Origin of the sequence: Paraburkholderia sp. RCC_158 (assembly GCF_041355255.1) — a bacterium.
In the GTDB taxonomy this organism is placed as follows: Bacteria; Pseudomonadota; Gammaproteobacteria; order Burkholderiales; family Burkholderiaceae; genus Paraburkholderia; species Paraburkholderia graminis.
The window spans coordinates 255717-486402 of the sequence record NZ_JBFUPM010000002.1; the positions used below are offsets into that span (position 1 = coordinate 255717).

A 230686-nucleotide genomic window follows, 5' to 3' on the forward strand; every position below is an offset into this window, starting at 1 on the left:
GGCGCGTCATCGCGACATGATGGCGCAACTGCGCGAGAACAATGTCTCGGTGTGGCGCGACAACTTCATGCGCGATTTGCAGAGCGCCAATGGTGCAGCACGCACCGCAAGCGCACGGCCGCGCGCCCGAGTGGGGAAAAAAACCGCGCGCGAGATTGTGGCGAGCTAGCGGCGGGGCGCGACGCGCAGCACTCGCAATGACGATGCGGTAGCGAGCTCGTAAAGCCCGGCCCACAAAGCAGAAAAGCCGCTTTTTAGCGGCTTTTCCGTTGGTGAGCGACTGCGCGCAATGCGATGTGGCGCAATGCGGCGCGCGCCTCAGATCACATGCTGTTCATCGACCTTCTTGCCGCCCACATGCAGCGTCGTGCCTTTGCCGTATTGCTTCGAAAGCAGATCGCGATAGAGGCCGGGGCGCTGGCGCAGCTCTTCGGGACTGCCGTCGTCGATGACCTTGCCCGCGCTCATCACGATGATGCGGTCGAAGTTATGCAGCGTCGACAGGCGGTGCGCGATCGCGATCACCGTGCGGCCGACCATCAGCCGGTCGAGCGCCTTCTGGATCGCTTCTTCCGATGCGCTGTCCAGCGCCGAGGTGGCTTCGTCGAGCAGCAGGATCGGCGCGTTCTTCAGGATCGCGCGTGCGATCGCGATGCGCTGACGCTGTCCGCCGGACAGCTTCACGCCGCGGTCGCCGACGATCGTGTCGAACCCTTCCGGCATCGCCTCGATGAAGTCAGTGCAGCGCGCCTCGCGCGCCGCCGCCAGCACTTCGTCGCGGCTCGCTTCGGGGCGGCCATACGCAATGTTCTCGTACACAGTGCGATGGAACAGCGAAATATCCTGCGGCACGAGCGCGATGGTGTGGCGCAGGCTGTCCTGCGTGATCGTGGCGATGTCCTGCCCGTCGATCTTGATCGCGCCGCCTTGCGTCTCGTAGAAACGCTGGAGCAGGGCGAGCACCGTCGATTTGCCCGCGCCCGACTTGCCGATCAGCCCGACGCGCTGACCCGGTTCGATATGCAGATCGAAATGATCGAGGATCGGCCGGCGGCGCGGATACGCGAACGTCACGCTTTCGAAGTCGACGCGCCCGCCTTGCGGCACGAGTTCGGTGGCGCCGTCGCGATCGGGCATGCCGTGCGGCTCGAGCAGCGTGCGCACGGCTTCGGCGAGTCGCGCGACGTGCTGCGTGACGTCCACCAGTGCGACCGCGAGATCGCGCGTGCCGTGCAGAATCGTGAACCCGAGCGAGCTGACGAGCACGATGTCGCCCGAAGTCGCCTTGCCTTGGTCCCACAGCAACAGCGCCCAGCCGAGCAGACCCGCCGACAGCAGCGCGGTGATCACCGCGTGCAGCAGGCGCAGCTTCTCGAGGTACAGCAGGCTCTGCTGACGCGCGTCCATCTCGGCCTTGACCGTCGCGCCGAAACGCTGCTGCTCGCGAAACGTCATGCCGAACGCACGAACGAGGCCCATGTTGCTGATGACGTCGACGAGCTCGCCGTCCACCGAGGCCGCTCTGGTCGCGAAATGGTGATGGCGCACCGAGCCGCGGCCGGCGAGCTTGTACAGCACCACCGACAGGATCGCCGAGCACAGCATCAGGCCGCCCGCCATCAGCGGGTTGACCGCGATGATCATGAAGATCGCGCCGAGCACGGCGATGCACGGCGGCAGAACGTTCCACGCCGTGGTGTTTTCGGCCGTGTAGACGGCGTTCGAGGTCGCGGTGATCCGGCTTGCCAGCATGCCGGGCTGCTTCTCGGCGTAGTAGGTCGGCGAATGTCCGCTCAGATACTGGAAGAGGTCGCGCCGCAAGTCGCCGGTCACGGCGACGAACGTATGCGCCGCGACCCAGCCGCCGACCCGCCACAGCAGGTTATCCGCCGCGATCAGTCCGACGAGGATCGCGAACGCACCCCACAGCGGCCCGGGATGATGCCGGCCGGTGCCGAGCACGTCGATAAGATGTTTGATCGCGTACTGCGAAGCGAGCGCACAGCCCACGGCCGCTACCACGCTGCACAGCACGATCGTATGAGCGAGCGGATGGCGGCGGATAAAACGGAAAAGGAACGCAAGCGGCCTGTGCGCATAGCTCGCGAGCTTTGCGTTTTCGGCGTTGCGCTGGGCGATGGTCAAATGTTCCAATTGATCGAGAGGTCGGTGTGGTTCGGAGGTGTGCATGCAAGCCATGGGCCACGCGAAAAAGCATCGCGGCGAAGCCAATGCTTCGCATTGTAAACATGCAAAGACGATTGCGCCCTGTGTATCCGGGCTTTTGGCGCGATTGATGTCGCGATGGACGTCCGCGATCTACCTCTTGCTCGACTGACTGCGGCGGCAGTGGTTCACGCGGATCGCGGAATATTTCGGGATATAATTACAAATTGCATTCAGCCCGGCGCTGAATTCTCTTCAATGGGTGCCGGTACGCTTGTGCAAGAACTTACAAAGCACGACCGTCGAGCCGGGGCAAGCATGCACGACGGCACAGCAGCAAGCCAGTCGTTACTGTAGAACTGCCTTGCAAAACAAGGGTTTGCAAAGTGTATCCCTGCTGTAACAAAGTAAAGTCTTTGAAATGTTGTGGTGCAGCGAGAATCCCGGCATCGATAATGCATGCGCTGTAGGCCCTGCCGAAATTTCTGACAGTTTGTCAACGTCGGGCACGTCTGTGCGTTTACCGCACAGGCATGGACGGCGACCGTCGTCCGGGCTATTTAAACTGAAGCGATCCTTCGCAGGCTATCTCGAGAGAATAGGCCCGCGCCGGCGTGTCCGGCCCGACTGCCCTGGCGAGCAAGCGAGTCGCTTTTACCAAACGCAGTACTTTTGCCGGTTTTTTACGAGGAGTTCTTCATATGCGAATCGCTCAAATCGCTCCGTTGCACGAGGCGGTTCCTCCCAAGCTGTACGGTGGTACGGAACGTGTGGTGTCTTATCTGACCGAAGCGCTGGTCGAGCAGGGCCACGACGTCACGCTCTTTGCGAGCGGCGATTCGCAAACCTCGGCAAAGCTCGAAGCGTTCTGGCCGCAAGCACTGCGCCTCGACCCGACCATCCGCGACGTGATGGCGCCGCACATGCTGCTGCTCGAAGAAGTACGCCGCCGCGCGGAAGAATTCGATGTGCTGCATTTCCACATCGACTACTACCCGTTCTCGCTGTTCGCGCGCCAGCCGGTGCCGTTCGTGACCACGCTGCACGGCCGTCTCGATCTGCCGGAACTTCAGCCGATCTTCAACACGTTCAATGACGTGCCGGTCGTCTCGATCTCGGACAACCAGCGCATTCCGCTGCCGCAGGCAAACTGGCTGCAAACCGTCTATCACGGTCTGCCGGAAAACGTGCTCACGCCGATCAAGAACGTCGAGCCCGGCTACCTCGCATTCCTCGGCCGCGTTTCGCCGGAGAAGGGTCTCGACCGTGCGATCCGCATCGCCGGCCAGGCGGGCATGAAGCTCAAGGTCGCGGCCAAGATCGACAAGGCCGATCGTGCCTATTACGAAGAAGTGATCAAGCCGCTGATGGCGCTCCCGCACGTCGAATACATCGGCGAAATCGGCGAAGCCGAAAAGCGTGAGTTCCTCGGCAACGCGCATGCACTGGTGTTCCCGATCGACTGGCCGGAGCCCTTCGGTCTCGTGATGATCGAAGCAATGGCTTGCGGTACGCCGGTGATCGCGTTTAACCGCGGTTCGGTGCCGGAAGTGATCGACAACGGCGTGTCGGGCTTCGTGGTCGAAGACGAAATCAGCGCGGTCGCGGCGGTCAAGCGTCTGCACACGCTGTCGCGCGAAACGGTGCGCAAGTCGTTCGAAGCGCGTTTCTCGTCGAAGGTGATGGCGCAGAACTACGTCGCGACGTACGAAGAACTGCTGCGTCGCAAGCACCGCACGGTGCTGCGCGAAGTCAACGCAAACTAAAACGCTAGACCGGAAGCTGCCGGTCGAAGCAAACCGGTTCGGCGGATCAAGCGTGTTACAGCGCTTCGCCGGCCACCCGCAACGCCCCGCGTGCCACGCGCTCGCGGGGCGTTGTTGCATGCGCGCCGCGTTTTTTCGCGTTTCGCGATGCAAAGCGGGTGTTTCGCGACCGCCGCAGCAGCCGCCTTTCGTAATATCCCTATAATGGCCGTGCCGCAAATTTGGCTGCGGCGCCGCCGACGACAGGAGGATGCCTTGGCGAGAACGAAAGAGACGCGAGCGAATGCCGCGCCCGGCGCCGGAACGATTTTCGCGCTGCGCGCCATCGGTCTCGTGCTTCTCGCCCGCTGGCTGTTTTCCATGTCGGCGATGGATCTGACGACGTCGCTATCGGCGATGGCGTCCTCGCCGTGGGCGTGCGTCAACCTCGTCTTCCTGTTCCTGCTGATCTTCTTGCCGGGCGCGCGCGCCGTGGCCGAGCGTCCGTTCCATCCGCTGCCGCAATGGCTGCGGCAAGCGCTGCGTCTCTTTGCGTTCCTCGGGTTTCTGTTTGCGGTCTGGGTAGTCAGCGCGTTTGCGATGAGCGCCGGCTGGCGCCGCGCCGCGCAAACCGTGGCCGCGACCAACGGCTGGCTGCTGGTCGCACCGGCGCTCTACGCGGCGGTTCTGTGGATCTGCCGGCCGCGGCCGCTCTGGCGCACCAACATCGCCGCGCGACGCTTTGCGATCGGACGCTATGCGGTGTCTCTTGACCCGCTGACACGCACGGTGAGCGTATGGGCCGAGCGTCGCAAGGTGGGGCAGTACGACGCGCGCGAGCTCTCGGTGCGCTGGGCCGACGGTGCGGGCACGCGGTCTGCGGCGCCGCCCACGCCGGTGATCGCGCTGCATGCCGCAGGCGATGCGGTGACGCAGTCTGCGCCGCGCGCGAGCGGCGCGCCGTCGCTTGCGCGGGCCGCGTTTGGCCGTCGTCCGAAAATCGAATTGCTGTGGGATTCGCCTGCGGCCGCGGGTCACAACCGGCAGACCGTGTTTCGCGCCGCGTTGACGACCGAAGGCGATCGCGTCGCGGCACGCGCGCTCGACAGCACGTTGCGGCAAGTCTGAATGTAAAGCGCGCTGTGTGCCGTCGCTCACATGCCATGACGGACGAGCGCGTTGTAAAGTAAGCCGTGGTCGATAATGAAACCAGGACGCCGCCCGCGCTTGACGGCGGGCGAGCGATAACAACGATGTGCCGTGTCGTTAGCAGGAGTCGCTATGCTGGTTCGCTGGTTACTTGCCGCTCTTCATCTGCTTGCTTATGGCTTCGCGCTTGCGTCGATCCTGCGGCGCACGTGGTCGCTGCGCCGCGCGGCGGTGCCGGCCGCGCTGCGCTCCGTGTTCCGGGCCGACACGCGGTGGGGCCTGTCCGCGCTGGTGCTGATCGTGACGGGGCTGATGCGCGTTTTCGGTTCTTATGAGAAGGGCGCCGACTACTATCTCCACGAGCCGCTCTTTCACCTCAAGATGACGCTGCTCGTCATCATCATCCTGCTTGAAGTTCCGTCGATGCTCGCCTTGATGCGCTGGCGCGCGTCGATACGAAAGGGCGAGGCGCCGGACCTGCACAACGCACGCCGCTACGCACACCTGAGCGTGATTCAGACGGTCTTGCTCGTGCTGATGGTGTTCGCCGCGACCGGCATGGCGCGCGGCATCGGCTTGCCTGCGGGCGTGGTGTAAGCCGGCGGCGCGTCAACGGAATAGGCCTTGAATAAAGGCATTTCCGTGTGACGCGCGTCATCGTCGGCGTTCTTACTTGCCGACCAGCAGGCTCGAATCGTCAGTCGTCGAACTGCGCATGCGCGCCGTTTCCTGGCGGACGGGGACGGGCGGTTCGCTCAAGCCCTTGATCAACTCCAGCGCCTGCCGCTCGAAGAGCCGCCGGTACAGGCCGTTCTCGAGACCGATCAGCGTTTCGTGGCTGCCTTCTTCGATCACCTTGCCCTTGTCGAGCACGAGCAACCGGTCGAGTGCGCGCACGGTCGACAGGCGGTGCGCGACCACGAGCGTCGTGCGGCCGAGCATCAGCCGCTCCATCGCCTGCTGGATCAGCACTTCGCTTTCGCTGTCGAGGCTCGATGTCGCTTCGTCGAGAATCAGAATGCGGGCGTCGGCGAGAAACGCGCGCGCGATTGCCACACGCTGACGCTCGCCGCCCGACAGCTTGATGCCGCGCTCCCCGACCAGCGTGTCATAACCGCCGGGCAACGCGCTGATGAAGTCGTGCGCGTTCGCAAGCCGCGCGGCTCGCTCGATGTCGGCGCGGCTCGCGTCCGGACGCGCATAGGCGATGTTCTCCGCGAGCGAGCGATGAAACAGCACCGGCTCCTGCTGCACGATCGCAATCTGGCTGCGCAACGACGCCTGCCTGACCTGCGCGATGTCCTGACCGTCGATCGTGATGCGGCCTTCCGAAACGTCGTAAAGGCGCTGGATCAGCTTGATAAAGGTCGTCTTGCCCGAGCCCGAATGGCCGACAAGCCCGACGCGTTCTCCGGGCGCAATGCGCACGGAGAAGTCGCGGTACAGCGGCGTGGCGTTCGCCCCATAGTGGAAGGTGACGTGCTCGAAGCGGATCTCGCCTTTGCCGATCGCGATCGGACCGGCGCCCGGCCGATCTTCGATACCGAGCGGCTGGCGCTCCAGCGACACGAGTTCTTCCATGTCGTTGACGGAGCGCTGCAAGTTGCGGATGTGCATGCCGACGTCGCGCAAATAGCCTTGCAGCATGAAGAACATCGTCAGCGCGAACGTGATGTCGCCGACGCTCGCCTCGCCGCGCAGCCACAGCACCAGCGCGGCGCCGAGGATAGCCGTCTGGATCGCCACCAGCATCGCGCCCTGCACGCCGCCGTTGATCGTGCCGCGGATCCACGTGCGCCGCGTGCGCTCGCGCCATTTGCCGATCACGCGCGCAAGCAGTACTTCCTCGCGCTCTTCCGCGCCGAAGGCCTTGACCACGCCGTTGCAACTCACCGCGTCCGCGAGCGCGCCGCCCATGCGCGTGTCCCACGCATTCGCGAGGCGCGCGGCGGGCGCGACATAGCCGAGCGACAGCGCGACCGTTACCGTGATGTAGATCAGCGAGCCGATGCCGACCACCGCGCCCATCATCGGCCAGCGCCAGCCGAGCAGCAGCGTCGCGCCCACCAGCATGATCAGCGACGGAAACAGCGCGATCAGCAACGTGTCGTTCAGCAGGTCGAGCGCCCACATGCCGCGCGTGATTTTGCGCACGGTGGAGCCCGCGAAGCTGTTCGCATGCCAGTCGGTCGAAAACCGCTGCACGCGATGAAACGCGTTGGCGGCGATCTCGCTCATCATCTTCAGCGTCAGCTTGATGATGTTGAAGTACATGCCTTGCCGCAGCAAGGTCGCGCCGAGGCCGAGCGCGCCGAGCACGCAAAACGCCGTGACCGCCGCGTGCCAGGCGCTGCCGCGCGCGGCCGGGCCCGACGCGATGGCGTCGACGAGGTGGCCGGCGAACATCGGCGTCAGCACGTCCGCCACCGCTGAGAGCATGACGAGCGCCGCAATGACGACGATGCGCCACGGCTGTTTCGCCCAGTGAATGAAGGTGAAGCCGAGGACATCCTTAAAGGCTTGTCCGCGAAAGTCGAGTTTTTTTCCGGTCATTTTTCGACAACCCCGGCGCGCATGGCGCAACGGGGTTCCAGTCAAAAGCAGGATGAAGAGATAGTCGAAGCACGCGGTTAAACCGCAATGAAGCTGCGGCAATGAAACTGCGGGCAATAAGCCTGCGGAGCGAGCGGTGGACTATCTGGAATTGCGCGGCGCGCCTGCTTCGGCGGCACCGCGGATGGCGACAGGTCAGTGACCCGTCAGCGGCGACTCAGGAAACAACTGAGAGGCAAACGCGAGCGCCGCGGGACCATGTCAGGGACGGCCATATGCACTGCAAACATGTGACGCCTCCCTGTGGTCAATGAGGTGGAGAAAGTAGACGGGGCGAATGCCCGAACACCGACTATATCAGCGCTGTTTTGCCGTCGCAATCGACGAGGTTTCGGTGTTGACGGCACGGCCGATTACGGAGCCGCAAAACCGGATGCCAATACAACCACAAGACAGCGCGCCAAAACGGAAAAGGGCTCACGCATTTCTACGTGAGCCCTTTGTCTTCGGTGATCGACGCACCAAGAATCTGGTGGGTAGTACTGGGATCGAACCAGTGACCCCTGCCGTGTGAAGGCAGTGCTCTACCGCTGAGCTAACCACCCGAAGAGATCGAAATTATGTCAGGGATTTTTGGCTTCGTCCAGCACTTTTTAAGCGGCTTGCTCATCGGACACGGCCGACACGGCCGCAGGTTCGAGACGCCATACGCTCGTGCCTTTGATCGCCTTGTCGAGGCCGTCGAGGACTTCCTGATGCGCGGCGAGCTCGTCGTCGCTGGCCGCGATCACCACGAGATCCAGCGATTCGATCGCCACGCGCGGCGCATGCGCTTCGCCGCCGGCGTGCGATTCGCCGAGCATGTCGATGACGAGGCTTTCCTGGCCGCGCGTCATCGCAAGATAAACCTCGGCGAGCAGTTCCGAGTCGAGCAGCGCGCCGTGCAGCGTGCGGTGCGCGTTACTGATGCCGAAGCGATCGCAGAGCGCGTCCAGTGAATTGCGCTTACCGGGGAACATCTGCTTGGCGCGCGCGAGCGTGTCGATGATCTCGCCGCAATACGTGCTCACGGGCGGCAGGCCGAGCAACGCGAATTCCGCATCGAGAAAGCCGATGTCGAACGGCGCGTTGTGAATGATCAGGTCCGCGCCTTGGATAAAGTCGCGAATCTGGTCGGCGATGTCGGCGAACTTCGGCTTGTCGCTGAGGAATTCGGTGGTCAGGCCGTGGACCGCCAACGCGCCGGGATCGCTGTCGCGTTCAGGATTGATATAGAAGTGCAGGTTGTTGCCGGTGAGCCGCCGGTTCACCAGTTCGACGCAGCCCAGCTCGAGGATGCGGTCGCCGGTGCGGGCGTTCAGGCCCGTCGTTTCGGTATCGAGGATCAGTTGACGCATATCGGTTTTAGCTTTGCCTCAGAAGTTGCAGCCGCAAACAAGCAGCAAAAGAACGCACTGGCCGGCGGCTTGGCGTCATAGTTCCGCGAGCGACGCGACGCCGCGGTTGGCGAGCTGATCGGCGCGCTCGTTCTCCGGGTGGCCGTTATGGCCGCGCACCCAGCGCCATTCGATTTCGTGCTGCGCGACGAGCGCGTCGAGCCGCTTCCACAAATCCGCGTTCTTGACCGGCTGCTTCGCTGCCGTGACCCAGCCTTTCTTTTTCCAGCCGTGAATCCACTCGCTGATGCCTTTCTGCACGTACTGCGAATCGGTGTGCACGACGGCCTTGCATGGACGCTTGAGCGCTTCGAGCGCGGAAATCACGCCCATCAGTTCCATGCGGTTGTTGGTCGTATTCGCTTCGCCGCCAAACAGCTCTTTTTCCTGATCGCCGAAGCGCAAAAGCGCGCCCCAGCCGCCGGGGCCGGGGTTGCCCTTGCAGGCGCCGTCCGTATAAATGTCGATGATATTCGCTGTCATTGAGTGTGGTTGCGTGTATTCGGTGTGGCGGCGGGCGCGAGGCCCGCGGCGAGGACGGGTTTTTTCACTTTCAGCGGTCCGACGAGACGCATGCCGCGCACGCGCTTGATCGCCTTGATCATGTAGGTCGCGCCGAAAATCGGCCACCAGCGGTCGCCGGCGGCTTCCATGAAGCCGTAGCGGGAGAGCCACTGGTCGCTGTCGAGCGGCGGACGATAGCAGCCGAAGCGCCCGCGTTCAAGGTCGAAACCAAGCAGCTTGATCCAGTCCTTAAGACGCGTGAAGGCGATCAGATCGACGGCGGCGGGCACGAACGGCCGGCCGGTCATCTTGCCGACCGATTGCCGCGCGCCCCAGAGCGACAACGAGTTGAAGCCGAGAATGATCAGTTGGCCTTCCGGCATCAGCACGCGTTCGGCTTCGCGCAGCAGGCGGTGCGGGTCGCTCGTAAATTCGAGCGTGTGCGGCATCACGATCAGGTCGACGCTCTGCGCCTCGAACGGCAGATCGAGCAGATCGCACCAGACGGCACTGCGCCCCGTTGGCGAAGGCAGCGGCGCAAACGCGCCGCGCGCCGGGCCGTGCGTCGCCCCGTGCGTCGGGTTGCCCGCTCCGTTGCCGGCGTGCGCGTCCGCGCGCGGAAAGCTGTAGGGCGCGCTCGCGCCGCTGGCGGCATCCAGCACCAGTCCGCGGCAAGGCATGCGATTTTCGCGCAAGGCGTCGAGCTGCGGCAGGCCGAGTTGCAGCGCGTGGTAGCCGAACACGTCCGACACCACACGGTCGAGCTGGGTCTGTTCCCACTCGAGCACGTAGCGGCCAGGCGGCGAATCCGTCCAGGCGGGCCAGTCTATAATCGCTCGGTCAGTCATATCAAAGAATGCGTCGCCTATGAATGCGCTCGAGTACGTACCGGTCCCGGCGTTTGAAGACAATTACATCTGGGTCGTTTCCGACGGACACCACGCGGTAGTCGTCGATCCGGGCGAGGCCGCCCCGGTTCGCGCCTATCTGGCCAAACGCGGGTGGCGGCTGAGCGCTATTTTACTCACGCACCATCATCAAGACCACGTCGGCGGGGTGGCCGATCTGCTGAATGGCCAGGACGTTCCCGTGTACGGGCCCGCCGGTGAAGCGATCGAGCGTGTCACGCAGCGTCTTAAAAATGGCGATCGGGTGACGATTGCCGCGCCTGCGCTCGAACTGAGCGTGCTGGACGTGCCAGGTCATACGAGCGGCCACATCGCCTATTTTCAGGCGGCAGATCCCGGCGGCACGCCTCACGTGTTTTGCGGCGATACGCTGTTCGCTTGCGGATGCGGCCGGCTGTTCGAAGGCACGCCGCAGCAGATGCTGGCGTCGCTCGACTCGCTCGCCGCGTTGCCCGGCGAAACGCAAGTGCACTGCGCGCACGAATATACGCTCTCCAACATCCGCTTCGCGCTCGCCTGCGAGCCGGGCAACGCCGACTTGCAAGCGTGGCGCGACCAGGCGGCCGACTTGCGAGCCCGCAATCTGCCGACGCTGCCCACCACGATCGCCCACGAACGCGCGGTGAATCCTTTCCTGCGGGCCGGCAATCCCGCCGTCCAGGCAGCCCTGCAAGAGCAGTTGCACGAGAAAGTATCGGACCGGCTGGCAGCGTTCACGCTGATGCGCGAATGGAAGAACCGCTTCCGGTGACCGGGTCGGCCCTGGGGTCTTCCTCAAGCGAAGAATCGGAAGAATTCGCCAAGCCTTAGATTTGCTTGATTTTTTCGTCAATTTCCAATTGACGTAGACGTTAGGGTTTCGTACTATCGGCTGCAAATTCCAGCCCTTGTGGAAGCCGAGACGTTCATGCGATTTATCTTTAGTGCGTTGCTGGTCCTGACGCTCGCCGCCTGCGCGAGCCAGGGACCAACGACGGTCAGCCCCACCACCGCAACAAATCCCGCCAGTCAGCAAGCCGTAGCAGACGCACTTCGCAAGACAGCCACCGCCAAGGAAACCATCAACGTCGACAAAGGCTCCGTCACGCAGTTGACGAGCGCGGACGCCGACTTGTGGGGCCGTATTCGCCGTGGTTTCCAGATGCCCGACCTGCAGACCGACCTGGTCGACATGCAGGTCAACTGGTATGCGCAGCGTCCCGATTACGTGCAGCGCATGACCGAGCGCTCGCAGAAGTACCTGTACCACATCGTCGAGGAACTCGAGGCGCGCCATATGCCGACCGAGCTCGCGCTGCTGCCGTTCATCGAATCGGCGTACAGCCCGCAGGCGTTGTCGGTGGCGAAGGCGGCCGGCATGTGGCAGTTCATGCCGGGCACCGGCCGCACCTACAACCTCAAGCAGAACATGTGGCAGGACGAGCGCCGCGACGTGCTGGCTTCGACCAGCGCCGCGCTCGACTATCTGTCGCGTCTGCATGACATGTTCGGCGACTGGCAGCTTGCGCTCGCCGCGTACAACTGGGGCGAGGGTAACGTGCAGCGCGCCATTGCGCGTAACGAAGCGGCGGGCTTGCCGACAGACTATCTAAGCCTGCGCATGCCCAACGAAACGCGCAACTATGTACCGAAGCTGCAGGCCGTCAAGAACATCGTGATGAACCCGCAGATGTACGGGCTCGCGCTGCCGTCCATTCCGAATCACCCGTATTTCGTGACCGTCACCACGTCGCACGATATCGACGTGGACATGGCCGCCAAGCTCGCCAATCTGCCGCTCGACGAATTCCGCTCGCTGAACCCGTCGTTCAGGAAGCCGGTCATTCTCGGCGCGACGCAGCCGCAAATCCTGCTGCCGTTCGACAATGCGAGCGCGTTCGAGCGCAATCTGAAAACGTATTCGGGTTCGCTGTCGTCGTGGACCACGTACACGGTCACCGAGCGTTCGGCGCCCGCGGCGATTGCGCAAAAAATCGGTGTCGACGCCGACACGCTGATGGAAGTGAACAAGATTCCTGTCGGCATGCGTCTTAAGCCGGGCTCCACGATTGTCGTGCCGCGCGGTTCGGACGACGACGAGGACATCAGCGCGGACGTAGCGGAAAGCGCCGTGCTCGCGATGGAGCCGGACGTCCCCGACACGCGCAAGATGCTGATCCGCGTGCGCCGCAATCAGTCGATGGCGGCTATCGCGCTGCGCTACGGCGTGTCCGTCGGCCAGTTGAAGGCGTGGAACCGGACGCATCGCGACAGCGTCTCACGCGGCCAGGTCGTCGTGCTGCACGTGCCGGTCGGCCGGGCGGTCCCGAGCGAACCGGGGCCGGAGCGCATCGCGACGGATGTCGAAGGTGGCGGCGTCCAGAAGATCGGCACGCGCGTCGGCGGCTCGAAGCGCGAAGCGCGCAGCGAGAGGACGAAAGGGCGCGGACATTCGGCGGCGGTGGTGAAGGTGTCCGAGCCGGTGGCGAAGGGCGGCAAGTCGAAAGCGTCCGCGGCGCCTGCCGGCAAGGTGACGAAGGTATCGGCTTCCACTTCCAGCAAGAGCAGCAAGAGCACGAAGAAGAGCAACTGATGCAGATTAATGCTGGTTGATGCGCCGATCGGGCTTCCGATCGACGCAGAGCCTGCCGCGCTCCGACATGAAATGAGTTTTCGACGCCGTCGCCCTGTGGTGACGGCGTTTTTCATTGTGCGCCGTCCGGCAACTGGTGCTTGCCTACCGGCCGGGGCGTGCCGCTGCCGTCGGGCGCCAGGCACGACGATGCGCGAATCTTTCCTCCGCGATTTCGATCCCGCCGCCGGGCGTCTTGACGCTATCCCGAAACGGCCGCCGCGCATAAGCCCGGCAACCGCGCGAGCCGCTCGCAGCAAGGCTTTGACCCGCCGGGCGAGCACCGCCACGCCCCCGCCCAGCCATCTCGGATTTGGAGAGAACGGCGGTTTCCGGCTATAATTCCAAGGTTTGAGCTTATCAACCCGCACCCTAGCGCCTACCTCTCCCATACCGTTCATCCGCCGCGCGCCACAGGCGTAGCAAGAAGGGCACGCACCTCGCCGATCCGTCCACACAATGGACCCATCGTGCGCCCCTTGCGACGTCAACGGCAGTACGCGAGCGAGTCTGCGCGCGCATCCCGTGATGCTGTTCGCTGCGGCTCGCAAACCGGATAGGCAGGTCGGCAACAGGGTGTTCCCCCAAGGAGTCTCCCGTGTTGCCGTCATTTTCTCCCGCTCTGCTCGCGCTCGCCGACGGCACGGTCTTTCGTGGTTATTCGATCGGCGCCCCTGGGCATACCATCGGCGAAGTCGTGTTCAACACGGCTATCACCGGCTATCAGGAAATCCTGACTGACCCGAGCTACGCGCGCCAGATCGTCACCCTCACGTATCCGCACATCGGCAATGTCGGCGTCAACGCCGAAGACGTCGAAGCGACGAAAGTCCATGCCGCCGGGCTGATCATTCGCGATCTGCCGGTCCTCGCGTCGAACTTCCGCATGGAGCGCACGCTCAGCCAGTATCTGCAGGACGAAGGCGTGGTCGCCATCGCCGGCCTCGACACCCGCAAGCTGACCCGCGTTCTGCGCGACAAGGGCGCGCAGAACGGCGCGATTCTCGCCGGTTCGGACGACGAAGCAAAGGCTATCGAACTCGCGCGCTCGTTCCCGGGCCTCTCGGGCATGGACCTCGCGAAGGTCGTGTCGACGAAGGAAACCTACGAGTGGACGCAAACCGAATGGCGTCTCGGCAGCGCCTACGGCAAGCAGAACGCGCCGAAGTACCGCGTCGTCGCGTTCGATTACGGCGTCAAGTACAACATCCTTCGCATGCTGGCGGAGCGCGGTTGCCACGTCACCGTGCTGCCGGCGCAAGCTACCGCGGCTGATGCGCTCGCGCTCAATCCGGACGGCATCTTCCTGTCGAACGGCCCCGGCGACCCGGAGCCGTGCGACTACGCGATCAAGGCAACCAAAGAGCTGATCGAGCGCGGCATTCCGACCTTCGGCATCTGCCTCGGCCATCAGATCATGGGCCTCGCGCTCGGCGCGAAAACCGTGAAGATGAAGACCGGTCACCACGGCGCGAATCATCCGGTGAAAGACCTGGAAGACGGCCGCGTGGTCATCACGTCGCAGAACCACGGTTTTGCTGTCGATGCGAACACGCTGCCCGCCAACGCCCGCGTCACGCATGTGTCGCTCTTCGACGGCACGCTGCAAGGCTTCGCGCTCTCCGACAAGCCGGCTTTCTGCTTCCAGGGTCACCCGGAAGCATCGCCGGGTCCGCACGACATCGCGTATCTGTTCGACCGCTTTACCGGATTGATGGACGCGAAGAAGGCCGGCAAGACCGCGGCGGCGTAAGAACGCACGCCGCGGCAAGCCCGGCGGCAAGCCCGGAATCAGGCAGCCAGAAGCAAAGCGCGCGCAACGCCCACGCGGCGCGCGCCGACGGAAAGAATTCAGGAATACATTAGCGAGAGCGTTATGCCCAAGCGGACAGACATCAAGAGCATTCTCATTATCGGCGCGGGTCCGATCATCATCGGCCAGGCGTGCGAGTTCGATTACTCGGGCGCGCAGGCATGCAAGGCGCTGCGTGAGGAAGGCTACAAGGTCATCCTCGTCAACAGCAATCCGGCGACGATCATGACCGACCCGAACACGGCCGACGTGACCTACATCGAGCCGATTACGTGGGAAGTGGTTGAGCGCATCATCGCGAAGGAGCGCCCGGACGCAATCTTGCCGACCATGGGCGGCCAGACCGCGCTGAACTGCGCGCTCGATCTCCACGCGCATGGCGTGCTCACGAAGTACAACGTCGAGCTGATCGGCGCGTCGCCGGAAGCCATCGACAAGGCGGAAGACCGCCAGAAATTCAAAGACGCGATGACGAAGATCGGCCTCGGTTCGGCCAAGTCGGGCACCGCGCATTCGATGGAAGAAGCGCTGTCGGTGCAAGCGGACATCGCGGCACAAACCGGCAGCGGCGGCTATCCGGTCGTGATCCGCCCGTCGTTCACGCTCGGCGGCTCGGGCGGCGGCATCGCGTACAACCGCGAAGAATTCGAAGAGATCTGCAAGCGCGGCCTCGATCTGTCGCCCACGCGCGAGCTGCTGATCGAAGAATCGCTGCTCGGCTGGAAAGAGTACGAGATGGAAGTGGTCCGCGACAAGAAGGACAACTGCATCATCGTCTGCTCGATCGAAAATCTGGACCCGATGGGCATCCACACCGGCGACTCGATCACCGTCGCGCCGGCGCAAACGCTCACCGACAAGGAATATCAGGTGCTGCGTAACGCGTCGCTCGCGGTGCTGCGCGAGATCGGCGTGGACACGGGCGGCTCGAACGTGCAGTTCTCGATCAATCCGAAAGACGGCCGGATGATCGTGATCGAAATGAACCCGCGCGTGTCGCGTTCGTCGGCATTGGCATCGAAGGCCACCGGCTTCCCGATCGCCAAGGTCGCGGCCAAGCTGGCAGTCGGCTACACGCTCGACGAGCTCAAGAACGAAATCACCGGCGGCCAGACGCCGGCTTCGTTCGAACCGACTATCGACTACGTCGTCACCAAGATTCCGCGCTTTGCGTTCGAGAAATTCCGCGAAGCCGATTCGCGCCTGACCACGCAGATGAAGTCGGTCGGCGAAGTCATGGCGATTGGCCGCACCTTCCAGGAGTCGTTCCAGAAGGCGCTGCGCGGTCTCGAAGTCGGCGTCGACGGTCTGGACGAAAAGACCACGAACCGCGACGAGATCATCCGCGAAATCGGCGAAGCCGGCCCGGACCGTATCTGGTACGTGGGCGACGCGTTCCGTATCGGCATGACGGCGCATGAAATTTTCGAAGAGACGTCTATCGACCCGTGGTTCCTCGCGCAGATCGAACAGGTCGTGCTGAAGGAAAAGGCGCTGGCCGGCCGCACGCTCGCGAGCCTTTCGAAGGAAGAGCTCAAGTATCTGAAGCAGAGCGGCTTCTCCGACCGGCGTCTCGCGAAGCTCGTCGGCGCGAAGCCCGCTGAAGTGCGCGCGCGCCGCATCGAGTTGAATGTGCGTCCGGTGTACAAGCGCGTCGACACGTGCGCGGCGGAGTTCGCGACGAAAACCGCGTACATGTACTCGACCTACGAGGAAGAGTGCGAAGCGAACCCGACGAACAACAAGAAGATCATGGTGCTGGGCGGCGGCCCGAACCGGATCGGCCAGGGCATCGAGTTCGACTACTGCTGCGTGCACGCCGCGCTCGCCATGCGCGAAGACGGCTACGAAACGATCATGGTCAACTGCAACCCTGAAACCGTTTCGACCGACTACGACACGTCCGATCGTCTGTACTTCGAATCGCTCACGCTCGAAGACGTGCTCGAAATCGTCGACAAGGAAAAGCCGGTCGGCGTGATCGTGCAATACGGCGGCCAGACGCCGCTGAAGCTCGCGCTCGACCTTGAAGCGAACGGAGTGCCGATCATCGGCACGTCGCCGGACATGATCGACGCCGCCGAAGACCGCGAGCGTTTCCAGAAGCTGCTGCAAGACCTCGGCCTGCGTCAGCCGCCGAATCGCACCGCGCGCGCCGAAGACGAAGCGCTGAAGCTCGCCGACGAAATCGGCTATCCGCTCGTCGTGCGTCCGTCGTACGTGCTGGGCGGCCGCGCGATGGAAATCGTCCACGAGCCGCGCGACCTCGAGCGCTACATGCGCGAGGCCGTGAAGGTATCGAACGATTCGCCGGTGCTGCTCGACCGCTTCCTGAACGACGCGATCGAATGCGACGTGGACTGCATTTCGGACGGCGAGGCGGTGTTCATCGGCGGCGTGATGGAGCACATCGAACAGGCGGGCGTGCACTCCGGCGACTCGGCTTGCTCGCTGCCGCCGTACTCGCTGTTGAAGGAAACCGTGGCTGAGCTCAAGCGCCAGACCGGCGCGATGGCGAAGGCGCTGAACGTGATCGGTCTGATGAACGTGCAGTTCGCGATTCAGCAAGTGCCGCAGGCGGACGGCTCGAAAGAAGACGTCATCTACGTGCTGGAAGTGAACCCGCGCGCCTCGCGCACGGTGCCGTACGTGTCGAAGGCGACCAGCCTGCCGCTCGCCAAGATCGCGGCGCGCGCAATGGTCGGCCAGAAGCTCGCGCAGCAAGGCGTGACGAAGGAAATCGAGCCGCCGTACTTCAGCGTGAAGGAAGCGGTGTTCCCGTTCGTCAAGTTCCCGGCAGTCGATCCGGTGCTCGGACCCGAAATGCGTTCGACCGGCGAAGTGATGGGCGTGGGCCGCACGTTCGGCGAAGCGCTCTTCAAGTCGCAGCTCGCGGCGGGCTCGCGTCTGCCGGAGTCGGGCACGGTGCTGCTGACGGTGATGGACGCCGACAAGCCGAAGGCCGTCGAAGTCGCGCGCATGCTGCACGAACTCGGTTATCCGATCGTCGCCACCAAGGGTACGGCAGCCGCGATCGAAGCGGCCGGCGTGCCGGTGAAGGTCGTCAACAAGGTGAAGGACGGCCGTCCGCACATCGTCGACATGATCAAGAACGGCGAGATCGCGCTGGTTTTCACGACCGTCGACGAAACGCGCGCGGCGATTGCCGATTCGCGTTCGATCCGCATGAGCGCGCAGGCCAACAAGGTCACGTACTACACGACGATGTCGGGCGCGCGCGCGGCGGTCGAAGGCTTGCGCTACCTGAAGGACCTGGAAGTCTATGATTTACAAGGTTTGCACGCTCGCCTAAACTAAGGCTTCGAATACCTGTCCAGGATGTAAGTGCCGCGGTTAAGCGGCGTTTCGCAGGTGCTGTGGTCCGGGTTTTCCTCCGGCCGCCGGCTCCCGCGAAATGCACTTAACCGCGGTGATTTTTTTTACGGCCGTTTTTTGTTCCAAAGCGCTCCCATCTGCCGCTTTAGCGCCAGATCCCAAAAAGGGCCGGGAGGGTTTGGAGCGGCCCGGCGTTTTTTCGAGAGTTGTTTATGAGCACTATTCCATTGACCAAGCGCGGCGCAGACATGCTGCGCGACGAATTGCAGCGGCTGAAATCGGTCGAGCGCCCCGCCGTGATCAACTCGATCGCGGAAGCGCGCGCGCAGGGCGATCTGTCCGAAAACGCGGAATACGATGCCGCAAAAGAGAAGCAGGGCTTTATCGAAGGCCGCATCGCCGAAATCGAATCGAAGCTGGCGGGCGCGCAGGTGATCGACCCGTCGCAGGTTGAGGCGGACGGCCGCGTGGTGTTCGGCGCGACCGTCGAACTGGAAGACCTGGACTCGGGCGCATCGGTCAAATATCAGATCGTCGGCGACGACGAAGCGGACATCGACCATGGCCTCATCTCCATCAGTTCCCCGATTGCGCGCGCGCTGATCGGCAAGTCCGAAGGCGATGTCGCGTCCGTGCAGGCGCCAGGCGGCGTGCGCGAGTACGAAATCATCGCGGTCAGCTACGTTTGAAGGCGACTCCGGTGTCACTGATGCCGCATCGAATCTTTCGTCTGCTGACGGTCGTGTGGGTCGGCAGTCTGCTCACTATCGGCTATGCAGTCGCGCCGGTGCTGTTCACGTCGCTCGACCGGTCGACGGCGGGCGCGGTGGCGGCGCAACTGTTTCGCATCGAAGGTGTGCTTGGCGCGGTCTGCGGCATTTTGCTGCTCGGTCTCGCCAACGTGGTGATCCGGCGCGGCGGCAACGCATACCGGCGCTTGCGCTGGCTGGTGGCCGGCATGCTGGTCTGTGTGCTGGTCGGTTATTTTGCGTTGCAGCCCTTCATGAACGCGATGCGCGTGGCCGCGCTGGAAGCCGGCACGGACATCGCGCATTCCGCCTATGCGGCGCGCTTCGGCATGCTGCACGGCGTCTCGAGCGTGTTCTACCTGATCGAAAGCCTGCTGGGCATTGTGCTCGTGTGGAAATTGCCCGTGGGCACGGGAGCCGGCGCCGCGCAGCAGGGCGCTCGCGACGATGTGTCCGGAAAAGTGGCGGGCTAGGGAATGCTGGCGGTTGCGGCAGGCGCCGCACGCAACGCAGGCAAGGTGCAGCTCGCGCCGCACCGTTAATCCGCCTGCTTGTTTCAATCGATTATTTCGACTGATGCGCGCGCTTCGCGCTGGTTTGCCGCTTCTTCGCGCGCTTGATGTTGCCGCCTTGCGTGACGCGCTCGTTGCCGCGCACCAGCACGGCTTTCGCCTTCGGCTTGCGCATGGGCACTTCGCTCGGCTTCACGACCTTGACGACGCGCGGCGCACGGCCCTTGCCGGGGTTGGCTTCGACAGCGGCTTCGCGGGCGCTCGGCAGTGCGCCGCGTTTGCCTTTTACTGCGGGTTGCGCGGCGGCTTCGGGCTTCCAGATGACCAGCAGCTTGCCGATATGCTGGATCGGCGCGGCGTTCAGCTTGTCGCAGATCTGTTCGTAGATCGCGATGCGCTCTTCGCGTTCGTCGCCGAACACGCGGATCTTGATCAGCTGATGAGCGGCGAGGTGAACCTTGATCTCGGCGAGCACGGCGTCGGTCAAACCTTCGGCGCCGACGAGCACGACCGGTTTGAGCGCATGTGCCTGGGAGCGCAACTCGGCGCGTTGGTCGGAAGAGACTTTGAGGGCGGGCATGTGAAGTGGGAGACTCGACTAAAATGGCGGCACCTGCGCTCCCCAGTCCGTCTTTCGGCGAATTGGAGCGGAACACGATTGGGACACTGCGGCAGGCGGCGCGTCAGGACAACAGAATCGCGGATAACTGCCAGTTTTCTGGCGGGAGCCGCGCGAATTAACCGCGTATTATCCGCTAAAGCGTGACATGACGCAGCAAGAGTTCAACGTTTAATGGCAAAAAACAAGTTTAATACGGCGTGGCTGCACGACCACATCAATGATCCCTACGTGAAAATGGCGCAGCGGGAAGGCTATCGCGCCCGCGCCGCCTACAAGCTGAAGGAAATCGATGAGCAGGACAAGCTGATCCGGCCGGGGCAGGTCATCGTCGATCTCGGCTCGACGCCGGGCAGCTGGAGCCAGTACGCGCGCAACAAGCTGGCAAAGGGGTCGCAGCGCGACGCGGAGCGTCAGGGCGGGATCGACGGCACGATCATCGCGCTCGACCTTCTGCCGATGGAACCCGTCGCCGACGTCCACTTCATTCAGGGCGACTTCCGCGAGGAAGCCGTGCTCGGCCAACTGGAAGAATTAGTCGGAGAGCGGCAAGTCGATCTTGTAATTTCGGATATGGCGCCCAACCTGTCGGGAGTGGCATTGGCGGATGCGGCGCGAATCGAGCATTTGTGCGATCTCGCGCTGGAATTTTCGCAAAATCACCTGAAACCGGATGGTGCCCTTTTAGTCAAATGCTTTCACGGCAGCGGTTACAGCCAGATTGTCGAAAAGTTCAAGCGCCAGTTCAAGGTGGTGGCTGCCCGCAAGCCCAAGGCTTCGCGGGACAAGTCGTCGGAAACGTTTATTTTGGGTAAGCATCTGAAAAGGCCCGCGTAGGGCGCCGCGTAGTCCCCGCCATGCTATTTCTGTGGTAGCGAAACCTTATGGCAGGGGTCTGCGGACTGGATTAGAATGCTTTCGTGGTGCCGCAAGGCAAATGTAGGCGCCCGTCTAAGTGAAGGAGTGGTGCTTTGAACAACAATATGTTTTCGAAGGCAGCAGTGTGGCTGGTTATCGCACTGGTGCTATTTACGGTGTTCAAGCAGTTCGACAAGCCCCGTGTCCAGGAAGGCGTTTCCTATTCGCAGTTCATGGACGACGCGAAGAACGGCAAAGTCAAGAACGTCATTGTCCAGGGGCGGAACCTCACGGTCACTCCAGCAGACGGCCAGAAGTACCAGATCGTCTCGCCGGGCGACATCTGGATGGTCGGCGATCTGATGAAGTACGGCGTTCAGGTAAGCGGCAAGGCTGACGACGAACCCAATGCGCTGGTTTCCGCGCTGTATTACCTCGGGCCGACGATCCTCATTATCGGTTTCTGGTTCTACATGATGCGACAGATGCAGGGAGGCGGGAAAGGCGGCGCCTTCTCGTTCGGCAAGTCGCGCGCGCGTCTGATCGACGAAAACAACAACGCAATCAATTTCACCGACGTCGCCGGTTGCGACGAAGCGAAGGAAGAAGTCTCCGAACTGGTCGATTTCCTGCGCGACCCGCAGAAGTTTCAGAAGCTCGGTGGCCGTATTCCGCGTGGCGTGCTGCTCGTCGGCCCACCGGGAACGGGTAAGACGCTGCTTGCTCGCGCCATCGCGGGCGAAGCGAAAGTGCCGTTCTTCAGCATCTCGGGTTCGGACTTCGTCGAAATGTTCGTCGGCGTCGGCGCGGCTCGTGTGCGCGACATGTTTGAGCAGGCGAAGAAGCACGCACCGTGCATCGTGTTCATCGACGAAATCGACGCGGTCGGCCGTCATCGCGGCGCCGGCATGGGCGGCGGTAACGACGAGCGCGAGCAGACGCTGAATCAGATGCTCGTCGAAATGGACGGCTTCGAGGCGAACTCCGGCGTCATCGTGATCGCCGCAACGAACCGTTCGGACGTGCTCGACAAGGCGCTGCTGCGTCCGGGCCGTTTCGACCGCCAGGTGTACGTCGGTCTGCCGGATATTCGCGGCCGCGAACACATCATGAAGGTTCACCTGCGCAAGGTGCCGATTTCGAACGACGTCGACGCAGCGGTCATCGCGCGCGGCACGCCGGGCTTTTCGGGCGCCGATCTGGCGAACCTCGTGAACGAAGCGGCATTGTTCGCGGCACGCCGCGGCAAGCGCATCGTCGAAATGACGGATTTCGAAGACGCGAAGGACAAGATCTTCATGGGTCCGGAGCGCAAGTCGGCCGTAATCCGCGAAGAGTCGAAGCGCGCTACGGCGTATCACGAGTCGGGCCACGCAGTCATCGCGAAGCTGCTGCCGAAGGCCGATCCGGTGCACAAGGTCACGATCATTCCGCGTGGCCGCGCATTGGGCGTCACGTGGCAGTTGCCGGAGCACGACAACGAAACGTACTCGAAAGACTATCTGCTTGACCGTCTTGCGATTCTGTTCGGCGGCCGCGTTGCGGAAGAGTTGTTCCTGAACCTGATCAGCACGGGCGCGTCGGACGACTTCAACAAGGCCACGCAAACCGCGCGCGCCATGGTCGCTCGCTTCGGCATGACCGACGCGTTGGGACCGATGGTCTACGTGGACGACGAAAACGATGCCACGCCGTTCGGTCGCGGCTTCACGCGCACCATTTCGGAAGCCACGCAGCAGAAGGTCGACGCGGAAATTCGCCGCGTGCTGGACGAGCAGTACAACCTCGCGAAGCGCCTGCTGGACGAAAACCGCGACAAGGTCGAGGCAATGACCGCCGCGCTGATGGAGTGGGAAACGATCGACGCCGATCAGATCAACGACATCATGGCAGGACGTCCGCCGCGCTCGCCGAAGAGCTCGCCGCCGTCGGCAAGCGACGCGTCGTCGGGCGGCAGCCCCGGTACAGAAGTCAAGCCGGGTAGCGCGACCGCGCCGGCCTGATCGGCTGGCAGTAGAAAGTGCGGGCCGGTGTGTTTCACACCGGCCCGTTTTGCATTTATCCGCCTATTCGACTTCACGCTACGTGTCTACCGCCGCTTTCTCTCCTTCCACCATCCCCGAGCCGTTGCAGTGCGGGCGGTTCAAGCTGAGCTTCGAACGCCCGTTGGTCATGGGCATCCTGAACGTCACGCCCGATTCTTTCTCCGACGGCGGCCAGTACGCGATGCGCGCCGATGCGTTGCGCCAGGCGGAGCGCATGATGCTCGAAGGCGCGGACATCATCGACATTGGCGGCGAATCGACGCGCCCCGGCGCGCCGCCCGTGCCGCTCGACGAAGAACTCGAGCGCGTGATCCCGCTTATCGAGCAACTGCGTGGCGCCAACGTGCCGCTCTCGGTCGACACCTACAAGCCCGAAGTGATGCGGCATGCACTGAGCGCGGGCGCCGATCTGATCAACGACATCTGGGGCTTTCGCATGCCCAGTGCCGTGGATGCGGTGCGCGACAGCGACTGCGGCCTGTGCGTGATGCACATGCTGGGCGAGCCGCAGACCATGCAGCTCGGCGAGCCGGCTTACGGCGATGTCGTCGGCGAGGTCAGGCAGTTCCTCGAGGAACGCGTGGCGGTGCTTATGCAGGCGGGCATCGCGCGTGGCCGGATCAGCGTGGACCCCGGCTTTGGTTTCGGCAAGGCCGTGGTCGAGCACAATTACGCGCTGCTCGCGCGGCTCGCGGACACCGCGCCGCGGGCAGAGCCGCCGTATCCGATCCTCGCGGGCATGTCGCGCAAATCGATGATCGGCGCCGTCACGGGTCGCGCGGCGCCGGAGCGCGTCGCGGGCAGCATCGCCGCCGCGGTGTTGGCAGCGGAACGCGGCGCGGCAATCCTGCGCGTGCACGACGTCGCGCAAACAGTAGACGCATTGAAAGTCTGGGCAGCTCTGCGCGACGCGGCGAATGGCGCCGGCCCGCGCGGATGAGCCCAAAGCAAGGAGGAATATAAAAGATGGCACGTCGTTATTTCGGCACGGACGGTATTCGGGGCAAGGTCGGCGAAGGGCCTATTACGCCGGAATTTGTATTGCGGCTCGGCTATGCAGCGGGCAAGGTGCTCGTCGGCGCGGACCGCTGGGCGCGCACGGGCACGCGGCCCACGGTGCTGATCGGTAAGGACACGCGCGTGTCGGGCTACATGCTCGAGGCCGCGCTCGAGGCGGGTTTCTCGGCGGCGGGCGTCGATGTGATGCTGGCGGGCCCGATGCCGACGCCGGGCATCGCCTATCTGACGCGCGCGCTGCGGCTCGCGGCCGGCGTCGTGATCAGCGCGTCGCACAATCCGTATTACGACAACGGCATCAAGTTCTTTTCCGCCGACGGCAACAAGCTGCCGGACGACGTCGAATCGCAGATCGAAGAGCACCTCGAGTTGCCGCTCGCCTGCGCGGCGTCGGAACAGCTCGGCAAGGCGCGGCGTCTCGACGACGCAGCGGGCCGCTACATCGAGTTCTGCAAGAGCACGTTTCCGGCCGCGTTCGATCTGCGCGGGCTGAAGCTGGTGGTCGATTGCGCGCACGGCGCCGCGTATGACGTCGCGCCGCACGTGTTCCACGAGCTGGGCGCCGAGGTCATTCCAATCGGCGTCGCGCCGAACGGCTTCAATATCAACGACGGCGTCGGCGCGACCGCGCCCGATGCGCTGGTGCGCGCGGTGCGGGCGAATCACGCGGACCTCGGCATCGCGCTCGACGGCGACGCCGACCGTCTGCAGGTCGTCGACGCGGCAGGACGCCTCTACAACGGCGACGAACTGCTGTACGTGCTGGTGAAGGACCGCATCGCGACCGACGGCAAGGTGGAAGGCGCGGTCGGAACCTTGATGACCAATATGGCCGTCGAGGTCGCGTTGCAGGCGGCGGGCGTCAAGTTCGTGCGCGCGGCGGTCGGCGACCGCTACGTGCTCGAGCAGTTGCGCGAACACGGCTGGCAGCTCGGCGCGGAGGGGTCCGGCCACATTCTGTCGCTCGACCGCCATTCGACGGGCGACGGCATCGTCTCCGCGCTTCTCGTGCTTGCCGCAATGAAGCGCAGCGACAGCACGCTCGCCGAACTGCTCGACGGCGTCACGCTGTTCCCGCAGAAGCTGATCAATGTGCGCATGAAGCCGGACGCCGACTGGAAGGGCAGCGACGCTATCCGGCGCGCGATTGCGAGCGCGGAAGACGCGCTCAATGGCCGCGGGCGCGTGCTGATTCGCGCGTCGGGCACGGAGCCGGTGCTGCGCGTGATGGTCGAGGCGGAACACGTCGACGATGCGCTGCGGCACGCGGAAGCAATCGCGGCCGCGGTGAAGCAGGCGACGGCGTAAGCGGTCACTCACCTGCGAGCGTGGCGGCTGTGTGTCGCCCTGCTTGTCTGTAGGACCGTGGGCGTTTTCCGCCGCAGTTGCCTGACGGAACGCGCCCGCCAAACCGCATATCTGCCCTGGCTTAGGCGCGTCTGCGGATCTTTCTACTCATTCGCGGTCGCCGCGCTCGGCCGGCACGCGTGCATTCGCCCACTGGCGTACCCGGAAGCCCGCAGCCGCCACACCCGCCTCTTTGCCCCGGCGCAAGAGCGCCTTCCAGCCGGACCGTCCCGTCCTGGTCGCATCCGCAAACGTTCGCGCCCCATTTTTTTCGCCTAATCTCTACAAGGCACGGCCAAACCGCCACCAAGCCACCGATCTACCCGCGCAAACGCCTTTCACATTAGTAACCCCACTGTCACACGCGTTTCACGGTTAGTCACGTTACTGTCACAAAGAGACCCTAAGCTTCGCGGTGTTCAGTTATCCGCTCACACCGCTCACACCTTGGAGGTTTCGATGAAATTGATGCAAACCGTGTTCGCTGGCGTCGCTGGCGCGTTCTTCGCGATGGCCGCAAACGCAGCAGACATCACCGGCGCGGGCAGCACCTTCGCAGCACCGATCTACACGAAGTGGGCCGACGCCTATCAGAAGTCCGGCGGCGGCAAGGTTAACTACCAGGGCATCGGCTCGTCGGGCGGCGTGAAGCAGATCATCGCCAAGACGGTCGATTTCGCCGGTTCCGACGCTCCGCTGAAGGACGACGAACTCGCGAAAGACGGCCTGTTCCAGTTCCCGACGGTGGTGGGCGGCGTGGTGCCGGTCGTCAACGTGCCGGGCGTGAAGCCGGCTGAACTGGTGCTGTCGGGCGAAGTGCTGGGCGACATCTATCTGGGCAAGATCAAGAAGTGGAACGATCCGGCGATCGTTGCACTGAACCCGAAGGTCAAGCTGCCCGACACCGACATCGCCGTGGTGCGCCGCGCCGACGGTTCGGGCACGAGCTTCATCTGGACGAACTACCTGTCGAAGGTCAACACGGAATGGAAGTCGAAGGTCGGTGAAGGTTCGACGGTCAACTGGCCGACCGGCACGGGCGGCAAGGGCAACGACGGCGTCGCGGCTTTCGTGCAACGCCTGCCGGGCGCAATCGGTTACGTCGAATGGGCGTACGCGAAGCAGAACCACATGACCTACGTCGCGCTGAAGAATTCGACGGGCACGGTGGTCGAGCCGAAGACGGACACGTTCAAGGCAGCGGCAGCGGGCGCGGACTGGTCGAAGTCGTTCTACCAGATCCTCACGAACGAGCCGGGCAAGAACGCATGGCCGATCGTCGGCGCAACCTTCGTGCTGTTGCACACGACGCAGGAAAAGGCGCCGCAAGGCAGCGAAACGCTGAAGTTCTTCGACTGGGCGTTCAAGAACGGCACGCAGGCCGCGAACGATCTGGACTACATCTCGCTGCCGGAATCGGTCGTGTCGGAAATCAAGACGCAGTGGAAGTCGAAGGTGAAGGACGCTTCGGGCAAGCCGATCGCCGAGTAAGCACCGCCCCCGCAGTAATGGGCAACCGCTTCACGTAACACATTGGCCGTCCTCGCGTGAGGACGGCCAATGGCATTGACCGGCGCCGCTTTCATCGGCCGAACCTGGCGGGCGCCAGCGTCATCAGTGCATGTACGCACCACCTGCATCATCCGCCGCGCGACATACGTCGCATGGCAACTGGAAAAGGTCCATCAGGCTCTTATGTCTGACATCCAATTAGCGTCAGGCGCACCGGGAGCGACGCCGCCAGGCAGCGCCTCGCAGCAGAAAGCGCCTAGCCGCGCCGGCGACGTGATCTTCGGCGGCCTTGCGCGCCTTGCCGCCATCGTTACGCTGTTGCTGCTCGGCGGCATCATTGTGTCGCTCGTCGTCGCCTCCATGCCGTCGATCAGGCAGTTCGGCCTCAGCTTCCTGTGGAACGCCGAATGGGATCCGCCCAGCAAGCAGTTCGGCGCGCTGGTGCCGATCTACGGCACGATCGCCACGTCGATCATTGCACTCATCATCGCGGTGCCTGTGAGCTTCGGCATCGCGCTCTTTCTGACCGAACTCTCGCCCGCGTGGCTGCGCCGGCCGCTCGGCATCGCGATCGAACTGCTGGCCGCGATTCCGTCGATCGTCTACGGCATGTGGGGTCTGCTCGTGTTCGCACCGATCTTCGCGACGTGGTTCGAGAAGCCGCTCGGCGCGGTGCTCGGCGGCATTCCGGTGATCGGCGCGCTGTTCCAGGGCGCGCCCATCGGCATCGGCATTCTGTGCGCCGGCGTGATCCTCGCGATCATGATTATTCCGTACATCGCCTCGGTGATGCGCGACGTCTTCGAAGTCACGCCCGTGCTGCTGAAGGAATCGGCGTACGGCATCGGCTGCACGACGTGGGAAGTGATGTGGAAGATCGTGCTGCCCTTCACGAAGAGCGGTGTGATCGGCGGCGTGATGCTCGGCCTCGGCCGCGCGCTCGGCGAAACGATGGCCGTGACCTTCGTGATCGGCAATACGAATCTGCTCGACAACGTGTCGCTCTTTTCGCCGGGCAACAGCATTACGTCGGCGCTCGCCAATGAATTCGCCGAAGCCGATCCGGGCCTGCATACGTCGGCGCTGATGGAACTCGGCCTCATCCTCTTTGTGATTACCTTTATCGTGCTGGCGATTTCCAAGGTCATGCTGCTGCGTCTCGAGAAAGGGGAGGGCGCGAAATGAGCCGGACCACCTTGAACATGCCGGGTTCGAACGACGCGGCCGCGCTCGAAAAAATGCGCGTGCGTCTGCAAGGACGCCGCCGCCTGCAAAACGCGATCGCGTTGACGCTGTCGCTCGCGGCAATGGCCTTCGGTCTGCTGTGGCTGGTCTGGATTCTGTACACGACGCTGCGCCTCGGCATCGGCGGCTTGTCGGTCGAACTGTTCACGCAGTCTACGCCGCCGCCGAATACCGATGGCGGCGGTCTCGCCAACGCGATCGTCGGCAGCTTGATGCTGGTTGTGCTCGCAACGTTCGTCGGCACGCCGATCGGCATTCTCGCCGGCGTCTATCTTGCGGAATATGGGCAGAAGGGCTGGCTCGCGAGCGTCACGCGCTTCATCAACGACATTCTGTTGTCGGCGCCGTCGATCGTCGTCGGTCTCTTCGTCTATGCGCTCGTCGTGGCGAAGATGGGCCACTTCAGCGGCTGGGCCGGCGTGTTCGCGCTCGCGCTGCTGCAGATTCCGATCGTGATCCGCACCACCGAAAACATGCTGAAACTCGTGCCGAACGCATTGCGTGAAGCGGCGTTCGCACTCGGCACGCCGAAGTGGAAGATGGTGCTGTCGATCACGCTGAAGGCGTCGATTGCGGGCATCGTCACCGGCGTGCTGCTCGCTGTTGCACGCATTGCAGGCGAAACCGCGCCGCTGCTTTTCACCGCGTTGTCGAACCAGTTTTTCTCGGCGGATATGAGCCAGCCGGTGGCCAATCTGCCGGTCACGATCTACAAGTTTGCGATGAGCCCGTTCGCGCAATGGCAATCGCTCGCGTGGGCCGGCGTCTTCCTGATCACGCTCGCGGTGCTGGGACTGAACATCCTCGCGCGCACGATCTTTTCGAACAAGTAAGGGCGGAGTGTAATCCGATGAACATGGCAGAAACTCAACTCAATCCGATCTCGCGTCCCACTGCGCCCGCCGGTTTCGATCCTGCAGAAAGCGGCCAGGAGCCGTCGCCGTCGCGTCCGAAGATCGAGGTCAACGACCTGAACTTCTTCTACGGCAAGTATCACGCGCTGAAGAACATCAATCTGCAGATTCCCGAAGGCAAGGTGACCGCGTTCATCGGTCCGTCGGGCTGCGGAAAGTCGACGCTGCTGCGCACGTTCAACAAGATGTACGCGCTGTATCCCGAGCAACGCGCCGAAGGCGAGATCCTGATGGACGGCGAAAACCTGCTGACGTCCAAGCGCGATATTTCGCTGCTGCGCGCGCGCATCGGCATGGTGTTCCAGAAGCCGACGCCGTTCCCGATGTCGATCTACGACAACATCGCGTTCGGCGTGAAGATGTTCGAATCGCTGCCGCGCTCCGAGATGGACGACCGCGTCGAATGGGCGCTCACGAAGGCCGCGCTCTGGAACGAAGTGAAGGACAAGCTCGGCCAGAGCGGCTACGGTTTGTCGGGCGGCCAGCAGCAGCGTTTGTGCATCGCGCGCGGCATTGCGATCCGTCCTGAAGTGCTGCTGCTCGACGAGCCTTGCTCGGCGCTGGACCCGATTTCGACGGGCCGTATCGAAGAACTGATCGCCGAATTGAAGAGCGATTACACGGTCGTGATCGTCACGCACAACATGCAACAGGCGGCCCGCTGTTCGGACTACACTGCCTATATGTACCTGGGCGAACTGATCGAATTCGGCGACACCGAAAAGATCTTCATCAAGCCGGTCCGTAAAGAAACGGAAGACTACATTACAGGCCGCTTCGGCTAATTCGCCGGGCAAAACAACGGAGTACGACATGTCCGATAAACATTTGTCCAGCCAGTTCGACGCCGACCTGAACCTGGTTTCCTCGAAGGTGCTCGAAATGGGCGGCCTCGTCGAATCGCAGATCGTCAACGCGATGCAGGCGCTCAACGAATTCGACCTCGACATCGCCGAGCAGGTGATCGCCGCCGAAGAGCGCCTGAACAAGATGGAAGTGGAAATCGACGAGGAATGCAGCAACATCATCGCGCGCCGTCAGCCGGCCGCGCGTGACTTGCGTCTGTTGATCGCGATCTCGAAGACCATCACGAACCTCGAGCGCGCCGGCGACGAAGCAGAGAAAATCGCCAAGCGCACCAAGCGTCTGATGGAAGACGGCGCGTCGCGCACCATCAATATCGCCGAGATCAAATTGTCGGGCGAAATGGCGGTGTCGATTCTGCGCCGCGCGCTCGACGCGTTCGCGCGTCTCGACACGGTGGCCGCCGCGCAAATCGTGCGCGACGATAAAGCGATCGACGAAGAATTCCGCGCGTTCGTGCGCAAGCTGATTTCGTACATGACCGAAGATCCGCGTTCCATTTCGGTGGGCCTCGATTTTCTGTTCATTGCGAAGGCGATCGAACGGATCGGCGACCACGCGAAGAACATCGCCGAATTTATTATTTACATCGTGAAGGGCACGGACGTGCGGCACAAGTCGCGCGACGCGCTCGAACGCGAAGCGCTCAGTTAATCCAGAGATAAGGACCAGAGGTGCCGATGCCCAGCAGCATTCTCGTCATTGAAGATGAGCCCGCCATTTCCGAATTGATTTCGGTGAATCTTCAACACGCCGGACACTGCCCGATTCGCGCGTACAACGCGGAACAGGCGCAGAACCTGATCAGCGATGTACTGCCCGACCTCGTGCTGCTCGACTGGATGCTGCCCGGCAAGTCGGGCATTGCGTTCGCGCGCGACCTGCGCAACAACGAACGCACGAAGCACATTCCGATCATCATGCTGACCGCGCGCGGCGACGAGCAGGACAAGGTGCTCGGCCTCGAAATCGGCGCGGACGACTACGTCACCAAACCGTTTTCGCCGAAGGAACTGATGGCGCGCATCAAGGCGGTGCTGCGCCGCCGCGCGCCGCAATTGACCGAAGACGTGGTCGCGATCAACGGATTGAAGCTCGATCCGGCAACGCATCGCGTGGCCGCGCATGCCGAAGGCAGCGAGATCAAGCTCGATCTCGGTCCGACCGAATTCCGTCTGCTGCACTTTTTCATGACGCACCCGGAGCGCGTGCACAGCCGCACGCAACTGCTCGATCAGGTGTGGGGCGATCACGTGTTCGTCGAAGAGCGTACCGTCGACGTGCATATCAAGCGTCTGCGCGCGGCGCTCAAGCCGGCAGGTTGCGATGCTATGATCGAGACGGTCCGCGGCAGCGGCTACCGCCTGGCCAAGAGCGCCTGATCTCAGCTTGATCCTGCGCGATCTCTTGCAGCGGCGGCGCGCACGCCGTTTTCTTCGATCGTTTTAGACCATGAACATCATCTGGGCGCGCTCCGTCGTTTCGATCGTGCTGCTCGCCATCCTGTGCGTGGTGGTCGGCGCATTAGTGAACGTGAAGGCGGCATTGATCCTTGCGGTCGTCATGCTGCTTTTGCAGAGCCTCTTCGGCACTTTCCATAAAGAGCGTTTGTGGCGTTTGCTCGACGCGCCGGTGTACGGCGAAGTGCCGAGCGCCCCCGGCATCTGGGGCGAAATCTACTACCGTTTGCATAAGCTCGCGAAGCGCTGGCATGCGCAGGTGCGCCAGGTCGAGCAGCAGCATTCGCGCTTCATTCAGGCTATTCAGGCGTCGCCGAACGGCGTCGCGATGCTCGACGATCACGATCAGATCGAGTGGTGCAATGCCATTTCCGAAGAACATTTCGGGCTCGACGCGAAGCGCGATTTGCGTCAGCACATCACGCATCTAGTGCGTCAGCCGGACTTCGTGCGCTATCTGAATTCGCATCAGTACGAGCAGATGCTGATCATGCGCGGCATGGGCGAGAAGCGGCAGAACGTGCTGTCCGTGCAGGTGTTTCCTTATGGCGAGAATCGCAAGCTGGTGCTGTCGCAAGACATCACCGAGCTCGAGCGCACCGACGCGATGCGCCGCGATTTCGTCGCCAACGTATCGCATGAACTGAAGACGCCGCTTACGGTTCTGTCGGGCTTTCTCGAAACGATGCGCGAGCTGCCGTTAAGCGAAGCGGAACGCGCGCGTTATCTGGAACTGATGGAGCAGCAGGCGTCGCGCATGCGCCATATCGTGAACGATCTGCTCGTGCTCGCCAAACTCGAGGGCGACAACAAGCCGCCGAGCGATCAGATGATCGACATGCGCGCGGTGTTGCGGCATCTGCGCGACGACGCTGAAAGCCTGTCGAGCGACCACCACATCATCACATTCGAAGCGGACGAAGGGCTGACCGTGACGGGCGTCGAAACCGAACTTTTGAGCGCGTTCGGCAATCTCGTGACCAATGCGATTCGCTATACGCCCGACGGCGGCGCGATCAGGGTGAGCTGGCAGACGCAAGGCGGCGCCGCAGTGTTCTCGGTGACCGATAGCGGCCTCGGCATTCCGGCCGCGGACATTCCGCGGCTCACGGAGCGCTTTTATCGCGTGGATCGCAGCCGCTCGCGCGACACCGGCGGCACGGGCCTCGGACTCGCGATCGTCAAGCATGTGCTGCAACGGCACGACGCGCAGCTCGACGTGAAAAGCGAGGAAGGGCGGGGCAGTACGTTTAGCGTGAAGTTTCCGTTGTATCGCACGACGCGCCGGCAACCGGCACATGCATGACAGCGCCTCTGTCAAAGACAAAGCCCGCTAAGGAAGCCCGCTAACCAAGCGGGCTTTTTTTATGCATCAGCGCACCCGCATGTGGCGGGTGCCAACACTCACGAGCAGAACTTCGCCAGCAGACTCATCTGCGCGTTGCGCGACGACTTGCCGGGCCGCCGCCGACGATAATGCCCGTCGCTTTGCATGAGCCACGCCGACTGATTGTCGCCGAGAAACGCCGACAGCCCCTCGGCGATCACGCGCCGCTTCAGCCGCCGGTTATTGACCGGGAACGAGACTTCGACGCGGCGGAAGAAGTTGCGATCCATCCAGTCCGCACTCGACAGATACACCTGCTCGCGGCCGTCGTCGTAGAAATAATAGATGCGATGATGTTCGAGAAAGCGCCCGACAATCGAGCGCACCGTGATGTTTTCCGACAAACCCGGCACGCCTGGCTGCAACGAGCATACGCCGCGCACGATCAGATCGATCTTCACGCCCGCCTGCGACGCTTCGTACAACTCCGCGATCACCGTGGGTTCGAGCAACGCGTTCATCTTCGCGACGATGCGCGCCTTCTTGCCCGCACGCGCATGCTCGGCTTCGGCACGAATCGCCTCGACGAGTTTCGGATGCAGCGTGAACGGCGATTGCCATAACTCGTGCAGCTTAAGTTCGCCGCCAATGCCGGTCAGTTGCTGGAATACATGATGCACGTCCTCGCAGATCTTCTGGTCCGCGGTCATCAGGCCGAAGTCGGTATAAAGACGCGCGGTGCGCGGATGATAATTGCCGGTGCCGAGATGCACGTAACGCTTGAGCGTCGTCTTGCCGCCCACCGTCGCGCGCCGCACGATCAGCATCATCTTCGCGTGGCACTTGTGGCCGACCACGCCGTACACCACGTGCGCGCCGACCGCTTCGAGTTGCGAAGCCCAGTTGATATTCGTTTCTTCGTCGAAGCGCGCAAGCAGTTCGACCACGACCGTCACTTCCTTGCCGTTGCGCGCGGCTTGCATGAGCGCGTCCATCAGCGGCGAATCGGTGCCCGTGCGGTAGATGGTCTGCTTGATCGCGACCACGTTCGGATCTTTAGCCGCCTGCAACAGCAACTCGAGCACCGGCTGAAAACTCTCATACGGATGATGCAGCAGCACGTCGCCCTGGTCGATCACGTCGAACATGCTCGCGGCATTCGCGATATGCGCGGGAATAGCCGGAATGTGCGGCACGAACTTGAGGTCCGGCCGATCGACCATCTCCGGCAACTGCATCAAACGCACGAGATTAACCGGACCGTCCGCGTAATAACAGTCCTTGTTCGAGAGGCTGCTTTCGTCGAGCAGACGCCGCACGACATGCGCTGGCGTTTCCGCCGATACTTCGAGCCGCACCGCATTGCCCAGATGCCGCGCGGGCAACTCGCCCTGCAGCGCGACACGCAGATTGGTGATTTCGTCTTCATCGACGAAGAGTTCGCTATTGCGCGTGATGCGAAACTGATTGCAGCTACGCACGACGAGATTCGGAAACAGCTCGCCGACAAAGCGTTGCAGCAGCGAGCTCAGCAGAACGAAACCATGCGGATAGCCCGACAGTTCCTGCGGCATGCGCACGAGCCGCGGCAACGCGCGCGGCGCCTGCACGATGCCCATCATCGCCTGACGGCCGAAGGCGTCCTTGCCTTCCAGTTCAACGACGAAGTTCAGGCTCTTGTTGAGCACGCGCGGAAACGGATGCGCCGGATCGAGACCGATGGGCGTGAGCACCGGCAGCAGTTCGTCGAAGAAATAATTGCGCGCCCATTCGGTCTGCGCCTCGTTCCATGCTTCGGTGCCGTGAAAATAGATGCCTTCCGCTTCGAGCGCGGTAAGCACTGTGTCGTGCAACATCGTGTACTGCCGATGCACGAGCTTTTGCGCACGCTCGACCACAAGGTCGTACACATGCTGCAGCGACATGCCGTCCGGCGACAGCGCGCCGGGGTTGTCGCGCATCTGCTCCTGCAGTCCGGCCATGCGGACTTCGAAGAATTCGTCGAGATTGCTACTGGTGATGCAGATGAAACGCAGGCGTTCGAGCAAAGGAACGGCGGGGTCGGCAGCTTGCGCCAACACACGCTCGTTGAAACCCAGAATGCCCAGCTCGCGATTCAATAAGGGGTAGCGGATGGACATCGGCAGCGAGAATGGAATTTCGGGTATAGGGGCGGAAAGACGCTCGGAAATTCTCACAATATGATGACATTGTTATGACATTCTCAATGTTATAAATTCTACGCTGTCTTCCTCGCGTGTCGTCAAGCTGACGCAGTGAGTATGGGACCATGGGGCAACCCCATTTTCGCGAGGTGGACATCGTGAGCTCCGGTACGCTTAGAATGGCGTCTTTGAACAGCGCGGCCGGTCGCAAGGCGCCCGGAGTCTCGGGCGGAGGTTCCGCCTTGCTCACATCCACCGCTGCCGCGCTCGCGCGCATGGAGTCCGCATACCCGATGGTCAATACCCCACAACTCCTTGCCGCCGTCGATCTCGGTTCGAATAGCTTCCGGCTGATCGTCGGCCGCGTCGAGGAAACCGACGCCGGCAGCCAGATCTATCAGGTCGATGCGTTGCGCGAGCCGGTGCGGCTCGCCGCCGGATTGTCGCGCGACAAAATGCTCGACCGCGCGTCGCAGGTGCGCGGCTGGGACGCGCTCAAGCGCTTCGGCGAGCGGCTGCGCGACTTTCATCCCGATCACGTGCGCGCCGTCGCAACCAACACGCTGCGCATCGCGAAGAATGCCGGCGAATTCCTCGGCGAGGCGCAAGCGGCGCTCGGCTTCCCGATCGAAGTGATCGCGGGCCGCGAGGAAGCGCGGCTGATTTACGCCGGCGCTGCGCACTCGGTGCCGGCGAGTGCGGGCAAGCGGCTCGTGGTGGATATCGGCGGCGGGTCGACGGAGTTCATCATCGGTTCGCATTACACGCCGATCAAGATGGAGAGCCTGTATATCGGCTGCGTGAGCCATAGCCGCACGTTTTTCCCGGCAGGCAACGTCGACGAATACACGATGCGTCAGGCCGAACTCGCCGCGGGCCGGGAAATCCAGATCATTTCGTCCGAATACAAGAAGACCGGTTGGGAGCAGGCCATTGGTTCGTCGGGCACCGCGCGCGCGCTCGCCGAACTGGTCGAGGCAAACGGCTTCAACGATGCAGGTGTCACGCACGGCATTTCGCGCGGCGGCCTCGAGCGTCTGAAGCGCGCGCTGATCAAGGCGGAGAACGTCAACCGGCTGAAGCTCGTCGCGCTGAAGGGCGACCGCATTCCGGTGCTGGCCGGCGGTCTGTCGATCATGATCGCGGTGTTCGACGAACTGGGCGTCGATTACGTCGATACGACGGACGGCGCATTGCGTCTGGGCGTGCTCTACGACCTGCTCGGCCGTTCGCAGCACGAAGACATGCGCACGGTCACCGTGGAAGGCTTCATGCGCCGCTATGGCGTGGATCGCGCGCAGGCGGGGCGCATCGGCGAGCTTGCCGTGCGCTTCTACGATCAGTTCGACGAACCGGACGAAGAACGTCGCGTCGAGAATCGCATGTTCCTCGGCTGGGCGGCGGCGCTGCATGAGATCGGCTTGTCGATCTCGCACAGCGCGTATCACAAGCATTCGGCGTACATCGCGAGCAACGCGGACATGCCCGGCTTTTCGCGCACCGACCAGGCGCGGCTCGCGGCGCTCGTACTCGGTCACGCGGGCAAGCTCGGCAAGCTGTCGCAAACGCGCGAGGTCGAGTGGCCGCTGCTGTTCTGCTTGCGGCTCGCGGCGCTGTTGTGCCGACGGCGCGCGGATGTGGGTCTGCCTGGCATCTCGGTCGCGCAGGCTAACGGCGGTTATGAAGTGCGTTTACCGAATGAGTGGGTCGCTAATAATCCGTTGACCGACTACAGCCTGATCCAGGAAGCCGCGGAGTGGGAAAAGGTTGGGATTCCGTATCGAGTGGTTTATACGGACGAGTGACGCGTCCGTTCTTAGTTTGCCAGTCTTTGGCAAAGCAGCGAGCAGACGAAGAAAAGCCCGGTTTTTACCGGGCTTTTCTGTTCATGCGGAGGTTGTGCGCTCAGCGCGGCATTGCATCGCCGAGGAAGTGCCGCGCGTAACGCGCATTGATGTCGGACAGACGGAACAGCGTCAGGAAATCGGCCGTGTTGAAGTCGGGGTCCCATGCCGGCGCACCGCAAATTTTCGCGCCGAGACGCAGATAGCCTTTGACGAGCGGCGGCGGCGCGACGTTTGCGCCGGTTTGCAGTTCGTCGACGGGCAACGGCGTGTGGGGAAACGCGCGATATTCGGGCGCGGTCAGCGCGCTGTCGCGCAGCGAGCAATACAGGTTCGCTGCGTAATGGCCGCCGTCGACCATCGCGACGCTCGCGCAGCCGAGCATCGTCTCGTAGCCGTTGTGCTGCATGTAAGCCGCGAGGCCCGCCCACAGCGACATGATCACCGAGCCGCTGCGATAGTCGGGATGCACGCACGAGCGGCCTACTTCGACCATCTTCGCGCGCAGGTGCGTGAGACGCGAGACGTCGAACTCGCTTTCCGCGTACAGACGTCCGATGCGCGCCGCCTGGTGCGGCGGCAATGCGCGATACGTGCCGACCACCTTCAGCGTGTCGAGATCGCGCACCAGCAGGTGATCGCAGTACGGATCGAACGAATCCACGTCGAGACCGGCGGGACCGGAAAGGCGTGCGCCCATTTCATCGGCGAACACACGGTAACGCAGACGCTGCGCCTCGCGGAGTTCTTCGTCGGTACGAGCCCACGTGACTCGCAGCCGATGCTGCGCGGTGACCGTCTCTTCAGCGCGGGGCAGGCGGCGGGACTCGAAGATCGAAGCGAGGGGCAGGGTAGGCGTCGGCAGTTCTCGCATTGGGCGTCCTGGTCGAAAAAAGGATGAGTCTTTTTTCGCCAATGTAGTAACGCGTGGTGACGCTCGCATGGCAAAGCTGTGACGATTGGATGACTGCCTGTAAGGGGCAGTGGAGGAATCGTGCGGGGAGGCGGTTTGTGAGGCGCTCCTTGAGGCGCATGCGCGCTTGTTTTATGTGCTGCGGTGCTGCCGCTGCGGTCTTTGCGGTTTGCGGTTTGCGGCCGCGGTTTGCGCGCGGCCTGTGAACTGGTTCAGACCAGCTCGGGCGTGATGGCCGCATGCAGCACAGCTTGGTCGTCGCCGTGGCGCTCGCGGCTCGCGATCCACCATAGGCCGGCTTTCTTGATTGGCCAGCTTGCGTCGCTGCTCGCGAGCAGTCTCGCGGCGACGTGGCCGAGCGTCGGCTGATGACCGACGATCACCACCGTTTCGGCGATGCCTTTCGGCCAGCCGGCGGCGGTCAGCACATCGAGCGCACTGGCATTCGGCGCGAGTTCGCGCACGACGCGGTACTGGTCGCTCAGCGTCTCCGCGGTCTGGATGGTGCGCACGGCGGGGCTCGCGAGGATCACGGCGTCGTCGGGCAGGCGCGTGCGCAGCCACTTCGCGACGTTTTGCGCCTGCTTGCGGCCACGCGTGGTCAGCGCGCGGGCGAGATCCGTGGAGGCGTAGTCTTCGGCTTCGGCGTGACGCCAGAGAATCAGATTCATGCGGGCTCCTTTTCTCGAGTCTGAGTGCGGCGAGGGGCGCGGAGGGGCGGGTTTGGCGGTGTGCTCTGTCCGTGTCCACTGTCGCATGCGGGTGCGGCGGGTTGCAAGGCGGGTGAGGCGGCTTGCCTTGTCACCTCGTCTCGTCTCGTTGCTCGCGTCGAGCGTTCGAATGTCTTACTAGCAGATCGCGGTCCTGAATGCCGCCGGCGGCGGACGCCCAAAAGCAAAAACCCGCGAAGCCGAAGGCTACGCGGGTTCTGTGATGCGCTTAATGCTTGATGCCAATTTCGTGGTCGGAGCGAAAGGATTCGAACCTTCGACCCTCTGATCCCAAATCAGATGCGCTACCAGGCTGCGCTACGCTCCGACGAATCCGAGATTCTACGTGGCTTTAGGTGCCAGAGTCAATCGCGAATTGCGTCGGAGCAAAGTTAGCCGCGTCATATGCGCCCGAGCACCAGCAACACGATGACGATGATCAGCACGACGCCGAGCACGCCGGTCGGGCGGTAGCCCCAACCGCTGCTATACGGCCAGGTCGGCAGCGCACCGATCAGCAGCAGGATAAGCACGATGAGCAGGATGGTTCCGATCGTCATTTGAGTTCTCCCTCTCGGCCCGAAAGGGTGCTGGGCCGCAGTCTGGTTGATCCGGCGCACATTGCTTGTCGCGACAGGCGACGCGCAACGCACGCGCTCCTTGCAGCTTGCGAATCAGCAACGCGCGTGCCCAGGGAGTTGTCGAGGAGGGGGCGAGGGCGGGGCGAGGGGCGACGGTAGAGCGACGAGCAAGAGCGCCGCTTGGCGCACGGCCACGCGGACGAGATCACTCGACGATCAGCAGCGGATCAGGCGCCAGCTCCAGCGAACGCCTTCAAGGAACAAAATCACGCGAACAAAACGACACCGTCCCGCGAGCGCGGGCTCATCTGCAAACGACCGGCGCCAGCCGCGGTTTCAATGCCGGCGACGCATCCAATGCGGCATATGCGGATGCTGATGACTTATCCAGTGATGCAGCATGCCTTCGCCATGTTCGCGTCGATAGGTTCTCGATTCGAAGATGGATAGTGCCAGCAGCACCGCGAGGCCTACTCCGAGTCCGACCAGACCGGCGATCGATTCAGCGTCCATGGCAGTCTCCTTTCACGTTCGGCTGTGATTTTATAGTAGGTCAAGCATCGCGAAATGGCAGAGCCGGCTGCGCGCGCGGCGTCATGGAATGCGCGTTGCGGGTAGACTTCCGCGCTCCCGTCGTGCACACCTTTTCGTTAGAGAGATTAGCGTCTATGTTCCGCGTTTCGATGATTGCATTGCTGCTCGCCGCCGGTGTCGCCGGCTGTGCGGATGGACCGTCCGCCCATCACGCTGGCCCGCCGCAGGACCCCGCCGATTATCACGGCGTGCCCACCGATACCCACCCGCCCGCGATGGTGCCCGCGCCCGTCGCGCGCTGAGCCTGAGTTGAGTGTTCGTTAAGTTTGCGTCTGCGATAAAGCGAAGCGTCGATGCGGGCACACCGGCGCTTCTGACCCACGCACACTGTTTGCGCGGAATGCGAGGGCTGCAGGCATTCTAGAGCCGCGCCCTCGCGGGATATGTGTGCGCTTGTTTCAAGGCGTAACGCGGAAGGCGGCGAAGCGAGGGCCGGCCAATGGGGAGGCAATGGCGAGACAACAACGAGACAACAACGAGGCAACAACGAGGCAACAACGAGGCAACGACGAGGCAACGACGAGGCAACGACGAGCAGGGGCGAGGCAACCACGAGGCAACAACGAGGCAACGACGAGGCAACCGCGAAGCAACCGCGGCGCGGAGCGTATCCGCATTTTCGTGGGCGAGGCAACGACGAAGCAACGGCGGAGCAACGAGGAAGCAACGTAACCCCGCTACAGCTCGCATTAGCACGACACGCCCCCGAGGAACGACCAGCGCTTCCAAACTCAACCGCGGGCGACGGCGGGACGCAACGCCACATCGCCAGAGAAAACGCCCCTACACCCCCGCGCCCCCGACCCCACGCACCAGCCCCGGCAAATACCGCCCGAGCGTCACACCGCGCGCCGCCATGAAGACGAGCATCGCGGCCCACAGTCCGTGGTTGCCGTACAGCGCGAGCAGCGGCCACGACGCGCCGACGAAAACCGCGAACGACACGATCATCGACGTCATCAGTTCGCGCGTCCGCGTCGCGCCGATAAACACGCCGTCGAGCACATAACCCGCCACCGACACCACCGGCGAAAGCGCCGCCCACGGCAGATACAGCTCGGCCGTGGCGCGCACGCTGGCCTGATCGGTGAGACCTTCGACGATCCACGAACCCGTGCCCGCATACACCAGCGCGAAGCCGCACGCGCCGAGCGCCGACCACAGCGCCGTCACCTTGACCGCCTGCACGAACGCATGCCGGTCGCGCGCGCCGATCGCCGCACCGACGAGCGCCTCGGCCGCGTGCGCGAAACCATCGAGCGCATAAGCCATGAAGGTCTGAAAATTCAGCAGCAGCGCATTCGCGGCGAGCGTCGCGTCGCCTTGCCGCGCGCCGAGATGCGCAAACCATCCGAACGACAGCAGCAAACACAGCGTGCGCACGAAGATGTCGCGATTGAGCACGACGAGCCGCCGCAGAGCCGCGGCGTCGAAGAGCGCTTGGCGGTTCAGCGCAGGCAGACCGCGCGGCCTGCCGTGCCACAGCAGCGCCGCGCCGAGCACGAAGCCGAGCGCGTCCGCGGTGGCGGTGGCCGCGCCGATTCCGGCGACGCCCCAATCGAACGCATGCACGTACACGAAGACGGCGACAATGTTCACACCGTTGATGAACACCTGCGACAGCAACGCGAGCCGCACGCGCTGGGTCCCGAGCAGCCAGCCGAGCACCACGTAGTTGCCGAGCGCGAGCGGCGCCGCCCAGATGCGCGCATGGCAGTAAAGCCGCGCGTTGCGCTGCACGGCCTCGCTGCCGCCGATGGCGCGCAGCGCGTAATCGATGAGCGGCGCTTGCAGCGCGAGCACCGCTGCGCCGATCACGGCGGCGAGCAACAGCGCGCGCACCACGTTATCGCGCAGCCCGGCATCGTCGCGGGCGCCGTGCGACTGCGCGACGAGGCCCGTCGTGCCCATGCGCAGAAAGCCGAAACCCCAGAACACGAAGTTGAAAAAGAGCCCGCCGAGCGCGACGCCGCCCAGATACGACGCGCCGTCCAGGTGTCCGGCGACGGCGGTATCGACGGCGCCGAGAATCGGCTGCGTCAGATTCGCGAGGACGATCGGAAACGCAAGCGCAAGCACGCGGCGGTGCCAGCGCACCGGCGAGGCGGACGCGGGCGCGGGCACCGGCTGCGCGGCTTCGCTCAATGGCGTTCCTGCACGCACACCCACGGCGACACGACCACGGCCCACAGGTCAGGATCGCGCGCGGCGAAGTCGGCGGCGGTTTCCGCTTGCACACGCTCGACCAGTCCGGACGACAGCCATTGCGTGACCTGCGTGGTGTCGTCGCTGGCGATGGCTTCGGCCACGCTCACCAGATCGAGGTCGCTCGCGACGCGCAGCAGCATGCCGCGCGCAAAAAAGCGTTCCAGCTCCGGCCAGCCGATTTTCGCGGTTTCGGCGAGCAGTTTGGTGTACAGAGGGCTGTGGGTCGCGTCGTTGGAAGTCATCGTAAGCGGGGTTCTGGCGGGGGTCGATACTATAAACCATCGGCGCGGGCAGCCTGCGCGGCGCGCAGCGTTCCGCGGCGCCGGGCCGTTGGGCAGTGATTCGATTCTGAACCTTCATGTCGCGCGGTTCAACGGCGTGAGCGGCTCATAAAAACCATTGCCGCGCGAACGGATTATGACTTTCGGCCGACTTGTGCAGCGACGTTCAAACGATTAACATCTGATTATTAATTATGAGCAGACGATTTTAATCATGCGGTTCTGTCTGTCTATTTAAAATTGGGACATTTCGCCAATTGCGAACTTCTGTGGAGGATATTCGGTCGGCACAGGCGCGGTCAATCACGCTAGTTAATAGAAATGGTGCGGTGGCGCACTAAGCGCTTTTCGCGGCACTGCCCGATGAGATCACGTCCGGCGTGTCCGCTCACGATCGCTGTAAAACTTTCCTCAGCCCAATACGCGCGGCCCGGCACGAGCATTGCTCCATGCGGGTCTCGGGCGCATTAGGCAAATTAGCTTATGAATTAAAGAGCCCGTTGATCAACAGATAAGAGCCCCGTGCACGGCTTTTATTCACCGAGTTTTGCGTTCACATAATGCGGAATCCGTGCGTCGCATCACACTGTTCGGATAATTAATATATTGCGCTTGTAAAAGCCGGTTGTTAAATTTCGTTCTGGCGCATGGTGAACCGGTCCTTTGCCGATATGCGCCGAACCCCCGTTAGCCCGGCCTCGCGCCGGGCTTTTTTTTGCCTGCTTTTTAACCGCGGTCACCGCGACGACATACCTCGCGCGGATCATTAAACTTACCTTTCCTTTCGTCGATTATGAACGGGGTAATCATTTTCGTCGCGCTGTGGCCGATTGCATTCGCGGCTTTGCTGGCCTTCGCTGCACGCATCGAACCGCGTTCAGGGCGCTGGCTGCGCCGTCGGCTGGATTCACCGCAATCGGGCGGCGCGGCCAGCGCGGCTTATTGCTTGCAGCGGACGACCATCGACCGGTTTTTCACGTTCGCGCCGAAAATGCCGCCCACGGTGCCGCCCGAGGTGGCGCCGTTATCCACATCTTTCGAGACGACGTCGTAGCCGTAATTGCCGCAGACTTCGCCCGCGCGTTTATAGCATTCGGCCCAGCTCGTGCTCGCGTCGCTGCCGCTGCAGTTGATCGCGAACCCGGTGTCGCCGCTCGGCAAGTAGGTCATGGTGGTGGTCGTGGAACAGCCGGCCAGGCTGCCCAGTGTCAGCACGCCGACACCGATCGCCGCGGCCGTCGCCACGGACGCCAATGCGCTCTTCATTACGGATTTCCTTACAGATGACGTGGCAGACGTGACGGGTGGCCACGTCTGCCGGATTGAGCGTTTATAGCACGCAGGGTTCCCCGCGCGACCGACGCCGCGGCGCGCCTAGCGCGGCGGCAGCGCGCGCGACGGGTCGATCGAGCGGCCCTGATAACGCAGCTCGAAATGCAGCATCACGCGGTTGGTATCGGTGTCGCCGATCTCCGCGATCTTCTGACCTTGCGCGACCGTTTCGCCTTCCTTCACGAGCAGCGCGCGATTGTGCGCGTAGGCGGTCAGATACTCGGCGTTGTGCTTGAGAATCAGCAGATTGCCGTAGCCGCGCAGTCCGTTGCCGGCATAGACGACGGTGCCGGCCGCCGCCGCGACGACGGGTGTGCCCGCCGGCGCGGCAATGTCGATGCCCTTCGAACTCGAGCCGTCGAAGCCGCGAATGACGCTGCCGCTCGTCGGCCAGATGAGCGAAATCGACGACGCCGGCGCGGACGACGGCGCATTGTCGCCCGGCGCGGGACGCGGCGCGGCGGACGCACTCGCGCTGCCACTACCGTTGCTGCGCACGGCGCCGCTCGTCGAAGCCACACCGTTGGGCGGCTCGACGCGCAGCACTTGTCCGACTTCGATGCTGTCGGGATTCGTCAGGTTGTTCCAGCGCGTGATGCTTTGCACCGATTGCCGGTGACTGCGCGCGATCTTCGACAGCGTGTCGCCCCGTTCGACGCGATAAAAACCCGGACCCACCGGCGCCGACCCGCACGCGGCGATGAGCGCCACCAACGACACGCACGCGAGTCGTTTGATCATTCTTGTTGTTTCAGGCATTGGACCTCGCAAAGCGCTGCCGCGCGCCGATCCCGATCACGCGGCAGGTGGATACAAAGCGTCCGATTCTAACGGTTTTGCGTTGCAGCATCGGAAAAGCGGCCAGGAAGGATGACGTCGCCCACTTTCTAACGACGCATGCTTCGCCCCGCTCAGGCCACAAACTCCGCCGCGCTCAGCCCAATTTGCCTACATGGATGCGCAAAGCAGCCGCCTCGGTTTTGCCCGGCTCGAGCCAGCGCAGCCCCATGCCGTTGTGAATCGCATCGGGCAAGCCGAGCCACGGTTCGACGCAATAGAAGTCCGACTCCGGCGCTTCCGTCCAGGTCGTCACCGCATACCAGGGCACGGAGTTCGGTCGTTGTAGATCGATCGTGATGACGCGGCCGAGGCCCGGCGCGATCAGCCGCACCGGTTGCTTCGGCTCGCCGGTCAGGCAATGGAAGCGGTCGTGAATGCGCGCTTCGTCGAGCGTGTAGCGCGCTTCGCCCGGCTCGGCGGCGCTGATCGAACCGTCGGCCTGCTGGAAACGCCGCTCGGTGGGCGGCAATTCCAGCGACGTCTCGCCGCGCTGCGTGTGCGGCAGCGTGAAGTAAAAGTGATGGCCGGCGTAGTAGGGCAACGGGGCATCGCCGGTATTGGTGGTGGTGAGCGTGACGTCGAGCGTTTCCGCGTCGATCAGCGTGTACGCGGCTTCGAAGCGAAAGCCAAACGGATAGCCGCCGCGCGTCGCCTCGCTATCGGTCAGCACGAGGCGCAGGCCGGCGCCGTGCACGTCGGCGTGGGCGTCGAACGGCAGGTCGCGCGCGAAGCCGTGCATGGGCAGCTCGCGCACCGTGCCCTGCGCATCGCGCCAATAACCGATCTTGCCGTCCACGCGATGGCGTCCGAGAAACGGAAACAGCAGCGGATTACCGCCGCGGATGCGCGCCGGCTGGCTCCAGTCGGCGTGGTCCGGCCAATGAATCACCTCCTCGCCGTCGATGAGCCAGGAAAGCAGACGGCCGCCGGCTTGCGGCGCAAAACGGAGCACGGAGGCGTCCTGGGCGATTTCGAGAATGTCCTGCTGCGGAGAAAGAGGCATGGTCGATGGCGTGATCAGTAAGTGTTGAGCCGGCGCAAGCCCCGCCGGCCGAGACGACGATTTTGCTCTGCTTTGGCCTACGGGGAAACCCTTCTCGGGAAATTGCGAGTGTCGCGAGTTGGCGGTTGTTGCCGATAATCCGTCTCACTGCCCGGTGACTTCTACCGCCGGGCGAGATCGCTCAGGAGGCGTCATGGATCTCGCAATGGCAATGGGTGTCGCGCTCTTCGGCATGTTCACCGCAAGTACCGTCTACTTCTTCTACAAGCTCGAGCGCTGATCCGGGCGTCCGCTCGCTGCGCGACGCGCGGCTTGCGATCCGTAAGCTTCGCGCGCTTCCAGGCGCGCTGATCGCACGTCTCGCCGTCAGACGATTGAAAGGGCTGCTGCTGGTCGGCGGCCCTTTTCGTTTTCGTTTCGCTGACAACTGTATCGAGTTGTGACGCAGCGCGTCAAAATTTCCCCGAATGTGGCCGAGGCGCTTGGCGCTGACTTGCCACCCAGGCATAATCGGTGCGCTTTTTGACGCGCCGGCTGATTCATTGTGCGGCGCGCTGTCCCCGACATCTTCCTTACAAGGACTGCCGCGTGAATCTGTCGTTTCTGATCTTCCTGAGCGTGCTGCAAGGCGTGACCGAACTCTTCCCCGTGAGCAGTCTCGGGCATACGCTGCTCATTCCCGCATTGTTCGGCATGCATATCGATAAGCACGCGCCGCAGTTGCTGCCGTTTCTCGTCGCGCTGCATCTGGGCACGGCGTTCGCGCTGCTGTGGTATTTCCGCGAGCGCTGGTGCGCGCTGGTGCGCGGCTTCTTCGCGTCATTCGGCGGACGCCGCAACGACGACGCGCACATGATGTGGGCGCTGATCATCGGCACGATTCCGGCGGGACTCGTCGGCCTGCTGCTGGAAAAGCGGCTCGAGCGCATCTTTCACGATCTGCGCATTGTCGCGATCGCGCTGATCGTGAACGGCGTGCTGTTGTGGGTGGGCGACCGCCTGCAGCGCTCGCGCGCGCATCAGGCGCCGGAAAAGATGACCTTCCGCCAGGCGTTTTTCGTCGGCCTCGCGCAGGTCGGCGCGCTGATTCCGGGCTTCTCGCGCAGCGGTCTCACGATGATCGCCGGCAACGCGGCGGGCCTCACCGCCGAGAAGGCCGCGGAGTTCTCGTTCCTGCTCGGCACGCCGATCATTTTCGCGGCCGGGCTGCTCGAACTGCCGAAGCTCTTCCATGCGCCGGGCCAGCTTGCGGACGCACTGCTCGGCGGCGTGCTGACCGCTATCGCCGCGTATCTGAGCGTGCGTTTCCTGATGCGCTATTTCGAAGGCCGCGGACGCCTTGCTTCCTTCGGCGTGTACTGCGTGATCGCGGGCATCGTGTTCCTCGGCTGGTTCGCATTGCATCCGCAGCCGGTCTGATAATGTTAAGGATGCCCGCCGCGTTCTGGCGGGCGCGGGGCGATCGGTTATAATCCGGGCCCAGTCGTGTGCGGCGGTAGCTCAATTGGATAGAGCACAGGTCTTCTAAACCTGAGGTTGTGAGTTCGATCCTCGCCCGCCGCGCCATCGTCTGCATGAAGAATCCCATCTACCGACTATCCGGCGATGGGATTTTTTTTCGCCCGCGTTTTCGTCAACCCCTGCGCCAATAAAAAAGGGCAGCCGAAGCTGCCCGTCGAAAGCCGCACCGCGCAGGCCGGCTGTTGCTTACCGTTGTGGCTCGCTATCGCGTGTTCCGCACGTTTCGCGCGTTCACTTTCACTGCCTGATGTTCAGCGCGGCGGTCAGGTCGCCCATCGGCTTGCCGCCGTTGGCGACGAGCGCGGCGTCGCGGGCCGCGATGCCCGGCAGCGTCGGCAGCGAGAAGCGATGCGTGATGAAGCGCAGGATCGACGTCGTGTCGTATTGCGTGTGATCGACGAAACCCTTCTTCGCGAACGGCGAGATGATGAGCGCCGGAATACGCGTGCCCGGACCCCAGCGGTCGGCCTTCGGCGGCGCGACGTGATCCCAGAAGCCGCCGTTTTCGTCGTAAGTCACGACCACCAGCATGTTGTTCCACTGCGGGCTCTTTTGCAGATGCGAGATGACATCGGCGATATGCTGGTCGCCCGACGCGACGTCGGTGTAGCCAGGGTGCTCGTTCAGGTTGCCCTGCGGCTTGTAGAACGTGACTTGCGGCAGCGTGCCGCTGTCGATCGCCTTGATGAACTCCGAGCCGCCGAGGCCGCCGTCGAGCAGATGCTGCGCGCGGTTCGCGCTGCCCGGCGCGAGGTCGGCGAAGTAGTTGAACGGCTGATGATGCGGCTGGAAGTTCGGCGCCGTCAGATTCGCGCCGTAAATCACATTCGACGTACCGTTCTGCGCCGCCGACAACGCCGCGCCCCACGCGCCGCCGTACCACGCCCACGACACCTTCGCGTTGTTCAGCAGATCGCCGATGTGCTGCTGCGTCTGCGCCGGCAACGTCGTGGCCGCGCCTGGGTCGGCGAGATTCGCGTCGCCGCCCGAGGCCGCCTTGTTGCCGCTCGGCTGATACGGCGGCTGCATCGTGTTGATCGCGAAGAAGTCGGGCGTGAGGTTGCCCGACAGCACGAACTTCGGCGGGCCGTTGAGCGCCGAAGCCGGCGAGTTCGACGCGAGCTTGAGCGTCACGCCGTCGCTTTCGACTGCCGAAATCGAGCTGGCCGCCGGGCTCTTGTCCGCGTTCGGATAGACCGGCGTGCACGCGCACACGAGCCACTGGTGATTCAGGAACGAGCCGCCGAATGCGCCCATGAAGAAGTTGTCGGCCAGCGTGTATTGCTGGGCGATTTTCCACAGCGGCAGCTTGTCGGCGTCGAGCGTGTAGTGGCCCATCACCAGGCCGCCCGAATCGGCCCATGCGGCGAACTTGTCGTTCTTGCCGCCGTCAATCTGCATCTGGTTTTCATAGAAGCGGTGGTACAGATCGCGCGTCGTCTTCGTGATCGGCGTGTTGAAGCCGTTGGGGTCGTCGATGGCGAACGGGCTGTTCGGCAAGTTCGCGGTCATCGCTTGCGTGACGACCGGCGTCACGCCCGTTTGCGTGAGACCGTTCCAGACTTGCGGCAGCGACGCGAGTGTCGAGCCGTCGCGGTCCAACTGCTTCGCAGCGGTCGCGCTGACGTTCTGCAAACCGTTCGCGCCCGGGAAGTTGCCATACAGATTGTCGAAGCTGCGGTTTTCCGCGTAAATCACCACGACCGTTTTGATCGAAGCGATGTCGGGTTGCGTGACCTCGTTGCCGCCGCACGCATACAGGCTTAACGCTGCGGCGATCGCCAACGGCGTCGCGCAGATCAGTTTCTTGTTCATTTATCTGGATTCTCTCTCTCGCGTTGGGGACGGGCCTCGGGCATTCCTTAATCCGATGACCGTGCGCAAAAGTGTGGCAATGCAATTTGACAGAAAGATGTATTCATTACGGATCGCTTTGAATCGGCGATGGCCGTCGGCTGGATGTCATTTCGACGACATACAGATGAAATACGCTCGCGGACTTCGATAGCGCACATTCACATCATTCATATGCGGCTCGGTTTGTCGGGGATCAGGAAGACGGTAGGGCGCGTGACGGCGCGGCGCGGCGTGCAAGCGGATGCCGATGCGGTCCACGCTGTGCGCACGGTGGCGGTTGCTCGCGGGCTCGGGTTTCGATTGGCGTCCACGATTGCATTGGCAGCCGTGGTGGTAAGCGCGGGGCTTGCAGGGTGCGATTCGGGCGCGAACGCGCAGTCGGGTTCGGCGTCGGCGTCGGCCGCCGCCTCCGCTGCGCAGCCGATGAAAGTGGCCGCTCATGAAGCCGCGCCGGCCGGCGGCCAAACGCGCGCGCAAGTCTACGAATCGGTGCGCAAGATGAGCGCGCTTGGCAAGCAACTGTTCTTCGATCCGTCGCTATCGGGCTCGGGCAAGCTCGCGTGCGCGTCGTGCCACAGTCCCGACCACGCGTTCTCGCCTGCCAACGCGCTGTCCGTGCAACTGGGCGGCAGCGACATGCATCGCGTCGGCATGCGCGCGGCGCCGACGCTCAAGTACCTGCAATCGGTGCCCGCGTTCGCCGAGCACTATCACGAGTCCGACGACGAAGGCGACGAAAGCGTCGACGCAGGCCCGACCGGCGGCCTGACGTGGGACGGCCGCGTGGATCGCGGCGGCGACCAGGCGCGCATTCCGCTGTTGTCGTCGTTTGAAATGGGCAGTTCGCCGGCGAAAGTCACCGCGGCGGTCAAGGCCGCGCCGTACGCCGGCGATTTCCGCGACGCGTTCGGCAAAGACGTTTTGGATAACGACGACGCGACCTTCAAGGCGGTGCTGCAAGCGCTCGAGACCTTCGAGCAGACGCCCGAGCTGTTCTATCCGTACAGCAGCAAGTACGACGCCTATCTGGCGGGCAAGGCTCAGCTCACGCCAGCCGAACTGCACGGCCTGCAACTTTTCAACGACGAGAAGAAGGGCAACTGCGCGAGCTGCCACATCAGTCAGCGCACGATGGACGGCGCACCGCCGCAGTTCAGCGACTTCGGCCTGATCGCGATCGGCGTGCCGCGCAATCGCGCGCTGCCGGTGAATCGCGATTCGCGCTTTTACGATCTCGGCGCGTGCGGCCCGGAGCGTACCGATCTGAAGGGACGCTCGGAGTTCTGCGGCATCTTCCGCACGCCGACGTTGCGCAACGTCGCGTTGAAAAAGAGCTTCTTTCACAACGGCATCTATCACTCGCTCGAAGAAGTACTGCACTTCTATGCCGAGCGCGACACGAACCCGGAGAAGTTTTATCCGGTTGTCAAAGGCAAGGTTCAGAAGTTCGACGATTTGCCGCGGCGCTATTGGGCGAATCTGAACACTGAGCCGCCGTTCGATCGGAAGCCGGGCGACAAACCCGCGCTCGACGACGCGGAAATCAAGGACGTGGTGGCGTTTCTGAATACGCTCACCGATGGGTATAAAGCGGGGAATTAAAGCGACGGGGCTTGCGGGATGGAAGTGCTACTTGCGTGCGAGCGCGTGGCCCGCTTGAATCGATTGGCGCCAGCAGCGCGCCGGTTTAGACGCGTGCGTCAGCGAGCATCAAGTAGCAGGCCGACAGCAGCATCGCAAAAGAGACGAGCAGACACGCGATGCCGGCGCGCGTCACGAAGTTGGGCCAGCGCGGCCGGCGAAGTCCGTCGATGCGGACGATAGGGCGCGCGAGACCGGGATCGCGGCGAATCGCGACGGGCACGAGCGCAAGGCAAAGCAGCGCGAGTGAGACAGCGGAGGTTTCGAGGGCAACGGAGAGTTCCATGATGGGGCGTTTGAAGTCGTTCAGCGTGAAGACGCAATACGGCCAATCATAGGAATGCGGGTTACGCGGGGATATGGGAGCTATCCTAAAAATGCCGACCTTTGCGTGCTTGCGGCCAACTGTCGCTGCGGACGGGCTCATTGCGGCCTATGAGGCGACGCGACGCCAGGCTGTTGGAAACGGACATGCTATGCTTTTGGGGTCCAGATCAAGAGCCGCATAAGCTTCACAAGCCGTACAAGCTGCGCTCATGACCGCCCGAAACGTTTCCGAGGAGAACCCTTCATGTCGATGCGAACCCGTGCTTTCCGTCAACTGACCGCCGCCGGTCTGCTGCTTGGCGCGGCGATCGGCGCCCAGGCAGCGAATCTGGGCTTCCTGAACGATACGCCGATCAGCTACATGAAGCAGCGCGACGTCGACTCAGTGAGGCAGGCCGTCTTTACCACGCTCGATCAAAAGCAGGACGGTGAAACCACCACCTGGGTCAACGAAGGCACGCGCAACAGCGTGAAGATCGATGCGACCATTCAGGTCGTGAAGACGTCCAAGGAAGGCGCGCGCACCTGTCGCGACCTCGGCATCGTTCTGAACGCGAAGGGGCAGTCGATGAACCTGCACCCGCAATTCTGCAAACAGGGCAGCGGCACCTGGCAATTGCAGAAAAAGCATTGAGCATGCAGGCAGTGCTGATCGACCACACGCGCGGGCAAGCCGCAAGCCGGGCGCGGCGCGCGCGGCGATGAGTCCGCGGGTCGTCTCGTGCGGCATCGTCCTGCTCGATCCCGAAGGGCGCGTGCTGCTCGCGCACGCCACCGAAACATCGCACTGGGACATTCCCAAAGGTCACGGCGAGGAAGGCGAGGCGCCGCACATCACCGCGCTGCGTGAGATGGTCGAGGAGACGGGGATCGCGATCGAGCCCGAGCGTCTGAAAGACCTGGGCCTTTTTGTGTATCGCCGCGACAAGGATCTGCATCTGTTTGCGGCGCGCGCGACCGCAGACGAACTCGATCTGAGTTCATGCACCTGCACGTCGCTGTTTCCGCGCCGCTCGGACGGCACGCTGATTCCGGAGATGGACGCGTATCGCTGGACCGCACCCGACGAAGTGGACAAGTACGCGAGCCGCAGCCTCGCGCGGCTCTTTCACACAACGCTTTCGCTGACGGAGTTGCATCGGTCGCTGTAGCGGCGAGCGCCGACAGATGCAAAAACAAAAGGCGTGCATCGGATGAATCCAATGCACGCCTTGATCGACCACCAGATGCGCGACTAGCGCGCTCTCAGGCCATAACACCTCAGGCCGGCTTGCCCCAACTATCGCGCAAGCTCACGATCCGGTTGAACACCGGCTTGCCCGGTTTCGAATCGACGCGGTCCGCGACGAAGTAGCCGTGCCGCTCGAACTGATAGCGCTGTTCCGGCAACGTGCCGTGCGCGCCCGGCTCGAGATAAGCGTTGACCACGCGCTTCGAATCCGGGTTCAGCGCTTCGAGGAAGTCGCGGCCGCCGGCGTCCGGTTGCGGCTCCTTGAACAGACGGTCGTAGATGCGCACTTCGGCCGGGCACGCGGCTGCCGCGCTGACCCAGTGAATGTTGCCCTTGACCTTGTAGTTGTTCGCGCCTTCGGTGCCCGACTTGCTGTCCGGGAAGTAATTGCAATGCACCGCGACGATGTTGCCGTTCTCGTCCTTCTCCGCGCTCGTGCACTCGATCACATAACCGTAGCGCAGACGCACCTTGTTGCCGGGGAACAGGCGGAAATAGCCCTTCGGCGGCGTCTCGGTGAAGTCGTCGCGCTCGATCCACAGCTCACGCGAAATCGGAAACTCGCGCACGCCTTGTTCCGGATGATGCGGATGCACCGGCGCGCTGCAGGGCTCGGTGAGGCCAACCGGGAAGTTGTCGATGATCAGCTTCAGCGGGTCGAGCACCGCGGCGATGCGCGGCGCTTTCTCGTCGAGATCGTCGCGCAGCGCGCCTTCGAACACGCTCATGTCGATCCACGAATCGACCTTCGTCACGCCGATGCGCTCGCAGAACAACTGGATCGACTCCGGCGTAAAGCCGCGCCGGCGCACGCCGACGATGGTCGGCAAGCGCGGGTCGTCCCAACCGTCGACGTGGCCTTCGTTCACGAGTTGCAGCAGCTTGCGCTTGCTGGTGATCGCGTACGTGAGGTTCAGTCGCGAGAATTCGATTTGCTGCGGCAGCGGACGCGTGAAAATGCCGGCATCGGCGAGTTCGTTCAGAATCCAGTCGTACAACGGACGATGGTCTTCGAATTCGAGCGTGCACAGCGAATGCGTGATGTTTTCGAGCGCGTCCGAGATGCAGTGCGTGTAGTCGTACATCGGGTACACGCACCACGTATCGCCGGTGCGGTAATGATGCGCGAAGCGAATGCGGTACAGCACCGGGTCGCGCATGTTGAAGTTCGGCGACGACATGTCGATCTTCGCGCGCAGCACGTGCTCGCCTTCCTTGAACTCGCCCGCCTTCATGCGGCGGAACAGGTCGAGGTTCTCTTCCACCGAACGCTCGCGGAACGGCGACGGCGTGCCGACTTCGGTGGCCGAGCCGCGGTTCGCGCGCATTTCTTCCGCCGACTGGCTGTCCACATACGCCTTGCCGCGCTGGATCAGCAGCTCGGCGAATTCGTACAGCTTGTCGTAGTAGTCGCTCGCGTAGTACAGGTGTTCCTTGCCGTCTTTCTGCCACTCGAAGCCGAGCCAGCGCACGGCGTCGATGATCGACTCGACGTATTCGACGCTTTCCTTTTCCGGATTGGTGTCGTCAAAGCGCAGATGGCACACGCCGCCATAGCTGCGCGCGACGCCGAAGTTCAGGCAGATGCTCTTCGCGTGACCAATGTGCAGATAGCCGTTCGGCTCGGGCGGAAAGCGCGTTTCGACGCGCTGGCTCCACTTGCCGGTGCGGTTGTCGTCGTCAATGATGTTGCGGATGAAATTGGATGCCGCTGGCGCGTCGTTGCGTTCGGTATTCATGCGAGATGGTGAAAGTCTGTCGGGGGCGCGCGGTGCGCTCACTTATCCGACAATTCTACCTGACGAGGCTCGATGCGGCAGGCGAGTGCGGGCCGTGGCCGACGTTTGAGCGCGGTTCGTGTGCGGTTGTGGGGATTCTAGGGCGCGCGGGAAAGCGCTGAGGCCGGCGGGAATGCTGCGCTTTTTTGTTTTTTGCGCAGGTCTCGCGGGCGGGTGCGCGGCCGTCGGCTCGCTGACACGGGGCCGATCGTGCGAGGTGCTGTGGCCGCTGGGCTCGCGGACCCGCGGCTTGACGGCTTGACGGCCGTACGGCCTCGGGGTCTTACGGCTTCGCGGCCTCGCGGCCTCGCGGCCTCGCGGCTTTACGGCCTCACGGCTTCGCGGCTTCGCGGCCTCGCGGCTTCGCGGCTTCGCGGCCTTACGGCCTCACGGCTTCGCGGCCTTACGGCCTCACGGCGCATGTGCCCCTCGCTCGCCGCCGCGCGCGCGAACCGCGCCGGCTATCGCCGGCTTGCACCGGCCGTTGCTGTTCGTGCAACATGGCGCCCTCAGTTCGTCCTCAATGCCGGAGTTTCTCGGATGCCAATGCCGACGCACGGCGCGCCTCGCGTGCCTTTCACCTTTTTCTGGCGGCGGGCCGCGGCCGCGGCGCTATTCGCCGCGCTCACCACGCTCACCGCCGGCGTACTCGCGCCCGCTCCGGCGCTCGCAAAAACGCCACCGCCCAAAGCCGTCTTCGATGCATCCGCCGTTGCGACGCCGGACCGCTTCAGCGCCGACGCCGCGCAGCAGATCTTCGCCGCGGGCGGCAACGCGGTCGATGCCGCGGTAGCCATCGCCTTCACGCTGGCCGTCACGCGCCCCGACGCGGGCAATCTCGGCGGCGGCGGGTTTATGACGCTCTTCGTCGACGGCAAGCCGTATTTCCTCGATTACCGCGAGCGCGCGCCGCAACAGGCGACCCGCGACATGTATCTCGACGACAAGGGAAACGTGGTGCCGGGCATGAGCGCCGTCGGTCATCGCGCGGTCGCGGTGCCGGGCACAGTCGACGGCACGTGGCAGGCGCAGCAGCGTTTCGGCAAGCTCAAGTGGAAGCAGGTGCTCGCGCCCGCAATCCGTTATGCCACCGACGGCTTTCAGGTCGACCCGTGGCTTCAGCAGCGGCGCGACGCCACGGCGAAAAATTTTGCCGGCAAGACCAATTTCGACGCCTACTTCTCGAGTCTGAAGGCCGGCGCCACGTATCGACAGCCCGAACTCGCGCAAACGCTCGCGCGCATTGCGAGCGACGGCGGCCGCGAGTTCTACGAAGGGCGCACCGCCGATCTGCTCGCGCAGCAGATGTACGGCCACGGCCTCGTCACCCGCGCCGATCTGCTTCAATACAAGGCCGTCTGGCGCCAGCCGCTCGCCGCGAACTGGAACGGCTATCAGGTGCTCACCGCGCCGCCGCCGGGTTCGGGCGGCGTCGGATTGATACAGATGCTCAAGATGAAGGCCAATCTGAAGCAGGCTTTCGACGGCCTCGAATTGAATTCCGCGCCGTACATTCATCTGATCGCGCAGATCGAGGACCGCGTGTTCGCCGACCGGCAGCAATACCTGGGCGACCCCGACTCGTACAAACTGCCGGTCGACAAGCTGCTCGACGACGCCTACCTCGCCCAACGCGCCGACGAAGTCAAAGCCGACGAGGTGCCGGGCGCGACGCCCGTCAAGCCGGGCCTTGGCGAAGCGCCGCCGGAAAAGGCGCAGACGACGCACTTTTCGGTCGTCGACAAATGGGGCAACGCGGTGTCGAACACGACGACGCTCGACGGCGAATTCGGCTCCGGCGTGGTGGTCGACGGCGCGGGCTTCCTGTTGAACGACGCGATGGACGACTTCGTGACGAAGCCCGGCACGGCGGGCCAGTCCGGCGCCGAACTCAACACGATATCGCCGGGCCGCCGCCCGCTTTCGTCGATGACACCGACCATCGTCCTCAAGGACAACAAAGTGTCGCTCGTGATCGGCACGCCTGGCGGCTCGCGCATTCCGACCTCGATTTTTCAGGTGATGACCGATCTGTACGACTTCAACATGACGCCCGCCGACGCGCTCGCGGCGATGCGCTTTCATCACCAGTTGCTGCCGCAAAAGACGATCTACTTCGAGCCCTACCGGCCGATTACCGGCGAACTGGCCGAGCAGTTGCAAGCGATGGGCTACGCGCTCGAAGCACAATCGTTCAACGGCGACGTGCAGATGATCCGCATCGACGGCACCATGCCCGAGCCCGCCGCCGATCCGCGCGGTATAGGAGTGGGGCGCGTGATACGTTAAATGCCACGGTAAGCGCGACGTTAAGCGCGACGTTAAGCGCGCTCGGCCGCATTCACGATTGCATCGCCAAAAACAACACGACGGGGAACACCATGAACGCACGAAAACTCAACGCACTCATCCTGCCCGGCTACCAGAACTCCGGTGCCGGGCATTGGCAGACTCGCTGGGAGGCGCTCGATCCGGCATTCACTCGCGTGCAGATGCCTGACTGGGATCATCCCGTGCGCGACGCGTGGTGCCGCGCGCTCGACGCCGCGGTCGCAGCCGTGCCAGCCGCCGACGCGCCGATCGTCTTCGCGGCCCACAGCCTTGGCTGCCTGACAGTCGCGTTCTGGGCGTCGCAGTACGCGAGCGCCGCGCAGCTTGCCAAGGTCGCCGGCGCGCTGCTGGTCGCCGTGCCCGATCCCGCCGAAGCGCAATTTCCGCAGGACGCCGTCGGCTTTGCGCCGGTACCGCTCGAGCGCCTGCCGTTCGCGAGCATCGTCGTCGCGAGCACGGACGACCCGTACGGCGGCGTGCCGTTCTCGCAAGCCTGCGCGAAAGCGTGGGGCAGCCGCTGGATCGACATCGGCCCGCGCGGGCACATCAATGCCGACAGCGGACTCGGTGACTGGCAGGACGCGCGCGACTGGTTGGCGTCGCTCGGCAAGTGAGCATGAAGGCGCATGGCCGCCATAAGCGTGAACGCGAGGCAGCCGCGCTAGATGCGTCGTGACATTGGTCCGCGCGGCTCTCCGTAGCACGCGCGCCGAACCGTCGACACGATGCTCGCCGCAATCGCGACTACATCGCTCTATCGCGCCCGCCCGTCGACGGCATGCTTCAAATCACCGCCTGGCTCCGCAACGCCGCGATCCGCGCATCGTCGTAACCGAGCACCTCGCGCAGCACGCTCTCCGTGTGTTCGCCGAGCGTCGGCGGGTGAGTGAGCGCCTGCGGCGGCGTGCCCGTCATATTGATCGGATTGCGCACCAGCTTGACGGTGCCGCCCGACGGATGCGGCAAGTCGACCTGCATGCCGCGCGCCACCACCTGCTCGTTCTCGAACACTTCGGCGAGATCGTTGATCGGACCGCACGGCACGCCCGCGGCCTCCAGCGCCGCGATCCAGTGTTGCTTGCCCTGCAGGCGGACCATCTCCGCGAGGATCGGCACGAGCACGTCGCGGTTGCGCACGCGCGCGGGGTTGGTCGCGAAACGCTCGTCATCGGCAAGATCGGGACGCCGGCCCACTTCGACGAACTTGCGGAACTGCCCGTCGTTGCCCACCGCGACGATGATCCAGCCATCGCTCGTCTGGAAGGTCTGGTACGGCACGATGTTCGGATGCGCATTGCCCCAGCGCACCGGCGGCTGACCGCTCGCGAGGTAGTTCGAATTCATGTTGGCGAGCATCGCGACCTGAACGTCGAGCAACGCCATGTCGATATATTGGCCTTCGCCCGTGCGGTCGCGGTGTGTCAGCGCGGTGAGCACCGCGATGGTCGAATACATGCCGGTCATCAGGTCGGCAATCGCCACGCCCGCCTTTTGCGGGCCGCCGCCTGGCTGACCGTCGCGCTCGCCGGTAATGCTCATGAATCCGCCGATGCCTTGCACGATGAAGTCGTAGCCCGCGCGCTGCGCATACGGTCCAGTTTGCCCGAAACCCGTCACCGAACAGTAGATGAGATCGGGCTTCACTTCTTTTAGCGACGCGTAATCGAGGCCGTATTTCTTCAACTGCCCGACCTTGTAGTTCTCGAGCACCACGTCGCTTTGCGCGGCCAGCTCGCGAATGATCCGCTGGCCTTCGGGCGATGCGATGTCGACGGTCACCGAGCGCTTGTTGCGGTTCGCCGCGAGGTAGTACGCGGCCTCGTGCGTGTCCGCGCCGTCGGGCGTCTTCAGGTACGGCGGCCCCCAGTGGCGCGTGTCGTCGCCCACGTCCGGCCGTTCTATCTTGATCACGTCGGCGCCGAAATCGGCAAGCGTCTGCGCGCACCAGGGACCGGCGAGCACGCGGGTGAGATCCAGCACGCGGATATGACTGAGAGCGCCCATGTTTGTCGATGTCTCCAATCCAGGTGGGCGGCGCGCGAGGCACCGCGGATGTGGGCAATCTTAAGCGATTGACGCGGGCCGGCGCAGTCGGCCGAACGTCATAAGACGCATGAGACGCATCAGACGCATGCCGATGTCTCACACTGCCCGGTCAAACCTGGCCGAATGGCTAACGGGCCCGCGGCGCTGCCGCGCAAGGGCGCCGATCCCGTATAATCAGTCGTTTAAGAAACAAACAGTTGGCGCATCTCACGATGCCGCCGGTAGAAGTCTGGAATAGTCAGGACCGTCCCCCGCACGCCATGAAAGCCGCCGAAATCCGCGAGAAATTCCTCAAGTTCTTCGAATCGAAGGGCCATACGATCGTTCGCTCGTCGAGCCTTGTGCCCGGCAACGACCCGACACTGCTCTTCACCAATTCGGGAATGGTGCAGTTCAAAGATGTGTTCCTCGGCGCGGAATCGCGTCCGTATTCGCGCGCCACGACCGCGCAGCGCAGCGTGCGCGCAGGCGGCAAGCACAACGACCTCGAAAACGTCGGCTACACCGCGCGTCACCACACGTTCTTCGAAATGCTGGGCAATTTCTCGTTCGGCGACTACTTCAAGCGCGACGCAATCCACTATGCGTGGGAGTTGCTGACGGGCGTCTACCAGTTGCCCAAAGACAAGCTGTGGGTCACCGTCTATCACGAAGACGACGAAGCGCACGACATCTGGGCGAAAGAAGTGGGCGTGCCGGTCGAGCGCATCATCCGTATCGGGGACAACAAGGGCGCACGTTACGCGTCGGACAATTTCTGGCAAATGGCCGACACCGGCCCGTGCGGTCCGTGCTCGGAAATTTTCTACGACCACGGCCCGGACGTGTGGGGCGGCCCGCCGGGATCGCCGGACGAAGACGGCGACCGCTACATCGAGATCTGGAATCTCGTGTTCATGCAGTTCAACCGTGACGCGCAAGGCAACATGACGCCGCTGCCCAAGCAGTGCGTCGACACCGGCATGGGCCTCGAGCGGATTGCCGCTGTCTTGCAGCACGTCCACAGCAATTACGAAATCGACCTGTTCCAGGCGCTTATCAAGGCTGCGGCACGCGAAACCGGCGTGAGCGATCTGACGAATAACTCGCTGAAGGTGATCGCCGATCACATCCGCGCATGCTCGTTCCTGATCGTCGACGGCGTGATTCCCGGCAACGAAGGCCGCGGCTACGTGCTGCGCCGTATCGTGCGCCGCGCGATCCGTCACGGCTACAAGCTCGGCAAGAAGGGTTCGTTCTTTCATCGCATGGTGGCCGACCTCGTCGCGCAAATGGGCGGCGCTTACCCCGAACTGAAGGACGCGGAACAACGCGTGACCGACGTGCTGCGTCAGGAAGAAGAGCGCTTCTTCGAGACCATCGAGCATGGCATGTCGATCCTCGACAACGCGCTCGCCGAGCTGGACAAGAAGGGCGGCAAGACGCTCGACGGCGAACTGGCGTTCAAGCTGCACGACACGTACGGCTTCCCGCTCGACCTCACGGCCGACGTGTGCCGCGAGCGCGAAGTGACGGTGGACGAAGCAGCGTTCGACGAAGCCATGGCGCGTCAGCGCGAACAGGCGCGCGCGGCCGGCAAGTTCAAGATGGCGCAGGGCCTCGAATACTCGGGCGCGAAGACCACGTTCCACGGCTACGAAGAAATCGTTTTCGACGACGCGAAGGTCGTGGCGCTGTATGTGGACGGCGCGTCGGTGCAGCAAGTCACGCACGGCCAGCAGGCCGTCGTCGTGCTCGACCATACGCCGTTCTACGCGGAATCGGGCGGCCAGGTCGGCGACCAGGGCTTGCTCGCCAACGCAAGCGTGCGCTTCGCCGTCGCGGACACGTTGAAGGTCCAGGCCGACGTGGTCGGTCATCACGGCACGCTCGAACAGGGCACGCTGAAGGTCGGCGACGTGGTGAAGGCCGAGATCGACGCAGTGCGCCGCGCGCGCACGGCTCGCAATCACTCGGCCACGCACCTGATGCACAAGGCGCTGCGCGAAGTGCTCGGTTCGCACGTGCAGCAGAAGGGCTCGCTCGTCGATCCGGACAAGACGCGCTTCGACTTCGCGCACAACGCGCCCATGACGGACGAACAGATCCGCCGCGTCGAGCAAATCGTCAACGCCGAGGTGCTGGCGAACGCGCCGGGCATCGTGCGCGTCATGCCGTTCGACGAAGCGGTGAAGGGCGGCGCGATGGCGCTGTTCGGCGAAAAATACGGCGACGAAGTGCGCGTGCTCGATCTCGGCTTCTCGCGCGAATTGTGCGGCGGCACGCACGTGCATCGCACGGGCGACATCGGTCTTTTCAAGATCGTGATGGAAGGCGGTGTGGCCGCGGGTATTCGTCGCGTGGAAGCGATTACCGGCGATAACGCCGTGCGCTTCGTGCAGGACCTCGACGCGCGCATCAACGCCGCGGCTGCGGTGCTGAAGGCGCAGCCGTCCGATCTGACGCAACGCATCACGCAGGTGCAGGACCAGGTGAAGCAGCTCGAGAAAGAACTGAGCGCGCTGAAGTCGAAGATGGCGTCGAGCCAGGGCGACGAACTGGCGGGTCAGGCAATCGAAGTCGCCGGCGTGCAGGTTCTCGCGGCAACGCTGGAAGGCGCGGACGTGAAGACGCTGCGCGAAACGGTGGACAAGCTCAAGGACAAGCTGAAGAGCGCGGCGATCGTGCTGGCTTCCGTCGAAGGCGGCAAGGTCAGTCTGATTGCCGGCGTGACGGCGGACGCGAGCAAGAAGGTCAAGGCCGGTGAACTGGTCAATTTTGTCGCGCAGCAGGTTGGCGGCAAGGGTGGCGGCCGGCCGGATATGGCTCAGGCCGGTGGCACTGAGCCGGCCAATCTGCCGGCAGCGCTGGCTGGCGTGAAGGGCTGGGTCGAAGCGCAGCTTTGATTCTGATTCGCTGGTGAGCTGCGGTTGGCTGTTTTAAGGCCGGCTGTAGAGTTCAGGAAGAGGGCCACGTAGCGCACCGGATTGTCGGCGTGGTGCGTGGCCCGATTTTTTTGCACGAGCGGCTTTGCGCAAGCGGTTGCTTGCCGGTTCGGAGCCGGTTGTGAACGCCTCACTTCGGCGTGAACCGCAATCGCTCACTGAAACAGCCGCAAACCACGCAGCGCTTCCTTCGGCGCAAAATCACGCGACGTCCGCGCCCACGTCAGCCTGAACGCGTGCATGCGCTTCGGCATCGCCAGCCACATCCGCCACATCAACGCGCCCGGCTTCCCCCAAACCCCGCACATTCTCCTGCCCCAACAGCGTCTGCTTCAACGCATTGAGCGCCGACGAAAAATGTCCGCGTCGCCAGACGAGCAGCGTTTCGATCGCGCCGATGTCCGGCAAGTCATGCACGGCGATATTGCTCGCGTCGGCGGCCAAGCCGAGCACCGACCGCGGCGCCACTGCAACGCCCGCGCCCGCCGCGACGCAAGCCACGATCGCGTGATACGAGCCGAGTTCCAGCACGCGCGCCGGCCTCACGCCGTGCTCCAGATACCAATTCTCGATGTAGGTCCGATACGCGCAGCCGCGCTCGAATGCAACCAGTGTCGACAGCGCGATGTCGCGCACTTCGCGGATCGGCCGATGCCCGCGCGGCGTCAGCATCACGAGTTCCTCCTTGAACACCGGCACCGTCTCGAATACATCGCCGAGGACCGCCGGGTCGAACGGCGTAGCCACCAGAGCGGCGTCGACGTCGAATTCGCGCACGCGCTCGATCAGCTTGCCGGTCGTGCCCGTCTCCAGTTCGAGCGCGACATCCGGCCATTGCTGGTGATACTGCGCGAGCAGGCCCGGAAGACGTGTGGCCGCGACGCTCTCCATCGTGCCCAGACGCAGGCGTCCGCGGGGACGGTCGGCGCGCACGGCATGGCGCGCTTCGTCGGCGAGAGCGAGCAGGCGTTCGGCGTAGGGCAGCAGCGTTTCACCGGCGGGCGTCAGCACAAGACGCCGCCCGTCGCGGATAAAGAGTTCCGCGCCGAGTTGCTCTTCGAGCTGCTTGATGCGTGTGGTGACGTTCGATTGCACGCGGTTGAGCTTCGCGGCGGCGCGCGTCACGCCGTTCTCGCGTACGACGGCCCGAAAAATCGTCAAGGCGGCCAGGTCCACGATTCTCTCCTAGCGATGGATGGTATCCAAATTATTCATTTTTCATGATTGGATCGTCAAGCTAATATGAGACTACCGGTGCGACTCACCGGGCCCGCGATCCCGACGCGGTTTCCACCGCTCCCTCGCCTTTCGAATGGCCGCCCATGAACGATCTCGCTTCCGACGCCCACCGCCTTCCCACCGAATCTCACGCGGCCCGGCGTGCGGCGCTTGCGTGCATGGTGACGCTCGCCGTCGCGCTCGGCGTCGGGCGGTTCGCCTTCACGCCGCTTTTGCCGCTGATGCTGCACGGCGGCGCGTTCGGTCAGCCGCCAATCGACATCGAGCACGGCGGCTGGCTCGCGTCGTTCAACTACGCGGGCTACTTTGTCGGCGCGCTCACGTGCGCGGCGTTGCGCGTGGAACCTGCACGGGTGGTGCGCGCGGGGCTCGCACTGACCGTGCTGTTGACGCTCGCGATGGGCGTCACGAGCCAGTTCTGGGTGTGGGCGGTGGTGCGCTTCGTCGCGGGCGCGGTCAGCGCGTGGACTTTCGTTTTCGCGTCGCAGTGGGGCTTGCGGCGGCTCGCCGAGCTCCGTCAACCTGCGTGGAGCGGCGTGATTTATACGGGGCCGGGCGTCGGCATCGTCGGAACGGGGCTGCTGGTGAGCGCGGCGGGCGGTTATGGCGCGACGGCGGGCTGGATCGGCTTCGGCCTGATTTCGGCGGTGCTGGCGGCAGCGGTGTGGCCGGCGTTCGGCAATGCGGCCGCGTCTGATCGTAAGGCGGCAGGGCGCGCGTCGGCGTCGTCTGCGACAGAACGGAGAGCCGACGGACCGGCCGCCGCGACGTCGGACGAAACCGGCGCAAGCCGCGCGGGCGCCACCACAACGCGACATGCAGCCATCAACAGCGGGCCGGCCACGCATCGTGCGGACGCCTTCTGGCTGGTCGTCCTGTACGGCGTGCCGGGCTTCGGCTACATCATCACCGCGACGTTCCTGCCGGTCATCGCGCGCCACGCGTTGCCCGGCTCGCCGTGGCCGGACCTGTTCTGGCCGATGTTCGGCGCGGCGCTGATGGTCGGCGCATTGCTGGCGGCGCGCCTGCCGTTGCATCTGGATAACCGCGTGCTGCTGGCGGGCAGCTACGTGCTGCAAGCCGCGGGTATCGCGCTTGGGATCGTCTGGCCGACGGCGGGCGGTTTCTCGCTCGGCAGCATTTTGATCGGCGTGCCGTTCACCGCGATCACCCTGTTCGCGATGCGCGAGGCGCGGCGTCTGCGCGGCGACGATGCAGCCGGCCTGATGGGCTACGCGACGGCCGCTTATGGCCTCGGACAGATCGTCGGCCCGCTGGTCGCCGCGCCGATCGCCGCGCACACCGGCTCGTTTTCGCTCGCGTTGTGGCTCGCGGCCGGCGCGTTGCTGGTGGGCGCGGCGGGCCTTGTCGTCGTCGCGCGGATGCCGCGTGGGCGAGGGCGGATGCCGGACTGCGGCTGCGGTTGAGCGCGCGCGGCCACGGCGGCGATGCGGCCAGGAAGAAGGCGGAACCGTCCGTCTGCAGGCTTTTGCTGCTGCGGGTCGGACTTGGCGCCTATGTCGGCTACGGTTGATGAACAAAAAGGAGCGACACGCCAACCGCCAACTGCTATCGGCCAAGCCCTACGGCAAGGAGCCTTAGCGCTGTGCGCCCAGTCGCTCCGCCTCAGCCTCGACGCGACTTCAGCGAAGCAAAGCGATACAACAAACGGCCGCCGGGCGCACTAAAATGAGCGCTTTCCGTCATCCCCGCGCGCCTGTCGCCGGCCGCGCCGCCCAGCATGCAACATTTCGCGTCCGACAACTACGCCGGCATCTGCCCCGAGGCGCTCGACGCGCTGATCGCCGCCAACAACAGCGGCCACGAACCGGCCTACGGCGACGACTCCTGGACCAGCCAGGTCTGCGACCGTCTGCGTGACCTGTTTCAGACCGACTGCGAGGTGTTCTTCGTGTTCAACGGCACGGCGGCCAACTCGCTCGCGCTGGCGTCGCTGTGCCAGTCGTACCACTCGGTGATCTGCCATGAACTCGCGCACATCGAAACCGACGAGTGCGGCGGCCCCGAATTCTTCTCCGGCGGCTCGAAGCTGCTGACGGCGCCGGGCGTTGGCGGCAAGCTCACGCCGGACGCCATCGAGGCCGTGGTCACGCGCCGCGCCGACATCCATTATCCGAAGCCCAAGGTCGTCACGCTGACGCAGTCGACGGAAGTCGGCACCGTGTACAGCGTCGACGAAGTGCGCGCGATCGCGGAGGTCGCGAGGCGGCATCGTCTGAAAGTGCATATGGACGGCGCGCGCTTTGCAAATGCGGTTGCTGCGCTGAACGTGCATCCTTCGGAGATTACGTGGCGCGCGGGCGTCGACGTGCTGTGTTTCGGCGGCACCAAGAACGGCTTGCCGGTGGGCGAGGCGGTGGTGTTCTTCGACAGAACGCTCGCCGACGACTTCGCTTACCGCCTGAAGCAGGCCGGCCAGCTTGCGTCGAAGATGCGCTTCATTTCCGCACCTTGGCTCGGTCTGCTCGATAACGACGTGTGGCTGCGCAACGCGCGTCATGCGAACGCGATGGCCGAGCTGCTGCAAACGCGCTTGCAGGACATTCCCGGCGTGAGCATCATGTTTCCGCGCGAGTCGAACGCGGTGTTCGCGCAGTTGCCCGCACGAGCCGCGAAGGCCATGCGCGAGCGCGGCTGGAAGTTCTACGAGTTCATCGGCGCGGGCGGCTGCCGGCTGATGTGCGCATGGGACACGCAGCCGGAAACGGTCGAGCGCTTCGTAGCCGAAGTGCGCGAGCTATGCGCGGCGTAAGATGGCGTGCGTCGCGCAAGGCGCGGAGGGCGCTGGAGGTGGGCGAAGTGGGCGCGGCGGCGAGCGACGCAGGCCATGCAAGCCACGCGAGCGATGCAAGGTGCGCGAGCGATGCAAGGTGCGCAAGCGATGCAAGGTGCGCAAGCGATGCAAGGTGCGCAAGCGATGCAAGGTGCGCGAGCGATGCAAGCCATGCAGGCCACTCACGCGCGGCAGGCCGCACAAGCTACGCACACCACGCACGCAAACCCTCGGGCCATGCTGCCTCAACCCATGAAAGCGACGAGCCGCGCAACACACAATGCCACACGATCTGCGCTGCGCCAAGCCGGCCTCGCCAGTCCGCAGAGCCCGTGAACCGGCGAGGCCCGCACAATAGCGACCGAGGCCCACGCAGCCCAACGCACGAAACGCACCACATGCACCCACCGCCGACCGCGACGAACCCCACAAAAAACCACTCACCATGACCGACTACCGATTCTGCCCGCGCTGCGCGACGCCTCTGATCGAGCGGGCCGACGCCGAGCATGAAGGCGGGCGCATCCGCCAGACCTGTCCCGACGAGCAATGCGGCTACGTCCACTGGAACAATCCGCTGCCGGTGGTCGCCGCGATCGTCGAATACGAAGGCAAGATTCTGCTCGCGCGCAACGCCGCGTGGGCCGAGGGCGTGTTCGCGCTGATCACCGGCTTCCTCGAAAACGGCGAGACGCCGGAGGAGGGCATTGCGCGCGAGGTGTGGGAGGAGACGTCGTTGCGCGCGGAGTCGGTTGAACTGATCGGCGTGTATGAATTCATCCGCAAGAACGAACTGATCATCGCGTATCACGTGAAGGCGCATGGCACCATTTCGCTGTCGCCCGAACTGCTCGAATACCGGCTCGTGGAACCGGCGAATCTGCGTCCCTGGCGCGCGGGCACCGGTCAGGCGCTCGGCGAATGGATGCGGCGGCGCGGTCTGCCATTTGAATTCGTCGACAAGCCGGGACAGTAAGTGCGCGCGCCGAGTTCGACGGGTTCGCCGCAAGCAGGTCTCGCAGCAGCGTCGACGAACGGCACTACGGCACTACGGCACCAATGGCACCAATGGCACCACGACAACGACTCTCCGCGATGCACCGATAAACAAAAGCGCCCCACAGCCACCTTCGTTCGAACCAACGCCCATGTCCACGACCGCATCCAAACCCCAACCCACCGCACGAAGCGCCTATCCGCATTTCCTCACCATCACCACGCGCTGGATGGACAACGACGTCTACGGTCACGTGAACAACGTCGTCTACTACAGCTACTTCGATACGGTGGTGAACGAGTATCTGATCCGCGCGGGCGTGCTCGACTTCGAGCGCGGCGCGACCATCGGACTCGTGGTCGAAACGCATTGCAATTACTTCGCGCCGCTGGTGTTTCCGGAGCGCGTCGACGCAGGCTTGCGGGTGACGCGGCTCGGTGCGTCGAGCGTGCGCTATGAAGTCGGACTCTTTCGCGAAGGCAGCGACGAAGCCGCCGCCCAAGGCCACTTCGTGCATGTGTACGTGGATCGCGTGACGCGCCGTCCGGTGAATCTGCCCGACGCACTGCGCGCGGCGCTCGAGCCGATCGGCGTTGCCATCGGCACCGCGGACTAGGCGTGCAGTCGTTCGTCATCAATCTGCTGAACGGAATCAGCTTCGGCCTGCTGCTCTTCATGCTGTCGGCGGGCTTGACGCTGATCTTCAGCATGCTCGGCGTGCTCAACTTCGCGCACGCGAGCTTCTACATGCTGGGCGCTTACGTCGGCTATTCGGTGGCGGCGCGCTTCGGTTTCTGGGCCGCGCTCGTGATCGCGCCGCTCGTCGTCGGGCTGATCGGCGCGGCGCTCGAGCGCTGGCTGTTGCGTCGCGTGCGAAGTCACGGACATCTCGCCGAGTTGCTGCTGACCTTCGGCGCGGCCTACGTGCTCGGCGAACTCGTCAAGCTCGGCTGGGGCTTGAGCCCGCTCGGCGCGAGCGTGCCGGCTGTACTCGACGGTCCGCTTTTCACGCTTTACGGCGCGACGTTTGCGCGTTATCGCGCGTTCATGATGGCGCTCTCGCTCGTCATGCTGGCGGCGCTGTACGCGGTGCTACGTGTGTCGAAGGCGGGGCTCGTGGTGCGCGCCGCGCTCACGCACGCGAGCGCCGTCGAAGCGCTCGGCCACAACGTGCCGCGCGTCTTTACCGGCGTGTTCGCGGCGGGCACGGCGTTGGCCGCGCTGGCCGGCGTGATCGGCGCGCCGCTTTCCGTCATCGAACCGTCGATGGCCGAATCGCTCGGCTCGATCGTGTTCGTCGTCGTGGTGATCGGCGGGCTCGGGTCGCTCGGCGGTGCGCTCGCGGCGTCGCTGCTGATCGGCTGCATCCAGACGCTCGCGGTCGCGAGCGACATTTCGCTCGGCGACGTGCTTGCCGTTTTCGACGCCTCGCTGCCGCGCGAATGGGACGCGCTGACGCTCGCGCAGCTTGCGCCGCTGATCCCGTATCTGCTGCTCGTCGCGATGCTGGCGTTGCGCCCGCGCGGACTCTTCGGACGGCGCGACGATCATGCGTAAGCTCTCCAGGTCAGCAACTGCAATCGCCTCGACGATAACGCCCGCCGAGCCCGATGCCCCGCATCAACGCGCGTTATGGCGCAGTCTATTACCGTGGCTCGCACTAATCCTGCTGCTTCTTGTGCCGCCGCTGTTGTCGCCGCAAAGCTGGCTGCTCGCCTATCTCGCGCAGACCGCGACGATGATCGTCTTCGCGCTTTCCTACAATCTGCTGCTCGGCGAAACGGGATTGCTGTCGTTCGGACACGCAGCGTATTCCGGCCTAGGCGCACTGATCGCCGCGCATCTGTTCAATCGCGCCGGCGTGCCGCTCGTGCTGCTCCCGCTGATCGGCGGGGCAGGGGCCGCGGTATGCGGCGCGCTGCTTGGCTTCATCTCGACGCGGCGTGCCGGCACCGCATTCGCGATGATCACGCTCGGCATTGGCGAACTGGTGGCGGCGGCCGCGTGGACCTTGCCCGACTGGTTCGGCGGCGAGGCGGGCGTCGCAATCGATCGCGCGAGCGGTCCGCCGCTCGGCGCCTTCACATTCGGCCCGGCTCGCGAGGCGTATGCGCTGATCGCGCTGTGGTGCCTGCTCGCGAGCGCGGCGATGTTCGCGCTGTCGCGCACGCCGTTCATGCGGCTTGCCAACGCGGTACGCGACAACCCGGCGCGGGCCGCGGCCATCGGCTGCTATCCGCGACGGATTCGCCACGGCGTCGTCGTGATCTCGGCGTTCTTTGCGGGCGTCGCGGGCACGCTGGCGCTCATCAATGTCGAGCTGGTGTCGACGGAAAGCGTCGGCATGGTGCGCTCGGGCTCGGTGCTGATTGCAACGGTGATCGGCGGCGCGGGCGTCTTTTTCGGGCCGGTCGTGGGCGCGGTCGTGCTGACGTTTTTCAGCGTGGCGGTGGCGAGTGTCACGCGGGCCTGGCTCTTTTATCTGGGGCTGTTCTTCATCGTGATCGTGGTCGCTGCACCGGATGGGATCGCCGGCTTCGCGCAGCGGCACCTGGCGCGGCTAACGCGCTTGGGCTGGCGCTCGTGCCGGGCCGCGTGCCTGGTCGCCTACTTGGCAGGCGCAGCGGCGATCCTGCTATGGAGCGCCGCCATCGTGCTCGCGGTGCAGTGGGCCTACGCGGCGCAATTCGGCGCGGACGAAGGCGCCGCGTTACGCATCGGCACAGCGTCTTCGCTGATCGCGTTTGGCGTGTCGTCACCCTGGCGGCTCGTCGTAGCAATTGTTGCGTTGGCAGCGTGCGGAACGCTGGCGGCGCTCGCCGCGAGCCGCGCGCAAACCCGCCTCGCCGCGCATGCCCGCGCGCTGCACAACGCCGGAGACACACGATGATCCCGGCACTCGCGCTCTACGGCGTCACAAAACGCTTCGGCTCCACGCAGATTCTGCGCGGCGTGAATCTCGCGATCGAACCGGGCGAACGTCACGCGTTGATCGGCCCAAATGGCGCGGGCAAGTCCACGCTCTTCAATCTGATTGCCGGTGGCGCGCGTCCCAACGCGGGACGCATCGACCTGTTCGGCGCGGAGATCACGCGGCTCGCGCCGGCGGCGATCGCGCGGCGCGGACTCGCGCGCAGTTTTCAGAGTACGAGCGTGTTCGCGCGCCTGAGCGTATTCGACAACCTCCGTTGCGCCGCGCTGCTCGCCGAGCGCGACCGCTTGCGCTGGTGGCAGCGTTTCGCGGGTTCATCCACGGTCGATGCGCGCGCCTCGCAGGTGCTGCACGCGGTCGGCCTCGGCGCACGCGCGCATGTGCAGGCCGCGACGCTCAGTTATGCCGAGCAGCGCGCGCTCGATCTCGGCATTGCGCTCGCGGGCGGCGCGCATACCTTGCTGCTCGACGAGCCGACGGCCGGCATGAATCGCGCGGAGGCGGCGCGCGCGATCGAACTGATTCGCGAGACCACCGCGGGCCGCACGCTGCTGATGGTCGAGCACGACATGGACGCGGTGTTCGCCATCGCCGATCGCATTTCAGTGCTTGTACAAGGGCGCATTATCGCGACCGGCACGCCCGCGGCGATTCGCGCGGATGCCGCGGTGCGCGCCGCGTATCTCGGCGAAGGTTTCGACGCATGACGCCCTTGCTCGACATTCGCGGACTCAACGCATGGTACGGTCCGAGCCAGGCATTGCATGGCGTGAACCTGCGGATCGGTGCGGGCGAAGTGCTCGCGCTCGTCGGCCGCAACGGCTCGGGACGCTCGACGCTCGCGCGGGCGCTCATGGGCCTCGTGCAGTGCGACGGCGAATTGCGCTTTAGAGACCGCTCGCTTGCCGGGCTGCGTACGTTTGAAATCGCGCGGCTCGGCATCGGCTATGTGCCGGAGCATCGCGACGTGTTTCCGACGTTGAGCGTCGGCGAAAATCTCGAACTGGGGGTTGGGCCGGGCAATAGTGGAAATATTGAACGCAATCGCGGACGCGCGCCGCGCTTTACCATCGACGATGCGTATGCGCTTTTCCCCGTTTTGCGCGAGCGCAGGCGCACGCGTGCGGGCGCGCTGTCGGGCGGCGAGCAGCAGATGCTGACGCTCGCGCGTGCGCTGCTCGGCGATCCCGATCTGCTCATAATCGACGAACCCGGCGAGGGTCTTGCGAGCCTCGTCATGCAGCAGGTCGCGCAATGTCTGCGCGTGCTGCGCGAGCGCGGCATGGCGATGCTGCTGATCGAACAGAGGCTCGTGATCGCGCGGGACATTGCGAGCCGCGTCGCGGTGATGGGTCACGGCGAAATCGTGTTCGATGGCGAACTCGATGCTTTCGTGCAGCGCACCGACGTGATGCGCGAGTGGCTCGGTGTCGGTTGAAAGGCGCGCCGTGCCGCGTTGAAAAAAACCGCGGTGCGATTAGCGTTTGAATTTGCATCGTCGATAGTCCGCTCAGGTCCGGCGCGCAAGGCATTTCGCTGACCGATCGCGGCGATTCAAACGCTTGATCGTTTGGTGAGCGTCCTCCAGAAATCTTGTCGGCAGCGCGCGGACAAATAAAGACAATTATTGAAGACCGCGCGGCGTCGGCGCGCGCAATTTGCGCGTCGAAATGCGTCGAGATGCGTCGCGGCTTCAGGAGGAGACATCATGAAAAACATACGCACGGCCCGCGAGCATGGATGGCGCGCGCCGCTTGTCGCAAGTTTCGCGCTGCTCGCCGCGGCGCTTTCCATGTCCGCGTGCGCCGACGCGAATTCGACAACCGCAAACACTGCGCCTTCCGCGGACATGCAAAACGCAAGCGCAAGCCCAACCGCAAGCCCAACCGCAAGCGCAACCGCAAGCGCAACCGCAACCGCAACCGCAACCGCAACCGCAACCGCAACCGCAACCGCAACCGCAAGCGCGCCGCACGCGCAGCCCGCTTCATCCCCACGTCCCGCGATCGAAGCCGCCAAGGCCCGACAACTCGCGTTAGAGCAAAGCATCGCGGCGCGCGTGCCCACGGCGAGCGGCATGAGCATCAAGCGCAGCCGCGCGCTCACGCTGCGCGACTCGGGCATCGACGGCTCGCTGATGTTCGCGCGCGATGTCGACTTTCGCGTGACCGGCGACATCGGCTTCATGATTCACGACATGGCGGCGACGCTCGTGCCGACGCACGCGGGCGAGCCCATCGTTTTCGACGATCCGACGAGCGTGACGATCGACGTTCATCGCGGCGAAGTCACGCTCGACAGCGCAAAGCTCACGGCGATCTTCGACCGTTATCTGTTCCAGTACCAAGGCTCGCCGCTGCGCAATATGCGCGTGGTGCCGCAAGACGGCGGCAGCTTGCGCATAACCGGCGAGATGCATCGCGATACGTGGGTGCCGATCGTGCTGTCCGGATCGCTTGCGATGCGCGGCGCGGACGAACTCGTGTTCCATGCCGATCACGTCGAAGTCGCGGGCGTGGCCGCCGACCGGTTGATGCAGGCCGCGCACGTGAAGATGGCCGATCTGCTGAAAGTCGATACGCCGATTGCGCGGCTCGACGGCGACGACGTCGTGATGCAGGTCGCAAAGCTCACGCCGCCGCCCGCGCTGCGCATGCGCATCACGCGCATCGACACGAGCGCGGCGGGCGTGCGCTTCACGCTGGACGACGGCACGCTGCCCAACATCGACTGGCCCGCGAACATGCCCGCGCGCGGCATGCTGGTGCAAGGCGGCGACGTGAAGTTCATGCGCTCGATGCCGATGAATATCGACATGGCGCTGACGCCCATCGATAGAAGCGCGCCGTTCTTGCTCGATCTGTACCACTATCGCGAGCAGATGGCCGCCGGCTATTTCACTTTCGGCGAAGCCGGCGCGCTCGACGTGCATCTGCCTTCATACGCGACGCTCGCGAGCGCGGCAAAAGAGCCGCCGCTGCGGATCGGCATCGGCATCGGCAGCGCGAGTGCGCGCTTTAACGACAGCCTGATTCGCGCGCAGCAGGCGTCGCTGGCGCAGGCGCGGCTCGTGTGGCAACGTGCGCCGCAGAGTGTGCAACACGCGTCGGCCGCGCATGCGATGCCTGTCAGTCTGCGTACGGGGTTGTCTCGCGGCAGCCAGGACGCTGCAACGCTCACACCCAACGACGAACGTCGTTCGACAGGTCCCACCCCGCTGATCCACGTCGAAAACGTCGACTTCTACGTGGCCGGGCGCATCGGCTTTCACGTGCGTTCGCTCGACGCGCAGATGGTCCCGAAGACGCCTGGCCAACCGGTCGATCTCGACAATCCGGACCAGTACGACATACGCATCATCGGCGGCGAAGTAGTCGAACCCTGGCCGGCGATGGCCGCGCTCTTCAACGATTATCTGCTCGATTACGAGCCGCGCTCGCTTAACGACCTGCAACTGAAACCGGTCGACGGCAAGCTGCAAGTCACGGGCGGCATCAAGTTGTGGAATCACTTTCCGGGCGTATGGCTGCCGACGACGATGAGCGGCACAATCGTCGCGCGAGACGAGCGGCATCTCGTGTACGAGCCGGCGTCGGTGAAGGTGCTTGGCGTGCCGCAGGCGGGACTGCTGCGCGCGCTCGACATTCCGCTTGCGTCGTTGACGCCGTTCACGCGCAAGGGCGTCGCGCTCGAAGGCAACCAGCTCGTGTTCGATCAGTACACCGTGTTTCCACCGCCGGTCTTGCAAGGGCGTCTTGCAAGCGCCACGGTCACGGACGAGGGCCTCGTGCTGAAGTTCAAGCGCGAAGCCGGCATTGCTGTCGCGCGGCCGCCCGCCAACGCTACGAAGAGCTACGTATGGATCGAATCGGGCGACGTGAAGATGTTCAACTCGCTCGTCACGAACGCGCGAACTTTCATCAGCGACAGCTCGAACCCCGGCGTGATGAAGTTCGATTTATACGGCTATCGCAGGGACGTTTCGAAGGGCACGGTAAAAATGAGCACGGACGGCGCGCTCGGCGTGGATCTCGCCGCGCGAGGCAAATAAGAGCGCGCCTGCCTCGCGAAACTTGCCGCACGACTCAATCTTCCTTGTTGACGATCCACTCGTGCGCCGGGTCGTTACGGAAATGCCACGTGCGCTGCGCGCCCGCCATCACGTTCAGATAGTACGAGTCGTAGCCATACGGCACGACGACCGGATGATAGCCGCGCGGCACCATCACGACGTCGTGATTCTCGACCGCCATCGATTCGTCGATGTCGCGCATATCGGTGTACACGCGCTGAAACGCAAAACCCTGCGGCGGATTCAGCCGATGGTAGTACGTCTCCTCGAGCGAACTTTCGTGCGGCACGTTGTCGGTGTCGTGCTTGTGCGGCGGATAGCTCGACGCGTGGCCGCCCGGCGTTCTCACCTCGACCACCAGCAGCGACTCGGCGGGTTCGGTCTGCGGAAGAATATCGCAGACGTAACGCGTATTCAGGCTTTTGCCGCGCGTGGAGCGTTTCATCGAAGACGGCTCGATCAGGCGCGCGGGCAACTCGCCTTTTGCAGGCGCGCTCGCCACGCCGATCTCCGCATCGCGGCATGCACGCACCGCGGCGCGCACGCCTGGCGGCAAATACACCGCATAGGGCGCGGCATCTTCGAACACGCTGTCGCGCGAACCGAGCGAACTCCACTTCGCGTGCTGCGTTTCGATGTCGACCGCGCCCGTGAGCACGACGATGCACACTTCGCGCGACGGCTCGAACACATGCACGACTTCACTCGTGCCGAGACGATAAGCGGCGAAGCCGACATAGCGCCAGCACGCCGACTGAGGTGTCACTCGCGCGATTGTCTGGCCTTCGCGCTCGGCCTTCACTAACAGACTCATGCTGCCTCCTGCGTGTCGAGCGGCGCATCGACCAATGCACGCAATGTATTGAAGCCTTTTTGCGCGTACTCGAACGACGGCGCGACGACCGGGTCCTGTTCTGCTTCGACCACCAGCCAGCCGCAATAGCCGTGCCGCTTCAGACGCGCGATGATCGATGGAAAGTCGACGGCGCCGTCGCCGGGCACCGTGAACGCGCCTGCGATCACCGCATCGAGAAAACTCCAGTTGCGATTGCGCGCGAGCTTCATGACGGCGGGGCGCACATCCTTGCAGTGCACATGGCAAACGCGGCCGATGTGCTTGTCGAGCACGGCGAGCGGATCGCCGCCTGCAAACGTGATGTGTCCCGCGTCGAACAGCAGGCCGACTGCGTCGCTCGTGCGCGACATCAACTGGTCGACGTCGGCGGGCGTTTCGACGTACGCGCCCATGTGATGATGGTAAGCAAGCCGCACGCCGCGGCTTAGCGTATAGCGTGCGAATTCATCGACGCGCGCGGCATATGCGGCCCATTGCGCGTCGCCGAAAAAACGCGGCCTCTGATACAGCGGCTTCGGCGCGCCCTGAATCGAATCGGCCACTTCGCCATACACCATGACGGTCGCGCCGTTTTGCGCAAGCAGGTCGAGATGCGGGCCGACCGCCGCGATTTCCTCTTCGACGCTGCCGCGCGCGAGACGCCCCGAATACCATCCCGACACGAGCGCGAGATCGTATTGCGCGAGCAGCGTCTTCAATGCCTGCGGTTCGCGCGGAAATTTGTTGCCGAGTTCGAAGCCCTGATAGCCGATCTGCCGGCCTTCGGTCAGCGCGACCTCGAGCGGCGTTTCGCCGCCGAGCGAGGGCAGGTCGTCGTTCATCCACGACAATGGGTTGATGCCGATGCGTACGTTGAAAGCTGTCATGCGAGCGATCCTCGGTCGTTGACGTCGTTATCATTTTCGCTGCTGTGCTCTGCAACGCCGGATGGTTTTCCGCGTGCCGCAATCTGCGCGTCGTAGTTCGCTCGCGCATCGCGCACGCTTGCCCTCGACGATACTTCGGGCACCGCGACTTCCCACCACCAGCCGCCGTCGGTCGTCGTGCGAGCCGGGTCGGTGTCGATGCTAATGACGTATGTGCGATCCGCGGCGCGCGCACGTTGCAGCGCGGCTTCGAGTTCCGCGACGTTCGCCGCATGCTCGGCATGCGCGCCGAGCGCACGCGCATGCGCGGCGAAGTCGATGCGCGGCGCGCCAAGCGGCCCTTGCTTGCAATCGTCGAGCAGGTTGTTGAACGGCGCACCGCCGCATGCCTGCTGCAGTCGATTGATGCAGCCGTAGCCGCGATTGTCGAGCACCACGACAATCAGCTTCGCGCCGAGCATCACGGAAGTCGCGATCTCGCTGTTCATCATCAGATAGCTGCCGTCGCCGACCATCACGATCACTTCGCGCTCGGGACGCGCGAGCTTCGCACCGAGCCCGCCGGCGATCTCATAGCCCATGCACGAGTAGCCGTATTCGACGTGATACGCGCCCGGCGTTGCCGCGCGCCACAGCTTGTGCAATTCGGCGGGCAAGGTGCCCGCCGCGCATACGACGATGTCGTTGGCCGGCGAGTTCGCGCTCGAACGCTGCACGGCGCCGATCACATCGCCCTCGTAAGGCAGCACGGCGTCGCGCTGCGGCGCGTGCGTGAGCGTATGTACGGTGTCGCGCCAGCTTGCCGCGAGCTGCTGCGCGCGAGCGGTCCACGCGCGGTCCGCATGCCAGTCTTGCAGGCGTGAGCCAGGCCCATCGAGCGCATCGAGCGCCTCGAGTGCGAGTCGCACGTCCGCTTCGACCACTTGCGCGCGATGCTTGAGGCCGTCGAATGCATTCGCATTGATGCCGATCACGTCCGCCTGCGTGAAGAGCGTGTTCGAGCCGGTCGTGAAATCCTGCAAACGCGTGCCGAGCGCGAGCACACAGTCGGCGTCGCGCGCGAGTGCGTTAGCGGCGGGCGAGCCGGTGACGCCGAGCGCGCCAACGTTCAATGGATCGTCGCATGCGAGCGAACCCTTGCCCGCCTGCGTCTCCGCGACCGGAATGCCGTGCGCGGCGGCGAAGCGTTGCAGCGCGTCAGTCGCGTGGCCGTACAGCACGCCGCCGCCCGCGACGATCAGCGGCCTCTGCGCGCGCCGCAAGCGCTCGATTGCCCGCTCGATTTCATCGACGCGCGGCGCCGGCGCATAAAACGTCACGACGCGCGGCGCGAAGAAATCGGCGGGGAAGTCCCACGCCTGCGCCTGAACATCTTGCGGCAACGCGAGCGTGACGGGCCCGCAAGACGCGGCGTCGGTCAGCACGCGCAGCGCGCGCGGCAACGCGCTCAACAGTTGCGCGGGATGCACGATGCGATCGAAGTAACGCGACACGGGTTTGAACGCATCGTTGGCGGACACGCCGCCGTCGTGAAAGTCTTCGACCTGCTGCAAAACCGGGTCCGGCGCGCGCGACACGAAAATGTCGCCCGGCAACAGCAGCACCGGCAAACGGTTCACATGCGCGAGCGCCGCGGCAGTGAGCAGATTCGTCGCTCCCGGTCCGATCGAAGTCGTGACCGCCATCATGCGGCGGCGGAAATGCGCCTTCGCGTACGCAATCGCGCTATGCGCCATCGCCTGTTCGTTATGCGCGCGCAGCGTGGGCAATTCGTCGCGATGCTGATACAACGCCTCGCCCATGCCCGCGACGTTGCCGTGACCGAAGATCGCGAACACGCCGCCAAAGAGCGGCTCGGTGCCGAGACCGTCTTCGGTCGCGACGCGTTGCGCGGCGAGATAACGCACGAGCGCTTGCGCGGTGGTCAGGCGAATCGTGCCTTCCCGCACCGCGCCGCCCACGGATGCCGCGTGGCCGTGCTCATGTTCCTGCTCGCGTTTGTGATCCATCATGCGCTGATTCATGCGGCCTGCTCCTGATGAACATGCGTCTTCGCGTCGGGTTCGCCGGCCACGGAATCACGCGCCGCGCGCCACGATGCGATCAGCGTTTCGAAGATGCGGCGCACGCGCGCGATCAGTTCGTCGTCGCCGATTTCACCGGCAAGCCACGCATGGCTCGGCTCGTGAAAGATCGTGCGGCCCACCGTGAAGCCGCGGCACGTCGACGAGCGCGCCGCCGCGCGAAAGCCATCGTTTAACTGCTCGACACCCGCCGACAAACCGAGCAGCACGACGCCGCGGCAATACGGATCGCGCTCGGCGATCAACGCGTCGACGTTGCGCCACTGCGCGGCGTCCATCGGTTCGAGCTTCCACCACTCGGGATAGATGCCGATGTTGTAAAGCCGCTTTAACGCGCGGTACACCACGTTCGGTCCTTGCGGCAAGTTCGGGTGCTTCGGCGGAATCACTTCGAGCAGCAACTCGTGGCCGCTTGCCTGCGTTGCATCGTAGAGCGCGCGCAATTGCGCTTCCTGTTCGAGACGCTGTTCGATCGGCTCGTCGGGATGGAATTGCACGAGGCACTTCGCGACGTGCTCTTGCGGCCACGTGACGAGCGTCGTGCCCACGGAGCGTCCATGATCGAAGACGAGCGGCACCGAGCCCGGCAACTCGACGGGGCGGCCGATCCACCAGCCGCGGCCGGTCGCCGCATTCAGCGCATCCTGACCATAACGATCGTCGATCAGCACGCCGATGCGGCCTTGCAAACCCAACGCGCTTTCGGTCTGCGAGACCGCCTCGACGAACAGGCCCTTGAGCCTCGCGATACGCGCGTCGCTCGCGCCGGTCTGCTGCGCGAGTTCGAAGAACTGGTTGCGGTGATCGAATGCAAAGCCGAGTACTTCGTTCCATTGCTTGCGCGCGGGCGTCACGCGATGCAGGCGCGCGAGCGTCGCGTCACGGTCGGGGCGGCGCATGCGCTCGGGGTCGGCTTTCGCCTCGCGCAGGAAGTAGTCGAGTTCGGCGGGCGTCGGCATGGCCGGCGCGCACGCGTGGCGCGAGACCACCAGGGCGCCGCTCGCGTTCGCGGCGCGCGCGCATGCTTCGAGCGGTTGATCGCGCAACCATCCTGAGAGAAAGCCGGAGGCGAACGCGTCGCCCGCGCCGAGCACGTTCAGCACTTCGACTTCCACGCCGCCGTGAACCGGTACGTCGTCGAGCGAGGCGGGCACTTTGCCGTCGATAATCTGGCAGCCCAGCGGCCCGCGCTTGAGCACGAGCGTGGCGGGCGTGACCGCGCGCACCATCGCGAGTGCGTCGACGAGTTCGCTCTTGCCGCCTGCGATGCGAAACTCTTCTTCGGTGCCGATCACGAGATCGAACAACGGCAGAATGCGCTGCAAATGCGCGGTGACGCCTTCGCTCGCGACAAAGCGCGTTTCGCCGTCCGCCTTGCCCGTGAGACCCCACAGCACCGGACGATAGTCGATGTCGAGCACGGTGCGCACCTGGTTGCGCCGCGCGTAGTCAAGCGCGCGGCGGCTCGTGCGGTTCACCTGCTCGGTGGAAAAGTGCGTGCCGGTAATCAGCAGCGCTTTCGACGACGCGATAAACGCTTCATCGAAATCCGCTTCGTCAACGGCCATGTCCGCGCAATTCTCGCGATAGAAAATCAGCGGGAACGTATCGCGGTCTTTCAGGCCGAGCAGCACGAGCGCGGTCAGGCGTTCCTGATCGACGCGCACGTGGCTGACGTCGCAGCCTTCCTTCGTCAACGTCTCGGTGAGAAAGCGGCCCATGTGATCGTTGCCGACGCGCGCCAGCATCGCCGCGGCAAGTCCGAGCCGCGCGCAGCCGAACGCAATGTTCGCCGACGATCCGCCGAGATACTTCGCGAAGCTCGACACGTCCTCGAGGCGCGCGCCGACCTGCTGCGCGTAGAGATCGACGGCGAGGCGGCCAAGGCACACGATGTCGCGGCTGCGCTCCGGCGCGAAGCGGCTGCCGGCGTTCGCGCCGGACATGCCCGCGGTTTCGCCCGAGGTCTGTGCCGGTGTGCCGCCGAATGTACTGGAATGAGCCATGAATGTCCCTGAATGACGGAGCGCGGCAAGCGGTTTCATCGCTGCGCCTGCCGCGCGAATGAATCAGATCGTTGCGCCTTCGAGTTCGCCGATCATCTTCTGCATCTCGGCGCCGCCCGCCATCATGTCGAGCACTTCGTCCTTGCTGATGGTTTCCTTCGTGAAGGTGCCGAGCGATTTGCCGCGATTGAGCAGCGTGAACGAGTCGCCGATCGGATACGCGTGATGCACGTTGTGCGTGATGAAGATCACCGAGATGCCTTTCGCGCGCGCCTTGTGAATCAGCTTCAGCACGTTGAAGCTCTGCTTCACGCCGAGCGCGGCGGTGGGCTCGTCGAGAATCAGCACGCGTGCGCCGAAGTGAATCGCGCGCGCAATCGCCAGACACTGTTTCTCGCCGCCCGACATCGTGCCGATCGGCTGATGCGGATCGCGCACGTTGATGCCCATTTCCGCGAGCTTGTCGCGTGCGGTGGTGGCGCTGGTTTCGAGGTCCATCACGTTCAGGAAGCCGAACAGTTTCTTTTGCGGCTCGCGTCCCATGAAAAAATTGCGCGCAACGGAAAGCAGCGGTACGAGCGCGAGATCCTGATAGACGGTGGCGATGCCCAGATCGAGCGCGTCTTTCGGCGACTCGAACAAAACCGGCTTGCCGTCGACCAGATACTGGCCCGATGACGGCTGATGCACGCCGGCCAGCGTCTTGATGAGCGTGGACTTGCCCGCGCCGTTGTCGCCGAGCAGGCAGTGCACTTCGCCGCGCTTCAGGCGCAAGGTCACGCCGCTTAGCGCGATCACCTTGCCGAAGTACTTGTTGACGTTTTCGAGCGCGAGGATCACGTCGTCTTGCTGCGCGGCGGCGGTTGCCACCGGCGCTTCGTGGGTCACAGGGTTCGTATCCGACATGTTCGTCTCCTCGTTACGATTGCGACACGCGACGGCGCACGTAGTGGTTGAACAGCACCGCGATCAGCAGCATCACGCCGAGAAACACGCGGAACCAGTCGGAACTCACGTTCGTATAGGTGATGCCGATCTGCACGACGCCGAAGATCAACGCGCCGAAGCAGGCGCCGACCACGGACCCATAGCCGCCCGTCAGCAAGGTTCCGCCGATCACCGCCGCGATGATCGCTTCGAATTCCTTCTGCAAGCCGCGATCCGCCGCAGCCGAGCCGATGTCGCACACTTGCAATACCGCGAACAGGCACGAGCAGAACGCGGTCAGCACGAACAGCAGAATTTTCACGCGGCGCACCGGAATGCCCACGTTCTTGGCTGCGTTCGCATCGCCGCCGACTGCGAGAATCCAGTTGCCGGCGCGCGTCTTTGCCAGAACGAATGCGCAGATTGCGGCGAGGCCGAACCACCACAGAATCACCTTCGGAATGCCAGGCACCAGCGCATGACCGTTATCGAGCAGCGTGCCGATGCCGTGGTGCGCGAGCATCGTGAAGAGGCCATTGAGCGCGACGCCGTGAAAGAGCGTGTTGGCGAGCCAGTCCTGCTGCGCGAGATCGCCGACGCCCGAGACGATGGTGCGGTCGGCGAACATGATCGATAGCGCGAGCGTGAGGCCGCGCAGAATGAACAGGAAGGCCAGCGTGACGATGAACGACGGCAGCCGCGTGCGCATCACGAGATAGCCGTTGAGCGCGCCGAGCAGCATCGAGCCGGCGAATGCAAAGAGGATCGAGAGCGAAATCGGCCAGTGAAAGTACACGCTCGGAATCGCGACCATCATGCCGGCGAAGCCGATCATCGAGCCGATCGAGAGGTCGAACTCGCCCGCGATCATCAAGAGACATGCGCCGACCGCGAGGATGCCGAGATACGCGGACACCTGCGACCAGTTCATCACGCCGTCGAGATTGAACATGCCGGAGCCGCCGGCCGTCAGCGCGAAAACGAGAAACACGAGTACCGCGCCGGAAATCGCGGCAAATTCAGGGCGGTTCAGCAGATGACCGAACCACGATTCCTTGCGCACGCGCTCGTCGCGTCCGTCGCGCGCTTCGGCGTCCGGGCGCGGCGCGGCGTTATGCGAAGCGGCGCTGTTTGGATCGACGTGCGGTGGGAAGTGTTTGCCGGCTACACCCATGATGTCTCCTTGGAGCCGGCTGTGCGTTAGGGCAGGCGGGAATGCGTTGCGAGAACGACAGCCGGTGAAATGCGCGCTGGCGGCGAGGCTGCCGGGCGGGAGCGATGCCCGCCGCGCGCGTGACTAGCTAGAAGAAAGAATCAGCGATACTGCCCTGCGTACTTGATGACCTTGTCGAGGTTTTCCTTCGTGATGAAGCCCGGGCCCGAACGAATGTTCTTCGGTCCATACGACGGCGCGAGACCGTACGTCGCGAGCCGCGCCTTGAACTTCGGATTCGCTTCGAGAATCTGGCGGATTTTCGCGGGGTCGGTGGTGTGCTCTTTCTTCACGATGGCGAGCACGGCGACCGGAATATAGCCCTGCAAATACGGCTGCTGATCGATCGCGAACTGGATCGTGCCGTTCTGGATGGCCTTCGCGATGTCGTCGGAGAAGTCGAACGTGCAGAAATAGATCTTGCCGTTCAGGCCCATTTGCTGGACCGCTTTCAGCGTGGCCGACGCGGGCGTCGGTCCGAGCGTGAGAATCGCGCCGGTGTTCGGATGGTTGCGCAAATAGGCGCTGACCTTCGACTGGATCTCGGTCGGGTCCTGGCCGGAATCGATGGTGGACGATTTATAGTCGACGCCGATCGCATCCGCGAAACCACGGCAACGGTCGAACGAAACGGTGTTGGTCGCGAGGTGATTCACGCACACGAACGACTTCACGCCGGCCGCTTTCGCCTTCTCGCCCGCCGCCTTGCCGGCGACGTATTCGGGCTGGCCGACGTGCATGATCGCGCCCAGTTGCGCGCTCTGTTCCTCGGTGCCGGAATTGATCGTGACGAGCGGAATCTTCTTCGCGGTCACCTTGCTGATGGAGCTCTTGAGCACATCGTAATCGGCGATGGTGACGATCACGCCGTCGTAGTTGCGCGCGGCGGCCTGCTCGACGAGGCGCGCCATATCGGCGATGTCGCCGTTCGGCGGATTGCGATAGTCGGTCTCGACGTTGAAGTCCTCGTCGGCCTGCTTGATCGCGTTCTTGATCGTGTTCCACCAGGAATCGGAGTCCGGCGCGTGGCTGATCAGCACGAAATGAGCGTCAGCCGCGCGGGCGGCCGAAGCCGCGCCGAATCCCGTCGCCAACGTCAATGCCGTCACCAGAATCCTGAGCGTAGCCTTGCCCTTGCAAAGTCTCATGTCTCCACCTTTCTCGGTCTGTCGTTATTGAGGGAGCGACGCAACTGCGCCGAAGCGCCATCGCTCACGACCAAGATTAGGTCATCTTCGAGGGTGGTGCAACAGAAATTTCATCGTGAATAAAAATGGAAAATACGTTCCATTTATGCGATGCGCTGCCTATAATCGGCAACGTCAAACACGTCGTGCGGCGCGCGTCGAAAGCGTCTGCCGCACTGCGACAAAGCACCGAAGAGAGACTCATGGCGGAAGAGAGCACCGAGGAATTGCCGAGCGTCGAAGAATTGATGCAGCGCATCGCGGAAAACTACGAAGCGTTGCCGCGTCAGTTGAAGAACGTCGCGACGTATATCGAGCAGCATCGTTCGAGCGTGATGGTCGATCGCACGAGTGATATTGCCGCAAGCTGCGGCGTGCATCCGTCGGCCGTGGTGCGTTTTGCGCAGCGCTTCGGCTTCTCCGGCTTCTCCGATTTGCAGGCGGTGTTTCGCCAGGCGTACACAGGGCAGGGCGCGTCGTCGCCGAGTTATCAGCAGCGCATTCGCAAGCTGATCGACGACAAGCCTGGCGCGCTGTCGGGCGGCGCGGTGGCGCGCGAATTCATCGCGGCGTCGCGCGGCGGCCTGGAAGAACTCGAAGCGGGGCTCGACGACAAGCAGTTCGACGCCGCCGTGAAAATGCTGCAGCAGGCGGACAACATCTATGTGATCGGCGTGCGGCGCTCGTTTCCGGTCGCGAGCTACATCGTCTATGCGTTGCAGCACACGCCCAAGCGCGTGCATCTGGTGTCCGGTTTCGGCGGCATGTATCGCGAGCAGATTCGCAGCGTGAAGAAGGGCGACGTGGTGATCGCGATCAGCTTCGCGCCGTATGCGAAGGAAACGCAGTATTGCCTGCGCGTCGCGCATCATCATCAGGCGAAGACGCTGGTTATTACGGATAGCCAACTATCTCCGCTCGCCCGTTACGCGAGCACTCAACTGTATGTGAAAGAGGGCAGCGCGTTTGCGTTCCGCTCGCTGACCAGCACGATCTGCCTGTGCCAGGCGCTTTTCATCGCGCTCGCGTACAAGCTCGAACTGAACGTGGAAGAATCCAAAGACACTGGAGGATACGATGACTGACGCAGCACAACCGATCGACGTCGCGGTGTTCGGCGCGGGGCGCATCGGCAAGATTCACGCGGCCAATCTCGCGCGGCAGCCTGGCGTGAGGCTCAAGTATGTGGTCGATGTGAATCGCGAAGCGGCCGCGGCGCTCGCTGCCGCGCATGGCGCGCAAGTGGCGGACATCGACGGCGCGATGGGCGACGCTTCGGTCGGCGCCACGGTGATCTGTTCGAGCACCGACACGCACGCCGATCTCATCATGAAGTCGGCCGCGCAGAAAAAGCACGTGTTCTGCGAGAAGCCCGTCGACCTCACGCTCGAACGCGCACGGGCCTGCGCGGACGCGGTCGAACGCGCGGGCGTGGTCTGCATGATCGGCTTTCAGCGCCGCTTCGACCCGACGTTTTCCGCGCTGAAGGCGCGTCTCGACGCGGGCGAAATCGGCACGCCGGAAATGCTCATTGTGACGAGCCGCGATCCGGGGCCGCCGCCGGTCGAATACATCCGGCATTCGGGCGGCATCTTCAAGGACATGCTGATTCACGACTTCGATATCTTCCGCTGGATTCTGGATGACGAAGCCGACACGCTGCATGCGACCGGCAGTTGCCTCACCGATCCGGCGATTGCAAACGCGGGCGACATCGACTCGACGGCGGTGACGATCCGCACGAAGCGCGGCCGTCTGTGCCAGATCAACACCGCGCGCCGCGCCGCCTATGGTTACGACCAGCGCTTCGAAGTGCTCGGCAGCGGCGGCATGCTGCAAGCGGGCAATGTGCGGCCCACTGAAGTCACCGCTTATTCGAAGACCGAAGTATCGAGCGACGTGCCGGAGGCGTTTTTTCTCGAACGTTATCGCGCGGCGTACGCGCTGGAAATCGCGCATTTCTTCGAAGCCGTGACGCAAGGCAAGCCGGTGCGCACGACCGTCGCCGACGGCGTGAAGGCGCTCGAACTCGCCGAGGCCGCAACGCTTTCGTGGCGCGAAGGCCATGCGGTCAAACTCGGCGAGGCCGCGCGATGAATGCCGCGGCAGCGCATGACAAGCGCGTTCGTCTGGGCGTGGTCGGCCTTGGTCGGCTCGGCAAACGGCATGCGGAGAATCTCGCGTATCGCGTGCCGGGCGCGGAACTGGTCGCCGCTTGCAGTCCGCTGGAAGAGGAGCGGGCATGGGCGCGCGGGGCGTTGCCGTCGCCGCGTCTCTACGACGATTACGCGAAGCTGCTCGACGATAGCGAAGTGGATGCCGTGTGGCTCGTCACGCCGTCGTCGTTGCACGCGCAACAAATCATCGACGCATTGCGCGCGGGCAAGCACGTGTTCTGCGAGAAGCCGTTGTCGCTCGATCTCACCGAATGCGAGCGCGTGCTGGCCGAGGCCGCGCGCTTTCCGCATCTTCGGGCGACGATCGGCTTCATGCGGCGCTTCGATCCGAGCTACAAGGATGCATTCGACAAGATCGCGGCGGGCGCGATAGGCCGGCCGTTTCTGGTGCGCTCGCAGACCACGGACACGAACGATACCGACGGTTTTTTCGTGCGCTTTGCGGCGACCTCGGGCGGCATCTTTCTCGACTGCACGGTGCACGATATCGACGTCGCGCGCTGGCTGCTCGGCAAGCCGCGCGCGACACGCGTGTTCGCGGCGGGCGCGGTCGCGTTACATGAAGGCCTGCGCGAATTCGGCGACGTCGACAACGGCGTCGCGATCTGCGAATTCGAGGGCGGCAAGCTCGCGATGTTCTACGCGTCGCGCACCCAGGCGCACGGCAACGACACGCATAGCGAAGTGATCGGCACGGCCGGCGCGCTCGCGGTCGGACGCAATCCGCGCGCGAATCGCGTGGAGATTTATGACGCGAGCGGGATTCGCAACGAGTGCACGCCGAGCTTCTTCGACCGTTTCGAAGACGCGTTTTTGCACGAGGCGCGCGCGTTTGTCGCGGCGGTGCAGGGCGGGGCGGGCTCGGATGCGCAAGCGGGTGCAACGCTTGCCGACGCGCTCGAGGCGACGCGCATCGGCAATGCGTTGCGGCAGTCGCTGCAGAGTGGGCAGGCGGTGACGCTTTAGCGCCGGGATCGCGGCGGCGGCACTCTCAACGCCGCCACCGGCAGCGCGGCGCAGGCTGCGGTAGAATTTGACCCTCTGTCTGGCGTCGCACAACGGCGTCTCGTCCCGAAGGTCATCGTCGATGCAAATTCAGATTCACAAGGAAGTCGATGCGCGCGGGCTGATGTGCCCGCTGCCCATCCTGCGCGCCAAAAAGGCGCTCGCCGATATGGAAAGCGGCCAGATTCTCAAGGTGCTCGCCACCGACCCCGGTTCGCAGCGCGATTTCGCCGCGTTCGCGAAGCAGACCGGCAATGAGATCGTCGAGAGTTCGTCGCACGACAAGGTTTTCACGTTTCTGATGAAGCGCCGCTGACGCAGGCGCTGAAACACGTTCGCTCAAACGCGTCCGCTGAAAACGCGCGCTGCAAACAAAAGGCGCTGTGCCCGCCAAAGCGGGGCACAGCGCCTTTTTCATTCGCGCGAAAGAATCAGCCTTCGAGCACCGGCGAACGCGTCCGCAGATATTCTTCGAAATCCGCGGCCACTTCCGGATGGCGCAGCGCGAATTCCACCGTCGCCTTCAGATAGCCGAGCTTGCTGCCGCAGTCGAAACGCGTGCCGTGATACTTGTACGCGAGCACCTGTTCGTCGGCGAGCAGCGATTGAATCGCGTCCGTCAACTGCAGTTCGCCGCCGGCACCGGGCTTGATCGAGCGGATGTGGTCGAAAATGCGCGGCTTCAGCACGTAACGGCCGACAACGCCGAGATTGGACGGCGCGACGTTCGGCTCCGGCTTCTCGACGATGCCCGACATCTTGATGATCGAGTCTTCCCATTCCTTGCCGTCGACGATGCCGTACGACTTGGTTTCCTGCGCCGGGATCTCTTCGACGCCGATCACCGAGCTGTGATAGTGGTCGAACACCTCGATCATCTGCGTCATGACGGGCGGCGTACCGTACAGCAGGTCGTCCGCGAGAATCACGGCGAACGGGTTGTCGCCCACCAGCTTCTCGGCGCACAGCACCGCGTGGCCGAGGCCGAGCGCTTCCGGCTGACGCACGTAGAAACAGTCGACGTGGCTCGGCTTGATGCTGCGCACGAGTTCGAGCAGCTTGTCCTTGCCGCGCGCCTCGAGCTCCGCTTCGATTTCGTACGACTTATCGAAGTGATCTTCGATCGCACGCTTGCTGCGGCCCGTGACGAAGATCATCTCCGTGATGCCGGCCGCCATGGCTTCTTCCACCGCGTACTGGATGAGCGGCTTGTCGACGATAGGCAGCATTTCCTTCGGGCTTGCCTTCGTGGCAGGGAGGAACCGGGTGCCAAGACCTGCTACCGGAAATACCGCCTTTGTAACTTTTAGCATGTGATTTACCCTGAGTCCTCTGGTTTAATCATTCCGTGCCCGCCGCGCGGGGCGGGCGTGGAGCGCCGATCAGGCCGGCAAGCGCGCGAGCTGCGCTTTCAACTTGCCGACAGTCGCTTCGAATTCCGCCAGCCTTTTCTGCTCCTGCTCGACGACTGCGGGCGGCGCCTTGGCGACAAAACTTTCGTTCTGCAGTTTGGCATTGCACTTGACGATTTCCGTGCTCAACCGCGCAATCTCTTTCGACAGGCGCTCGCGCTCGACGGCCACATCGATCTCGACCTTCAGCACGAGCTTGTCACTTCCTACGATAGCAATTGGCGCGCCATCTGCCTGCGCGTCGAGCGTTGCTTCGTCGGCGATGATCTGCACTTCGGAAAGACGGGCCAATGCCTGGGCGTACGGAGCGAAACTGCGCAGACGCTCCGCGTTGCCGGTGACGAGCAACGGCACCTTCACCGCCGGCGACAGATTCATTTCGCCGCGCAGATTCCGGCACGCATCGATCATTGCCTTCAGGTCGGCGGCCCATTGCTCCGCTTCTTCGTCGATCTTCGACATCTCGGCAACGGGATACGGCTGCACCATGACGGACGCTTCGCCCTCGGCCTTGTCCGCGGGATAACGCCCGGCCAACGGCGCAACTTTTTGCCACAACGCCTCGGTGATGAACGGAATCACCGGATGCGCGAGGCGCAACACCGTCTCGAGCACGCGCAGCAGGGTGCGCCGCGTCGCGCGCTGCTGGTTCGGCTGACCCGTCTGGATCTGCACCTTCGCGAGTTCGAGATACCAATCACAGTATTCGTCCCATACGAACTTGTATAGGGCGTTGGCCACATTGTCGAAGCGATAGTCGGCAAAACCCTTGGCGACTTCCGCTTCCACGCGCTGCAAGAGCGACACGATCCAGCGATCCGCCGACGAAAAATGCAGATGCCCGTCCGGCCCGCATTCGCCGCATTGCGCCGGCTTGCCGAAGCCGCAGTCGTGGCCTTCGCAGTTCATCAGCACGAAGCGGGTGGCGTTCCACAGCTTGTTGCAGAAGTTGCGGTAGCCTTCGCAGCGCGCGAGGTCGAAGTTGACGTTGCGCCCGAGCGTGGCCATCGACGCCATCGTGAAACGCAGCGCGTCGGTGCCGAACGCGGGAATGCCGTCGGGAAATTCCTTGCGGGTTTTCTTTTCGATCGACGCCGCCTGCTTCGGATTCATCAGGCCGGTGGTGCGCTTCGCGACGAGCGCATCGAGCCCGATGCCGTCGACGATATCGATCGGATCGAGCGTATTGCCCTTGCTCTTCGACATTTTCTGGCCTTCGGCGTCGCGCACGAGGCCGTGCACGTAGACCGTGTCGAACGGCACCTTGCCCGTGAAGTGCGTGGTCATCATGACCATGCGCGCGACCCAGAAGAAGATGATGTCGAAGCCCGTGACAAGCACCGACGACGGCAGGAAGTGCTTCAGTTCCTGCGTCTCGTTCGGCCAACCGAGCGACGAAAACGGCACGAGCGCAGACGAAAACCATGTATCCAGCACGTCTTCGTCGCGCTTGAGCGGGCCGGTATAGGCAGCTTCGGCTGCTTTTTCGCGCGCGCCTTCTTCGGTCTTCGCGACGAAGATTTCGCCGTTTTCGCCGTACCACGCCGGAATCTGATGACCCCACCAGAGCTGGCGCGAGATGCACCAGTCCTGGATGTTTTCGAGCCACTGGTAGTACGTGGAGGTCCAGTTTTCCGGCACGAATTTGATCTGGCCGTTGCGCACCACGTCGAGCGCGGTTTCGGCGATCGACTTGCCCGGATTGAATGTGCCCTCGGGCGCCGGCTTGCTCATCGCGACGAACCACTGGTCGGTCAACATCGGCTCGATCACGACGCCGGTGCGGTCGCCGCGCGGTACCATCAGCTTGTGCGGCTTGACGGATTCGAGCGCGCCGAGCGCTTCGAGGTCGGCGACGACCTGCTTGCGCGCGTCGAACCGGTCGAGGCCGCGGTATTTTTCCGGCGCGTTCTCGTTGATCTTCGCGTCGAGCGTGAGAATTTCGATTTGCGGCAGCTTGTGGCGCAGGCCGACCTGGTAGTCGTTGAAGTCATGCGCGGGCGTGACCTTCACGACGCCCGTGCCGAATTCCCGGTCGACGTAGTCGTCGGCGATGATCGGCACTTCGCGGTTGGACAGCGGCAGCGTGACGGTCTTGCCGATCAGGTGCGCGTAGCGCTCGTCTTCCGGATGAACCATCACGGCGGTATCGCCGAGCATGGTTTCGGGACGCGTGGTGGCAACCGTGAGATGACCCGAGCCGCCCGTCAGCGGATACTGGATGTGCCACAGGTGGCCGTTTTCTTCCTCGCTGACCACTTCGAGATCGGACACGGCCGTGAGCAGCACCGGGTCCCAGTTCACCAGCCGCTTGCCGCGATAGATGAGCCCCTGTTCATAGAGGCGCACGAACACATCGCGCACGGCGGTCGACATTTTGTCGTCCATCGTGAAGTATTCGCGCGACCAGTCGATCGACGCGCCGAGACGCCGCACCTGGTTCGTGATGGTGGAGCCGGATTCCTGCTTCCATTCCCACACGCGTTCGACGAATTTCTCGCGGCCCAGATCGTGGCGCGACACGCCTTTCGCGTCCAGTTGCCGTTCGACGACGATTTGCGTGGCGATGCCCGCGTGGTCCGTGCCCGGCACCCACAGCGTGTTTTCGCCGAGCATGCGGTGATAGCGGGCGAGGCCGTCCATGATGGTCTGATTGAACGCGTGGCCCATGTGCAGGGTGCCCGTGACGTTCGGCGGCGGCAACTGGATCGAGAAGTCTTTCCGGTTGCCGTCGAAAGCGGGCGCGGCGTACGCGCGCTTTTCCCATTCGGGGCCCCAGTGGGCTTCGACGGTGTGCGGCTCGAAGCTCTTGGCCAGGGTGGAGGAGGTATCGCTCGGGGTGTCGCTCATGTGTCGATCGGCTGATGAATGCGGGGAATGTTCGATTATAAGCGGCGCAGCAGGCGCGGGCCTGGTTTTGGGGTTGGGTCGGTCGGCTTGCGTTGGCCCGCTTCGGATCTCGCCAGCCCGCGCCCGTCATAAGACAGCGCTCCGCCCGCGCCGCTCATGGTGAACCCGCGTTGTCCACGCGGCGGCGCGTACTTTATGCTTCATTCACGCGCTTGCCGCCGCCGCTATCCGCTGCTACCCGCTGCCGTGCGCCGCGGCGCGCCCGCGTCTTTAGGTTTTTTCACCGCACCCGAAGGATCGCCGCCGATGACCCGCTACCGCGACTTCCACCGCCGTTCGATCAACAATCCCGAGGCATTCTGGCGCGACGAGGCGCGGCGCATCCATTGGGAAACGCCGTTCGATACCGTGCTGGACCGCTCGAACCCGCCGTTTGCGCGCTGGTTTGTCGGCGGACGCACGAACCTGTGCCATAACGCGGTGGACCGGCATCTGGTGGAGCGCGCGCAGCAAAACGCGCTCGTGTATGTGTCGACGGAAACGGGTATCGAGCGCCGTTATACGTATGCCGAGCTGTACGCGGAAATCAACCGCATGGCCGCGGTCATGCGCTCGCTCGGCGTGAAGCGCGGCGACGTGGTGCTGCTCTATCTGCCGATGATCCCCGAGGCGCTGTTCGCGATGCTCGCCTGCGCGCGGCTCGGCGCGATTCACTCGGTCGTGTTCGGCGGCTTCGCGGCGCCGAATCTGGCCGCGCGCATCGACGACGCAAAGCCGGTGCTGATTGTGACCGCCGACGCCGGCGCGCGCGGCGGCAGGGTGATCGACTACACGCCGCTCGTCGACGAGGCGCTCGCCCGGGCGAGCCACAAGACGCCGCGCGTGCTGCTGATCGACCGGCAACTCGCGCCGGAGCGCCTGAACGCGAATTATCTGGTCGACTACGAACCGCTGCGTGAAAAGTTCTTCGACGCGCACGTGCCCTGCGAATGGCTCGAATCGAACGAGCCGTCTTATGTGCTCTACACGTCGGGCACGACCGGCAAGCCGAAGGGCGTGCAGCGCGACGTGGGCGGCTATGCGGTGGCGCTGGCGGCGTCGATGGAACACATCTTCGAAGGCAAGGCCGGCGACACGATGTTCACCGCGTCGGACGTCGGCTGGGTGGTGGGCCACAGCTATATCGTCTACGCGCCGTTGCTCGCGGGACTGACCACGGTGATGTACGAAGGCACGCCGATTCGCCCGGACGGCGGCATCTGGTGGCGCCTCGTCGAGCAGCACAAGATCAACCTCATGTTCACCGCGCCGACCGCGCTGCGCGTGCTGAAGAAGCAGGACCCGGCGCTGCTGAAACAGGCCGATCTGTCGAGCCTGCGCACGCTGTTTCTGGCCGGCGAGCCGCTCGACGAACCGACCGCCTCGTGGATCGCGGGCGCGCTCGGCAAGCCGGTCATCGACAACTATTGGCAAACCGAAACCGGCTGGCCGATGCTCGCGATTCCGCGCGGCGTCGAGGCGCTGCCGACCAAGCTCGGCTCACCGGGCGTGCCGTCGGCCGGCTTCAGTCTGACCTTGCGCAACGAACTGACGGGCGAACCGTGTCCGCCCGGCGAGAAAGGCGTGTTGACGCTCGACTATCCGCTGCCGCCGGGCTGCATGTCGACCGTATGGGGCGACGACAAGCGCTTTGTCAGCACGTACTGGTCGAGCGTGCCGAACCAGCAGGTGTATTCGACCTTCGACTGGGGCATTCAGGACGAAGACGGCTACGTGACGATTCTCGGCCGCACGGACGATGTGATCAACGTCGCGGGCCACCGGCTCGGTACGCGCGAAATCGAGGAAGCGCTGTCGAGCCATGCGGCCGTCGCGGAAGTCGCCGTGGTCGGCGTGACGGACGCCGTGAAGGGGCAGGCGGCGATGGCCTTCGTGGTGTTGCGCGACGCGCAGGCTTACGCCGACGCGGGCACGCGCACGAAGCTGGAAGCCGAACTGACGACGACGGTGGACCGGCAGCTCGGCGCGATCGCAAGGCCGTCGCGTGTGGTGATCGTGTCGATGCTGCCCAAGACGCGCTCGGGCAAGCTGCTGCGCCGGGCCATCGCGGCGCTCGCGGAGGGACGTGAGCCGGGCGAGCTGCCGACCATCGAAGATCCGGCGGCGTTGCAGCAGGTGCGTGAGGGGTTGAAAGGGTAGGTGGTTTTCGCCGAGCGGGTGGGGTTGCCGACTCAGCGCTCGCCGCGCGCCTTCAGAAAGCGCGTCAGGATCGCATTCGAATACGTGCCGGCGATCTCCGTGAGAAACGAGACGAACGATGCCGGCGCGTGGTCGTCGGCGGTATCGGAGATGGTCCGCACGACCGCGCACGGCACGCCGTACTCGTGACAGACCTGCGCGATCGCCGCGCCTTCCATCTCGACGGCGAGCGCGTCAGGCAACGCGTCGCGCAGCGCGCGCACGCCCGCCGCGCTGGCGACGAACTGATCGCCGCTGATAATCAGCCCTCGATGCACGCGCGCCTCGCGCGTGCCGAAACGCGCGGCCGACGCCGCGCCTTCGTCCGCAATGAAACGCTCACAGGCTTGCGCGAGTTGCGCGGCGAGCGCCGCGTCCGCTGCGAAACGCGACATGCCGAGGAGCGGCACCTCGAAGCGCGGAAAGAGCGGCGACGCATCGAGATCGTGCTGCAACAGCGCATTCGCCACGACGATGTCGCCGACTCGCACCTGTTCGCCGACACCGCCCGCGACGCCGGTGAAGACGACGGCCTCGACATCGAATGCATGAATCAGCGTGCTGACCGTGGCCGCCGCCGCGACTTTGCCGACGCGCGCCAACGTCACGACGCACAGCACGCCGTGGACGGTGCCGACGTGATAATCGCGCCGGCCGTGGATCACGGTACGCACGCCGGATTCCGCGCGCATCCCCTCGATCAGGTCGCCGAGTTCCTGCGGCAAGGCCGCGAGCACGCCGAGCGGGCGTTGCGTAACGTGCGTAACCTGTGCATTAGCTGCTTGCGGATCGTCCAGCGGATCGTCCAGCGGACCGCCAGCCTGCGCCGTGCGCTCGCCGCCGTCGACGCCGCTCACTCAACCGCCTGCAATTTGGCAACCGTCAGCGCCAGCCATTTCTCGCCGTGGCGCTTGAACTTGACCTGCGCCTTCGCGTCGGTGCCGCCGCCTTCGAGCGCGGTGATCGTGCCTTCGCCGAACTTCGTGTGGAACACCTGCTGGCCGACGCGAAAACCGGCTTCCGCCGCGCGCTGTTCATTGGCGAAAGCGGGCAAGGGCGCTGCCGCCGTCGATGCGCCGCCGCCATAGCCCTGCTGACGGTCGGGCCGCGCGAACCAGTCGCGCCCATAGCCCGCGTTGTCGGAGCGGCCGCCCCAGCGCGCGCCCGCCTCGACCTTCGGCGTGAGCCACTTGAGCGTTTCCTGCGGCAGTTCGTCGAAGAAACGCGAGCGGATGTTGTAGCGCGTCTGGCCGTGCAGCATCCGGCTTTGCGCGAATGACAGATACAGGCGCTCTTTCGCGCGCGTGATCGCGACGTACATCAGGCGGCGCTCTTCTTCGAGACCGTCCGACTCCATCGCGCTGTTCTCATGCGGGAACAGCCCCTCTTCGAGGCCCGTGATGAACACGGCGGTAAATTCCAGACCCTTCGCCGCGTGCACTGTCATTAGTTGCACGGCTTCCTGGCCGGCCTGCGCCTGGTTGTCGCCGGCTTCGAGCGACGCATGCGACAGAAAGCCCGCGAGCGGCGTCATCGTGTCCGGATTCTGCGCGGGGTCGGCAATGCCGGGCGCGTCGAGCACGACGACGTTGGGGTCGTCGGTGGCGACGGCCAGTTCCGGCGCGGCCGTCGCGCCTGGGCGCAGCGGAATGGAGCGCGCCGGCGTGTTCATGCCGTAGCCCTCTTCGCTGACGAACGCCGCGGCGGCGTTCACGAGTTCCTGCAAGTTTTCCAGCCGGTCCTGGCCTTCGCGCTCGTTCTGATAAAAGTCGGCGAGGCCGCTTGCGCGCACCACGTATTCGACGGTGTCCGGCAAGCTCATCTGCTGCGTTTCCGCGCGCATCTTGCCGATCAGGTTCGCGAACGCCGCGAGGCTCGAGCCCGCCTTGCCGGCGACATACGGAATCGCCGCGGCCATCGAGCAGTTGTAGAGCCGCGCCGCGTCCGCGAGTTGTTCGATCGAGCGCGCGCCGATGCCGCGCGTCGGGAAATTGACGACGCGCGCGAACGCGGTGTCGTCGTTCGGATTGTCGATCAGGCGCAGATAGGCGAGCGCGTGCTTCACTTCCTGGCGCTCGAAAAAGCGCAAACCGCCATACACGCGATACGCGATGCCCGCATTCACCAGCGTGTGCTCGATCGTGCGCGACTGCGCGTTGCTGCGATAAAGCACCGCGACTTCGCTGCGCGACGTGCCCGTGTTGATGAGCGCCTTGATTTCCTCGACGATCCAGCCGGCTTCCTGAGTATCCGTCGCGGCCTCGTAGACGCGCACCGGCTCGCCGTGACCGGCGTCGGTGCGCAGATTCTTGCCGAGGCGCCGCGAATTATTCGCGATCAACTGGTTGGCCGCGTCGAGAATATGGCCGTGCGAGCGGTAATTCTGTTCGAGCTTGATCAGATGCCGGACGTTGAACTCGTGTTCGAAGTCGCGCATGTTGCCGACGTTCGCGCCGCGGAAAGCGTAGATCGACTGGTCGTCGTCGCCGACCGCGAAAATCGAATTCGTCTGGCCCGCGAGCAGCTTCAGCCACGCGTATTGCAGCTTGTTGGTGTCCTGAAACTCGTCGACGAGAATGTGTCTGAAGCGCGCCTGATAGTGCGCGCGCAGCGGCGCGTTGTGCGCCAGCAGTTCGTAGCAGCGCAGCAGCAGCTCCGGAAAATCGACGACGCCTTCGCGCTGGCACTGCTGGTCGTAGGCTTCGTAGAGCTCGACGAATTTGCGGTTGAAGTTGTCGGTGGCGTCGACGTCTTTCGGGCGCAGCCCTTGTTCCTTCGCGTTGTTGATGAAGTACTGGAGGTTCTTCGCCGGGTACTTTTCATCGTCGATGTTGAGGCCCTTCATCAGGCGCTTGATCGCGGACAGTTGGTCCGCGGTATCGAGAATCTGGAACGTGGCGGGCAGCGCGGCGTCGCGATGATGCGCGCGCAGCATGCGGTTGCACAGGCCGTGGAAGGTGCCGATCCACATGCCGCGCGTGTCGATGGGTAACAGCGCCGACAGACGCGACATCATTTCGCGCGCGGCCTTGTTCGTGAACGTCACCGCGAGGATGGTGGCCGGCGACGCGAGGCCGTGCTGGATGAGCCACGCAATGCGCGTGATGAGCACGCGCGTTTTGCCGCTGCCTGCGCCGGCGAGAATCAGCGCGGGCTCGTTCGGAAGCGTGACGGCGGCGTGTTGTTCGGGGTTGAGATTGGCTAGCAGATCGGGCATTTTTTCGGAGGGACGGCGGGGTGTTCGTCATTATATGCCCCGACGCTCGCTTGCTTTTTTTGCCTCGTGAGCAGGGTTTGGCGTGTGGGGTTTTACGTTGCCGGAGCCGACGCGCGGCCAGCATGCTTCCCGGCCGACAACAGGCAGGCGCCTCATCCGGCCCGCCGCGGCAAAAAAGAAAAGGCGCCGCAGCGCCTTTTCGTCACAAGTTCGACCGCAAGCCCTCACGCCTTCGCGCGCTTGCCTTCCACATCCGGCAGGAACACCGTCAGCACGCCGAGCAACGGCAGGAACGAGCAGACTTTGTACACATACGTGATGCTCGTCGCGTCGGCGAGTTCGCCGAGTACCGCGGCGCCGATGCCGCCGAGGCCAAACGCGAAGCCGAAGAAGAGGCCCGCCACCATGCCCACCTTGCCCGGAATCAGTTCCTGCGCATAGACGAGGATCGCCGAGAACGCCGAGGCCAGCACCACGCCGATGATCACCGTCAGCACGCCGGTCCAGAACAGGTTCGCATACGGCAGCAGCAGCGTGAACGGCGCGACGCCGAGAATCGACACCCAGATCACATATTTGCGGCCGATCCTGTCGCCGATCGGACCGCCGATCACGGTCCCCGCGGCCACGGCCGCGAGGAACACGAACAGATGAATCTGCGCGGCCTGCACCGGCAGATGGAACCGGTCGATCAGATAGAACGTGAAATAGCTGTTGATGCTCGCGAGGTAGAAGTACTTCGAGAACACCAGCAGGATCAGCACGCTCATCGCGAACATGACCTGGTTGCGCGAGAGTGTCGCGTGAGCGGTCTGGCTGCGCGCCTTTTTCACCGACGGATGCTGCTTGTACCAGCGGCCTATCTGCGTCAGCACGACGATTGCGACGAGCGCCGCCACCGAAAACCACGCGATGCTGCGCTGTCCATGCGGAATCACGATCAGCGCGGCCAGCAGCGGCCCGAGCGACGATCCCGCGTTGCCGCCCACCTGGAACAGCGACTGCGCGAGCCCGTGACGGCCGCCCGAGGCCATCCGCGCGACCCGCGACGATTCCGGATGAAACACCGACGACCCGCAGCCGACCAGCGCCGCGGCCACCAGCAGCACGCCGAAACTCGTCGCCATCGACATCAGCAGCAAGCCGGCGAGCGTGAAACCCATGCCGACCGGCAGCGAGTACGGCTTCGGATGTTTGTCCGTATAGATGCCGACGAGCGGCTGAAGCAGCGACGCGGTGATCTGATAAGTCAGCGTGATCAGGCCGATCTGTCCGAACGACAGCGAGAAGTTGTCCTTCAGCATCGGGTAGATGGCGAGGATCAACGACTGGATCATGTCGTTCAGCAGATGCGAGAAGCTGATCGCGCCGAGCACGGAATAGACCGTGCGCTGAACCTTGGCGGCCGGCTGCGCGGCTGAAGATGCGGCAGCCGACGCGGCTGAGGCTGAGGCATTGGCGGCGCTGCCGGTTTGGGCTGACGCGCCGGCAAGTGCGCGTTTATCGAGGCTGGTTTCCATACGCTTCAAAGAAAGGGAAAGGAAGGGGCAATCCGGCTGGCGGCGCGTCGCGATTCCTGGTCTGCGTCGTTGCGGCATAACGACGCGAACTCGCGCGTGTCCAACTATTTGTCGCAGTTTAATGTGGCTCGACCGAAATGTAAGGACAAGTTTTGTCGCGAATCGGACACGGTCATGCGGGCCTCGCGCATCGCTGTAAATCAGAACGGGCGGATTTTTGGCCATGTATAAAACTGGCGCGGCGCGCGCCCACGAAGCGGCGCGTCGAGGACCGGGCGAATCACGGTCGGCATCGGGCAAACCGCGCTAAAGATCGCGGCCGCCGATGCCGTAGACCCGGAGAGAGAAAAAGCAATGCCGGAACAGACCTTTGCGGCAGGTTTAAACGTGGGGACGGGGAATATGAAAGCAGGTTCAGCAGTGTCAGCAGTTCCGCTGGGCAGCCGGAAGAGCGCGGGGTTCGTTCCGGACACGGAGGCGGCCGGCCGGTCGCCGTCGCGGGGAAAGGGTGGCGGGTCGCGAGTCGTGCGGCTCAAGGGGCTGTCGGTCAAGGCCATGTTGCGCGCCGCGTTCGCGGTGCTGCTGGTCGGCACGCTGGCAATCGGCGTGTTTTCCCTCACGCAGATCAGCCGCCTGAACGCGTCCGCGCAATCCATCTACGACCAGGGCCACGTCGCGAGCCGCGCCGCCGAGGAAGCGCGCGGCCATATGCTGCGTGCAAGCCGCGCGCAAAAAATGCTGCTGACGGCGACCACCGCGAAAGAGCGCGACGAACTGGGCGCCGACATCGACAAGGGCCTGAACGGCCTCGCCGCCGAACTCGCCACGCTGCAGCAGTACGTCGACAAATCCGACGCGCAGGCCGTCGAGCATCAGAAGAAATTCGCCGCCGGCGTCGCGACGTGGAGCGCGCATTTGCGTGACTTCGTGACGCTCGTGAAAGCGCAGCCGCTCGACCTTTCGCAGATGAACTGGCAGGTCGGCACGCAGGACGTGTCGCTGCTTGTCGAAACCGGCAAGCTCGAAAAACTCGTCGATCAACTCGTGGCGGAACGCGGCACGGCCGCGAAGGCGACCATCGACGCGTCCGGCTTCATTTATCACTCGTCGTTCGTGATGCTCGCGGTGATGACGGTCGGGCTGATCGTGCTCGCCGCGTTCGTCAGCGAGTGGGTGGTGCGCCGCCTCGCGCGCCAGTTGGGCGGCGAACCGGCCTACGCGAAAGAGATCGCGAGCCGGATCGCGGCGGGCGATCTGTCGAACCAGATCAAGCTTGGACGTAAGGACAAGTCGAGCGTGCTGTACGCGCTCTCCGACATGCAAAGCGGCCTCGCGACCACGGTATCGGACATTGCGTCGAGCGCGGACGCGATTGCGACCGCCTCGGGCGAAATTTCGATGGGCAATCTCGATCTGTCGCAACGCACCGAGCAGCAGGCGATGGCGCTCGAGCGCACGGCGAGCAGCATGGAGCAGTTGACGTCGACGGTTCGCCAGAACGCCGACAACGCGAAGCAGGCGAGCACGCTCGCCAACAACGCGTCGGAGATCGCGGAGAAGGGCGGCGAAGTGGTGAGCCGCGTCGTCGCGACGATGAACGAGATCAACGACAGTGCGCGCAGCATCGGCGACATCATCGGCGTGATCGAGGGCATCGCGTTTCAGACCAATATTCTCGCGCTGAACGCGGCCGTCGAGGCGGCGCGCGCGGGCGAGGAAGGGCGCGGCTTTTCGGTGGTCGCCGCCGAGGTGCGCAACCTCGCGCAGCGCAGCGCCGCCGCCGCGAAGGAGATCAAGGGCTTGATCAGCACGTCGGTCGAGCGGGTCAGCAACGGCTCGACGCTCGCGCAGGACGCCGGCCAGACGATGGACGAAGTGGTCAAGGCGGTGAAGCGCGTCACCGACATCATGGGCGAGATCTCGGCGGCTTCGTCGGAGCAGAGCGCCGGCATCGAGGAAATCAACCTCGCCGTCGCGCAAATGGATTCGGGCACGCAGCAGAACGCGGCGCTGGTCGAGCAGGCGACCGCGGCGGCCCGCTCGCTCGACGATCAGGCGCACGGCCTCAAGCAGATGGTCGGCAAGTTCCGCTTGTAGAGCTTGTATAGCTTGCAGAGCTTGTAGCCGCGCCGCTCAGCTCTGCTTGACGACCACCGTGCAGGTAATGCCCGCTGCCAGCACGACACCGTCGGGCACCGAGTCGATCTTCACGCGCACCGGCACGCGCTGCGCGAGCCGCACCCAGTTGAAGGTCGGGTTGACGTCGGCGAGCAGTTCGCGGCTTTGCGGATTGTCGCGGTCGTAGATGCCGCGCGAGATGCTTTCGACGTGGCCTTGCAGCGTGCCGCCGCTCATCAGCCGCACTTCGGCCTTGTCGCCGATATGCAGGTGCGGCAGCTTGGTTTCCTCGAAGTAGCCATAGACCCAGAATGAGTGGCTGTCGACGATCGCGAGCTTCGCCGCGCCGGCCGTCGCGTAATCGCCGCGAAACACGTTCAGGTTCGTCACGTAGCCGTCGACGGGCGACACGACGCGCGTGCGGGCGAGATTGAGCTTCGCGGCGTCGAGCGCGGCGAGCGCCTGCTGATAGGCGGCCTCGGCGGCCGATGCCGTATGCGCCGCATTTTCCTGGCTCTCCTTCGACACCACGAGCGAATCCATATCCGCGCGACGCCGCGCGTCGTCGCGCTTCATCTGCAATTCGGCCTTGCGCGCGGCCACCGCCGCCTGCGCCTGCTCGACGGCGATCTCGTAGTGCGACGGGTCGATCTGCATCAGCAAATCGCCTTTCCTCACCAGTTGATTGTCCTTGACCGGCAACTCGACGACGGCGCCCGACACGTCCGGCGCGACATTGACGATCTCGGCGCGCACGCGTCCGTCGCGCGTCCACGGTTCGTCCATGTAATGAACCCACAGCACGCGCCCCAGCAGGATCGCGACGATAAAAACAATGGCTGTCGCGACGAAGCCAACAAGATTTCGGATGGTCATGTTTCGACTCGGATCAACGATAAACGGCAAGGCCGAGCACGCCGCATACGCAGACGAGCAGGCTGGCCCGGAACAGGGACGGATGCCACACCACGCGATAAACGCCCGTATAGGCGATCACGCGATCCAGCACCCAGGTAATCGCCGCGCCCGCGACGAACAGCAGCACGATCGTGGGCACGTAGGCGTCGAAAACGGCAATGTCACGCGGCATGTGAGGCTCCTTTGGGTGCGTCGGCCGGTGCGTCGGCTCGCGCGCCCGTCCACGGTTCGAGCGGCGACTGCGGATCGAGCAGCGCGGTACGAATGAAATGCAACTGGCTCAGAATGCGTTGCAGCCGATGGCGCTCGTCGCGCGGCGGGGCGAACGCCAACGCCGTAAGTAACGCCTGCATGGCCTCAATGGCTTCGCTGGTCGCTTTAAGCGCGCGTTCGAAGCGATCGCTGCGCGGCCGTTCGAAGAGGGCGGTCAGCGCGTCGCACATCGCGCGCAGTGCAATGCGCCACGGCGTCGTTTTCGCGTAGCGCGGGTCGGCCGGCAGCGCGGCCACTTCGCGGCGCAGATCGATCACCGCATTGCCGATTTCGAGCACCGAAAACAGCCAGCGCAACGTGTCGCGCCGCGCCGCCGGATCGTTCTGCGCGAGCGCGTTGATCTGGAACATCAGGTCGCGCGCGCCGCTCTCGAAGTGCGAGCGCACGCGGCTCGGATGCGCGCGGCTCGCGAGCACGACCTGGCGGCGCAGATCGGCGAGCAGCCGGTTGCGCAGCCACGGCGTGGACGGCGGCAGCAACACGGCGAACGCCACCGACGACACCAGCATCGACAGCACGAGCGCCATCGCGTCGTTGATAAAGCTGGTCGGGTCGTAATGCATCACGTTGTCCGGGCCGGCGAGAAAGCAGAAGAAGATGCAGTAGCCGACGCCGTAGCCGGCGAGCGCGGGCCGCGTCGTCATGAATACGCCGAGCAGCAGGAACGGCGCGAGCGCGGCGCACAGCAGCGGGAAGCCGTCGATGCGCGGAAACACGCCGTACACCGCGAGCATGCCCATCACCGAGGCCGCGAGCGTCCCGCCGGCCATCTGGAACACGGTGCGTTTCGGGTCCGGCGACGACGACGCCAGCGCGCACACGGCCGCCGCGTTGAGCGTGAGCGTCGAGCCGCTCGGCCATGCGGTGGCGATCCAGAAGGCGCCGAGCGCCATCATCACGAGCGCCGCGCGCAGGCCGGCGACGCCCGCCGCGATTGCGTTCGTCTTTGGCTCGTAGCGCTCGACCCAGCGCTCGCGCGCGTGGGTGTCGACGGCCAGCGACGCGTACGTGGCCGCGTACGCATGCAGGTCGTCGATGAAGCGGTACAGCAGTTCGGCGCCCGTGTCGAAGTCGAGCAGCGGCGCGTCGGGATGCGTTTCGAGCGCGGCGCGCGTCGCGCGCACGCGGCGCGGCAACTCGGCCTTGTACGCTTCGAGTTGCGCGGCGGCGGCGGCGCTTCGCACCGGCTCGCCGGACTTCGCGAGCAAGGGCGCGATCTCCTTGAAGTACGGCTCCAGCGCGTCGATGGCGATCACGGCGCCATGCGTGCCGGCGTTGCGCAGCCGGTTCATCAACTGATGCAGCGCGTGAAAGCGCGTCGACGCGGTCATGAACTCGCTGTTCAGGCGCGCGAGACGGCCGGCGCGCATCCGCGAATCCGGGCCTTCGAACACGGCGACGCTGCGCGCCGCCTCGAAGCCGACGATGTCCGCGACGAAGCGCGCATTGGTCGCCTCGATCTGCGCGCGGTCGATGCGCCCGGCCAGCGACGCCGACACATAGTCGACGAACGAGGAGAACCGCGCCCGCACCGCGCCGCGCATCTGCAAGCCGGCGAATTGCGGGAACACGAGGCCGCTGACCGCGCCCGCGCAGACGATGCCGAGCACGACTTCCGCGACGCGCGTGAGCGCGGCGAGAAACGCGCCGTCCGGATGCTGCGAGGCGGGGATGCCGATCAGCGCGGCGGTGTAGCCCGCGAGCACGAATCCGTACGACCGGAAATTGCGATTGCGCGCGGCGCCGGCGGTGCAGATGCCGACCCAGATCGCCGTCGTCGCGATAAAGAGCTCCGGCTGCTGTGCGAAAAGTCCGATCAGCGCGAGCATCACGACGAGGCCGACGAGCGTGCCGCAAATCCGGTAGAAGCTCTTCGCGAACACCATGCCGCTCTGCGGCTGCATCACGATGAAGACGGTGGTCATCGCGGTGCGCGGCTGCGGCAGGTCGAGCTTCATCGCGATGCCGAGCGCGAGGAAGCACGCGGCCAGCGCCTTGAAGAGATAGATCCACGTGAGGCCGTCGGTGCGCGCCCAGTCGGCGGCGGCGCGCGACCAGGCGGCGAGTGACGGGGGGCGCGAAGCGGAAGCAGGGGAGGCTGACATGGCGGGCTTCCTTAGTCGGCTGCGGCGTGGGGCGCGGGGCTTGTTGCTGGGCGCGGTGCGGGGCCTGCCGCCTCGGGCGCAGCGGTTCCGTTCGAGGCGGCAGCGGAATTGCTGACACTGCCCTCGGCGCCGCCCTTGCCCTTGCCATGCCCCGGCAGCGTTTCGTTCGCCGCCGGCCCGTTCGCCGGCTCGTCGAGGCCGCCGCCCAGCGCGGTAACCAGCGACGCATGCGCGCCAAGCCGCTCCGCGTGGACTTTTGCGACGCCTTCCTGCGCGCGCAGCAACTGGTTTTGCGCCGTCAGCACGTTCAGATAGTCGGTGAGACCGCGCCGATAACCTTCGCGCGCCAGTTCGTAGTTCTTGCGCGCGGCGGCCACCGAGCGCTCGGCGTCCTGCGCCTGCGTCGTCAGCGAGCGGATGCGGATCACCTGATCGGAGACGTCTTTGAGCGCGCCGACGATCGACTGGTTGTAGTTCTCCACCGCCTCGTCGTAACCGGCGGAAGCCGCGCCCAGTTCCGAGCGCAGCCGGCCGCCGTCGAAGATCGGCAGCGACAGCGCCGGACCGGCGCTCCAGCTATGCGACGGATTCTTCAGGAACTGGAAGAGCGGCCCCATCGCCGCATAGCCGCCGATCGACGCGAGCAGATCGATGTCCGGATAAAACCCGGCCTTCGCGACGTCGATGCCGCGCGCCTGCGCCGCCACCGTCCAGCGCGCAGCGACGATGTCCGGCCGATGGCCGATCAGCTCAGCAGGCAGCGCGCTCGGCAAGCCCGCGGGCGCGGCGAGCGAGAGCTTCGGCCGCTGGATCGAGTCGCCCGCGCCGGGGCCTTTGCCCGCGAGCGCCGCCAGTTGATTGCGGCCGAGCGCGATCCTTTCCTCGAGCGCATCGATTTGCCGCTCGTATTCCGGCAGCGGCGTTTGCGCCTGGCTCGCTTCGAGCTGCGTGCCGATGCCGCCCTTCAGACGCCGGTTCGCCAGGTCGGCGATTTGCTGCTGTTGCTGCAAGGTGGCGCGGGCGATGTCGAGCAGCGCGTAGTCGAGCGACATGCCGATGTACGTGCGCACCACGTTGGCTTCCAGTTCGAGCTGGGCGGCGCGGGCATCGGCGGCGCGCGCGTGCGCCGCGTCGAGGGCGCGCTCGGCGGCGTTGCGGTCCTTGCCCCACAGATCGAGGTGATAGGAGAGCGCGAGCGTGCCGGTGTTGTTCCACGATTGCTCGCCGGCGAGCGGACCCGGACCGTAGTACAGGTTGTCGGCCCACTTCTGGCGCTTGATCGACAGGTCGCCGTTCACCTGGGGAGCCAGCGCCGAACGGGCGACGCCCGCCATCGACATGGCTTCGCGCACGCGCGCCTGCGCCGCGGCGAGGCTCGGATTGTTCGCCTGGGCGGCCTCGACCCACGCGTCCAGTTGCGGATCGCCATAGAGGCGCCACCAGTCGGCGGCGGGCCACTGGGCGTCGGCGTCGGCCGCGCGGATCGCATTGCCCGCGTCGAGCGAGGCCGGGTCGGTACGGCTCGCCTGCGGGGCGATGCCTCCGGTACTTGCACAGCCGGCAATTGTTAATAGGATCGTAAGAGCCGCGGCTGCGGCGATCCTCGTGGCGACCGGAGACTGCACGATTTCCTCCAGAAATGACTATAGAAGCTACCGCGCAATTATATTTTTCGATCGATTGGGGAATAACCGGTAAAGATGCAAGGGATTTTTACGGGAATCGTGATAATCGCCTTTGCATTGCGTGTAACAATCGACGGGTTGGCTTGGATGCTGGATAAGGATCAGGTATGGATACGCTTCAAAACATGCGCGTATTTGTCCGCGTCGTCGAGGCGGGCAGTTTCACGGGTGCCGCGCAGCACCTTAATACGACGACCGCGTACGCGTCGCGCGCGGTCTCCGATCTGGAAGCGCATCTGCGCACGCGCCTGTTGAACCGCACCACGCGCCGCATCGCGCTCACCGAGGCGGGCGAGCGCTATTTGCAGCGCTGCGAGCAGATCCTCGCGTATGTCGATCAGGCGGAAGCCGAGGCGAGCGACGCGCACGCGCGTCCGTCCGGCAAACTGAAGGTTCACGCGATGACGAGCTTCGGCCAGCACTACGTCGTGCCGGCGGTGGGCCGCTATCAGCAACGTTACCCCGAAGTGCATGTCGAGCTCACGCTCGCGCAGCGCATGCCCGATCTGCTCGACGAAGGTTTCGACGTGTCGCTGACGCTCGCCACGGGTCTGCCGGATTCGGGACTGGTGTCGCAGCGGCTGGGCAGCGCGTTCAGCATCGTGTGCGCGTCGCCGGCTTATCTGGAGAAACACGGCGTTCCGCAAACGCCGTCCGATCTCGCGAGCCACGCCTGCCTGCAAATGGTCACGCCGGTGTTTCCGCCCGACAAATGGACCTTCGACGGCCCCAACGGCGAGGAAACCATCGCGCTCGGGCCGGCCACGTTTCAGGTGAACGTCGCGGAGGCGATGGCCGTCGCGGTGACGAGCGGCATGGGCATCGGCCTGATTCCGATTTACTCGGCGATCAGCGGCTTGCGCAAAGGCGACCTGGTGCGACTCCTGCCCGACTACACCTCACAGGAGATGAACCTGTACGCGTTGTATCCGTCGCGCCAGTATCTGGACGCGAAGATCCGCACGTGGATCGAGCATCTGCGCGACGAGCTTCCGGCGACGCTCGCAGTCGACGAAGCCGAGCTGCGGCAGTTCGCGCGGACCTGAGCCGGCGAGCGGTTTCGGCTCGTCCGGTTGGGTGACGGGCGCTTGAATCGGCGCGCTGTTACATCGGCGCCGCGCCGCAACATTTCCTTACTTCCGCGCGCGAATCGATTTGCTACCGTGTGGTTAATGCGCGGCGCGTCAAACCGGCGCGTTGTTTTCGCCGCCACGTTCGGCAATCGCAATCACCGAAGGACGAGGATTTCATGGATACGCATCTGATGTTCGGCGTGGCCGTCATGTTTGGACTGATCGGCATTGCCGCATCTCGCGACCTGCTGCGCCGCCTGCGTCAGCAGCAGCCGCAACTTGCGCCGATCAGGATCGAGCGTCCCGAAGCCGGCAAGCAGCGGAGCGGGCGGTAGCCGTTTGGGCTTGCGGCGGGGCGCGTCTGCGGTTTGAGGCCGCAGCGCCGCCGCGCTAGATCTCGACGACCTTATCCCACGCGAACTGCGGATTTTCCCACTGCCTGCTGCGCCGCTCGAAATAGCCCCGCGGATTGCACACCACGCGCGTGCCGTTCACCGTGTAGTCGAACGACGTATGCGTGTGCCCATGAATCCATAGCGTGACGGGTGCCCGCACGAGCTCCGGCAAATGGTTGACGAAGCCCGCGGACACGCGGTCTTCCGCGTAACGCTCCGCGAGACTCAAACGATGCGGCGCGTGATGCGTGACCACGACCGTCTGCCCGGCAAACGGTTTCGCCAGTTCGTTCTCGAGCCAGGCGCGCGCCTTGCGATGCAGCGCGAGCGCGTCGCCGGGCGTGAAGTCGCGCGCGTCGTCCTCGGCGCGGTTTTCCAGCCCGTGCGGCCAGTTGATCTGAATCGGCCCGCGAAAGTCGAGCATCGCGCGCCGCGACGCCTCCATCGATTCTTCCAGCGCCGCGCTGTCCGCGCCGAACAGCGCAAAATCCGTCCATAACGTCGTGCCGAGCACGCGCCAGCGTCCCTGCGGATCGACGAGTGCGGCGTTGTTCAGTACGTACACCTTGTCGACCTGCGCGGCCGCGTCGTACAACGCGGTTTCTAGCGCGCCGAACTCGCCGTCGTAGTACTCATGATTGCCCGGCACGTAGATCACCGGCGTCGCGCCGTCGAAGGTCTGCGCGGCCCAGCGCGGGCCCGCCGCGTGATTGTGAATGTCCCCGGCCAGCACGATCAGATCCGCTTCTGCGTGCGGAATCAGTTCAGGCTCGTCGTTCTCGAGATGCAGATCGGACAGCACGCGAATTTTCACGAAGAAGGCTCCTGCGAGTGGCTGGGTTGCATCCGGTTTCAACCGGTTGCTTCACGCTTTTAGCGTAGCACTTTGCCTGGGTTCATCAGGTTCAGCGGATCGAGCGCGCGCTTCACCGCACGCATCATCTGGACCTCGACGTCCTGCTTGTAGTGCATCGCTTCATCAATTTTCAACTGCCCGAGCCCATGTTCGGCGCTGATGCTGCCGCGATGCCGATGCACGCTGTCGTACACGATACCGTTGATCGGGCTCTGGAATTGCGCGAGGAACGCCTTCGCGTCGACACCCTCCGGCGCCTGCACGTTGTAATGCAGATTGCCGTCGCCGAGATGGCCGAACGTCACCATGCGCGCGCCGGGCGCGGCCTGCGCGATCGCGGCGTCGGTTTCCTCGATGAAATGGCCGATGCGCGAGATCGGCACCGCAATGTCGTGCTTGATGTTCAGACCTTCCTCGGCCTGCGCGAGCGGAATATGTTCGCGCAGGTTCCAGAACGCGCGCGATTGCGCAAGGCTTTCCGCGACCACCGCGTCCTGCACCACGCCGTCTTCGAGCGCCGTTTCCATCAGACGCTCGAAGAGTGCGCGCGCGTGCTCCTCGCTTTCGCTGTCGGACAATTCGAGCAGCACGATTTGCGCGTGCGGTTCGGCAAACGGATAGCGCATCTGCTCGAAGTGCCGGCCGACTAGCCGCAGGCAAAAGTCCGACATCAGTTCGAAGCCCGTGAGCAACGGCCCGGCGATGCGTTGCGCGAGCGACAGGAAGTCGAGCGCCGCATGCGGCGACGCGAGCGCGGCGAGCGCCGTGACCCGCGCGGCCGGCTGCGGATGCAGCTTCAGCACGGCCGCGGTGATGATGCCGAGCGTGCCTTCCGCGCCGATGAACAGATCGCGCAGATCGTAGCCGGTGTTGTCCTTGCGCAGCCCGCGCAGACCGTCCCACAGTTCGCCTTGCGGCGTGACGACTTCGAGGCCGAGACAGAGTTCGCGCGTGTTGCCGTAGCGCAGAACGCCGGTGCCGCCCGCGTTGGTCGCGAGATTGCCGCCGATCGTGCAACTGCCTTCGGCGGCAAGACTCAGCGGGAACAGACGGCCGGCTTCGTCGGCGCGTTTTTGCACTTCGGCGAGAATCACGCCGGCTTCGACGGTCATGGTGTTGTTGTGCGGATCGATGTCGCGCACGCGGTTCAAGCGCCGCAAGCTGACGACCGCCTGCGCGCCGCTCGCATCGGGCGTGGCGCCGCCTGCAAGACCGGTGTTGCCGCCTTGCGGCACGAGCGGGACGCCATGTTCGACGGCGAGCTTCACGAGCGCCGCGACTTCGGCGGGCGTCGCCGGGGACAGCACCGCGCAGGCCGCGCCGGTGTAGCGGCGGCGCCAGTCGGTGAGGTAGGGCGCGGTGTCGTGCGCGTCGGTCAGCACATGGGCGGCGCCGATGGCGTCGCGGCAGGCAGTGAGGAAAGCGGATTGGGTCATGTTGGTTGGGTGCGGGATTGGGCGGCGGATGCTGATGCGCAAGTCGGGCGTATTACGTTCAGACGTCCGCGTTTTCCGGATGTTCGCGGGGCGGCTTCGCGGCGCAGTTCGATACGTTTTCCGCTGCCGTTTTTTCCGCGTCTCGTTCGGCCTCTCGTGCCGCCTCTTTCGCCGCCGTTTTTGCCGCGCGTTTGAACGGCGCGACATACGCGAGCGTACAGACGAAAAAGAGCACGCTAAGCATCGCTTCCAGCCAACCGAAGCCCGCGCTCAAGCCACGCTCGCTCCAGCCGCGCACGACGCCCTCGGTAAAGTAAAGCAGGATCAGCATCGACGCCCATTGCATCGTATAGAGACGCCGCCGCCACACGCCCGGCAGCGCGAGCAGCAGAGGCACGGCCTTCAGTACGAGCGCCGAGCCGCCCGGGCGCAGCGGCGCGAGCCACGCTTCCCAGGCAATCGACAACGCGATCAGCGTGACGAGCGAAGCCGTCGCGCCGAGCGCGGCGTGCAGGTTTGGCGACGGCGGCAGCGTGCGATTCACGGTCTTTCGCTCATGGATGCCGCCGTGCGCGCGACACGTGCGCCGAGCGCGACGGCCAGCGTTTTCTCGTCGGCGGAAATGCCTTGTGCGGCGCTGCCCGCGCGCGCGAAATGCGACGCGCCGTAGGGCGTGCCGCCGCTTTGCGTTGTGCTCAATGCGCTCTCCGTGTACGGGATGCCGACGATCAGCATGCCGTGATGGAGCAGCGGCAGCATCATGGACAACAGCGTGGACTCCTGGCCGCCGTGCAGACTGCCGGTGGACGTGAACACGCAGGCCGGCTTGCCCGACAGCGCGCCCGACAGCCACTGCGGCGTGGTGCCGTCGAGAAAGTACTTCAGCGATGCGGCCATGTTGCCGAAACGCGTGGGCGAGCCGAGCGCGAGACCGGCGCATTCCTCGAGGTCGCGCAGTTCGGCGTACGGCGGTCCTTCGGCGGGAATGTCGGGCTGCGTCGCCTCGCAGACGGTGGAAACCGCCGGCACGGTGCGCACGCGCGCCTGCATGCCGGGGACGCTGTCGACGCCGTGCGCGATCGCCAGCGCAAGCTCGCGCGTGGCGCCGTGACGGCTGTAATAGAGCACGAGAATGTCTTTCATAAGCCTCATCAGTGAACGGGTATTATAGGGCTTGGGTCCGCTCTAGAGGCCGTTCCCAGCCATTCATAGCCATTCGGCCAGGGCTCGCGTAAGGTGCGTCGAGGGTGCGCTCAGAATGCTTTAAGAGTGCTTTGAGAGTTCGCTGAAGATTCGGCCGGGCGGTCCTGAAACACAGTCAGACAAAGCAAGGAGGCAGGTTTGTTGTCCAGGGTGCGTTTCGACCTCGATACGCTCAAGCGGCTCGCGCAGTTCGCCGCGAAGCGCAGCAGCGAAGACCGCATTGCGCAGGTGGCCGGCAGCCTCACGTTCACCACGATGCTCGCGCTGGTGCCGCTCGCCACCGTCGCGTTCGCGCTCTTCACGGCGTTTCCGCTGTTCAGTTCGTTCCAGGAGTCGCTGCAGTTTTTCCTCGCCGACCACCTGATGCCCGCGCAACTGAACAGCCAGATCTTCAAGTATCTGAATCAGTTCGCGTCGAAGGCGAAGGGCTTGACGACCATCGGCATGGTGCTGCTGTTTCTCACGGGCGTCATGACCATGATGACGATCGAATCCGCGTTCAACGTAATCTGGCGCGTGCGCAAGGCGCGGCCTATCGCGCAGCGCATCCTCGTGTACTGGGCGATCATCACGCTGGGTCCGATTCTGATCGGCGTGAGCCTCTCGATCTCGTCGTATCTGTTCACGCAGTCCATGACGTTCAGCGCGGCCCAGCGCATGACGCCGGTGATCGAATTCGCGCTCGCGGGCGCCGCGTTGCCGCTGACGGCGCTCGCCTTCACGATTCTCTATGTCTATCTGCCGAACTGCCGTGTGGAGTGGCGCGATGCGGTGATCGGCGGCGTCACGGCGGCTATTGCGTTCGAACTCGCCAAGCGCGGCTTCGGCTATTACGTGCGCCGCATGCCGACCTATACCGCGGTGTACGGCGCGTTCTCGGCGGTGCCGCTGTTTCTGCTGTGGATGTACCTCTGCTGGTTCATCACGCTGGCGGGCGCGATGATCGCGTCCGCGTTGCCGGCCATCCGCATCGGCCAGTTTCATCGACCGACTTTCGAGGGCAGCAATCTGTTCGATGCGCTGGAATTGCTCGCGCGGCTTTGCGAAGCGCGCGACGCCGGCAAGCGCGGCTACACGGTGACAGAGCTTTCGCGGATGCTTCGCCGCGATATGGACACGACGGTCAATCTGCTGCAAAAGCTCGAACAGATCGAATGGATCGCGCAGTTGCAGGAAGACGCGTCGCGCCCTCACTTTCTGCTGCTGGCGAACCCGGCGCAGATCACGGTGCAGCAGCTATACGACCTGTTCGTCATGGATCGCGCTGAGCTGGAGTATCAGCTTCAGCTCGCGTCGACTCGTGTGGACGGCGCCACGCTGCTCGCGGCGCTCGAGAACGACAAACTGCGGGTGACGCTCGCGACGCTGCTCGCCGTGCGTGCCGCGGCGCGCGCGGCGGCCGCGGAAGAGAACGAGCGCGGCACGTCGTCGATGCCGCATCAGGCGGCCTAGCGCTCAGAATGCAGCGAGGCGGCGGTTCCAGCGCCGCGCGCCCGCTCGCTCGCGCTACAACGAAATCTTGCCGACGCAGATGTCCTTGAACATCACCCAGTCGCCCATCAGGCTGTAGAGCGGATGGCGAAACGTTGCGGGCCGGTTCTTCTCGAAGAAAAAATGGCCGACCCAGGCAAAGCCGTATCCGCAGACGACGGCCGCGGGCAGCCACAGCCAGTCGCCGGTGGCGAGCGCCATCGCGAGGCAGCCGATCACGCCGAGCGAGCCCACGAAATGCAGCCGCCGCGAGACCAGGTTGCGATGCTCGCTCAGGTAGTACGGGTAAAACTCCGCGAAGTTCGCGAAGTGATCGGTATGCGCGGTATGAGCCATAACGGCCTCCGGATTGCTACGCGTTGCGAATCATCGCCTGTTGTTGCGAACTGCGTTTTCGCGGCGCCCCGACGGCGCGCGAAATGACAGGCTCGATTCATTGTCCGGCTATCGCGTGCCTGGCGCAACCTGGCCATTCGGACGATGGCGAAGGCGCTTCGGCGCGGTTATCGTGGGTGCGTGAACTGGCTGGCGAGCGGGCTGAGGAGCGGACCGACAAGCGAACCAACGACCAACTCGCGACGAAGCGCAGCAGCCCCGCGTTAATCCGCCGCGTGAACCGGTCTCGAAGCAAAACTGAACAGCGCGTCGAGCGTGGCGTCGGGCTGTTCCGTCATCAGCGCGTGCCCGGCTTCTAACGTGACGGTGTCAACGGGCGCGCCTGCCTGCGCGAGCGCATCGGCGAGCGCCTTGGCGGCGCGCGGCGGCGTCATCGCATCACGCCGGCCCACCACTAGGCGCGTCGCGCAGCGAACCTGCGCGGCACGCGCAAGGCCGTCCGCGTAGCTATTGCAGGCGGTGAAGTCGGTGTGAAAGAGATGCGTCTCGCCTTTTGCCGAAACGCGCTCCATCAGCCGCTGGTTCATACCGTGCAGCCAGAAGCCAGGACCGGGGCAGGACGGTTTGGCCGCGAGCGTCGAGTGCGACCATTCGTTGACCATGCCGATTGCGTCCGGCTCTCGATGTAGGGCGGCTTCGAGCAAGGTATCGGAGACCGCCATCGGCAACGCGGTGGCGAGGAGCGCGAGATGCGTGGTTCGCTGCGGGTAGCGGCCGGCGAAGTCGAGCGCGATCAGCGACCCCATGCTATGGCCGGCGACGAATGCGCGCGCGACACCTGCGGCGTCGAGCAACGCGGCGAGCCAGTCGGCCAGCGCGCCGATGGTGTGCAACGCGGGGCCGGCGCTGCGGCAGTGTCCGGGGAGATCGACGGCCAGCACGCTAAAGCCGTGGTGCGCGAAATAGCGCGTTTGCAGCGCCCACACGCTATGGTCGTGCTCGGCACCGTGGATGAAAACGGCAGTCGGCAGACTCCGGTCGAACGGTTTGCCGCCGGTGTAGGCATAGGCGGCCTTGCCTTGAACGGTCAGGATCATGGCGACTCCGGGCGCGGTTGCGAAGCGGTGTTGCCGTCTGTCTTCGGCGCGCCGTCCTGCGCCGGCTTCTGTGTCGGCTTCTGCGTCGATTTTTGCGCGGCTTTCAGGCCGCGCTTCAGATCGTCGATGAGGTCATCCGGGTCTTCGAGACCAATGGAGAGCCGGATCGTGCCTTCCGCGATGCCGGCCGCGGCGAGCGCGGCCGCGTCCATCCGGAAGTGCGTGGTGGAAGCAGGGTGAATCACCAGCGAGCGCGCGTCGCCGACGTTCGCGAGATGCGAGAACAGCGACAGCGCTTCGATGAAACGGCGGCCGGCCTCGCGGTCGCCTCGCAGATTGAAGCTGAACACGGCGCCCGCGCCGCGTGGCAGCAGGCGTTGCGCGAGCGCGTAATCGGCATGCGTCGGCAGTTCGGGATAGGCAACGGCTTCGACCGCCGCATGGCCGGCGAGGAACTCGACCACGCGGCGCGTGTTGGCGACATGCCGTTCCATCCGCAGAGGCAGGGTCTCGATGCCTTGCAGAAGCTGCCAGGCGGCTTGTGGATGCAGGCATGCGCCGAAGTCGCGCAAGCCCTCGCGGCGAGCGCGCAGCAGGAATGGCGCAACCGTGCTTTCCTCGCTGAACACCATGCCGTGGAAGCCGTCGTAGGGTTCGGTGAATTCGGGAAAGAGCCCGGAGGCGTCGAAGTCGAACGTGCCGCCGTCCACCAGCACGCCGCCAATGGTCGTGCCGTGGCCGCCCAGGAACTTGGTCGCCGAGTGATAGACGAAGTCCGCGCCGTGCTCGAACGGTTTCAGCAGATACGGCGTGGTGAACGTGGAATCGACGAGAAGCGGCACGCGATGCTCGTGGGCGATTTGCGCGACGGTGGCGATGTCGAGCACGTCGAGGCCAGGATTGCCGAGCGTCTCGCCGAACAGCAGGCGCGTGTTCGGGCGCAGCGCCGCGCGCCATCCGTCGATGTCGCCGGGTTTGACGAACGTCGTTTCAATGCCGAAGCGGCGCAACGTGTAGTGCAGCAGATTATGCGAGCCGCCGTACAGCGCGCTCGAAGCGACGATGTGCGAGCCCGCGCCCATCAGCGTGACGATCGCGAGGTGCAAGGCGGCCTGGCCGCTCGCCGTGCCGATCGCGCCCGCGCCGTTTTCGAGCGCCGCGACGCGCTCCTCGAATACGGCCACGGTCGGATTCGAGATGCGCGAGTAGACATGGCCGGCGCGCTCCATGTTGAAGAGCGCGGCGGCGTGGTCCGCATCGCGAAACGAGAACGAAGTGGTCTGATAGATCGGCGTGGCGCGCGCGCCGGTGGTGGGGTCGGGCGCGGCGCCGGCGTGCAGCGCAAGCGTGTCGAAACGGTTGGCGGACATGCTGGTCGGCGAGGCCACGGGCGGTCTCGCGAAAGGTCAAGGTGGCGGCCATCGTATCACCGGCGCAGGCTGCTTCAAGCGCGGTTTTCCCGATGCGCGAGTGTGTGCGTGCAGCCTTTGCCTGGCGGCGGAAGGCCGCCCCGCCTTGGTGGGGGCCGCTTTCCTTTTATGGGCCTTTCCGATAGGATCGAAAGTCATTGATGCATTACCATGCCTAGCGGGTATTTCGGGAGACAGATCATGCGAGTCAGCGACATTCTTAAAGTCAAAGGCAACACCCTTTTCACGGTCACGCCGGATGCCACGCTGCACGACGCAGTCAACACCATGGCCGAACACGACATCGGTTCGCTCGTCGTCATGGAGTACGGCGACCTGGTCGGCATGCTGACATTCCGCGAGATTATTCTGACGCTCAAGGAGAACGGCGGAAGCGTGGGCACGTCGACCATTCGTAAGGTTATGGACGATCATCCGCTTACCTGCACGCCCGAAACCGACGTCAACGAAGTGCGCCGCATGATGCTCGAGCATCACGTGCGTTATCTGCCGGTTATGGAAAGCCGCACGCTGATGGGTGTCATTTCGTTCTACGACGTCGCGAAGGCGGTGGTCGAAGAGCAGGGCTTCGAAAACCGCATGCTCAAGGCGTATATCCGCGACTGGCCGGAAGAGCAGGGGCAGCAGCCGGCGCGTTAAGGCGGCAGGACCCAATATTGAATGAAGGCGTGCGCGAGAGCGCGCGCCTTTTTTGTGCGCGCCGCGCTCGCTCGTTACGCGCGTTGAAGGTGCTTTGCAGACGCGCACTCCAGACGCGCATTTCCCCATCCGTTCGTCAAACTCCATGAGTCAGAGCCCCACGCCTCCTACGCCGCCAACGCGCACGCTACCCGCCGCCGGGCGCGCCGCGCGCCGGCATGGCGGCCATGAATCGCAGTTCAAGCTGCTGGGTGAGCGCCGTTTCGCGCCGTTTTTCTGGACGCAGTTCCTCGGCGCGATGAACGACAACGTCTTCAAGATCGGGTTCACGTCGCTCGTCACGTTTCAGGCGGCGCGCTTTTCGGGCGTCGATCCGAAAACCGCGGCGTTTCTGATCTCGGCCATCTTCATCCTGCCTTTCGTGCTGCTGTCGGCCACGTCCGGGCAGATTGCCGACAAGTACGACAAGGCGCTGCTCACACGCTTCGTCAAGACCTTCGAGATCGCCGTCATGCTGATCGGCGGCGCGGGTTTCCTGCTGCATAGCGCGCCGCTGCTGTATTTCTGCACGTTTTTGATGGGCGTGCATTCGACCGTGTTCGGGCCCGTCAAGTATTCGTACCTGCCGCAACATCTGTCGAGCCACGAGCTTGTCGGCGGCAACGGGATGGTCGAAATGGGCACCTTCGTCGCGATTCTCGTCGGCACGATCGTCGGCGGCGCGAGTGCGGGTTTCGTCGAACATGGCGCGCTGCTGCTGGCCTGCGCGTGCGTCGCGATTGCACTGGCGGGACGCGTGGTGTCGAGCTTCGTTCCGGTGACGGCAGCGCCGCAGCCGGATCTGCGCATCAACTGGAATCCGGTCAGCGAGACCTGGCGCAACCTGAAGCTCGCGCGCGAAAACCGCACGGTGTTCCTGAGTCTGCTCGGCATATCGTGGCTGTGGTTCGTGGGCGCGACGTTTCTGTCGTCGTTTTTCAGCTTTGCGAAAGACGTGTTGTCCGCCAATCCGGACGTCGTGACGGTGCTGCTCGGCACGTTCTCGATCGGCATCGGCCTCGGCTCGCTGATGTGCGAAAAGCTCTCGAAGCGGCGCATCGAGATCGGCCTCGTGCCGCTCGGTTCGATCGGCATGAGCGTGTTCGCCATCGATCTTTTTTTCGCCAGCCACGCGTTGCCGCCCGTCGGACACCTGTTGAGCGTGGCCGAGTTTCTCGGGCGCGCCGCGCATTGGCGCGTGCTCGCCGATCTGTTCCTGCTCGCGATGTTCGGCGGCTTCTACAGCGTGCCGCTCTATGCGCTGATCCAGAGCCGCAGCCAGCCGAGCCACCGGGCGCGCATCATCGCGGCGAACAATATTCTGAATTCGCTGTTCATGATCGTCTCCGCGCTGATGGCGGTCGGCCTGACGGCGGCGGGCTTCAGCATTCCGGCAATTTTCCTCGTGACGGCGCTGCTCAATATCGTGGTGGCGACTTACATCTATTCGCTCGTGCCCGAGTTTCTGCTGCGCTTCATCGCCTGGCTGCTGGTGCACACGTTTTACCGGATTCGCCTCGTGCACGCCGAGCGGATTCCGGACGAAGGCGCGGCCGTGCTCGTCTGCAATCACGTCAGTTTCGTCGACGCGGTCGTGATCATGGCCGAGAGTCCGCGACCGATCCGCTTCGTGATGGATCATCACATTTTCAGGACGCCGTTCGCCGGCTGGGTGTTTCGTCACGCGAAGGCGATTCCGATCGCACCCGCGCACGAGGACGCGCAGTTGCTGACGCGCGCCTACGAGCGCTGCGCCGAGGCGCTTGCCGAGGGCGAACTGGTGTGCATCTTCCCCGAGGGCAAGCTCACTCGCACGGGCGAGATGAATCCGTTCCGTCATGGCGTGACCGAGATCATCCGGCGCACGCCCGCGCCTGTGATTCCGATGGCGCTGCGCGGGCTGTGGGGCAGCGTGTTTTCGCGCGCCAACGACGCGCGCTGGCCGCGGCCGGTGCAAAAGGGCGTGATGAGCCGGCTGACGCTCGCGGTCGGCGAGCCGATCGAGCCGGCGCTTGCCACGCCGGAACTGCTGCAGAAAACCGTCACGGAACTGCGCGGCGCGCGCAAATAGGCCGGCTTGTCCGGAAGTCATAAGCCGGCGCCGCGGGCGGCCTCGTGCCCCAAGGGGCTGGCATAATAGCGTCTTCCCCGCATCCTTTGGACGACGCTCATGTCCGGCAACACCCTCGGTACGCTTTTCACTGTCACGACCTTCGGCGAATCGCACGGGCCGGCCATCGGCTGCGTGATCGACGGTTGCCCGCCGGGCATGGCGCTCGACGAAGCCGACATCCAGCTCGAACTCGACCGCCGCAAGCCCGGCACGTCGCGGCACGTCACGCAGCGTCAGGAAGAAGACAAGGTCGAGATTCTGTCGGGCGTGTTCGAGGGCAAAACCACCGGCGCGCCGATCGCGCTGCTGATTCGCAATACCGACCAGCGCAGCAAGGACTACGGCAATATCGCGGACACCTTCCGTCCGGGTCACGCCGACTACACCTACTGGCAGAAGTACGGCATTCGCGACTATCGCGGCGGCGGCCGTTCGTCGGCGCGGCTGACGGCGCCAACCGTCGCGGCGGGCGCGGTGGCGAAGAAGTGGCTGCGCGAGAAATTCGGTACTGAAATTCGAGGCTATATGGCGGCGCTCGGCGAAATCGACGTGCCGTTCGTCGACTGGGCGCAGGTGCGCGAGAACCCGTTCTTCGTGCCCAACGCGGACATCGTGCCGCAGCTCGAAGCGTATATGGACGCGCTGCGCAAGGACGGCGACTCGATCGGCGCGCGTATCAACGTGGTGGCGTCGGGCGTGCCCGTGGGCCTCGGCGAGCCGCTGTTCGACCGGCTCGATGCGGACATCGCTCACGCCATGATGGGGATCAACGCGGTGAAGGGCGTCGAAATCGGCGCGGGCTTCGCGAGCGTCGCGCAGCGCGGCTCGGTGCATGGCGACGAACTCACGCCCGAGGGCTTTGTGGGCAACCACGCGGGCGGCGTGCTAGGCGGTATTTCGACGGGGCAGGACATCACGGTGTCGATCGCGATCAAGCCGACGTCGAGCATCCGCACGCCGCGCCGCTCCATCGACAAAGCGGGGCAGCCGGCAGTTGTCGAGACCTTCGGCCGGCATGACCCGTGCGTCGGCATTCGCGCCACGCCGATAGCGGAAGCCATGCTCGCGCTGGTACTGATCGACCACGCGCTGCGTCATCGCGCGCAATGCGGCGACGTCTCGGTCAGCACGCCGAAGATCGCGGCGAGCGCGCCTTAACGGGCGCCGTTAGCGCCTCTCACATCGCATTGCACAAGCGGCGCGCGGCGCCTTCCTCGCATGAATCATCCTCCTATCGAGCCAGCGGGCGACGTTTTGACGGCGCTGCGCTCGCGTGCCTCGGCGCCGCACGCGAGCGCGCATGACTATCTCGCGTTCGGTCAGGCGCTGCTGCAACACGCGGGCCGCGACAAGGTGCTGCAACGCGAAGCGCTTGTGGCGCTTGTGCGCGCCTATCAGGCCGAGCCGGCCTGCGAGCCAACGCTGCTTCACACGATTGCGCAGACCGCGTTCATCGTGCGCGACTGGGCGCTTGTCGAATCCGCGACCGCGCTGCTGCTTGCGCAAAATCCCGCCGATGCCAACGCATTAGTCTGGCGCGCGGCGGCCGTTCAGTATCGCGACGACTTCATTACCGCCGAGCAGTTGCTGCGTGAAGCGGTGCGCGTCGTGCCCGGCAATCCGGTGGCGCTTCACAAGCTCGCGTTGTGCGTGAAGGAGCAGTCGCGTTTCGCGGAAGCGGAAGCGCTGCTGCGTCAGGTGCTCGCGTCGTCGCCGGAAAACGCGCATGCGTGGTTCGACCTTTCGGAACTCGAAATCCGCAATGGACGTTTCGCCGAAGGCTGGGCGCATTACGAGTCGCGCAACGCGTTTGCCGGCGAGTTGAACAACGCGCAGCAGGAGCTCGCCGCGATCAGCGCGCACTGGCAAGGCGAGCCGCTGACGGGCAAGACGCTCGTTGTGTACGGCGAGCAGGGCAACGGCGATTGTCTGTGGGCAGTGCGCTTTTTGCCGCTTCTCGCCGAGCGTGCGCGGCGCGAGGGCGGCACTGTGATCTTCGGTCACGACGGGCCGTTGCGGCATCTCTTCGAACGGACGTTGCCCGCGGATCTGCGGCTCGAAACGAGCCTTGAAACGCAGCCTGATTTCCATTGCGGGCTAATGAGCTTGCCGCTGCGCCTCGGCATCGTGGATGCGAGCGGCTGGGGCGCGCCTTATCTGAGCGCCGACCTGCAGCATGTGCAGGTGTGGCGGGATCGCGTAGAAGCGTGCATCGCCGGAAAGCCTGGCGGCAATCGCAAGGTCGGGCTGGTGTGGAACGGCAATCCCGACCATATTCGCGACGCGCGACGGTCGGTGCCGGCGGAACAACTGGAACCGTTACTGGATGTCGCGGGCGTGACGTATTTCGCGCTGTCGCCGGGACGTGGCGAGACCGTCGCGCAGTGGCGTGCGAAGGGCCTCGACGTCGTGGACCTCACGCAGCATTTCCAGTCCGGATTCGACGACGTCGCCGCGTTGCTGGCGAATCTCGACCTGATGGTCACGATCGACAGCGGGCCGGCTCATCTGGCCGGCGCGCTCGGCGTGCCGACCTGTTTGATGATCGACCATGTATCCGCGTGGTTCTGGGGCAGCGATTCGGCGGTGACGCCCTGGTACGATTCGATCGAACTGTTCAGGCAACCCACGGTGGGCGCGTGGGCGCCGGTGGTCGCGCAGGTGCGCGAACGTATCGAACGGATGGCGCGCGGCTGACGCCATTGCTTTCGCAGCGCAGGCGTGGGCCGCCTGCGCCTTGAAGCTATAAATCCCGACCTTACATGTTCGGATAGTTCGGCCCGCCGCCGCCTTCAGGCGTCACCCACACGATGTTCTGCGTCGGGTCCTTGATGTCGCACGTCTTGCAGTGCACGCAGTTCTGCGCGTTGATGACGAGCCGTTCGCCGCCGTCGTCGTTCTTCACGAACTCATACACCGCAGCCGGGCAATAACGCGCTTCCGGGCCCGCATACGTCTGCCAGTTCACGTTCACCGGCACCGTCGGGTCCTTCAGCGTCAGATGCGCGGGCTGGTTCTCTTCGTGATTCGTGTTCGAGATGAACACCGAAGACAAGCGGTCGAACGTGAGCTTGCCATCGGGCTTCGGATACTCGATCGGCGTGCATTGCGACGCGGGCTTCAGCATCTCGTGATCCCAATGCTGGTGATGCAGCGTCCACGGCACGTTGCCGCCCAACAGCTTCTGCTCGATGCCGACCATCAGCGTGCCGAGGTACAGGCCCTTGCTCATCCACTGCTTGAAATTGCGGGCGCGGTACAACTCGGTATGCAGCCACGAAGTCTTGAAGCTCTCCGGATAAGCCGCGAGTTCGTCGTTATGGCGGCCGGCCTGCACGGCTTCGAACGCGGCATCGGCGGCGAGCATGCCGGTCTTGATCGCCGCATGCGAACCCTTGATGCGCGATGCGTTCAGGAAGCCCGCATCGTCGCCGACCAGCGCGCCGCCCGCAAACACCAGCTTCGGCAGCGACATCAGGCCGCCTGCGGTGATCGCGCGCGCGCCATACGACACGCGCTTGCCGCCTTCGAGGAACTGGCGGATCGCCGGATGCGTCTTGTAGCGCTGGAATTCCTCGAACGGCGACAGATACGGATTCGTGTAGCCGAGACCCACCACAAAGCCGACCACCACCTGGTTGTTGTCCATGTGATAGAGGAACGAGCCGCCGTACGTGTCCGTTTGCAAAGGCCAGCCGGCCGTGTGCATCACGAGCCCAGGCTTATGCTTCGACGGATCGATCTCCCACAGTTCCTTGATGCCGATGCCGTAGACCTGCGGATCGACGCCGTCGCGCAGCCTGAACTTGTCGTTCAACTGGCGACCGAGATGCCCGCGCGCGCCTTCGCAGAAGAGCGTGTATTTGGCGTGCAGCTCCATGCCGAGCTGGAAGTTCTCGGTCGGCTGGCCGTCCTTGCCGATGCCGAGGTTGCCGGTCGCGACGCCCTTGACGGAACCGTCGTCGTTATAGAGCACTTCGGCCGCCGGAAAGCCGGGGAAAATCTCGACGCCCAGTGCTTCCGCCTGCTGCCCCAGCCAGCGCGTGACGTTCGCGAGGCTGATCACGTAGTTGCCGTGGTTCTTGAAATTGTCCGGCAGCGCCCAGTTCGGCACGCTTTTCGAACCCGTTTCGGTGAGGAACAGGAAGCGGTCTTCGGTCACGTCGACCGTCAGCGGCGCGCCTTTTTCCTTCCAGTCGGGAATCAGTTCATTCAGCGCGCGCGGGTCCATCACCGCGCCGGAGAGGATGTGCGCCCCGATCTCCGAGCCCTTTTCCAGCACGCAGACGCCAAGCTCGACGCCCTTGCCGGCCGCGAGCTGCTTCAGGCGGATCGCCGCGGACAAGCCTGCCGGGCCGCCGCCGACGATCACGACGTCGTATTCCATCGACTCGCGCGGGCCGTACTGCTCGATGAGACTTGCGGGGGTCATTGATGCTCCTCTTACCGTTAGAATGCTTTTTTCGGGATCGTATTGTGGGCGATGGATTCTTGCACTGCAACCGCATCGACGGAGATTAGCACGGGCGTTCTATTCTCGTGATACGGTATTGACCCGAGTGCAGCGCGGGCCGCGACTGACAACCGCATTCGTAACTACAACCGAACAAGGAACCACAATGGGCCGTTCGATCAATCTGGAAGGCAAGGTCGCGTTGATAACCGGCGCGTCGAGCGGGTTGGGCAAGCGCTTTGCGCAGGTGTTGTCGCAGGCCGGCGCCAAGGTCGTGCTGGCGAGTCGGCGCACCGAGCGGCTCAAGGAACTGCGCGCCGAAATCGAGGCATCGGGCGGCGCGGCGCATGTCGTCTCGCTGGACGTAACCGATTATCAGAGCATCAAGTCGGCGGTCGCGCACGCGGAGACCGAAGCCGGCACCATCGACATTCTGGTGAACAACTCGGGCGTGTCGACCACGCAGAAGCTCTCCGAAGTCACGCCCGCGGACTTCGAGTACGTGTTCGATACGAATACGCGCGGCGCGTTTTTCGTCGCGCAGGAAGTGGCCAAGCGCATGATCATGCGCGGCAATAATGCGCAGAAACCGTCGTACCGGATCATCAATATCGCGTCGATGGCGGGGCTGCGCGTGCTGCCGCAAATCGGCCTTTACTCGATGAGCAAGGCCGCCGTCGTCCACATGACGAAAGCGATGGCGCTCGAATGGGGCAAGCACGGCATCAATGTGAACGCGATCTGTCCTGGCTATATCGACACGGAAATCAATCATCATCACTGGTCGACCGAGCAGGGGCAAAAGCTCGTGTCGATGTTGCCGCGCCATCGCGTCGGCAAGCCCGAGGATCTCGACGGCCTGTTGCTGCTGCTGGCGGCCGACGAATCGCAGTTCATCAACGGCTCGGTGATCGCCGCCGACGACGGCTTCGGCCTCGCGTGACTTTCACTGGTTTCAGGCCGGATTCAATCACTTAAGAAGCAGGAAGAGCAGAAGCACAATGAGCGATTTTCACGCAGTCTTTGAGATGTCGATGCCGATCCGCTGGGGCGACATGGACGCATTCGGCCATGTGAACAACACGGTCTATTTCCGCTACATGGAGCAGGTGCGCATTTCCTGGTTCGAGCAGTTGGGACTGAGCGGCAGTCAGGCGGACGGGCAGGGGCCGGTGATCGTGAACGCGTCGATGGAATTTCTCAAGCAACTGCATTATCCCGGCGACGTGATCGGCCGCATGAGCGTCGCGACGCCGGGCCGCAGCAGCTTCGACACCGGCTTCGAGCTGGTGCGCGCGGACGATCCGAACACGGTTTATGCGCGCGGCGCCGCGCGCTGTGTGTGGATCGACTACGCGGCCGGCAAGTCGGTGCCGGTTCCCGATCTGCTGCGCGCGACGATCGAGCGTGCGGCTCTGGTGAAAGCGGCCGAGCGCGCGGCTTAAGTTCGCGAGGGGCGACGTTCGGAGCGCGGTCTGTGCGCGACTCAGTGGGCAACTCAGTGCCCGAGCAGCCGCTGCAACAACTCGGTCGCGTTCCCCGTATCGTATTTGCGCATCAGGCGCGCGCGGTACACATCCACCGTGCGCGGGCTGATGGCGAGCGCGCGGCCAATCTGCTTGCTGGTTTTTCCCGTCACCAGTTGCGCGGCGATTTCCCGTTCGCGAGGCGTCAATTCGACCGCCACGCGCCGCGTCGCGCTCAGATCCTCGAATGTCCAGACGCCCGCCGCGTGCGGGTCGGTGCGCCGCTGCGCGCGGCCCGTCACGTGGCACCAGAACAGTTCGCCGTTGGCGCGCTTCATGATGCGGTCGTCGGCGTAGCTGCCTTGCGCGGTCATGATCGGCGGAATGCGTGCGCCGATCCGCTCGAATTCGTCCGCCGACGGATACAGAATCTGAAACGACTGGCCGATCAGCGCCTCGCGCGGGCAGCCGAAGATCGACGCGAGTTCGTCATTGCAGTCTTCGATAATGCGTTCACGCGACAGCACGAGCCCGATCGGCGCGAGATGAAAAGCGGTTTGATAATCCAGGGCGGGCATGGGCTGGCGGCAAGTACTTATGTATTTTTGCGTATTGTGCCGCATGGCGCGGCGAGCGTACTCTTTCGGGCACATGAGAACGCGGTGAAGCGTCCGTGAGCGCGCGTGCGCGAGGCTTTGTCCTCTCTCCACGCGATGCGTCTCCCGGATGACTAGAATGACGTGTCGGGCCTCGGCCTGTACGCGTCGTATCAGCCGCAATAAACCGGTTTCGGGTTTCCATAAAGGAAGGGACATACTGATGAACAAGGTCTATCCAGGCGCCGCCGAGGCGCTGAAAGACATCGTCAAGGACGGGCAGACATTCGCCGTCGGCGGCTTTGGCCTGTGCGGCATTCCCGAGGCGCTGATCGCCGCGTTGCGCGATACGAAGGTGCAGGGCATTACGTGCATCAGCAACAACGCGGGCGTCGACGGCTTCGGCCTCGGTCTGCTGCTCGAGACGCGCCAGATCAAGAAAATGATTTCGTCGTATGTCGGCGAGAACAAGGAGTTCGAGCGCCAGTATCTGGCCGGCGAACTCGAGCTCGAATTCACGCCGCAAGGCACGCTCGCCGAGAAACTGCGCGCGGGCGGCTCGGGCATTCCGGCGTTCTTCACCAACACCGGCTACGGCACGCTGATCGCCGAAGGCAAGGAAACGCGGCAATTCGGCGAGAACCACTACGTGCTTGAGCATTCGCTGACTGCGGATGTCGCGCTCGTCAAGGCATGGAAGGCCGACAAGTCGGGCAACCTGATCTATCGCCGCACCGCGCGCAACTTCAATCCGATGTGCGCGATGGCCGGCAAGATCACGGTCGCGGAAGTCGAAGAGATCGTCGAAGTGGGCGAACTCGATCCGGACGCGATTCACACGCCGGGCATCTTCGTGCAGCGCATCGTGCTGAATGCGCATCCGGAAAAACGCATCGAACAACGCGTCGTCCGCGCGAAAGGAGACTGATCATGGCATGGACTCGTGACGAAATGGCCGCGCGCGCGGCGAAGGAATTGCAGGACGGCTTTTATGTGAACCTCGGCATCGGCTTGCCGACGCTGGTGGCGAACCACGTTCCGGCGGGCGTCGAAGTGTGGCTGCAGTCGGAGAACGGCCTGCTCGGCATCGGCCCCTCGCCGACCGAAGACGAAGTCGACGCCGACCTCATCAACGCGGGCAAGCAGACGGTGACCACGCTGCCGGGCTCTTCGATTTTCTCGTCGGCGGATTCGTTTGCGATGATCCGCGGCGGCCACATCAACCTCGCGATTCTCGGCGCCATGCAGATCAGCAAGAAGGGCGATCTCGCCAACTGGATGATCCCCGGCAAGATGATCAAGGGCATGGGCGGCGCGATGGATCTGGTCGCGGGCGTCAAGCGCGTGGTTGTGCTGATGGAGCACGTCGCGAAGGGCGATCAGCACAAGATCCTCGAAGAATGCACGCTGCCGTTGACGGGCGTGGGCGTGGTCGATCAGATCATCACCGACCTCGGTGTGATCGAAGTCACGGACGACGGCCTGAAGGTGACCGAACTGGCGCCGGGCGTGAGCGTCGACGAGATCAAGGCGAAGACAGGCGCGCCGCTCGATGTGAGCGCGGTTAGCTGATCCTGGATTGTTTATGGCGCTGTCGGGCTGACGTATAGGCGTTTGCTCACGGCGTTGATTGTTCGCGTTGTGTGAAGCATGCAAGAAAGCGGGCGAGGCGCGAGTCTCGTCCGCTTTTGTCTTATGCGGTGGATGTTTTGGGTCGTTCTTCCTATGCCGTTTGGACGATCCTTGTCACGCGGCAAAGCGGTTTACAATCGTCCGAAGCAATCATTTGAAGATTCGACGCGGGCGGTCTTTCGCAGCATTCGCGCCCGCACGCAAGCTCAATCCGCAGCGCTTTTGCAAGGACCCCAGATGACTGCAACGACAGCCTTCGCCGGTGAGCGGCCCACGCCGCGCCAACGTTATGTGCAGTGCGCGAGCGCCGCGGGCCTGCATCGTATTGCGTACACGGAGTGGGGCGATCCGGACAATCCGCGCGTGCTGTTGTGCGTGCATGGCCTGACCCGCTCGGGGCGCGACTTCGACCGGCTGGCCGCGCAATTCGCCGGCACCTACCGTGTGGTGTGTCCGGATGTGGCGGGCCGGGGCTTGTCTTCGTGGCTTGCCAACCCCAATCTGTATAGCGTGCCGCAGTATGTCGCCGACATGGTCACGCTGATCGCGCGGCTGGACGTGGAAACGGTCGACTGGTTCGGCACGTCGATGGGCGGCCTGATCGGGCTCGGTCTGGCGGGCCTTCCTGAGACGCCCGTCCGCAAACTGCTGTTGAACGACGTTGGTCCGCATCTCGAGCCGGAAGCGGTCAAGCGTATCGGCGACTATCTCGGCAAGCCGGCGCGTTTCGAGTCGCTGCAGCAAGGCATCGATCACGCGGCGTTTCTTGCGACGACCTTCGGCCCGCTCACGCCGGACGAATGGCGCGAGATCAATACGCCGCTCTTGCGCGAGGAGAACGGCACGTGGCTGTTTCGTTACGATCCGCGCATCGCGCAGCCCTTCGCCGCGACCACCGAAGAAACCGCGAAACTCGGCGAGGCCGCGCTATGGCATTCGCTGGCGTCGTTCCAGGGACCGGTGCTGGTGGTGAGAGGCGAGCAGTCCGATTTGCTGTCGCGCGAGACGGTCGCGAAGATGGTCGAGACCGGGCGCGACGTGTCGAGCGTCGAGATTGGCGGCGTCGGGCATGCGCCGGCGTTTCTGTCGGCGGATCAGATCGACATTGCGAAGCGGTTCTTTATCGGCCCCGGCAACGACGCGTCATAATATGCAGTTCCGCGTGACGCTTTCGGGTCATGCAAGCGGCATTTCCATTCAACCTTCTTCTATCTACGTCAGGATTCTCCATGGCAGTCATTCGTCACCATGTTGGTAAGCGCCTCTCGGAAATCGCCGTGCACAACGGCACGGTCTACCTGGCCGGCCAGATCGCCGAAGATGCGGATCAGGACATCACGGGGCAGACGCGCGAAGTGCTCGGCCACATCGACCGTCTGCTGGCCGAGGTCAACAGCGATAAATCGCATCTGCTGTCCGTGCAGATCTACATCTCGGACATGGTGCATTTCGCCGGCATGAACGCGGTGTGGGACGAGTGGGTCGCACAAGGCGCGACGCCGCCGCGCGCGACGGTCGAAGCGAAGCTCGCGAATCCGAAGTGCCTCGTTGAAATCGTCGTGGTCGCGGCGCAGCGTAGCTAAGCAACGCAGTTGGGCGACGCAGATAAGCGACGCACCAAGCAACGCAGCATCGCGCAGTCGTAGTTGAAATTCCGTTGATTTGCCAGGGCCCGCTGGGCCGCGCACCATGAATACCGAAACCGTTACGAACGCGCCGCATCCCCTCCCGTCTTTCGACGAAGCGATGGCATTCGTACGGCTGCATGCGGGCGAGGTGCGTCTGTCATCGGGCGAATTGCTGGCGGATCACGCGGCGGGCACCGCGTCCATCATGCGTACGCTCAATGTCGATCCGGCGGCCGTGCTGGCAGCGGCGCTGTTCGCGTTGACGCCGCATTTGCAGGACCCCGAACGCGTGATCGCCGACAACTTCGGCGAAGAAGTCGCGCAACTGGTCAGCGACGTGCGCAAGCTGCTGCGCCTTGGCACCGTGAGCTTGCGCGCCGCGCAGAACACGATGCCCGAAGCGGGGCGCGACGCGCAGGCCGCACGGCGCGCGCAGGTCGAGGCATTGCGCAAGATGCTGCTCGCGTTCGCGCAGGACATTCGCGTGGTGTTGATCCGGCTCGCGTCGCGGCTGCAGTCGCTGCGCTATTACGCGGCGGCGAAGCTCACGCCGTCGCCGGATGTGGCGCGCGAAACGCTCGACATTTATGCGCCGCTCGCGAACCGTCTGGGCATCTGGCAACTGAAGTGGGAACTCGAGGACCTCGCGTTCCGCTTCGAGGAACCGGTGGTTTACAAGCGCATCGCCAAGCTGCTGGATGAGAAGCGCGTCGAACGCGAAAGTTATGTGGCGCAGGCCATTGAACGCCTGCAGCAGGAACTCGCCGCCGCCAACATTCGCGCGGAAGTGAGCGGGCGCCCGAAGCATATTTTCAGCATCTGGCGCAAGATGCGCGGCAAGGAGCTGGACTTCGCGGAACTCTACGACGTGCGCGCGTTTCGCGTGATCGTGCCGGACATCAAGGACTGCTACACCGTGCTCGGTATCGTGCACAACCTGTGGCAACCGGTGCCCAAAGAGTTCGACGACTACATCTCGCGGCCCAAGCCGAACGGCTACAAGTCGCTGCACACAGTCGTGATCGGCGACGACGGCCGCGCGTTCGAAGTGCAGATCCGCACGCACGAAATGCATCGCTTCGCCGAATACGGCGTGGCCGCGCACTGGCGCTACAAGGAGGCCGGCACGCGCGGTTACGGCGGCCAGTTCGCGGCCAATGAGAAGTACGACGAGAAGATCGCGTGGCTGCGTCAATTGCTCGCATGGAAAGACGATGTGTCCGAGGGCGAGCACGGCGAAAAGCGCGCGGCGCAACCGTGGGAACAACTGCGCCAGGCCACGCTCGACGACGACCATATCTACGTGCTGACGCCGCAAGCCCGCGTGATCGCGTTGCCGCATGGCGCGACGCCGGTGGACTTTGCTTATCACCTGCATAGCGAGCTGGGGCATCGGTGCCGCGGCGCGCGCGTCGACGGCGCGATGGTGCCGCTGAACACGCAGTTGCAAAACGGTCAGACGGTCGAGATCGTCGCGGTGAAGGAGGGCGGTCCGTCGCGCGACTGGTTGAATCCGCAGCTCGGCTATCTGCATAGCCCGCGCGCGCGTCAGAAGGTGCGCGCCTGGTTCAATGCGGTCGAGTTGCAGGAGCACATCGCAAGCGGCCGCGCGATGGTCGAAAAGACCTTGCAGCGCGAGGGCAAAACGTCGGTCAATCTGGATCAGCTTGCCGCCAAGCTCGGCTTCAAGACCACCGACGATCTCTTCTCCGTCGTGGGCAAGGAAGAGTTCAGTCTGCGGCTCGTCGAGCAGGCGTTGCACGACGCGCCGCCGCCGGAGCCGGTGGTCGAGGCGCCGGAGCAATTCGAGAAGCGCAGCAGCGGAGCGAGCGTGGCGCGCGGCGCGTCGACGGGCGTGCTGGTGGTCGGTGTCGACGCGTTGCTCACGCAGCTCGCGCGCTGCTGCCGGCCTGCGCCGCCCGACGACATCTCGGGCTTCGTGACGCGCGGCAAGGGCATGTCGATTCACCGTAGCGATTGCCCGACGTTCATGCGCATGGCCGAGCGCGCGCCGGAGCGGGTGCTGCAAACCGCATGGTCCGCGGACGTGATGAGCGGGCGCGGGCAGTCGGTGTATCCGGTTGATCTGTCGATCGAGGCGACCGACCGCCAGGGACTGCTGCGCGACATCTCGGAAGTGTTCGCGAGAGAGAAGATGAATGTGATCGGCGTGAAGACGCAGACGCGCCGCAATGCCGCGTTCATGCAATTCACCGTCGAGGTGTCGAGTGCCGCGCAAATCCAGCGCGCCTGCACGCTGCTCGGCGAAGTGACTGGTGTCGTGCGCGCATCGCGTAAAGGGTGATAGCACGGTGTGTTGATGGACTCATGCGGTTATCGCGCGAGCCATGAAATGATGGGCAGTAGCGGATTTAAAGTCGGTGCATAAAAGTACTTGCCAAGCAGTGTGGTGCTCCATATAATCTCGTTTCTTCAGGCTCGTAGCTCAGCTGGTTAGAGCACCACCTTGACATGGTGGGGGTCGTTGGTTCGAGTCCAATCGAGCCTACCAACGAAAGTGAAATTCCGGCGTAGCCGGGGTTTCGCAAACTGCAGTAAGCGCCTCGGCGCAAAAGGCGAATACGGTTATGACACCGCGAACGTTGACCGAAACCACTTCGGAGCGACGCTAGTCGAGGACCACTTTCGCCAGTGCAGTTTGCAGGAAATGTGAATGCGGCCCCTCGAAAGCGGGGCCGCATTTTTTTTGGCTTGTTTGATGGTTGTATCTGCCGCCGCCGGTCGGCATCACGGAGAACGCAATGGTTTCGATACGTCTGCCTGACGGTTCTGTTCGACAGTACGAGCATCCGGTGACCGTCGCCGAAGTGGCCGCGTCCATCGGCCCCGGCCTCGCGAAGGCCGCGCTCGGCGGCAAGATCGACGGTGAGCTCGTCGATACGTCCACGTTGATCGACCGCGACGTGTCACTGGCCATCATCACCGAAAAAGACGCAGACGGTCTCGACATCATTCGGCACTCCACGGCGCATTTGCTCGCGTACGCGGTGAAAGACCTGTATCCCGAAGCGCAGGTCACCATCGGTCCGGTGATCGACAACGGCTTTTACTACGACTTCGCGTACAGCCGTCCCTTCACGCCCGAAGATCTCGAAAAGATTGAAAAGCGCATGCAGGAACTCGCGAAGAAAGACGAGCCGGTTTCGCGCCGCGTCGTGTCGCGCGGCGAAGCGGTCGACTACTTCAAGAGCATCGGCGAGAAGTACAAGGCGGAGATCATCGAGTCGATTCCTGCTACCGACGAAATCAAGCTGTACTCGCACGGCGGCTTTACCGACCTGTGCCGCGGTCCGCACGTGCCGTCCACCGGCAAGCTCAAGGTCTTCAAGCTGATGAAGGTCGCGGGCGCTTACTGGCGCGGCGACTCGAAGAACGAGCAGTTGCAGCGCATTTACGGTACGGCCTGGACGAAGAAAGAAGACCAGGAAGCGTATCTGCACATGCTCGAGGAAGCTGAGAAGCGCGATCACCGCAAGCTCGGCAAGCAGCTTGACCTGTTTCACATGCAGGACGAGTCACCGGGCATGGTGTTCTGGCATCCGCGCGGCTGGACGTTGTGGCAGCAGGTCGAGCAGTACATGCGCCGCCGCGTGAACGACGCCGGCTATCTGGAGATCAAGACGCCCATGATCATGGACCGGTCGCTGTGGGAGGCGTCGGGCCACTGGCAGAACTATCGTGAAAATATGTTCACGACGGAATCGGAAAAGCGCGACTACGCGATCAAGCCGATGAACTGCCCCGGTCACGTGCAGGTGTTCAACCACGGCTTGCGCTCGTATCGGGATCTGCCGCTGCGTTACGCGGAGTTCGGCTCGTGCCACCGCAACGAGTCGTCGGGCGCGCTGCATGGATTGATGCGCGTGCGCGGGTTCGTGCAGGACGACGCACACATTTTCTGTACGGAAGACCAGTTCATCAGCGAGTCGATCGCTTTCAATACGCTCGCGATGAGCGTGTACAGCGACTTCGGCTTCGATCATGTCGAGATCAAGCTGTCGCTGCGCCCGGATGCGCGCGCCGGCACGGACGAAACGTGGGATCGCGCGGAGCAGGGCCTGCGCGAAGCGCTGACCGCGTGCGGCGTGACGTGGGAAGAACTGCCGGGCGAAGGCGCGTTCTACGGTCCGAAGGTGGAATATCACATCAAGGACGCGCTCGGCCGCTCGTGGCAATGCGGCACGCTGCAGCTCGACATGGTGCTGCCGGAGCGTCTCGGCGCGGAGTACGTCGCGGAAGACAACAGCCGTCGCCGGCCCATTATGCTGCATCGGGCAATCGTCGGATCAATGGAGCGCTTTCTCGGCATTCTGATCGAGCACCATGCCGGTGCAATGCCCGCTTGGCTTGCGCCGATGCAGGTGGTGGTGATGAATATCGCCGAAAGTCAGGCCGAATACGCCCAGTCTCTAGCCCAATCGTTGCAAAAACAAGGGGTTAGAGTAGAGGCCGATTTGCGCAACGAGAAGATTAGCTATAAAATACGTGAGCACACGCTCGAGAAGGTGCCGTACCTGCTTGTGGTCGGCGACAAGGAGCGTGAAGCCCAAACGGTAGCCGTGCGTGCCCGTGGTGGTGTCGACCTTGGCGTGATGCCTGCCGATACCTTCATTGAGCGTCTGCGCCTGGACGTGCAGTCGTTCAACTGAGCCACTTGGCAGCCCGGCTCGTTTTTTTAATTTTTAGAGGAAACGTAACATCGCTACTGATAAGTCTGCGCACCGCATCAACGGTGAAATTACGGCACCCGAGGTGCGTCTGGTCGGAGTCGAGAACGAACCGCTCGGCATCGTGAAACTCGCTGATGCGTTCCGCATGTCGGAACAGCAAGACGTGGATCTGGTGGAAATCGCGCCGCAAGCGGTTCCGCCGGTTTGCCGCTTGATGGACTACGGCAAGTTCAAGTACTCGGAAGCGAAGAAGCAGCACGAGGCCAAGCTCAAGCAGAAGATCGTTCAGGTCAAGGAAGTCAAATTCCGCCCGGGCACTGACGACGGTGACTACAACGTCAAACTGCGCAACCTCATTCGCTTTCTCGAAGACGGCGACAAGACGAAAATCACGTTGCGTTTCCGTGGCCGCGAAATGGCTCACCAGGAAATCGGTATGCGCATGCTGGAACGCCTGCGCACCGACCTCGACGAAGTAGGTCAGGTCGAGCAAATGCCGAAAATGGAAGGGCGCCAGATGATCATGGTGCTCGCTCCGAAGAAAAAGAAGTAAGCGGTCAGAGCGGCGGCGCGCCATGTGGCGCGCGTTCTGGTTGTCAAGTTCGAGTGGCGTCGCGCCGGGTGTCCGGCGCCACGTCAGCAGGTTTCGGAGCGGCGCTCGTGCAAACGTGCCGTTTCCTGAAAGCGGCCGCCGGCGGTATCGGCGGTCTGCATACCAAGTGGAGTGGGTTTCGAAGGGCGGGTAATGGCCAACTGGCCGACCGCACACCCATATCCATCTAATAATGGAGTTGTCATGCCGAAGATGAAGACCAAGAAGAGCGCTGCAAAGCGCTTCGTGGTGCGTCCGGGCGGTACCGTCAAGCGCGGTCAAGCCTTCAAGCGCCACATTCTTACCAAGAAGACCACCAAGAACAAACGCCATCTGCGCGGTTCGACGGCAGTTCATGATTCCGATCTGAACTCCGTGCGCGCAATGCTGCCGTTCGCTTAACCCTTAACCGAAACTCATAGGAGCAAGACATGCCTCGAGTAAAACGTGGGGTTACCGCACGGGCCCGTCACAAGAAGATCATCAAGCTGGCCAAGGGTTACCGCGGCCGTCGCAATAACGTCTATCGCATCGCCAAGCAGGCGGTCATGCGCGCAGGCCAGTACGCCTACCGCGATCGCCGCAACAAGAAGCGCGTGTTCCGTGCATTGTGGATCACGCGCATCAACGCGGCGGTGCGTCAGCACGACATGACGTACAGCGTGTTCATCAACGGCCTGAAGAAGGCTTCGATCGAACTGGACCGCAAGGTGCTGGCCGACATGGCTGTGTTCGACAAGGCTGCTTTTGCTGCGATCGTTCAGCAGGTGAAAGCCGCCGTTGCAGCCTGATTGCGCTTCTGGCAATTAACACTGCGTGGTTCGTTGCAGCGAACATCCGGTAGTCTCGGTGACGCTGCAACAAAAACGGGGCTCCTCACCGAGCCCCGTTTTTGTTGGTAGAACCAGTTTTGTTTCGATAGAACACTGACGTTGAAATGATGGGATCAATGGATCTGGACCAGATTGTCGCCGACGCGCAAAAAGCCTTCGCAGAAGCCTCCGACGTCACCACGCTCGAGAACGAGAAAGCGCGCTTTCTCGGTAAATCGGGCGCGCTGACAGAACTGTTGAAGGGCCTTGGCAAACTCGATCCCGAAACGCGCAAGACCGAAGGCGCACGGATCAACCTCGTCAAGCAACAGGTCGAAGCCGCGTTGACGGCGCGCCGCCAGGCGCTGGCCGACGCGTTGCTGAACCAGCGCCTCGCCGCCGAAGCGATCGACGTCACCTTGCCGGGACGCGGCGCCCATGCCGGCAGCCTGCACCCGGTGATGCGCACGTGGGAGCGCGTCGAACAGATTTTCGGCAGCATCGGTTTCGACGTGGCCGACGGCCCCGAGATCGAAACCGACTGGTACAACTTCACCTCGCTGAACAGCCCGGAAAACCATCCGGCGCGTTCGATGCAGGACACGTTCTACGTCGACGGCAAAGATGCCGACGGCCGTCAACTGTTGCTGCGCACGCATACGAGCCCGATGCAGGTCCGCTACGCGCGCACCAACACGCCGCCTATCAAGGTGATCGTGCCGGGCCGCACGTATCGCGTGGACAGCGACGCGACTCACTCGCCCATGTTCAACCAGGTCGAAGGCCTGTGGATCGAAGAGAACATCAGCTTCGCGGATCTGAAGGGCGTCTATACCGACTTTCTCAAGAAGTTCTTCGAGCGCGACGATATTCAGGTGCGTTTCCGCCCGTCTTATTTCCCGTTCACCGAACCGTCGGCTGAGATCGACATGTTGTTCGAAACGGGCAAGAACGCGGGCAAGTGGCTCGAGATTTCGGGTTCCGGCCAGGTTCATCCCACGGTGATCCGCAACATGGGCCTCGACCCGGAGCGCTACATCGGCTTTGCCTTCGGCAGCGGCCTTGAGCGGCTCACCATGTTGCGCTACGGCGTGCAGGACCTGCGTCTGTTCTTCGAAAACGACCTGCGTTTCCTGCGTCAATTTGCCTGAGCGCGCCTACTGAGCGCGCCCGAGCGAACGCGCACGGCGCGACGACGAGCATAGAGCGCGGCAACGCACGCAGTGCCTGCCGCCAAAGCGTCCCGCAGTGACTAGCAGTGACAGTTGGCCTCTGCGTCACGTGGACCTAAACCGATCAGAACGTACACAGAACCATGCAATTCCCGGAATCCTGGCTGAGAACCTTTGTCGATCCGCAACTGACCACGGACGAGCTGTCGCACGCATTGACGATGGCGGGTCTCGAAGTGGAAGACCTGCGGCCGGCCGCGCCGCCGACCTCGAAGATCGTGGTCGGTCAGGTGCTGGAAGTCGTCAAGCATCCGGACGCGGACAAGCTCAACGTCTGCCAGGTGAACGCCGGCACGGGCGCGACGCTGAACATCGTATGCGGTGCGCCGAACGTGGCACCCGGCATCAAGGTGCCGGTCGCGCTGGTCGGCGCGCAACTGCCGCCGGCCGAAGAGGGCGGCGCGCCGTTCGCGATCAAGCTCTCGAAGCTGCGCGGCGTGGAAAGCCAGGGCATGCTGTGCTCCGCGCGCGAGCTGAAGCTGTCCGAAGATCATAGCGGCCTGATGATCCTGCCGGAAGATACGCCGATCGGCCAGGACATCCGCGAAACGCTCAATCTCGACGACACCATTTTCGAAATCAAGTTGACGCCGAACAAGGCGGACTGCCTGTCGGTGTTCGGCGTGGCGCGCGAAACGTCCGCGATCACCGGCGCACCGTTGCGTCCGCTCGAGATCAAGCCAGTCGAGGTCAAGCTCAACGAGACGCTGCCTGTCAGAATCTCGGCGCCCGATCTGTGCGGACGTTTCTCGGGCCGCGTCATCCGCGGCGTGAATGCGCGTGCGAAGTCGCCGCAATGGATGATCGAACGTCTGGAGCGTTCGGGTCAGCGCAGCATCTCGGCGCTCGTCGATATTTCCAATTACGTGATGCTCGAGCTGGGCCGTCCGTCGCACGTGTTCGATCTGGACAAGATCCACGGCGGCATGGACGTGCGTTGGGGCCGCAAGGGCGAAACGCTCAAGCTGCTGAACGGCAACACTGTCGAAGTCGACGAAACCGTAGGCGTGATCGCCGACGAGCGGCATATCGAAAGTCTCGCGGGCATCATGGGCGGCGACAGCACGGCCGTCACGCTCGACACCACCAACATCTACCTCGAAGCCGCGTTCTGGTGGCCCGACAGCATTCGCGGCCGCTCGCGCAAGTACAACTTTTCGACGGACGCCGGCCATCGCTTCGAGCGCGGCGTCGATTACGCGAGCACCGTCGAACATATCGAGCGCATCACGCAACTCATCCTCGACATTTGCGGTGGCGAGGCGGGGCCGGTGGACGACCAGATCGTCAACGTGCCGCAGCGCGAGCCGGTGAAGATGCGCGTGTCGCGCGCGAACCGCATCATTGGCGTTGCGATCGGCGCTGACGAAATTGCGCAGATTTTCACGCGCCTCGGCCTCACATTCGAACGCGACGGCGACACCTTCGCGGTGATGCCGCCGTCGTACCGTTTCGACATTGAAATCGAAGAGGACCTGATCGAGGAAGTCGCGCGCATCTACGGTTTCGAAAAGATTCCGGCGCGCCCGCCCGTCGCGAAGAGCGAGATGCGCGCGACCCACGAAACGCGCCGCTCGATCCACACTATCCGCCACGCGCTTGCCGCGCGCGATTACGCGGAAACGGTGAACTTCAGTTTCGTCGATGCCGAGTGGGAACAGGACTTCGCCGGCGACGACAAGCCGGTGCGTTTGCTGAACCCGATCGCGAGCCAGTTGTCGGTCATGCGCACGACGCTGTTCGGCAGCCTCATCCACGTGCTGCGCACGAACCTGAACCGGCGCGCCGCCGACCGCGTGCGCGTGTTCGAAGCGGGCCGCGTGTTCCTGCACGATCCGTCGATCAAGGCGGGCGAGCTGACGGTCGAAGGCTTCGCGCAGCCGAAGATGATCGGCGGCCTCGCGTACGGTGCGGCGCTCGACGAGCAGTGGGGCGCACCCGCGCGTACGGTCGACTACTTCGACGTGAAGGCCGACGTCGAGACGTTGCTCGCGCCGGCGGCGGCGCGCTTCGTGAAAGCGGAGCATCCGGCGCTGCATCCGGGGCGCAGCGCACGCATCGAACTCGATGGCCGCGCGATCGGCTGGATTGGCGAATTGCATCCGCGCTGGATGCAAAAATACGATTTACCGCATGCGCCGATTCTGTTTGAACTTGAAGCGGACGCATTAATGCAACGCGTATTGCCCACGCCGTCGGAAGTGTCTAAATTCCCGCCGGTGCGACGCGATATCGCAGTGGTTGTCGATCAGAAAATCGAGGTGCAGGCGCTTCTCGACGAGCTCCAGAAGGCCCAGTCCGAGCCCGCCTGCAAGACCGTTCAGAAGGTTGCGCTTTTCGACGAATTCCGTCCAAAATCAAACACTTCCGGTGGTCTGGCGGCTCACGAGAAAAGCCTTGCGTTCCGAGTTACCTTGCAAGATACTGGCGGGACCCTTCAGGACGAAACGGTCGATCTGGCCATTCAGACTCTGGTGGAACGTCTGGCTCGAGTATATGGCGCACGGTTGCGCGGATAACCCGCATTTAACAATTGCACGGCTGTTTCCGCATCCTTTGTTTTCTGTCTGGCGCGCCATTTGATAGATATGAATGAAATGAACTCGAGTGATTTCGAAGCCCTTCTTACGGCGCAACGCAGCGCCATGATTCGAGAAATTCCGACATCACCCGCCGCCGTTTCAACTGAAACGCCGACGCTCACCAAAGCGGAACTTGCCGAGTTGCTGTTCGACAATGTCGGGCTCAACAAGCGGGAAGCGAAAGACATGGTCGAGGCGTTTTTCGAGGTGATCCGCGACGCGCTCGAGAGCGGCGACAGCGTCAAGCTGTCCGGCTTCGGCAACTTCCAGTTGCGCGACAAGCCGCAGCGTCCCGGCAGAAACCCGAAAACCGGCGAGGCGATTCCAATCGCCGCGCGCCGCGTTGTGACGTTTCATGCAAGTCAAAAGCTGAAGGCTCTGGTCGAGAACGGCGCGGAAGCGAGCTTCACGCGCTGATCGACTGGCGCGTTCCTGCGCAACCCACCACGACGGCTAACTGACGATGACAGCGACGATGGAAAAAGTCGTCTTGCCTCCGATTCCAGCGAAACGCTACTTCACGATTGGTGAGGTCAGCGAACTATGCGGTGTGAAGCCGCATGTGCTGCGCTATTGGGAGCAGGAGTTTACGCAGTTGCGGCCGGTGAAGCGGCGCGGTAATCGCCGGTACTATCAGCATCACGAGGTGTTGTTGATCCGGCGGATTCGCGAGCTGTTGTACGAGCAGGGTTTCACGATCAACGGTGCGCGCAACCGGCTCGATTCGCATGGCGGCGGCGCGCACGGTGCGCCGGCCGCAGCGGGCGACCAGGTCGAGGGCGTCGCACCGCCGGCGCCGACCACGGTTGCCGTCGACGTCGAACAGTTGCGCAAAGAGCTGCTTCACGTGATCGACCTGTTGAATCGCTAATGGCTTTGTTGGTGGCGGCGGTTCTCATCGAATGAAGTGTCTGTTATAATTTCTTGCTGTTCGGGGCGTAGCGCAGCCTGGTAGCGTACCTGCATGGGGTGCAGGTGGTCGGAGGTTCAAATCCTCTCGCCCCGACCAAAGAATCAAGGCCTTACAAGCATCGCTTGTAAGGCCTTTTTCATTTGCGCCACAGCGTGCCCCGCCAATCGCGCATTCAGTGTGACGCATTCAGTGCGAAATACTCTCCAGAGATTTCCCCAACGTCCGCGGCCCCATCAGACCGATCGCGACAATCACAAGCGCCATCGCGCTCGCGATAAAAACAAAGACACCCGTCACGCCGAACTCCCTCAGCATAAACGCGATCACAAACGAACTGAACACAGCGGACAACCGGCTCCAGGAATACACGAAGCCCACCGCACGCGCGCGGATCGCCGTCGGATAAAGCTCCTGCTGATACGTGTGATAGGTGAACGAGATGATGTTGCCGGCCAGCGTCAGCAGCACGCCGAGCGTCACGATCATCACCGCCGCCGAGGCCTGGCTGAACAGCAATCCGCTCGCGATATTGATCGCGGCCATGCACACGATCACATGCTTGCGTTCGAAGCGGTCCGCGATCCAGTAGCCAAGCAACGGACCGAGCGGCGCGGCCAGGCCGATCACCGTCGTATAGAGCAGGCTCGACGTCACCGTGATGCCTTGCTTGACCAGCAGCGTCGGCACCCAGTTGGCGAAACCGTAGAAGCCCACGGTCTGGAAAATATGGAAGACGATCAGCATCAGCGTGCGCTTGCGGTAGGGCGGCTGCCACATGTCGGCGAATCGCGCCTTGCGCGGCACCGGCGCCGCGGGCCCAGGCTCAGGCAGCGGCTTGCCGTATTGCTGTGCGACTTTTTCTTCCAGACGCGCGAGCACTTCGTCCGCTTCGCGAATTCGCCCCTTGCTCGCCAGCCAGCGCGGGCTTTCCGGCAGGTTTCGCCGGAAGTACCAGACGAAGAGTGCGCTGATGCCGCCGAGCAGCACGACCCAGCGCCAGCCGTCGAGTCCGAACGGCGTTCTCGGTACGAGCAGATAGGAAAGAAACGCCACGACAGGCACCGCGGAAAAGCCGATCGCCTGACAGACCGCAAAAGCCCTGCCGCGCAAGTGCTTCGGCGCGAGTTCGGACAGGTAGGTGCCGATGGTGATGAGTTCAACGCCGATGCCCATGCCTGAAACGAAGCGCCATAAATCGAGGCCGTGTGCGGTGTCCTGGAAGGCCATCACCGTGTTCGCCGCCATGTACCACAGCAGCGACCAGGTGAAGATCGCTCGCCGGCCAAAACGGTCGGCGAGAAAGCCGCACGCGATCGTGCCGACGAACAGCCCGGCGAAGAGCGCCGCAACGAAGCTCGCGACGCCGGACGTGCCGAAGAGCCCCGACGTCGTGGGCGTGAGAATGCCGCTTTTAACGAGACCGGGCGCGACGTAGCCCGTGAAGAGAAGATCGTACAGCTCGAAAAAGAATCCGAGACTGAGCAGCAGGATCAGCTTCCAGACCGCGCGCGTCGCGGGAAGTCTGTCGAGGCGGGCGGAAATTGCTCCGATGCCGGCGACCGTGGCCGCTTCGGCTTGTGCTGCGTCATTACCGACGCGTAGCGATGACGCGCCCTCCAGAATGGCCATGCCTGTCTCCTGTATCTGCATCTCTTTTTGAATATGTCACAACTTGCACCGCGGCCGTTAGCGGTACTGTTCCTGCAATTCCGCAAACGAAGCGATCTTGCCCGCAAGCGCGCTTGCAACGACCGTCGGCGGACTCGCGAGCCACACCTGCCCAGGCCCGGAGCGGCCCGAAAAATTGCGGTTGATCGCGCTGATCGTGACCTGGCCCGCGTCGGTGGACGAGCCCGGTCCGCAATTGGCGCATGCGCCGCACGAGGGTTGCAGCAGAATCGCGCCGGCCTGCTCGAACGCGTCGATATAGCCGCGTTTCACGCAGTAATCGCGAACCTCCGACGTGCCGAACTGAAGAAAGAGCTTGACACCTGACGGCACCCGCAAGCCGCGCGCGAGCGCCCATGCGAGCACCTCGTGATAGTGATCGAAATCCTCGCGCTTGCCTGCCGTGCACGAGCCGCCATACGCGATGTCCACCTTCGGACGTTGCGCGAGATCGCGCAGCGCAATGCCGTTGCCCGGATCGCCGGGCGCGGCGAGCATCGGCGAAATGTGCGAGCAGTCTATATCGATGACGTCGGCGTACGTCGCGCCCGCATCGCTTTGCATCCACGGTTCGAGGCTGAAGTCGACGCCGCGGCGCTCCTTCAAAAAGCGCACCGTCTCTTCGTCGGGCGCGACAATGCCGGAGAAGCCGCCGAGTTCGGCCGTCATGTTGGTGAGCGTGGTTCGCTCGTCGGTCGTCAACTGATGGACAGCGCTGCCGGCGAACTCGAACACCTTTCCGACGCCCGCACCCGCACGTATGCGCGGTTCGGCCAGCAAGTGCAGCACGAGGTCTTTCGCCGTGAGGCCCGGCGCCACCGCGCCGTTGAAATTAACCCGCAGCGATTCGGGCACGGTCATCCGCACCGCGCCTGTGACAAACGCATTCGCCATGTCGGTCGTGCCGACGCCGAACGCGAGACAGCCCAAGGCGCCGCTATGCGGCGTATGCGAATCGGTGCCGACAATCAGTTGCCCGGGCAGCGCGTAACGCTCGGCCATCATCGCGTGCGAGATGCCTTCTGAACCTTCGGTGAAGCTGCCGTCGACTTCGCTCAGATAGCCGTGATTCGTGATCGCGTAGTCGCGCGCGAACTGACGATGCGCCGCCGACAGTTCGCGCACGTCGGGCAGCAGGCCGTTGCGCACATGAAGCTCGCTCTTGTGCGAATACGACAGGTGATCCTCGAACGCGAGAATCGTGTCGGGATCGCTCAGCGTGAGCGGCTTGCCGAACGTGGCATGCAGCATGTGCGTGGCCATGCCCGTGTAGTACTCGTGGATGAAGCGCCAATCCGCGCGGACGAACGCGCCGCTGCCGGGCGTCGGCGTGTCGCCGGTTGCATCGGTGGAAAGCGCGTGACGGTCGAGGATTTTTTGCGCGAGCGTGCGCGGCTGCGCGTTGTTGGCGTCAGCGACATTTGCATCGGCATTGGCCGTGGAAGTTGTAGAGCCGATTTGGCGCATGTTTTGCGCGCCGTAACGCAGCAGGCCACCGCTTGTCAGAATCGCAGCGGAGAGGCTATCGCGCGAGGCGACGAGCTCTTCGACGTCGATCGGCTCGCCTCGCTGGATGCGTTCGATCAGGCCGAAGTCCGTCGACGTAAAGAGCCCGAGGTTGTCCGCATTCTGACGATAGATGCGCTCGAAGCTCCGCGCGATCACGAGCCGGATGCCGGCGCGATATTCCGCGAGCGGACTATGTTCGCGCGACGATCCTTTGCCGTACCGGTTGCCCGCCACCGTTACGCGAAAGCCGCCGTTGCGAATCGCGTCGATACCGATCGGATTCGTATCGCCTGCGCGGAACCCCACATACGGGACCCGGCCAAGGCGTTCGTCGAAGCGGGTCAGCACGCTCATCGGCGTGATCTCGTCCGTCGACACATCGTCTCTCAAGCTGCCTGCCGTCGCGGGGTTCAGATCCGTACCGTCGAGCTGTTGCTCGATCCGTTCGGGGTCCGCGCAAAGAAACAGGACGCGGCCAGTCAAATCCAGTTTTGCCATCCACTTCTCCTTCTACCCGAATCTAGATGGCGGCGAGAGCAGCGCGAAGTGCTGGATCGGCAAACGGGGCATCGCGATTGGCGATGGCCTCATGAAGGGCCTGCAATGGCTTGTGATGGTCCACTAACGTCTCTCTAATTTGCAGGCGCAGTCAGCGCTTCAATCAACGCCTGGACCGCCTTCAGACGCGACGATTTTCGCAGCGCGTGAACCCGCAGCGTGCGGCTCGTCGCCCAGGTTTCATCGAGCGGCCGGCGCACGAACGCATGCGATCCGGCGAACGCGGACGCGGCGCTCGTCGGCACAATACCGATGCCAAGTCCTGCTTCGACCATCCGGCACTGCGCGTCGAAACTGTTGACGGTGACGGACAGCTTGAGCGGCGTTCGCGCTGCGTCGGCGCGCTCCTTGATGAGCAGGTCCAGCGAGCCGCCGGCCTGCAGCGCAACGAGCGGAAAGCGGAGCAGGTCGCTGAAGGTCGGCGCCTCGAGCGCGGCGAGTTCGTGATCGAGAGGGAGCACGACCATTAGCGGGTCATCGGCGAAGTGCCATGATTCCAGTCCGCCGGATGCTTTGCCGCTTGCAGAAATGCCGACGTCGGCGCGGTCGTCCATGCAGGCGCGGATGACCTCGTCGCTGATCTGCTCGGTGAGTGCGATTCGCACGAGCGGGTAGTGGGCCTGAAACGCCTTCAGCCGCTCGGGCAAAAAGCCGACAATCGCCGATGCGTTCGCATACAGACGCACGACGCCGGCGACCTCGCCGCTGAGCGACTGCACCTCGCGAGCGAATGACTGCAACTGATCGTGAACCGACACGGCACGAGAAAACGCATGACGCCCGGCCTCCGTCAACTCGACTCCCGACGGCGAACGAATCAGCAACGCGAGGCCCATTGCCGACTCGAGATCCGCGATACGCCGGCTCAATGCGGAAGCGGCAATGTGATTGCGGCTGGCGGCGCGAGCAATCGAGCCTTCCTGCACGACGGAGATGAACAGCTCGAGGCTGTACGGATCGATTCGCATACGGCCGGCGTTGCGCCTGCAAAGTTTGAACAACCAATTCTAGCAGCGGCAGTCCTGAGTCCCGGGACGACTGCGTTCAACAATCGTCACTCTCGCCCCAACTCCACAAACCGCTCCAAATGATGATCCTCATCCCCAAGCTGATGATCGATCATCACAAGCCGCTTTGCGTAATGAGCGAGCGGCAGTTCCCACGTCATGCCGATCCCGCCATGCAGTTGAATGCACTCCTGCGCGACGAGCGCACCGATTCTGCCGATGCTGTATTTCGCCGCCGACACCGCGCGCTCGCGCACCTTGCGTTCGGCACCTAACGCGGCCGCGGCGTTGATTACCGCTGAGCGTGCCTGCTCGATCTCGAGCAGCATGTCGGCCATTCTGTGCTGCAATGCCTGGAAGCTGCCGATCGCCACGCCGAACTGCTTGCGCGTGCGCAGATAGTCGAGCGTGTAGTCCTTCGCGACGTCCATCGCGCCGACCGCTTCCGAGCAGAGCGCAAGTACGCCGCATGCAATCGCATATTCGAGCGTTGCGAAACCGTTGCCCGCCGCGCCGAGTAAAGCGTCGTCGCCGAGTATGACGTTCTCGAAGCTCACTTCGGCCGCGCGCCCGCCGTCGATCTTCGGATAACCGCGCACGCTCACGCCCGGCGCATCGCGAGGCACCAGAAAAAGCGTCACGCCGGCTTCGGAATCGTCCGCCCCTTCGGTGCGCGCCGACACGAGGAAGAAGGCAGCCTGCTCGCCGTGCTGAACCACCGCTTTAGCGCCATTCAATTGCCACGCGCTGCCATCACCATCGCCATTGCGCTCGGCGCGCGTCGTCACACGGGCGAGTTCGTAGTGACTATCCGGCTCGCTATGCGCGAGCGCGACAATACGCGACCCGTCTATCAATCCGCCGAGCAACGCCCGCGGCGCGTCATTGCCGCTGCGAGCAATGGCCTGGCCGACGATGAGCGTATCGAGAAACGGCTCGACCACGAGCCCGCGCCCGAGGCTCTCGAACACGACTGCAATATCAAACCCGCCGCCGCCGAAGCCGCCGCTCGCTTCATCGAACAACGCGCCGATAATACCTAGCTCTCCGAAACGATTCCACAACTCACTGCTAAAGCCATGCGACGATCGCGCGATCCGGTCGCGCGTCGCGAAGCCATACTGTTCGCTGATAAAGCGGTTCAGCGTATCGGCGAGCATCCGGCGATCTTCGGTGTGCTGGAAGTTCATGATGTCCGTTTCCTTCTACAGTCCGAGGATCATTTTGGAAATGATGTTCTTCTGAATCTCATTCGATCCGCCGAAGATCGACAGCTTGCGATTGTTGAAGTATTGCGAAGCCGCGCTGGCCGCTTCGTCGGGACCAACGGGCGCTCCTTGATAACCGTCGTGCAACGCTTCTTCGATAAACGGCTGCGCATACGGTCCCATCGCGCGGCGCGTGAGCGACGAGATCTCCTGGCGAATCTCCGTGCCGCGAATTTTCAGCATCGAACTTTCGGCGCCCGGCACGCCGCCGCCGGCCACCGCGGCGATCACGCGCAGGTTGGTCGTCTTCATGTTCTCGAGATCGATTTCGACGCGCGCCATGCGCGCCGCGAACGACGGGTCGTCCGCGAGAGGCCGCCCATTGCGCCGCTGTTTCGCCGCGATCTTGCGCAGCCGGTTGAATGCCGCCACCGAAAAGCCGACGCCCGCGATATTCGTGCGCTCATACGTCAGCAGATATTTGGCGTAGGTCCATCCCTTGTTTTCTTCGCCGACGAGATTGGCAGCGGGCACCCGCACGTCCGTGAAAAACACTTCGTTCACTTCATGCTCGCCGTCGAGCGTGATGATCGGCCTCACTTCGACGCCCGGCGTTTTCATGTCGATCAACAGGAAGCTGATGCCTTCCTGCTTGCGGACGTCGGTCGCGCTGCGCACGAGGCAGAAGATCATGTTCGCGTAGTGGCCGAGCGTGGTCCACGTCTTCTGTCCATTGACGATGTAATGCTCGCCGTTCGCGTCGACGCTGCGCACAGCCGTCGTTTTCACCGACGCGAGATCGGAGCCCGCGCCCGGTTCCGAATAGCCTTGGCACCACCAGTCGGAACCGTCGAGAATGCGCGGCAACCAGTGATGTTTCTGCGCATCGCTGCCATATTTGATCAACACGGGTCCGAGCATATTCACGCCGAAGGGCACGACGCGCGGTGCGCCCGCCAGCGCGCATTCGTTCTCGAAGATGAATTTCTGCACCGCGTTCCAGCCGGGCCCGCCGTATTCCTTCGGCCAATGATTCGCGAGCCAGCCGCGCTCGTTGAGGATCGCGTGCCACTCGGCCATGTCCTCGCGCGTGAGCCGCCGGCCGCCGTGCACTTTGTCGGCGAGACGCCGCGGGAGTTTGTCGCGCAGAAACGCGAGTACCTCGGCGCGGAACGCTTCTTCTTCGGGCGTAAAGTTCAGGTCCATCGCAGTTCCTTTGTGGATTGCAACGCTCGTGCCGATAAACATCGGCAAGCAACAGGCGTCAGATTGTCTGATTGAGGCTCGCAAAATCCGCGCCGCGCTCGACGAGTTCAACGAGCAGCGGCGACGCTTGCCAGAACAACGGGTCTTCTTTCGCGAACCCGCGAATGTCCGCGAGAATGCTCGGCAGGCCAACCATGTCCGCATATTTCATCGGACCGCCGCGATAGCGCGGGAAACCGTAGCCATACAGCAGCGTCACGTCGACGTCGAGCGGGCGCAGCGCGATCCGTTCATGCACGACATTCGCGCCTTCGTTGATCATCGCGGCCATGTAGCGGCGAATGATCTCGTCGTCGGTGAAGTTGCGCGGCGTGATGCCGGCGCGCTCGCGCTCGGCGTCGATGATCGCCTCCACTTCCGGGTCCGGCTGGCCGCTGCGCGATCCTTCGGGGTACAGATAGAATCCACGGCCGGTTTTTTGGCCGAACCAGCCGCGCTCGCACAGGCGGTCGGCGATCTGCACATAGCGCGCCGCGGGATCGCGCGTCGCGGCGCGCCGTTTGCGCGCGGCCCAGCCGATGTCGCCGCCCGCGAGATCGACCACCTGAAACGGTCCCATCGGAAAGCCGAATGCGCGCACCGCAGCGTCGATCTGATAGGGCGACGCGCCGTCTTCCATCATGGCGTCCGCCGCGCTGCGATAGACGGCCAGAATGCGGTTGCCGATAAAGCCGTCGCATACGCCCGCACGCACCGGCGTCTTGCGCAGCTTCTTCGCGAGCTCGAACGCGGTCGCGACGACGTCGGCGCTCACGGCTTGCGGCACGACGACTTCGAGCAGCTTCATGATGTTGGCCGGCGAGAAGAAGTGCAGACCGATCACGTCGGCGGGCCGCGAAATGCTGGCGGCAATCGCGTCGATGTCGAGATACGAGGTGTTGGTCGCGAGCACGGCGCCCGCTTTGCAGACGCGGTCGAGTTCGGCGAAGACTGCCTGCTTGACGGCCAGGTCTTCGAACACGGCCTCGATCACGAGGTCCGCGTTCGACAGTGCATCGTATGAGGTGCTGCCGGTCCAGCGCGCCATGAACTCGTCTTTCTTTGCGGCACTCAGGCGGCCCTTCGCGATGAGGCCGTCGTAGACCTTCTCGATGTGCGCGCGGCCCCGCGCCAACGACGCCTCGTCGCGTTCGATCATCGTCACTGGCAGGCCCGCGTCGAGCACCGCGACCGCGATGCCCGCGCCCATCGTGCCGCCGCCGACCACGCCGACTGCATTCAGTGCGCGCGGTTTTGCATCGCGTGTCTCGGGCGCTTTCAACACTTCGCGCTCCGCAAAAAACGCATGAATCAAGCCGGCGCGCTGCGGACTGTCGAGACATTGCAGGAAGAGTTGACGCTCGACACGCAAGCCTTCTTCGAAGCGCTGCGTGATCGCGGCCTCGATTGCATCGACGATCTTCAGCGGCGAGAACAGGCCGCGCGATTTCTTCGCGGTCTCGGCACGCGCCGCGGCGACCGCCGCGAGGCTGGCGGCGCGATCGCTCAACGCGCCGGCGTCACGCGTGCGACGCACCGCTGCATCGCCGGCAAGCAGTTCATGCACATAGGCGAGGCCTTCGGCGAGCACGTCGCCGCTCGCGCCCAACCGGTCGACGAGTCCGAGCGCGAGCGCTTCCTTCGCGCTCGCGTGGCGGCCGCTCAGGATCAGATCGAGCGCGGCCTCTGCGCCGATCAGGCGCGGCGTGCGCTGCGTGCCGCCCGCGCCGGGCAGCAGGCCGAGCTGCACCTCGGGCAAGCCGAGCTTCGCGCCTTCGACGGCAATCCGGTAGTGCGCGGCGAGCGCCACTTCGAGACCGCCGCCGAGCGCCGCGCCGTGAATCGCGGCGACGACCGGCTTCGTGCACGCCTCGATGCGGTTGCACACGTCCGGCAGCGACGGCGGCACCGGCGGCTTGCCGAACTCGCGAATATCCGCACCGGCAATGAAGTTGCGCCCTGCGCCGACGAGCAGCACCGCTTCGACCGAACGGTCGCTGTCGGCGGCTTCGATCGCGGCGAGCAGGCCACGCCGCACGTCGGCGGAAAGCGCGTTGACGGGCGCGTGGTCGATCGTGACGAGCAGCACCTTGCCGCGCAATTCGCGCGTGACGACGTCGGCTGAAGTGTCGGTGGAAGAGGTGAGGGTCATGGGCGCGTCTCCTTTGATTGTCTCGGCGCGCAGACGGTGGGCTGCCGCATGCCACGTCTCGCGAATGCTCACGATTGTGGAGCGGTCAAGGTTCATTGACAATCACATCAACGATTGACAGACTGTCAAAATAACTTTGACAAAGGCCGGTCTCGTGGACGTCAATTCGCTAACCCTGCTGGTCGAGATACTCGACGCGGGCAACCTGAGCGAGGCCGCGCGGCGCCTGAAGATGAGCCGCGCCAACGTGAGCTATCACCTGAATCAACTGGAGCGCTCGGTCGGCCTGCAACTCGTGCGGCGCACCACGCGCCGAGTCGAGGCCACGGAGATCGGTCTGCAGTTGTACGAACATGGCCGCGCGATTCAGAACGCGCTGCTGGCCGCACGCGAATCGGTGACGACGCTCGGGCAAAGCCTGCAAGGGCGAGTGCGCCTGAGCGTGCCGAGCGGTTACGGCCAACTCGTGATGTCCGAGTGGCTGATCGGGTTCAAGCGCCTTTATCCTGGCATTGTGCTCGACGTGCTGTTCGAGAATCGCGTCGAAGACCTGATGCGCGACGAAGTGGACATCGCCGTGCGAGTGATGTCCGAGCCGCCGCAAAATCTCGTCGCGCGCGATATGGGAGCGGTGCGCTACGTTGCGTGCGCGTCGCGCGCCTTCGCCGATACGCATGGCATGCCGACGCAACTCGACGATCTGCGCACCACGCCGTTGATCACCGCCGCAGTGGTCGGCCGGCAATTGCGCGTTGCCGCGTATCTGCGCGACGAGCGCGACGAGGTGCTGCTGGAGCCGACCATCATCTCCGAGAACTTTCTGTTTTTGCGGCAGGCGGTGCTCGCGGGACTCGGCGTGGGCATCGTGCCCGACTATGTCGTGCATGACGATCTGCAACGCGGCGATGTCGTGACGACGCTCGACGAATGGCGCCTGAGCATCTTCGGCACCAACATGTATTTGCTATACATGCCGAACCGCCATCACACGCGCGCGGCGGCGACCTTCATCGAATTCATTCTGGAGCAGGCGCGCGCGAGCGGCAGAGGCCGCGTCGCCTGAAGCGCGGTTTGCGGGTTAAAGACCATTGCGCATTCGCGCGCATGCCCCGAGTATGCTGAGAAAAAGAGCGCGCACGCGCCGGCACGCAGCACGTCAAAACGTCAGGGGACACCAGAATGAAGCGGTCAAATGCATTGCTCGTCGTGCTCGCGGTTCTTGCATGCGCCGTTGCCGCGCTGCTGGTCGCGCGCTTACCGGGCGAGCAAGCCATTCGCCTCGTGGGCTATGCGGCCACGGCCGCGCTCGCGGCACTGATCGGCTTCGTGATTCGCAGGCGCAATAGCCGCGCGCAGAAAGGCAAGCGCGCGGGATAACGCGGGGATAAGCGTCGCTCGAAGAAGAGGGCGGGAAAAAGCGCTGACCGGAGGCCGCATTGCGCGTGCTACGATGCTTCGCTCATTGCGCAGCACGCCGGAGAATGAGATGCGCCCAGACACCGCCGACCGTTTCGATAATGAGTTCGCGCCTCGCATTGCCGAGGCCATCGCTGCGTGCTTCGCCACGACCGTGCATACGGAAGTGCTGCCGTATGGCGGTCCTGGTCGTCCGACGCGACTGCGCATTCATGCAGCGCCGCTCGAGCACATCGCTCATTACGCGCATCCGTTGAATCTGTATCTGACGTGGGACAGCGACGAAATCGAGCGGCTCATGAAAGACGAAGGGCAGGCGCGTTTTGCCCGCTATCTGGCCGCGCTGCCTCGCAAACTGCAGGCATGGCGCCACGCGCGCGAACTCGATTTTTCGTCGCACACGCAAGCGGAGCCCGTGTCATTAATCGGCGGGCTCGACTTCGAGGCTTGAGCCCGCGCAGCTCACTTCCTGAATGCCGCGCGTCTGCTCGTCGGCAGCCTGGGTGACCTCGCGATGCAGACGCAGCAGCAAAAACCGTCGGCAAAATAAAACGGCCACTGCATTTCTAATGCAGCGGCCGTTCGAGCTTGCCCGATTGACTCCGCGATCACGCGCCCAGTGCAGGATCGCTCATGCTGCTCTTGCCGGTCTCCACATGGCCCGCGAAACGGCGCGCGAACAGCGGGTCGGTGTCGACGGTGATCGACAGATCGTACCAGCCGTGCGCATTGCGAAGATCGAGATACAACTCGTCCGTATCGCCGCCGCGCACCACGCGTTTGATCGCGTGCTTCGGGTCGTACGCATTGACGATCGTGAACTTGCAATGCGCGCTGCCCACGTTTTCAAGGCGCAATTGCAGATTGCCGTTCGCGACGTCATAGCCTTCGAGTACTTCCGGACGAGCGATGTCCGAGCCGTCCCACCAGCTACGCGCAATCGGCCGGCCTGTAAAGCGGCGCAAGAAACCGTTCGGACCATGCACGGTGAAGTCGTAAGTACCGTCCACGTTCAGCGCGAACGCGTCCTGCAAGCGCTTGCCGGCTTCCACGGTGTAAGTGCGCGGCGCGTCGGTGCTATTCGCTCGATACACCTGAAATACCGCGGCCGCGCTGCCCGTATTCACGAAGCGCATGGTCAGCGTTTTCTCGGCGCCTTCGCCGTGGACGCGCACAAACATCTCATACGGCAACGCACGGGCAGGGCGCACGCCGGGTTCCTGGCGCGGCACGGCCTGTATCGCCGGCGGCAGCGGCACATAGTCCGGATGGCGGTTCTGATCGGCCGGCACATAAGCGCTCGTGCTCGGCAGGCTCGGGAACGCGTCGTTCGGATTGCTGAAGTTGAACGCCGATGTAAGATCGCCGCACACCGCGCGACGCCACGGCGAAATGTTCGACTCGGCGAGATTGTGCTGCTCGCCAAAGCGCTGTTCGATGAAGCGGATCACCGACGTATGGTCGAACACCTGCGAGCACACATAGCCGCCTTTGGACCACGGCGAGACGACGAGCATCGGCACGCGCGGACCGAGACCGTAGGGCGCGGCAACGTTCTTCGCGTCGCCCGGATAAATCTCGTTGACGGTATCGACGGTGGAAAGACCGTCCGCGTTCGAGCTCGGCGCGCACGGCGGCACCATGTGGTCGAAGAAGCCGTCGTTCTCGTCGTAATTGATCAGGAGTACGGTCTTGCTCCACACCTCGGGATTGGACGTGAGAATCTGCAACACCTGGTCGATGTACCACGCGCCGTAATTGGCGGGCCAGTTCGGGTGCTCGGAATAGGCTTCCGGTGCGACGATCCACGAGACTTGCGGCAGCGCGTTGTTCTGTACGTCGCGCTTCAGAACGTCGAAGTAGCCGTCGCCCTTCAATGCGTTGGTGCCCGTGCGCGCGTTGTCGTACAGCGGGTTGCCCGGCTGCGCGTTGCGGTACTGGTTGAAATAGAGCAACGAGTTGTCGCCGTAATTGCCGATGTACGGGTTTTGCGTCCAGCCCCACGAACCTTTGGCGTCGAGTCCCGTGCCGACGTCCTGATAGATCTTCCAGCTAATGCCGGCGTTTTGCAGCACTTCCGGGTAAGTCGACCAGCCGTAGCCGAGCTCCGAATTGTCGATCACCGGTCCGCCGCCCGTGCCGTCGTTGCCCACGCCGCCCGCCCACATGTAGTAGCGGTTCGGGTCGGTCGGGCCCATCAGCGAGCAGTGATACGCGTCGCAGATGGTGAACGCGTCGGCGAGCTGATAGTGAAACGGAATGTCCTCGCGCGTGAGGTAGGCCATCGTCGTCGCGCTTTTGGCGGGCACCCATTGATCGTAGCGGCCGCCGTTCCATGCGGCGTGCGTCGTGTTCCAGTCGTGTGCGAGGTCTTGCAGGAACTGCAGGCCGAGGTTCGGCGCGCTTGGGCGGAACGGCAGCACGTAGCCGGCATCGGCGGCGAGCGGTTGATACCACACCGGCTTGCCGTTCGGCAGATTGACCGCGCGCGTGTCGCCGAAACCGCGCACGCCGCGCAGCGCGCCGAAGTAGTGGTCGAACGAGCGGTTTTCCTGCATCAGCACGACGATATGCTCGACGTCGCGGATCGTGCCCGTCTTGCTGTTCGCGGGAATCGCGAGCGCGTTGCGGATGCCGGCCGGCAACATGCTCAACGCGGTGAACGAGCCTGCGGCCTGCGCGGCCGAACGTAGAAAATCACGGCGGTTTTTTGAAGTCATGGTATGAGCCTGGGTGTCTTCAGTGGGAGCGCTCCACGCGGCGCGCAAGCATGAGCCGCGCGTCGCGTGAAACGCGGGACTCAGTCAACAGTATGGATCACGGGTGTGGCAAGCGGCGTCGGCGCGGCGGCGGACAATGCCACGTCGGCGTTTGGTGCGGGTAGTGCTGGGCTTTGAATCGTGACGGCGGCAGGCGCGGGCGATACGGAAGACGGATTCGCCGATAGCACCGGATTGGTGCCGTTATCGGCCGGGTTTGCAGCGGCGCTGGACTTGCTCATGTCGGCCGCGTTCGTGTCGTCGTTGCCGCAGGCGGTGAGCAGCGCGCAAAGCGGCAACGCCGCGAGGGCGATCGCCAAACGTTTGCGATGCAGGGCAATGCACGGCTTCCACAGAAAGGACATGGCGATGTCTCCAGCACGGGGAACGCGCGGGCATCGGTATGCCCAGCTCAGCGATGCAAGGAGAATAGCCGCTTACCTGTGTAACTTTTATGAAGTCTTGGAAATTTGAGGATTTGATGAATATTGGGGATTCGCCGTGGGACGACCGCACAGTAGCCGCGGCATAACAGCGGCATAACCGCGGCTACTGGTGTTCCGACACGAACGCGGCAATCACGTCGTTCAGCCGATCCGGCGCGTCGCGATGCGGCGAATGCCCGCACGCGTCGAGTCTTGCGAGTTGCGCATGCGGCACGTAGTCCTGAATCGTATCGATCTGCGCCATCGTGCCGTAGTTGTCGTCATGGCCTTGCACGGCGAGCAGCGGCTTGTCGATCGACGTGAGTTGCTCCGCAATCGACCATTGCCGGAAGGCCGGGTTTAGCCAGACATCGTTCCAGCCATAAAAAGCGGAATCGACGTCCGCGTGATAACGCGAGAGCTTGTCGCGCAGATCGGTGGTTTCGTAAAGCACCTTGGTCTGCGCAATGCTTTGCACGGACACGTCTTCCACGAACAGGTGCGGTGCGATGGCCACGGCACCGGCCAGCGCGTTGGGAAAAAGCGCCGCGTACAGCAACGCGATCGAGCCGCCGTCGCTATGGCCGATCACCCACAGGCGTCGGCGTTCGCGCGTGTCGATGTGAAGCGCGTCGAGAAGCGCGGGCAGAACATCGCGCGCCTGGTCGGTCATGAAATGCATCGGCCATTTGACGTGATGCTCTCGCGGTGTCGACCTTCCGTAACCGGGACGCGAATACACGAGCCCACGCATGCCCAGACGCTCGCACAATGTTTGCGGCCAGTCGCGCCACATTGCAATCGAGCCGAGTCCTTCGTGTAGAAACACGGCGATGGGCGCCGCGTTCGCCGCAGCGTTAAGCCAACGATATTCGATGCGCAACGGTCCATGCGACGCGGTAGCAGGCAAGTCGGCGAAGTGACTGGCGGGCGTCTCGACAGCGGGATTCTGCATGTATCACCTTATGATATTTCGCGCAGCTTGAAGCGTTGAATCTTTCCAGTGGCGGTTTTCGGCAAGTCGTCGGCGAACACGATGTCGCGCGGGTACTTATGCGGCGCGAGCCGCTCTTTCACGAAGGCCTTCAACTCGTCCGCCAGTATCTCAGAGGCCGCGAACTCGCGCTTCAAGACGACGAACGCGCGCGTCTTCACGAGGCCGCCGTGATCGACGCCGACCACCGCCGCTTCGAGCACCGCGTCGTGCTGCACGAGCACCATTTCCACTTCGACCGGCGACACGTATTGACCGCTCACTTTCAGCATATCGTCGCTGCGGCCCGCATACACGTAGCAGCCGTTCGGCAGACGACAGTACTTGTCGCCACTGCGAATCCACTCGCCGAGAAACGTCGCGCGCGATTTTTCACGGTTGCTCCAGTACATCAGCGCCGCGCTCGGTCCTTTGATGTAGAGGTCGCCCACTTCGCCGTCGCCGACCGCATGACCGGTCTCGTCGCGCAACTCCACTTCATAGCCGGGCACCGGGCGCCCCGTCGTGCCGTATTCGACCGCACCGGCGCGGTTCGACAGAAAGATATGCAGCATTTCGGTCGAGCCGATGCCGTCGAGAATCTCGCAGCCGAAGTGCTTCGTAAAGCGCTCGCCGATTTCGCGCGGCAACGCTTCGCCCGCCGATGTGCACACGCGCATCGCGACATCGTCGCGTGCGGGCAGATTCGGCGACACGAGCATGCTTGCGTAGAGCGTCGGCACGCCATAGAACACCGTCGGACGATGGCGCGTGAGACGGGCGAAGACGGCGTCGGCGGTAGGGCGCTCGGCCATCAGAATGGCGGTCGCGCCCACCGAAAGCGGAAAGGTCAACGCATTGCCGAGTCCGTATGCAAAGAACAGCTTGGCCGCGGAAAACACCACATCGCTTTCGACGATGCCGAGCACCGGCTTCGCATATAGTTCCGCGGTCCAGTAGAGGTTCGCGTGCGTGTGCACGGTGCCTTTCGGTTTGCCGGTCGAGCCCGATGAATACAGCCAGAAGGCGATGTCGTCGCAACCGGTTGCCGCGGGCTTCGCAGCGGGCGCGGCCGCGTCGATGAGCGCTTCCAACTCAGGCGCTGCCGCAAGCGGCGTGCTGTCGGCCGCGGCCGATGCGCGCGTCGAAACGATGAGCTGGCAGCCGTCGTGCTCGGCGGCCTCCATCGCTTGCGTGACGGTTGCCACGAGCGCGCTCGATGCGATCACCGCGCGCGCATGACTGTGCGTGAGCATGTACACATAATCGGCGGGCGTGAGCAGCGTGTTCGCGACGACCGGCACGACGCCGGCGTACAACGCGCCGAGAAACGCGATCGGCAGTGCAACGCTGTCGAGCATCACCAGCAGCACGCGTTCTTCGGGATGCACGCCGAGTTCGCGCAACGCGGTTGCGAAGCGTCGCGCGCGTTCTTCGAGTTCGGCGTAGGTCGTGTTGCCGTTGTCGTCGATATAAGCGGTTTTGGCCGCGCGCGACGCGTTCAGCGCGAACAGATGAGCCGCGAAATTGAAGCGCGCGGGCGGCGGCTCGGCCGTCACGGCGGGCTGGCTCGCAGCAGGTTCGAACAGGGCTTCCATATGTCTCCTCCATCGAGTGGGGGCGGTCCGGCTGTTATGTGCTCATGATCCGCTGAATGCTTGCGTGCGCTAGCTGGTGCGTTGGGTCGGGCTCATTTGCGTGTCATGCTTAAAGATGTTCAGGCCGCGGGCAAATGAGTAATTTGCGCGAGTGCTTCAAGTGCCGTTGCCGATGCCTGAATAGCCGAGCGCCGATGATAAAAACCGAGCGCGCGCAGGCCACCGAGTTCTTCGCCGCCGCCCGCGCGGCCAGGTCCGCCGTGCAGCGACATCGGCATCACATTGCCGTGGCCGGTCTGGCTCTGCTGCACGGAAGGCGATACGGCATGCACGCGCCCATGCGAATCGGCGAGTTCGAGAGCGAGCCTGCCGAGGTGGGCGTCGTCGTTCGAATAGATCGACGCGACGAGCGATCCCTGGCCACGTCGCGCGAGTGCCACTGCATGCGCTTCGGGCAAGCCGGATTCGCCCGCGTTCTGCACAACGCGATACGGCGCGACGCTCGCAACGGGGCCGAACACTTCGAGGTCATGCAACAGCGTCGCGTTATCCGGATCGTTGACCACGAACAGATGCGGCGCGATGCAAGCCGCGATAGTTGCATCGGCGTCGATAAGCGGCGCGGACGAACCGTCATACGCGAGCACGGCTTCCTCGCGCAAAGCGGCGATGCCGGCCAGCACGTTCTCGTATTGCGCGCGGCTCACGAGCGAGCCCATGCGCACGGCGTCGTTGCGCGGATTGCCGACGGCCACTTTGGCGAGCTTCGCCTTTAGCGCATCGACCACCGCTTCGAGCATGTTCTCCGGTACGAACGCGCGCCGGATCGCCGTGCATTTTTGCCCGGATTTCACGGTCATTTCACGCGCGACTTCGTTGATGAAAAGCTGAAACACGGGCGTGTCGGGTGCCGCATCCGCGCAGAGAATCGCGCTGTTCAAACTGTCCGCTTCGACGTTAAGCCGCGCGCCGCGCGCGACAAAAGCCGGATGCGCGCGCAACGTGGCGGCCGTTTCAGCCGAGCCGGTGAACGACACGACATCGAATGCCTGAATCTGATCGAGCAGCCCAGCCGAGCCGCCGCAAATCACCGACAGCGCGCCGCGCGGCAGAATGCCTGCGTCCACGACATCGGCGACCATGCGTTGCGTGAGCCACGCCGTCGCGGTCGCGGGCTTGACGATGACGGGCACGCCCGACAGCAGCGCGGGCGCCGCTTTTTCCCACAAGCCCCACGACGGAAAATTGAACGCGTTGATAAAAAGCGCGACGCCGCGTGTGGGCGTCAGCACATGCTGAGCGCTGAACGACTGATCCTTGCTCAGCGCGCTTAGGTTGCCGTCGCGCAGCGCATGCACGTCGCCGAGCGACGCGCCGAGCTTCGCGTAATACGACAGCGTGAAAATGCCTCCGTCGATATCGACCGCCGAATCGTTGCGCGTCGTGCCCGAGTTTGCGATTGCGATCGCGTAGTAGTCGTCGCGCTTCGCCTGCAGCAGCTTGACGATTTCGGCGAGACGGGCGGCGCGTTGCCCATAGGTCAGCGCGCGCAGCGCGGCGCCGGCCTCATCGCGGGCAAAGCGGAATGCGTGCGCGAGGTCGAGACCTTCGCTCGAGACGCGCACCAGCGCTTCGCCCGTCACCGGGTCGCTTAGCGTCACGCCTTCGCCGGCGCCGGCAAGCCATTCGCCCGCGACATGGTTCTTCAATAGTTCGGTCATGGCAGCACTCACGCGGCGGTAAATTCGATTGCGCCTTGCGGCAGGAGATAAAGCACGAGCGCTTCGCCGTTCGCCACCGTCGGCCGATGCGCGGAACCGGGTTCGTAGACGCACCAGCCCGCAGCGTGGCCGTCGAAAGTCGCGCCTTCGGTGAGCGGCATGATCAGGTCGATCTCGCCGTGCGGATGAACGTGATGCGGACCGGCAATGTCTTTCATGTCGACGACGTCGACGGAAAAGCCGTGCGTGTCGGGCAGCGCCTTGAAGATGCGGCCGTAGCGAATGCCGCCGCCTTCGCGGTTGCAGAGCCAACCTTCGGCGACGCCGGCGCGGCAGGCGTCGGCGAGATCGCTAAACGTCTGACTGTCCGCGGAATACGTGACGTTGAGCCACGCGGCGAGGTCGGCGTTTAGCGGCCGGCCGGCCAGTTGCGCCGTGACCTGCGCGATAAGCCGCTGGAAATCGGATGGGGACATGCGAGCCTCCGGACTCTGCGCACGCACGTTAATGCATGTGACGCGCTGCGCGGTCTCCGTGACGCCGCGCGAAAAATCGCGGCAATCTTTGTAAGTGGATCAATGTTCGGCGAAAATTAACCGTTCACGAGGTGTGTGTAAAGCACTATAGTACATGTACCGTGGTTTGGAGGTATAAAAACATGAACCGGAATTACACTGAGTTGCCGCCCGGCGCCCGTCCACCCGATGCCGCCGACGACGAAGCCGGCCGCCCCGAGCGCGCCGAGCGCGGCGGCGAACGCGAGGAGCGCGACCCGTTCCTCACCGCGATGGGCGAACGCGTGCGTCTGTTACGCGCGCGGCGCGGCATGACCCGCAAGACGCTGGCGGCCGAAACGGGCTTGTCCGAGCGGCATCTCGCCAATCTCGAGTCGGGCGTCGGCAATGCGTCGGTGCTGGTGCTGCGGCAGATTGCGGCGACGCTGAACTGTCCGCTCGCCGAAGTGATCGGCGATGAAACCACGGCGTCGGCGGAATGGCTGCTGATTCGCGAACTGCTGCACGGGCGCGACCAGGCCGCGTTGCAGCGCGCCCGCATCGCGCTCGCCGAGATGTTCGCGCAGGCGCCGCGCGACCCGCATCGCAAGGACCGGATCGCGCTGATCGGGCTGCGCGGCGCCGGCAAATCGACGCTCGGCCGGATGCTCGCGCAGGAGCGCAAGGTGCCGTTCGTGGAGCTGACGCGCGTCATCGAGCAGCTCGCCGGATGCCCGCCCGCCGAGATTCATTCGCTATACGGAGCGAGCGCTTACCGGCGCTACGAACACCGCGCGCTGGAGGCGGTGATTCAGGAACACGAGCGTGCCGTGATCGCGTCGCCGGGCGGGCTCGTGTCGGAGTCCGGCACGTTCCACGCGCTCTTGTCGCACTGCTTTACGGTGTGGCTGCAAGCCACGCCGGAGGAGCATATGCGCCGGGTCGTCGCGCAGGGCGATTTGCGGCCCATGTCCGGCAACAAGGAGGCGATGGACGACCTGAAGCGCATTCTCACGGGGCGCAGCGAGCTGTACGGCCGGGCGGACATGACGTTCGACACGAGCGAGAAGACCTTGGCCGACGCCTATCTGCAACTGCGCGACCGGCTGGCCGCGAGGCTCGCCGCCGAGGCGCCGGACGAAGCACCAGCCGGTTGACGACTGCATTCGGTTTTGGGGTTTACTCGCACATATGCACTAAAGTGCTTTACATGGGTGTGACGATGCACTATTGTTCGATCAACAACTCGCATCGTCCAGTCAGGAGACGCCCATGTCCACAGCAGAAACCGCCATCGCGCCGGTCGACTACCGCACCGATCCCTCGCAATACAAGCATTGGAAGCTGAGCTTCAACGGCCCGGTGGCGACACTCGCTATCGACATCGCGGAGGACGGCGGCATTCGCGACGGCTACAAGCTGAAGCTGAATTCGTACGACCTTGGCGTCGACATCGAACTGCACGACGCCATCCAGCGCATCCGTTTCGAGCATCCGGAAGTCAGGACCGTCGTGTTGACGAGCCTGAAGGATCGCGTGTTCTGCTCGGGCGCGAACATCTTCATGCTCGGTCTTTCGTCGCATGCGTGGAAGGTCAACTTCTGCAAGTTCACGAACGAAACGCGTAACGGTCTCGAAGACTCGTCGCGCCACTCGGGGCTCAAGTTTCTTGCCGCGGTGAACGGCGCGTGCGCGGGCGGCGGTTACGAACTCGCGCTTGCCTGCGACGAAATCTATCTGGTCGACGACCGCTCGTCGTCGGTGTCGCTGCCGGAAGTGCCGCTGCTCGGCGTGCTTCCCGGCACTGGCGGCCTCACGCGCGTCACGGACAAGCGCCGCGTGCGCCACGATCGCGCCGACATCTTTTGCACGGTGGTCGAAGGCATTCGCGGCGAGCGCGCGAAGGCATGGCGTCTCGTCGATGAGGTCGTGAAGCCGAATCAGTTCGACGCGGCCATTCAGGCCCGCGCGCTCGAACTTGCCGCGCAAAGCGATCGTCCTTCCGACGCGCCGGGCGTGAAGCTGACGCGCATCGAGCGCACGGATCGCGAAGACGGCCTGACCTATCAAACGCTCGACGTGACGATCGACCGCGCGAAGCGCATCGCGACATTCACCGCGAAAGCGCCGCAAACACAGCAGCCCACGACGACTGACGCGATTGTCGCCGCGGGCGCAAACTGGTGGCCGCTGCAATTCGCACGCGAACTCGACGACGCGATTCTCTCGATGCGCACCAACGAACTCGAAGTCGGCACGTGGGTGTTCCGCACCGAAGGCGACGCGCGCAATCTGCTCGCCGTGGATGCCGTGCTGCTGCAGCACAAGGATCACTGGTTCGTGCGCGAGACGATTGGCCTGTTGCGCCGCACACTCGCGCGAATCGACGTGTCGTCGCGGTCGCTCTTCGCGTTGATCGAGCCGGGCTCGTGCTTCGCCGGCACGTTCGCGGAACTCGCGTTCGCCGCGGACCGTTCGTACATGGCCGCGCTGCCGAGCAACGAAGACGAGGAGCCGGCCATCACGCTGTCGGAAGTCAACTTCGGTCTCTATCCGATGGTCACGCATCAATCGCGACTCGCACGCCGCTTTTATGAGGAAGCCGAACCAATCGACGCGGTGCGCTCGCTGATCGGTCAACCGGTCAAGCCGGTCGAGGCGGAGCGTCTTGGTCTCGTCACCGCGGCGCCGGACGACATCGACTGGGCCGACGAAATCCGCATTGCGCTGGAGGAACGCGCGGCGATGTCGCCGGACGCGCTGACGGGACTCGAAGCGAATCTGCGTTTCAACGGACCCGAAACGATGGAGACGCGTATCTTCGGCCGCCTCACCGCATGGCAGAACTGGATCTTCAACCGGCCGAACGCTGTGGGCGAGAAGGGCGCGCTCAAGGTGTACGGCAAGGGCAGCAAGGCGCAATTCGACGTCTCGCGCGTTTGACGCCCCGACGCGGGCCTCTCACCTTCAGCATCGCAAGGAACCGACCATGTCAACGATCAACTACAGCGAAAAGATTCCGAACAACGTCAACCTCGCCGACGACCGCGCGCTGCAACGCGCGCTCGAACAGTGGCAGCCGAACTTCCTGTCGTGGTGGGGCGACATGGGCCCGGAAGGCTCGCACGGCTACGACGTGTATCTGCGCACGGCAGTGAGCGTGGACGCGGGCGGCTGGGCGCATTTCGATCACGTGAAGATGCCGGACTACCGCTGGGGCATCTTCCTGACACCGGGCGACCAGGACCGCAAGATTCATTTCGGCGAGCACAAGGGCGAGGCCGCGTGGCAGGACGTGCCCGGCGAGCATCGCGCGAATCTGCGGCGCATTATCGTGACGCAAGGCGATACGGAGCCCGCTTCCGTCGAGCAGCAACGGCACCTCGGCCTGACCGCGCCTTCCATGTACGACTTGCGCAACCTCTTTCAGGTCAACGTGGAAGAAGGGCGGCATCTGTGGGCGATGGTGTATCTGCTGCATCGCTATTTCGGCCGCGACGGTCGTGAGGAAGCCGAAGCATTGCTCGGCCGCCGTTCGGGCGACGAGGACAATCCCCGCATTCTGGGCGCGTTCAACGAAAAAACGCCGGACTGGCTCGCGTTCTACATGTTCACGTATTTCACCGACCGCGACGGCAAGTTCCAGCTTTCCGCGCTCGCGGAATCGGGCTTCGATCCGCTCGCGCGCACCACGAAGTTCATGCTGACCGAAGAAGCGCATCATATGTTCGTCGGCGAATCGGGCGTGTCTCGCGTGATTCAGCGCACCGCGCAGGTGATGAACGAACTCGGCACCGACGACGTCGCAAAGATCCGCGCTGCTGGCGTGATCGATCTGCCGACCATTCAGCGCTATCTGAACTTCCATTACTCGGTGACGATCGACCTGTTCGGCGCGGATCATTCGTCGAACGCGGCGACGTTCTACAGTTCGGGCCTCAAGGGCCGCTATGAGGAAGGCAAGCGCGACGACGATCATCAATTGAACGGGCAGAGCTACAAACTGCTCGACGTGCAGGACGGCAAGCTGGTCGAACGCGAAGTGCCGATGCTCAATGCAATGAACGAAGTGCTGCGCGACGATTACATCAAGGATTCCGTGGCGGGCGTGGCGCGCTGGAACAAGGTGCTTGAAAAGGCCGGCATCGACTTTCGCATGACCGTGCCGCACAAGGCGTTCAACCGGCAGATCGGCACCTTTTCCGGCACGCGCGTGTCGCCCGACGGCCGCGTGGTCAGCGAAACCGAGTGGGCGGCGAACGAAGCAAAGTGGCTCGCCACGCCGGAAGATCGCGCATTCGTTGCTTCGCTGATGGGGCGCGTGGTGGAGCCCGGCAAGTTTGCGAACTGGATTGCGCCGCCTGCGATGGGCGTGAACCGTCAGCCGGTCGATTTCGAGTACGTGCGCTTTAACTGAACGCACGCAAAGTAACGCGAAGTACGCGAAGTACGCGCGGCATCAACCAGGCGCGGCGCGCTCGTACAGCACTACATGGTGGAGGAAGTCATGAACGGCCCAGTGTCGATCGAGGTTCTCAGGCAGCATCTGATCGATCCGGAAATCTGCATTCGCTGCAACACCTGCGAAGAGACCTGTCCGATCGACGCGATCACGCACGACGACAACAACTACGTCGTGAAGGCGGATGTCTGCAACGGCTGCATGGCTTGCGTGCCGCCGTGTCCGACCGGCGCGATAGACAACTGGCGCACCGTGCTGAAGGCCGACGCGTATCCGATCGAAGAGCAATTCACGTGGGACGTATTGCCCGAGCAGAACACGATGGCGGTGCCTGCCGCCGACGAATCGCCCACCGCGGGCACGGCTAACGATGCCGCGGCAGACGCAAGCGGCATCGAAGTGGATACCGTGCGCGGCTCGGTCGTGCCGCCGTGGTCCGCTGCGAAGCCGTACGTGAATCTCTACACGCACAAAGCGCCGACCACCGCGACCGTGGTCGGCAATTACCGGCTCACGGACGCATCGACGGAAAGCGACATCCATCACATTGTGCTGGATTTCGGATCGATGCCGTTTCCTGTGCTCGAAGGCCAGTCGATCGGCGTGCTGCCGCCGGGCGCGACCGCCGACGGCCGTCCGCATCACGCGCGCCAGTATTCGATTGCGAGTCCGCGCGACGGCGAGCGGCCCGGCTACAACAACGTTTCGCTGACCGTGAAGCGCGTCTCGCAACAGCATGGCGATTCGATCGACGGCGTCTGCTCGAACTATCTGTGCGACCTGAAAAAGGGCGACGCGGTGACGGTAATCGGTCCGTTCGGCGGCACCTTCCTGATGCCGAACCATCCGAACTCGCATCTGCTGATGATCTGCACCGGCACCGGCTCCGCACCGATGCGCGCGATGACCGAGTACCGCCGGCGCCGTCGCCTGAAGGGCGCGACCGGCAAACTGATGCTGTTCTTCGGCGCGCGAACCAAGGAGGAGTTGCCTTACTTCGGGCCGCTAACTAATTTGCCGAAAGACTTTATCGACACCAATCTGGCGTTTTCACGCACGCCGGGCCAGCCGAAACGTTATGTGCAGGACGCCATGCGTGAGCGTGCGGTCGACGTCGCGCATCTGCTGAAGGACGACAACACGCATGTCTATGTGTGCGGCCTGAAGGGCATGGAAGACGGCGTGCTGCAAGCGCTCAAGGAGATCGGCGAGCAGCATCAGATGGATTGGGACGCGCTGTGGGCGAGGCTCAAAAAAGAAGGGCGCCTGCATCTGGAGACGTATTGATTCAGGCCAGCCAAAGAAAAAGCCCTATCTTGAAGGGTCCGCGCCTTCGTCGCGCTGTGCGGGCGACACCGCGCCGCACGCGCGAATCACGAGTTGCACGACTTCTTCGGTCGTCGCCTCGAATGACTTCTTCGTCAACGCGCGCTTGCCTTTGAGCGCGCGAATCTGCGCGTCGAAATCGGCGTAGTGCTGCGTGGTCGCCCAGATCATGTACATCAGCGTGCGCGCATCGACGGGCGCCAGCAGTCCTCGCGCAATCCAGTCGTCGATCACCTTCACGCGCGTATCGAGCCACGGCTTGACTCGCTCTGTGAGGATGTCTTCCATGTGCTCCGCGCCGTGGATGATCTCGCTCGCCCACACCTTCGAGCCGAGCGGACGCCGGCGCGACAGTTCCATTTTCGCGCGCACGTATCCGCCGATTGCATCGACGGGGTCGTCGCTGCATTCGAATGTATCGGCCGCGCGATGCCAGTCTTCGAACAGATCTTCGAGCACTCGCCGGTAGAGCGCGAGCTTGGTCGGGAAGTAGTAATGCACGTTGGCTTTCGGTAAGCCTGCGCGCTCGGCGATCATCGCGGTGCTCGCGCCGTCCAGTCCGCGCTCGGCGAAAACCGCCTCCGCACACGCCAGAAGATGCGCTTCATTCGACTCACGAATGTGCGCCTTGCGCCGCCGCAAAGGCGCGCGTGTTTCGTCGTTTTGCGTGATACCCGCAGCCACGTCGTCGTCTCTCATGTTTGCCTTCGGCGGCATGCGTGCCGCGCCGCGCTTCATTCTAGTCGCTCGACGCCGCGCTCACACGCGTATTTGTCACGCGATGCCTCTTCGTGCTGCAACGCAATGGCACGCTTCTCGCTCTCTTTGTCTCCGTGCGAAAGGCATTGATTTGGCGATGTTAATCGTCTACAACCTGTCCAACTGGACAGGATTGAACGAGCGGGGCGCGCCTCAGGGTTAGCCCTTGTTCCCGGAGCCAAAGGGCGTATCGAATTTTGCACCGCGACCGTGCGGACACGCCCCACAAAGGCCAACAAATCCGCCGCCGATGCACCAGTTTCATGTCGGTTCACCGAAAGGAGAGAGACGAATGAACGCGGTTACTGAAGCGCTGAAGGGCGCCCCGAAGGCCACTGTCGCCGCGAACGCGGAACAGGTCACGTCGATAAAGGTCGATGGCAAACGTCTATGGGACAGCCTGATGACGATGGCGAAGATCGGCGCAACGCCCAAAGGCGGCGTATGCCGTCTTGCGCTGACCGATCTCGACAAGGAAGGGCGCGACCTGATAGTTAGCTGGGCGAAACAAGCCGGCTGCTCGGTCAGCGTCGATCAGATGGGCAACGTCTTCATGCGCCGCGCCGGGCGCAATCCGGACGCGCTGCCGGTCATGACCGGCTCGCATGCCGATTCGCAGCCGACGGGCGGACGCTTCGACGGCATCTACGGCGTGCTTGGCGGTCTCGAAGTGATTCGTAGCTTGAACGATCACGGCATCGAAACCGAACATCCTGTTGAAGTCGTGATCTGGACCAACGAGGAAGGCTCGCGTTTCGCGCCGGCGATGGTGGCGTCGGGCGTGTTTGCGGGCGTGTTTCCGCTCGAGTACGGTCTGTCGCGCAAGGACGTGGACGGCAAGACGATCGGCGAGGAGTTGCAGCGTATCGGCTATGCCGGCGATGTGCCGTGCGGCGGCCGTCAGTTGCATGCGGCGTTCGAACTGCATATCGAGCAGGGGCCCATTCTCGAAGCCGAGCAGAAAACCATAGGCGTCGTGACGGACGCGCAAGGCCAGCGCTGGTATGAAATCACGCTGACCGGGCAGGAAGCGCATGCGGGTCCGACGCCGATGCCGCGGCGGCGCGATGCGTTGCTGGGCGCGTCGCGCGTCGTCGATCTCGTCAATCGCATTGGGCTCGACAACGCGCCGCTCGCGTGCGCGACGGTCGGCATGATGCAGGTGCATCCGAACTCGCGCAACGTCATTCCAGGCCGCGTGTTCTTTACCGTCGACTTCCGTCATCCCGAAGATGCGGTGCTAGCAAAAATGGATGCCGCGTTGCGCGAAGGCGTCGCGCGAATTGCGAGCGGCATTGGCCTCGAAACAGAACTCGAGCAGATCTTTTATTACGCGCCGGTCGCCTTCGACGAAGCCTGCGTGAAGTCCGTGCGCGCGGCGGCCGAGCGCTTTGGTTATTCGCATCGCGACATGGTGTCCGGCGCGGGCCACGACGCCTGTTATCTCGCGCAGGTCGCGCCGACTTCGATGGTGTTCGTGCCGTGCGTCGACGGCATCAGCCACAACGAAATCGAGGACGCCACCTTCGAATGGATCGAGGCGGGCGCGAATGTGTTGCTGCACGCGATGCTCGAGCGCGCATGCGAGCCGGTTTCGTAGCGCGTCGGAATTTGCTTTAGCTGCTTTACCGCAGTGCCAGACAAAACACGCCGTGCGGGCTTCGCTCATGCGAGTGCCGACAGATGCGGCTGCGTCCTCACATCGACAGAAGGAACGTGTATGGCCATCAAGCAAACCGGCGACATCGCCGCGCGGCGCCTGTCGCCCGAACAGCTCTCCTGCGAGTTCTCCGACATTGCGCCGTTGCTCGACGCGAGTGCCGCCGCGGCTGCTGCGAGCCGCTGTCACTACTGCTATGACGCGCCATGCGTGAACGCGTGCCCGACGCAGATCGACATTCCCAGCTTCATTCGCAAGATCGGCAACGGCAATCTGAAGGGCGCAGCCGTGGATATTCTGTCGGCCAATCCATTAGGCGGCATGTGCGCGCGCGTCTGTCCGACCGAGATCCTTTGCGAAGGCGCTTGCGTGCGCAACCATCAGGACGCGAAGCCCGTGGCGATCGGCGCGCTGCAACGTCATGCAACCGACTGGGCGATGGCGCGCGGCGAAGCACTCTTCACGCGCGCACCGGAGACCGGCCGGCATGTTGCTGTGATCGGCGCGGGCCCGGCGGGACTCGCATGCGCGCATCGCCTCGCGCTCGCCGGCCACAACGTGACGATCTACGACGCGCACGAAAAGGCCGGCGGCCTCAACGAATACGGCATTGCGGCGTATAAGACCGTCGACGATTTCGCGCAGCGCGAGGTCGAGTGGCTGTGCTCGGTGGGCGGCATCGAGATCAGGCACGGTGTGGCGCTCGGCCGCGACGTGCAACTCGATGCACTGCGCAATCAATACGATGCGGTGTTCCTCGCGATCGGTCTCACCGGCGTTCGCGCGCTCGCGATGGCGGGCGAGGACCTGAGCGGCGTGATGAACGCCGTCGACTTTATCGAAGCGCTTCGCAGCGCGCGCGACTTCGGCACGGTGCCGGTAGGCCGCCGCGTCGTCGTGATCGGCGGGGGCAATACGGCGGTCGATGCGGCAGTGCAAAGCCGCAAGCTCGGCGCGGCCTCGGTGACGATGGTGTATCGGCGCGGCGTCGAATCGATGAGCGCGACGTGGGCCGAGCGCGACTTCGCGCAGACCAACGGCGTGACGCTCATCACGCATGCAACGCCGCTGCGTTTGATCGGCGAGAACGGTGTGGTGACCGGCGTCGAGTTCGAACGAAGCTTCAACACCGGCGACGCCGAGCGCTTCGTGATCGAGGCCGACATGGTGCTGAAGGCAATTGGTCAGACGCTCGTGCCCGCGGGCATAGCACGCGAACTGCTGACGCTCGACGGCGGCCGCATTGCCGTCGATGCAAACGGCCAGACCTCGCTCGCGGGCGTGTGGGCCGGCGGCGATTGCGCGGCGACGGGCGGCATCGATCTGACGGTGCAAGCCGTGCAGGACGGCAAGCTCGCCGCCGAAGCCATACACGCGCAGTTCGCGCGCGCCGACATCAAGGCCGCCTAGCGCGCATTGTCGCTAGCAACGAGTCACATAAAAAACAGCCGTCCCCAAGGAGCCGAACATGGCCGATCTGCGCTGTACGATTGCCGGCATTACTTCGCCGAATCCTTTCTGGCTCGCTTCGGCGCCGCCGACCGACAAGGCCTATAACGTGAACCGCGCGTTCGAAGCGGGTTGGGGCGGTGTGGTGTGGAAGACGCTCGGCCTCGATCCGCACGTGGTCAACGTGAGTTCGCGCTATGGCGCCGTGCAATGGAACGGCCAACGCATCGCGGGCCTGAACAACATCGAGTTGATTACCGACCGTCCGCTTGACGTCAATCTGCGTGAGATCGCGCAGGTCAAGCGCGACTGGCCCGAGCGCGCAATGATTGTCTCGCTGATGGTGCCGTGCAACGAGCATGACTGGAAATGGATTCTGCCGCTTGTCGAAGACACCGGCGCCGATGCGGTCGAATTGAATTTCGGCTGTCCGCATGGCATGAGCGAACGTGGAATGGGTGCGGCCGTCGGCCAGGTGCCCGAGTACATCGAGATGGTCACGCGCTGGGTGAAGGAGGGCACGAAGCTGCCGTGCCTCGTGAAGCTCACGCCGAACATCACCGATATTCGCGTGGGTTCGCGCGCGGCCTACAAGGGCGGCGCGGATGGCGTGTCGTTGATCAACACGATCAACTCGATTGTCGCCGTCGATCTCGACGCGATGTCGCCGTTGCCGATGGTCGACGGCAAGGGCACGCACGGCGGTTACTGCGGCCCGGCGGTGAAGCCGATTGCACTGAACATGGTCGCCGAAATCGCGCGCGATGTGGAAACGCCGAACCTGCCGATCTCGGGCATCGGGGGCATTTCGACGTGGCGCGATGCCGCCGAATTCATGGTGCTGGGCGCGGGCAGCGTGCAGGTGTGCACGGCGGCCATGCACTACGGCTTTCGCATCGTGACCGATCTCGCCGACGGCCTCTCGAACTGGATGGACGAAAAAGGCTACGTCACGCTCGACGATATTCGCGGCCGTGCGGTGCCGAACGTGACCGACTGGAAGTACCTGAATCTCAACTACAGCATCAAGGCGCGCATCGATCAGGACAAGTGCATCAAATGCGGCCTGTGCCATATCGCGTGCGAAGACACCGCGCACCAGGCGATCACAAAAGAAAAAGATGGCGTCCGGCATTTTGAAGTGGTGGACTCCGAATGTGTGGGCTGCAATCTGTGCATGCACGTGTGTCCGGTCGAGCAATGCATCACGATGGAGCGCGTGGACAGCGGCGAGTATGCGAACTGGACCACGCATCCGAACAATCCGGCGCGCGTGAACGCGGCACAGAGCGAAGCGCAGGAAGCCGCTGCGAGCGCGGAACCGGCGCACGCAGCGAAAGCAGCCTGAAACAAGGGGTTTTTGTCGTTGCGCAGTGTTTGTACATAAGCCGTGTTTCCCTTTAACGCCCGACGCGTTCACAGAAACGCGCGGGCTTCGACGATCAAGTGGAGATCATTCGATGAAGCAGACCGCGAACTCCGTCGATCCGCAATTCGCGGCCGGCGCGCAAGGCAGCAGTCTTTATAACGACGACCTCGCGCCGACCGGCCCCGCGCAGCGCACATGGCGCTGGTATCACTTCGCCGCGCTGTGGGTCGGCATGGTGATGAACATCGCGTCGTACATGCTCGCCGCGGGCCTGACCGAGCAGGGCATGTCGCCGTGGCAGGCGGTGGTGACCGTGCTGCTCGGCAACCTGATCGTGCTGGTGCCGATGCTGCTGATCGGCCACGCCGGCGCGAAGCACGGCATTCCGTACGCGGTGCTGGTGCGCTCGTCGTTCGGCACGCAAGGCGCCAAGTTGCCGGCGATGCTGCGCGCTATCGTGGCGTGCGGCTGGTACGGGATTCAGACGTGGCTCGGCGGCAGCGCGATCTATACGCTGCTCAACATTCTGACCGGCAACGCGCTGCACGGCGCGGCCTTGCCGTTGCTCGACATTTCCGTTGGACAGCTCGCGTGTTTTCTCGCGTTCTGGGCGCTGCAAATCTACTTCATCGTGCACGGCACCGATTCGATCCGCTGGCTCGAAAGCTGGTCGGCGCCGATCAAGATCGTGATGTGCATCGCGCTCGTGTGGTGGGCGACGTCGAAGGCGGGCGGCCTCGGCTCGATGCTGTCCGCGCCGTCGCAGTTCGTGCCGGGCGGCAAGAAAGAAGGCATGTTCTGGGCGACATTCTGGCCGGGCCTTACCGCGATGGTCGGCTTCTGGGCGACGCTCGCGTTGAACATTCCCGACTTCACGCGCTTCGCGAGGACGCAGCGCGATCAGATGATCGGCCAGTCGATCGGCTTGCCTGTGCCGATGGCCTTGCTGTCGGTGATCTCGGTGGTCGTGACCTCGGCGACGGTGGTGATCTACGGCAAAGCGATTTGGGATCCTATCGATCTGACAAGCCGCATGACAGGCATCGGCGTCGGCCTTGCACTCGTGATCCTCACACTCGATACGATGTGCTGCAACCTGGCCGCGAATCTCGTCGGTCCCGCGTATGATTTTTCGAGCCTGTGGCCGAAGGGTATTTCGTATCGCGCGGGCGGCATGATTACCGCGACCATCGCAATCGTCATGATGCCGTGGAAGATTCTCGCCACCACGCAGGGCTATATCTTCACGTGGCTCGTCGGCTATTCGGCGCTGCTCGGTCCGGTCGCGGGCATTCTGATGGTCGATTACTTTCTGATTCGCGGTACGCGGCTCGATCCGCGCGAACTGTTCGACGAGCGCGGCGAATACAGCTATACGGGCGGCTGGAATATCGGCGCGGTGGTCGCGCTTGTGATCGGCGTGTTGCCGAATCTGCCGGGCTTTTTGCACACCGCGTTTCCTGCTTCGTTCGCCAACGTGCCGTCGATCTTCAATACGCTCTACACGTATGCATGGTTTGTCGGGCTCGCGTTGGCGTCGATCGTGTATAGCGCGTGGATGAAGTTCAGCAAGGGACCGAGCGCACGCGTGGCAAGCGCTTGAAGTCGTGGGGCGCGTGGCGCGCGTAGCATGCGTGGCCCAGACGGCAGCGAGATAAGCAAGTCAATTAAGGAGGCGGCAACATGACGACCCTGATTCGCGGCGGCACCGTGATCGATGCGGAAAACACCTACCGTGCCGATGTTTTATGTGCCGACCCGCAAGACGGTGGCACCATTCTGCAAATCGGTGTGGACCTCGAAGCGCCGGCTGACGCTGCAATAGTCGACGCGGGCGGGCAATACGTGATGCCAGGCGGCATCGATCCGCACACGCATATGGAACTGCCGTTCATGGGCACGACGGCGAGCGACGATTTCTATACCGGCACCGCAGCGGGATTGTCGGGCGGCACGACGAGCATCATCGACTTCGTGATTCCGAGCCCGAAGCAGAGCCTGATGGAGGCGTTCAAGGAGTGGCGCGGCTGGGCGGAGAAGGCATCGGCGGATTATGGTTTTCATGTGGCCGTCACCTGGTGGGACGATTCGGTGTATCGCGACATGGGCACGCTCGTGCACGAGCACGGCGTGTCGAGCTTCAAGCATTTCATGGCCTATAAAAACGCCATCATGGCCGACGACGAAGTGCTGGTGAACAGCTTCTCGCGCTCGCTCGAACTCGGCGCGTTGCCCACGGTGCACGCGGAAAACGGCGAACTCGTGTTCCAGTTGCAGCGTCAGTTGCTGGCCAAAGGCTTCACGGGTCCCGAGGCGCATCCGCTGTCGCGGCCGCCCGAGGTCGAAGGTGAGGCCGCGAATCGTGCAATACGCATCGCGCAAGTGCTGGGCGTGCCGGTGTATATCGTGCACGTGTCCGCGAAAGATGCCGTCGACGCCATCTCCCGTGCGCGCAGCGAAGGGCTGCGCGTGTTCGGCGAAGTGCTGCCCGGCCATCTCGTGATCGACGAAAGCGTGTATCGCGATCCCGACTGGACGCGCGCCGCGGCGCATGTGATGAGCCCGCCGTTCCGCTCGGCCGAACATCGTGAGGCATTGTGGCGCGGTTTGCAGGCGGGGCAGTTGCATACCACGGCGACCGATCATTGCGTGTTCTGCGCGTCGCAAAAGGCGATGGGCCGCGAGGACTTCACGAAGATCCCGAACGGCTGCGGCGGCGTGGAAGATCGCATGGCGGTGCTATGGCATCACGGCGTCAACTCGGGGCGTCTCACACTGAATGAGTTCGTACGCATTACGTCGACGAATGCCGCGCAGATTTTCAACCTGTACCCGCGCAAAGGTGCGATACGGGTCGGCGCGGATGCGGACATCGTCGTGTGGGACCCGCAGGCAAGCAAGACGATCTCGGTGAAGACGCATCATCAGAAAGTCGACTTCAATGTGTTCGAAGGGATGACCGTGCAAGGCGTGGCGATGCATACGCTCACGCGCGGCGCCCTTGCATGGACCGACGGCGATCTGCGCGCCGTGCGAGGCGCGGGCCAATATCAGAAGCGCCCGCCGAACCCGGCTTACTTCGACGCGATCCGTGTGTCGAACAAGCTGAAAGAGCCGCACCGCGTCGAGCGGTAGGGCTTCTGCCATCGTGACAGGCGGCGCCGACATATAAGCCCCGCGCCGCCTTTTCCACGCTGCCGCGCATTCGCCGCGGCACGACCGTCTCGCGTTTTCCCCGATGGCGCCGCGCCCACGTTCCATGTTGCGATGCATGCCGCGTCTTCACATCTGCTGTAGAGTTGAAGTTCATGCGATGGCGGAGGTCACCGCTGTGGCTTAGCACGCATGCGCATATGGATTGGAAAGCTGATCCTTTGTAAAACGGCAAGCCGTTTGCTACAGTCCGCCCACTCCGCCGGGCGTGAGCGCCCGCGCGACTGCCAACAGAAGACGAGGCATACGGCCTGGCCACTTTAGGGAGCCACACATGAAGTCGATTCGTTCCATTTTGCTGGTTGCGCTGCTACAGGCGGTCGCCGTGAGCTCCGTCTTCGCGGCCGACGAGTTCGCGCAGATCAAGTCCTCGGGCGTGTTCAGGATCGGCACCGAAGGCACCTATGCGCCGTTCACGTACCACGACGAATCGGGCAAGCTGACCGGCTTTGATGTGGAGATCGGCACGCAGATCGCACAGCGCATCGGCGTCAAGCCGCAATTCGTCGAAGGCAAATGGGACGGCCTGATCGCGGGGCTCGACGTGAACCGCTACGACGCGGTGATCAACGAGGTCGCGGTCACGGATGCGCGCAAGGCGAAATACGATTTCTCGGACCCGTACATCACGTCGCACGCGGCGCTGATCGTGCGCTCGGACAACACGACGATCAAGAACTTCGACGATCTGAAAGGCAAGAAATCGGCCAACACGCTGACCAGCAACTTCGGCAAAATTGCCGCGTCGCACGGTGCGGAAGTGATTCCGGTGCAGGGCTTTAACGAGTCCATCGACCTGCTGACCGCGGGCCGCGTCGATGCAACCGTCAACGATTCGCTGTCGTTCCTCGACTTCAAGAAGCACAAGCCGAATGCGAAGGTGAAGATCGCTACGCTGGATACGTCGCCGGAAAGCAGCGACAAGTCCGCCGTGCTGATCCGCAAGGGCAGCCCCGAACTCGTCGCGGCAATCAACAAGGCACTCGCCGACATGAAGAAAGACGGTACGTACGCGAAGATTTCGCAGAAGTACTTCGGCAAAGACGTCTCCCAGTAAACGCCTTTCGCGAGTCTGAATCATGCCGGCATGGTTGCATCTGATGGCGCAGTCGCTGTGGCCGCTGCTGTATGCGGGGCTCGTGTTCACGGTGCCGCTTACGCTGGCGTCGTTCGCTATCGGGCTCGCGCTCGCGTTTATCGTGGCGCTCGTGCGGCTCTTCGGGCCGAAATGGGCGGTGGCGGCGGTGCGCTTCTACGTGTGGCTGTTTCGCGGCTCACCGTTGCTCGTGCAACTATTCGTGATCTTCTACGGCTTGCCGAACGTCGGCATCGTGCTCGATCCGTTGACGGCGGCGATCATCGGTTTCTCGCTGAACGTGGGCGCGTATAACTCGGAAGTCATACGCGGCGTGATCGAGTCGATTCCGAAAGGGCAGTGGGAGGCCGCGTATTCGATGGGCATGACGCGCGAACAGGCGCTGCGTCGCGCGATTCTGCCGCAAGCGACGCGTGTCGCGTTGCCGCCGTTGTCCAACTCGTTCATCGCGCTCGTGAAGGACACGTCGCTCGCGGCGGTGCTGACCGTGCCCGAGGTGTTCCAGGCCGCGCAGAGAATTGCTTCGGTGACCTACGAACCGTTGATTCTTTATACCGAAGCCGCACTCGTGTATCTGCTGTTCAGTTCGGTGCTGTCGTCGGCGCAAGTCAGCCTCGAGCGAAAATTCGGCCGTCATGCACTCTTTCAGGCGGGCAACTGATGATCCGACTGGAAAAAATCGACAAGTACTTTTCCGGGCACCGTGTGCTCGATTCCGTCGATCTGCAACTCGCGCAGGGCAACGTGACCGCGCTGATCGGACCGTCGGGCAGCGGTAAGAGCACGCTGTTGCGCTGCGTGAATCTGCTCGAGATTCCCGAGTCGGGTTCGCTCGAAATCGGCGATCAGAAGCTCACGTTCAGTCAGGACGAGCGGCCGTCGCGCGAAACAGTGCTGACGATTCGTCGCCGTACCGGCATGGTGTTTCAGAACTTCCAGTTGTTTCCGCATCTCACGGTACGTCAGAACGTGATGGAGGGGCTCCTCACCGTGCTCAAGTGGGACAAGGAAAAAGCGCGGGCCCGCGCCGATGAATTGCTCGAGAAAGTCGGCATCGCGCATAAGGCCGATGCGTGGCCCGTCACGCTGTCGGGCGGACAGCAGCAGCGCGTGGCGATCGCGCGTGCGCTGGCGCCGTCGCCGGAAGTGTTGTTGTGCGACGAGCCCACGTCCGCGCTCGATCCTGGTCTCGCTGCCGAAGTCGTCGAAGTGCTGAAGCAACTCGCGAGCGAAGGCATGACCATGCTGATGGCGACACATGATTTGCGTCTCGCCGCTACGATCGCGCGCGACGTGGTGTTTCTCAACAACGGCGTGGTGGTGGAGGCGGGGCCGTCGCGCGAGGTCTTCATCCGGCCTCGACAGGACGAGACCGCTCGTTTCGTGTCGACGCTCACGCACAGCTTGCCGGAAGCGTGGACGGAGTGAAGCGCGATTGATCAGGTAGGGTGGCTGATTAACCCTGCTGCTTATCTTTGCGAAAAAAAGAAGGGACGCCCCGTCAATTAGCAGGGCGCCCCTTTCTTGTGTAGCCAGGCCGTCCCGGCCTGACTCGCCTCAGCTTATGCTTCCGCGCGCTCGGCTTCGTCGTTGAGCGCCGCGTCGAAGAAGCGCTGCTTCGCGTCGTCGCTCGCGCGAGCATACGCACGGTTCACGCCGCTGATTACCGCGCGAATCGACGCCGTAACCAGATTCGCGTCGATGCCCACGCCGAACGCGCTGCCCGTCAGGTCGGCGCCGGCCATCTCGGCGACGGCCACCGCGCGCGCATCGGCGCCTTGCGTCAACGCGCGCTCCTCGTAATGCTGGATGCGCACCGGCACATCCATCGCGTGCATCAGGGCGTCGAGCGGTCCGTTGCCTTCGCCGTGCAACACGCGGCGCGTGCCGTTGATCTCGACGGTGAGCTTGATGCGCTCGCGTCCGTCCTGCTCGGACAGGCTATGGCCGATGTAATGAACCGGCGCGGCGGTGCGCACGTATTCCTGCTGGAACAATTCCCAGATCTGCGACGGCGTGACTTCCTGGCCGCTCGTGTCGGTGAGGCGCTGCACAGCCGAGCTGAAGTCCACCTGCAAACGGCGCGGCAACACGACGCCGTAGGTCTGCTCGAGCAGATAAGCGATACCGCCCTTGCCGGACTGGCTGTTCACGCGAATCACCGAGTCATAAGTGCGGCCGAGGTCGTTGGGATCGATCGGCATGTACGGCACTTCCCACATCGCGTCCGGCTTCTGCACGGCAAGGCCTTTCTTGATCGCGTCCTGGTGCGAGCCGGAAAACGCGGTGAACACCAGATCGCCGACATACGGGTGACGCGGATGCACGGGCAACTGCGTGCATTCCTCGGCGGTGCGCGCGACTTCGTTGATGTTCGAGAAGTCGAGGCCAGGGTCGACGCCCTGCGTGTACAGGTTCAACGCGAGCGTGACGAGGTCGACGTTGCCGGTCCGCTCGCCGTTGCCGAACAGACACCCTTCGATGCGGTCCGCGCCCGCCATCACCGCCAGTTCCGCGGCGGCGACGGCCGTGCCGCGGTCGTTATGCGGATGCACGGAGACGATCAGCGAATCGCGGCGTGCGAGATTGCGGTGCATCCACTCGATCTGATCGGCGTAGACGTTCGGCGTGGCCATTTCGACGGTGGCCGGCAAGTTGACGATGGCCTTGTGATCGGGCGTCGGCTGCCAGATGTCGAACACGGCGTCGCAGACATCCTTCGCAAATTCGAGCTCGGTGCCGCTGAATACTTCGGGGCTGTACTGGAGCGTGAAGTGCGTTTCCGGCGCGGCGTCGGCGAGACGCTTCATCGTGCGCGCGGCTTTTTGCGCGAGTTCCTTGACGCCGTTCTGATCGAGGCCGAACACGATCTTGCGGAATTCCGGTGCCGTGGCGTTATACAAATGGACGATCGCGCGCGGCGCGCCACGCAAGGATTCGAAGGTGCGTTCGATGAGGTCGTCGCGAGCCTGCGTCAACACTTCGATCGTGACGTCGTCAGGAATGTGGCCGCCTTCGATCAGCTCGCGCACGAAGTTGAAGTCGGTCTGCGAGGCCGACGGAAACGCCACTTCGATTTCCTTAAAGCCGATCTGCACCAGCGTCTTGAACATGCGCATCTTGCGCTCGCCGTTCATCGGCTCGAAGAGTGCCTGGTTGCCGTCGCGCAGGTCGGTGCTCATCCAGATCGGCGCGCGCGTGATGGTGCGCGACGGCCACTGGCGATCCGTCAAATTGATGGGCTTGAACGAGCGGTATTTCGTAGCGGGATTCTTCAACATTTTCATCGTCCTTGAATTCGACAAGCTGGAAGTCGACCGGACGACAAAAACGCAAAGCAGGGCCGCCGGTCGGAAACCGGGGCTGGGTCAGTTACTGGGAAATTACGCGGTGCTTCGGGTGTTTCAGATTCAGATGGAAGCGCGCAGCAGCAGACCTAGCCCGGTAGAGCGGGCTAGTAGTAGCGATAGGGTGGTCTGGGCGCGGTACATAGTGCGCAATGGGACCATATTATTGGGACTGCGTCAAGCGCGGGCTCGCGCGCGGCGCCCAGGCTACAATTCGCGACGGTTTCAAAAACGGAACGTCAATGAAGAATCGGATTCTCACAATCGCGTGCGTCTCGACCGCTGCGGCGCTGCTCGCGGCCTGTACCGCTGTCTACAAAAACTCGGACGCGTGCGAGCAACTGATGCGCAGCAAGTTTGCGGAAACTTCGTCCGATACGTTGAAGATCGGCCATACGGGCGCCGGTATCGACGGGTCGCGCGTGGTCGTGGAAGGGTTGATTGAACATGTCGTGACGGCCTCCGAAGTTGCGGCGGCACGGGCTGCTTCGGTGGCGAAGGGCGGGTCGAAGGGGATCGCGACGGCGGGCGCGATGGGCGGGTCGAAGGGCACGTCGGCAACAGGCGCAATGGCCGGTTCCGACGCTGCTGCCTCGGGTGCGCGGGCTGCTGCGGCTCCGGCTTCGGGCTCGGCGACTTCGGATGCGCAAGCGCTTGCCGTCAAATCAGGCAAGCCGAAGAAAGTCGTTCAGGCCGCAGCCGCCGAATGCACGTTTAGTGGCCCGAGCCTCAGCAGCTTTAGCTGGCTCGCCCCGGCGAAACTCGCGGCGCCCTCCGAGCCGGATTCGGACGAAGCGGCCGAGTAAGGCGCTCGCTGTGAACTGAGTGTCGGCGTGGTCCTTGCGGTGGGCGCGCCGATGCATGTGGTCATGGTTATGCTTTTGCCAGGACGTTTCTCCGCACACGCCAACAACGTTGCAAGCGAGGCGTCTAACGTCGTGCCACGCACCCGCAGCACCCCGGCATCCCGACACCCGCACCCCCGTCAATCCACCACTTCCACCTTGCGCCGGCTCCGCTTCTTCTTCATCAAGCCAAGCACGCTTTCTGCAAACGCCTCAGGCCGGCCTTCAAAGCAGCGCTCGACCGCCTTCGTATCGATCAAACCCTGTCGCAATGCGGTGCGCTCGTCGTGCCCGTCGATCATTCGCACCGCCGCTTCGATATAACTTTCGATGGTCTCGGCTATGGTCCACGGCGGCATGCCCACGCGCTCGAACAGCGCGCCGTCGATGCACTCGAACACTTCAGGCCCGCGCTTGCACACGCCAGGCAAACCGAGCGTGAGCGCGTCGACGATGCCATTCGTATTGCCGAACGGGAACGGGCTCAAAAAAGGTCCGCGCGATTCACACAGTCCAGGTAGCTCGCGTATTGATGAAACCCGTGGACGACCGCGCCCGGCAGTGAGCGGCCGATAACCTCGCGCATATGATCGAGCGCGAGCCCGGCGTGCACGCCGCTCATGAAATGAAACTCGACGGGCGTGCGGGCACGCGCGCCGATCTCGCGGCACGCATCGAGAAACGCGGGGTTGAGCTTCATCGCGCTGGCCGTAATGATCACGTGCACCGTGGCGCGCGGCGGCGCAATGATCGGGACGATGTCCGGCAGCGCCACCGAGTGACGGTACGGCTGCCCGTCTTTTGGCAACTTCATCAGGCGTTCGCTGAAGCACGCGGGATCGCCGACATAATCTTCCTCGACGCTGACATAGTCGATCTTGTCGGAGTGCGTGGTAGCCGGATGGCCGAGCCCCGCGATCTGCAGCGGCGCGACCCGCAGATTCGACATGAAGATGGTCATGACGAACATGCCGACGCTCGGCATATACAGCACGTCGGGTTTCTCGCGTTCGGCAAAGTCGCGAATGGTCCGCAGACATTCGCCGATGTACTCGGGCTGCTCGAGTTCGATGAAACGGTCGAACACCGCGCGCCCGATGTCGTCAGTCGCATAGCCGAAGCCGAAGGCCACCACCTCGAAATGCTCGCGCGCGGCTTCGAGCGTGCGCGAGTGCGTGCGGTAGATGGAATGCGCGCCGCCGAACCACTCGAGCACGACCAGCATCAACGGCTTCTTGCGCCGCTTTGCGTTGCCCGCCTGCTTCGCGTTCGCGTTCGCCGTGGCTGCTGCGCGCGGCGCCGCCACGTCGGTCAGGCCCAGTTGCGCGAGCTTGCGGCGCACCAGCACATTGATGTCCCGCTTGATCTCATGACGGCGAGGCGTGTGTGCGTAGCTGCAGAACATGTAGGCGTTATGCAGCAAGGCGGTGGGCAGATCGTCAAGGTCGTCTAGCTGTTGCAGCTTGCCGGGCAGCCATTCGATCAACGCCTCACGCTTGACGTGCGCGCTTGCCGAGCCCTTGAAAACCGGCGCGAGCAGGACGAGCGCGAGGCACGCCGCGAGCACTTTGTCGTAAGCCCACAGCGCGGAGAACTCGAGTTCGAGCTCCGACTCCGTCGAATACAGCACGCACAGTTTCTCGACGAAGCTGTCGCCCGCCAGAAACTGCCGGTCTTGCGCGCCGCGCGGGTTGAGGTGGCAGGCGACATGATCCGCATTGCCGAACGGCGTGGCCGAGAACACCAGGCCGACCCATTCGTGCAGCGTGAGAAAGAGCCTGAAGCATTCGACGGGCGGCTGGAATTCCGGATCGGCGAACAGCGTTGAAGCCGCGCTCGCGAGCCGCGTGCAGAAGCGCTGCTGCTGCTCCGCGGGCGTCAAGCCGCTCATGCCCGACGCAAGAAAGCTCTCGTCCAGCACGCCGCGCTTGTTCTGAAGCAGCGCGAGCGCGCACAGAAGCTGGATAGACGCCCGGATATGCTGCCGCGTAAAAACGAGCTGCTCGAAATCGTCGAGCGAGAAAGTGGGTTCGGCGGCTTGGCTGGCTTGGGTGGCGTCTTGCATCGGATAGCGAATGGCAGTTATGCATGACTAACTATCTTCAGGAAGCATTCTTGAATGCATTCCTGAAGCGTTAGCCGCGAACGGCGATTATCGCAGCCACCCCATACCGAATTTGCGCTGTCCGTCAGTTTCTGAATTTTCGGCAGTTTAAATGCGGTCTTACCTTCAGAACGCGTAGTACGGACCCGGTCCCGCCGACGTCGCGCGCGAAGCAATCGCCGTGTACACGCGCCGGCCGAAGAAGAACGGTAAGCCCCAGTCGAAGCCGCTCGCAGCCGCACCCGCGATATTGTTGAAGGCGTTATTGCCCGACGCAAAGAGAGCGCGCGAATTGCCGATAGCGAAGGTCACCGTGTTCGACGCGCCGTTCGTTCCGGCGATGCTCGCGCTCGCCGCTTGCGTCGAACTCGGGCAATACCAGAGGCCGCACTGCGGCAGTTGCGTGTCGCGATAGAAGAGCCCGTTCGAACCCGTATCCAGATAGCTTTGCGAAAAGGTCTGGCCGTTATGCGTCGTGCTGACGTAGCCGGTTTGCGAATTTCCCTTGAGCACGCCCGCGCTGCCGAGCGTGTTGTTCGCCTGCGTGTCGATGCCGAAGATCATCGAACCGGACACGGTCAGCGCGCCGCCGTCGGGGATCGCGGGAAGGTCGATCACCACGCCGTTGTTATCGAGTGCGAAGCGGCTGACCGGATTGGCCACCTGCTGCGCGAGCGGCTGGGCGCTTGCCTGGCAGGCGCCGCTCGCGTCGCAGTTGTAGTACCAGCGGGGCAGCGCGGCGTTCGCGCAGGCGCCGCCGCAGTCGGCCGCGAACACGCCGACGCCGAGAATGCCGTTGGCGCGCAGTGTGTCGACGGTGAGCATCGACGGGCCCGAGGCGGCGCAATCCGCGGGCACCGACGGCACCGAAGGGTCGGCTATCAGATGGATCGGGATCGACGCGGCCAGTTGTCCGGCCATGCGCACGTCGGCGCTGCGCACCGCGCCCCATGCATAGCCGCTGCCGAACACCGCGCATTCGCCCGATACGCCGCCTGATATGCCGCCCGACACGCCGCTGCCCGACGGCACGGCGTTCAGCGGCAGGGTCACCGGCAACGCGGACGCGACAATGCGCAGACCGTGCGAGCCGGTGTCGACCTGAATGTTGTCGATGGTCGCGCAGTTGTCCGTGCCCGGCTGGCAGACCGTGACGCTCGTCGTCAACATGTTGCGCGTGAGGCGCGGCGCCGCGTGCACGACGATCGGCTGAACGTTCGGCGTATTTGATTGCGGGACCGAGGTGCTGCTTGGGCTCGACACGGCAGGCGGCGTTGAGGCAACAGGAGCGCTAGCCGTGCCGGCTGGCGCGCTCGCGCCGGATGCGGTCGCGGTGCTGCCGCCGCCTCCGCCTCCACCCCCGCAAGCCGCGAGGACGGTGCAGACGGAGAGCAGGGCGCAAAGGGAAGGAGTGGGTTTCATGGCGTCAGGGAGTCAGCGGTTGGTTTGCTGTGGTTGTTGCTGCTTGCTGCGGCGCGTTTCGCGGCTCGAGCGCCCGCTCAGAGAGGAAGTCCCCAGGCCCATCCACGCTGCGACAGACCGGCTTTCTCAACGCGGCCGTACCGACCCGCGGACGCATCCAGGCGCGAGCGGATGCCCGTCAGCGAAGATCGTCGGCGGTCACGCCCGGCGGCAACGCGCCGGGCAGCCAGGCGCGGCCCGCGTAGCCGCGCATCGGCCCGCCCGACTCGACGACCACGTCTGGCCGCACGACGCGCGACGCGTGCAGATTCCCGTCCGGCGCCGCTGCCGCCTCCGCGGCTCCCGTGCGGTAAGAGTCGGCGTACTTGCCGAGCAGGCCGGCCAGATCGGGCATCGTCGGCCCTTGCCAGGTGTAGGCGACGATTTCGCCGCCGTTCGTCGCGTACTCGTTGATGGTCCTGTTGCCCGCATCGGTCGATGTGCGCAGTCGCAGCGCGCCGTTCAGCAGGCTTTGTTGTGCGCTCTCGCCTGATTTGGCCGCAATCACAGCGCCGAGCTGCGCGCAAGCGCTCGCGCTGCTGCATAACGCCGTCGCGGCAATCAGAGAGGCGGCGACACGATGAGAACGATGTTTTTTGTACATGATGAGGTCTCCTGCGCGCTGCTTCTGGGTTTTGTCCTACGTCAATTTGAAGATAGCACCCGCGTCGCAAAACTAAGCGTGGTGCGCGTTTCATCGCGTGACGTCATCCCAAAATTGGGCGGAGGCCGAATCGAAAAGTGCCTTTTAAAACAATGTTCTGACGACAAACTTGCAGATGTCTGACAGACCATTAGGAATAGTTGTGGAACGTTAAATGTGGCCCGGCAACAGAGCGCGCAGAGCGGGCAAACCCCAGTTTTTGCACAGGGCCCGCCGGGATCGGTAAAATGTTGGGTTGATCCACGGAAACTTGCCGTGGCGTAGCGGAAGGATTCCCCGAACATGACTCATCTTCGTCTTACCAAGCGGTTTGCAGTAATGCTGATGGCAGGCGGGCTGGTCGCCGGCTGCGGCACGTCGTCGCCGACCAAAGTCGACTACAAGAGCGACTCGAAATCGAAGCAGGCTTCACTCGCCGTCCCGCCGAACCTGATCGACGAGACGGCCGATCAGCGTTCGCTGCCTCCGCAAGGCGGCGAAACCTCGTTGTCCGCGCTGCGTCAGGTGCAGGCCCAGGCACCGGCGGCCAACACGGTGTCCGTCGTGCCGGCCGTGAGCGGCATGCACATCCAGCGCGACGGCACGGAAAGCTGGCTCGTGATCGACAGCAAGACGCCGGCTGAGGCGTGGCCGCAAATCCGCCGCTTCTGGCAGGAGCAGGGCTTCCTGCTGGTCGTCGATCAGCGCGACAAGGGCGTGATGGAGACCGACTGGAACGAAACGCACGCGCAAATCAACGACGGGCTGATCCGCAGCACGCTGTCGAAGGCGATGGGCAACAGCTACGTCACGTCCGAGCGCAACAAGTACCGTACGCGCCTCGAAACGGCGCCGAACGGCGGCACGTATGTGTTCATCAGCCAGAAGGGCATGCGCGAGGCGCTGACCGGCACGAACAACGATTCGAGCACGTGGCAGCCCAAGGCGAACGATCCCGGCCTCGAGCAGGAATATCTGAAGCGCCTGATGGCGGCGCTCGCGCTCGCCGATTCGCGCGCGAAGTCGGGCGGCGCCGACACTGCGGCGTTGTCGCCGGCTGGCGCGCAGGTAGCGCCCAATGCCGCGGCGAACGGCGCGAAATCGGCGGCTGCGGCCACGGCGGCGCAGAACGTGATGCTGTCGGCGCAGCAGCCCGTGCGCGATCCGGATGCGGCGAACGGGCCGGGGCAGTTGTCATCGAACGAACTGACGCTTGGCGAACCGTATGATCGCGCCTGGCTGCGCGTGGGCCTCGCGCTCGACCGCAGCAACTTCACCGTCGACGACCGCGATCTGACGCGCGGCCTGTACTTCGTGCGCTATGTTGATCCGAAGGACATGACGTCGGCTGAACAGGGCTTCTGGAGCCAGGTGTTCCACGGCAAGAAGGAGAAGGTCGCCAAGCAGTATCGCGTGAACGTGCGCGCGCTGACGCCGGACCAGACCCGCGTGGCCGTCGTCGACGACAAGGGCGGTCTCGACGAAAGCCCGCAGGCAAAGCAGATCCTGACGCTGATGGCCGATCAGTTGCGCTGAGGCAGGCGCGCCGCTGCGCGGCAGCGGCGGCAAGCTGTATGAAAAAAACCCGTCCGGGACATTCTTGTCCCGGACGGGTTTTTTATGGCTGTGGCCTATCCCGACACTGTTCCGCGATTCGACGTCACGTTACTCCGCTGACGTTACCCCGGTGACGTAACTCTCAGAGGCGTTGCGACAGCGTGCCGAAGCCATCACAAGCCACGAAAAATGCAGCGCCAATTCAACGAGTTACTGCCAATCTCTCGCGTTTAATCCCAACTGGCATACATGCTGCTTTAGAAGTACATGGGGCCGGATTCCCGTGGCCTCACCCAGGCGAAGTCCCTTCTCAACCGCGCTTTTCATTCCATCGAGCATCGGCCGTCAAGCCGATGCCGAGCCCGATGACGGCCGCGCGCTCGACGCGCGGGCCTCGGTGGCCCCGTCGCCTATCCTCGTAGGGCGACGGTTTTTGCCCGCACTCCGGCGGAGTGCGGGCTATTTTTTGCGCCGGCCCACGCAGCCGACCCCAACAACGCGTTCACGTATCGGCGCGCCGCGTCCCCAGCCACGGCAAGCGCTTGATGACGCCCGTCGCCAACGCCGTGCCCACCAGAATCACGCCGCAGCCTTCGAGCATGCCGGCCGACACGCCTTCGCCGAGAAACAACGCGCCCCACAAAATGCCGAAGATCGGAATCACGAACGTGACGGTGATTGCCCGCGCCGGTCCCGCGACCGCGATCAGGTGGAAGAACAGCATGTAGGCGACGCCCGTACACGCGACGCCGAGCGCGATCACCGCGCCCCACGCGTGCAGCGAGACCGGCGCGCTCGGCCAGTAGATCACGGCGAGCGGCAACAGCACGATGGTCGCGCCGGTCATGGTGCCGGCCGCGACGGTCAGCGCGTCGACGCCGGTCAGGTAGCGTTTCGTGTAATTGGCCGCGATGCCGTACAGCAGCGTTGCGCCGAGCGCGGCGCCCGCTGCGAGCGCGGTGGTCAGCGGCGTCGCCGCCGAGCCGCTCGGCGTGGCGATCTGATCCCACACCAGCATCAGCACGCCGAGGAAACCGATCGCGAGGCCGAGCGTGCGCAGTCCGGTCAGCCGGTCACGCAGCCAGACGAAGGCGACGAGGCCGCCCCACAGCGGCGTCGTCGCGTTGATCACCGACGTCACGCCGGCGGACAGCGTCAACTCCGCATACGCGAACAGGCAGAACGGCGCGGCCGAATTCAGAATGCCCACCACGAGAAGCGGGAAAGCTCGCGTGCGCAGGATCGTCGCGGATTGTTGCAGCGGACGCCGTGCGAGCAGCACGACGATAAGAAACGCGGCGCCGATGCCGACGCGCAGCGCCATTAACGGAGCAACGCCGAAGTCGGTCACGCCGACGCGGATGAACAGAAAAGACGCGCCCCACAAGGCCGCGAGGATCAGCAACTGGAAGAGGTTTTTGGCATTCATTATGGTGGCGTCGCGCGCGGTTGAGTCGAGACGCCTGTGCATCGTAACAGCGCGATTACCCGAAACGTTTCACGTCTGAATGAAACGGCAAGTATCGGGAGAGGACGTCTGACACACGTGATCGTAAGCGTCGCGGCGAGGCGCGCATAGCGAGCAATTCTCACGCTGATGTGAGAAATATTGCGATCACCGGGAGGGAGGAAGATGAGGCGCCGGTGCGACCGGCGCCTCGCGTCTACGAGAAAATTTTCGGCTGTATGTCTGGCGGTGGAGCAACCCGCCAGAGCCGCCCAACAACCGTCAATGCGGAATCATCCCCTGGAGCAGGTTCTGCTGCAGCCAGACCAGAATGCCGAGCAGCACGGTCAGCAGAATCGAGTGCTTGAAGGTCTTCGCGAACACCACGCCTTCCTTGCCTTTCAACTCCGTGGTCGCGACGCCCGTCGAAATGTTTTGCGGCGAAATCATTTTGCCCATCACGCCGCCGGACGAATTGGTCGCCGCCATCAGCACCGGGTTCAGGTTCAACTGATGCGCTGCGACCACCTGCAAATTGCCGAACAGCGCGTTGCCCGATGTGTCGCTGCCTGACAGAAACACCGCAACCCAGCCGAGGAATGCGGACACCAGCGGAAAGAACGGTCCGACGGACGCGACGCCGAGTCCGAGCGTATATGTGAGACCCGAGTAATTCATCAGATACGCGAGTCCGACGATGGTCGCGACCGTCAGAATCGCGATGCGCGTCTGCACCCACGTATCGGCGATGGCCGCGCCGAATTCGCGCGCGCCGAGTCCGACCACGAGGCTCGTAATGATCGCCGCCACCAGAATCGCGGTGCCGGTCGCGAGCGGCTGGAAGTCCCAGATCGCGCCGTACGGCGTGTTGTACAACGTGATGAACACGGCCTTGTCGAGCCCCGGCCACGGAATTTTCACGTCGCCGATCAGGAAGATTTTCGCCACCGTCCAGACGATCACCACGACGGACACGATGATCCACGGATACCAGCCCTGGCCGCCGCCGATCTTGCTGCGCACTTCGCCGGCCCGGTCGATGTCGATCGCGAACGCCGGGTCGACCGCCGGCTTCCACACGCGCAGGAACGCAATGGTGACTATCAGCGAGACCATCGACGACAACACGTCCGTCAGACTGTAGTTCACATAGTTCGACGAGACGAACTGCGTCAGCGCGAAGCTCGCGCCGGAGATCAGCAGCACCGGCCAGATGCGCAGCATGTTGCGAAAGCCGGCGTACACGGCGATCACATAGAAGGGCAGCAGCAGCGCGAAGAACGGCAACTGGCGACCGACCATTTTCGCGAGCAAATCGGCCGGCAGATGCGTGACCGCGCCGAGCACCGTAATCGGCACGCCGAGCGCGCCGAACGCGACCGGCGCGGTGTTGAAGATCAGCGTGAAGGTGAGCGCCTCGAGCGTCGGAAAGCCGAGCAGGATCAGCAGCGAACTGGTGATCGCGACCGGCGTGCCGAAGCCCGAAATGCCCTCGAGCAGCGCACCGAACGAAAAGCCCACCACGACGAGCACGACGCGCCGGTCGTTCGGCAGATTGTCGATCATCCACATGCGGAAGGCGGTGAAGCGGCCGGAGCGCTGCGCGATGTTGTACAGCAGGATCGCGGTGAACACGATCCACATGACCGGCCAGCACGCGAACACGGCGCCCGCCGCGACGGAATCGAGCGCGAGCCCCACCGGAAACTTCCACCCGGCAATGGCGACGATCAGACCGACGACGAGTCCGGCGAGCGACGCCTGCCACGCAGGCCGGCGCGCCCAGCCGAGCAGCACGAGCACGACAATGATCGGCAACGCCGCGACGAGAAACGACGCGAGCAGTGAATCGCCGATGGGGGTGAGTAGTTGATGAAACATCACGTCTCCTTCGTTGTTGTTCGAAATCGACGCGAGATTGCCAATGACGGGACGCGTCGCTGGTGCAGGACGGATGAGCGCCGCCGGGCACGAAAGCGCCAGGCGGCTCGCTTTTAAACGCTTACTGTGTGAGGCTTAACCAAGCATAGAGCCCGAGGCCCGCGCGTCAAGAAGGGAAACTACGGGAGGAGCGAAAGCTCAGTGATGATGACCGTGCCCGCCGCCGCCCCACGACCAGCCGAAGCCGATCGACACGGCCGGCCCATACCAGCCCGGATAGCCGTAGCCGTACCAGGCCGGATAGACCGGTGGCGGATAGTAGGCGGGATAAGCCGGCGCAACGTACACCGGCGGCTGCGCGACCACATACGCGGGCGGCGAAGCGGCCGCGCCGGGCTGCGGCTGCTGGCCATATTGCACTTGCGCCGACTGCTGCTGCATGGACTGCGCGCCCTGCGAGTCGCCGGTCGTGCCGAGCGGCACTTCACGCTGGGCAGCGCTCGCTGGCACGGTCGCGTAATACGACGGATAAGCGGCGTAATAGCCGGGGTAGTAGCCGTACGGGTAATAGCAGCCCGACAGCAGCAACGCGCTCGCAGCGCCGCTCAACGCGAGCCGGCCGCGGCCGATGCGCCGGCGAGGCGCAACCGTCGCGAACTGCATGCGAATAGTATGAAAAGTGTCGATGACGCGGGACTTCATGGCGCGCTCCAGTTTGCAAACAACGCAGCCGACGCCGTCGTCGGTACGTTATCGCACGAGCTTACGCCGACGGCGCGCGAGGAGGTTTGCAAAACCGTAACGGCGTATTTCGCCTCATTGCAGCCGCGCGTTGCGGCTCTTCATCCAGCGCCGTTTCGATGCGGCACATCCGCATAGATTGTGAGCAAAGCGGACGGGGCATGGCGCCCGGTCCGCTTTGCCCGGTCATACGAGGCGATTACTTGCCGACCTGGTTGCCGATCACGCCGCCGACGGCCGCGCCGCCCAGCGTGGACAGCGCGCTGCCGCCGATCACGGCACCCGCCGCGCCGCCGACGCCCGCACCGATCGCGGTGTCCCGTTGCCGCGTCGTCATACCCTCACACGCGGAAAGGCTTGCGACAACCGCGACGATCATCGCAAGCGAACCTATCTTACGAATCGATCTCATGATGTTGACTCCCTGTTGTAATCCGAAACCGCCTGTCGTTATTGTTCGTTCGCTTTGATCTTATCGCCGGAACCGGTTTCCAGATGTATGCGGTTGTCAGCAGACTGACGGTTTCGTAATCAAATGTTTCCCTGGTTGCAGCATTGCGTGTGCCTGACCTAAGCACCAAAAAAAGCCCGCAAGCGCGGGCTTTTGCGTGGCGAAAGGTTGCGCGCGCATCGAGTGGGCGACGGCATGCGCCCCACGCGATGCGCGAACGCATCACTGCCGCTGGTAAATTTCAGCGCCTTTCTTCATGAACTCTATCGACTTCACTTCCATGCCTTTCTTCAGCGCTTCGTCGTCGGTGACGCCTTGCTGCGCGGCGAACTCGCGTACGTCCTGCGTGATCTTCATCGAGCAGAAGTGCGGGCCGCACATCGAGCAGAAATGCGCGACCTTCGAGGAATCTTTCGGCAGCGTTTCGTCGTGGAATTCGCGCGCCTTGTCCGGGTCGAGGCCGAGGTTGAACTGGTCTTCCCAACGGAATTCGAAGCGCGCCTTCGAGAGCGCATTGTCACGCACCTGCGCGCCCGGATGACCCTTCGCCAGATCGGCGGCATGCGCGGCGAGCTTGTACGTGATGATGCCGGTCTTCACGTCGTCCTTGTTCGGCAAGCCGAGGTGTTCCTTCGGCGTGACGTAGCAGAGCATGGCCGTGCCGAACCAGCCGATCATCGCCGCGCCGATGCCCGACGTAATGTGGTCGTAACCCGGCGCGATGTCGGTGGTGAGCGGCCCGAGCGTGTAGAACGGCGCTTCGTCGCACCATTCCAGTTGCAGGTCCATGTTCTCCTTGATCAACTGCATCGGCACGTGGCCGGGGCCTTCGATCATCGTCTGCACGTCGTGCTTCCACGCGATCTGCGTGAGTTCGCCGAGCGTCTTCAGTTCGCCGAGCTGCGCTTCATCGTTCGCGTCGTAAATGGAACCGGGGCGCAAGCCGTCGCCGAGCGAGAAGGCCACGTCATACGCCTTCATGATTTCGCAAATGTCTTCGAAATGCTCGTACAGGAAGCTTTCCTTGTGATGCGCGAGGCACCACTTCGCCATGATCGAGCCGCCGCGCGACACGATGCCGGTCATGCGCTTCGCCGTCAGCGGCACGTATTGCAGACGCACGCCCGCGTGAATCGTGAAGTAGTCGACGCCCTGTTCGGCCTGCTCGATCAGCGTGTCACGGAAGATTTCCCACGTCAGGTCTTCGGCCTTGCCGTTGACCTTTTCGAGCGCCTGATAGATCGGCACCGTGCCGATCGGCACCGGCGAATTGCGGATGATCCACTCGCGCGTTTCGTGAATGTGCTTGCCGGTGGACAGATCCATCACCGTGTCGCCGCCCCAGCGGATCGCCCACGTCATCTTGTCGACTTCCTCGCCGATCGAAGACGTCACGGCCGAGTTGCCGATGTTCGCGTTCACCTTCACGAGGAAGTTGCGGCCGATGATCATCGGCTCGCTTTCCGGGTGATTGATGTTGTTCGGAATAATCGCGCGGCCGCGCGCCACTTCTTCGCGCACGAATTCCGGCGTGATTTCGGTGACGCCGTTCGGACCGAACGCGCTTGCACCGAACGCCTGGCCCGGATGCTGGCGGCCCATCATCGCGGCGAGCTTTTCGCCGTTCGGGCCGCTCGTCTTCAGGCTCTCCAGATATTCGGCGCGGCGCTGGTTTTCGCGGATCGCGATGTATTCCATCTCCGGCGTGATGATGCCTTTACGCGCGTAGTGCATCTGCGAAACGTTTTTGCCGGGGATCGCGCGGCGCGGCGTGCGATGCAGGCCCTGGAAGCGCAGATCGGCGGTAGCGGTGTCGGCCGCGCGTTCGCGGCTGAAGTCGCTCGACAGACCCGTCAACGCTTCCGTGTCGCCGCGTTCCTCGATCCAGCGCTGACGCAGTGCGGGCAAGCCGGCGCGAATGTCGATCTTCGCGTCGGGATCGGAGTAGGGGCCCGACGTATCGTAGACATAGACCGGCGGATTCTTTTCGCCGCCGAAGCTGTCGGGCGTATCCGCCTGGCTGATCTCGCGCATCGGCACGCGGATGTCGGGACGCGAGCCCGTCACGTAGACCTTGCGTGAGTTGGGCAGCGGCGCGACGGCAGCTTCATCGACGTGGGCGTCGGCGGAAAGGAACTTCGGATTGGCGTTCATGCATGTTCTCCGTGTGTCGGCCGGAGTTAAGCGCAATGACGCCTTGCTCCGGTCCCATTCAATGTGGGGCCGCTAAGCAGGAGACGAGATGGAAGTAGTCGGAATTCGCGAGAGGTGAGGCTAGAGACTGGCTGCGAAATCCGTACGCTTCCCTGCGCTGGCATTATCCAGATCAGGTTCAAAGGGTATTTCTCACCCACGTGGCACGGACCTCCGACTTCCGTGCAACGCAGGACCCCCGCGTTAGCAGCGCACACGATACACCGGGCGGGCGCTGCTTGGCAACCCGCGCGCGATGCGTGAGTGCTAATGCGGGGCAGCGCGCGGTGGTTTGCTCGGCGGCTGCGGGCGGAGAATCGCTGCGCTCTTGCATGCGCGATTTACGCACTATGCTTGTAGTGACGCGGCATGCAGAACGCAGAACGCGGAATGCAGCACGCTATGACGCGCCGCAGCACCGGCACGGGTTGCTTAACGCGTGAAGTCGTCCGCAGCTTCCGGCTGATACAGGATTTTCTCGAGCTTCAGCACTTTTTCGGCGCCGCTCGGCGGCATGAAGTGAATGTGCTCGCCGCGCTTCGCGCCGAGCAGCGCGAGGCCCACCGGCGAAAAAACATTCAGGCGGCCATGAGCGAAGTCGGCGTCGGGCGGATAGACGACCGTCCACGTCATCTGCTCGCCGCTGCTTTCGTCGACGAGCGTGGCCTGCGAGTTCATCGTGACCACGTTCGCCGGAATTTCGCGGGAGTCCACGATCACGGCGCGCTCCAGTACGTCGTCGAGCATCTCCTGAAAACGGGCGTTCGCGCCGGGCGCGGCGGCGTGCTTCTCAAGACGCGCGACGTCGAGTTCGGTGAGGTAACACTGCTTGGTCCTTCTGGTCGTCTTCACGGCGGCTACTCCAATTCGATCTGCAATCTCTGTACGAGAATAGGTCATGCGGATGGGATCGGCCCGGCGCTCCGACAGTCCCTTGAGGGACGACGCAGCTTCAGGCAAGGAGCAGGCTGCGTCAGTCGGGGTGCCGGGCGGCGAGAAGCGGAACCGTTGCCGGCAGAAGCGTTCGCGACGGTTCGCCGGCCCTTTGCGGCGCGAGTTCCACGCGCGCGCAGCCGGTTGCGCCACGAGGGCGCAAGCGGGTGAAGGCACGGGAAGTCGGAAAGCGCATGAGTGGCCGGCGGTTATCGAATGAAGTGGGTGGCGCGCCGCTTGAAAACAGAGTCATGAGAAGACCACAGCAAAGCGGCGCGATCGACACAAGCATGTTAGCACGGCGTCTTTCAGCGACCTTGGCGGACATTTCGTTGTTGTAAGTCGCAGTGTAGAAAGTTGGCGACATCGCGCAAGCATGCTTTGAGGCCGCCCGCAAACAACACAAAACAAACGGGCGAAAAAAATTTGCGGCGCGGTGTCATAACCGGCGACGCGCTTCGACAAACGTGCAGATCCTGATCGGAGCACGTCATGCAAACAGTCATCAAACGCCGGGCGCATCGGCCGTTCAAGCGGGCCGTCGCACTCGTTGCCGCGCTCGCGTTGTTGTGCGCGAGCGGCCTCGTGAGCGCGGCGAGTGCGATGTGCAGCGCGCGCAGTCCCGCCCATCGCGTGGCGCTCGTCGAGCTTTACAGCAGCGAAGGCTGCAATAGCTGTCCGCCTGCCGACGCGTGGCTCGGTCAATGGAAGAACAGCGGCGCCACGCGAAGCGTCGTGCCGCTGGCGTTGCACGTCGACTACTGGAACGGTCTCGGTTGGACCGACCGTTTCTCGCAGCACCGTTTCACCGAGCGTCAGCAGACGCTTACCGATCTTGCCGGCGGCCACACGATCTATACGCCTGAAGTGTTCGTCGGCGGACGCGAGTTGCGGACGTGGTCGCAGCAGGACAGTTTTCAAAGCCGCGTCGACAAGCTGATCGCCGAGCCGGCGCAAGCCAACATCGCGCTCGACATGAAGCCGCAGCCAGGCGGCGCGTTCGATCTCGCGGCCCGCTTCGACAGCCGGACTGCCGATAGCGCAGCACGGCTCGACGCCTATGTCGCCGTCTATGAAAACGCGCTGAGCTCGCAGGTCGGCGCGGGAGAAAACCGCGGCGCAACCTTGCATCACGAGAGAGTGGTGCGGCAGTGGATCGGGCCGGTGCCGCTGGTCGGCGGCAAGCTGCAGATTCGCCGCGATATACGGCTCGACAGTGCGGACGCGAGCGCAAACGCCAATCCGTCAGTCGATAAATTCGGCGTTGTCGCCTTCGTCGAAAACGCTGCAACGGGCGACGTGCTGCAAGTGGCCGATCTACCGCTCTGCCATTGAACGCACGACGCACGCCGCCAATCACAGGAGAGCTTCATGGCCACGCCTCACGTCGTTCGCGGCAACGCGCCGCCTGCCACGCCCGCGAGCGGCGCAATCCATCCGCTGTGGGTGCGCGTCACGCATTGGCTCAACGCACTCGCCGCGATCGTGATGATGCTGTCCGGCTGGCGCATTTACGACGCGTCGCCGGTCTTCGCCTGGTTTCGTTTTCCGACGGAAATCACGCTCGGCGGCTGGCTCGGCGGCGCGCTGCAATGGCACTTCGCCGCGATGTGGCTGCTGGTCTTCAACGGCCTGATTTATCTCGCGATGAATCTCGCGAGCGGACGCTTCGTGCGCAAGTTTTTCCCGATCTCGCCGCGCGCGGTGTGGCGCGATTTCATCGCCGCGTTGACGGGCAAGCTCTCGCACGCCGACTTGCGGGTCTACAACGCGGTGCAGAGATTGGCCTACCTGTTCGTGGTTGTCGATCTGATCGTGCTGGTGCTGTCGGGCCTCGCGATCTGGAAGTCGGTGCAGTTTCCGCTGCTGCGCGAACTGATGGGCGGCTACGACAACGCACGCATCGTCCATTTCTGCGCGATGGCGCTGATGGCCGCGTTCATCGTCGTGCATCTCGCGATGGTCGCGCTCGTGCCGCGTTCGCTCCTCGCGATGTTGCGCGGCCGCTGAGCCCAACGTTCGAAATGTTACGGATACCGAATCATGGATAAGCCATCTGACAAACTGCCGGCAAAAGCCGCCGGCAAACTGGACCGCGAGTCGATCCTCATTGATGCGAGACGCGAGCTGTCGATTCCGTCGCGGCGTCTGTTCGGCAAGCAGTTGTTGTCGCTCGGCGGATTGTCGCTGCTCACAGGCTGCTCGCTCACCGACGACGACTCCGTCAACAAGTTTCTAACGGCCGTGTCGCGCCTGAACGATCGCGCGCAAGCCGCGCTGTTCGATCCGAAGCAGTTGGCGCCGACGTATACCGAAGCGCAAATCACGCGGCCGTTTCCATTCAACGCGTACTACGGCATCGACGAAGTGCCGCAGGTCGACGCGTCCGGCTACACGCTGAAGATCGGCGGACTCGTCACGGGTCAGCGCGTGTGGACCTTGCCCGAGTTGTACGCGCTGCCGCACGCCGAGCAGATCACGCGGCACATCTGCGTGGAAGGGTGGAGCGCGATCGGCCGCTGGGGCGGCACGCCGTTCGGCGAGTTTCTGCGGCGCATCGGCGCGGATACGAGCGCGAAGTACGTCGGCTTCAAATGCGCGGACGATTACTACGAAAGCATCGACATGCCGACCGCGCTGCATCCGCAGACGCTGCTCACGTTTTCCTACGACGGCGAGCGCCTGCCCGCGAAATATGGCTTCCCGATGAAGCTGCGCATGCCGACCAAGCTCGGCTACAAGAATCCGAAGCACATCGTCGAGATGTTCGTCACCAACACGTATCCTGGCGGCTATTGGGTCGATCAGGGCTACAACTGGTTCGGAGGCTCCTGACGCGCGCGGGTCGCCGCATGCGCCGCGCGCGTGCGCGACCTCGGGCGGCAGAAGCTTCGGAAATACGCCGGCTACAGCCGGTTCGATTCATCAACTACAAACGGAGTTATCCCATGAAAAAGATTGCAATCGCAGCAGCAGCCGTCGCCCTTTTGATGAGCGGCGGCGCCGCGTTCGCCCAGGCGAGCGGCGCCATGTCCAACGATGCGATGTCGCATGACACGATGTCCAAGGATTCGATGTCGAAAGACCACATGAAAAAGGACACGATGAAGCACGACAAGATGAAAAAGGGCGACGCGATGGGCATGAAGCACGAGGCGTCGGGCGCGATGAGCAACTGAGCGCAGGCAGAGGCCCGACGCGCCGACGCGCGTGCTCGGGCCGATGCCCGCTGCATAGCCGCCACGCGCGGCGCGAATTCTCAGAGTGAGAGCCGGGGTGCCGTCTGCTCCGGCTTTTTGTTGCGTGTGCACCAAAAGTTACGATTCTTTCGCCTGGCGCGGTGGGCGCTTACTGCATAATGCGATGCGCGCCGTGCATTTGGCGCGCGAGCCGCGAATCGGCCGGAACTACCGGACCGGCACCGCGGTTCCCGTATGGCTCTCTCTGTTAGCCAACCATCGTCTTTCGCTCCACCACCATGTCCGCCAGCCTCGCCCGTTTGACCGCATCGCCGATGCGGTGTCCGCCGTCCCCACAGCGGGAAGCTCGAACGGCGCCGGCGCGTTGACGACATGTCGCAGGAACTTCCAGGCTGGTTTTCTCGTGGTTTTCCGATCCGTTTGCCGCAATCGCGCAACGGACAGATCGCGCTCGCGCTCGGCGTCGTCTATCTCGTGTGGGGTTCGACTTATCTCGCGGTGCACGTCGCGCTCGGCTCGTTCCCGCCTTTGCTGATGTCCGGCCTGCGCAATCTGTTCGCGGGCGTCGGGCTATTCGCGTTCGCGGCGCGCCGCAATCCGGTGTGGCCGAGCGCCGCCGAAATTCGCAATGCCGGGCTCGTCGGCACGATGCTCGTCGGTCTGTCGAGCGGCATGCTCGCGTATGGCATGCGCACGGTCGGCACCGGCACGGCGGCGGTGATGGTCGCGACCGTGCCGCTCTTCGCGACGGTGATCGCGGCGGTGGCGGGGCGCAAGATCGGCAGAGGCGAGTGGTTCGCGGTGGGGCTCGGGCTCGTCGGCATCGCGATCCTGAGTCACGGCGACGACACGCCCGGCTCGGCGGGCGGCAGTCTCGCGATTCTGTGCGGCGCGCTCTTCTGGGCGGGCGGCGCGCATCTCGCCGGCCGTCTCAAACTGCCGTCCGACCTGTTTCTATCGACGTCGCTGCAAATCGGCCTGGGCGGTGCGATGTCGACAATGGTCGCGTGGGTCTCCGGCGAACGCATGCTCGAAGTCCATTTTCTGCCGGTGCTGGCGTTCATCTACCTGATGCTGATCGGCACGATGGCGGCTTACGTCGCCTACGGTTTCCTGATACGGCACACGAGCCCGATCATCGCGAGCAGTTGCATGTATGTGAATCCGGTCGTGGCGGTCGCGCTCGGCGCGTTGCTTCTCGGCGAGCCCGTTACGCATTCGACGGTCATCGCGACCGTCGTGATTCTCGTCAGCGTGGGTTTGTCTTTCTGGCTCGATTATCGAAAGAAAGCGCTCGCGTGATGCGCGAGACTGCGCACGAACGGGAGCACGGCGCTTATGGAAAAGCGCGGGCCACGTTGGCGCTTTAAAGCCGCGCGGCCAGTTCGGCGCCTTCGCGAATCGCGCGCTTCGCATCGAGTTCGGTCGCGAGCGCCGCTCCGCCGATCACATGAAAACGCGGACCGCCCGCATCCGCCGATTTTCCACGCGCGGACTCCGTTGGATGCAAATCGCGCAGCGATTCCTGCCCTGCACATACGACGATATGGTCGACCTCCAGCCATTGCTCGACGCCGCCGCGCGCGATCTTCAAACCACGTGCGCCGGCTTCCAGATACGACACGCCGTCCAGCATCTTCACGCCGTTTCTCGCGAGCGTCGCGCGATGCACCCAGCCCGAGGTCTTGCCGAGCCCCGCACCGAGCTTGCCCGCCTTGCGCTGCAGTAACCAGATCTGCCGCGGCGGACGCGCGGGCGCGGGCGGCTTCAGGCCGCCGGGTTCGCTGACAGACAGATCGACGCCCCATTCGTCGAGCCACGCGTCGCGCGGCAGCGGCAGCGGTTCGTCCGCGCGATGCAGCAAAAACTCGCTGACGTCGAAGCCGATGCCGCCCGCGCCGATCACGGCGACGCGGCCGCCCACCGGCGCACCGCGCAGCACGTCGACATACGACAGAACATTGGGCGCGTCGATGCCCGCGATCGCCGGCCGCCGCGGCACGATGCCGGTCGCGATCACGATGTCGTCGTAAGCGCCGGCCGCGAGCAGCGCGGCGTCGACGCGCGTGCCGAGCCGCACGTCGACGCGATGCCGCTCGAGCTGGCTCTGGAAATAACGGATCGTCTCGCTGAACTCTTCCTTGCCCGGCACGCGCATCGCGAGATTGAACTGACCGCCGATGGTTGCGGCCGCATCGAACAGCGTCACGCGATGCCCGCGCGACGCCGCCACCGTCGCCGCCGACAATCCCGCCGGCCCGGCGCCGACCACCGCAACGGAGCGCACTTTCTGCGAACCCGCGAGCGGCCGGTACACGAGTTCGGTTTCGCGACCGGCGCGCGGATTGACGAGGCAGGTCGCGCGCTGATTCCTGAACGTATGATCGAGACAGGCCTGATTGCACGCGATACAGGTGTTGATTTCGTGCGTGCGTCCCTCGGCGGTTTTCAGCACGAACTCGGGATCGGCGAGCAGCGGTCTTGCCATCGACACCAGATCGCCCGCGCCGTCGGCGAGCAAGGCTTCGGCGACGTCGGGCGTGTTGATGCGGTTCGAGACGATCACCGGGACTGTCACGGCGGCCTTCAGCCGCGCGCTCAACGCGGCAAACGCGGCGCGCGGCACCGAGGTGACGATGGTCGGCACACGCGCCTCATGCCAGCCGATTCCTGTGTTGAATATCGTCACGCCGGCCGCTTCGAGCGCGCGTGCGACCTGCACGGTTTCATCCCATGTATTGCCGCCTTCCACGAGGTCGATCAGCGAAAGCCGATACACCACGATGAAGCGCTCGCCGCACGTCTCGCGCACGCGCTCGACAATCTCGCACGCGAGGCGCATGCGGTTTTCGATGCTGCCGCCGTAACGGTCCGTGCGCCGGTTGGTGCGCGGGCAGAGGAACTGGTTGAGCAGATAGCCTTCGCTGCCCATGATCTCGATGCCGTCATAGCCCGCGCGCTGAGCGAGCCGCGCGCAGCGCGCGTAATCGCGCACGGTCTTCTGAATGCCGGCGATGCTGAGCGCGCGCGGCTTGAACTTCGAAATAGGCGACTTCAATGCCGATGCGGACACAACGAACGGCTGATACCCATAACGTCCTGCGTGCAGGATCTGCAGCGCGATCTTGCCGCCTTCTTCGTGAACCGCTTGCGTAAGCCGCCGATGATTGCGCAGATCGAATACCGAGTTGAGCGTACCGCCGAAGGGCAGCAGCCATCCTTCGCGATTCGGCGAAATGCCGCCGGTGATGATGAGGCCGACGCCGCCCTTCGCGCGCTCGCGGAAGTACTCGGCGAGCTTCGGATAATTCCAGAAGCGGTCTTCCATGCCCGTATGCATGGACCCCATCACGACGCGATTGCGCAAGCGGGTGAAGCCGAGGTCGAGTTCCGCGAGTAAGCGTTGGTAAGACATACAGGCTGCCGTTGTAAGTATGGGGTGCGCACGAACGATACACCGCGCGCTCGGGCTCACCATCTGAGGAAAGCTTCTAATGCTCGCCGCATGTTGCCCCGTAAGACATTCTCGCGCCGCGATAAGCCAATTCGATGATCGCGGCACAGCCATTGCTCATTGGGTGCGTCCATCGACATGGACCGCGCCGCGCCTTTAAAACAGGGCGTTGCGTGCAGGGATAGGAGGGAGTGCTTCGCCGAGGACAGCCAAAACGAGACCGTTCGAATCATTGCCGAACACGGTTTCAGATGGCGGCGTCCAGAGCGTGCGCCCGCATATGAATGGGCCAGAAGCCCGACATCGATATAGGTGAACAGAATGAAACTGATTAGAACCATGGCGGCCATGATTGCCGTTGCATCCGTGCTGAGTGCATGCGGCGGAGGCTCCGACGACGTAGGCAAGGAACTGGGTCTGACGAACCCGCAAATCCATTTCGTGCATGCGATCCCGAGCGGACCGGCAGTGGACTTTCTCGTCAACGGCAACGCGCCGTCCGGACAGACGAATATCTCGTACAAGGGCGTGACGAACTTCACGAACATCAACACGGGTTCGACGAATGTCGCTTATGCGGCGACCGGCACCAAGACCGCGCTCGCGAGCGGCAATTTCCCGAACGTCTCGAAGGGCCACGAATATACGGTGCTCGCGTTGCCCGGCACCGCAGCGGCGGACATCGGCCTGATCGACGATCCGTTCGACAAGGGCCTTCTGTCGAATAGCGCGCGCGTGCGCGGCTTCAACGCATCGGGCAACGCGCCGAATCTCGACCTGTATCTCGTGCAGGCGGGCAACACCAACATCAGCACCGTGTCGCCGACCCTGGCGGGCGTCGCGTTCAAGAACGCCGTGCCGGCGAGCGGCCAGGATTCGATCTACGTATCGGGCGGCCAGTATGTGCTGATCGCGACGGCCGCGGGCAGCAAGACGCCGATCTATCAGTCGCAATCGTTCACGCTGTCGAACAACGCCGACTGGCTCATTACGTCGGTGCCGATCGGCGGTGTGCTGAGCCAGCTCGCGGTGGGGCAGATTCATCTGCTGATCGTGCAGAACGGCAATACGAGCACACCGAGTATCGAGTTGTCGAACACGCTGACGGGCGCATAAGCTCGCTAGCCAACCTGCGCGCATCGCAGCGCATGGCATAGCGGCAAGTCCTGGGAGGACGGGGCGGCGGTCCACGCAAGTGGACCGCCGCTTTGTTTTGGCAACACGGGCAACGCACAGCTCACGTTCAACAAGCACGCACAACAAAAAGCCCACTGCGGTTTCCGCGCAGCGGGCTCGATGATGCATTGCATTGCGATGAACCACCCTGCGCCGCAAGTGCGCAGGGCTTCAAGCAACAGCGATTTACTTCGCCTTCTCAGCCTGATTGGTGAGGGCGTCGCCACCCTTCGAGATGTCCTGGCCGGCACCTGCCATCGTGTTGCAGCCGGCGAGCGCGGCCGTGCCTGCAATGAGGAGCAAAGCGATCAGTCGATTCATGGAAGTTCTCCTTGTCGAGAAGGTATCGGTTGACGTGTCCCGCTAGCGGCTCTGCTAGCTGCCGACCGTGGCTTGCGCCAGTCGATCCGGTCTGATTGCATGGTAAAAAAAGGGCGCATGCGGCGCTGTCGGCTGCGCTGCGATTTTGTTGTAGGTGCGCTCTGGTGTTCGCGTCGGCGCACTCCTACAACGATGCTTTTAGTCGTTCTGCCGCGCGCTTGGGTTTGCGTCCGAGTCGCTGGCCGGCTGCGCGGCCGTGCTCGCGCTCGGCATCACGACATGAATGTCGGTGCCGTTCGGCACGCCGCGCCGTATGTCGAATCGTCCGCCATGCGCGGCGACGCGCTGACGCATGCCGAGCAGTCCATGCGTGTGCGTGCGCTTCAAATCCGCAGGCATGATGCCCACGCCGTTGTCCGCAATGTCGAGCGTCACTTGCCCCTCGCCGATATGCAGACCGATCGACACCTGCGACGCGCGCGCGTATTTCGCCGCGTTCGTCAGCGATTCCTGCGCGACGCGAAAGAGCGCGATTTCGGTTTGCTCGTCGAGCTTGATATCGTCTGCGGGAAGCTGCAGGTTCAATGTCCAGTTGTTGCGCTGCGCGGCTTCGTCGGCGAGCGTGCGCAGCGCGGTCACGAGACCGAAGTTCGCGAGCACCGTGGGCCGCATGTCCTCGATGATGCGGCGCTTCAGTGCAATGCCCTGGTCCAGATTGGCGAGCGCGCGCTGCAGCTTGCCGGCGATCTCCGGAGCGCTGTCCTTCAGCTTGCGGTTTGCCCACGCGACGTCCATCTTGCTCGCGGTCAGAATCGCGCCCAACTCGTCGTGCAGCTCGCGCGCAAGCTGCGTCTTTTCGTTTTCGCTGACGGCCTGCAAATGCCAGCCGAGCGCCTCGAGTTGACGGGTCCGTTCGTTGACGAGCTGATCGAGTTCGCCTTGCTGCGTGATCAATTGGCGCTGCACGCGCGCTTGTCTGTCTATCTGAATGCCGAGATTGCGGAACAGCAGAATGAACAACACGATGTTGAGCGCCGAGAGTCCCGCCGCGCACAACGTCGAGATGCGCTGATCGGCGCGGCTCGCGGCGAGCGCATGCTGCGCGCGGCGTTCTTCGTTATCGCGCAGCAGGCTAAGCGTGCTGTCGACGAACGCGGGGTCCACCGCCTGCTCGCTGCTCGTGCTGCCGCACGCGCCAAGCTCCAATGGATGCGGTGCGGCGCGCTGCAACGCCGCCGCGCCCGCGCCGATGCGTGCGTCGATCAGCGCACGAATCTGCGTGAAGCTCGCGAGCTCGGCGCTATCGGCTTTGGGACTGCGGTAAAAGCGCTCGAGCGGCTCTTCGCTGGCGCGAATGCGTGCGGCCGTCGCGCAAAACGCGTGTGCGGCGTCGTCGCGCTTCGTCAGAAGATAATCGCTTTGCTGCGCGCTCAAACGCGATAGCTGGCTCGCCAGTGCACTCAGTTGCACGGTGACGTCGCGGGCTTCGAGCGCCGTCTCGTACTCGGCGGCGATGCGCTCGCGCGCGGTCTCCAGAATGACGAGCCCGCCGACGGTGATCACGATTGCGACCGTCATCGCGATCGCCCAGCTTCGGCTGCGCATCCAGTCGCTCAGACGCGCGGCGGCGCGGCGCGGTTGCGCAGCGGCTTGCGGATTGGTTTGGGCATCGGATTGCGCTTCGGTTTGCGCACGACTTCCAGCCTCGCTTTGCGCTTGCTGCTTCGCGTCATGCGGGACTGCGTTGGGCAAATCAGGCACGTTCTGCACGTTCGACACATTCGGCTCCGTGGACAGCCATAGTGTAGCGTTCGCCGCCGCCAACGCGCGAGCGCTCGCGTGCGCGAATCGGCTCGTCGTAACGCTGCCGTAATCCAATGTAAGCGGATTCTCACACGAAAACCGGAGTGCGTCGGAATGCGCCCGCCGCCGCCGATGGATAGCATGAACCCTGATCCATTCATCGTTCCAGGAGGAAGCCATCATGCTGAAGTGGGCGTTGGTCTTCGCCGTCATTGCCTTGATCGCCGGTCTTCTTGGCTTTACCGGCATCGCGGCGGGCGCGGCGGCAATTGCGAAGTTCCTGTTCGTCGTATTTGTGATTCTGTGCGTGGTGTTCCTCGTGCTCGGCTTTGTGGTGACGAAAAAAATTGTCGATTAGCGCCGCTTGCATGTTTAGCGGCGCTTGAGGCAACGCCAGCGCACGAGAATTCACGCGGATACCAACAAGAAGGAGAGTCGCCATGCTTCACTATGCCATCGTCTTTTTTGTTATCGCGATCATCGCAGCGGTGTTCGGTTTTACCGGAATCGCGGCGGGCGCGGCCGAAATCGCGAAGATTCTGTTCTATATTTTTCTGGTCGTGTTCGTGGTCACGCTGCTGCTCGGCGTGTTCCGAACGTAGATCTGAGCACGACTCTAACGGCGCGTCGCGGGCATGGTCCGCGATGCGCCCATTCCCTCAATACGGATAAAGGAGAAACTCAATGGCGAACACACCTGGCGCCCAGTCGAGCGACCCGTTCGTGATGGACATTCAAAAGATTCGCGACGACGCCCGCAAGCACATGTCGGACGGACCCGTCACGCAAAGTTATGGCGCCGACCGCGAGACCGTGCTGAAGCTGCTCAACGACGCGCTCGCGACGGAGATCGTCTGCACGCTGCGTTACAAGCGGCATCACTTCATGGCGAAGGGCATCAACTCCGAAGCGGTGGCCGCCGAATTCGCGGAGCACGCAACGGAAGAGCAGGAGCACGCCGACCGCATCGCCGAGCGCATCGTGCAACTGGGCGGCGAGCCGGACTTCGCACCCGACGGCCTGAAAACGCGCGCGCATTCCGAGTACAAGGAAGGCGAGAATCTCACGGACATGATCCGCGAGAACCTGGTCGCCGAGCGCATTGCCATCGACACCTATCGCGAGATCATTCGCTATCTCGGCGAGAAGGACGTCACGACGCGGCGTCTGTTCGAAGAGATTCTCGCCGTCGAGGAAGAGCATGCGGACGACATGGCCGACCTGCTCGAGGGTCGCGAGTGATTCGGCGCGGCTGTGGGCGCGGCAGTATGAGCTTGCGGCCGGCGGTAGTGGCCGCAACACAGCCGATAACGTCGAGCGGCCACGCGACGTCATTACAATGTCTGCTTTGGAGCGATTCCATCGTACGGACACCAAGCCGATGATTCGAGTGTTGATAGCCGACGATCATGCGATCGTCCGAGGCGGTTTCAGGCAGTTCGTCGCCGACGAGCCGGACATGTGCGTCGCCGCGGAAGCCGCCACCGGCGACGAGACCATCAGCCTCGTGCGCGAGCAGGCATTCGACGTCGTGCTGCTCGACATCGCGATGCCGGATAAAAACGGCATCGACACGCTGCGCGTCATCAAGCAGGTGCGCCCCGAGCAGGGCGTGCTGATCCTCTCCGGCTATCCGGAGAGTCAGTACGCGATCAACCTGCTGCGTGCGGGCGCGAACGGTTATCTGAACAAGGACTGCGAGCCGGACGAGATCGTGCGGGCGATTCGCGCGGTGGCGCGAGGTCATCGCTATTTATCGGAGGCGGTGGCCGACACGCTCGCCGACAATCTCGACAAGCCGGCGGCGGCGCGGCCGCACGAAGCGCTGTCGGAACGCGAGTTCCAGATTTTCTGCAAGCTCGCGGCGGGGCAGATTCCCACGCAGATTGCCGAAGAACTGCATTTGTCCGTGAAAACGGTGAGCACGTACCGGGCTCGCGTGCTCGAGAAGATGCGGCTGGCGAACAATGCCGATCTCACTTATTACGCGATCAAGAACGGCCTGATCGAATAATGGACGATCGAGAGATGCCGATGAACAGCGAATCGAATACCGTTGCCGGATCAGCCAGTCACGCGCCGTTGCGCGTGCTGCTTATCGAGGATTCGCCGCTGATCCGCCGCAGCCTGGTGGAAGCCATCGACGCGTCCGGTTCGCTGCAAGTGGCCGCGTATGCCGATTCCGCCGACGAAGCCATCGCGCTCCTTGGCGACGAAGCGTTCGACGCGGTGATCGTCGACCTGCAACTGAAGCGCGGTTCAGGCGTGCCCGTACTGGCTTATTTGCAGCGCGAAGGCTTGATCGACTCGGTGTTCGCGGCGGTGCTGACCAACCACGCGCTGCCCGCCTATCGCGAGCGTTGCGAGCAGTATGGCGTGCGCCACTTCTACGACAAGTCGTTCGAATTCGATCGCGTGATCGACGCGCTGCACGAATATGCGCTCGCGCGCAGCCACGGCTGAGCGCTCGCCACACAGCAACAAGCGCAATCAATCTTTTGCGGTACGAGCCTGCAGCGCCAGATGATTCCATGCGGCCAGGCCCGCGAACACCAGACCCGCGACGCTCACGCCCACCCATCCGAACACCGGCCATACAGCGGCGCCCACAGCGGAACCGAGGGCTCCGCCGATGAAATACGCGACCATGTACACCGTATTCACGCGGCTGCGCGCGTCGGGCTTCAGCGCATAGATGCGTGACTGATTCGAAATCTGCGCGGCCTGCACGCCCACGTCGAGCACGATCACGCCGATCACGAGCCCCGCGATGCTCTTCGCGGAAAAGCCGAACACGACAAACGAAATCGCCACCAGCACGATGGACAACGTGATGATCGCGCGCGGTCCGCGACGGTCGGCGAACTTGCCCGCGAGCGGCGCAGCGAGCGCGCCGGCCGCGCCGACGATGCCGAACAGGCCAGCGGCCTGCGGTCCGAGATGAAAGGGCGGCCCGGCCAATAGCAGCGCGAGCACCGACCAGAAGATGCTGAATCCGGCGAAGAGCGCGGCGCCCGTCAGCGACGCTTCACGCAACGCGCGATGTTCGACGACCAGATGCCACATCGACACCAGCAGCTTGCCGTACGACAGCGTGGAAGTCGGCTTGCTCTTCGGCAGACGCAGCACGATCACCACGGCGAGCGCGAGCAACGCGAGCACCGACACCGCGAATACCGCGCGCCAGCCGAAGTATTCCGCGACGAAGCCCGCTGCGGTTCGCGCGAGCAGAATGCCGAGCAGCAGGCCGCTCATCACCGTGCCCACCGCATGACCGCGCTGCGACGGCGGCGCGAGTTCGGCGGCGAACGGCACCGCCTGCTGCGCGATGGTGGCGAGCACGCCGATCGCGAGACTCGCGGCAACCAGGATTGGCAGCGCCGGCGCGGCAGCGGCCACGACGAGCGCGATGCACATGCCCGCGGTTTGCAGCAGGATCAGTGCACGCCGGTCGAAGCGGTCACCGAGCGGCGCGAGCAACAGCATGCCGGCCGCGTAGCCGAGTTGCGTGACCGCGGGCACGACGCCGACCCACGACGCGCTTGCCGGAAACGACTGCCGGAAGTTGTCGAGCAGCGGCTGGTTGTAATAGATGTTCGCGACCGCGACACCGGCGATGGTGGCGAGCAGAAGCAGCAGGCCGCGCAGCGATGGATCGGCGGAAGCGGGGGCGGACGCGTTGGACGTGGACATGAGAGAGGGCGGTCGGCGGACCGGCCCATGCGCGGTCCTCAAGCGTGCCGATCATACCGGAGCGTATCGGATCGTGCTGACCCGCCGCCATTCGGATGCACGGCTCGTTTGTGACAAAAATGCGAGGTTTGATGCGGTGGGGTTCGTAGAATCGGCGGGCTATTTCTGCCCACGTGTTGCCCATTTCTTGCCCACCTCGCACGATCCGATGAAACAACGCACTGTGTGTTCGAGCCGACGTCACGCGCAAGCTGAGCTTGCGCCGCGGCGAATTGGCGGATGTCTGCTGGTCGCGCTAGTCTGCCTTGCCGCGTGGGCGTTCGTCACCGCGATCGCGTTGCGCGATCCGCTCGAAATGATGCTCGAATGGGAGTTGCTCGCCGTGTTCGTTCGCGCCGCGACGCATGGCTGGTATCGCGCGGTGATCGCGATGGTCGGCATGGACGTGGCGATCGGCGCGTTCATGGTCGCGGGCATCGGATGGTTCGCGCTGCTCGCGTGGCGCAGATCGGCGCGCTTGCCGCGGCACGTTCAGGCGTGGCTCGGCGCGATTCTCGCGATGCGAACCGGCGCGTATCTGCTGAGCGATTACATGACGCACGCAATCGGCATCGACATCGCGATTCCGTTTGATGGCCTGATGCAGGCGATCGTCGCGGCCGCGCTGGGGATACCTTATTTCCGCATGTCGCGGCGCGTGCGTCAGACCTTCGTGAACCGCTGAGCTTTACACACAGTACGCGTTCAGTCGATCAACGCGCCTTCCGGCTCATAAAACGGATACGGACCGTCGGCGGCATCGACATACGCGTGATGCGTGACGATGCCCGTCGCCGGATCGTAGCGATGCAGCGCATACGCGGGCGGCTCCATCATGAATGCCGACGGTGCCTCGTCGCGAAGATCGAGCGCGACCTGATGCGCGGGCGCCGGCACCGCGGAAGCGATCGTGCCGCCAAAACGCACGAACATCGAGCGATGCACGTGTCCGCAAATCACGCGCTCCACGTTCGGATAACGCGCGATCAATGCGGCGAGCTTGTCGGCGGCAAGCGGATCGAGCCGCAGCGCATCCATATGTCCGATGCCGCACGCAAACGGCGGATGATGCAGCGCGACCACCGTCGGCTTGCCGTTCGCCGCATCGAGTTGCGCGGCGAGCCACGAAAGCCGCGCGTCGCACAGCGTACCTGCGCTTTGACCCGGCACCATCGAATCGAGTGCGATCAGCCGCAGCGGACCGACATCGGCCGCGTACTGCACGAACGCATCGCCGCCGTGCAGTTCCGCTCGATCGGGAAACGCCGCGCGCAATGCGGCGCGGTCGTCGTGATTGCCGACGAGCAGAAAGTAGGGGATTTGAAGCGGCGCGAGCAGCGTTTTCAGGTGCTCGTACTGTTGCGGTTCGCCCTGATCGACGAGGTCGCCGGTCATGACGACGACGTCCGGACGAGGGTTCAACGCGTTCAGCGCGGCGACGCAGCGCGCGAAGTGCGCGGCCGTATCGACGCGGCGATAGGCGAGCGCGCCGGGCCGCTTGATATGCAGGTCGCTAACTTGAGCCAGCAGCATGGGTAGTCCTTTGTGTTGCGCGCGGTTTAATGCGCGCCTTCGTTACGATAGCGCAATCAGCGCGTCGTGCCCGATCGAAATGCCGACCGGCGTGCCGCGCGCCAGTTCGACGCGGCCCGCGACATCGACGAAGAGCGCATCGGGCGCGGCGCCGCTAATCGTCAAGCGCGTGCGCTCACCGAGAAACGCACTGCTTTCGATGAGGCCGCGCAACTGCGCGTGATCGGGATCGGCGAGGAATGCGTCTTCGGGGCGGAAGAATATTTCGTGCGCCGAGTCCGACTGCGCCGATAGATCCCGATGCGCCGAAGGCAGCGGTACTGCGCCGCCGATGGTCGTCAGCATGCCGCCGCGCCGCTCGCCGGCAACGCGATTGATCGTGCCGACGAATTGCGCGACCGCGCGATTCGCAGGCCGATAGTAGATGTCGCGCGGCGTGCCGATCTGCTCGATACGCCCCGCGCTCATCACGACGATGCGGTCGCCGAGTTCCATCGCCTCCGCCTGGTCATGCGTCACATACACGGTCGTGATGCCGAGGTCGCGCAGCAGCGTGTTCATCTCGCTGCGTAACGCGTCGCGCAGGCGCGCGTCGAGCGCGGTAAGCGGTTCGTCGAGCAGCAGCACGCGCGGCTCGAGGGCCAGCGCGCGAGCAAGTGCGACGCGCTGACGCTGACCGCCCGACAGTTGATCGATCGGTTTATCGGCGTGGTCGGTCAGACGCATCATCGCGAGCAATTCGTCGATGCGTCGCCGTGCGTTTTCCGCAGGCACGCGTTTGATCTTCAGGCCATAGCCGATGTTGCCGCGCACCGTCAGATTCGGAAACAGCGCGTAGCTCTGGAACACCATGCCCACCTGGCGTTTTTCGATAGGCAGCGCGGTCACGTCGTCGTTGCCAAATGCGATGCGGCCTCCGGCGTCGGGCGTTTCGAGTCCGGCGATCATGCGCAGCGTGGTCGTCTTGCCGCAACCGGACGGGCCGAGCAGCACGAGCGTTTCGCCTGCTTCGATGCGCAGATCGACCGGTTCGAGCACACGTGTGCCGCGAAACGTTTTCGCGCACTGCGTCAGCGTGATAGGAATAGAAGCGGGAAAAGAAGCGAGTGTCATGGCGTCGTGATGGACTTCGTAGCGGAAGCGGCGCCGCGTTTTTTCGCCGCGCTGCGTTGGCCGGTCGCATCGACGCCGAGCCATTGCATTGCGACGAGCAGCGGCATCGTCATGATGAAAAAGAGAATCGTGTAGGCGCTGCCGATTTCGATGCGCAACGACGCGTAGGTGTCGGCGAGACCGACCGGCAATGTCTTCGTGTCGGGCGTGTGCAGCATCCACGTCAGATTGAATTCGCCGATGGAAAGCGTGAGCACCGCGAGCGCGCCCGCGACGATGCCCGGCCTCGCATTAGGCAGCACGATGGTCAAGAACCGCTGGATGAAGCTCGCGCCGAGACTCGCCGCGCCTTCCTCGAGCGTGCGCAGATCGCTGCTCGCACACACCGCCGCGACCGCGCGCACCATGAACGGCAGCGTGAACACCACATGCCCGACGACGATAAACGCAACGCTCATGCGAAACATCGTGAAGCCGCCATACACGACGAGCAGCGCCAGCGCGGACGCAAGCCCAGGCAGCGCGATCGGCAGCACAAGAAACTCTTCGATGACGCGCGACAGCCGCGTCTTGCTGCGCGCGAGCACGTAGCCCGCGGGCACGCCGGTCAACAGCGTAATGAAGAGCGTGGCCGCCGCGACTTCGAGCGAGAGAAACACCGAGCCGTGATACTGGGTCCACACCTCGCCGAGCCAGCGCAGCGTGAAGCCGCTTGAGATGCCCTTGAAGTAATTCACCGTGAGACCCGCGAGAATCGACATCACGACCGGCACGATCAAAAATGCGCACAGCAGCAGCGTGACGAGCCACTGGCCCGCCGCGAGCCATGCTCGGCTATCGGGCAAGCGCAGTCGCGAGCGCGGTTTTTTGCCGGCCGCAGCCTCTGAAGAAACAGTGATCGAATTCATGGAGAAGTCCTGCTTGCCGTTTTCGCCGGCGTCATGTTCGACGACGGCGCTCATGCGCTCGCCGCCACAGCGGAACCGCTCACGCTGCGCGCCAATGCGAGCACGGCCCACGTGACGATGCCGAGCACGATCGAAAGTCCGGCCGCTGTGATCATGTTCGCGTTGAGCGTGAACTCGGTGTAGATGGTCATCGGCAATACGTCGATGTCGGTGGCGAGCGTGAAGGCGGTGCCGAATGCGCCCATCGCGGTCGCGAAGCACACCGCGCCCGCCGCGATCAAACCGGGCGAGAGCGTGGGCAACACGACATCGCGCGTGATGCGCCACGGCGATGCGCCGAGCGAACGCGCGGCTTCCTCGAGCGACGCATCGAGCTTCGTCGCCGAGGCCATCACCGTGACGATCACACGCGGAATCGAGAAGTACAGGTAGCCGAGAAAGAGACCGCTCATCGAGTACGCGAACACCCAGCGGTCGCCGGTGAGTTTGAGTGAGAGCGCGCCGATCAGCCCTTGCCGTCCCGCGAGCATGATGACCATGAAGCCGACCACGACGCCGGGAAACGCGAGCGGAAACGTCAGTAACGCGAGCAGCGTGCGCTTGAACGCGAACTCGCGGCGCGCGAGCAGCAAACCGGCGATCACCGAAAGCACCAGCGTTGCCGCCGTCACCGCTGCCGACAGCATGACCGTTGCGCCGAGGCTCGACATGTAGCGCGGATTCGTCAGCATCGCGCGATAGGTGGCGAACGCGTGGCCGTCGCCGCTCAGTTGCGCGAGCGCGCCCATCGGCAACAGCCAGAACGCGATGAAAATTGCGAGCGCCGGCGCAAGCAATGCGATGCGCCAGCGCAGCGGGAACGTGATGTCGTTCAATGCATCACCTGCAAATAGCGTTCGCCGAAGCTCGCCTGCTTCTCGGCCATCTTGCCGAAGTCGACCGGTTTTGCGCGCGCATAGTCGCTGGCCGGCAGGAACTTCGCGGCGGTTTGCGCGCTCATCGCATTCGCGCGCACGGGACGCAGATACGCATCGGCCCACAGTTTCTGGCCTTCGTCGGAGAGTACGAAATCCAGCACCTTCTTGCCGTTCGCTTCGTGCGGCGCGCCCTTCACGAGGCTCATCACATACGGCACGGAGATCGTGCCTTCTTTCGGAATCACGAATTCGACGTTTGCATGGTCTTTATATTTCGCGCGATAGGCGTCGAAATCGTAGTCGAGCAGAATCGGAATTTCGCCGGACATGACGCGCGCGTAGGCCGTTTGCTTCGGCACGATCGGCGCGTTGGCCTTCAATTTGCGGAACCAGTCGAGGCCCGGCTCGAAGTTATCGAGTGTGCCGCCGAGCGCCTGATTCACCGCGACCGCGCCCGCATAGCCGACAAACGCGCTCGACGGATCGAGGTAGCCGATCATGCCTTTGTACTGGGGCTTGAGCAGGTCGGCCCACGAGCGCGGCACCGGCTTGCCTTCGAGCGCGTCCTTGTTGACGAAGAAGCCGAGCGTGCCCGAGTGAATCGTGAACCAGTAGCCTTGCGGGTCTTTCAGGTTCGCGGGAATGTCGTCCCAATGCGCGGGCTTGTACGGCTCGACCACGCCCTTGTCCTTCGCCTGGAATGCCGACGATACGCCGAGATACACGACGTCTGCGACGGGGCTTTTCTGTTCGGCCATCAACTGCGCAATCGACTGGCCGGAGTTCTTGTTGTCGAACGGCACGCGGATGCCGGTCTTTTGCTGAATGGCCTTGATCTGGCTGGCCCAGTCGGCCCATTCCGGCGGACAGTTGTAGCAGATTGCGGTTTCGTCGGCGCGGGCTGTTTGCGGCGCGATGATGGCAAGCGCGGCGAGTGCGGCGCTTGCCAGCACGCCGGCGCCGGCGGCGAATACGGTGGACTGCGCGAGGCGGCGCATCAGCGAGCTTGGCGGCGATGCAAGTCGAAGGGGAGAGCGGATCACTGTAGTTATCCTCACGAAAAAAGATGGCGGGTGGTTGGATCGCCTGTTTTCAGGCAGTTGTTATTCAGGACGCTAGATGAAAGCGCGCATTCGTTTGCGGCGCGGCGGTGTCGTCACGGTTCGAAATCGCGGCGATGGTCGCGCCTTCGCGCAGACTGTGCGGAAGCGTCAGCGCGAGCGGCGCATCGCCCACGCCTTCGTCGCTGCCCGTGACGCGCGCAAGCAAACGGCGCCACGCCGCGCAGCCGATCTCACGGTTCGGCGCGCAGACGCTCGCGAGCGGCGGCGACAGCAGTTCGCCCATCGCGAGGCCGTCGAAACCGAGAATCGACATATCGCGCGGAATCTGCAGACGCGCGCGGCGCAGGCCGCGCATCACGACCATCGCGAGCAGATCGTTGCTGCAGAAAAGCGCGCTCGGGCGATTCGCGCCGTGCGTCAGATGCGCGAGCACCGAGGGCGCGAGTTCGTCCGCGTTGAAGTCGACTTCGAGCGCGGGGGCGGGCATGAGGCCGGCTTGCTGCATCGCCTGTGCATAGCCGAGGTGACGTTGACGCGCGCGGTCCGACGCGGCGAGCGTGCCGGCGAGCATCAGGATGCGGCGATGGCCGTGAGCGATCAGCATGCGCACGCCTTCGTACGCGGCGAGACGGTTGTCGACGGACACCGACGGACGCCGCACCGTGTCGTTGTGCATCAGCACATAGAGGAGGCCGTCGCGATCGAGTTCGTCGAGAAGCGGATGCGTGTCGGCGTCGGTGACTGTGAGGATCAACCCTTCCACGCGATGTTCGCGCAGCGTTTCGATTGCGCGGCGTTCGCGGTCGGCGTCGTATTGCGTGGTCATCAGCATGAGCCGGTAGCCGTGCGTCGCCGCGAGTTCGTCGATGCCTTGCAGACATTCGGCGAACACCGGATTCGCGAGCGTCGGCACGATCACGCCGATCAGGCGCGTGCGCTCGCCGCGCAACTGACGGCCGAGCGGGTTGGGCCGGAAGCGCAGCGCGTCGATGGACTGCCGGACCTTGTCGAGCGTGACGGGGTTCACGGTGTGCGGCGCGTTGATCGCGCGCGAGACCGTCGCGATGGAGAAGCCCGCGTGCGCAGCGACATCCTTGATCGTCGGGGTCATGGTTTCCGCTCGGTGGTGTCCGTTCGATGTAAACGTTTTCGGTGCCGATTATCGGGAACGTTTGTGACCGGGGGATGACTTCGGCGCGGCGGCGGAGTGGAGGGTTTGTGAGGTGGCGGCTAGCGCGATTGATTAGCCCGTTGGTTGGCCCGGCGGCCAATGGTAGAATGCGCGTCCACGCGGTTTTGCCTCCCTCGCCGGGATGATGAAATTGGTAAACATAGCGGACTTAAAATCCGCCGCCTAACGGCTTGCCGGTTCGAGTCCGGTTCCCGGCACCAGAGAACCAGGGCTTTCGGCGCGTGCGTCTCCGATTCAATTGACGCCGCCGCCACTTCAGCACTTCACCCATCTCCTCGCGGCGGATTCGCCCATACTCCTTACACAATCTTTCCTGTGTGGTAGAGTTTTCGCTGCGGTCGAAGCGATGCTCATCTGCAGCGAAGGCGATTAATTCATTAATTGAGAATCCGCGAGAGAGACTTATCGATCATGCATAACCTGAATTGGAAGAGCGACACGGACTTCGAGATGGGTGGCTACATCTTGCGCATGAATTATGAGCACGGTGGCAGCAAATTGAAGTCCGAGGGAAATGAGTTCCTTCTCATGAAGGCAAAAAACTTCCTCGGGCACTACACATCGCTTCGTCCGGAAGAATGCCGAAAAGTACTTGAATTAGGCGTTTATCAGGGCGGCTCCTTCGTCTTTCTGGATCAGCTTTTAAAGCCCGAAAAGATCTCGGCTCTCGAGTTATCGACTACTCCCATCCCCGCGCTCGATGAATACGTCGAGAAGAATGCCGGCCGCGCCAGGCTTTACTACGGGACGTCGCAAGACGACGTAGCTAAACTCCATCAAATCGTCGACGAAGATTTCGGCGGTGAACTGGACCTGGTGGTAGACGACGCTTCGCACTTTTACGAGCAGACGAAAACGTCGTTCAAGACGCTTTTCCCATTGGTTCGCCCTGGCGGTCTTTACATCATTGAAGATTGGAACTGGTCGTTTCAGGATGCATTTCAGGCATCCGATAATGGCTGGTTCCCCGTTCCGTCTCCGGCGAATCTGATGGTCGATCTGCTGGAAGACATGACCCGCAACCGCATGATTGCCGGGGTCGAAGTTCATCGCGAATTGTGGAAGATTCGCAGATCAGACGTTAATACCGGCGAAGTCTTTGCATCGCAAGGACGCAGAGGGCGGTCGATAGGACTCTTGTGACAGCGGTTCGCCGTGCCAACTGCTATTCGTTTGGCGCGGCTAAATCACAAACTCCGCACAAACCACCGCACAGAGCACCGCACTAACCGCCGAAACGTTTCCCGTGTTGCCGGCGCCTGCTTGTGCCTGATTGGTGCCAGCCGGACAACACCGTGATCCCATCCGCGGGTCTACCGCGCCACGCCACGTCGGCCTACGATGACTTCGTGGCGCTCATCGCCGCTCACGGCATCCGCCAGGCGCAAGCGTTCACCGCAGCGTCCACTTCTTCCGTTCCTTGCCAACTTCGTCGCGCATGGGCAGGGCGCGCTATTTGAGAGGCACATCATGTTTTCACCAAAGAACACTGCAATCGCCATGCTCGTCGTCGCGGCTGCGCCTGTCGGCGTGGCCGGTGCAGCGGCGCCCGAAGCCGTCGTGGCGCCGCTGATGGAAAAGGCGCTCGACGATTATCCCGGCAAGGAAGCGCTGATGATCACCGTGACCTATCCGCCGGGTTCCGTCGATCCCGTTCATCGGCATCATGCGCACGCCTTCGTCTATGTGCTGGAGGGATCGATTGTGATGCAGGTCAAGGGCGGCAAGGAAGTCACGCTTACGCCTGGGCAGACCTTCTACGAAGGGCCGAACGATGTCCATACCGTCGGGCGCAACGCGAGCCAGACGCAACCGGCGAAGTTCATCGTGCTTCTTCTGAAGGACAAGGGCGCGCCTGTTCTGGTGCCGGAGAAGTAAGCGCGTTCGTCATACGTCGATAGTCCAAATGTGCGAATCTGCGCAAACCGCTTCAGATTCACAGCGCACCAGCCAGCCACAGCGCGACGTTGACCGAATAGCGGTGAACGTCGCGCAACGCTTGCGGCTCGCTCTGCATCGTGTTTCCAGGAGGCTCGCTCACAAAGCTCGGGCAACCGAGTCGCGCATCCCAGTTGTAGTCGGCAAAATGATGAAAGGTACTTTGCGCGACTGCCGGACCTCCGCGGACCGAAGGTTCGAATGCGACTGCAAGATTGAAACTCTTGCCCGTTGCTTTGCTCTTGCCTCGTGCGATCACTCGGGCGGGTTCGTCCTCAGGAGCCTCGACGGCGCCTTCATGCGGATGTGCCGGCAGGAACCGGATTGCGCCGCCGGGAGAATCGGGGTCCGCTAATACGGGATGCGTGGGGCCCACGATCGCGATTTCCTGGAAGTCTCCGTTTCTGCCCGAGTGAAAATTGGGCCACGAGATGTGGGTCGAGAACGGGTCGTCGGCCACATGTCGCGATGGGTCGGGGTGCCGATTGCGCGTGTGAAAATGGTGCGCCTTGCCCACTCCGCCTAACGTGCAGAGTGAACTGCCCACATCCATGTGATCCCTCGTGACCAGCAGGCCGCGGCCCGCGCGTCGGAATCGCGTGATTCCCTCGCAATCTTCCGAGGTTAGACCGTCGCCTTCGTCGACGGCAAACAACCACAACTCGTCGAACTCGCTCTCATCGAGACGCGAAAGAATCGGGTCCGGCTCCCCGAGCCGCTCGCGGTCGCGAGCAACGACATTGAAGGCCACGCGCCCTTCGGGATCTCGATACGTCCGCAGCAATTCCGCGAGGCGGCTGAATCGCGCAATCGACCAGTCGTTGCTGCTGGGCAGGATGGTCGTTTGAAGCAGGATCTGGATGGTACGCATGATGGTGAATGAGTATGTCGGGACGAGGCGACCAATCGTAGCGCGGAACTGGCCGCCAGGTAGGCGTTAGATGAAGGCGGCTCTGAAATGCGTGCGCCCGGGCGAGAGCCGCCCGGGCAGGATTCGACGCGCACGCCAGTAATGTTTCAGGCTCCGGCCTGCGAGTGACGCAGCCATTCGTCCAGGCCGATGCGGCCCAAGCGCGCGTCGCCCAACGGCACCAGCGACTGGTCGTCGACCAGGCCGCCGAAGTATCGGGCCTCCGGGTCTCTCACGACCTCGCGCGGATCGCCGGCGGCCTTCAGATAGCGGGCGATGATTTCGTTGAACGGCGCTTTTTCCGGGCCGGCAATCTCGACGATGCCGTTGCGCGGCGCCGCAAGCGCCACGTCGGCCACGATCGCGGCAACGTCGTCAGCCGCGATGGGCTGAAACAGGCCGGGCGACACCCTGATGACGTTTCCATCCGCACCCGACTCGGCGATGCCGCCGAGGAACTCCAGGAACTGCGTCGAGCGGATCACGGTGTAGGGGATGCCGGATTTCACGATCAGCTTTTCCTGCGCGACCTTGGCGCGGAAATAGCCGTTCTCCGGCGTCCGCTCGATTCCGACGATGGACAGCGCGACATGATGCTGGACGCCCGCCGCTGCCTCAGCCGCAAGAAGATTGCGGGTGGAAACCTCGAAGAACTCCAGCACGGCCTTGTCTTCGAACGACGGTGAATTGGCGAGATCGATCACCACCTGCGCGCCGGCCAGCGCTTCGTTGAGTCCCTCTCCGGTGATGCTGTTGATACCGCTTCTGGGCGACGCAGCGACGACCTCGTGGCCGTTCTCGCGCAGAATGGCGACAGCCTTCGAGCCGATCAGGCCGGTGCCTCCGATCACGACGATTTTCATGATTGCTGTCCTTTATCGATCATTCGACACCCCATTCGGGTTCGAATGCAGTTGAGGAAAGATCAGGGACGGTTCCCTGCCCTGAGCACGCGCTACGCTCGTTGAATCACATCACGATCATAGGCGGGCCCTGCCTGCTGCGGTAGGCATGCATGGAGACACATGGCGTTGCCGGCCCGGCACCAATCAGGGAACGGATCGGCAGGGGATCACGACCGAACGAAACCTGTAGAAGCGGTGTTTGCGGAGGCAGGCTTGTCTGAAAAATCCCAAACTCTGCACAAACGACCCCCGTAACCACTCCAGACACCCGGGAATGCCTGCACTTGAGCCGCTGCCTTCGCGCGTCGTAGAATCGTCGCACATCGGTTTGGGGGTCCAGCAATGTGCCTGGCTTCTCGTTGCGATTTAAGACGAACCACCGCGCGCCGTCCGGCGCTTTCGCGCTCCGCCTGCCGGGTTGAGGCGAGCGTTTGCCGTGCAGCCGTCGTCGGCGTCGCGCCATGACCCCGCTGATTTCCGTCAAAAAGCTCAGCAAGAGCTTTCCCGGCGTGCGGGCGCTTCACGACGTCCAGTTCGAACTGATGGCGGGCGAAGTCCACGCGCTGATGGGCGAGAACGGCGCCGGCAAATCGACGCTGATGAAAATCCTCGCCGGCGTGTACACGCGCGATTCCGGCGAAATCCTGGTTGGCGGCGAGCCGGCCGAATTCCTGAGCCCGCGCGACGCGCAAGCCGCGGGCGTCGGCATCATTCATCAGGAACTCCAACTGATGAATCACCTCACGGTCGCGCAGAACATCTTCATCGGCCGTGAGCCGCGCGGGCGGCTCGGCCTCTTTCTCGACGAAGACAAACTCAACATCGCGGCGCGCGAAATTCTGTCGCGCATGCATGTGAATCTCGATCCGCGCGCGATGGTCGGCGAGCTGACCGTGGCGAGCCAGCAGATGGTGGAGATCGCCAAGGCGTTGTCGTTCGACTCGCGCGTGCTCATCATGGACGAGCCCACGTCCGCGCTCAACGACGCCGAAATCGCCGAGCTGTTTCGCATCATTCGCGAACTGAAGGCGCGGGGCGTCGGCATCGTCTACATCTCGCACAAGATGGACGAACTGAAGCAGATCGCCGACCGCGTCACCGTGCTGCGCGACGGCGAATATGTCGCCACCGTCGACGCCGCGAACACGACCGTCGAGGCGATCATCGGCATGATGGTCGGACGCACCTTGAGCGACGCAACGCCCGCCGCGCGCGATGCGGCGCAAGGCGAGACCGCGCTCGAAGTCAGGCATCTGAACGCCGGGCCGCTCGTGCGCGATGTGAGCTTCACGTTGCGCCAGGGCGAGATACTCGGCTTTGCCGGTTTGATGGGCGCGGGCCGCACCGAGGTCGCGCGCGCGGTGTTCGGCGCGGACCCCGTCGAGTCCGGCGAAATCTTCGTGAAGGGCGCGAAAGCGTCGATTAAAAATCCAAGCGATGCGGTCGCGCACGGCATCGGCTATCTCTCCGAAGACCGCAAGCGCTTCGGGCTTGCAACGGGCATGGACGTCGAGTCGAACATCGTCATGTCGAACCTGCGCAATTTCCTGTCGCTCAACTTCTTTTTGCGCCGCGCGCGGATGCGCCGCCGCGCGAGTCATTTCATCAATCTGCTGGCAATCCGCACGCCGTCGGCGAGTCAGGAAGTGCGGCTCCTGTCCGGCGGCAACCAGCAGAAGATCGTCATCGCCAAGTGGCTGGAGCGCGACTGCGACGTGCTGTTCTTCGACGAACCCACGCGCGGCATCGATGTCGGCGCAAAAAGCGAGATCTACAAACTGCTGCGCTCGCTCGCGGACGAGGGCAAGGCGATCGTGATGATCTCGTCGGAGCTGCCGGAGATTCTGCGCATGAGCGACCGCATCGTTGTGATGTGCGAGGGCCGCATTACCGGCGAACTCAGCGCGAAAGAAGCGACGCAGGAGCGCATCATGCATCTGGCCACGCAGCGCCAAACCCTGAAAGCGGCGTGAGCCGCGAGAGGACGCTATGACAGTGCAATCCGATTCCTCCGCGCTCACCGGCGCGCGGCGCCTGAGCGGCCTGAAGGCCCGCATCTTCTCGCCGACGGCGTTGCAAAAGATGCTCGCCTTCGCGAGCCTCATTCTGCTGCTGGTGTTTTTCAGCTTCGCGTCGCCGGCATTCATGCAGATGGACAACATCCTCGGCATTCTGCAGGCGACGGCGGTCAACGGCGTGCTCGCCATTGCGTCGACCTTCGTCATCATCACGGGCGGCATCGATCTGTCGGTCGGCACGTTGATGACCTTTACCGCGGTGATTTGCGGCGTGTTCCTCACGTATTGGCATCTGCCGATGTGGCTCGGCGTGCTCGCGGCCATCGGCACGGGCGCGATCTGCGGGACGATCTCCGGCACGCTCACCGCGAAGATGAAAATCCCGCCGTTCATCGCGACGCTCGGCATGATGCTGCTGCTCAAGGGACTGTCGCTCGTGGTGTCGGCGGACAAGCCGATCTATTTCACCGACACCGAAAACTTCTACATGATTTCGCAGGACTCGCTGATCGGCTATTTCGTGCCGAGCCTGCCGATTCCGAACGCGGTGCTGATCCTGTTCTTCCTCGCGATCGCCAGCTCGATCACGCTCAATCGCACGGCGCTCGGCCGCTACACGTTCGCGCTGGGCAGCAACGAAGAGGCGGTGCGGCTGTCAGGCGTGAACGTCGACCGCTGGAAGATCGCCATTTATGGCCTTGGCGGTGCGATTTGCGGCATCGCGGGTCTGCTCATCGCGTCGCGTCTGAACTCGGCGCAGCCGGCGCTCGGCCAGGGCTACGAGCTCGAAGCGATCGCGGCGGTCGTGATCGGCGGCACGTCGCTGTCGGGCGGCTCGGGGACGATACTCGGCACGATCATCGGCGCATTCATCATGAGCGTGCTGACCAATGGCTTGCGCATCATGTCCGTCGCCCAGGAATGGCAGATCGTGGTGACGGGCCTCATCATCATTCTCGCGGTCTACGCCGACATCCTGCGGCGCAGAAAGCGCTGAGCACGCGCCGGACAATATCAACAAGGGAGGCGCGACAACGCTTCCCCGACGACTGTAGAAGAAGAAGGTCCACACCTTAGGAGGAGAAAGTCCATGTTGAATCGGAAAGCATTCGGCGTCGTGCTCGGCGTGAGCGCGCTCATCGGCGGGGCGAATCTCGCTCATGCCGACGACGTTTATATCCCGCTTATTTCGAAGGGTTTCCAGCATCAGTTCTGGCAGGCCGTCAAAGCCGGCGCGGAGCAGGGCGCGAAGGAACACAAGGTCAGAATCACATTCGAAGGCCCGGAAACCGAGGCGATGGTCGACAAGCAGATCGACATGCTCTCTGCCGCGCTCGCGAAAAAACCGCAAGCCATCGGCATTGCCGCGCTCGATAGCAAGGCGGCCATTCCGCTGTTGAGACGCGCGCAGTCGGCGAAGATTCCGGTGATCGCATTCGACTCCGGCGTGGACAGCGACATCCCGCTCACGACCTGCTCGACCGACAATCTCGCCGCCGCCGCGCTCGCCGCCGACAAGATGGCCGACGCGATCGGCAATGCGGGCGACGTCGGCGTGATCGTGCACGATCAGACGAGCCGCACGGGCATCGACCGGCGCGACGGCTTCGTGAACCAGATGAAGAGCAAGCATCCGAACGTGAAGATCGTGTCCGTGCAATACGGCGGCGGCGACCACCTGAAATCCGCGGAGATCGCCAAGGCGATGATTCAGGCGAACCCGAACCTGAAGGGCATTTTCGGCGCGAACGAAGGTTCCGCGGAAGGCGCGGCAATCGGCGTCAAGGAGTCGGGCAAGAAGCTCGTGCTGATCGGCTACGACTCGGGCAAGGAGCAGAAGGACGACATCAATTCCGGCCTGATGGCGGGCGCGATCACGCAGAACCCGATCGGCATCGGCAAATGCGTGGTGGATTCCGCGGTAAAGGCGCTCAAGGGCGAGAAGCTGCCGAAGAAAGTCGATACCGGCTTTTACTGGTACGACAAGAGCAACATGAACGATCCGAAGATCGCGGCGGTGCTCTACGATTGATCGTCGCCCGAATGCAGCCGTCGAGGAGCGTGTGACATGACCACCAGTACCACGATCACTACCATCACCCGGCTGTCGGTGCGGGACATTCGCTTTCCGACGTCGCGCTCGCTCGACGGCTCCGACGCAATGAACGCCGCGCCCGATTATTCGGCCACTTACGTGACGCTCGAAACGGACGCGCCGCAAGCGCTCGTGGGTCATGGCCTGACGTTCACGATCGGGCGCGGCAATGAAATCTGCGTGAGGGCGGTGGAGGCGCTCGCGCCGCTCGTCGTCGGCAAAACGCTCGAGGAGATTGCCGCGAACATGGGCGCGTTCTGGCGCGCGCTGACGTCGGACAGCCAGTTGCGCTGGATCGGTCCGGACAAGGGCGCGATCCATCTGGCCACCGCGGCGGTCGTCAATGCCGTGTGGGACCTGTGGGCGAAAGCGGAAGGCAAGCCGGTGTGGAAACTGCTCGTCGACATGAGCCCCGAAGAGCTCGTGCGCTGTCTCGACTTTCGCTATGTGACGGACGTCATCACGCCGCACGAGGCGATCGCGATGCTGCATCGTCACGCGGCGACCAAGGCCGTGCGCGAGAAGGAAATGCTCGCGCAAGGCTACCCGGCTTACACGACCTCGGCGGGCTGGCTCGGGTACGACGACGACAAGATTCGCCGCCTCGCGCGCGAAGGCGTCGCGCAGGGCTGGACGCATTTCAAGCAGAAGGTCGGCGGCAATCTGGATGAAGACATGCGCCGCGCCCGCATTTTGCGCGAGGAAATCGGCCCCGGCCGCAAGCTGATGATGGACGCGAACCAGGTGTGGGACGTCGATGAAGCCATCGCCAACATGCGGCATCTCGCGCAATTCGATCCGTGGTGGATCGAGGAGCCGACGAGCCCCGACGACATTCTCGGTCACGCGGCGATTCGCGCGCGGCTCGCACCGATCGGCGTGGCGACCGGCGAGCACTGTCATAACCGCGTGATGTTCAAGCAGTTGCTGCAGGCGCATGCGATCGACTTTTGCCAGGTCGACAGTTGCCGGCTGGGCGGTCTGAACGAAGTGATCGTCGTGCTGCTGATGGCGGCGAAGTTCGGCGTGCCGGTGTGTCCGCACGCGGGCGGCGTCGGTTTATGCGAGTACGTCCAGCATATTTCGCTGTTCGACTATATCTGCGTGTCGGCGTCGCTGGAAAATCGCGTGCTCGAATACGTGGATCATTTGCACGAGCATTTCGTCGATCCTGTCGTGATCCGCAACGGCCGTTATATGCCGCCGCAGCGTCCGGGCTACAGCATCGAGATTCACGCGGACTCGCTCGATCAGCATGATTTTCCTGGCGGCGCCGCCTGGCGCATCTGATGCACGCGAGGCAAGGGGAGAGACGGCCGTGTAAACTCGCCGTTTAGCGACCTGCTTGCGAAGTATTCGACACGCAGGCCGCCCACGCCAGGCCACGACCATGCATCATCATTTGAAATACCTGAGCGGCTATCCGCCCGCGCTGCTCGACAAAGTCACCAAGCTCATCGCCGACGATCAACTCGGCGCATACCTCGCTGCCCGCTATCCGAATACGCATGACGTGCAAACCGACCGTGCGCTCTACACGTATTGCGCGGAATTGAAGCGCGAGCATTTGCGCAGCGCGGAGCAGATCGACAAGGTCACGTACGACAGCAAGCTCGACGTGATGCGCCACGCGTTGGGCCTGCACACGAGCATCTCGCGTGTGCAGGGCGGCAAGCTGAAGGCGAAGAAGGAAATCCGCATCGCGTCGTTATTCAAAAACGCGGCGCCGGAGTTTCTGAAGATGATCGTGGTGCATGAACTCGCGCATCTGAAGGAAAGCGATCACAACAAGGCGTTTTACCGCCTCTGCGAGTTCATGCAGCCGGGCTACCATCAGTTCGAATTCGATCTGCGGCTTCACCTCACGCATCGCGCGTTGGCGAAGGCGCAGACCTGATGCGTCAGGCCGCGACGGCCTCGAGCGCCGACGCCTTCAACAACACGGGAATCGACTTCGAAGTCGGCGTGCCCGCGCCGTCCGCAACCGACGACAGCGGCACGAGCGGATTCGTCTCCGGATAGTAAGCGCCGAGGCAGCCGCGCGGAATGTCGTATTCGACCAGCAAAAAACCATCCGCGTGACGCTCGATGCCGTCGGCCCACACGCTCGTGATGTCCACGCGCTGTCCGGCCGCGAAACCCAGCATCGCGATGTCGTCCTTGTTGGCGAACAGCACGCGCCGCTGTCCGTATACGCCGCGATAACGGTCGTCGAGCCCGTAAATCGTCGTGTTGTACTGATCGTGCGAACGCGTCGTCATCAGCGTCATCAGGCGGTCGCCATGCTGCTCGCGCGCGCGATGAATCGGCGTGTCGAGCGCGATGGCATGCACGAGGAACTGCGCCTTGCCGCTCGGCGTTTTCCAGATCCGTTCACGCGATGCGACGCCGAGATGGAAACCGCCCGGCCGCTTCAGACGCTCGTTGTAATCGTCAAAGCCGTCGATCACTTTCGCGATGCCGTCGCGAATCAGCGCGTAGTCCGCGGCATGCGCGAGCCAGTCGACCTTGTGGCTGCCGAGCGTCGCGTGCGCCATGCGCGCGACGATCGCGATTTCGGACAGCAGGTTTTCTGAAGCCGGCTTGTTCATGCCGTACGAGATGTGCACCATGCTCATCGAATCCTCGACGCTCACGCCTTGCGCGACGCCGTTCTGCAAGTCGATCTCGGTGCGGCCGAGCGTCGGCAGAATCAGCGCATCGCGGCCATGCACGAGATGGCTGCGGTTCAGCTTCGTCGTGATGTGCACGGTGAGATCGCACGAACGCATTGCTTCCCACGTGCGCGGCGTGTCCGGCGTCGCAATCGAGAAGTTGCCGCCCAGACCGATAAACACCTTCACCTTGCGATCGAGCATCGCCTGGATCGTGTTCACGACGTCGAGCCCATGCTCGCGCGGCGGCTCGAAACCGTACACCTCGCCGAGCCGGTCGAGAAACGCCTGCGTGGGCTTTTCCTCGATGCCGACAGTGCGGTCGCCCTGCACGTTCGAATGGCCGCGCACCGGGCACAGCCCCGCGCCGCGCCGGCCGATATTGCCGCGCATCATCATCAGGTTCGACAGCAGTTGCACCGTCGCGACCGAATTCTTGTGCTGCGTGAGACCCATGCCCCACGTCGAAATCACCGCGCGGCCTTTCGCGTAGATGTCGGCGAGCTTGAGCACGTCTTCGTACGGCACGCCCGATTCCGCGACGATGGTGTCCCAGCGCTCGGCGCGCAGGTCTTGTGCGAACGCCTCGAAGCCGACCGTGTGTTCGGCGAGGAACGCAACGTCCAGCACGCGAGCCAGACCGGACGCCTGCGCCTCGTCATCGAGTTCGATCACGCGCTTGGCCACGCCTTTGATGAGCGCGAAGTCGCCGCCGACCTTCGGGCGGATAAACACCGAGCTGATTTTCGTGCTGCCCATCGTCAGCATTTCCACCGGATGCTGCGGGCTCGCGAAACGCTCCAGCCCGCGCTCCTTCAGCGGATTGATCGACACGATGGTCGCGCCGCGCTTTGCGCACTCGCGCAGTTCGCCGAGCATCCGCGGATGGTTGGTCGCCGGGTTCTGGCCGAAGATCAGCAGCGTGTCCGCGTGTTCGAAGTCGTCGAGCGTGACCGTGCCTTTGCCGATGCCGACCGTGTGCGGCAAGCCGCGGCTCGTCGCTTCGTGGCACATGTTCGAGCAATCGGGGAAATTGTTGGTGCCGTACATCCGCACGAACAACTGGTACAGAAACGCGGCTTCGTTGCTTGCGCGGCCCGACGTGTAGAACGCGGCCTGGTCCGGATCGTCAAGGCGCTTCAGATGGCTCGCGATCAGATCGAACGCTTCGTCCCAGCCGATCGGCACGTAACGGTCGCTCATCGCGTCGTAGACGAGCGGGTCGGTCAGGCGGCCGTGCTGTTCGAGTTCGAAGTCGGACTGCGTCATGAGTTCGGCGACCGTATGCTCCGCGAAGAACGCGGGCGTCACGCGCTTGCTGGTCGCCTCGGCGGCGACCGCCTTCACGCCGTTCTCGCAGAACTCGAACGTGGACGCATGCTCGCGGTCGGGCCACGCGCAGCCCGGACAGTCGAAGCCGTCCGGCTGATTCTGCTTGAGCAGCGTGCGGTAATTGCCGCCCGTGACCTTTTCCTTGATCAGGTTGATGGCGACGTACTTGAGCGCGCCCCAGCCGGCCGCCGGGTGCGTGTACGGCTCGATGCGGGCGCCGCTGGTGTCGGCGCCTGATTTATTGCGGATGTCGGTGTTCTTCATGATGTTGCCGCGCGTGGTCTTGTCATGGCTTTTCGGCCGATGTTCCAAGACTACTGTGTTCCAATCGCAGTGCAGCATACAGAAAAACAAAAAGGGAAGGGATACAGTTCTTGCGTTTTGTCATAGACTGGCGCGCGAGATATCCGTTTTCCTTGAGCCACGTCCTTGAAACTCTACGAAAAGCTCGCCGACGAAATCACCCAGTCCGTGCGCCGCGGCGTCTTCGCGGCGGGCGAGCGGATTCCGTCCGTGCGGCAGGCGAGCCAGCAGCATGGCGTGAGCATCAAGACGGTGCTGCATGCGTATGCGTTGCTGGAAAGCCGGGGCATCGTCGAAACGCGTCCGCAGTCCGGTTATTTCGTGCGCGAAGCGGCGCTGAATGCGTTCCGCCCCGAGACGCGGCGCGCGGACAGCAAAGCCGCGCCGCCCGTTGCCCCGGTTGCCGCCGAGGTCGACGTGAGCCGTCTCGTGCTCTCCACGCTGCGCAGCATCCGCGCGCACGACGCCGTGCCGTTCGGCTCACCATATCCCGACCCGTCGCTGTTTCCGTGGCGGCGCATCAATCAGTATGCGAACGCGATTGCGCGCCGTCAGGCGAGCTGGAATCTGATCGACGATCTGCCGCCCGGCAACCCCGAACTGATCCGGCAGATTGCGCGCCGTTATGCCGAGAACGGCATGCCCGTCGATCCCGGCGAGATCGTCATCACGCTCGGCGCCACCGAGGCAATCAACCTCAGCCTGCAGGCGATCGCCAAACCGGGCGACACGGTGGCCGTCGAATCGCCGACTTACTACGCGATGCTGCACGCCATCGAGCGGCTCGGCATGCGCGCGATCGAGGTGGCGACGCATCCCGTCGACGGCATCGACATCGACGCGCTCGCGCAGGTGATCGCAAGACAGAAGATCGCCGCCTGCATGGTGATGCCGAACTTCCAGAATCCGCTCGGTTTTCAGATGCCGGACGCGCGCAAGCGGCAACTCGTCGAACTGCTCGCCGCGCACCAGATTCCGGTCATCGAAAACGATGTGTATCAGGAGCTGTATTTCGGCGAGTCGCGACCGTCGACGTTGAAGAGCTTCGACACGCAGGGGCTCGTGCTGCATTGCGCGTCGTTTTCGAAAAGCCTGACGGCGTCGTACCGGATAGGCTGGGCGCTGCCGGGCCGTTATCGCGCGCAGGTCGAGAAGCTCAAGTTTCTGAATACGCTGACGACGCCTTCGGTGCCGCAGGTCGCCGTCGCCGATTATTTGCGGCAGGACGGCTACGACCGGCATCTGCGGCATGTGCGCAAGGTTTATCGGCAGCAGGCGAGCATCATGAGCGCAATGGTGCAGCGGTTCTTTCCGGCGGGCACGCGCATCTCCGCGCCGCAAGGCGGCTATGTGCTGTGGGTGGAGTTGCCCGAGCGCGTCGATTCGATGAAGCTGTACCGGGCGGCGCTCGCGCGCGGCATCACGGTCGGGCCCGGCATGATGTTTTCGACGCGCAACGATTTTCGCCATTTCATCCGGCTCAACTACAGCTATCCGTGGACGGCTGACAGCGAGGCGGCGTTAAAGACACTCGGCGAACTGATCACGCAGATGACGTGAAGCGCCGGCATCGCTCGCACGAAAAGCAAGGCGGCCGGCGGATAAAACACAAGGAGACATGAATGGACGAAGAGGGAATCGATCCGGTGCTGCTCGCCGTGCTCGCGCAGCTTTGGCGCGCGCAAAGCGAAAGGCCCGCGCGGCAGACGCCGGGCGGCGCGTGGTCGCTCGCGAGGCTGTCGAAGCAGGCGAACGTGCCGATGAGCGCGCTGCGGCGGCAGTTGACGGCGCTCGTCGACGGCGGCCTCGTGGAGACGATGTTCGATGAGGAGGGCGCCGGCACTGCGCGTCTTACGGAGACGGGCCGCGAGTTATGCGCGGAGCTTTTCGGCGAGAGCGGAGCCGCGGAAGATGCCGCGCCTGATCCAGACACGCCGCCGAGCCTTCACTGAAGCGACGCACGGCGCAGCGCATGACTACGTTCGTCCCAACATCGCGACCCCGCAGAACCAGTCGCCGCCATGCGGCGTCTGGTGGTTCCACTGGCTGCCGTTCTGCTTGATGACGCTCGCGCACTGCTCGCCGATCACGATGCCGGGATGCGCGGCCGTGCATTGAAGCATCGTGGGATCGACGCCCGAAGCACCCATCCACACGCCCGCAATCACCTGCTCCAGTTCGCCGATGCGCGCCGCGTACCACGTCCCCAAACACTCGGCGTCGCGGCAATTCGCCTCGCGCCACGCCCACTTGCTGTCGCTGTCGACGATGAAGCCGCGCCGGTCGCTCACCGTGCGCCGCGCTTTCCAGTAGAGTCGGCCCAACGTATCGTCGAGGCGCGACAGCGCGGGATCGTTGCAGATGATCTTTTCGGCGAGCGAGCGCCCCTTGCTGCAATCGAAGCTCGCGGCTTGAGCGGACGGATGCGCGATCAGCAGCGCGGCGATCAGAAGAGGGCGGACGATTTTCATGACGGTTCACGCGATGCAGGGTTTCTCATGCAACGGATGATCGTCCGATCGCGCGTCATGCGGACGCCGGAAAAAGCAGCGGTTAGCGCAAGTGATTACCAGATATTGCCTTGCGCGACGCGTGCGGCGCCGCGATAGTGGAAGACACGGCAAATCGAAGCGCCACCTGCGGAAATCCTGTGAGTTTGACGGGTATACCCTGGTGCGCTGCTTACACAATCTTGCCGATGTTGGGTAGGGGGGCGCATATATGAACCGCGAAGCGACATCACGCATGGAGGCAGGAGCGACGCCCGATAGTTGCCGATACCGGCCGGATCTGGCCGAAGAGGTGCTGGCGTCGGAGCGCAGCGTATTGCGGCTCATCACCCGCAATACGCCGTTGCCGGAATTACTGGACGAGGTGTGTCACCGCGCGGAAGCGCTGCTCGGTTCGGGCGCGGCATGCTCGATCCTGTTGCTCGACGAAGACGGCCTGCATGTGCGGATGGGCGGCGCGCCGTCGCTGCCCGCGCACTTCAGCGCGGCAATCGACGGTGTGGCGATCGGCCCGTGCGCGGGCTCGTGCGGCACGGCCATGTACGAGCGGCGGCTCGTGGTCGTCGAGGACATTGAGACGGACCCGCTGTGGGCGGACTTCCGCGCGCTCGCGTTGCCGCTCGGCCTGCGTGCGTGCTGGTCGGTGCCGTTCGAAAACGACGCGGGCGCCGTGCTCGGCGCGTTCGCCGTCTATCATCGCGAGCCGCGCCGGCCGACCGCTCAGGAAGAGACGATGCTGCGCGACATCGGCCGCAGCGTCGGGCTCGCCGTGCATCAGGACGCGATGGCGCAACGTCTCGCGAACAGCGAGGAGCATCATCGGCTCGTCGTCGATCATCTGATCGAAGGCATCGTCGTGCAGTCGCGCGAGGGCGTCGTGCTCGCCTGCAATCCGAGCGCGCAGCGCATGCTGCGCACCGGGCCGCAAATCGTCGGGCGCAGCATTCGCACGGTGATGGTGCGCGGCTTTCACGAGGACGGCTCGCCCGTGAAGGAAGATGAGCGGCCCACCAGCCAGGTGCTCGCGACCGGCAAGCCGATGCTCGGCGTCACGCTCGCCGTCGAACTGGTGAGCGGCGAAGTCATCTGGATCACCGAAAACGTGGTGCCGATCCTGAAGCCGGGCCAAAGCAAGCCCGACTCCGTGCTGATTTCCTTCACCGATATTGGCCCCGTGCGCGAGGCGCAGCGCCAGCTCAAATTCCTCGCGACCCGCGATTCGCTCACCGGCCTCTACAACCGCGCGTATCTGACCGAGCGGATGAACAGCCTGTTCGCGCCTGGTGCGCCGAACGGCAGCGGCGAATTCGCGAACGTCGCGGTGCTGTTCGTCGATCTCGACGGTTTCAAGAAGGTCAACGACACAGCCGGTCACGAGGCCGGCGACGCGTTGCTGAAGAGCGTCGCGCAGCGGCTCGCCGGCTGCGTCGGCCCCGACGACACGCTCGCGCGCGTGGGCGGCGACGAGTTCGTGATCGTGGTCGGCGCGAGCGATTGCAGCGACCGGCTGATCGCGCTCGCCCGTCATATCCTCGACGAAATCGCGGTGCCGTTCGCGGTGGCGGACAACGAGTACTACCTGGGCGCGTCGATTGGCATCAGCCGCTTTCCCGAAGACGGCCAGGATGCGCCGACGCTGATGCGCAACGCCGACTCGGCCATGTATCACGCGAAGCAGCGAGGCCGCAACAACTTCCAGTTCTTCACCGCCGAGCTCAATCAGCAACTGCAGCGCCGCTTTGTGATCGAGCAGTCGCTGCGGCGCGCGCTCGCCGGCGGCGAACTGAGCCTCGTGTATCAGCCGATCGTCGACAGCCACGCGGGCCGCACCATCGGCGCCGAGGCGCTCTTGCGCTGGTACAACAGCGAGCTCGGCAACGTGTCGCCTGCCGAGTTCATTCCAGTCGCGGAAGACGCGGGGCTGATCGCCGAGATCGGCGAATGGGTGCTCGCGCACGCGTGCGAGCAGGCGGCGCGCTGGCGGCGCACGCTCGCGCCCGACCTGATCGTCGCGGTGAACCTGTCGCCGCGCCAGTTCAACGACGGCCTCGTCGAGCGGATCAGGCGCTGTCTCGACCAGTCCGGGCTCGACCCGGCGGCGCTCGAACTCGAAATCACCGAGCGGCTTCTGATGAGCGACAGCGACACCGTGTTGCCGATGTTGCAGACACTGAGCGCGACGGGCGTGCGTATTTCCGTCGACGACTTCGGCACCGGCTATTCGTCGCTGTCGTATCTGAAGCGCTTTCCGCTGCATAACCTGAAGATCGACCGGTCGTTCGTCGCGGGCTTGCCGGATCATCGCGATTCGATTGCGATCACGCAGGCGGTGGTGGCGATGGCGCATTCGCTCGGCATGAACGTCACCGCGGAAGGCGTGGAAACGCCCGAGCAGGCGGCGTTTCTGCGCTCGATCGATTGCGACAAGCAGCAGGGCTATCTGTACAGCCGGCCAGTCGGCGCGAGCGCTTATGCGCGGGCGTTGGCGGATGCGTATGCGGCGACGTGAGAGGTGACAAGCGCGGTGACGTGAGCGGTGACATGAGCGTCGACATGAGCGCGGCGGCGACTGGGCGTAAGATGCAACGACCCGCACGCGAGCCGCAAGGAGAGTCGTCATGGCACAGCACTTCGACGCAGTTGTGATCGGCACCGGACAAGGCGGCCCGCCGCTTGCCGTGCGTCTTGCCGAAAGCGGCCGGCGCACGGCGGTTATCGAACGCGCGGCGTTCGGCGGGACGTGCGTGAACGTCGGCTGCACGCCGACCAAGGCTTATGTGGCGAGCGCGCGCGCGGCGCACGTCGCGCGCCACGCGGCGCGGCTCGGCGTGCTGGTGAGCGGTTCGGTCAACGTCGATCTGTCGGCGGTGAAGGCGCGCAAGGACAAGATCATCGGGCAGTCGCGCGACGGCGTCGAACAATGGCTGCGCGGCACCGAAAACGTGACGGTGTTCAACGGCCATGCGCGCTTCACGGGCGCGCATACGGTTTCCGTCAGCGGACCGGACGGCGCGCTGCTGCATGAAATCAGCGCCGACGAAATTTTCCTCAATACCGGCACGCGCGCTGTGGTGCCGCGGCTCGAAGGCATCGAGCGAATCCGCTATTACACCAACTCCAGTCTGCTCGAGCTTACCGAGTTGCCGAGCCGGCTCGTGATCGTCGGCGGCAGTTATATCGCGCTCGAATTCGCGCAGGTGTTTCGCCGCTTCGGCAGCGAAGTGATCGTGCTGGTGCGCGGCGAGCGGGTGCTCACGCGCGAGGACGCCGATCTTGCCGAGTCCGTGCAGCAGGTGCTGGCCCGCGAAGGCGTCGAGTTCCGCTTCGGCGTGCAGCCTTCGCGCGTCGAGCCGCATCCGCATCGCGAGAACGAAGTGTGCATCGGCTTCGAGCAGAACGTGCCGGCGCTCGAGGCGTCGCATCTGCTGTTCGCGACCGGCCGCGAACCGAATACCGACGACCTCGGCTTGGCCGCCGCCGGCATCGAGACCGACCGGCACGGCACGATTCCCGTCGACGGCCAACTGCGCACCAACGTGCCGGGCGTGTGGGCGATCGGCGACATCAACGGACGCGGCGCGTTCACGCATACGTCCTACGACGACTACCAGATCGTCGCGGCCAATCTACTCGACGGCGGCGCGCGCACGGTCGACACGCGCATCATGGCGTATGCGGTATTCGTCGATCCGCCGCTTGCGCGCGTCGGGCTTTCCGAGGACGACGTGCGCAAAAGCGGCCGCGACGCGCTGATCGCGACGATGCCGATGTCGCGCGTCGGCCGCGCGCGCGAACGCGGCGAAACCGACGGCTTCATGAAGGTGCTCGTCGACGCGCGCAGCAAGCAGATTCTCGGCGCGGCGATCCACGGCATAGAAGGCGACGAGGCGATCCATACGTTCATCGACATCATGACGGCGGGCGCGCCGTATCCGACCTTGCAATACGCGATGCATATCCACCCGACCATCAGCGAATTGATTCCTACGCTGCTCGACGGTCTGAAGCCTTTGGAATAGCGCGGCTCGAAAGAGGCGGATTGCAAGAGGCCGATCTCAAGACGTGGATCGACAACGCGTTGCGGCATCGCGGATAATCGCGAGCGGCGCGGGCCGTGCGTGCGATGTATGCGCGCGGTCCGCATTCAGCCTGCATTGAATCCGCATTGAACCCGCATTCAACCGCATTCACTCGAGGAACCGCCGATGGGCAAGGGACGCGTCGAAGCCTTCAGCGATGGCGTGATCGCCATCATCATCACGATCATGGTGCTGGAAATCAAAGTACCGGAAGGCTTCGACCTCGCCGCGCTGCGGCCGCTCCTGCCGGTGTTCTGCGCCTATGTGCTGAGCTTCATTTACGTCGGCATCTACTGGAACAATCATCACCATCTGTTCCATGCCGTGACGAAGGTCAGCGGCGGCGTGCTGTGGGCCAATCTGCATCTGCTGTTCTGGCTGTCGCTGCTGCCCGCGGTCACGCATTGGGTCGGCGAGAACCATCTCGCTTCGTGGCCGACCGCGCTGTACGGCGTCGTGCTGTTCATGTCGGCGATCGCCTATTTCATTCTGACGCGCTTGCTCATCCGTCAGCACGGCCTCGACTCGGCGCTTGCGAAGGCGGTCGGCAACGACTTCAAGGGCAGGGTGTCGGTCGCGATCTATCTGGCGGGCATCGCGCTCGCGTTCATTGCGCCGATGATGTCGGCGGCGCTTTATACGCTCGCTGCTGCGTGGTGGCTCGTGCCGGATCGGCGGATTGAGCACGTGCTGGAAGGTTGAGCGTGCTGGCGCTCAAGCTTGCGCTCGTGCCGGCGTTCCTCGCCGCGCTGACGATGGCGGCGCGCTTGTGGGGGCCGTCGGTGGCGGGCTGGCTCGCGGGCCTGCCGGTCGTCGCCGGACCGATCGTGCTGCTGCTTGCGCTCGCGCGAGGGCCGTCGTTCGCGGCGCAGGCGTCGGTGGCGTCGATTGCGGCGATCGCCGCGTCGGAAGCCTTCAACTTTGCGTATGCGTGGAGTTGCCGCCGTTTCTCGTGGCCGCTTGCGTTGGTCGCGGGCATGAGCGGGTGGTTCGTGGCGGCGTTGTTGTTGACGCGACTGCCCGCGTCGCTCGCGTGGGCTGTCGCCGTGGCTTGCGTGGCGGTCGCGGTTTCGCAATGCGGCTTGCCACGCGCGACGGGGCAGGTGCCGGCCACGCGCGCCGGCTTCGGCGATCTCGTGGTGCGTATGCTCGCGGGCGCGTTGCTGACACTCGCGGTGACAAGCCTGGCGGCGTCGATGGGCGCGACGTGGAGCGGCTTGCTTTCCGTGTTTCCGCTGCTTGGGATGGTGCTCGCCGTGTCGGCGCAGCGCGAGCATGGACCCGATTTTGTCGCGTTGCTGATGCGCGGCATGGTGGTCGGGCGCGGCTCGTTCGCCGCGTTCTTCGCTGTGACCGCGGTGCTGCTGCCGCGCTATGGCGTGTGGTTGAGCTTCGCGTGTGCGTCGGCGGTGTGCATCGTCGTGCACGGCGCGACGCGGCGCATGCCGGATGCGAGGCGGCCCGCGCAAGAGGTGTCGCGTGAAGCTTCGTTGCGGCAGCCAGTGGATTGATTGCGCGCGCGCCGGCGAGTTACCGTCTGCGCGCGCATCGTTTGCGGTTTGCGAACCAGCCCGGGCTTCACGGATACTGTCGTCATGACTTCAGCCACACCCCATCCGCCGCCAGCCCGCATCGGCCTCATCTCCGACACGCATAACCTCGTGCGGCCCGAGGCGCTCGCGTATCTCGCGGGTTGCGACGCGATCATCCACGCCGGCGACATCTGCAACGAAGCGGTGCTCGACGCGCTCGCGCAAATCGCACTGCTCACCGTGGTGCGCGGCAATAACGACGTCGGCGAGTGGGCCGCATCGCTGCCGACGCATGCGACGCTCGCCGTGCAGCAGGTCACGATCCTCGTCGTGCACGATATCGCCGACGTGCCGGCCGATCCGCGTAAAGAAGGTATCGGCGTGGTCGTGACCGGACACTCTCACAAGCCGTCGATTAGCGAGCGCGACGGCGTGCTGTTCGTCAATCCCGGCAGCGCAGGCCCGCGGCGCTTCAAGCTGCCGGTTTCGGCCGGCATCCTCACAATCGAAGGCGCGCGGGCCGAGGCACGCGTCGATCCGCTGCTGAAATGAAAACGGGCCGGCTGCAATGCCGGCCCGTCCTGTACTACTTGCACTACTTGCGATGCTCTCAACAAGCGCCGCAGTTCGCCCTTAAATCACGCACGCGCCGTAGCGGTCGCGGCGTAGCCTTCGTCCATCTCTTCCGCTTCGCGTTCGCCGCGCAGCACGGCGTGCGCTTCCGCGCGCGTCGCCACGCACGGGCCCGAGCCGAGCAGCGGCTTGCGTGCCGTTTCGCGCAGCGCGACAACCGACACGATGCCGATCAGCGACGCGCCCATCAGGTAGTACGCGGGCATCATCAGATTGCCGGTGCGGTCGACGAGCCATGCGGTCACGAGCGGCGTCGTACCGCCGAACAGCGACACCGAAACATTGAAGCCGATGGCGAGCGCGCCGTAACGGATCTTCGTCGGGAACAGCGCCGGCAGCGCCGACGGCATCACGCCCGTAAAGCACGACAGCAGCACGCCGAGAATCATCAGCCCGCTGAACACCGGCAGCAGCGTGCCCATGCGGATCAGGAGCAGCGCCGGAATCGACAGCGCGAAGAGACCCACGCAGCCGAACAGCATCACCGGCTTGCGGCCGATCGCGTCCGACAGACGGCCGGCAGCGAGCGTCGCCGGCATCATCAGCACCATCACGAGCAGCACGATGAAGAGACCATGCGACTCGTTGAAGTGCAGCGTGGCCGACAGATAGCTCGGCAGATACGAGAGCGCCATGTAGTCGGTGACGTTGAAGATCAGCACGAGGCCGACGCACAACAGCAGCGGCTTCCATTGCTGCACGAGCAGATTGCCCAGCGACTGCTTTGGCAGCGCCTTGTCTTCGGCTTCGCGTTGCTCGGCCTGCTTCTTGAACGCGGGCGTTTCCTCGAGCTTCATGCGGATGTAAAGACCCACGAGCCCGAGCGGACCGGCGATCAGGAACGGCACACGCCAGCCCCACGACAGCAGCGCCTCGTTCGACAGCGTCGCGGTCAGCACGGCGACCGTGCCCGCGCCGAGCACGTAGCCGATCAGCGTGCCGAACTCGAGGAAGCTGCCCATGAAGCCGCGGCGCTTGTCCGTCGAAAATTCGGCGATGAAGGTCGCCGCGCCGCCGTATTCGCCGCCCGTCGAAAAGCCTTGCACGAGACGCGCGACGAGCAGCAAGGCCGGCGCGAGAATGCCGATCGACCCGTAGCTCGGAATCAGCCCGATCGCGAAGGTGCCGAGCGCCATCATGATCATGGTCATCGCCAACACGCGTTGACGGCCGATGCGGTCGCCGAGCGGGCCGAACACCATGCCGCCGACCGGCCGCACGAGGAACGCCGCGGCAAACGTGCCGAAGGTCGCGATCAACTGGGCGGACGGGTTCGACGACGGGAAGAACACTTTGCCGAGCGTCACAGCGATGTAGCTGTAGACGCCGAAATCGAACCATTCCATTGCGTTGCCGAGCGCCATGGCGCCGACGGCACGCTTGAGGAGAGACTTGTCGACGACGGTGATGTCGTCGAGAGAGAGGCGTTGTTCTTGTTTGTGATGTCGCCAGAAGCCGTTGCTGGAAGCGGTCAAGGTAAA

The 230686-nt window shown here is 63.8% G+C and carries 193 protein-coding genes, 6 tRNA genes, 1 pseudogene and 1 riboswitch (2 of these 201 only partly in view); of the genes and pseudogenes, 114 read left to right on the plus strand and 86 right to left on the minus strand.

Translation table 11 applies throughout. From position 1 onward, the window contains the following. Positions 1–169 carry the 3' portion of an alpha,alpha-trehalose-phosphate synthase (UDP-forming) gene (gene otsA, locus AB6809_RS05585; RefSeq protein ID WP_029967756.1) on the plus strand. Its footprint begins 1292 nt before the window's first position, so the window shows 169 of its 1461 coding nt (coding positions 1293–1461); its start codon lies off the left edge, out of view; the stop codon is at positions 167–169. 149 nt (positions 170–318) lie between these two features. Here the strand turns inward: otsA and AB6809_RS05590 are convergent, their stop codons facing one another. After that, the gene (locus AB6809_RS05590) at positions 319–2154 is read right to left on the minus strand and encodes an ABC transporter ATP-binding protein (RefSeq protein ID WP_035569805.1); all 1836 of its coding nucleotides are present in this window, start codon (positions 2152–2154) and stop codon (positions 319–321) included. 713 nt (positions 2155–2867) lie between these two features. Between AB6809_RS05590 and AB6809_RS05595 the strand changes: the two genes are divergently transcribed. The 3 genes from AB6809_RS05595 (at position 2868) to AB6809_RS05605 (ending at position 5657) form a co-directional block, all read left to right on the plus strand. Continuing rightward, complete coding sequence (locus tag AB6809_RS05595) at positions 2868–3932, plus strand: glycosyltransferase family 4 protein (RefSeq protein ID WP_006051968.1); 1065 nt, start codon at positions 2868–2870, stop codon at positions 3930–3932. Positions 3933–4187: 255 nt separating this feature from the next. Next, entirely contained in the window at positions 4188–5039 is an 852-nt protein-coding gene (locus AB6809_RS05600; protein WP_006051969.1) for a hypothetical protein, read from the plus strand. Between the two features lie 153 nt (positions 5040–5192). After that, positions 5193–5657 carry a DUF2214 family protein gene (locus AB6809_RS05605; protein ID WP_029967752.1) on the plus strand — a complete coding sequence of 155 codons (465 nt, stop codon included), beginning with the start codon at positions 5193–5195 and terminating at the stop codon, positions 5655–5657. A gap of 72 nt (positions 5658–5729) precedes the next feature. On the opposite strand, the gene AB6809_RS05610 is transcribed toward AB6809_RS05605, so the two are convergent. From AB6809_RS05610 to AB6809_RS05630, 5 genes are all read right to left on the minus strand, one after another. Continuing rightward, on the minus strand, positions 5730–7613 hold the full coding sequence (locus tag AB6809_RS05610) for an ABC transporter ATP-binding protein (protein WP_006051971.1): 1884 nt from the start codon (positions 7611–7613) through the stop codon (positions 5730–5732). 530 nt (positions 7614–8143) lie between these two features. Beyond that, positions 8144–8218, minus strand: a tRNA-Val gene (locus AB6809_RS05615). 48 nt (positions 8219–8266) lie between these two features. Then, positions 8267–9010, minus strand: coding sequence for a DNA polymerase III subunit epsilon (dnaQ, locus tag AB6809_RS05620; RefSeq protein ID WP_029967750.1), 744 nt, complete (start codon positions 9008–9010; stop codon positions 8267–8269). A 75-nt stretch (positions 9011–9085) separates the two neighbouring features. Next, a complete protein-coding gene (rnhA, locus tag AB6809_RS05625; RefSeq protein ID WP_006051973.1) occupies positions 9086–9532 on the minus strand; it encodes a ribonuclease HI in 447 nt (148 codons plus the stop codon). Beyond that, positions 9529–10401, minus strand: coding sequence for a class I SAM-dependent methyltransferase (locus AB6809_RS05630; RefSeq protein WP_006051974.1), 873 nt, complete (start codon positions 10399–10401; stop codon positions 9529–9531). The genes rnhA and AB6809_RS05630 overlap by 4 nt, the downstream gene beginning before the upstream one ends. 19 nt (positions 10402–10420) lie before the next feature. On the opposite strand from AB6809_RS05630, the gene gloB reads away from it, so the two are divergent. From gloB to AB6809_RS05660, 6 genes are all read left to right on the plus strand, one after another. Further along, positions 10421–11212, plus strand: coding sequence for a hydroxyacylglutathione hydrolase (gloB, locus tag AB6809_RS05635; protein WP_029967747.1), 792 nt, complete (start codon positions 10421–10423; stop codon positions 11210–11212). A 156-nt stretch (positions 11213–11368) separates the two neighbouring features. Next, positions 11369–13033, plus strand: a complete 1665-nt coding sequence (locus AB6809_RS05640) for a transglycosylase SLT domain-containing protein (protein ID WP_006051976.1) — start codon at positions 11369–11371, stop codon at positions 13031–13033. A 637-nt stretch (positions 13034–13670) separates the two neighbouring features. Continuing rightward, a complete protein-coding gene (carA, locus tag AB6809_RS05645; RefSeq protein ID WP_371026065.1) occupies positions 13671–14825 on the plus strand; it encodes a glutamine-hydrolyzing carbamoyl-phosphate synthase small subunit in 1155 nt (384 codons plus the stop codon). Between the two features lie 123 nt (positions 14826–14948). Beyond that, positions 14949–18203 carry a carbamoyl-phosphate synthase large subunit gene (carB, locus tag AB6809_RS05650; RefSeq protein WP_029967743.1) on the plus strand — a complete coding sequence of 1085 codons (3255 nt, stop codon included), beginning with the start codon at positions 14949–14951 and terminating at the stop codon, positions 18201–18203. Positions 18204–18433: 230 nt separating this feature from the next. Next, entirely contained in the window at positions 18434–18910 is a 477-nt protein-coding gene (greA, locus tag AB6809_RS05655) for a transcription elongation factor GreA (RefSeq protein ID WP_013340018.1), read from the plus strand. Between the two features lie 20 nt (positions 18911–18930). Beyond that, positions 18931–19443 carry a DUF4149 domain-containing protein gene (locus tag AB6809_RS05660; RefSeq protein ID WP_029967739.1) on the plus strand — a complete coding sequence of 171 codons (513 nt, stop codon included), beginning with the start codon at positions 18931–18933 and terminating at the stop codon, positions 19441–19443. Positions 19444–19534: 91 nt separating this feature from the next. Here the strand turns inward: AB6809_RS05660 and AB6809_RS05665 are convergent, their stop codons facing one another. After that, positions 19535–20062, minus strand: a complete 528-nt coding sequence (locus tag AB6809_RS05665) for a YhbY family RNA-binding protein (RefSeq protein ID WP_029967738.1) — start codon at positions 20060–20062, stop codon at positions 19535–19537. Between the two features lie 213 nt (positions 20063–20275). On the opposite strand from AB6809_RS05665, the gene AB6809_RS05670 reads away from it, so the two are divergent. The 11 genes from AB6809_RS05670 (at position 20276) to phoR (ending at position 32669) form a co-directional block, all read left to right on the plus strand. Beyond that, on the plus strand, positions 20276–20938 hold the full coding sequence (locus AB6809_RS05670; RefSeq protein WP_006051982.1) for an RlmE family RNA methyltransferase: 663 nt from the start codon (positions 20276–20278) through the stop codon (positions 20936–20938). A 134-nt stretch (positions 20939–21072) separates the two neighbouring features. After that, the gene (gene ftsH / locus AB6809_RS05675; protein ID WP_006051983.1) at positions 21073–22962 is read left to right on the plus strand and encodes an ATP-dependent zinc metalloprotease FtsH; all 1890 of its coding nucleotides are present in this window, start codon (positions 21073–21075) and stop codon (positions 22960–22962) included. Between the two features lie 169 nt (positions 22963–23131). Next, the gene (folP, locus tag AB6809_RS05680; protein WP_029967736.1) at positions 23132–23944 is read left to right on the plus strand and encodes a dihydropteroate synthase; all 813 of its coding nucleotides are present in this window, start codon (positions 23132–23134) and stop codon (positions 23942–23944) included. 26 nt (positions 23945–23970) lie between these two features. Further along, positions 23971–25329: a phosphoglucosamine mutase gene (gene glmM / locus AB6809_RS05685; protein ID WP_029967735.1), complete on the plus strand. Its 1359-nt coding sequence runs from the start codon at positions 23971–23973 to the stop codon at positions 25327–25329. A gap of 498 nt (positions 25330–25827) precedes the next feature. Continuing rightward, positions 25828–26859 carry a phosphate ABC transporter substrate-binding protein PstS gene (gene pstS / locus AB6809_RS05690; protein ID WP_006051986.1) on the plus strand — a complete coding sequence of 344 codons (1032 nt, stop codon included), beginning with the start codon at positions 25828–25830 and terminating at the stop codon, positions 26857–26859. A 204-nt stretch (positions 26860–27063) separates the two neighbouring features. Continuing rightward, positions 27064–28065, plus strand: coding sequence for a phosphate ABC transporter permease PstC (gene pstC / locus AB6809_RS05695; RefSeq protein WP_029967734.1), 1002 nt, complete (start codon positions 27064–27066; stop codon positions 28063–28065). Continuing rightward, positions 28062–28958, plus strand: a complete 897-nt coding sequence (pstA, locus tag AB6809_RS05700; protein WP_006051988.1) for a phosphate ABC transporter permease PstA — start codon at positions 28062–28064, stop codon at positions 28956–28958. The genes pstC and pstA overlap by 4 nt, the downstream gene beginning before the upstream one ends. A gap of 17 nt (positions 28959–28975) precedes the next feature. After that, positions 28976–29824, plus strand: a complete 849-nt coding sequence (gene pstB / locus AB6809_RS05705) for a phosphate ABC transporter ATP-binding protein PstB (protein ID WP_029967733.1) — start codon at positions 28976–28978, stop codon at positions 29822–29824. Positions 29825–29852: 28 nt separating this feature from the next. Further along, on the plus strand, positions 29853–30557 hold the full coding sequence (gene phoU / locus AB6809_RS05710) for a phosphate signaling complex protein PhoU (protein ID WP_006051990.1): 705 nt from the start codon (positions 29853–29855) through the stop codon (positions 30555–30557). A gap of 26 nt (positions 30558–30583) precedes the next feature. Beyond that, the gene (phoB, locus tag AB6809_RS05715) at positions 30584–31285 is read left to right on the plus strand and encodes a phosphate regulon transcriptional regulator PhoB (RefSeq protein WP_006051991.1); all 702 of its coding nucleotides are present in this window, start codon (positions 30584–30586) and stop codon (positions 31283–31285) included. 70 nt (positions 31286–31355) lie between these two features. Next, complete coding sequence (phoR, locus tag AB6809_RS05720; RefSeq protein ID WP_006051992.1) at positions 31356–32669, plus strand: phosphate regulon sensor histidine kinase PhoR; 1314 nt, start codon at positions 31356–31358, stop codon at positions 32667–32669. Between the two features lie 98 nt (positions 32670–32767). Here phoR and ppk1 read toward each other — a convergent pair whose 3' ends face one another. Beyond that, positions 32768–34831 carry a polyphosphate kinase 1 gene (gene ppk1 / locus AB6809_RS05725; RefSeq protein ID WP_006051993.1) on the minus strand — a complete coding sequence of 688 codons (2064 nt, stop codon included), beginning with the start codon at positions 34829–34831 and terminating at the stop codon, positions 32768–32770. Positions 34832–35034: 203 nt separating this feature from the next. Between ppk1 and ppx the strand changes: the two genes are divergently transcribed. Beyond that, positions 35035–36660, plus strand: a complete 1626-nt coding sequence (gene ppx, locus AB6809_RS05730; RefSeq protein ID WP_035569800.1) for an exopolyphosphatase — start codon at positions 35035–35037, stop codon at positions 36658–36660. 100 nt (positions 36661–36760) lie between these two features. Here the strand turns inward: ppx and AB6809_RS05735 are convergent, their stop codons facing one another. The 5 genes from AB6809_RS05735 to AB6809_RS05755 all read right to left on the minus strand — a co-directional run bounded on the left by AB6809_RS05735 (position 36761) and on the right by AB6809_RS05755 (position 39416). Beyond that, positions 36761–37573, minus strand: a complete 813-nt coding sequence (locus AB6809_RS05735) for a GNAT family N-acetyltransferase (protein WP_006051995.1) — start codon at positions 37571–37573, stop codon at positions 36761–36763. A 251-nt stretch (positions 37574–37824) separates the two neighbouring features. Further along, a complete protein-coding gene (locus AB6809_RS05740) occupies positions 37825–38283 on the minus strand; it encodes a histidine phosphatase family protein (protein WP_006051996.1) in 459 nt (152 codons plus the stop codon). A 290-nt stretch (positions 38284–38573) separates the two neighbouring features. Further along, positions 38574–38650: transfer RNA gene (locus AB6809_RS05745), tRNA-Pro, on the minus strand. A gap of 73 nt (positions 38651–38723) precedes the next feature. Then, complete coding sequence (locus AB6809_RS05750) at positions 38724–38882, minus strand: DUF3309 family protein (RefSeq protein ID WP_006051997.1); 159 nt, start codon at positions 38880–38882, stop codon at positions 38724–38726. 357 nt (positions 38883–39239) lie between these two features. Then, entirely contained in the window at positions 39240–39416 is a 177-nt protein-coding gene (locus AB6809_RS05755) for a hypothetical protein (protein WP_006051998.1), read from the minus strand. A gap of 155 nt (positions 39417–39571) precedes the next feature. Here AB6809_RS05755 and AB6809_RS05760 point away from each other — a divergent pair, with 155 nt between their 5' ends. Further along, positions 39572–39739 carry a hypothetical protein gene (locus AB6809_RS05760; protein WP_006051999.1) on the plus strand — a complete coding sequence of 56 codons (168 nt, stop codon included), beginning with the start codon at positions 39572–39574 and terminating at the stop codon, positions 39737–39739. A 541-nt stretch (positions 39740–40280) separates the two neighbouring features. Here AB6809_RS05760 and AB6809_RS05765 read toward each other — a convergent pair. From AB6809_RS05765 to AB6809_RS05785, 5 genes are all read right to left on the minus strand, one after another. Continuing rightward, positions 40281–41642, minus strand: a complete 1362-nt coding sequence (locus AB6809_RS05765; protein ID WP_029967727.1) for an MATE family efflux transporter — start codon at positions 41640–41642, stop codon at positions 40281–40283. Then, positions 41639–41947, minus strand: coding sequence for a DUF2288 domain-containing protein (locus tag AB6809_RS05770; protein ID WP_006052001.1), 309 nt, complete (start codon positions 41945–41947; stop codon positions 41639–41641). Before AB6809_RS05770 ends, AB6809_RS05765 begins: the two co-directional genes overlap by 4 nt. A gap of 978 nt (positions 41948–42925) precedes the next feature. Next, positions 42926–43252, minus strand: coding sequence for a hypothetical protein (locus tag AB6809_RS05775; protein ID WP_006052003.1), 327 nt, complete (start codon positions 43250–43252; stop codon positions 42926–42928). 108 nt (positions 43253–43360) lie between these two features. Continuing rightward, complete coding sequence (locus AB6809_RS05780) at positions 43361–44077, minus strand: peptidoglycan DD-metalloendopeptidase family protein (RefSeq protein ID WP_029967724.1); 717 nt, start codon at positions 44075–44077, stop codon at positions 43361–43363. A 175-nt stretch (positions 44078–44252) separates the two neighbouring features. Then, entirely contained in the window at positions 44253–45161 is a 909-nt protein-coding gene (locus AB6809_RS05785) for an aldose epimerase (protein WP_029967723.1), read from the minus strand. A gap of 588 nt (positions 45162–45749) precedes the next feature. On the opposite strand from AB6809_RS05785, the gene AB6809_RS05790 reads away from it, so the two are divergent. Together AB6809_RS05790 and AB6809_RS05795 are read left to right on the plus strand one after the other, a co-directional pair. Next, a complete protein-coding gene (locus tag AB6809_RS05790) occupies positions 45750–46580 on the plus strand; it encodes an undecaprenyl-diphosphate phosphatase (protein WP_006052006.1) in 831 nt (276 codons plus the stop codon). A 70-nt stretch (positions 46581–46650) separates the two neighbouring features. Continuing rightward, positions 46651–46727 (plus strand) — tRNA-Arg (locus tag AB6809_RS05795). A gap of 192 nt (positions 46728–46919) precedes the next feature. Here AB6809_RS05795 and AB6809_RS05800 read toward each other — a convergent pair. Then, a complete protein-coding gene (locus tag AB6809_RS05800; RefSeq protein ID WP_029967721.1) occupies positions 46920–48497 on the minus strand; it encodes an acid phosphatase in 1578 nt (525 codons plus the stop codon). A gap of 213 nt (positions 48498–48710) precedes the next feature. Here AB6809_RS05800 and AB6809_RS05805 point away from each other — a divergent pair, with 213 nt between their 5' ends. Continuing rightward, positions 48711–50141, plus strand: a complete 1431-nt coding sequence (locus AB6809_RS05805) for a cytochrome-c peroxidase (protein ID WP_029967719.1) — start codon at positions 48711–48713, stop codon at positions 50139–50141. Between the two features lie 85 nt (positions 50142–50226). Here the strand turns inward: AB6809_RS05805 and AB6809_RS05810 are convergent, their stop codons facing one another. Further along, entirely contained in the window at positions 50227–50466 is a 240-nt protein-coding gene (locus AB6809_RS05810) for a hypothetical protein (protein ID WP_029967716.1), read from the minus strand. Positions 50467–50751: 285 nt separating this feature from the next. On the opposite strand from AB6809_RS05810, the gene AB6809_RS05815 reads away from it, so the two are divergent. Together AB6809_RS05815 and AB6809_RS05820 are read left to right on the plus strand one after the other, a co-directional pair. Beyond that, positions 50752–51141, plus strand: a complete 390-nt coding sequence (locus AB6809_RS05815; RefSeq protein WP_006052010.1) for a hypothetical protein — start codon at positions 50752–50754, stop codon at positions 51139–51141. Between the two features lie 67 nt (positions 51142–51208). Further along, positions 51209–51658 carry an NUDIX hydrolase gene (locus AB6809_RS05820; protein ID WP_029967715.1) on the plus strand — a complete coding sequence of 150 codons (450 nt, stop codon included), beginning with the start codon at positions 51209–51211 and terminating at the stop codon, positions 51656–51658. A gap of 109 nt (positions 51659–51767) precedes the next feature. Here AB6809_RS05820 and AB6809_RS05825 read toward each other — a convergent pair whose 3' ends face one another. Beyond that, the gene (locus tag AB6809_RS05825; RefSeq protein WP_006052012.1) at positions 51768–53477 is read right to left on the minus strand and encodes a glutamine--tRNA ligase/YqeY domain fusion protein; all 1710 of its coding nucleotides are present in this window, start codon (positions 53475–53477) and stop codon (positions 51768–51770) included. Positions 53478–54056: 579 nt separating this feature from the next. Between AB6809_RS05825 and ggt the strand changes: the two genes are divergently transcribed. Then, positions 54057–55805, plus strand: coding sequence for a gamma-glutamyltransferase (gene ggt / locus AB6809_RS05830; protein WP_029967714.1), 1749 nt, complete (start codon positions 54057–54059; stop codon positions 55803–55805). A gap of 92 nt (positions 55806–55897) precedes the next feature. Next, positions 55898–56461 (plus strand): alpha/beta hydrolase, encoded by a 564-nt coding sequence (locus AB6809_RS05835; protein ID WP_029967713.1) that lies wholly within the window; start codon positions 55898–55900, stop codon positions 56459–56461. 169 nt (positions 56462–56630) lie between these two features. Here the strand turns inward: AB6809_RS05835 and AB6809_RS05840 are convergent, their stop codons facing one another. Beyond that, positions 56631–57851 (minus strand): CaiB/BaiF CoA-transferase family protein, encoded by a 1221-nt coding sequence (locus AB6809_RS05840; RefSeq protein ID WP_029967712.1) that lies wholly within the window; start codon positions 57849–57851, stop codon positions 56631–56633. Positions 57852–58153: 302 nt separating this feature from the next. Between AB6809_RS05840 and alaS the strand changes: the two genes are divergently transcribed. Beyond that, positions 58154–60778, plus strand: a complete 2625-nt coding sequence (alaS, locus tag AB6809_RS05845) for an alanine--tRNA ligase (RefSeq protein ID WP_371026066.1) — start codon at positions 58154–58156, stop codon at positions 60776–60778. A 240-nt stretch (positions 60779–61018) separates the two neighbouring features. Here alaS and AB6809_RS05850 read toward each other — a convergent pair whose 3' ends face one another. Next, positions 61019–61993, minus strand: a complete 975-nt coding sequence (locus AB6809_RS05850; protein WP_029967709.1) for a LysR family transcriptional regulator — start codon at positions 61991–61993, stop codon at positions 61019–61021. A 146-nt stretch (positions 61994–62139) separates the two neighbouring features. On the opposite strand from AB6809_RS05850, the gene AB6809_RS05855 reads away from it, so the two are divergent. The 9 genes from AB6809_RS05855 (at position 62140) to AB6809_RS05895 (ending at position 72830) form a co-directional block, all read left to right on the plus strand. Beyond that, positions 62140–63483, plus strand: a complete 1344-nt coding sequence (locus tag AB6809_RS05855; protein ID WP_029967707.1) for a YbfB/YjiJ family MFS transporter — start codon at positions 62140–62142, stop codon at positions 63481–63483. 314 nt (positions 63484–63797) lie between these two features. Further along, complete coding sequence (locus tag AB6809_RS05860; RefSeq protein ID WP_006052021.1) at positions 63798–64829, plus strand: low specificity L-threonine aldolase; 1032 nt, start codon at positions 63798–63800, stop codon at positions 64827–64829. Between the two features lie 466 nt (positions 64830–65295). Then, on the plus strand, positions 65296–65826 hold the full coding sequence (locus tag AB6809_RS05865) for an NUDIX domain-containing protein (protein WP_371026067.1): 531 nt from the start codon (positions 65296–65298) through the stop codon (positions 65824–65826). Between the two features lie 172 nt (positions 65827–65998). Then, on the plus strand, positions 65999–66463 hold the full coding sequence (locus AB6809_RS05870) for a thioesterase family protein (RefSeq protein WP_029967703.1): 465 nt from the start codon (positions 65999–66001) through the stop codon (positions 66461–66463). 2 nt (positions 66464–66465) lie between these two features. Then, positions 66466–67404 (plus strand): branched-chain amino acid ABC transporter permease, encoded by a 939-nt coding sequence (locus AB6809_RS05875; RefSeq protein WP_371026068.1) that lies wholly within the window; start codon positions 66466–66468, stop codon positions 67402–67404. Beyond that, a complete protein-coding gene (locus AB6809_RS05880; protein WP_029967699.1) occupies positions 67397–68737 on the plus strand; it encodes a branched-chain amino acid ABC transporter permease in 1341 nt (446 codons plus the stop codon). The genes AB6809_RS05875 and AB6809_RS05880 overlap by 8 nt, the downstream gene beginning before the upstream one ends. Then, on the plus strand, positions 68734–69486 hold the full coding sequence (locus AB6809_RS05885; RefSeq protein WP_029967697.1) for an ABC transporter ATP-binding protein: 753 nt from the start codon (positions 68734–68736) through the stop codon (positions 69484–69486). The genes AB6809_RS05880 and AB6809_RS05885 overlap by 4 nt, the downstream gene beginning before the upstream one ends. Then, entirely contained in the window at positions 69483–70217 is a 735-nt protein-coding gene (locus AB6809_RS05890) for an ABC transporter ATP-binding protein (protein ID WP_029967694.1), read from the plus strand. The genes AB6809_RS05885 and AB6809_RS05890 overlap by 4 nt, the downstream gene beginning before the upstream one ends. A 270-nt stretch (positions 70218–70487) precedes the next feature. Further along, positions 70488–72830, plus strand: coding sequence for a hypothetical protein (locus tag AB6809_RS05895; protein WP_371026070.1), 2343 nt, complete (start codon positions 70488–70490; stop codon positions 72828–72830). A gap of 34 nt (positions 72831–72864) precedes the next feature. On the opposite strand, the gene iolB is transcribed toward AB6809_RS05895, so the two are convergent. The 7 genes from iolB to AB6809_RS05930 form a co-directional block, all read right to left on the minus strand. After that, entirely contained in the window at positions 72865–73665 is an 801-nt protein-coding gene (gene iolB, locus AB6809_RS05900) for a 5-deoxy-glucuronate isomerase (protein ID WP_006052392.1), read from the minus strand. After that, positions 73662–74573 carry a myo-inosose-2 dehydratase gene (gene iolE / locus AB6809_RS05905; RefSeq protein WP_029967691.1) on the minus strand — a complete coding sequence of 304 codons (912 nt, stop codon included), beginning with the start codon at positions 74571–74573 and terminating at the stop codon, positions 73662–73664. Before iolE ends, iolB begins: the two co-directional genes overlap by 4 nt. After that, positions 74570–76597 (minus strand): 3D-(3,5/4)-trihydroxycyclohexane-1,2-dione acylhydrolase (decyclizing), encoded by a 2028-nt coding sequence (gene iolD, locus AB6809_RS05910; RefSeq protein ID WP_029967690.1) that lies wholly within the window; start codon positions 76595–76597, stop codon positions 74570–74572. Before iolD ends, iolE begins: the two co-directional genes overlap by 4 nt. Next, the gene (iolC, locus tag AB6809_RS05915) at positions 76594–78663 is read right to left on the minus strand and encodes a 5-dehydro-2-deoxygluconokinase (RefSeq protein WP_029967687.1); all 2070 of its coding nucleotides are present in this window, start codon (positions 78661–78663) and stop codon (positions 76594–76596) included. The genes iolD and iolC overlap by 4 nt, the downstream gene beginning before the upstream one ends. Before the next feature lie 63 nt (positions 78664–78726). Then, positions 78727–79569, minus strand: coding sequence for an ATP-binding cassette domain-containing protein (locus tag AB6809_RS05920; RefSeq protein WP_029967685.1), 843 nt, complete (start codon positions 79567–79569; stop codon positions 78727–78729). Between the two features lie 13 nt (positions 79570–79582). Next, complete coding sequence (locus AB6809_RS05925) at positions 79583–80764, minus strand: ABC transporter permease (RefSeq protein ID WP_029967683.1); 1182 nt, start codon at positions 80762–80764, stop codon at positions 79583–79585. 140 nt (positions 80765–80904) lie between these two features. Next, a complete protein-coding gene (locus tag AB6809_RS05930) occupies positions 80905–81951 on the minus strand; it encodes a sugar ABC transporter substrate-binding protein (RefSeq protein ID WP_006052398.1) in 1047 nt (348 codons plus the stop codon). A gap of 242 nt (positions 81952–82193) precedes the next feature. Between AB6809_RS05930 and AB6809_RS05935 the strand changes: the two genes are divergently transcribed. The 4 genes from AB6809_RS05935 (at position 82194) to AB6809_RS05950 (ending at position 85488) form a co-directional block, all read left to right on the plus strand. Beyond that, the gene (locus tag AB6809_RS05935) at positions 82194–83075 is read left to right on the plus strand and encodes a MurR/RpiR family transcriptional regulator (protein ID WP_029967682.1); all 882 of its coding nucleotides are present in this window, start codon (positions 82194–82196) and stop codon (positions 83073–83075) included. Further along, positions 83068–84087, plus strand: a complete 1020-nt coding sequence (gene iolG / locus AB6809_RS05940) for an inositol 2-dehydrogenase (RefSeq protein ID WP_029967681.1) — start codon at positions 83068–83070, stop codon at positions 84085–84087. The genes AB6809_RS05935 and iolG overlap by 8 nt, the downstream gene beginning before the upstream one ends. Beyond that, positions 84084–85133 carry a Gfo/Idh/MocA family oxidoreductase gene (locus AB6809_RS05945; RefSeq protein WP_371026071.1) on the plus strand — a complete coding sequence of 350 codons (1050 nt, stop codon included), beginning with the start codon at positions 84084–84086 and terminating at the stop codon, positions 85131–85133. The genes iolG and AB6809_RS05945 overlap by 4 nt, the downstream gene beginning before the upstream one ends. Positions 85134–85260: 127 nt before the next feature. After that, the gene (locus AB6809_RS05950) at positions 85261–85488 is read left to right on the plus strand and encodes a sulfurtransferase TusA family protein (RefSeq protein ID WP_029967676.1); all 228 of its coding nucleotides are present in this window, start codon (positions 85261–85263) and stop codon (positions 85486–85488) included. A gap of 115 nt (positions 85489–85603) precedes the next feature. Here the strand turns inward: AB6809_RS05950 and galU are convergent, their stop codons facing one another. Both galU and AB6809_RS05960 read right to left on the minus strand, forming a co-directional pair. Next, the gene (gene galU / locus AB6809_RS05955; protein ID WP_006052403.1) at positions 85604–86485 is read right to left on the minus strand and encodes a UTP--glucose-1-phosphate uridylyltransferase GalU; all 882 of its coding nucleotides are present in this window, start codon (positions 86483–86485) and stop codon (positions 85604–85606) included. Positions 86486–86554: 69 nt separating this feature from the next. After that, entirely contained in the window at positions 86555–89434 is a 2880-nt protein-coding gene (locus AB6809_RS05960) for a valine--tRNA ligase (protein WP_029967675.1), read from the minus strand. A 306-nt stretch (positions 89435–89740) separates the two neighbouring features. Here AB6809_RS05960 and AB6809_RS05965 point away from each other — a divergent pair, with 306 nt between their 5' ends. Beyond that, positions 89741–91633: a propionate--CoA ligase gene (locus AB6809_RS05965; protein ID WP_029967674.1), complete on the plus strand. Its 1893-nt coding sequence runs from the start codon at positions 89741–89743 to the stop codon at positions 91631–91633. A 32-nt stretch (positions 91634–91665) separates the two neighbouring features. Here the strand turns inward: AB6809_RS05965 and AB6809_RS05970 are convergent, their stop codons facing one another. From AB6809_RS05970 to AB6809_RS05980, 3 genes are all read right to left on the minus strand, one after another. Further along, a complete protein-coding gene (locus tag AB6809_RS05970) occupies positions 91666–92481 on the minus strand; it encodes a 5'-methylthioadenosine/adenosylhomocysteine nucleosidase (RefSeq protein WP_307258538.1) in 816 nt (271 codons plus the stop codon). Positions 92482–92525: 44 nt separating this feature from the next. Continuing rightward, positions 92526–94889 (minus strand): UvrD-helicase domain-containing protein, encoded by a 2364-nt coding sequence (locus AB6809_RS05975; protein ID WP_029967672.1) that lies wholly within the window; start codon positions 94887–94889, stop codon positions 92526–92528. A 224-nt stretch (positions 94890–95113) separates the two neighbouring features. Then, positions 95114–96409: an MFS transporter gene (locus tag AB6809_RS05980; RefSeq protein WP_029967667.1), complete on the minus strand. Its 1296-nt coding sequence runs from the start codon at positions 96407–96409 to the stop codon at positions 95114–95116. Between the two features lie 420 nt (positions 96410–96829). Here AB6809_RS05980 and AB6809_RS05985 point away from each other — a divergent pair, with 420 nt between their 5' ends. Further along, positions 96830–98506, plus strand: a complete 1677-nt coding sequence (locus AB6809_RS05985; RefSeq protein WP_029967665.1) for a methyl-accepting chemotaxis protein — start codon at positions 96830–96832, stop codon at positions 98504–98506. Between the two features lie 36 nt (positions 98507–98542). Here the strand turns inward: AB6809_RS05985 and AB6809_RS05990 are convergent, their stop codons facing one another. The 4 genes from AB6809_RS05990 to AB6809_RS06005 are packed head-to-tail and all read right to left on the minus strand — an operon-like array spanning position 98543 to position 103448. After that, the gene (locus AB6809_RS05990; RefSeq protein WP_006052410.1) at positions 98543–99403 is read right to left on the minus strand and encodes an HlyD family secretion protein; all 861 of its coding nucleotides are present in this window, start codon (positions 99401–99403) and stop codon (positions 98543–98545) included. 13 nt (positions 99404–99416) lie between these two features. Then, entirely contained in the window at positions 99417–99617 is a 201-nt protein-coding gene (locus AB6809_RS05995) for a DUF1656 domain-containing protein (RefSeq protein WP_006052411.1), read from the minus strand. Continuing rightward, on the minus strand, positions 99607–101823 hold the full coding sequence (locus AB6809_RS06000) for an FUSC family protein (RefSeq protein WP_371026072.1): 2217 nt from the start codon (positions 101821–101823) through the stop codon (positions 99607–99609). Before AB6809_RS06000 ends, AB6809_RS05995 begins: the two co-directional genes overlap by 11 nt. Before the next feature lie 11 nt (positions 101824–101834). Then, a complete protein-coding gene (locus tag AB6809_RS06005) occupies positions 101835–103448 on the minus strand; it encodes an efflux transporter outer membrane subunit (RefSeq protein ID WP_035569786.1) in 1614 nt (537 codons plus the stop codon). Between the two features lie 167 nt (positions 103449–103615). Between AB6809_RS06005 and AB6809_RS06010 the strand changes: the two genes are divergently transcribed. Continuing rightward, on the plus strand, positions 103616–104554 hold the full coding sequence (locus AB6809_RS06010; protein WP_006052414.1) for a LysR family transcriptional regulator: 939 nt from the start codon (positions 103616–103618) through the stop codon (positions 104552–104554). A 203-nt stretch (positions 104555–104757) separates the two neighbouring features. Further along, entirely contained in the window at positions 104758–104916 is a 159-nt protein-coding gene (locus AB6809_RS06015) for a hypothetical protein (protein ID WP_307255431.1), read from the plus strand. A gap of 55 nt (positions 104917–104971) precedes the next feature. Here AB6809_RS06015 and AB6809_RS06020 read toward each other — a convergent pair whose 3' ends face one another. Genes AB6809_RS06020 through wrbA form a run of 4 tightly spaced genes read right to left on the minus strand, consistent with a single transcriptional unit; the run spans position 104972 to position 108411 of the window. Next, positions 104972–105790 carry a metallophosphoesterase gene (locus AB6809_RS06020; protein ID WP_371026073.1) on the minus strand — a complete coding sequence of 273 codons (819 nt, stop codon included), beginning with the start codon at positions 105788–105790 and terminating at the stop codon, positions 104972–104974. A 59-nt stretch (positions 105791–105849) separates the two neighbouring features. Next, positions 105850–107268, minus strand: coding sequence for an FAD-binding oxidoreductase (locus AB6809_RS06025; RefSeq protein ID WP_029967658.1), 1419 nt, complete (start codon positions 107266–107268; stop codon positions 105850–105852). A 58-nt stretch (positions 107269–107326) separates the two neighbouring features. Next, a complete protein-coding gene (locus AB6809_RS06030) occupies positions 107327–107812 on the minus strand; it encodes a DUF2069 domain-containing protein (protein WP_081652997.1) in 486 nt (161 codons plus the stop codon). Beyond that, complete coding sequence (gene wrbA, locus AB6809_RS06035; RefSeq protein ID WP_006052419.1) at positions 107809–108411, minus strand: NAD(P)H:quinone oxidoreductase; 603 nt, start codon at positions 108409–108411, stop codon at positions 107809–107811. Before wrbA ends, AB6809_RS06030 begins: the two co-directional genes overlap by 4 nt. A 198-nt stretch (positions 108412–108609) precedes the next feature. Between wrbA and AB6809_RS06040 the strand changes: the two genes are divergently transcribed. Then, complete coding sequence (locus tag AB6809_RS06040) at positions 108610–109923, plus strand: YihY family inner membrane protein (RefSeq protein ID WP_081652996.1); 1314 nt, start codon at positions 108610–108612, stop codon at positions 109921–109923. Positions 109924–109977: 54 nt separating this feature from the next. Here AB6809_RS06040 and AB6809_RS06045 read toward each other — a convergent pair whose 3' ends face one another. The 3 genes from AB6809_RS06045 to AB6809_RS06055 form a co-directional block, all read right to left on the minus strand. Next, positions 109978–110298, minus strand: a complete 321-nt coding sequence (locus AB6809_RS06045; RefSeq protein ID WP_025600584.1) for an Mpo1-like protein — start codon at positions 110296–110298, stop codon at positions 109978–109980. A 263-nt stretch (positions 110299–110561) separates the two neighbouring features. Further along, positions 110562–111395 carry an alpha/beta fold hydrolase gene (locus AB6809_RS06050; RefSeq protein WP_114156293.1) on the minus strand — a complete coding sequence of 278 codons (834 nt, stop codon included), beginning with the start codon at positions 111393–111395 and terminating at the stop codon, positions 110562–110564. Continuing rightward, on the minus strand, positions 111392–112765 hold the full coding sequence (locus AB6809_RS06055; protein ID WP_035569785.1) for an O-acetylhomoserine aminocarboxypropyltransferase: 1374 nt from the start codon (positions 112763–112765) through the stop codon (positions 111392–111394). The genes AB6809_RS06050 and AB6809_RS06055 overlap by 4 nt, the downstream gene beginning before the upstream one ends. A gap of 240 nt (positions 112766–113005) precedes the next feature. On the opposite strand from AB6809_RS06055, the gene AB6809_RS06060 reads away from it, so the two are divergent. The 4 genes from AB6809_RS06060 (at position 113006) to AB6809_RS06075 (ending at position 118313) form a co-directional block, all read left to right on the plus strand. Beyond that, on the plus strand, positions 113006–113464 hold the full coding sequence (locus AB6809_RS06060; protein ID WP_006052424.1) for a CBS domain-containing protein: 459 nt from the start codon (positions 113006–113008) through the stop codon (positions 113462–113464). A gap of 145 nt (positions 113465–113609) precedes the next feature. Next, on the plus strand, positions 113610–115574 hold the full coding sequence (locus AB6809_RS06065; RefSeq protein ID WP_029967647.1) for an MFS transporter: 1965 nt from the start codon (positions 113610–113612) through the stop codon (positions 115572–115574). 99 nt (positions 115575–115673) lie between these two features. Next, entirely contained in the window at positions 115674–116774 is a 1101-nt protein-coding gene (gene aroC, locus AB6809_RS06070; protein ID WP_006052426.1) for a chorismate synthase, read from the plus strand. Between the two features lie 60 nt (positions 116775–116834). Beyond that, positions 116835–118313: a tetratricopeptide repeat protein gene (locus tag AB6809_RS06075; RefSeq protein ID WP_371026074.1), complete on the plus strand. Its 1479-nt coding sequence runs from the start codon at positions 116835–116837 to the stop codon at positions 118311–118313. A gap of 61 nt (positions 118314–118374) precedes the next feature. Here AB6809_RS06075 and AB6809_RS06080 read toward each other — a convergent pair whose 3' ends face one another. Next, on the minus strand, positions 118375–120048 hold the full coding sequence (locus tag AB6809_RS06080) for an electron transfer flavoprotein-ubiquinone oxidoreductase (RefSeq protein ID WP_029967643.1): 1674 nt from the start codon (positions 120046–120048) through the stop codon (positions 118375–118377). A gap of 187 nt (positions 120049–120235) precedes the next feature. On the opposite strand from AB6809_RS06080, the gene AB6809_RS06085 reads away from it, so the two are divergent. Further along, positions 120236–121012 carry an SDR family oxidoreductase gene (locus AB6809_RS06085; protein ID WP_006052429.1) on the plus strand — a complete coding sequence of 259 codons (777 nt, stop codon included), beginning with the start codon at positions 120236–120238 and terminating at the stop codon, positions 121010–121012. Between the two features lie 58 nt (positions 121013–121070). Continuing rightward, positions 121071–121514, plus strand: coding sequence for a thioesterase family protein (locus tag AB6809_RS06090; protein WP_029967641.1), 444 nt, complete (start codon positions 121071–121073; stop codon positions 121512–121514). Between the two features lie 53 nt (positions 121515–121567). On the opposite strand, the gene AB6809_RS06095 is transcribed toward AB6809_RS06090, so the two are convergent. Further along, positions 121568–122113: a PAS and helix-turn-helix domain-containing protein gene (locus AB6809_RS06095; protein WP_006052431.1), complete on the minus strand. Its 546-nt coding sequence runs from the start codon at positions 122111–122113 to the stop codon at positions 121568–121570. A gap of 241 nt (positions 122114–122354) precedes the next feature. Between AB6809_RS06095 and AB6809_RS06100 the strand changes: the two genes are divergently transcribed. From AB6809_RS06100 to AB6809_RS06170, 15 genes are all read left to right on the plus strand, one after another. Next, positions 122355–123059 carry a CoA transferase subunit A gene (locus AB6809_RS06100; RefSeq protein ID WP_006052432.1) on the plus strand — a complete coding sequence of 235 codons (705 nt, stop codon included), beginning with the start codon at positions 122355–122357 and terminating at the stop codon, positions 123057–123059. Between the two features lie 2 nt (positions 123060–123061). After that, positions 123062–123703, plus strand: coding sequence for a CoA transferase subunit B (locus tag AB6809_RS06105; RefSeq protein ID WP_006052433.1), 642 nt, complete (start codon positions 123062–123064; stop codon positions 123701–123703). A 297-nt stretch (positions 123704–124000) separates the two neighbouring features. After that, entirely contained in the window at positions 124001–124912 is a 912-nt protein-coding gene (locus tag AB6809_RS06110; protein WP_029967639.1) for an alpha/beta fold hydrolase, read from the plus strand. A gap of 80 nt (positions 124913–124992) precedes the next feature. Next, positions 124993–125346 (plus strand): RidA family protein, encoded by a 354-nt coding sequence (locus AB6809_RS06115; protein WP_006052435.1) that lies wholly within the window; start codon positions 124993–124995, stop codon positions 125344–125346. 106 nt (positions 125347–125452) lie between these two features. Continuing rightward, complete coding sequence (locus AB6809_RS06120; protein ID WP_029967637.1) at positions 125453–127696, plus strand: bifunctional (p)ppGpp synthetase/guanosine-3',5'-bis(diphosphate) 3'-pyrophosphohydrolase; 2244 nt, start codon at positions 125453–125455, stop codon at positions 127694–127696. 130 nt (positions 127697–127826) lie between these two features. Further along, positions 127827–127903, plus strand: a tRNA-Val gene (locus AB6809_RS06125). A 250-nt stretch (positions 127904–128153) separates the two neighbouring features. Beyond that, positions 128154–130061 carry a threonine--tRNA ligase gene (thrS, locus tag AB6809_RS06130; protein ID WP_029967636.1) on the plus strand — a complete coding sequence of 636 codons (1908 nt, stop codon included), beginning with the start codon at positions 128154–128156 and terminating at the stop codon, positions 130059–130061. Between the two features lie 49 nt (positions 130062–130110). Then, positions 130111–130635: a translation initiation factor IF-3 gene (gene infC, locus AB6809_RS06135; protein ID WP_081435533.1), complete on the plus strand. Its 525-nt coding sequence runs from the start codon at positions 130111–130113 to the stop codon at positions 130633–130635. A 243-nt stretch (positions 130636–130878) separates the two neighbouring features. Continuing rightward, the gene (gene rpmI / locus AB6809_RS06140) at positions 130879–131076 is read left to right on the plus strand and encodes a 50S ribosomal protein L35 (protein WP_006052501.1); all 198 of its coding nucleotides are present in this window, start codon (positions 130879–130881) and stop codon (positions 131074–131076) included. 29 nt (positions 131077–131105) lie between these two features. Beyond that, positions 131106–131465: a 50S ribosomal protein L20 gene (gene rplT, locus AB6809_RS06145; protein WP_006052502.1), complete on the plus strand. Its 360-nt coding sequence runs from the start codon at positions 131106–131108 to the stop codon at positions 131463–131465. Positions 131466–131623: 158 nt separating this feature from the next. Beyond that, positions 131624–132637, plus strand: coding sequence for a phenylalanine--tRNA ligase subunit alpha (pheS, locus tag AB6809_RS06150; RefSeq protein WP_006052503.1), 1014 nt, complete (start codon positions 131624–131626; stop codon positions 132635–132637). Positions 132638–132801: 164 nt separating this feature from the next. After that, positions 132802–135237, plus strand: a complete 2436-nt coding sequence (pheT, locus tag AB6809_RS06155; protein ID WP_029967634.1) for a phenylalanine--tRNA ligase subunit beta — start codon at positions 132802–132804, stop codon at positions 135235–135237. 69 nt (positions 135238–135306) lie between these two features. Next, the gene (locus AB6809_RS06160; RefSeq protein WP_006052505.1) at positions 135307–135717 is read left to right on the plus strand and encodes an integration host factor subunit alpha; all 411 of its coding nucleotides are present in this window, start codon (positions 135307–135309) and stop codon (positions 135715–135717) included. A 46-nt stretch (positions 135718–135763) separates the two neighbouring features. Next, complete coding sequence (locus AB6809_RS06165; RefSeq protein WP_029967632.1) at positions 135764–136171, plus strand: MerR family transcriptional regulator; 408 nt, start codon at positions 135764–135766, stop codon at positions 136169–136171. Positions 136172–136232: 61 nt separating this feature from the next. Next, positions 136233–136309, plus strand: a tRNA-Pro gene (locus AB6809_RS06170). Positions 136310–136399: 90 nt separating this feature from the next. Here the strand turns inward: AB6809_RS06170 and AB6809_RS06175 are convergent. The 6 genes from AB6809_RS06175 to AB6809_RS06200 all read right to left on the minus strand — a co-directional run bounded on the left by AB6809_RS06175 (position 136400) and on the right by AB6809_RS06200 (position 145560). Beyond that, positions 136400–137842: an MFS transporter gene (locus AB6809_RS06175; protein WP_029967629.1), complete on the minus strand. Its 1443-nt coding sequence runs from the start codon at positions 137840–137842 to the stop codon at positions 136400–136402. A 57-nt stretch (positions 137843–137899) separates the two neighbouring features. Beyond that, positions 137900–139888: an aconitase family protein gene (locus tag AB6809_RS06180; RefSeq protein WP_371026077.1), complete on the minus strand. Its 1989-nt coding sequence runs from the start codon at positions 139886–139888 to the stop codon at positions 137900–137902. 134 nt (positions 139889–140022) lie between these two features. Continuing rightward, on the minus strand, positions 140023–140916 hold the full coding sequence (locus AB6809_RS06185) for a LysR family transcriptional regulator (RefSeq protein WP_029967625.1): 894 nt from the start codon (positions 140914–140916) through the stop codon (positions 140023–140025). A gap of 86 nt (positions 140917–141002) precedes the next feature. Further along, positions 141003–142145, minus strand: coding sequence for an acyl-CoA dehydrogenase family protein (locus tag AB6809_RS06190; protein ID WP_371026078.1), 1143 nt, complete (start codon positions 142143–142145; stop codon positions 141003–141005). Between the two features lie 15 nt (positions 142146–142160). Then, the gene (locus AB6809_RS06195) at positions 142161–143369 is read right to left on the minus strand and encodes an acyl-CoA dehydrogenase family protein (protein WP_029967621.1); all 1209 of its coding nucleotides are present in this window, start codon (positions 143367–143369) and stop codon (positions 142161–142163) included. 58 nt (positions 143370–143427) lie between these two features. After that, a complete protein-coding gene (locus AB6809_RS06200; protein WP_029967619.1) occupies positions 143428–145560 on the minus strand; it encodes a 3-hydroxyacyl-CoA dehydrogenase NAD-binding domain-containing protein in 2133 nt (710 codons plus the stop codon). A 154-nt stretch (positions 145561–145714) separates the two neighbouring features. On the opposite strand from AB6809_RS06200, the gene AB6809_RS06205 reads away from it, so the two are divergent. The 3 genes from AB6809_RS06205 (at position 145715) to AB6809_RS06215 (ending at position 147427) form a co-directional block, all read left to right on the plus strand. Then, on the plus strand, positions 145715–146623 hold the full coding sequence (locus AB6809_RS06205; protein WP_029967617.1) for a LysR family transcriptional regulator: 909 nt from the start codon (positions 145715–145717) through the stop codon (positions 146621–146623). Between the two features lie 116 nt (positions 146624–146739). Then, positions 146740–146937: a hypothetical protein gene (locus AB6809_RS06210; protein WP_029967615.1), complete on the plus strand. Its 198-nt coding sequence runs from the start codon at positions 146740–146742 to the stop codon at positions 146935–146937. A 109-nt stretch (positions 146938–147046) separates the two neighbouring features. Then, positions 147047–147427 (plus strand): DUF5594 family protein, encoded by a 381-nt coding sequence (locus tag AB6809_RS06215; protein ID WP_029967613.1) that lies wholly within the window; start codon positions 147047–147049, stop codon positions 147425–147427. A 157-nt stretch (positions 147428–147584) separates the two neighbouring features. Here the strand turns inward: AB6809_RS06215 and AB6809_RS06220 are convergent, their stop codons facing one another. The 6 genes from AB6809_RS06220 to AB6809_RS06245 all read right to left on the minus strand — a co-directional run bounded on the left by AB6809_RS06220 (position 147585) and on the right by AB6809_RS06245 (position 154928). Then, a complete protein-coding gene (locus AB6809_RS06220; protein WP_029967611.1) occupies positions 147585–149696 on the minus strand; it encodes a phosphocholine-specific phospholipase C in 2112 nt (703 codons plus the stop codon). Positions 149697–149776: 80 nt separating this feature from the next. Continuing rightward, positions 149777–150100 carry a hypothetical protein gene (locus AB6809_RS06225; RefSeq protein WP_006052518.1) on the minus strand — a complete coding sequence of 108 codons (324 nt, stop codon included), beginning with the start codon at positions 150098–150100 and terminating at the stop codon, positions 149777–149779. Positions 150101–150284: 184 nt separating this feature from the next. Next, entirely contained in the window at positions 150285–151115 is an 831-nt protein-coding gene (locus AB6809_RS06230) for an alpha/beta fold hydrolase (protein ID WP_029967607.1), read from the minus strand. An 8-nt stretch (positions 151116–151123) separates the two neighbouring features. Beyond that, entirely contained in the window at positions 151124–152731 is a 1608-nt protein-coding gene (locus AB6809_RS06235) for a benzoate-CoA ligase family protein (RefSeq protein ID WP_029967606.1), read from the minus strand. Between the two features lie 119 nt (positions 152732–152850). Then, positions 152851–154452, minus strand: coding sequence for a 3,4-dehydroadipyl-CoA semialdehyde dehydrogenase (locus tag AB6809_RS06240; protein ID WP_371026080.1), 1602 nt, complete (start codon positions 154450–154452; stop codon positions 152851–152853). An 8-nt stretch (positions 154453–154460) separates the two neighbouring features. Then, positions 154461–154928: a DUF4863 family protein gene (locus AB6809_RS06245; protein ID WP_371026081.1), complete on the minus strand. Its 468-nt coding sequence runs from the start codon at positions 154926–154928 to the stop codon at positions 154461–154463. A gap of 182 nt (positions 154929–155110) precedes the next feature. On the opposite strand from AB6809_RS06245, the gene AB6809_RS06250 reads away from it, so the two are divergent. The 4 genes from AB6809_RS06250 to boxA all read left to right on the plus strand — a co-directional run bounded on the left by AB6809_RS06250 (position 155111) and on the right by boxA (position 160695). Beyond that, positions 155111–156103 carry a helix-turn-helix transcriptional regulator gene (locus tag AB6809_RS06250; RefSeq protein WP_371026082.1) on the plus strand — a complete coding sequence of 331 codons (993 nt, stop codon included), beginning with the start codon at positions 155111–155113 and terminating at the stop codon, positions 156101–156103. Between the two features lie 115 nt (positions 156104–156218). Further along, a complete protein-coding gene (boxC, locus tag AB6809_RS06255) occupies positions 156219–157889 on the plus strand; it encodes a 2,3-epoxybenzoyl-CoA dihydrolase (protein ID WP_371026083.1) in 1671 nt (556 codons plus the stop codon). A 46-nt stretch (positions 157890–157935) separates the two neighbouring features. Then, a complete protein-coding gene (gene boxB, locus AB6809_RS06260) occupies positions 157936–159363 on the plus strand; it encodes a benzoyl-CoA 2,3-epoxidase subunit BoxB (RefSeq protein WP_006052525.1) in 1428 nt (475 codons plus the stop codon). 90 nt (positions 159364–159453) lie between these two features. After that, positions 159454–160695, plus strand: coding sequence for a benzoyl-CoA 2,3-epoxidase subunit BoxA (gene boxA, locus AB6809_RS06265; RefSeq protein ID WP_006052526.1), 1242 nt, complete (start codon positions 159454–159456; stop codon positions 160693–160695). 24 nt (positions 160696–160719) lie between these two features. Here the strand turns inward: boxA and AB6809_RS06270 are convergent, their stop codons facing one another. Then, the gene (locus AB6809_RS06270; RefSeq protein WP_044021962.1) at positions 160720–161433 is read right to left on the minus strand and encodes a TetR/AcrR family transcriptional regulator; all 714 of its coding nucleotides are present in this window, start codon (positions 161431–161433) and stop codon (positions 160720–160722) included. Positions 161434–161785: 352 nt separating this feature from the next. Between AB6809_RS06270 and AB6809_RS06275 the strand changes: the two genes are divergently transcribed. From AB6809_RS06275 to AB6809_RS06310, 8 genes are all read left to right on the plus strand, one after another. Then, the gene (locus AB6809_RS06275) at positions 161786–163093 is read left to right on the plus strand and encodes a Zn-dependent hydrolase (RefSeq protein WP_006052528.1); all 1308 of its coding nucleotides are present in this window, start codon (positions 161786–161788) and stop codon (positions 163091–163093) included. A gap of 120 nt (positions 163094–163213) precedes the next feature. Next, positions 163214–164563 carry an NAD(P)-dependent oxidoreductase gene (locus tag AB6809_RS06280; protein WP_006052529.1) on the plus strand — a complete coding sequence of 450 codons (1350 nt, stop codon included), beginning with the start codon at positions 163214–163216 and terminating at the stop codon, positions 164561–164563. 58 nt (positions 164564–164621) lie between these two features. Next, on the plus strand, positions 164622–165950 hold the full coding sequence (gene preA / locus AB6809_RS06285) for an NAD-dependent dihydropyrimidine dehydrogenase subunit PreA (protein WP_371026084.1): 1329 nt from the start codon (positions 164622–164624) through the stop codon (positions 165948–165950). Between the two features lie 112 nt (positions 165951–166062). Continuing rightward, positions 166063–167574, plus strand: coding sequence for an NCS1 family nucleobase:cation symporter-1 (locus AB6809_RS06290; protein ID WP_029967589.1), 1512 nt, complete (start codon positions 166063–166065; stop codon positions 167572–167574). Between the two features lie 80 nt (positions 167575–167654). Beyond that, positions 167655–169106, plus strand: a complete 1452-nt coding sequence (gene hydA / locus AB6809_RS06295; RefSeq protein WP_371026085.1) for a dihydropyrimidinase — start codon at positions 167655–167657, stop codon at positions 169104–169106. Positions 169107–169458: 352 nt separating this feature from the next. Further along, positions 169459–170241 carry an amino acid ABC transporter substrate-binding protein gene (locus AB6809_RS06300; protein ID WP_114156271.1) on the plus strand — a complete coding sequence of 261 codons (783 nt, stop codon included), beginning with the start codon at positions 169459–169461 and terminating at the stop codon, positions 170239–170241. A gap of 22 nt (positions 170242–170263) precedes the next feature. Then, on the plus strand, positions 170264–170941 hold the full coding sequence (locus tag AB6809_RS06305; RefSeq protein ID WP_371026086.1) for an amino acid ABC transporter permease: 678 nt from the start codon (positions 170264–170266) through the stop codon (positions 170939–170941). Next, entirely contained in the window at positions 170941–171708 is a 768-nt protein-coding gene (locus AB6809_RS06310) for an amino acid ABC transporter ATP-binding protein (protein ID WP_371026087.1), read from the plus strand. The genes AB6809_RS06305 and AB6809_RS06310 overlap by 1 nt, the downstream gene beginning before the upstream one ends. 134 nt (positions 171709–171842) lie before the next feature. Here AB6809_RS06310 and leuA read toward each other — a convergent pair whose 3' ends face one another. Next, positions 171843–173561: a 2-isopropylmalate synthase gene (gene leuA / locus AB6809_RS06315; RefSeq protein ID WP_006052536.1), complete on the minus strand. Its 1719-nt coding sequence runs from the start codon at positions 173559–173561 to the stop codon at positions 171843–171845. A gap of 308 nt (positions 173562–173869) precedes the next feature. Between leuA and AB6809_RS06320 the strand changes: the two genes are divergently transcribed. Beyond that, positions 173870–174433 carry a hypothetical protein gene (locus AB6809_RS06320; RefSeq protein WP_371026088.1) on the plus strand — a complete coding sequence of 188 codons (564 nt, stop codon included), beginning with the start codon at positions 173870–173872 and terminating at the stop codon, positions 174431–174433. Between the two features lie 179 nt (positions 174434–174612). Here the strand turns inward: AB6809_RS06320 and AB6809_RS06325 are convergent. The 3 genes and pseudogenes from AB6809_RS06325 to AB6809_RS06335 form a co-directional block, all read right to left on the minus strand. After that, positions 174613–176537: pseudogene (locus AB6809_RS06325) on the minus strand (glycosyl transferase family 1). Positions 176538–176702: 165 nt separating this feature from the next. Next, a complete protein-coding gene (locus AB6809_RS06330; RefSeq protein WP_371026089.1) occupies positions 176703–177998 on the minus strand; it encodes a DUF3443 domain-containing protein in 1296 nt (431 codons plus the stop codon). 178 nt (positions 177999–178176) lie between these two features. Next, positions 178177–178641 (minus strand): DUF2844 domain-containing protein, encoded by a 465-nt coding sequence (locus AB6809_RS06335; RefSeq protein WP_371026090.1) that lies wholly within the window; start codon positions 178639–178641, stop codon positions 178177–178179. A 342-nt stretch (positions 178642–178983) separates the two neighbouring features. On the opposite strand from AB6809_RS06335, the gene bamC reads away from it, so the two are divergent. Then, the gene (bamC, locus tag AB6809_RS06340) at positions 178984–180216 is read left to right on the plus strand and encodes an outer membrane protein assembly factor BamC (RefSeq protein ID WP_029967579.1); all 1233 of its coding nucleotides are present in this window, start codon (positions 178984–178986) and stop codon (positions 180214–180216) included. Positions 180217–180739: 523 nt separating this feature from the next. Here the strand turns inward: bamC and AB6809_RS06345 are convergent. From AB6809_RS06345 to AB6809_RS06370, 6 genes are all read right to left on the minus strand, one after another. Continuing rightward, positions 180740–181666: a DMT family transporter gene (locus AB6809_RS06345; RefSeq protein WP_035569836.1), complete on the minus strand. Its 927-nt coding sequence runs from the start codon at positions 181664–181666 to the stop codon at positions 180740–180742. Positions 181667–181966: 300 nt separating this feature from the next. After that, on the minus strand, positions 181967–183565 hold the full coding sequence (locus AB6809_RS06350) for an L-lactate permease (RefSeq protein WP_371026091.1): 1599 nt from the start codon (positions 183563–183565) through the stop codon (positions 181967–181969). A gap of 198 nt (positions 183566–183763) precedes the next feature. Beyond that, a complete protein-coding gene (locus tag AB6809_RS06355) occupies positions 183764–184267 on the minus strand; it encodes a hypothetical protein (RefSeq protein WP_371026092.1) in 504 nt (167 codons plus the stop codon). A 238-nt stretch (positions 184268–184505) separates the two neighbouring features. After that, entirely contained in the window at positions 184506–184718 is a 213-nt protein-coding gene (locus AB6809_RS06360) for a glycine zipper 2TM domain-containing protein (protein ID WP_006052442.1), read from the minus strand. 261 nt (positions 184719–184979) lie between these two features. Then, positions 184980–186911, minus strand: coding sequence for a phosphomethylpyrimidine synthase ThiC (gene thiC, locus AB6809_RS06365; protein ID WP_371026094.1), 1932 nt, complete (start codon positions 186909–186911; stop codon positions 184980–184982). A 131-nt stretch (positions 186912–187042) separates the two neighbouring features. After that, positions 187043–187161: riboswitch (TPP riboswitch) on the minus strand. Positions 187162–187382: 221 nt separating this feature from the next. Further along, positions 187383–187802 (minus strand): GreA/GreB family elongation factor, encoded by a 420-nt coding sequence (locus tag AB6809_RS06370; RefSeq protein ID WP_006052444.1) that lies wholly within the window; start codon positions 187800–187802, stop codon positions 187383–187385. A gap of 573 nt (positions 187803–188375) precedes the next feature. Here AB6809_RS06370 and AB6809_RS06375 point away from each other — a divergent pair. From AB6809_RS06375 to AB6809_RS06395, 5 genes are all read left to right on the plus strand, one after another. Further along, entirely contained in the window at positions 188376–189218 is an 843-nt protein-coding gene (locus AB6809_RS06375) for a DUF1223 domain-containing protein (protein ID WP_371026095.1), read from the plus strand. Between the two features lie 36 nt (positions 189219–189254). After that, positions 189255–189893 (plus strand): cytochrome b/b6 domain-containing protein, encoded by a 639-nt coding sequence (locus AB6809_RS06380; protein WP_107706531.1) that lies wholly within the window; start codon positions 189255–189257, stop codon positions 189891–189893. Positions 189894–189926: 33 nt separating this feature from the next. Further along, positions 189927–190718 (plus strand): molybdopterin-dependent oxidoreductase, encoded by a 792-nt coding sequence (locus AB6809_RS06385; RefSeq protein ID WP_107706532.1) that lies wholly within the window; start codon positions 189927–189929, stop codon positions 190716–190718. A gap of 113 nt (positions 190719–190831) precedes the next feature. Continuing rightward, positions 190832–191062 (plus strand): pentapeptide MXKDX repeat protein, encoded by a 231-nt coding sequence (locus tag AB6809_RS06390; protein WP_006052448.1) that lies wholly within the window; start codon positions 190832–190834, stop codon positions 191060–191062. Between the two features lie 393 nt (positions 191063–191455). Then, a complete protein-coding gene (locus AB6809_RS06395) occupies positions 191456–192385 on the plus strand; it encodes an EamA family transporter (RefSeq protein WP_029967574.1) in 930 nt (309 codons plus the stop codon). A 64-nt stretch (positions 192386–192449) separates the two neighbouring features. On the opposite strand, the gene AB6809_RS06400 is transcribed toward AB6809_RS06395, so the two are convergent. Further along, positions 192450–194498 carry an FAD-dependent oxidoreductase gene (locus tag AB6809_RS06400; protein ID WP_371026098.1) on the minus strand — a complete coding sequence of 683 codons (2049 nt, stop codon included), beginning with the start codon at positions 194496–194498 and terminating at the stop codon, positions 192450–192452. A 360-nt stretch (positions 194499–194858) separates the two neighbouring features. Between AB6809_RS06400 and AB6809_RS06405 the strand changes: the two genes are divergently transcribed. Then, positions 194859–195653, plus strand: a complete 795-nt coding sequence (locus AB6809_RS06405) for a DUF4397 domain-containing protein (RefSeq protein ID WP_006052451.1) — start codon at positions 194859–194861, stop codon at positions 195651–195653. Positions 195654–195899: 246 nt separating this feature from the next. Here AB6809_RS06405 and AB6809_RS06410 read toward each other — a convergent pair whose 3' ends face one another. Further along, the gene (locus AB6809_RS06410) at positions 195900–196034 is read right to left on the minus strand and encodes an entericidin A/B family lipoprotein (RefSeq protein ID WP_006052452.1); all 135 of its coding nucleotides are present in this window, start codon (positions 196032–196034) and stop codon (positions 195900–195902) included. A gap of 198 nt (positions 196035–196232) precedes the next feature. Continuing rightward, positions 196233–197813: a sensor histidine kinase gene (locus AB6809_RS06415; RefSeq protein ID WP_371026099.1), complete on the minus strand. Its 1581-nt coding sequence runs from the start codon at positions 197811–197813 to the stop codon at positions 196233–196235. Positions 197814–198018: 205 nt separating this feature from the next. Here AB6809_RS06415 and AB6809_RS06420 point away from each other — a divergent pair, with 205 nt between their 5' ends. The 5 genes from AB6809_RS06420 to AB6809_RS06440 all read left to right on the plus strand — a co-directional run bounded on the left by AB6809_RS06420 (position 198019) and on the right by AB6809_RS06440 (position 200300). After that, positions 198019–198195: a DUF1328 domain-containing protein gene (locus AB6809_RS06420; protein WP_006052454.1), complete on the plus strand. Its 177-nt coding sequence runs from the start codon at positions 198019–198021 to the stop codon at positions 198193–198195. Positions 198196–198277: 82 nt separating this feature from the next. Then, positions 198278–198439: a DUF1328 domain-containing protein gene (locus tag AB6809_RS06425; RefSeq protein WP_006052455.1), complete on the plus strand. Its 162-nt coding sequence runs from the start codon at positions 198278–198280 to the stop codon at positions 198437–198439. Positions 198440–198521: 82 nt separating this feature from the next. Then, positions 198522–199079: a bacterioferritin gene (locus AB6809_RS06430; RefSeq protein WP_006052456.1), complete on the plus strand. Its 558-nt coding sequence runs from the start codon at positions 198522–198524 to the stop codon at positions 199077–199079. Between the two features lie 139 nt (positions 199080–199218). Then, positions 199219–199851 carry a response regulator transcription factor gene (locus AB6809_RS06435; protein ID WP_013338705.1) on the plus strand — a complete coding sequence of 211 codons (633 nt, stop codon included), beginning with the start codon at positions 199219–199221 and terminating at the stop codon, positions 199849–199851. Positions 199852–199871: 20 nt separating this feature from the next. Further along, the gene (locus AB6809_RS06440; protein ID WP_035569834.1) at positions 199872–200300 is read left to right on the plus strand and encodes a response regulator transcription factor; all 429 of its coding nucleotides are present in this window, start codon (positions 199872–199874) and stop codon (positions 200298–200300) included. A gap of 27 nt (positions 200301–200327) precedes the next feature. Here AB6809_RS06440 and AB6809_RS06445 read toward each other — a convergent pair whose 3' ends face one another. After that, the gene (locus AB6809_RS06445; protein WP_371026100.1) at positions 200328–201530 is read right to left on the minus strand and encodes an MFS transporter; all 1203 of its coding nucleotides are present in this window, start codon (positions 201528–201530) and stop codon (positions 200328–200330) included. Positions 201531–201738: 208 nt separating this feature from the next. Between AB6809_RS06445 and AB6809_RS06450 the strand changes: the two genes are divergently transcribed. Continuing rightward, positions 201739–202254 carry a DUF2569 domain-containing protein gene (locus tag AB6809_RS06450; protein WP_371026101.1) on the plus strand — a complete coding sequence of 172 codons (516 nt, stop codon included), beginning with the start codon at positions 201739–201741 and terminating at the stop codon, positions 202252–202254. A gap of 20 nt (positions 202255–202274) precedes the next feature. Here the strand turns inward: AB6809_RS06450 and AB6809_RS06455 are convergent, their stop codons facing one another. The 6 genes from AB6809_RS06455 to AB6809_RS06480 all read right to left on the minus strand — a co-directional run bounded on the left by AB6809_RS06455 (position 202275) and on the right by AB6809_RS06480 (position 208215). Then, a complete protein-coding gene (locus tag AB6809_RS06455) occupies positions 202275–203102 on the minus strand; it encodes a phosphodiesterase (protein WP_371026102.1) in 828 nt (275 codons plus the stop codon). A 42-nt stretch (positions 203103–203144) separates the two neighbouring features. Further along, positions 203145–204215, minus strand: a complete 1071-nt coding sequence (locus tag AB6809_RS06460) for an ABC transporter ATP-binding protein (RefSeq protein ID WP_371026103.1) — start codon at positions 204213–204215, stop codon at positions 203145–203147. Then, on the minus strand, positions 204212–205123 hold the full coding sequence (locus AB6809_RS06465) for an ABC transporter permease (RefSeq protein WP_371026162.1): 912 nt from the start codon (positions 205121–205123) through the stop codon (positions 204212–204214). Before AB6809_RS06465 ends, AB6809_RS06460 begins: the two co-directional genes overlap by 4 nt. Before the next feature lie 50 nt (positions 205124–205173). Next, on the minus strand, positions 205174–205998 hold the full coding sequence (locus AB6809_RS06470; protein ID WP_371026104.1) for an ABC transporter permease: 825 nt from the start codon (positions 205996–205998) through the stop codon (positions 205174–205176). Further along, positions 205995–207038: an ABC transporter substrate-binding protein gene (locus AB6809_RS06475; protein WP_371026163.1), complete on the minus strand. Its 1044-nt coding sequence runs from the start codon at positions 207036–207038 to the stop codon at positions 205995–205997. The genes AB6809_RS06470 and AB6809_RS06475 overlap by 4 nt, the downstream gene beginning before the upstream one ends. A gap of 109 nt (positions 207039–207147) precedes the next feature. Further along, positions 207148–208215: a LacI family DNA-binding transcriptional regulator gene (locus tag AB6809_RS06480; protein ID WP_371026105.1), complete on the minus strand. Its 1068-nt coding sequence runs from the start codon at positions 208213–208215 to the stop codon at positions 207148–207150. Positions 208216–208411: 196 nt separating this feature from the next. On the opposite strand from AB6809_RS06480, the gene AB6809_RS06485 reads away from it, so the two are divergent. From AB6809_RS06485 to AB6809_RS06495, 3 genes are all read left to right on the plus strand, one after another. Beyond that, a tRNA-Leu gene (locus AB6809_RS06485) sits at positions 208412–208496 on the plus strand. Between the two features lie 250 nt (positions 208497–208746). After that, positions 208747–209439, plus strand: coding sequence for a class I SAM-dependent methyltransferase (locus AB6809_RS06490; protein ID WP_244230938.1), 693 nt, complete (start codon positions 208747–208749; stop codon positions 209437–209439). A gap of 327 nt (positions 209440–209766) precedes the next feature. Then, positions 209767–210174: a cupin domain-containing protein gene (locus AB6809_RS06495; RefSeq protein ID WP_371026106.1), complete on the plus strand. Its 408-nt coding sequence runs from the start codon at positions 209767–209769 to the stop codon at positions 210172–210174. Between the two features lie 58 nt (positions 210175–210232). Here AB6809_RS06495 and AB6809_RS06500 read toward each other — a convergent pair whose 3' ends face one another. Both AB6809_RS06500 and AB6809_RS06505 read right to left on the minus strand, forming a co-directional pair. Continuing rightward, positions 210233–211105, minus strand: coding sequence for a hypothetical protein (locus tag AB6809_RS06500; protein WP_029967551.1), 873 nt, complete (start codon positions 211103–211105; stop codon positions 210233–210235). Between the two features lie 146 nt (positions 211106–211251). After that, positions 211252–212007, minus strand: coding sequence for an SDR family oxidoreductase (locus AB6809_RS06505; protein ID WP_371026107.1), 756 nt, complete (start codon positions 212005–212007; stop codon positions 211252–211254). A 503-nt stretch (positions 212008–212510) separates the two neighbouring features. Here AB6809_RS06505 and AB6809_RS06510 point away from each other — a divergent pair. From AB6809_RS06510 to AB6809_RS06530, 5 genes are all read left to right on the plus strand, one after another. After that, positions 212511–214022: a sugar ABC transporter ATP-binding protein gene (locus AB6809_RS06510; RefSeq protein WP_371026108.1), complete on the plus strand. Its 1512-nt coding sequence runs from the start codon at positions 212511–212513 to the stop codon at positions 214020–214022. Between the two features lie 16 nt (positions 214023–214038). Then, positions 214039–215064 (plus strand): ABC transporter permease, encoded by a 1026-nt coding sequence (locus AB6809_RS06515; RefSeq protein WP_006051220.1) that lies wholly within the window; start codon positions 214039–214041, stop codon positions 215062–215064. A gap of 93 nt (positions 215065–215157) precedes the next feature. After that, a complete protein-coding gene (locus AB6809_RS06520; RefSeq protein ID WP_053858461.1) occupies positions 215158–216099 on the plus strand; it encodes an ABC transporter substrate-binding protein in 942 nt (313 codons plus the stop codon). Positions 216100–216153: 54 nt separating this feature from the next. Next, entirely contained in the window at positions 216154–217452 is a 1299-nt protein-coding gene (locus AB6809_RS06525) for an L-fuconate dehydratase (RefSeq protein WP_107706802.1), read from the plus strand. A 100-nt stretch (positions 217453–217552) separates the two neighbouring features. Beyond that, positions 217553–218059: a M48 family metallopeptidase gene (locus AB6809_RS06530; protein ID WP_029967545.1), complete on the plus strand. Its 507-nt coding sequence runs from the start codon at positions 217553–217555 to the stop codon at positions 218057–218059. A gap of 4 nt (positions 218060–218063) precedes the next feature. Here the strand turns inward: AB6809_RS06530 and AB6809_RS06535 are convergent, their stop codons facing one another. After that, on the minus strand, positions 218064–220412 hold the full coding sequence (locus tag AB6809_RS06535; RefSeq protein ID WP_371026109.1) for an FdhF/YdeP family oxidoreductase: 2349 nt from the start codon (positions 220410–220412) through the stop codon (positions 218064–218066). A 165-nt stretch (positions 220413–220577) separates the two neighbouring features. Between AB6809_RS06535 and AB6809_RS06540 the strand changes: the two genes are divergently transcribed. Both AB6809_RS06540 and AB6809_RS06545 read left to right on the plus strand, forming a co-directional pair. Next, complete coding sequence (locus AB6809_RS06540) at positions 220578–222011, plus strand: PLP-dependent aminotransferase family protein (RefSeq protein ID WP_371026110.1); 1434 nt, start codon at positions 220578–220580, stop codon at positions 222009–222011. Positions 222012–222073: 62 nt separating this feature from the next. After that, on the plus strand, positions 222074–222403 hold the full coding sequence (locus AB6809_RS06545) for a helix-turn-helix domain-containing protein (protein ID WP_371026111.1): 330 nt from the start codon (positions 222074–222076) through the stop codon (positions 222401–222403). A 24-nt stretch (positions 222404–222427) separates the two neighbouring features. Here the strand turns inward: AB6809_RS06545 and AB6809_RS06550 are convergent, their stop codons facing one another. Then, positions 222428–222922 carry a lysozyme inhibitor LprI family protein gene (locus tag AB6809_RS06550; RefSeq protein WP_371026112.1) on the minus strand — a complete coding sequence of 165 codons (495 nt, stop codon included), beginning with the start codon at positions 222920–222922 and terminating at the stop codon, positions 222428–222430. A 250-nt stretch (positions 222923–223172) separates the two neighbouring features. On the opposite strand from AB6809_RS06550, the gene AB6809_RS06555 reads away from it, so the two are divergent. The 5 genes from AB6809_RS06555 to AB6809_RS06575 all read left to right on the plus strand — a co-directional run bounded on the left by AB6809_RS06555 (position 223173) and on the right by AB6809_RS06575 (position 229124). Further along, the gene (locus AB6809_RS06555; RefSeq protein ID WP_006051228.1) at positions 223173–225470 is read left to right on the plus strand and encodes a bifunctional diguanylate cyclase/phosphodiesterase; all 2298 of its coding nucleotides are present in this window, start codon (positions 223173–223175) and stop codon (positions 225468–225470) included. A 109-nt stretch (positions 225471–225579) separates the two neighbouring features. Next, complete coding sequence (locus AB6809_RS06560) at positions 225580–226980, plus strand: FAD-containing oxidoreductase (RefSeq protein WP_371026113.1); 1401 nt, start codon at positions 225580–225582, stop codon at positions 226978–226980. Between the two features lie 186 nt (positions 226981–227166). Next, complete coding sequence (locus tag AB6809_RS06565) at positions 227167–227742, plus strand: TMEM175 family protein (RefSeq protein WP_371026114.1); 576 nt, start codon at positions 227167–227169, stop codon at positions 227740–227742. Positions 227743–227744: 2 nt separating this feature from the next. Beyond that, positions 227745–228551 carry a hypothetical protein gene (locus tag AB6809_RS06570; protein WP_371026116.1) on the plus strand — a complete coding sequence of 269 codons (807 nt, stop codon included), beginning with the start codon at positions 227745–227747 and terminating at the stop codon, positions 228549–228551. Between the two features lie 84 nt (positions 228552–228635). Beyond that, on the plus strand, positions 228636–229124 hold the full coding sequence (locus AB6809_RS06575; protein ID WP_371026117.1) for a metallophosphoesterase family protein: 489 nt from the start codon (positions 228636–228638) through the stop codon (positions 229122–229124). A gap of 86 nt (positions 229125–229210) precedes the next feature. On the opposite strand, the gene proP is transcribed toward AB6809_RS06575, so the two are convergent. Beyond that, on the minus strand, positions 229211–230686 hold the 3' portion of the coding sequence (proP, locus tag AB6809_RS06580) for a glycine betaine/L-proline transporter ProP (RefSeq protein ID WP_371026118.1). Its footprint extends 27 nt past the window's final position; the window shows 1476 of its 1503 coding nt (coding positions 28–1503); the start codon falls outside the window, past its right edge — the gene reads right to left on this strand; it ends in the stop codon at positions 229211–229213.

Bases quoted from the DNA above. Each gene is read 5' to 3' on its own strand.
- AB6809_RS06175 (WP_029967629.1), bottom strand. From the start codon at position 137,842: ATGGCCATTCTGGAGGGCGCGTCATCGCTACGCGTCGGTAATGACGCA.
- AB6809_RS06185 (WP_029967625.1), bottom strand. From the start codon at position 140,916: ATGCGAATCGATCCGTACAGCCTCGAGCTGTTCATCTCCGTCGTGCAG.
- AB6809_RS06240 (WP_371026080.1), bottom strand. From the start codon at position 154,452: ATGACCGAACTATTGAAGAACCATGTCGCGGGCGAATGGCTTGCCGGC.
- AB6809_RS06165 (WP_029967632.1), top strand. From the start codon at position 135,764: ATGACAGCGACGATGGAAAAAGTCGTCTTGCCTCCGATTCCAGCGAAA.
- AB6809_RS06210 (WP_029967615.1), top strand. From the start codon at position 146,740: ATGAAGCGGTCAAATGCATTGCTCGTCGTGCTCGCGGTTCTTGCATGC.
- AB6809_RS05670 (WP_006051982.1), top strand. From the start codon at position 20,276: ATGGCAAAAAACAAGTTTAATACGGCGTGGCTGCACGACCACATCAAT.
- AB6809_RS06450 (WP_371026101.1), top strand. From the start codon at position 201,739: ATGAAACAACGCACTGTGTGTTCGAGCCGACGTCACGCGCAAGCTGAG.
- AB6809_RS06180 (WP_371026077.1), bottom strand. From the start codon at position 139,888: ATGGCAAAACTGGATTTGACTGGCCGCGTCCTGTTTCTTTGCGCGGAC.
- AB6809_RS06550 (WP_371026112.1), bottom strand. From the start codon at position 222,922: ATGAAAATCGTCCGCCCTCTTCTGATCGCCGCGCTGCTGATCGCGCAT.
- AB6809_RS06090 (WP_029967641.1), top strand. From the start codon at position 121,071: ATGAGCGATTTTCACGCAGTCTTTGAGATGTCGATGCCGATCCGCTGG.
- AB6809_RS06495 (WP_371026106.1), top strand. From the start codon at position 209,767: ATGTTTTCACCAAAGAACACTGCAATCGCCATGCTCGTCGTCGCGGCT.
- AB6809_RS06385 (WP_107706532.1), top strand. From the start codon at position 189,927: ATGGATAAGCCATCTGACAAACTGCCGGCAAAAGCCGCCGGCAAACTG.
- AB6809_RS05810 (WP_029967716.1), bottom strand. From the start codon at position 50,466: ATGGAACTCTCCGTTGCCCTCGAAACCTCCGCTGTCTCACTCGCGCTG.
- pstC (WP_029967734.1), top strand. From the start codon at position 27,064: ATGTCTGACATCCAATTAGCGTCAGGCGCACCGGGAGCGACGCCGCCA.
- AB6809_RS06345 (WP_035569836.1), bottom strand. From the start codon at position 181,666: ATGAATGCCAAAAACCTCTTCCAGTTGCTGATCCTCGCGGCCTTGTGG.
- AB6809_RS06110 (WP_029967639.1), top strand. From the start codon at position 124,001: ATGACTGCAACGACAGCCTTCGCCGGTGAGCGGCCCACGCCGCGCCAA.
- rnhA (WP_006051973.1), bottom strand. From the start codon at position 9,532: ATGACAGCGAATATCATCGACATTTATACGGACGGCGCCTGCAAGGGC.
- AB6809_RS06480 (WP_371026105.1), bottom strand. From the start codon at position 208,215: ATGACCCCGACGATCAAGGATGTCGCTGCGCACGCGGGCTTCTCCATC.
- AB6809_RS05965 (WP_029967674.1), top strand. From the start codon at position 89,741: ATGACCCGCTACCGCGACTTCCACCGCCGTTCGATCAACAATCCCGAG.
- AB6809_RS06400 (WP_371026098.1), bottom strand. From the start codon at position 194,498: ATGTCTTACCAACGCTTACTCGCGGAACTCGACCTCGGCTTCACCCGC.
- AB6809_RS05775 (WP_006052003.1), bottom strand. From the start codon at position 43,252: ATGAAGAGCGCATTGGCGTCCGTGGCGACGGCCGCGGCGATCGGTGTC.
- AB6809_RS05740 (WP_006051996.1), bottom strand. From the start codon at position 38,283: ATGAATCTGATTCTCTGGCGTCACGCCGAAGCCGAAGACTACGCCTCC.
- AB6809_RS05935 (WP_029967682.1), top strand. From the start codon at position 82,194: ATGGCGGAAGAGAGCACCGAGGAATTGCCGAGCGTCGAAGAATTGATG.
- alaS (WP_371026066.1), top strand. From the start codon at position 58,154: ATGAAAGCCGCCGAAATCCGCGAGAAATTCCTCAAGTTCTTCGAATCG.
- AB6809_RS05605 (WP_029967752.1), top strand. From the start codon at position 5,193: ATGCTGGTTCGCTGGTTACTTGCCGCTCTTCATCTGCTTGCTTATGGC.
- AB6809_RS06250 (WP_371026082.1), top strand. From the start codon at position 155,111: ATGAACCGGAATTACACTGAGTTGCCGCCCGGCGCCCGTCCACCCGAT.
- AB6809_RS06300 (WP_114156271.1), top strand. From the start codon at position 169,459: ATGAAGTCGATTCGTTCCATTTTGCTGGTTGCGCTGCTACAGGCGGTC.
- AB6809_RS05610 (WP_006051971.1), bottom strand. From the start codon at position 7,613: ATGACCGGAAAAAAACTCGACTTTCGCGGACAAGCCTTTAAGGATGTC.
- AB6809_RS06440 (WP_035569834.1), top strand. From the start codon at position 199,872: ATGAACAGCGAATCGAATACCGTTGCCGGATCAGCCAGTCACGCGCCG.
- dnaQ (WP_029967750.1), bottom strand. From the start codon at position 9,010: ATGCGTCAACTGATCCTCGATACCGAAACGACGGGCCTGAACGCCCGC.
- AB6809_RS06220 (WP_029967611.1), bottom strand. From the start codon at position 149,696: ATGACTTCAAAAAACCGCCGTGATTTTCTACGTTCGGCCGCGCAGGCC.
- AB6809_RS06575 (WP_371026117.1), top strand. From the start codon at position 228,636: ATGACTTCAGCCACACCCCATCCGCCGCCAGCCCGCATCGGCCTCATC.
- phoU (WP_006051990.1), top strand. From the start codon at position 29,853: ATGTCCGATAAACATTTGTCCAGCCAGTTCGACGCCGACCTGAACCTG.
- AB6809_RS06445 (WP_371026100.1), bottom strand. From the start codon at position 201,530: ATGTCCACGTCCAACGCGTCCGCCCCCGCTTCCGCCGATCCATCGCTG.
- phoR (WP_006051992.1), top strand. From the start codon at position 31,356: ATGAACATCATCTGGGCGCGCTCCGTCGTTTCGATCGTGCTGCTCGCC.
- wrbA (WP_006052419.1), bottom strand. From the start codon at position 108,411: ATGAAAGACATTCTCGTGCTCTATTACAGCCGTCACGGCGCCACGCGC.
- AB6809_RS06075 (WP_371026074.1), top strand. From the start codon at position 116,835: ATGAATCATCCTCCTATCGAGCCAGCGGGCGACGTTTTGACGGCGCTG.
- AB6809_RS05805 (WP_029967719.1), top strand. From the start codon at position 48,711: ATGCGGCTCGGTTTGTCGGGGATCAGGAAGACGGTAGGGCGCGTGACG.
- AB6809_RS05840 (WP_029967712.1), bottom strand. From the start codon at position 57,851: ATGGGCGCTCTCAGTCATATCCGCGTGCTGGATCTCACCCGCGTGCTC.
- AB6809_RS06465 (WP_371026162.1), bottom strand. From the start codon at position 205,123: ATGAATTCGATCACTGTTTCTTCAGAGGCTGCGGCCGGCAAAAAACCG.
- AB6809_RS05665 (WP_029967738.1), bottom strand. From the start codon at position 20,062: ATGCCCGCCCTCAAAGTCTCTTCCGACCAACGCGCCGAGTTGCGCTCC.
- AB6809_RS06375 (WP_371026095.1), top strand. From the start codon at position 188,376: ATGCAAACAGTCATCAAACGCCGGGCGCATCGGCCGTTCAAGCGGGCC.
- AB6809_RS06455 (WP_371026102.1), bottom strand. From the start codon at position 203,102: ATGCTGCTGGCTCAAGTTAGCGACCTGCATATCAAGCGGCCCGGCGCG.
- AB6809_RS06545 (WP_371026111.1), top strand. From the start codon at position 222,074: ATGGACGAAGAGGGAATCGATCCGGTGCTGCTCGCCGTGCTCGCGCAG.
- AB6809_RS06000 (WP_371026072.1), bottom strand. From the start codon at position 101,823: ATGTCAGCCTCCCCTGCTTCCGCTTCGCGCCCCCCGTCACTCGCCGCC.
- AB6809_RS05990 (WP_006052410.1), bottom strand. From the start codon at position 99,403: ATGACCATCCGAAATCTTGTTGGCTTCGTCGCGACAGCCATTGTTTTT.
- AB6809_RS06065 (WP_029967647.1), top strand. From the start codon at position 113,610: ATGAGTCAGAGCCCCACGCCTCCTACGCCGCCAACGCGCACGCTACCC.
- AB6809_RS06565 (WP_371026114.1), top strand. From the start codon at position 227,167: ATGGGCAAGGGACGCGTCGAAGCCTTCAGCGATGGCGTGATCGCCATC.
- greA (WP_013340018.1), top strand. From the start codon at position 18,434: ATGAGCACTATTCCATTGACCAAGCGCGGCGCAGACATGCTGCGCGAC.
- AB6809_RS06535 (WP_371026109.1), bottom strand. From the start codon at position 220,412: ATGAAGAACACCGACATCCGCAATAAATCAGGCGCCGACACCAGCGGC.
- AB6809_RS05960 (WP_029967675.1), bottom strand. From the start codon at position 89,434: ATGAGCGACACCCCGAGCGATACCTCCTCCACCCTGGCCAAGAGCTTC.
- ppx (WP_035569800.1), top strand. From the start codon at position 35,035: ATGGCGTCTTTGAACAGCGCGGCCGGTCGCAAGGCGCCCGGAGTCTCG.
- AB6809_RS05770 (WP_006052001.1), bottom strand. From the start codon at position 41,947: ATGACTTCCAACGACGCGACCCACAGCCCTCTGTACACCAAACTGCTC.
- AB6809_RS06095 (WP_006052431.1), bottom strand. From the start codon at position 122,113: ATGCCCGCCCTGGATTATCAAACCGCTTTTCATCTCGCGCCGATCGGG.
- AB6809_RS05735 (WP_006051995.1), bottom strand. From the start codon at position 37,573: ATGCGAGAACTGCCGACGCCTACCCTGCCCCTCGCTTCGATCTTCGAG.
- AB6809_RS05865 (WP_371026067.1), top strand. From the start codon at position 65,296: ATGACCGACTACCGATTCTGCCCGCGCTGCGCGACGCCTCTGATCGAG.
- AB6809_RS06320 (WP_371026088.1), top strand. From the start codon at position 173,870: ATGAAGAATCGGATTCTCACAATCGCGTGCGTCTCGACCGCTGCGGCG.
- carB (WP_029967743.1), top strand. From the start codon at position 14,949: ATGCCCAAGCGGACAGACATCAAGAGCATTCTCATTATCGGCGCGGGT.
- AB6809_RS06115 (WP_006052435.1), top strand. From the start codon at position 124,993: ATGGCAGTCATTCGTCACCATGTTGGTAAGCGCCTCTCGGAAATCGCC.
- AB6809_RS05750 (WP_006051997.1), bottom strand. From the start codon at position 38,882: ATGACGATCGGAACCATCCTGCTCATCGTGCTTATCCTGCTGCTGATC.
- AB6809_RS05860 (WP_006052021.1), top strand. From the start codon at position 63,798: ATGCAACATTTCGCGTCCGACAACTACGCCGGCATCTGCCCCGAGGCG.
- AB6809_RS06225 (WP_006052518.1), bottom strand. From the start codon at position 150,100: ATGTCCTTTCTGTGGAAGCCGTGCATTGCCCTGCATCGCAAACGTTTG.
- iolC (WP_029967687.1), bottom strand. From the start codon at position 78,663: ATGGCTCATTCCAGTACATTCGGCGGCACACCGGCACAGACCTCGGGC.
- AB6809_RS06420 (WP_006052454.1), top strand. From the start codon at position 198,019: ATGCTGAAGTGGGCGTTGGTCTTCGCCGTCATTGCCTTGATCGCCGGT.
- folP (WP_029967736.1), top strand. From the start codon at position 23,132: ATGGGCATCCTGAACGTCACGCCCGATTCTTTCTCCGACGGCGGCCAG.
- AB6809_RS06195 (WP_029967621.1), bottom strand. From the start codon at position 143,369: ATGGACCTGAACTTTACGCCCGAAGAAGAAGCGTTCCGCGCCGAGGTA.
- glmM (WP_029967735.1), top strand. From the start codon at position 23,971: ATGGCACGTCGTTATTTCGGCACGGACGGTATTCGGGGCAAGGTCGGC.
- AB6809_RS06080 (WP_029967643.1), bottom strand. From the start codon at position 120,048: ATGACCCCCGCAAGTCTCATCGAGCAGTACGGCCCGCGCGAGTCGATG.
- AB6809_RS05595 (WP_006051968.1), top strand. From the start codon at position 2,868: ATGCGAATCGCTCAAATCGCTCCGTTGCACGAGGCGGTTCCTCCCAAG.
- AB6809_RS05945 (WP_371026071.1), top strand. From the start codon at position 84,084: ATGAATGCCGCGGCAGCGCATGACAAGCGCGTTCGTCTGGGCGTGGTC.
- AB6809_RS06530 (WP_029967545.1), top strand. From the start codon at position 217,553: ATGCATCATCATTTGAAATACCTGAGCGGCTATCCGCCCGCGCTGCTC.
- AB6809_RS06520 (WP_053858461.1), top strand. From the start codon at position 215,158: ATGTTGAATCGGAAAGCATTCGGCGTCGTGCTCGGCGTGAGCGCGCTC.
- AB6809_RS06355 (WP_371026092.1), bottom strand. From the start codon at position 184,267: ATGAAGTCCCGCGTCATCGACACTTTTCATACTATTCGCATGCAGTTC.
- AB6809_RS06060 (WP_006052424.1), top strand. From the start codon at position 113,006: ATGCGAGTCAGCGACATTCTTAAAGTCAAAGGCAACACCCTTTTCACG.
- AB6809_RS05930 (WP_006052398.1), bottom strand. From the start codon at position 81,951: ATGAGACTTTGCAAGGGCAAGGCTACGCTCAGGATTCTGGTGACGGCA.
- galU (WP_006052403.1), bottom strand. From the start codon at position 86,485: ATGCTAAAAGTTACAAAGGCGGTATTTCCGGTAGCAGGTCTTGGCACC.
- AB6809_RS06235 (WP_029967606.1), bottom strand. From the start codon at position 152,731: ATGGAAGCCCTGTTCGAACCTGCTGCGAGCCAGCCCGCCGTGACGGCC.
- hydA (WP_371026085.1), top strand. From the start codon at position 167,655: ATGACGACCCTGATTCGCGGCGGCACCGTGATCGATGCGGAAAACACC.
- AB6809_RS05630 (WP_006051974.1), bottom strand. From the start codon at position 10,401: ATGACTGACCGAGCGATTATAGACTGGCCCGCCTGGACGGATTCGCCG.
- preA (WP_371026084.1), top strand. From the start codon at position 164,622: ATGGCCGATCTGCGCTGTACGATTGCCGGCATTACTTCGCCGAATCCT.
- AB6809_RS05980 (WP_029967667.1), bottom strand. From the start codon at position 96,409: ATGGAAACCAGCCTCGATAAACGCGCACTTGCCGGCGCGTCAGCCCAA.
- AB6809_RS06360 (WP_006052442.1), bottom strand. From the start codon at position 184,718: ATGAGATCGATTCGTAAGATAGGTTCGCTTGCGATGATCGTCGCGGTT.
- AB6809_RS06270 (WP_044021962.1), bottom strand. From the start codon at position 161,433: ATGAGAGACGACGACGTGGCTGCGGGTATCACGCAAAACGACGAAACA.
- pstB (WP_029967733.1), top strand. From the start codon at position 28,976: ATGAACATGGCAGAAACTCAACTCAATCCGATCTCGCGTCCCACTGCG.
- thiC (WP_371026094.1), bottom strand. From the start codon at position 186,911: ATGAACGCCAATCCGAAGTTCCTTTCCGCCGACGCCCACGTCGATGAA.
- AB6809_RS06500 (WP_029967551.1), bottom strand. From the start codon at position 211,105: ATGCGTACCATCCAGATCCTGCTTCAAACGACCATCCTGCCCAGCAGC.
- gloB (WP_029967747.1), top strand. From the start codon at position 10,421: ATGAATGCGCTCGAGTACGTACCGGTCCCGGCGTTTGAAGACAATTAC.
- AB6809_RS05880 (WP_029967699.1), top strand. From the start codon at position 67,397: ATGCGTAAGCTCTCCAGGTCAGCAACTGCAATCGCCTCGACGATAACG.
- AB6809_RS06215 (WP_029967613.1), top strand. From the start codon at position 147,047: ATGCGCCCAGACACCGCCGACCGTTTCGATAATGAGTTCGCGCCTCGC.
- AB6809_RS06200 (WP_029967619.1), bottom strand. From the start codon at position 145,560: ATGACCCTCACCTCTTCCACCGACACTTCAGCCGACGTCGTCACGCGC.
- AB6809_RS06275 (WP_006052528.1), top strand. From the start codon at position 161,786: ATGAACGCGGTTACTGAAGCGCTGAAGGGCGCCCCGAAGGCCACTGTC.
- AB6809_RS06560 (WP_371026113.1), top strand. From the start codon at position 225,580: ATGGCACAGCACTTCGACGCAGTTGTGATCGGCACCGGACAAGGCGGC.
- AB6809_RS05820 (WP_029967715.1), top strand. From the start codon at position 51,209: ATGAGTCCGCGGGTCGTCTCGTGCGGCATCGTCCTGCTCGATCCCGAA.
- AB6809_RS06330 (WP_371026089.1), bottom strand. From the start codon at position 177,998: ATGAAACCCACTCCTTCCCTTTGCGCCCTGCTCTCCGTCTGCACCGTC.
- AB6809_RS06555 (WP_006051228.1), top strand. From the start codon at position 223,173: ATGAACCGCGAAGCGACATCACGCATGGAGGCAGGAGCGACGCCCGAT.
- pheS (WP_006052503.1), top strand. From the start codon at position 131,624: ATGGATCTGGACCAGATTGTCGCCGACGCGCAAAAAGCCTTCGCAGAA.
- AB6809_RS06430 (WP_006052456.1), top strand. From the start codon at position 198,522: ATGGCGAACACACCTGGCGCCCAGTCGAGCGACCCGTTCGTGATGGAC.
- AB6809_RS05640 (WP_006051976.1), top strand. From the start codon at position 11,369: ATGCGATTTATCTTTAGTGCGTTGCTGGTCCTGACGCTCGCCGCCTGC.
- AB6809_RS06055 (WP_035569785.1), bottom strand. From the start codon at position 112,765: ATGTCCGCCAACCGTTTCGACACGCTTGCGCTGCACGCCGGCGCCGCG.
- AB6809_RS06410 (WP_006052452.1), bottom strand. From the start codon at position 196,034: ATGAATCGACTGATCGCTTTGCTCCTCATTGCAGGCACGGCCGCGCTC.
- boxB (WP_006052525.1), top strand. From the start codon at position 157,936: ATGTCAACGATCAACTACAGCGAAAAGATTCCGAACAACGTCAACCTC.
- AB6809_RS06435 (WP_013338705.1), top strand. From the start codon at position 199,219: ATGATTCGAGTGTTGATAGCCGACGATCATGCGATCGTCCGAGGCGGT.
- AB6809_RS06405 (WP_006052451.1), top strand. From the start codon at position 194,859: ATGAAACTGATTAGAACCATGGCGGCCATGATTGCCGTTGCATCCGTG.
- AB6809_RS06025 (WP_029967658.1), bottom strand. From the start codon at position 107,268: ATGACCCAATCCGCTTTCCTCACTGCCTGCCGCGACGCCATCGGCGCC.
- AB6809_RS06120 (WP_029967637.1), top strand. From the start codon at position 125,453: ATGAATACCGAAACCGTTACGAACGCGCCGCATCCCCTCCCGTCTTTC.
- rpmI (WP_006052501.1), top strand. From the start codon at position 130,879: ATGCCGAAGATGAAGACCAAGAAGAGCGCTGCAAAGCGCTTCGTGGTG.
- pheT (WP_029967634.1), top strand. From the start codon at position 132,802: ATGCAATTCCCGGAATCCTGGCTGAGAACCTTTGTCGATCCGCAACTG.
- AB6809_RS06190 (WP_371026078.1), bottom strand. From the start codon at position 142,145: ATGAACTTCCAGCACACCGAAGATCGCCGGATGCTCGCCGATACGCTG.
- AB6809_RS06335 (WP_371026090.1), bottom strand. From the start codon at position 178,641: ATGTACAAAAAACATCGTTCTCATCGTGTCGCCGCCTCTCTGATTGCC.
- iolG (WP_029967681.1), top strand. From the start codon at position 83,068: ATGACTGACGCAGCACAACCGATCGACGTCGCGGTGTTCGGCGCGGGG.
- aroC (WP_006052426.1), top strand. From the start codon at position 115,674: ATGTCCGGCAACACCCTCGGTACGCTTTTCACTGTCACGACCTTCGGC.
- AB6809_RS05760 (WP_006051999.1), top strand. From the start codon at position 39,572: ATGTTCCGCGTTTCGATGATTGCATTGCTGCTCGCCGCCGGTGTCGCC.
- AB6809_RS05815 (WP_006052010.1), top strand. From the start codon at position 50,752: ATGTCGATGCGAACCCGTGCTTTCCGTCAACTGACCGCCGCCGGTCTG.
- ggt (WP_029967714.1), top strand. From the start codon at position 54,057: ATGCCAATGCCGACGCACGGCGCGCCTCGCGTGCCTTTCACCTTTTTC.
- AB6809_RS05890 (WP_029967694.1), top strand. From the start codon at position 69,483: ATGACGCCCTTGCTCGACATTCGCGGACTCAACGCATGGTACGGTCCG.
- AB6809_RS05660 (WP_029967739.1), top strand. From the start codon at position 18,931: ATGCCGCATCGAATCTTTCGTCTGCTGACGGTCGTGTGGGTCGGCAGT.
- AB6809_RS06475 (WP_371026163.1), bottom strand. From the start codon at position 207,038: ATGCGCCGCCTCGCGCAGTCCACCGTATTCGCCGCCGGCGCCGGCGTG.
- AB6809_RS06230 (WP_029967607.1), bottom strand. From the start codon at position 151,115: ATGCAGAATCCCGCTGTCGAGACGCCCGCCAGTCACTTCGCCGACTTG.
- AB6809_RS06380 (WP_107706531.1), top strand. From the start codon at position 189,255: ATGGCCACGCCTCACGTCGTTCGCGGCAACGCGCCGCCTGCCACGCCC.
- AB6809_RS06505 (WP_371026107.1), bottom strand. From the start codon at position 212,007: ATGAAAATCGTCGTGATCGGAGGCACCGGCCTGATCGGCTCGAAGGCT.
- AB6809_RS06290 (WP_029967589.1), top strand. From the start codon at position 166,063: ATGAAGCAGACCGCGAACTCCGTCGATCCGCAATTCGCGGCCGGCGCG.
- AB6809_RS05835 (WP_029967713.1), top strand. From the start codon at position 55,898: ATGAACGCACGAAAACTCAACGCACTCATCCTGCCCGGCTACCAGAAC.
- AB6809_RS06510 (WP_371026108.1), top strand. From the start codon at position 212,511: ATGACCCCGCTGATTTCCGTCAAAAAGCTCAGCAAGAGCTTTCCCGGC.
- AB6809_RS05920 (WP_029967685.1), bottom strand. From the start codon at position 79,569: ATGTCGGATACGAACCCTGTGACCCACGAAGCGCCGGTGGCAACCGCC.
- AB6809_RS06105 (WP_006052433.1), top strand. From the start codon at position 123,062: ATGGCATGGACTCGTGACGAAATGGCCGCGCGCGCGGCGAAGGAATTG.
- AB6809_RS05870 (WP_029967703.1), top strand. From the start codon at position 65,999: ATGTCCACGACCGCATCCAAACCCCAACCCACCGCACGAAGCGCCTAT.
- AB6809_RS05800 (WP_029967721.1), bottom strand. From the start codon at position 48,497: ATGAACAAGAAACTGATCTGCGCGACGCCGTTGGCGATCGCCGCAGCG.
- AB6809_RS06460 (WP_371026103.1), bottom strand. From the start codon at position 204,215: ATGACACTCGCTTCTTTTCCCGCTTCTATTCCTATCACGCTGACGCAG.
- AB6809_RS05755 (WP_006051998.1), bottom strand. From the start codon at position 39,416: ATGGACGCTGAATCGATCGCCGGTCTGGTCGGACTCGGAGTAGGCCTC.
- AB6809_RS05975 (WP_029967672.1), bottom strand. From the start codon at position 94,889: ATGCCCGATCTGCTAGCCAATCTCAACCCCGAACAACACGCCGCCGTC.
- AB6809_RS06280 (WP_006052529.1), top strand. From the start codon at position 163,214: ATGGCCATCAAGCAAACCGGCGACATCGCCGCGCGGCGCCTGTCGCCC.
- AB6809_RS06015 (WP_307255431.1), top strand. From the start codon at position 104,758: ATGGATACGCATCTGATGTTCGGCGTGGCCGTCATGTTTGGACTGATC.
- bamC (WP_029967579.1), top strand. From the start codon at position 178,984: ATGACTCATCTTCGTCTTACCAAGCGGTTTGCAGTAATGCTGATGGCA.
- AB6809_RS06085 (WP_006052429.1), top strand. From the start codon at position 120,236: ATGGGCCGTTCGATCAATCTGGAAGGCAAGGTCGCGTTGATAACCGGC.
- AB6809_RS06395 (WP_029967574.1), top strand. From the start codon at position 191,456: ATGTCGCAGGAACTTCCAGGCTGGTTTTCTCGTGGTTTTCCGATCCGT.
- AB6809_RS05995 (WP_006052411.1), bottom strand. From the start codon at position 99,617: ATGCCGCGTGACATTGCCGTTTTCGACGCCTACGTGCCCACGATCGTG.
- AB6809_RS06010 (WP_006052414.1), top strand. From the start codon at position 103,616: ATGGATACGCTTCAAAACATGCGCGTATTTGTCCGCGTCGTCGAGGCG.
- boxA (WP_006052526.1), top strand. From the start codon at position 159,454: ATGAACGGCCCAGTGTCGATCGAGGTTCTCAGGCAGCATCTGATCGAT.
- iolE (WP_029967691.1), bottom strand. From the start codon at position 74,573: ATGACAGCTTTCAACGTACGCATCGGCATCAACCCATTGTCGTGGATG.
- AB6809_RS06050 (WP_114156293.1), bottom strand. From the start codon at position 111,395: ATGATCCTGACCGTTCAAGGCAAGGCCGCCTATGCCTACACCGGCGGC.
- AB6809_RS06160 (WP_006052505.1), top strand. From the start codon at position 135,307: ATGAATGAAATGAACTCGAGTGATTTCGAAGCCCTTCTTACGGCGCAA.
- rplT (WP_006052502.1), top strand. From the start codon at position 131,106: ATGCCTCGAGTAAAACGTGGGGTTACCGCACGGGCCCGTCACAAGAAG.
- AB6809_RS05855 (WP_029967707.1), top strand. From the start codon at position 62,140: ATGAACGATCTCGCTTCCGACGCCCACCGCCTTCCCACCGAATCTCAC.
- AB6809_RS05780 (WP_029967724.1), bottom strand. From the start codon at position 44,077: ATGCCTGAAACAACAAGAATGATCAAACGACTCGCGTGCGTGTCGTTG.
- ppk1 (WP_006051993.1), bottom strand. From the start codon at position 34,831: ATGTCCATCCGCTACCCCTTATTGAATCGCGAGCTGGGCATTCTGGGT.
- pstS (WP_006051986.1), top strand. From the start codon at position 25,828: ATGAAATTGATGCAAACCGTGTTCGCTGGCGTCGCTGGCGCGTTCTTC.
- AB6809_RS05925 (WP_029967683.1), bottom strand. From the start codon at position 80,764: ATGGGTGTAGCCGGCAAACACTTCCCACCGCACGTCGATCCAAACAGC.
- AB6809_RS06100 (WP_006052432.1), top strand. From the start codon at position 122,355: ATGAACAAGGTCTATCCAGGCGCCGCCGAGGCGCTGAAAGACATCGTC.
- AB6809_RS06305 (WP_371026086.1), top strand. From the start codon at position 170,264: ATGCCGGCATGGTTGCATCTGATGGCGCAGTCGCTGTGGCCGCTGCTG.
- thrS (WP_029967636.1), top strand. From the start codon at position 128,154: ATGGTTTCGATACGTCTGCCTGACGGTTCTGTTCGACAGTACGAGCAT.
- AB6809_RS05825 (WP_006052012.1), bottom strand. From the start codon at position 53,477: ATGAATACCGAACGCAACGACGCGCCAGCGGCATCCAATTTCATCCGC.
- AB6809_RS06045 (WP_025600584.1), bottom strand. From the start codon at position 110,298: ATGGCTCATACCGCGCATACCGATCACTTCGCGAACTTCGCGGAGTTT.
- iolB (WP_006052392.1), bottom strand. From the start codon at position 73,665: ATGAGTCTGTTAGTGAAGGCCGAGCGCGAAGGCCAGACAATCGCGCGA.
- AB6809_RS05895 (WP_371026070.1), top strand. From the start codon at position 70,488: ATGAAAAACATACGCACGGCCCGCGAGCATGGATGGCGCGCGCCGCTT.
- AB6809_RS06350 (WP_371026091.1), bottom strand. From the start codon at position 183,565: ATGTTTCATCAACTACTCACCCCCATCGGCGATTCACTGCTCGCGTCG.
- leuA (WP_006052536.1), bottom strand. From the start codon at position 173,561: ATGTTGAAGAATCCCGCTACGAAATACCGCTCGTTCAAGCCCATCAAT.
- AB6809_RS05885 (WP_029967697.1), top strand. From the start codon at position 68,734: ATGATCCCGGCACTCGCGCTCTACGGCGTCACAAAACGCTTCGGCTCC.
- AB6809_RS06515 (WP_006051220.1), top strand. From the start codon at position 214,039: ATGACAGTGCAATCCGATTCCTCCGCGCTCACCGGCGCGCGGCGCCTG.
- AB6809_RS06490 (WP_244230938.1), top strand. From the start codon at position 208,747: ATGGGTGGCTACATCTTGCGCATGAATTATGAGCACGGTGGCAGCAAA.
- pstA (WP_006051988.1), top strand. From the start codon at position 28,062: ATGAGCCGGACCACCTTGAACATGCCGGGTTCGAACGACGCGGCCGCG.
- iolD (WP_029967690.1), bottom strand. From the start codon at position 76,597: ATGAATCAGCGCATGATGGATCACAAACGCGAGCAGGAACATGAGCAC.
- AB6809_RS06245 (WP_371026081.1), bottom strand. From the start codon at position 154,928: ATGTCCCCATCCGATTTCCAGCGGCTTATCGCGCAGGTCACGGCGCAA.
- boxC (WP_371026083.1), top strand. From the start codon at position 156,219: ATGTCCACAGCAGAAACCGCCATCGCGCCGGTCGACTACCGCACCGAT.
- AB6809_RS06310 (WP_371026087.1), top strand. From the start codon at position 170,941: ATGATCCGACTGGAAAAAATCGACAAGTACTTTTCCGGGCACCGTGTG.
- AB6809_RS06425 (WP_006052455.1), top strand. From the start codon at position 198,278: ATGCTTCACTATGCCATCGTCTTTTTTGTTATCGCGATCATCGCAGCG.
- AB6809_RS05785 (WP_029967723.1), bottom strand. From the start codon at position 45,161: ATGCCTCTTTCTCCGCAGCAGGACATTCTCGAAATCGCCCAGGACGCC.
- phoB (WP_006051991.1), top strand. From the start codon at position 30,584: ATGCCCAGCAGCATTCTCGTCATTGAAGATGAGCCCGCCATTTCCGAA.
- AB6809_RS06390 (WP_006052448.1), top strand. From the start codon at position 190,832: ATGAAAAAGATTGCAATCGCAGCAGCAGCCGTCGCCCTTTTGATGAGC.